General features: G+C 70.5%; 188 protein-coding genes, 2 tRNA genes and 1 CRISPR repeat array (2 of these 191 cut by a window edge). Of the genes, 62 read left to right on the forward strand and 128 right to left on the reverse strand.

The window, feature by feature from the left end; genetic code table 11:
* On the forward strand, positions 1–4,394 hold the 3' portion of the coding sequence (locus O7629_RS20240; protein WP_278171033.1) for a type I polyketide synthase. The gene continues 5,077 nt to the left of window position 1, outside the view; 4,394 of the gene's 9,471 nt are visible here — the last part of the coding sequence; its start codon lies off the left edge, out of view; the stop codon is at positions 4,392–4,394.
* Positions 4,395–4,487: 93 nt separating this feature from the next.
* On the opposite strand, the gene O7629_RS20245 is transcribed toward O7629_RS20240, so the two are convergent.
* Positions 4,488–5,411, reverse strand: coding sequence for an alpha/beta hydrolase (locus O7629_RS20245; protein ID WP_278171034.1), 924 nt, complete (start codon positions 5,409–5,411; stop codon positions 4,488–4,490).
* Between the two features lie 209 nt (positions 5,412–5,620).
* On the opposite strand from O7629_RS20245, the gene O7629_RS20250 reads away from it, so the two are divergent.
* The gene (locus O7629_RS20250) at positions 5,621–5,869 is read left to right on the forward strand and encodes a DUF5988 family protein (RefSeq protein ID WP_123604967.1); all 249 of its coding nucleotides are present in this window, start codon (positions 5,621–5,623) and stop codon (positions 5,867–5,869) included.
* A gap of 27 nt (positions 5,870–5,896) precedes the next feature.
* On the opposite strand, the gene O7629_RS20255 is transcribed toward O7629_RS20250, so the two are convergent.
* Complete coding sequence (locus tag O7629_RS20255) at positions 5,897–7,045, reverse strand: sensor histidine kinase (protein WP_278171035.1); 1,149 nt, start codon at positions 7,043–7,045, stop codon at positions 5,897–5,899.
* A gap of 179 nt (positions 7,046–7,224) precedes the next feature.
* Positions 7,225–8,400 (reverse strand): NAD(P)/FAD-dependent oxidoreductase, encoded by a 1,176-nt coding sequence (locus tag O7629_RS20260; RefSeq protein ID WP_278171036.1) that lies wholly within the window; start codon positions 8,398–8,400, stop codon positions 7,225–7,227.
* A gap of 274 nt (positions 8,401–8,674) precedes the next feature.
* Here O7629_RS20260 and O7629_RS20265 point away from each other — a divergent pair, with 274 nt between their 5' ends.
* The gene (locus O7629_RS20265; protein ID WP_278171037.1) at positions 8,675–9,736 is read left to right on the forward strand and encodes a YihY/virulence factor BrkB family protein; all 1,062 of its coding nucleotides are present in this window, start codon (positions 8,675–8,677) and stop codon (positions 9,734–9,736) included.
* Between the two features lie 88 nt (positions 9,737–9,824).
* Here O7629_RS20265 and O7629_RS20270 read toward each other — a convergent pair whose 3' ends face one another.
* The 3 genes from O7629_RS20270 to O7629_RS20280 all read right to left on the reverse strand — a co-directional run bounded on the left by O7629_RS20270 (position 9,825) and on the right by O7629_RS20280 (position 11,537).
* Complete coding sequence (locus O7629_RS20270; RefSeq protein ID WP_278171038.1) at positions 9,825–10,559, reverse strand: Clp protease N-terminal domain-containing protein; 735 nt, start codon at positions 10,557–10,559, stop codon at positions 9,825–9,827.
* Between the two features lie 53 nt (positions 10,560–10,612).
* Positions 10,613–11,011, reverse strand: a complete 399-nt coding sequence (locus O7629_RS20275; protein ID WP_278171039.1) for a roadblock/LC7 domain-containing protein — start codon at positions 11,009–11,011, stop codon at positions 10,613–10,615.
* 154 nt (positions 11,012–11,165) lie between these two features.
* Positions 11,166–11,537: a hypothetical protein gene (locus tag O7629_RS20280; RefSeq protein WP_278171040.1), complete on the reverse strand. Its 372-nt coding sequence runs from the start codon at positions 11,535–11,537 to the stop codon at positions 11,166–11,168.
* A 227-nt stretch (positions 11,538–11,764) separates the two neighbouring features.
* Between O7629_RS20280 and O7629_RS20285 the strand changes: the two genes are divergently transcribed.
* Complete coding sequence (locus O7629_RS20285; protein WP_278171041.1) at positions 11,765–12,790, forward strand: glutathione S-transferase C-terminal domain-containing protein; 1,026 nt, start codon at positions 11,765–11,767, stop codon at positions 12,788–12,790.
* Between the two features lie 72 nt (positions 12,791–12,862).
* Here O7629_RS20285 and O7629_RS20290 read toward each other — a convergent pair whose 3' ends face one another.
* Both O7629_RS20290 and O7629_RS20295 read right to left on the reverse strand, forming a co-directional pair.
* On the reverse strand, positions 12,863–13,087 hold the full coding sequence (locus O7629_RS20290) for a hypothetical protein (protein ID WP_123603292.1): 225 nt from the start codon (positions 13,085–13,087) through the stop codon (positions 12,863–12,865).
* A 10-nt stretch (positions 13,088–13,097) separates the two neighbouring features.
* Entirely contained in the window at positions 13,098–14,483 is a 1,386-nt protein-coding gene (locus tag O7629_RS20295; RefSeq protein ID WP_278171042.1) for a dipeptidase, read from the reverse strand.
* 112 nt (positions 14,484–14,595) lie between these two features.
* Here O7629_RS20295 and O7629_RS20300 point away from each other — a divergent pair, with 112 nt between their 5' ends.
* Entirely contained in the window at positions 14,596–16,071 is a 1,476-nt protein-coding gene (locus O7629_RS20300) for a plasmid pRiA4b ORF-3 family protein (protein WP_278171043.1), read from the forward strand.
* Between the two features lie 43 nt (positions 16,072–16,114).
* Here O7629_RS20300 and O7629_RS20305 read toward each other — a convergent pair whose 3' ends face one another.
* The 6 genes from O7629_RS20305 to O7629_RS20330 form a co-directional block, all read right to left on the reverse strand.
* Positions 16,115–17,236, reverse strand: a complete 1,122-nt coding sequence (locus tag O7629_RS20305; protein WP_278171044.1) for a M48 family metallopeptidase — start codon at positions 17,234–17,236, stop codon at positions 16,115–16,117.
* Positions 17,237–17,267: 31 nt separating this feature from the next.
* The gene (locus tag O7629_RS20310) at positions 17,268–18,005 is read right to left on the reverse strand and encodes a hypothetical protein (RefSeq protein ID WP_278171045.1); all 738 of its coding nucleotides are present in this window, start codon (positions 18,003–18,005) and stop codon (positions 17,268–17,270) included.
* Complete coding sequence (locus tag O7629_RS20315) at positions 18,002–19,621, reverse strand: cobyric acid synthase (protein ID WP_278171046.1); 1,620 nt, start codon at positions 19,619–19,621, stop codon at positions 18,002–18,004. The genes O7629_RS20310 and O7629_RS20315 overlap by 4 nt, the downstream gene beginning before the upstream one ends.
* Positions 19,622–19,651: 30 nt before the next feature.
* Positions 19,652–20,680, reverse strand: coding sequence for a cobalamin biosynthesis protein (locus O7629_RS20320; RefSeq protein WP_278171047.1), 1,029 nt, complete (start codon positions 20,678–20,680; stop codon positions 19,652–19,654).
* A gap of 129 nt (positions 20,681–20,809) precedes the next feature.
* Complete coding sequence (locus O7629_RS20325) at positions 20,810–21,664, reverse strand: single-stranded DNA-binding protein (protein ID WP_278171048.1); 855 nt, start codon at positions 21,662–21,664, stop codon at positions 20,810–20,812.
* A gap of 245 nt (positions 21,665–21,909) precedes the next feature.
* Positions 21,910–22,347, reverse strand: a complete 438-nt coding sequence (locus O7629_RS20330; RefSeq protein ID WP_278171049.1) for an SRPBCC domain-containing protein — start codon at positions 22,345–22,347, stop codon at positions 21,910–21,912.
* Between the two features lie 313 nt (positions 22,348–22,660).
* Here O7629_RS20330 and O7629_RS20335 point away from each other — a divergent pair, with 313 nt between their 5' ends.
* Together O7629_RS20335 and O7629_RS20340 are read left to right on the forward strand one after the other, a co-directional pair.
* Positions 22,661–23,098 carry a nitroreductase/quinone reductase family protein gene (locus tag O7629_RS20335; RefSeq protein ID WP_278171050.1) on the forward strand — a complete coding sequence of 146 codons (438 nt, stop codon included), beginning with the start codon at positions 22,661–22,663 and terminating at the stop codon, positions 23,096–23,098.
* Positions 23,099–23,186: 88 nt separating this feature from the next.
* Entirely contained in the window at positions 23,187–23,666 is a 480-nt protein-coding gene (locus O7629_RS20340) for a helix-turn-helix domain-containing protein (RefSeq protein ID WP_278171051.1), read from the forward strand.
* A gap of 180 nt (positions 23,667–23,846) precedes the next feature.
* Here O7629_RS20340 and O7629_RS20345 read toward each other — a convergent pair whose 3' ends face one another.
* The 3 genes from O7629_RS20345 to O7629_RS20355 form a co-directional block, all read right to left on the reverse strand.
* The gene (locus tag O7629_RS20345; RefSeq protein ID WP_278171052.1) at positions 23,847–25,031 is read right to left on the reverse strand and encodes an acyl-CoA dehydrogenase family protein; all 1,185 of its coding nucleotides are present in this window, start codon (positions 25,029–25,031) and stop codon (positions 23,847–23,849) included.
* Between the two features lie 280 nt (positions 25,032–25,311).
* Positions 25,312–26,049 (reverse strand): SDR family NAD(P)-dependent oxidoreductase, encoded by a 738-nt coding sequence (locus tag O7629_RS20350; protein ID WP_278171053.1) that lies wholly within the window; start codon positions 26,047–26,049, stop codon positions 25,312–25,314.
* 43 nt (positions 26,050–26,092) lie between these two features.
* On the reverse strand, positions 26,093–27,721 hold the full coding sequence (locus tag O7629_RS20355) for an FAD-binding oxidoreductase (RefSeq protein WP_278171054.1): 1,629 nt from the start codon (positions 27,719–27,721) through the stop codon (positions 26,093–26,095).
* Between the two features lie 585 nt (positions 27,722–28,306).
* Here O7629_RS20355 and O7629_RS20360 point away from each other — a divergent pair.
* Together O7629_RS20360 and O7629_RS20365 are read left to right on the forward strand one after the other, a co-directional pair.
* Entirely contained in the window at positions 28,307–29,326 is a 1,020-nt protein-coding gene (locus tag O7629_RS20360; RefSeq protein ID WP_278171055.1) for an alpha/beta hydrolase, read from the forward strand.
* Positions 29,327–29,680: 354 nt separating this feature from the next.
* Entirely contained in the window at positions 29,681–30,172 is a 492-nt protein-coding gene (locus O7629_RS20365; RefSeq protein WP_278171056.1) for an SRPBCC domain-containing protein, read from the forward strand.
* Between the two features lie 119 nt (positions 30,173–30,291).
* Here the strand turns inward: O7629_RS20365 and O7629_RS20370 are convergent, their stop codons facing one another.
* The gene (locus tag O7629_RS20370) at positions 30,292–30,702 is read right to left on the reverse strand and encodes a PPOX class F420-dependent oxidoreductase (protein ID WP_278171057.1); all 411 of its coding nucleotides are present in this window, start codon (positions 30,700–30,702) and stop codon (positions 30,292–30,294) included.
* 116 nt (positions 30,703–30,818) lie between these two features.
* On the opposite strand from O7629_RS20370, the gene O7629_RS20375 reads away from it, so the two are divergent.
* The gene (locus tag O7629_RS20375; RefSeq protein WP_278171058.1) at positions 30,819–31,844 is read left to right on the forward strand and encodes an alpha/beta hydrolase; all 1,026 of its coding nucleotides are present in this window, start codon (positions 30,819–30,821) and stop codon (positions 31,842–31,844) included.
* 56 nt (positions 31,845–31,900) lie between these two features.
* Positions 31,901–31,976 (forward strand) — tRNA-Arg (locus tag O7629_RS20380).
* A 78-nt stretch (positions 31,977–32,054) separates the two neighbouring features.
* On the opposite strand, the gene O7629_RS20385 is transcribed toward O7629_RS20380, so the two are convergent.
* The 12 genes from O7629_RS20385 to O7629_RS20440 form a co-directional block, all read right to left on the reverse strand.
* Positions 32,055–33,191, reverse strand: coding sequence for a site-specific integrase (locus tag O7629_RS20385; protein WP_278171059.1), 1,137 nt, complete (start codon positions 33,189–33,191; stop codon positions 32,055–32,057).
* A complete protein-coding gene (locus O7629_RS20390) occupies positions 33,188–33,352 on the reverse strand; it encodes a helix-turn-helix domain-containing protein (RefSeq protein ID WP_278171060.1) in 165 nt (54 codons plus the stop codon). Before O7629_RS20390 ends, O7629_RS20385 begins: the two co-directional genes overlap by 4 nt.
* 44 nt (positions 33,353–33,396) lie before the next feature.
* The gene (locus O7629_RS20395) at positions 33,397–35,178 is read right to left on the reverse strand and encodes a replication initiator (protein ID WP_347403683.1); all 1,782 of its coding nucleotides are present in this window, start codon (positions 35,176–35,178) and stop codon (positions 33,397–33,399) included.
* Positions 35,175–35,822, reverse strand: a complete 648-nt coding sequence (locus O7629_RS20400; protein ID WP_278171061.1) for a DUF2637 domain-containing protein — start codon at positions 35,820–35,822, stop codon at positions 35,175–35,177. The genes O7629_RS20395 and O7629_RS20400 overlap by 4 nt, the downstream gene beginning before the upstream one ends.
* Positions 35,819–36,031: a hypothetical protein gene (locus O7629_RS20405; RefSeq protein WP_278171062.1), complete on the reverse strand. Its 213-nt coding sequence runs from the start codon at positions 36,029–36,031 to the stop codon at positions 35,819–35,821. Before O7629_RS20405 ends, O7629_RS20400 begins: the two co-directional genes overlap by 4 nt.
* A gap of 6 nt (positions 36,032–36,037) precedes the next feature.
* Entirely contained in the window at positions 36,038–36,307 is a 270-nt protein-coding gene (locus O7629_RS20410) for a hypothetical protein (RefSeq protein WP_278171063.1), read from the reverse strand.
* Positions 36,304–37,971, reverse strand: a complete 1,668-nt coding sequence (locus O7629_RS20415; RefSeq protein WP_278171064.1) for an FtsK/SpoIIIE domain-containing protein — start codon at positions 37,969–37,971, stop codon at positions 36,304–36,306. The genes O7629_RS20410 and O7629_RS20415 overlap by 4 nt, the downstream gene beginning before the upstream one ends.
* 331 nt (positions 37,972–38,302) lie before the next feature.
* Positions 38,303–38,722 carry a transcriptional regulator gene (locus O7629_RS20420; RefSeq protein WP_278171065.1) on the reverse strand — a complete coding sequence of 140 codons (420 nt, stop codon included), beginning with the start codon at positions 38,720–38,722 and terminating at the stop codon, positions 38,303–38,305.
* Positions 38,723–38,971: 249 nt separating this feature from the next.
* Positions 38,972–39,736, reverse strand: coding sequence for a glycosyltransferase family A protein (locus tag O7629_RS20425; protein WP_278171066.1), 765 nt, complete (start codon positions 39,734–39,736; stop codon positions 38,972–38,974).
* Positions 39,724–40,536, reverse strand: a complete 813-nt coding sequence (locus O7629_RS20430) for a GntR family transcriptional regulator (RefSeq protein WP_278171067.1) — start codon at positions 40,534–40,536, stop codon at positions 39,724–39,726. The genes O7629_RS20425 and O7629_RS20430 overlap by 13 nt, the downstream gene beginning before the upstream one ends.
* 107 nt (positions 40,537–40,643) lie before the next feature.
* Complete coding sequence (locus tag O7629_RS20435; RefSeq protein ID WP_278171068.1) at positions 40,644–41,030, reverse strand: hypothetical protein; 387 nt, start codon at positions 41,028–41,030, stop codon at positions 40,644–40,646.
* A gap of 122 nt (positions 41,031–41,152) precedes the next feature.
* Complete coding sequence (locus tag O7629_RS20440; RefSeq protein WP_278171069.1) at positions 41,153–41,515, reverse strand: hypothetical protein; 363 nt, start codon at positions 41,513–41,515, stop codon at positions 41,153–41,155.
* A 543-nt stretch (positions 41,516–42,058) separates the two neighbouring features.
* On the opposite strand from O7629_RS20440, the gene O7629_RS20445 reads away from it, so the two are divergent.
* On the forward strand, positions 42,059–42,856 hold the full coding sequence (locus O7629_RS20445) for a GntR family transcriptional regulator (RefSeq protein WP_278171070.1): 798 nt from the start codon (positions 42,059–42,061) through the stop codon (positions 42,854–42,856).
* Between the two features lie 26 nt (positions 42,857–42,882).
* A complete protein-coding gene (locus tag O7629_RS20450) occupies positions 42,883–45,873 on the forward strand; it encodes an NACHT domain-containing protein (protein ID WP_278171071.1) in 2,991 nt (996 codons plus the stop codon).
* A 279-nt stretch (positions 45,874–46,152) separates the two neighbouring features.
* Here the strand turns inward: O7629_RS20450 and O7629_RS20455 are convergent, their stop codons facing one another.
* Together O7629_RS20455 and O7629_RS20460 are read right to left on the reverse strand one after the other, a co-directional pair.
* Positions 46,153–47,706 carry a DUF3883 domain-containing protein gene (locus tag O7629_RS20455; protein WP_278171072.1) on the reverse strand — a complete coding sequence of 518 codons (1,554 nt, stop codon included), beginning with the start codon at positions 47,704–47,706 and terminating at the stop codon, positions 46,153–46,155.
* 97 nt (positions 47,707–47,803) lie between these two features.
* The gene (locus O7629_RS20460; protein ID WP_278171073.1) at positions 47,804–48,124 is read right to left on the reverse strand and encodes a hypothetical protein; all 321 of its coding nucleotides are present in this window, start codon (positions 48,122–48,124) and stop codon (positions 47,804–47,806) included.
* 376 nt (positions 48,125–48,500) lie between these two features.
* Here O7629_RS20460 and O7629_RS20465 point away from each other — a divergent pair, with 376 nt between their 5' ends.
* The 3 genes from O7629_RS20465 to O7629_RS20475 are packed head-to-tail and all read left to right on the forward strand — an operon-like array spanning position 48,501 to position 52,212.
* A complete protein-coding gene (locus O7629_RS20465; RefSeq protein ID WP_278171074.1) occupies positions 48,501–50,345 on the forward strand; it encodes an SCO2524 family protein in 1,845 nt (614 codons plus the stop codon).
* Positions 50,345–51,268, forward strand: a complete 924-nt coding sequence (locus O7629_RS20470; protein ID WP_278171075.1) for an SCO2523 family variant P-loop protein — start codon at positions 50,345–50,347, stop codon at positions 51,266–51,268. The genes O7629_RS20465 and O7629_RS20470 overlap by 1 nt, the downstream gene beginning before the upstream one ends.
* A complete protein-coding gene (locus tag O7629_RS20475) occupies positions 51,268–52,212 on the forward strand; it encodes an SCO2522 family protein (protein WP_278171076.1) in 945 nt (314 codons plus the stop codon). The genes O7629_RS20470 and O7629_RS20475 overlap by 1 nt, the downstream gene beginning before the upstream one ends.
* On the opposite strand, the gene O7629_RS20480 is transcribed toward O7629_RS20475, so the two are convergent.
* Positions 52,205–56,635 carry a HEAT repeat domain-containing protein gene (locus O7629_RS20480; RefSeq protein WP_278171077.1) on the reverse strand — a complete coding sequence of 1,477 codons (4,431 nt, stop codon included), beginning with the start codon at positions 56,633–56,635 and terminating at the stop codon, positions 52,205–52,207. The genes O7629_RS20475 and O7629_RS20480 overlap by 8 nt on opposite strands.
* Positions 56,636–56,708: 73 nt before the next feature.
* Positions 56,709–57,653: an FAD-dependent oxidoreductase gene (locus tag O7629_RS20485; RefSeq protein WP_278171078.1), complete on the reverse strand. Its 945-nt coding sequence runs from the start codon at positions 57,651–57,653 to the stop codon at positions 56,709–56,711.
* Positions 57,654–57,844: 191 nt separating this feature from the next.
* Here O7629_RS20485 and O7629_RS20490 point away from each other — a divergent pair, with 191 nt between their 5' ends.
* Complete coding sequence (locus O7629_RS20490; protein ID WP_278171079.1) at positions 57,845–58,792, forward strand: SCO2521 family protein; 948 nt, start codon at positions 57,845–57,847, stop codon at positions 58,790–58,792.
* Between the two features lie 54 nt (positions 58,793–58,846).
* Here the strand turns inward: O7629_RS20490 and O7629_RS20495 are convergent, their stop codons facing one another.
* Both O7629_RS20495 and O7629_RS20500 read right to left on the reverse strand, forming a co-directional pair.
* Positions 58,847–59,467 (reverse strand): SigE family RNA polymerase sigma factor, encoded by a 621-nt coding sequence (locus O7629_RS20495; RefSeq protein WP_278171080.1) that lies wholly within the window; start codon positions 59,465–59,467, stop codon positions 58,847–58,849.
* Positions 59,464–60,099, reverse strand: coding sequence for a permease-like cell division protein FtsX (locus O7629_RS20500; RefSeq protein WP_278171081.1), 636 nt, complete (start codon positions 60,097–60,099; stop codon positions 59,464–59,466). The genes O7629_RS20495 and O7629_RS20500 overlap by 4 nt, the downstream gene beginning before the upstream one ends.
* A 173-nt stretch (positions 60,100–60,272) precedes the next feature.
* Between O7629_RS20500 and O7629_RS20505 the strand changes: the two genes are divergently transcribed.
* Both O7629_RS20505 and O7629_RS20510 read left to right on the forward strand, forming a co-directional pair.
* Positions 60,273–62,096 (forward strand): sulfatase-like hydrolase/transferase, encoded by a 1,824-nt coding sequence (locus O7629_RS20505; RefSeq protein WP_278171082.1) that lies wholly within the window; start codon positions 60,273–60,275, stop codon positions 62,094–62,096.
* A 217-nt stretch (positions 62,097–62,313) separates the two neighbouring features.
* A complete protein-coding gene (locus tag O7629_RS20510) occupies positions 62,314–65,760 on the forward strand; it encodes a M12 family metallo-peptidase (RefSeq protein ID WP_278171083.1) in 3,447 nt (1,148 codons plus the stop codon).
* A gap of 77 nt (positions 65,761–65,837) precedes the next feature.
* Here O7629_RS20510 and O7629_RS20515 read toward each other — a convergent pair whose 3' ends face one another.
* The gene (locus tag O7629_RS20515; protein WP_278171084.1) at positions 65,838–67,490 is read right to left on the reverse strand and encodes a bifunctional NAD(P)/FAD-dependent oxidoreductase/class I SAM-dependent methyltransferase; all 1,653 of its coding nucleotides are present in this window, start codon (positions 67,488–67,490) and stop codon (positions 65,838–65,840) included.
* 100 nt (positions 67,491–67,590) lie between these two features.
* Positions 67,591–68,205 (reverse strand): 5,6-dimethylbenzimidazole synthase, encoded by a 615-nt coding sequence (bluB, locus tag O7629_RS20520; protein ID WP_278174605.1) that lies wholly within the window; start codon positions 68,203–68,205, stop codon positions 67,591–67,593.
* Between the two features lie 78 nt (positions 68,206–68,283).
* On the opposite strand from bluB, the gene O7629_RS20525 reads away from it, so the two are divergent.
* Complete coding sequence (locus tag O7629_RS20525; RefSeq protein WP_278171085.1) at positions 68,284–68,838, forward strand: N-acetyltransferase; 555 nt, start codon at positions 68,284–68,286, stop codon at positions 68,836–68,838.
* Between the two features lie 4 nt (positions 68,839–68,842).
* Here the strand turns inward: O7629_RS20525 and O7629_RS20530 are convergent, their stop codons facing one another.
* Complete coding sequence (locus O7629_RS20530; RefSeq protein ID WP_278171086.1) at positions 68,843–70,375, reverse strand: class I SAM-dependent methyltransferase; 1,533 nt, start codon at positions 70,373–70,375, stop codon at positions 68,843–68,845.
* A gap of 96 nt (positions 70,376–70,471) precedes the next feature.
* Here O7629_RS20530 and O7629_RS20535 point away from each other — a divergent pair, with 96 nt between their 5' ends.
* Both O7629_RS20535 and O7629_RS20540 read left to right on the forward strand, forming a co-directional pair.
* A complete protein-coding gene (locus tag O7629_RS20535; RefSeq protein ID WP_278171087.1) occupies positions 70,472–70,984 on the forward strand; it encodes a DinB family protein in 513 nt (170 codons plus the stop codon).
* Between the two features lie 116 nt (positions 70,985–71,100).
* Positions 71,101–71,754 (forward strand): SAM-dependent methyltransferase, encoded by a 654-nt coding sequence (locus O7629_RS20540; RefSeq protein WP_278171088.1) that lies wholly within the window; start codon positions 71,101–71,103, stop codon positions 71,752–71,754.
* Between the two features lie 76 nt (positions 71,755–71,830).
* Here the strand turns inward: O7629_RS20540 and O7629_RS20545 are convergent, their stop codons facing one another.
* Positions 71,831–72,505 (reverse strand): TrkA family potassium uptake protein, encoded by a 675-nt coding sequence (locus O7629_RS20545; protein ID WP_199757704.1) that lies wholly within the window; start codon positions 72,503–72,505, stop codon positions 71,831–71,833.
* Positions 72,498–74,003, reverse strand: a complete 1,506-nt coding sequence (locus tag O7629_RS20550) for a TrkH family potassium uptake protein (RefSeq protein WP_278171089.1) — start codon at positions 74,001–74,003, stop codon at positions 72,498–72,500. Before O7629_RS20550 ends, O7629_RS20545 begins: the two co-directional genes overlap by 8 nt.
* Between O7629_RS20550 and O7629_RS20555 the strand changes: the two genes are divergently transcribed.
* Together O7629_RS20555 and O7629_RS20560 are read left to right on the forward strand one after the other, a co-directional pair.
* A complete protein-coding gene (locus O7629_RS20555; RefSeq protein ID WP_278171090.1) occupies positions 74,002–74,880 on the forward strand; it encodes an ion channel in 879 nt (292 codons plus the stop codon). The two genes, O7629_RS20550 and O7629_RS20555, sit on opposite strands and share 2 nt — an antisense overlap.
* 147 nt (positions 74,881–75,027) lie before the next feature.
* Positions 75,028–76,590, forward strand: coding sequence for a trypsin-like serine protease (locus O7629_RS20560; protein WP_278171091.1), 1,563 nt, complete (start codon positions 75,028–75,030; stop codon positions 76,588–76,590).
* 51 nt (positions 76,591–76,641) lie between these two features.
* Here O7629_RS20560 and O7629_RS20565 read toward each other — a convergent pair whose 3' ends face one another.
* The 5 genes from O7629_RS20565 to O7629_RS20585 all read right to left on the reverse strand — a co-directional run bounded on the left by O7629_RS20565 (position 76,642) and on the right by O7629_RS20585 (position 86,036).
* Positions 76,642–77,517, reverse strand: a complete 876-nt coding sequence (locus O7629_RS20565) for an LLM class flavin-dependent oxidoreductase (protein ID WP_278171092.1) — start codon at positions 77,515–77,517, stop codon at positions 76,642–76,644.
* Positions 77,518–77,563: 46 nt separating this feature from the next.
* Positions 77,564–79,633 (reverse strand): glycogen debranching N-terminal domain-containing protein, encoded by a 2,070-nt coding sequence (locus O7629_RS20570; protein WP_278171093.1) that lies wholly within the window; start codon positions 79,631–79,633, stop codon positions 77,564–77,566.
* Positions 79,633–80,061 carry an SCP2 sterol-binding domain-containing protein gene (locus tag O7629_RS20575; protein WP_278171094.1) on the reverse strand — a complete coding sequence of 143 codons (429 nt, stop codon included), beginning with the start codon at positions 80,059–80,061 and terminating at the stop codon, positions 79,633–79,635. Before O7629_RS20575 ends, O7629_RS20570 begins: the two co-directional genes overlap by 1 nt.
* 124 nt (positions 80,062–80,185) lie before the next feature.
* The gene (locus O7629_RS20580; protein WP_278171095.1) at positions 80,186–80,848 is read right to left on the reverse strand and encodes a GNAT family N-acetyltransferase; all 663 of its coding nucleotides are present in this window, start codon (positions 80,846–80,848) and stop codon (positions 80,186–80,188) included.
* A gap of 121 nt (positions 80,849–80,969) precedes the next feature.
* The gene (locus O7629_RS20585) at positions 80,970–86,036 is read right to left on the reverse strand and encodes an NAD-glutamate dehydrogenase (RefSeq protein WP_278171096.1); all 5,067 of its coding nucleotides are present in this window, start codon (positions 86,034–86,036) and stop codon (positions 80,970–80,972) included.
* A gap of 249 nt (positions 86,037–86,285) precedes the next feature.
* On the opposite strand from O7629_RS20585, the gene O7629_RS20590 reads away from it, so the two are divergent.
* Positions 86,286–88,211 carry a penicillin-binding transpeptidase domain-containing protein gene (locus O7629_RS20590; protein ID WP_278171097.1) on the forward strand — a complete coding sequence of 642 codons (1,926 nt, stop codon included), beginning with the start codon at positions 86,286–86,288 and terminating at the stop codon, positions 88,209–88,211.
* A gap of 431 nt (positions 88,212–88,642) precedes the next feature.
* Here the strand turns inward: O7629_RS20590 and O7629_RS20595 are convergent, their stop codons facing one another.
* From O7629_RS20595 to O7629_RS20605, 3 genes are all read right to left on the reverse strand, one after another.
* Entirely contained in the window at positions 88,643–90,427 is a 1,785-nt protein-coding gene (locus O7629_RS20595; RefSeq protein ID WP_278171098.1) for a hypothetical protein, read from the reverse strand.
* The gene (locus O7629_RS20600; protein WP_278174606.1) at positions 90,424–90,711 is read right to left on the reverse strand and encodes a hypothetical protein; all 288 of its coding nucleotides are present in this window, start codon (positions 90,709–90,711) and stop codon (positions 90,424–90,426) included. The genes O7629_RS20595 and O7629_RS20600 overlap by 4 nt, the downstream gene beginning before the upstream one ends.
* A 225-nt stretch (positions 90,712–90,936) precedes the next feature.
* Positions 90,937–91,194 carry a hypothetical protein gene (locus O7629_RS20605; RefSeq protein WP_278171099.1) on the reverse strand — a complete coding sequence of 86 codons (258 nt, stop codon included), beginning with the start codon at positions 91,192–91,194 and terminating at the stop codon, positions 90,937–90,939.
* 486 nt (positions 91,195–91,680) lie between these two features.
* Between O7629_RS20605 and O7629_RS20610 the strand changes: the two genes are divergently transcribed.
* Together O7629_RS20610 and O7629_RS20615 are read left to right on the forward strand one after the other, a co-directional pair.
* Positions 91,681–92,595, forward strand: a complete 915-nt coding sequence (locus tag O7629_RS20610) for a helix-turn-helix transcriptional regulator (RefSeq protein WP_278171100.1) — start codon at positions 91,681–91,683, stop codon at positions 92,593–92,595.
* Positions 92,585–92,806: a DUF397 domain-containing protein gene (locus O7629_RS20615; protein WP_347403684.1), complete on the forward strand. Its 222-nt coding sequence runs from the start codon at positions 92,585–92,587 to the stop codon at positions 92,804–92,806. Before O7629_RS20610 ends, O7629_RS20615 begins: the two co-directional genes overlap by 11 nt.
* A gap of 267 nt (positions 92,807–93,073) precedes the next feature.
* On the opposite strand, the gene O7629_RS20620 is transcribed toward O7629_RS20615, so the two are convergent.
* The 7 genes from O7629_RS20620 to O7629_RS20650 all read right to left on the reverse strand — a co-directional run bounded on the left by O7629_RS20620 (position 93,074) and on the right by O7629_RS20650 (position 105,916).
* Positions 93,074–94,255 carry an arginase family protein gene (locus O7629_RS20620; RefSeq protein ID WP_347403685.1) on the reverse strand — a complete coding sequence of 394 codons (1,182 nt, stop codon included), beginning with the start codon at positions 94,253–94,255 and terminating at the stop codon, positions 93,074–93,076.
* A 9-nt stretch (positions 94,256–94,264) separates the two neighbouring features.
* Entirely contained in the window at positions 94,265–95,185 is a 921-nt protein-coding gene (locus O7629_RS20625; RefSeq protein WP_278171101.1) for a tetratricopeptide repeat protein, read from the reverse strand.
* A 6-nt stretch (positions 95,186–95,191) separates the two neighbouring features.
* Positions 95,192–98,275 carry an FtsX-like permease family protein gene (locus O7629_RS20630; protein ID WP_278171102.1) on the reverse strand — a complete coding sequence of 1,028 codons (3,084 nt, stop codon included), beginning with the start codon at positions 98,273–98,275 and terminating at the stop codon, positions 95,192–95,194.
* On the reverse strand, positions 98,272–101,454 hold the full coding sequence (locus O7629_RS20635; RefSeq protein WP_278171103.1) for an FtsX-like permease family protein: 3,183 nt from the start codon (positions 101,452–101,454) through the stop codon (positions 98,272–98,274). Before O7629_RS20635 ends, O7629_RS20630 begins: the two co-directional genes overlap by 4 nt.
* A complete protein-coding gene (locus O7629_RS20640) occupies positions 101,455–102,330 on the reverse strand; it encodes an ATP-binding cassette domain-containing protein (protein ID WP_123603340.1) in 876 nt (291 codons plus the stop codon). It abuts the gene before it with no gap.
* A gap of 92 nt (positions 102,331–102,422) precedes the next feature.
* The gene (locus O7629_RS20645) at positions 102,423–104,111 is read right to left on the reverse strand and encodes a methylmalonyl-CoA mutase family protein (RefSeq protein WP_278171104.1); all 1,689 of its coding nucleotides are present in this window, start codon (positions 104,109–104,111) and stop codon (positions 102,423–102,425) included.
* Between the two features lie 92 nt (positions 104,112–104,203).
* On the reverse strand, positions 104,204–105,916 hold the full coding sequence (locus O7629_RS20650) for a proline--tRNA ligase (protein ID WP_278171105.1): 1,713 nt from the start codon (positions 105,914–105,916) through the stop codon (positions 104,204–104,206).
* 168 nt (positions 105,917–106,084) lie between these two features.
* On the opposite strand from O7629_RS20650, the gene O7629_RS20655 reads away from it, so the two are divergent.
* Both O7629_RS20655 and O7629_RS20660 read left to right on the forward strand, forming a co-directional pair.
* The gene (locus tag O7629_RS20655; protein WP_278171106.1) at positions 106,085–107,014 is read left to right on the forward strand and encodes an LLM class F420-dependent oxidoreductase; all 930 of its coding nucleotides are present in this window, start codon (positions 106,085–106,087) and stop codon (positions 107,012–107,014) included.
* Positions 107,015–107,147: 133 nt separating this feature from the next.
* Positions 107,148–107,939, forward strand: coding sequence for a hypothetical protein (locus O7629_RS20660; protein ID WP_278171107.1), 792 nt, complete (start codon positions 107,148–107,150; stop codon positions 107,937–107,939).
* 68 nt (positions 107,940–108,007) lie between these two features.
* Here O7629_RS20660 and O7629_RS20665 read toward each other — a convergent pair whose 3' ends face one another.
* The 3 genes from O7629_RS20665 to O7629_RS20675 all read right to left on the reverse strand — a co-directional run bounded on the left by O7629_RS20665 (position 108,008) and on the right by O7629_RS20675 (position 111,099).
* Positions 108,008–108,682 carry an ATP-binding cassette domain-containing protein gene (locus O7629_RS20665; protein WP_278174608.1) on the reverse strand — a complete coding sequence of 225 codons (675 nt, stop codon included), beginning with the start codon at positions 108,680–108,682 and terminating at the stop codon, positions 108,008–108,010.
* 201 nt (positions 108,683–108,883) lie between these two features.
* Positions 108,884–109,867, reverse strand: a complete 984-nt coding sequence (gene meaB / locus O7629_RS20670) for a methylmalonyl Co-A mutase-associated GTPase MeaB (RefSeq protein ID WP_278171108.1) — start codon at positions 109,865–109,867, stop codon at positions 108,884–108,886.
* Positions 109,868–109,911: 44 nt separating this feature from the next.
* On the reverse strand, positions 109,912–111,099 hold the full coding sequence (locus tag O7629_RS20675; RefSeq protein WP_278171110.1) for an acetyl-CoA C-acetyltransferase: 1,188 nt from the start codon (positions 111,097–111,099) through the stop codon (positions 109,912–109,914).
* Positions 111,100–111,175: 76 nt separating this feature from the next.
* Here O7629_RS20675 and mce point away from each other — a divergent pair, with 76 nt between their 5' ends.
* The 3 genes from mce to O7629_RS20690 all read left to right on the forward strand — a co-directional run bounded on the left by mce (position 111,176) and on the right by O7629_RS20690 (position 115,661).
* Entirely contained in the window at positions 111,176–111,661 is a 486-nt protein-coding gene (gene mce, locus O7629_RS20680; RefSeq protein WP_278171113.1) for a methylmalonyl-CoA epimerase, read from the forward strand.
* Between the two features lie 549 nt (positions 111,662–112,210).
* Complete coding sequence (locus O7629_RS20685; protein WP_278171114.1) at positions 112,211–113,461, forward strand: DivIVA domain-containing protein; 1,251 nt, start codon at positions 112,211–112,213, stop codon at positions 113,459–113,461.
* Positions 113,462–113,744: 283 nt separating this feature from the next.
* Positions 113,745–115,661: a hypothetical protein gene (locus O7629_RS20690; RefSeq protein WP_278171116.1), complete on the forward strand. Its 1,917-nt coding sequence runs from the start codon at positions 113,745–113,747 to the stop codon at positions 115,659–115,661.
* A 60-nt stretch (positions 115,662–115,721) separates the two neighbouring features.
* Here the strand turns inward: O7629_RS20690 and O7629_RS20695 are convergent, their stop codons facing one another.
* Entirely contained in the window at positions 115,722–116,396 is a 675-nt protein-coding gene (locus O7629_RS20695) for an acyltransferase (protein WP_278171117.1), read from the reverse strand.
* Between the two features lie 395 nt (positions 116,397–116,791).
* Here O7629_RS20695 and O7629_RS20700 point away from each other — a divergent pair, with 395 nt between their 5' ends.
* From O7629_RS20700 to O7629_RS20735, 8 genes are read left to right on the forward strand one after another with little or no spacing between them, the layout of a single operon-like run.
* Positions 116,792–117,847: a Gfo/Idh/MocA family oxidoreductase gene (locus O7629_RS20700; RefSeq protein WP_278171119.1), complete on the forward strand. Its 1,056-nt coding sequence runs from the start codon at positions 116,792–116,794 to the stop codon at positions 117,845–117,847.
* The gene (locus tag O7629_RS20705; protein ID WP_278171121.1) at positions 117,844–118,899 is read left to right on the forward strand and encodes an SDR family NAD(P)-dependent oxidoreductase; all 1,056 of its coding nucleotides are present in this window, start codon (positions 117,844–117,846) and stop codon (positions 118,897–118,899) included. The genes O7629_RS20700 and O7629_RS20705 overlap by 4 nt, the downstream gene beginning before the upstream one ends.
* Entirely contained in the window at positions 118,896–120,044 is a 1,149-nt protein-coding gene (locus tag O7629_RS20710; protein WP_278171122.1) for a DegT/DnrJ/EryC1/StrS family aminotransferase, read from the forward strand. The genes O7629_RS20705 and O7629_RS20710 overlap by 4 nt, the downstream gene beginning before the upstream one ends.
* Positions 120,041–120,796, forward strand: a complete 756-nt coding sequence (locus tag O7629_RS20715; protein ID WP_278171123.1) for an acetyltransferase — start codon at positions 120,041–120,043, stop codon at positions 120,794–120,796. Before O7629_RS20710 ends, O7629_RS20715 begins: the two co-directional genes overlap by 4 nt.
* Entirely contained in the window at positions 120,793–121,923 is a 1,131-nt protein-coding gene (locus O7629_RS20720) for a DegT/DnrJ/EryC1/StrS family aminotransferase (RefSeq protein ID WP_278171125.1), read from the forward strand. Before O7629_RS20715 ends, O7629_RS20720 begins: the two co-directional genes overlap by 4 nt.
* A gap of 14 nt (positions 121,924–121,937) precedes the next feature.
* Positions 121,938–123,215, forward strand: a complete 1,278-nt coding sequence (locus O7629_RS20725; RefSeq protein ID WP_278171127.1) for an MFS transporter — start codon at positions 121,938–121,940, stop codon at positions 123,213–123,215.
* Complete coding sequence (locus tag O7629_RS20730; RefSeq protein WP_278171129.1) at positions 123,215–124,234, forward strand: hypothetical protein; 1,020 nt, start codon at positions 123,215–123,217, stop codon at positions 124,232–124,234. The genes O7629_RS20725 and O7629_RS20730 overlap by 1 nt, the downstream gene beginning before the upstream one ends.
* Before the next feature lie 19 nt (positions 124,235–124,253).
* Complete coding sequence (locus tag O7629_RS20735) at positions 124,254–125,120, forward strand: DUF6492 family protein (RefSeq protein ID WP_278171131.1); 867 nt, start codon at positions 124,254–124,256, stop codon at positions 125,118–125,120.
* Positions 125,121–125,128: 8 nt separating this feature from the next.
* Here the strand turns inward: O7629_RS20735 and O7629_RS20740 are convergent, their stop codons facing one another.
* Entirely contained in the window at positions 125,129–126,529 is a 1,401-nt protein-coding gene (locus O7629_RS20740) for a hypothetical protein (RefSeq protein ID WP_278171132.1), read from the reverse strand.
* 237 nt (positions 126,530–126,766) lie between these two features.
* Here O7629_RS20740 and O7629_RS20745 point away from each other — a divergent pair, with 237 nt between their 5' ends.
* Positions 126,767–127,840 carry a glycosyltransferase gene (locus O7629_RS20745; protein ID WP_278171133.1) on the forward strand — a complete coding sequence of 358 codons (1,074 nt, stop codon included), beginning with the start codon at positions 126,767–126,769 and terminating at the stop codon, positions 127,838–127,840.
* Positions 127,841–127,918: 78 nt separating this feature from the next.
* Here O7629_RS20745 and O7629_RS20750 read toward each other — a convergent pair whose 3' ends face one another.
* The 8 genes from O7629_RS20750 to O7629_RS20785 all read right to left on the reverse strand — a co-directional run bounded on the left by O7629_RS20750 (position 127,919) and on the right by O7629_RS20785 (position 143,066).
* Positions 127,919–129,034, reverse strand: coding sequence for a glycosyltransferase family 2 protein (locus O7629_RS20750; RefSeq protein ID WP_278171134.1), 1,116 nt, complete (start codon positions 129,032–129,034; stop codon positions 127,919–127,921).
* An 11-nt stretch (positions 129,035–129,045) separates the two neighbouring features.
* The gene (locus tag O7629_RS20755) at positions 129,046–130,623 is read right to left on the reverse strand and encodes a lipopolysaccharide biosynthesis protein (protein WP_278171136.1); all 1,578 of its coding nucleotides are present in this window, start codon (positions 130,621–130,623) and stop codon (positions 129,046–129,048) included.
* Positions 130,613–131,827, reverse strand: a complete 1,215-nt coding sequence (locus O7629_RS20760; RefSeq protein ID WP_278171137.1) for a glycosyltransferase — start codon at positions 131,825–131,827, stop codon at positions 130,613–130,615. Before O7629_RS20760 ends, O7629_RS20755 begins: the two co-directional genes overlap by 11 nt.
* 67 nt (positions 131,828–131,894) lie before the next feature.
* Positions 131,895–136,355 carry a DUF4082 domain-containing protein gene (locus tag O7629_RS20765; protein ID WP_278171138.1) on the reverse strand — a complete coding sequence of 1,487 codons (4,461 nt, stop codon included), beginning with the start codon at positions 136,353–136,355 and terminating at the stop codon, positions 131,895–131,897.
* A 522-nt stretch (positions 136,356–136,877) separates the two neighbouring features.
* Positions 136,878–138,248, reverse strand: coding sequence for an O-antigen ligase family protein (locus O7629_RS20770; RefSeq protein ID WP_278171139.1), 1,371 nt, complete (start codon positions 138,246–138,248; stop codon positions 136,878–136,880).
* A gap of 19 nt (positions 138,249–138,267) precedes the next feature.
* On the reverse strand, positions 138,268–139,488 hold the full coding sequence (locus O7629_RS20775) for a hypothetical protein (RefSeq protein ID WP_278171141.1): 1,221 nt from the start codon (positions 139,486–139,488) through the stop codon (positions 138,268–138,270).
* 305 nt (positions 139,489–139,793) lie between these two features.
* Positions 139,794–141,701, reverse strand: coding sequence for a DUF4082 domain-containing protein (locus O7629_RS20780; protein ID WP_278171142.1), 1,908 nt, complete (start codon positions 141,699–141,701; stop codon positions 139,794–139,796).
* Positions 141,702–142,160: 459 nt separating this feature from the next.
* Positions 142,161–143,066 carry a glycosyltransferase gene (locus O7629_RS20785; protein ID WP_278174609.1) on the reverse strand — a complete coding sequence of 302 codons (906 nt, stop codon included), beginning with the start codon at positions 143,064–143,066 and terminating at the stop codon, positions 142,161–142,163.
* A gap of 138 nt (positions 143,067–143,204) precedes the next feature.
* Between O7629_RS20785 and O7629_RS20790 the strand changes: the two genes are divergently transcribed.
* Both O7629_RS20790 and O7629_RS20795 read left to right on the forward strand, forming a co-directional pair.
* Positions 143,205–144,134 carry a WecB/TagA/CpsF family glycosyltransferase gene (locus tag O7629_RS20790; RefSeq protein ID WP_278171143.1) on the forward strand — a complete coding sequence of 310 codons (930 nt, stop codon included), beginning with the start codon at positions 143,205–143,207 and terminating at the stop codon, positions 144,132–144,134.
* The gene (locus O7629_RS20795; RefSeq protein ID WP_278171144.1) at positions 144,131–145,105 is read left to right on the forward strand and encodes a glycosyltransferase family 2 protein; all 975 of its coding nucleotides are present in this window, start codon (positions 144,131–144,133) and stop codon (positions 145,103–145,105) included. Before O7629_RS20790 ends, O7629_RS20795 begins: the two co-directional genes overlap by 4 nt.
* 55 nt (positions 145,106–145,160) lie before the next feature.
* Here the strand turns inward: O7629_RS20795 and O7629_RS20800 are convergent, their stop codons facing one another.
* The 4 genes from O7629_RS20800 to O7629_RS20815 form a co-directional block, all read right to left on the reverse strand.
* Positions 145,161–145,976, reverse strand: a complete 816-nt coding sequence (locus O7629_RS20800; RefSeq protein ID WP_278171145.1) for an alpha/beta hydrolase — start codon at positions 145,974–145,976, stop codon at positions 145,161–145,163.
* A 63-nt stretch (positions 145,977–146,039) separates the two neighbouring features.
* The gene (locus tag O7629_RS20805; protein WP_278171146.1) at positions 146,040–146,399 is read right to left on the reverse strand and encodes a hypothetical protein; all 360 of its coding nucleotides are present in this window, start codon (positions 146,397–146,399) and stop codon (positions 146,040–146,042) included.
* Between the two features lie 35 nt (positions 146,400–146,434).
* Complete coding sequence (locus O7629_RS20810) at positions 146,435–148,078, reverse strand: 3-hydroxybutyryl-CoA dehydrogenase (protein WP_278171147.1); 1,644 nt, start codon at positions 148,076–148,078, stop codon at positions 146,435–146,437.
* Positions 148,079–148,206: 128 nt separating this feature from the next.
* Positions 148,207–148,749, reverse strand: coding sequence for an FHA domain-containing protein (locus O7629_RS20815; protein ID WP_278171148.1), 543 nt, complete (start codon positions 148,747–148,749; stop codon positions 148,207–148,209).
* 327 nt (positions 148,750–149,076) lie between these two features.
* On the opposite strand from O7629_RS20815, the gene O7629_RS20820 reads away from it, so the two are divergent.
* Positions 149,077–150,579: an aldehyde dehydrogenase family protein gene (locus O7629_RS20820; protein ID WP_278171150.1), complete on the forward strand. Its 1,503-nt coding sequence runs from the start codon at positions 149,077–149,079 to the stop codon at positions 150,577–150,579.
* Between the two features lie 7 nt (positions 150,580–150,586).
* On the opposite strand, the gene O7629_RS20825 is transcribed toward O7629_RS20820, so the two are convergent.
* Together O7629_RS20825 and nucS are read right to left on the reverse strand one after the other, a co-directional pair.
* Positions 150,587–151,969, reverse strand: coding sequence for a DUF2786 domain-containing protein (locus tag O7629_RS20825; RefSeq protein WP_278171152.1), 1,383 nt, complete (start codon positions 151,967–151,969; stop codon positions 150,587–150,589).
* A gap of 49 nt (positions 151,970–152,018) precedes the next feature.
* Positions 152,019–152,675, reverse strand: a complete 657-nt coding sequence (nucS, locus tag O7629_RS20830) for an endonuclease NucS (protein WP_278171154.1) — start codon at positions 152,673–152,675, stop codon at positions 152,019–152,021.
* Positions 152,676–152,744: 69 nt separating this feature from the next.
* Here nucS and O7629_RS20835 point away from each other — a divergent pair, with 69 nt between their 5' ends.
* Positions 152,745–153,362, forward strand: coding sequence for a DUF4126 domain-containing protein (locus tag O7629_RS20835; protein ID WP_278171155.1), 618 nt, complete (start codon positions 152,745–152,747; stop codon positions 153,360–153,362).
* A 26-nt stretch (positions 153,363–153,388) separates the two neighbouring features.
* Here the strand turns inward: O7629_RS20835 and O7629_RS20840 are convergent, their stop codons facing one another.
* Genes O7629_RS20840 through O7629_RS20860 form a run of 5 tightly spaced genes read right to left on the reverse strand, consistent with a single transcriptional unit; the run spans position 153,389 to position 157,033 of the window.
* Positions 153,389–154,132 carry an ABC transporter permease gene (locus O7629_RS20840; RefSeq protein WP_278171156.1) on the reverse strand — a complete coding sequence of 248 codons (744 nt, stop codon included), beginning with the start codon at positions 154,130–154,132 and terminating at the stop codon, positions 153,389–153,391.
* Positions 154,129–155,031, reverse strand: a complete 903-nt coding sequence (locus O7629_RS20845) for an ABC transporter ATP-binding protein (protein ID WP_278171157.1) — start codon at positions 155,029–155,031, stop codon at positions 154,129–154,131. The genes O7629_RS20840 and O7629_RS20845 overlap by 4 nt, the downstream gene beginning before the upstream one ends.
* Before the next feature lie 21 nt (positions 155,032–155,052).
* Positions 155,053–155,778 carry a hypothetical protein gene (locus O7629_RS20850; protein WP_278171158.1) on the reverse strand — a complete coding sequence of 242 codons (726 nt, stop codon included), beginning with the start codon at positions 155,776–155,778 and terminating at the stop codon, positions 155,053–155,055.
* A complete protein-coding gene (locus O7629_RS20855; protein WP_278171161.1) occupies positions 155,775–156,668 on the reverse strand; it encodes an ABC transporter ATP-binding protein in 894 nt (297 codons plus the stop codon). The genes O7629_RS20850 and O7629_RS20855 overlap by 4 nt, the downstream gene beginning before the upstream one ends.
* Positions 156,665–157,033 (reverse strand): GntR family transcriptional regulator, encoded by a 369-nt coding sequence (locus O7629_RS20860; RefSeq protein ID WP_278171162.1) that lies wholly within the window; start codon positions 157,031–157,033, stop codon positions 156,665–156,667. The genes O7629_RS20855 and O7629_RS20860 overlap by 4 nt, the downstream gene beginning before the upstream one ends.
* Before the next feature lie 146 nt (positions 157,034–157,179).
* Here O7629_RS20860 and O7629_RS20865 point away from each other — a divergent pair, with 146 nt between their 5' ends.
* Both O7629_RS20865 and O7629_RS20870 read left to right on the forward strand, forming a co-directional pair.
* Entirely contained in the window at positions 157,180–158,040 is an 861-nt protein-coding gene (locus O7629_RS20865; protein ID WP_278171163.1) for an ABC transporter ATP-binding protein, read from the forward strand.
* 95 nt (positions 158,041–158,135) lie between these two features.
* Positions 158,136–158,912, forward strand: a complete 777-nt coding sequence (locus tag O7629_RS20870; protein ID WP_278174610.1) for an ABC transporter permease — start codon at positions 158,136–158,138, stop codon at positions 158,910–158,912.
* A 324-nt stretch (positions 158,913–159,236) separates the two neighbouring features.
* On the opposite strand, the gene O7629_RS20875 is transcribed toward O7629_RS20870, so the two are convergent.
* A complete protein-coding gene (locus O7629_RS20875; RefSeq protein ID WP_278171165.1) occupies positions 159,237–159,467 on the reverse strand; it encodes a winged helix-turn-helix domain-containing protein in 231 nt (76 codons plus the stop codon).
* Positions 159,468–159,528: 61 nt separating this feature from the next.
* Positions 159,529–159,723 carry a hypothetical protein gene (locus tag O7629_RS20880; protein ID WP_278171167.1) on the reverse strand — a complete coding sequence of 65 codons (195 nt, stop codon included), beginning with the start codon at positions 159,721–159,723 and terminating at the stop codon, positions 159,529–159,531.
* Between the two features lie 377 nt (positions 159,724–160,100).
* On the opposite strand from O7629_RS20880, the gene O7629_RS20885 reads away from it, so the two are divergent.
* Complete coding sequence (locus tag O7629_RS20885; RefSeq protein ID WP_278171169.1) at positions 160,101–160,457, forward strand: DivIVA domain-containing protein; 357 nt, start codon at positions 160,101–160,103, stop codon at positions 160,455–160,457.
* Positions 160,454–161,119 carry a GNAT family N-acetyltransferase gene (locus O7629_RS20890; RefSeq protein WP_278171171.1) on the forward strand — a complete coding sequence of 222 codons (666 nt, stop codon included), beginning with the start codon at positions 160,454–160,456 and terminating at the stop codon, positions 161,117–161,119. Before O7629_RS20885 ends, O7629_RS20890 begins: the two co-directional genes overlap by 4 nt.
* A gap of 13 nt (positions 161,120–161,132) precedes the next feature.
* On the opposite strand, the gene O7629_RS20895 is transcribed toward O7629_RS20890, so the two are convergent.
* From O7629_RS20895 to murA, 4 genes are all read right to left on the reverse strand, one after another.
* The gene (locus tag O7629_RS20895; protein ID WP_278171173.1) at positions 161,133–161,420 is read right to left on the reverse strand and encodes a type II toxin-antitoxin system RelE/ParE family toxin; all 288 of its coding nucleotides are present in this window, start codon (positions 161,418–161,420) and stop codon (positions 161,133–161,135) included.
* On the reverse strand, positions 161,417–161,704 hold the full coding sequence (locus O7629_RS20900) for a type II toxin-antitoxin system Phd/YefM family antitoxin (RefSeq protein WP_278171174.1): 288 nt from the start codon (positions 161,702–161,704) through the stop codon (positions 161,417–161,419). Before O7629_RS20900 ends, O7629_RS20895 begins: the two co-directional genes overlap by 4 nt.
* Positions 161,705–161,763: 59 nt before the next feature.
* Positions 161,764–162,612, reverse strand: coding sequence for a 3-hydroxyacyl-CoA dehydrogenase family protein (locus tag O7629_RS20905; RefSeq protein WP_278171175.1), 849 nt, complete (start codon positions 162,610–162,612; stop codon positions 161,764–161,766).
* A gap of 154 nt (positions 162,613–162,766) precedes the next feature.
* Positions 162,767–164,146, reverse strand: a complete 1,380-nt coding sequence (gene murA, locus O7629_RS20910) for a UDP-N-acetylglucosamine 1-carboxyvinyltransferase (protein WP_278171176.1) — start codon at positions 164,144–164,146, stop codon at positions 162,767–162,769.
* Here murA and O7629_RS20915 point away from each other — a divergent pair.
* The gene (locus tag O7629_RS20915; protein ID WP_278171177.1) at positions 164,145–164,717 is read left to right on the forward strand and encodes a cob(I)yrinic acid a,c-diamide adenosyltransferase; all 573 of its coding nucleotides are present in this window, start codon (positions 164,145–164,147) and stop codon (positions 164,715–164,717) included. The two genes, murA and O7629_RS20915, sit on opposite strands and share 2 nt — an antisense overlap.
* Before the next feature lie 25 nt (positions 164,718–164,742).
* On the forward strand, positions 164,743–165,132 hold the full coding sequence (locus O7629_RS20920) for a VOC family protein (RefSeq protein WP_278171178.1): 390 nt from the start codon (positions 164,743–164,745) through the stop codon (positions 165,130–165,132).
* Between the two features lie 22 nt (positions 165,133–165,154).
* On the opposite strand, the gene O7629_RS20925 is transcribed toward O7629_RS20920, so the two are convergent.
* The 15 genes from O7629_RS20925 to prmC form a co-directional block, all read right to left on the reverse strand.
* Positions 165,155–165,592, reverse strand: coding sequence for a DUF2550 domain-containing protein (locus O7629_RS20925; protein ID WP_278171179.1), 438 nt, complete (start codon positions 165,590–165,592; stop codon positions 165,155–165,157).
* Between the two features lie 13 nt (positions 165,593–165,605).
* A complete protein-coding gene (locus O7629_RS20930; RefSeq protein WP_123603387.1) occupies positions 165,606–165,896 on the reverse strand; it encodes a F0F1 ATP synthase subunit epsilon in 291 nt (96 codons plus the stop codon).
* An 85-nt stretch (positions 165,897–165,981) separates the two neighbouring features.
* Entirely contained in the window at positions 165,982–167,124 is a 1,143-nt protein-coding gene (locus O7629_RS20935) for an LCP family protein (protein WP_278171180.1), read from the reverse strand.
* Positions 167,125–167,336: 212 nt separating this feature from the next.
* Positions 167,337–168,791, reverse strand: coding sequence for a F0F1 ATP synthase subunit beta (atpD, locus tag O7629_RS20940; RefSeq protein ID WP_278171181.1), 1,455 nt, complete (start codon positions 168,789–168,791; stop codon positions 167,337–167,339).
* Positions 168,791–169,720: a F0F1 ATP synthase subunit gamma gene (locus O7629_RS20945; protein ID WP_278171182.1), complete on the reverse strand. Its 930-nt coding sequence runs from the start codon at positions 169,718–169,720 to the stop codon at positions 168,791–168,793. Before O7629_RS20945 ends, atpD begins: the two co-directional genes overlap by 1 nt.
* An 11-nt stretch (positions 169,721–169,731) precedes the next feature.
* Positions 169,732–171,378, reverse strand: coding sequence for a F0F1 ATP synthase subunit alpha (gene atpA, locus O7629_RS20950; RefSeq protein ID WP_278171184.1), 1,647 nt, complete (start codon positions 171,376–171,378; stop codon positions 169,732–169,734).
* Positions 171,379–171,434: 56 nt separating this feature from the next.
* Positions 171,435–172,259: a F0F1 ATP synthase subunit delta gene (locus O7629_RS20955; RefSeq protein WP_278171186.1), complete on the reverse strand. Its 825-nt coding sequence runs from the start codon at positions 172,257–172,259 to the stop codon at positions 171,435–171,437.
* The gene (locus O7629_RS20960) at positions 172,259–172,801 is read right to left on the reverse strand and encodes a F0F1 ATP synthase subunit B (RefSeq protein ID WP_278171188.1); all 543 of its coding nucleotides are present in this window, start codon (positions 172,799–172,801) and stop codon (positions 172,259–172,261) included. The genes O7629_RS20955 and O7629_RS20960 overlap by 1 nt, the downstream gene beginning before the upstream one ends.
* 65 nt (positions 172,802–172,866) lie before the next feature.
* On the reverse strand, positions 172,867–173,076 hold the full coding sequence (atpE, locus tag O7629_RS20965) for an ATP synthase F0 subunit C (protein WP_278171189.1): 210 nt from the start codon (positions 173,074–173,076) through the stop codon (positions 172,867–172,869).
* Positions 173,077–173,186: 110 nt separating this feature from the next.
* Positions 173,187–173,987 carry a F0F1 ATP synthase subunit A gene (atpB, locus tag O7629_RS20970; protein WP_278171190.1) on the reverse strand — a complete coding sequence of 267 codons (801 nt, stop codon included), beginning with the start codon at positions 173,985–173,987 and terminating at the stop codon, positions 173,187–173,189.
* Positions 173,988–174,015: 28 nt separating this feature from the next.
* Complete coding sequence (locus O7629_RS20975; RefSeq protein ID WP_123603396.1) at positions 174,016–174,231, reverse strand: hypothetical protein; 216 nt, start codon at positions 174,229–174,231, stop codon at positions 174,016–174,018.
* 251 nt (positions 174,232–174,482) lie between these two features.
* Complete coding sequence (locus O7629_RS20980; protein ID WP_278171193.1) at positions 174,483–174,884, reverse strand: hypothetical protein; 402 nt, start codon at positions 174,882–174,884, stop codon at positions 174,483–174,485.
* Positions 174,885–174,926: 42 nt separating this feature from the next.
* Positions 174,927–175,559, reverse strand: coding sequence for a phosphotyrosine protein phosphatase (locus O7629_RS20985; RefSeq protein WP_278171195.1), 633 nt, complete (start codon positions 175,557–175,559; stop codon positions 174,927–174,929).
* Positions 175,559–176,203 (reverse strand): L-threonylcarbamoyladenylate synthase, encoded by a 645-nt coding sequence (locus tag O7629_RS20990; protein WP_123604990.1) that lies wholly within the window; start codon positions 176,201–176,203, stop codon positions 175,559–175,561. The genes O7629_RS20985 and O7629_RS20990 overlap by 1 nt, the downstream gene beginning before the upstream one ends.
* Positions 176,204–176,265: 62 nt before the next feature.
* The gene (prmC, locus tag O7629_RS20995) at positions 176,266–177,168 is read right to left on the reverse strand and encodes a peptide chain release factor N(5)-glutamine methyltransferase (RefSeq protein WP_278171196.1); all 903 of its coding nucleotides are present in this window, start codon (positions 177,166–177,168) and stop codon (positions 176,266–176,268) included.
* A gap of 103 nt (positions 177,169–177,271) precedes the next feature.
* On the opposite strand from prmC, the gene O7629_RS21000 reads away from it, so the two are divergent.
* Entirely contained in the window at positions 177,272–178,828 is a 1,557-nt protein-coding gene (locus O7629_RS21000; RefSeq protein ID WP_278171198.1) for a GGDEF domain-containing protein, read from the forward strand.
* A gap of 60 nt (positions 178,829–178,888) precedes the next feature.
* Here the strand turns inward: O7629_RS21000 and prfA are convergent, their stop codons facing one another.
* From prfA to O7629_RS21040, 8 genes are all read right to left on the reverse strand, one after another.
* Positions 178,889–179,977, reverse strand: coding sequence for a peptide chain release factor 1 (gene prfA, locus O7629_RS21005; protein WP_278171200.1), 1,089 nt, complete (start codon positions 179,975–179,977; stop codon positions 178,889–178,891).
* 133 nt (positions 179,978–180,110) lie between these two features.
* Positions 180,111–180,335, reverse strand: a complete 225-nt coding sequence (gene rpmE, locus O7629_RS21010) for a 50S ribosomal protein L31 (RefSeq protein WP_123603402.1) — start codon at positions 180,333–180,335, stop codon at positions 180,111–180,113.
* Positions 180,336–180,568: 233 nt separating this feature from the next.
* Complete coding sequence (gene rho / locus O7629_RS21015; RefSeq protein WP_278171203.1) at positions 180,569–182,491, reverse strand: transcription termination factor Rho; 1,923 nt, start codon at positions 182,489–182,491, stop codon at positions 180,569–180,571.
* Positions 182,492–182,780: 289 nt separating this feature from the next.
* A complete protein-coding gene (gene thrB, locus O7629_RS21020) occupies positions 182,781–183,725 on the reverse strand; it encodes a homoserine kinase (protein ID WP_278171204.1) in 945 nt (314 codons plus the stop codon).
* 34 nt (positions 183,726–183,759) lie between these two features.
* Positions 183,760–184,008: a hypothetical protein gene (locus O7629_RS21025; protein ID WP_278171206.1), complete on the reverse strand. Its 249-nt coding sequence runs from the start codon at positions 184,006–184,008 to the stop codon at positions 183,760–183,762.
* A gap of 15 nt (positions 184,009–184,023) precedes the next feature.
* Complete coding sequence (locus tag O7629_RS21030) at positions 184,024–184,893, reverse strand: SPFH domain-containing protein (protein WP_278171208.1); 870 nt, start codon at positions 184,891–184,893, stop codon at positions 184,024–184,026.
* 47 nt (positions 184,894–184,940) lie between these two features.
* A complete protein-coding gene (locus tag O7629_RS21035; RefSeq protein ID WP_278171209.1) occupies positions 184,941–186,164 on the reverse strand; it encodes an MFS transporter in 1,224 nt (407 codons plus the stop codon).
* Between the two features lie 105 nt (positions 186,165–186,269).
* Positions 186,270–189,611: an efflux RND transporter permease subunit gene (locus O7629_RS21040; RefSeq protein ID WP_278174611.1), complete on the reverse strand. Its 3,342-nt coding sequence runs from the start codon at positions 189,609–189,611 to the stop codon at positions 186,270–186,272.
* Between the two features lie 167 nt (positions 189,612–189,778).
* Here O7629_RS21040 and O7629_RS21045 point away from each other — a divergent pair, with 167 nt between their 5' ends.
* Positions 189,779–190,339, forward strand: coding sequence for a MarR family transcriptional regulator (locus O7629_RS21045; RefSeq protein ID WP_278171210.1), 561 nt, complete (start codon positions 189,779–189,781; stop codon positions 190,337–190,339).
* Here the strand turns inward: O7629_RS21045 and thrC are convergent.
* The 4 genes from thrC to argS all read right to left on the reverse strand — a co-directional run bounded on the left by thrC (position 190,307) and on the right by argS (position 195,860).
* The gene (thrC, locus tag O7629_RS21050) at positions 190,307–191,356 is read right to left on the reverse strand and encodes a threonine synthase (RefSeq protein WP_278171212.1); all 1,050 of its coding nucleotides are present in this window, start codon (positions 191,354–191,356) and stop codon (positions 190,307–190,309) included. The genes O7629_RS21045 and thrC overlap by 33 nt on opposite strands.
* Before the next feature lie 41 nt (positions 191,357–191,397).
* The gene (locus O7629_RS21055; RefSeq protein ID WP_278171213.1) at positions 191,398–192,702 is read right to left on the reverse strand and encodes a homoserine dehydrogenase; all 1,305 of its coding nucleotides are present in this window, start codon (positions 192,700–192,702) and stop codon (positions 191,398–191,400) included.
* 65 nt (positions 192,703–192,767) lie between these two features.
* Complete coding sequence (gene lysA, locus O7629_RS21060) at positions 192,768–194,153, reverse strand: diaminopimelate decarboxylase (RefSeq protein WP_278171214.1); 1,386 nt, start codon at positions 194,151–194,153, stop codon at positions 192,768–192,770.
* A gap of 42 nt (positions 194,154–194,195) precedes the next feature.
* Entirely contained in the window at positions 194,196–195,860 is a 1,665-nt protein-coding gene (gene argS, locus O7629_RS21065) for an arginine--tRNA ligase (RefSeq protein ID WP_278171215.1), read from the reverse strand.
* Between the two features lie 105 nt (positions 195,861–195,965).
* Between argS and O7629_RS21070 the strand changes: the two genes are divergently transcribed.
* From O7629_RS21070 to O7629_RS21085, 4 genes are all read left to right on the forward strand, one after another.
* The gene (locus O7629_RS21070; RefSeq protein ID WP_278171216.1) at positions 195,966–196,838 is read left to right on the forward strand and encodes a DUF3105 domain-containing protein; all 873 of its coding nucleotides are present in this window, start codon (positions 195,966–195,968) and stop codon (positions 196,836–196,838) included.
* Positions 196,835–197,578, forward strand: a complete 744-nt coding sequence (locus tag O7629_RS21075) for a DUF305 domain-containing protein (RefSeq protein ID WP_278171217.1) — start codon at positions 196,835–196,837, stop codon at positions 197,576–197,578. The genes O7629_RS21070 and O7629_RS21075 overlap by 4 nt, the downstream gene beginning before the upstream one ends.
* 219 nt (positions 197,579–197,797) lie before the next feature.
* A complete protein-coding gene (locus O7629_RS21080; RefSeq protein ID WP_347403686.1) occupies positions 197,798–198,493 on the forward strand; it encodes a winged helix-turn-helix domain-containing protein in 696 nt (231 codons plus the stop codon).
* A gap of 113 nt (positions 198,494–198,606) precedes the next feature.
* A tRNA-Arg gene (locus O7629_RS21085) sits at positions 198,607–198,678 on the forward strand.
* Between the two features lie 139 nt (positions 198,679–198,817).
* On the opposite strand, the gene O7629_RS21090 is transcribed toward O7629_RS21085, so the two are convergent.
* From O7629_RS21090 to O7629_RS21130, 9 genes are all read right to left on the reverse strand, one after another.
* Positions 198,818–200,185 carry an integrase gene (locus O7629_RS21090; protein WP_278171221.1) on the reverse strand — a complete coding sequence of 456 codons (1,368 nt, stop codon included), beginning with the start codon at positions 200,183–200,185 and terminating at the stop codon, positions 198,818–198,820.
* Entirely contained in the window at positions 200,182–200,403 is a 222-nt protein-coding gene (locus O7629_RS21095; protein WP_278171223.1) for a helix-turn-helix domain-containing protein, read from the reverse strand. Before O7629_RS21095 ends, O7629_RS21090 begins: the two co-directional genes overlap by 4 nt.
* Positions 200,404–200,773: 370 nt before the next feature.
* Positions 200,774–202,729, reverse strand: a complete 1,956-nt coding sequence (locus tag O7629_RS21100) for a DUF3987 domain-containing protein (protein WP_278171224.1) — start codon at positions 202,727–202,729, stop codon at positions 200,774–200,776.
* A 36-nt stretch (positions 202,730–202,765) separates the two neighbouring features.
* Complete coding sequence (locus O7629_RS21105) at positions 202,766–203,077, reverse strand: hypothetical protein (protein WP_278171225.1); 312 nt, start codon at positions 203,075–203,077, stop codon at positions 202,766–202,768.
* Positions 203,074–203,328, reverse strand: a complete 255-nt coding sequence (locus O7629_RS21110) for a hypothetical protein (RefSeq protein WP_278171226.1) — start codon at positions 203,326–203,328, stop codon at positions 203,074–203,076. Before O7629_RS21110 ends, O7629_RS21105 begins: the two co-directional genes overlap by 4 nt.
* Before the next feature lie 142 nt (positions 203,329–203,470).
* Positions 203,471–205,669 (reverse strand): cell division protein FtsK, encoded by a 2,199-nt coding sequence (locus O7629_RS21115; protein WP_278171227.1) that lies wholly within the window; start codon positions 205,667–205,669, stop codon positions 203,471–203,473.
* 105 nt (positions 205,670–205,774) lie between these two features.
* Positions 205,775–206,011: a hypothetical protein gene (locus tag O7629_RS21120; RefSeq protein WP_278171228.1), complete on the reverse strand. Its 237-nt coding sequence runs from the start codon at positions 206,009–206,011 to the stop codon at positions 205,775–205,777.
* A gap of 92 nt (positions 206,012–206,103) precedes the next feature.
* Entirely contained in the window at positions 206,104–207,033 is a 930-nt protein-coding gene (locus O7629_RS21125) for an ABC transporter permease (protein ID WP_278171229.1), read from the reverse strand.
* Complete coding sequence (locus O7629_RS21130) at positions 207,033–207,296, reverse strand: DUF6284 family protein (RefSeq protein ID WP_278171230.1); 264 nt, start codon at positions 207,294–207,296, stop codon at positions 207,033–207,035. Before O7629_RS21130 ends, O7629_RS21125 begins: the two co-directional genes overlap by 1 nt.
* Positions 207,297–207,517: 221 nt before the next feature.
* Between O7629_RS21130 and O7629_RS21135 the strand changes: the two genes are divergently transcribed.
* Together O7629_RS21135 and O7629_RS21140 are read left to right on the forward strand one after the other, a co-directional pair.
* Positions 207,518–208,378, forward strand: a complete 861-nt coding sequence (locus O7629_RS21135; protein WP_278171231.1) for a GntR family transcriptional regulator — start codon at positions 207,518–207,520, stop codon at positions 208,376–208,378.
* Positions 208,375–208,920: a kinase gene (locus O7629_RS21140; RefSeq protein WP_278171233.1), complete on the forward strand. Its 546-nt coding sequence runs from the start codon at positions 208,375–208,377 to the stop codon at positions 208,918–208,920. The genes O7629_RS21135 and O7629_RS21140 overlap by 4 nt, the downstream gene beginning before the upstream one ends.
* Here the strand turns inward: O7629_RS21140 and O7629_RS21145 are convergent.
* Positions 208,917–209,117, reverse strand: a complete 201-nt coding sequence (locus O7629_RS21145; RefSeq protein WP_278171234.1) for a helix-turn-helix domain-containing protein — start codon at positions 209,115–209,117, stop codon at positions 208,917–208,919. The two genes, O7629_RS21140 and O7629_RS21145, sit on opposite strands and share 4 nt — an antisense overlap.
* A gap of 677 nt (positions 209,118–209,794) precedes the next feature.
* On the opposite strand from O7629_RS21145, the gene O7629_RS21150 reads away from it, so the two are divergent.
* Positions 209,795–211,015 (forward strand): helix-turn-helix domain-containing protein, encoded by a 1,221-nt coding sequence (locus tag O7629_RS21150; RefSeq protein ID WP_278171235.1) that lies wholly within the window; start codon positions 209,795–209,797, stop codon positions 211,013–211,015.
* A gap of 18 nt (positions 211,016–211,033) precedes the next feature.
* A CRISPR array of direct repeats spans positions 211,034–212,596; the repeat unit is 37 nt; unit sequence GTTTCGATACGCCCTTGGGCGTGACGTGGTTTCTGAC.
* A gap of 600 nt (positions 212,597–213,196) precedes the next feature.
* Here O7629_RS21150 and O7629_RS21155 read toward each other — a convergent pair.
* The 3 genes from O7629_RS21155 to O7629_RS21165 form a co-directional block, all read right to left on the reverse strand.
* On the reverse strand, positions 213,197–214,081 hold the full coding sequence (locus O7629_RS21155) for a ricin-type beta-trefoil lectin domain protein (RefSeq protein WP_278171236.1): 885 nt from the start codon (positions 214,079–214,081) through the stop codon (positions 213,197–213,199).
* A 61-nt stretch (positions 214,082–214,142) separates the two neighbouring features.
* Positions 214,143–216,710 (reverse strand): right-handed parallel beta-helix repeat-containing protein, encoded by a 2,568-nt coding sequence (locus O7629_RS21160; protein ID WP_278171238.1) that lies wholly within the window; start codon positions 216,708–216,710, stop codon positions 214,143–214,145.
* A complete protein-coding gene (locus O7629_RS21165; protein ID WP_278171241.1) occupies positions 216,707–223,708 on the reverse strand; it encodes a putative T7SS-secreted protein in 7,002 nt (2,333 codons plus the stop codon). The genes O7629_RS21160 and O7629_RS21165 overlap by 4 nt, the downstream gene beginning before the upstream one ends.
* Before the next feature lie 239 nt (positions 223,709–223,947).
* Here O7629_RS21165 and O7629_RS21170 point away from each other — a divergent pair, with 239 nt between their 5' ends.
* On the forward strand, positions 223,948–224,814 hold the full coding sequence (locus O7629_RS21170) for a hypothetical protein (protein WP_278171243.1): 867 nt from the start codon (positions 223,948–223,950) through the stop codon (positions 224,812–224,814).
* Positions 224,815–224,841: 27 nt separating this feature from the next.
* The gene (locus tag O7629_RS21175) at positions 224,842–225,147 is read left to right on the forward strand and encodes a hypothetical protein (RefSeq protein WP_278171244.1); all 306 of its coding nucleotides are present in this window, start codon (positions 224,842–224,844) and stop codon (positions 225,145–225,147) included.
* A 50-nt stretch (positions 225,148–225,197) separates the two neighbouring features.
* Here O7629_RS21175 and O7629_RS21180 read toward each other — a convergent pair whose 3' ends face one another.
* Positions 225,198–229,835: an FtsK/SpoIIIE domain-containing protein gene (locus O7629_RS21180; protein ID WP_278171246.1), complete on the reverse strand. Its 4,638-nt coding sequence runs from the start codon at positions 229,833–229,835 to the stop codon at positions 225,198–225,200.
* A gap of 5 nt (positions 229,836–229,840) precedes the next feature.
* Positions 229,841–230,686 carry the 3' portion of a hypothetical protein gene (locus O7629_RS21185; RefSeq protein ID WP_278171247.1) on the reverse strand. It continues 381 nt past the right edge of the window, so the window shows 846 of its 1,227 coding nt (coding positions 382–1,227); its start codon lies off the right edge, out of view — the gene reads right to left on this strand; the stop codon is at positions 229,841–229,843.

The following is a 230,686-nucleotide window of genomic DNA, read 5'->3' on the forward strand; positions in this document are numbered from 1 at the left end:
GGGTGTCCAGCTTCGGTTTCTCCGGCACCAACGCGCACGTCGTACTCGCCGAGGCACCGCCGCAGGAGCCGGCCGGGCGACCGGTAGCTGATGAGCCGGCCGGGCGACCGGTGCTCAACGGGCCGGCCGGGGACGAGCCCGGCGGCCCGTGGCTGCTACCGCTGTCCGCGCCGGACGAGGCCGGGCTGGACCGGTCGGTGGCGGCCTGGGACAAGGTACTCGCCGCCAGCACCGACGCGGACCTGCCGGCGCTGGCCGGCAGCGCCGGAGCGGGCCGGGCCCACCTGCCGGTCCGCCGGGCCGCGCTCGGTTCGTCCGTCGAGGACCTACGCCGCGCACTGGCCCAGCCCACCGCGCCCGCCGGGGCCGGCCGACCACCCCGGGTGGCTTTCCTCTTCTCCGGCCAGGGCAGTCAGTACTTCGGGATGGGCGCCGAACTGCACCGGACCGAACCGGTGTTCCGGGAGACGTTCGACGCCTGCGACGAGATCCTGGCTCCGCGACTGGGCAGCTCGCTGCCCGAGCTGATGTGGCATGGCGCGCGCCCGGAGCTGCTCGACCAGACCTGGGCGACCCAGCCGGCGCTGGTCGCGCTGGAGCTGTCCCTCGCCGCGCTCTGGGCGAGCTGGGGGGTCCACGCGTCGGCGGTGATCGGCCACAGCGTTGGAGAGATCACGGCGGCCATCCACGCTGGCGTGCTCGATCTCGCCGACGGACTGGCGCTGGTGGCCCGGCGGGCGCGGCTGATGCAGGACACCCGGCCGGGCGCGATGCTGGCCGTCGCGGCCGACCCGGACCAGGTCGCCGAGTGGCTGGTCGGCACCACGTTGGACGTCGCCGCGATCAACGGCCCTCGCGCGGTCGTGGTGGCCGGACTCGCCGAGGAGATCGCCGCCTTCGCCGCCGGCTGCCGGTCGAAGGGGGTCCGTTGCCAGCAGTTGGTGGTGTCGCACGCGTTCCACAGCCGACTGATGGAGCCGATGCTCCCCGACTTCGGGCAGACCCTGGCGTCGCTGCCGAGCCGCCCACCGGCGCTGCCGATCGTGGCGAACCTGACCGGACGGCTCGCCGGGCCGGACACCTACCTCGGCGACTACTGGTGCCGCCACGTACGTCAGCCGGTCCGCTTCCATGACGGCATCGGCCAGCTGCGCCAGCTGGGCATCGACGTCTTCCTGGAGATCGGGCCGGGGCGTACGCTGGCCGGCCTGGTCACCGGCGCCGGGTCGGCACCGGACGGCGGGGTGGTCACCTCGCTGCGGCGGGGCGCCGCCGACCGGGCCACGCTGCTGGACGCGGTACGCAGCCTCTACCTCGCCGGTCAGCCGGTCCAGTGGGCGGCGGTGCAGCCACGGCGACCGCGACCGGCCGGGCAGCGGGCCGCGCGGTACCCGTTCGCCGACACCCGGTACTGGACACCGCTGGCTGACCAGCCGCCGTCATCGTCATCGTCAGTTACGGCTACGGCTACGGTGAGCGAGCTACCGGCCGGACCGCCGCCGGCAGCGGCGACCGGGCCGTCGACCCAGTCGCACGTCGGGCGGGAGCTACGTTCGCCGGCGCTCCGTGGGCGGGTCTTCGAGTTCACCCGCAGTGCCGCGTTCCCGGCCTACCTGACCGATCACCGGCTCTACGGCACGGTGGTCACCCCGGCCGCGTCACATCTGGCCACCCTGGTCCAGGCGCTGGCACCAGACGGCAGCCCGGTGACGCTGACCGACCTGGTCTGCCCCCGGGCGCTGGTGATCACCGAGCAGGAACGGTACGACGTCCAGCTGACCGTCGACCGGGCCAGTGGCCGGCTCGCGGTGAGCAGTCTGGTCGACGCCGACCGGGACCTCTGGCAGGAGCATCTGGCGGCCCGGGTACGGCCGACGGCGACGACCGGCCCCGCAGCACCGGATCCTGCGGTGGCGGATCTGGCGGCACCGGACCCGGCTGCCGACCGGGCCGCCTTCATCGCCTCGGCACAGCGGCACGTCACCGGCGGACAGTTCTACGCGTACTTCCGCGACCTCGGCTACACCCTCGGTCCGTCGTTCCGGTGGATCGCTGACATCTGGCTGGGCCGGGACGAGGCGCTGGTCCGCTACGTTCAGCCGCCGCTGCCCGACGACCCGGCGGACTACCAGCTGTACCCGGGACTGATCGACTCCTGTTTCCAGAGCATCGCCGGTTTCCTCGTCGACGAGGTCGCCGAGGAGGCTCCCGCACTGGCCATCCCGTTCGCCGCGGCCCGACTGGAGTTCCCGGCCCGGGACCGGATCGACGGGGAGCTGTGGGGGCGGGTCCGGGTCCGCGACGCCGAGCCGCTGCCCCGTGGCCGCAGCCGGGTCACCGCCGCCGATCTGCGGCTGGCCACGCCGGACGGGACGACGCTGCTCGCGGTCGACGACTTCCGGGTCCGGCACGCGCCCCGGGAGCTGCTGCGCCGGAGCCTGCGCGACGACCGGGCTGGCCTCTACACGGTGCGGTGGCAGCCGGCCGACGACGGCCGCGTCCCGGACGCCGAGCCGGCGGGTTCCGGCGGGCGCGACACGACCGCACCGACGGGTGCGACCCTGTCGGGCGGGTCCCGGTCGGTGCTGCTGGTCGGCCCGGCGACCGACTTCGCCGAGGCGCTGGCGGCTGAACTGCGCGATCTCGGACACACCGTGGACGTCGACCGGTCCGGACCAGCGTCCGGGTCGGACCTCGTGGTCGACCTCAGATTCCTGGCCGTAGGCCGGCCCGGCACGGACCCGACCGGCGACCATCCGACCGGCGACGCTGCCGGGCCAGTGCCCGCGCCGGTGCTGGCGCTCGGCGAGTCGCTCCGGAGCCGGTCGACGTCGACGCCGTACGTGGTGGTCTGCCCGGCCGGCGACGAGGCCGCACCCGACCGGGAGGCACTCTGGGGGATGCTGGCAGCGGTCGAAGCGGAGGAGTCGCAGCGGCGGCTGCTGCGGGTCGACCTGGTCGAGCCGGACACGACGGCAGCGGCCCGGCTGGTCCGGGAGCTCGACGCGGTGCTGGCCAGCGGCGTCACCGAGCCCCGGCTACGGCTGCACGCCGACGGGGTCGAGGTGCCCCGGCTGGCCGCCGTCGAACCCGGTCCGGTGTCGAGCTGGCCGGACGGTGTCCTGATCAGTGGCGGTCTGGGCGCGCTGGGATTGAGCGTCGCGCGGATCCTGGCCGATGGTGGCACCCGGACGATCACGCTGGTCGGCCGGTCAGCCCCGGGTGCCGACGCCCGGGCCGCCATCGACGAGCTGGTCGCCCGGGGGGTACGGGTCGAGGTGGTCGCCGCGGACGTCGCCGATCCGGCCGGCTGTGCCACGGCCGTCGCCGCGGCGGGCCGACTCGGTCCGCTGCGGGCCGTCCTGCACCTGGCCGGCACGACCGACGACGGCGCTTTCGCGACGCTGCCCCGGTCGGCGTACGAGAAGGTCTTCGCCGGCAAGGTGGGCGGTGCCCGCGCGCTGGCCGACGCGGTACGCGGCCTCGACCTGACCGCCTTCGTGATCTTCTCCTCGGTGTCGAGTGTGTTCGGCTCCGCCGGTCAGGTGAACTACGCGGCCGCCAACGGTTACCTGGACGGGCTGGCGACCGCGCTACGTGCCGACGGCGTACCGGCGGTCAGTGTCAACTGGGGTCCCTGGGAACCGGCAGGGGGCAGCGGGCTGGCCGCGACCGAGGCGGTCCGCCGGGCCGCCGGTCAGCTGGGCGTGCGGGCTCTCACCGACGCGGAGGCGGCCCCGCTGCTGGCCGCCGCGCTCGGCGCGCGGCGCACCCGGCTGGTCGCGGTCGCCGTGGACCTGGCCCGGTACGCCGGGCGGGCCGCCGGGCACCCTCGGGCTGCGCTGGTCCGCGAGCTGGTCACGGACGTCTCCGGTGCGGTCCACGACCGGTCGGCGGGCGGCCCGCCCACGGACCGACCGGCGGAGGCCGGCCGGCCGGCGGGTTGGCTGCGCGGCATGCTCCTCGGGCTGGCCGGCCCGGACCGGCAGGACCGGCTGCGTTCGGCGATCTCGGACCTGGTGGGTGAGACGATCGGCGACACCGGACGGATCGACGACAGTCGGGGCTTCGCCGAGCTGGGCCTCGACTCGATCATGGCGATCGACCTGCGGGCCCGGCTGTCACACGCGCTCGACGTCGAGTTGCCGGCAACCGCCGCGTTGGACCACCCGACGGTACGGGCGATGACCGCCTTCGTGGACAGCCGGCTCCCGGCAGCGGACCAGCTGGGCGGCGCACCGGGGCCAGCAGAACCGGCAGAACCGGCGCGGCCGGCAGAACCGGCAGAGCCCGCGCGGCCGGCGGAGTCGGCGGTGGACGCCGCCGATCTGGCCTCGCTCTCCCTGACCGAGCTGATCGAGGCGGCCCGGGCCGATCTCGCCGCCGGACCCTGACGATCACCCCGGTGGTGTGGTGCCACGTCGTGGCACCACACCACCGGCGGCGGTCACCGCCGGCGGCCGGGTGTCCGTCGGCGGCCGGTCCGGTCAGGCCGGGACCAGCTGGCGGATGTGGTCGATCACGTCGTTCCACAGATCGCGGGGCAGGATGCCATGCCCGAGCCCTGGATAGGTGACGAGCCGGGCACCGGGAATCGCGGCTGCCGTCGCCTCGCCGCCGGGCAGCCGCCAGATCCGGTCCGCCTCGCCGTGCACCACAAGCGCCGGGATGCGAAGCTTCGCCAGGCCGGCCCGCCGGTCCCGGGAAGCCATCAGAGCCGCCTCGTGCCGTAGTCGCCCGGCCTGGTCGTAGCCGCGGTCGAAGGCCCGCCGGCCCATTTCGCGCAGCCAGTCCACGTCCATGTCGTGGCCGGGCGAACCGATCAGGTCGTACAGGTCCACCATCAGTTGACCAGCGTCGTCGCGGTCGGCGACCGGCCGGTCCTGCATTCGCTGCAGCTTCATCGCGGTCCGCATCGAAAGCCGGCCGATCCGGGGTGTCGCGGTCGCGGCGATCGACGTGAGGCTGAGCAGCCGGTCCGGATGTTCGATCGCCAACTGCTGGGCGACCATCGCGCCGAGGGAGATGCCCACCACGTGCGCCCGCGGCCAGCCGAGCGCGTCGAGCACGGCGAGCGCGTCGCCCGCCATGTCCTCGATGCGGTACGTCGCGGCACCCGGTCGAAGCATCATCCGCAGGATGGTCGGTCGCCCGTCGGCGTGCAGATGGGTGGAGGCGCCGACGTCGCGGTGGTCGAATCTGGCCACGGCGAAGCCCCGCTCGGTCAGCGCCGAGCAGAAGTCGTCGTGCCACATGATCATTTGCATGCCGAGGCCCATGATGAGCAGCAACGGTTCACCCTGCGGGTCACCGAGACGCTGGTACGCGATCTCGATCTCCTCGGGACGCGTCGCGCTCACCCGCGACGTCGCCGTACCCGTCACCTGGGCAGGTCCTGGTCCAATCGTCATGCGTCGAGCGTGCTGCGCCGCCCTTGAGCACCGGTTGATCCGGCCGCCGCCAGCCGGTGCCACCGGCGCCGGCGCTGCTCCCACGCTGCTCAAGGGCTTCTTTAGCGCCGATCGTTAGCGTCATAGCAACAGCCACCGACCACCGCAGCCGGGTCGGACGCCAGGTAGCGATCGGCCGGCAGGTGACTCGCAGAAACCCGGAGGTGCCGATGTCCGACCACCCCAACCCGGTCCACCCGGCCGGAGTGGACCCCGCGATGGTGACGGCCGTCCTGCACGGCGGTCCGGCGAGTCTCACCGCCGAGCAGCGCCGCCGGCTGGTGACTCCCGAGCAGCGGAAGATCAAGATTCCGTGGCTCGGCGGCTACGAGCACTTCGAACGCGATCTCGTCACCGGCGTAGACCACGGAGCGGCCGTGGTCTTCCAGTGGACGGCCCGCACCCGGGTAGCCGAGTAGCCGCCACGTCAGCCGGGGCGGAGCCGGTCAGCCCCGGACCATCGGCGCCACGGTCTGCGGCAGCTCGGCACGCAGCACGAACCAGCCGTCGCGGGGACCGACGCACAGGTCCCCGCCGACGAGCTCCACCCGTTCGGCCAGGCCGGTCAGCCCGGTACCGGACGGTGGAGCGCCGGTCAGCCCCGCGCCCACCCCGTCGTCGTGTACCTCCAGGATGAACCGTCCCTCGCGGCGGGTCACCGCGATCGCACAGCGGCGCGCGTGGGCGTGCCGGACGATGTTCGTGGCGGCCTCCCGGATCAGCCAGGCCGCGCACTCCTCGATCGGCTCCGGCAGGTCGTCGAGGGTGCCACGGACGCTGACCACGACACCCGACGCCTGCAGCAACGCCTCGGCGGACTGCGCCTCCACCGCCAGGGAGACCTTCCGGTAGCCGGAGACCGCTGCCCGCACCTCGGCCAGCGCGTCCCGCGCCACCTCGGCTACCTCGGCCATCTCGGTCACCGCCCGGTCCGGCGCCGAGTCCACCATCCGGGCGGCGAGATCGGCTTTGAGGGTCACCGCAGACAGCCGCTGGCCGAGGATGTCATGCAGGTCGCGGGCGATCCGGAGGCGTTCCCTGGCCACCGCCAGCTGGGTCAGCTCGGCCCGCGCCTGCAACAACTGCATCGAGGTGTCGATCTGGTTGTAGATCGCCACCTGCACGCCGCTGGTGATGGCGATCAGCAGGATCAGGATCACGACCGAGTCGGCGCTGACCCGCAGCCAGCCCACCGCGATGGCCACGAAGACCACGGTGTGGCCGACCACCAGCGCCGGCCACCACCGCAACGGGCAGTTGATCAGCAGCATCACCAGGCTGAAGAAGGCCAGCCCGGACAGCCAGTCGTAGCGCAGCTGCGGCACCATCGCCAGGCCACAGATCAACGTCACGGCGACCGTCACCGGCGCACGGTTGGTGTGCAACTGCGGAGTGTTGCGGACGACCACCCGGGCGTAGCCGAGCACGAACAGTGCAAGTCCTACGTAGAGTGCCTTGTTGCGGTCGTGCACGACGCTCAACGGAAAGGCGAGAAACGCCAGGCAGGACAGGGCGAACAGGCGTACCTGGATGCCGCGTCGGCGGAGCCAGAATTCCCGTCCAGGAGAGACCTTCGCCTCCGCAACGGCGCTCATGCCGGCCATTCAACCACGTGACGTCCAGAGGATCCGCCAGCTGATCGTCCAGCGTCGATCGGGACCAAACGGTTCGATCGACGTCGAACGGGCGGCAGACCGGGTCGGTCGTTGCGGCCGCCCGACAGTGGTCAGCCAAACGGCGATCCGACCACCGATGCCGGTCGGACCGACGCTGGTCAGACGCGGACCTGGCGGTGCCACTCCACGTCGTACGCCAGCAGCCAGGAGGATGCCCCACCCCAGAAGTACCGGCGGTAGAGCGGCGCGAGAGCGACGTCGAGCCAGCCGCGGCCGGGCAGGTTACGGAACCGGCCGTACCGCGTGCCGGCGCGCAGCGCCCGCTCCGTCCGGGACCGACGCATCGACTCGTACGCGGCCAGCGCCATCGGCACGTCGTCGATGTCGCGCAGACAGCGGCCGAGCACCACGGCGTCCTCCAGGGCGAGCCCGGCACCGAGCCCGTACCCGACAGGGTGGGCAGCGTCACCGAGCACCACCATCCGGCCCCGCCGCCAGTGCGCCAACCGCTGCGGCAGGTAGAGCGGCGCGGGCCGGCCCAGCGTCGCGCACTGCGCGATCAGAGCGGCGCACGGGGTATCGCCCTGCCCGTACTGCGCGGACAGCCGGCTCCGCCAGCCCTGCTCGCTGATGCCGGCCAGCTCCGCCGGGTCGAGGTCGCCGGTGGGCACCAGCGCGTTCCACCAGACGGTGCCGTCCGGCTTGGCGGTGTACTGGAAGCAGCCCTGCCGGCTGACCACCAGATGCAACGTCCCGGCCGCGATGCCCGGCAGCCGGGTCACCCCGTCGATCGCGCAGTGTCCGCCGTACTCGGGCGGTGGCGCCGCGTTGCTGATCACCCTGCGCACCCGCGAATGCGTCCCGTCGGCACCGACGAGCACGTCGCACTCCACCCGGGCCCCGTCGATGAACTGCGCAGTCACCCCACCGGTGCTGCTGGTGGCACCGGCCAGCCAGCGGCCGGTGTGGACCTCTGCTCCGGCCCGGACCGCTTCGTCGCGCAGTACGGACACCAGGTCGCCACGCATGATCGACAGATTCATCGGCCGGTTGGCCAGGCGACCGGCCCGAGACAGTCGGCCCAGCAGCCGGCCTTCGCCGTTCCACAGGCACAGCCGGTTCACCACGATCCCGCGTGCCTGTATCTGCTCCAGACAGCCGACCGAATGCAGCGCCCCGAGCGCGTTGGCGGTCAGGTTGAGAAAGCCCCCGGTCGTCCCGGCCGGATCGAGGTACGCCTCGTAGACGGAGGTTCCGACGCCGGAACGGGCCAACGCGACCGCGGTCAGCGATCCGGCGAGCCCGGCACCGACAATCGTGGCACGAAGTGTCATCGGATTCCTTCCGTCGTGAATGTCACGCACCGAGAAGTGTGCCGCCAGGTACTGCAGCGCCCCTTGAGATGCGGCCGGCGAGGGCCGGCCGCCGTCAGCCGGCCGCCGCCGTTCATCGTCGCATCCTGCCCGGGGTGCGTGTCCGACCCGATTTGGCAATCCAGGGCGTGCCCTGAACTCGATCGGCCCGTCCGGTGCCGGTAGGCGACCCGAGGATTGGCCGGGACGGCGGTTGGGCAGGATCCTCGTACCGTACCGATCGGAGGTCGCCACGATGTCGACAGCGGGCACCACAGGGACTCAGCCGGACCGGGACGGGCCGGCGACCGACCGCCGTGACCCGGACGATCCCGGCCGGCCGCCGGTGGGGCCGGACGACGGGCCGGCCAGTCCTGCCCGGCTGTCAACTGCGTCGCTGTGGGCGGCCGCTCGGCGTACGGTCCGCGAGGTCACCGCCGACGCGGTGCCCGACCTGGCGGCCGGGCTCACCTACTACGGCGTACTGTCGATCTTTCCTGGTCTGTTGGTGCTGGTGGCGGTGCTCGGGCTGCTCGGCGGCGGTGCCACCGATGACGTCCAGGGTGTGATCGGCGGTCTCGCGCCCGGCGAGATCGGCGGCTTCCTCGACCAGTCGATCGCCCAGGTCCGGGAAAGTTCCGATACGGCCGGCCTGGTGGCCATCGTCGGTCTGCTCGCCGCCTTCTGGTCGGCGTCCAGCTACATCGGGGCCTTCATGCGGGCCGCGAACGCCATCTACGACGTGCCGGAGGGTCGCCCGATCTGGAAGACGTTGCCGATCCGGCTGGGCGTCACCGCGGTCATCGGGCTGATGCTGATCGCCAGCGCGCTGATCGTGGTCTTCACCGGGGAGTTGGCCGCCCGGACCGGGGAACTGCTGGGCGTCGGGCCGGAGGCGGTCGCCGCCTGGGACATCGCCAAGTGGCCGGTGCTGGTGGTCCTGGTCAGCCTGATGTTCTCGATCCTGTACTGGGCCACGCCGAACGCCCGGCAGGGCGGGTTCCGGTGGGTGAGCCCGGGCAGCGTCCTGGCGGTGCTGCTCTGGCTGCTGGTCTCCGCCGGGTTCGCGTTCTACGTCGCCAACTTCGGGTCGTACAACGAGACCTACGGTGCCATCGCCAGCGTGATCGTCTTCCTCGTCTGGTTGTGGCTGACCAACATCGCGATCCTGCTCGGCGGCGAGTTGGACGCCGAACTGGAGCGGGGCCGGGCGATCGCGGCCGGTCATCCGGACGACCGCGAGCCGTACCTTCAGCTGCGGGACACCCGCAAGTTGCCCGCCAACCGCCAACCATCGGCCGCCGAGACCGACGGCTGACGGCTGACGGCTGACGGCTGACGGCTGACGGCTGACGGCTGACGGCTGACGGCTGGATTGTCGGACGGCCGCGACCGCCGCTGGCCGGTCAGGCCGCCGGCAGGTCCTCCCGGGAGGCCGCGGAGCGGACGTACGTCTCGACATCGGGCTTGGAGACTCCCAGATCGGCCAGCGGGCCGACTCCGGCGGCGTACTCCAGCAGGGCGAGCAGGATGTGGGCCGTCCCGACCATCCGGTCGTCGAACCGTAGCGCCTCGCGGAAGGTCAACTCCAGCACCTTGCGCACCTGGGCGTCGAACGGGACGAGCTCCGGCACGTGGTCAACCGCCGGCGGCAGGGCGGTCACCGCCACCTGACGAATCCGATCCGGGTCGCCCGCCCGGTCGGCCAGCACCCGGGCGGCGAGGCTGTCCGGTTCGGCCAGCAGGGCCAGGACGAGATGCCCGGTGGTGATCTCGTCGTTGCCGGCCCTGCGTGCCTCGTGCTGGGCAGCGACCACCACGTTGCGGGCCTGCGGAGTGAACCGGCTGAACCCCTGCTGTGGGTCGAGGTCGTTGGGTTCCTCCGGGGTCCTCGGCACGAACCGCTTCTGCGCGGCCTGCTTACTGACCCCGATGCTGCGCCCGATGTCGGTCCAGGACGCGCCGGACCGGCGGGCCTGATCGACGAAGTGGCCGATCAGGTGATCGGCGAGCTCGCCGAGGTGGTCGCCGACGACGACGGCGTTGCTGAGCTGGGCGAGTCGATCGTCACTGGCTCGTTTGATCCCGGCGATCAGGTCGTCGAGGCGGACCGGATTGCCGAGCGGCAGGTATTCGGACATGCGTCAACCATAGGTTGACGCATGTCTTGCGTCAACCTATGGTTGACGTTTTCTCAGAGCCGCACCTGGTTGGCCAAATGCTCGTCGAGCATGGTGGTCAACCGGCCGGCCACCCCGCGCGCCTCGATGTGCAGCCGGGCGACGTTCAGCCCGTCGGCGCCGAGCACCGCGAGCAACGCCTTGTCGTTGATCGCGTACACCGAGAAATAGCCCTTGTGGCTACGGACGGTGGACTCCCGAAACGGGCCCTGCCGCAGCGCGAGGCCGGTCTGCCGGCCGAGTCCAAAGGTCGCCGCCGCGAGCGCCGCCAGGTCGTGCGGCTCTGTCCCGTCGGTCAGATCGTGCAGCAGCAACAGCCCGTCGACACCGGCGATCACCGAGCCGATCACGCCGGTGACGCCGTGTTTCAGCGAGGCCAGTTCAGCGGACGCCGGATCCGGAGGTGACGGCACGCTGCCGTTGGTTCCAGAAATGACTGATCTCCGTTCGACGGTACGGTGCGGGTGTCGTCGTCCCACCCGGGCAGCGCACTCGCCGGGGAGGGCGACCGAGCGCGCCCGGCCACCGCCCACCCCGGCGAGCAGACGAAACTCCTACTGATCCCGGTCAGAGCTCGATCGAGGCCTCGATCTGTCGCAGCTGGTGCCGGGCCAGGGCCAGGTTCGACCGGGAACGGCTCAGCGCCAGGTAGAAGAACAGGCCCTGACCGGACCGGGAGGAGACCGGACGAATGAGGTGGTACTGGGTGTCCAGCGTGATGAGAATGTCCTCGATACCGTCAGGGATCTTCAACATCTCCAGGGTGCGCATCTTGGCCCGGACCACATCCGTGTTCCCTGCCGCGGCCACCGCGAGGTCCATCTCAGCAGAGCCACCGGCGGTGCCGAGTGTCATGCCGCTGGAGTAGTCGACCAGCGCGGCACCGACTGCACCCTCGATGCCCATCGCGTCCTTGAGTGCCGTGTCGAGTGAAGCCATGCCCTGCCTCCGGGGTGATTTCAGGTGGGTCAACGCCCACCGGAGAGTTGCACGACGATGAGCCAGGGTGCACGTCGCCGGGCGATAACTGGCTGAGCAGACTACCAATCCCCGTCCGACGTCCACCGAAGTCACCGGCATGACCGATACCGCACGGTGAGCTGTCGCTGCCGCCCCGGCTGCGTCCGGACCAGGTGCGGCGCGCGTCGAATGGGTACGGTGCAGACATGGCGAAGACGGCAGACGGCAGCTACGTCAACCCCGGCGGTGAGTTCACCCGCGACCAGCGGTACATCGCGACCCGGATCACCGCCGACGGTCGCGACGGTTACCCGGTGGAGCCGGATCGATACCGACTGGTGGTCAGCCGGGCGTGCCCGTGGGCAAACCGGGCAATCATCGTCCGCCGGCTGCTCGGTCTGGAGCAGGCTCTGTCGATGGGCGTGGCCGGGCCCACCCACGACAAGCGCAGCTGGACCTTTGACCTCGACCCGGACGGACGCGATCCGGTACTCGGTGTCGAACGGCTACAGGACGCCTACTTCGCCCGGTTCCCCGGCTACGAGCGCGGCATCACCGTGCCGGCGTTCATCGACGTGCCGACCGGGCAGGTGGTGACCAACGACTACGCCCAGATGACCCTCGACCTGTCCACCGAGTGGACCGCGTACCACCGCAGCGGCGCGCCGCAGCTCTACCCGGAGCCGCTGCGCGCCGAGATCGACGAGGTCAACTCAGTGGTCTTCGCCGACGTGAACAACGGGGTCTACCGCTGCGGGTTCGCCGGCAGCCAGCAGGCCTACGAAGCGGCGTACCGACGGTTGTTCGACCGGCTCGACTGGCTCTCCACGCGACTGGAGAACCAGCGCTACCTGGTCGGCGACACCATCACCGAAGCCGACGTACGGCTGTTCACCACGCTGGTGCGCTTCGACCCCGTCTACCACGGACACTTCAAGTGCAACCGGCAGAAGCTGACCGAGATGCCGGTGCTCTGGGCGTACGCCCGGGATCTGTTCCAGACGCCGGGGTTCGGGGACACCATCGACTTCGATCACATCAAACGGCACTACTACGAGGTCCACCGGGACATCAACCCGACCGGGGTGGTACCGGCCGGCCCGGACCTGACCAACTGGCTGACCCCGCACGGACGCGACAGGCTCGGCGGGCGCCCGTTCGGCACCGGCAGCCCGCCGGGGCCGCCACCGGCAGCCGAGCGCGTGCCAGCCGACCACACCCCGCTGGCCTGAGCCCGACGTCCGTCGACCCTGGCCCCTCCGTCGGCTGGCCGTGACCTGGTCACGGCCAGCCGACGGACCAGGTCACGACCGACTTGAGACGCCGGCCGTGGCCGGCTCCTCGACCCGCAGGCCGTGGGCACGCACCTCGTCGGCCACCCGGGCCAACGCGGAATCAATGGCACAGAGGGCGACCGAGACCTCGCCGAGCTGGGCGCGCAGCGACTCCTCGGACCAGGCGGAGACGCTGACGCCCCGCAGAGCACTGACCGCGGCGTCGAGCCGCGCAATCACCTCGTTCGTACTCATGTTCGAAAGACTAGCGTACCGGACCAAGCCCGCGCAGCTGAATCGCCGGATCCGCAACCGCCGCGAGTAGGAACGCCTCGGCCAGGCAGACCCGGGCGAACTCGCCCAGGTGCAGGCTCTCGTTCGGCCCGTGCGCGGCGGTGTACGGGTCCTCCACCCCGGTCACCAGGATCGCCGCGTCCGGAAACATCTCCTGGAACGTGGCGATGAACGGAATCGAACCGCCGACGCCGACGTCCACCGGCGCCACGCCGTCCCACGCCGCCGCGAACGCCGCGCGGGCCGCATCGAAGTACGGACCGGTCGCGTCGATCACACAGGCGTCGCCGTCACTTTCCAGGCTCACCTCGACCCGCGCCCCCCACGGGGCCTTTGCCCGCAGATGTGCGGTCAACGCCGCATACGCCGCCGACGGATCATCGCCCGGGGCCAACCGCAGACTCAGCTTGGCCCGCGCCGCCGGCACCAGGGCGTTCGGGGCGCCGTCGGTGGCCGGGGCGTCGATGCCGAGCACGGCCAGCGCCGGCTTGGTCCACAGCCGGTCGGTCAACGCGCCGGTGCCGGTGAACCGCACCCCGTCGACCATGCCGGCCTCGTCCCGTATCCGCTGCTCCGGCAGGTCCACGGCGGAGCCGGTCCGGCCGACCAGGCCCGGCACCGCCACATCGCCGGCCTCGTCGTGCAGGGTGGCCAGCAGCCGGCAGAGCGCGGTCAGCGCATCCGGCACCGGACCGCCGAACATGCCGCTGTGCACCGCCTGCTCGAGGGTGCGGACCTCGACGAAACAGTTGACCAGGCCCCGCAGCGACGTCGTCAACGCCGGTACGCCGATCTCCCAGTTCGCCGAGTCGGCGATCACGATCACATCGGCGGCGAGCTCGTCGCGATGGGCGTCCAGCAGTCGGGACAGCGACTCGCTGCCGTACTCCTCCTCACCCTCGACGAAGAGCACCACGCCGACCGGCAGCGCGTCGCCGAACGCCCGCAGCGCGGCGACGTGCGCCATGACTCCGGCCTTGTCGTCGGCGGCGCCCCGCCCGTACAGCCGGCCGTCCCGCTCCACCGGCTCGAACGGGTCACTGGACCACAGCGCCGGATCGCCGACCGGCTGCACGTCGTGGTGGGCATACAGCAGCACCGTCGGGGCGCCGGGCGGTGCCGGCCGGCGGCCAAGCACCGCCGGCTGCCCGCCGGCCCGGACCACCTGCACGTCCAGTCCGCAGCCCCGGGCCAGCTCGGCGACCGCCGCGGCGGACCGCTCCACCTGGCTGTGGTCGAACCCGTCGAAGGCGATACCGGGGATGCGGATCAGCCGCTCCAGGTCGGCGCGGACCCCGGGCAACTCCCGGGCGATGGCGGACCGCAGGTCGGCGGCGGTGGGAATGGCAGTCGTCATCCGACGATGGTAGGGGCCGGCCGGCGCGGGGTCACCGCCGTCCGGTGCTCATCCGACGACACGCCGGGGGCCTCGCCTCGCGCCGCCGCAAGCGGACGGGCACACTGGCGCGATGGACGGCACCGACAACCCCGAATCGTGCGACTGCCCCGGCTGCCGTGAGGAGACCGGCGACGTCATCGGCACCCTGCTGAGCGGCGCAGCCGCCCTGGTCGACGACGACGATCCGATCGCCGCCGAACTCACCGGGGCGATGTTCGTCGCGATGGTCGGCGACGAACCCGACCCCGACGGCGTCCGCCCGCTCCGCGACGGGCTCATCCCGCAGCTCGCCGACCGAGGCGGCCCTGAGGCGGTGGCGCTGCTGACCGCGATCGCCGCCGTGTCCCCACCGCCCGCCGCCGAGGTGGCCAGAACTGCGGTGACGGCCCTCGTCGGGACCGGCGTACCGATGCCGAAGTGGGCCGACGAGGTCGCCGCCGAGGTGACGGTGGACGACTGCTGGCGGATCGACAGCCCCGACGGGACCGACTCGGTCTTCACCGTCGCCTTCCGACGGGCCGGCCGTACGCACGCCATGATGGTGATCGTCGACCACGCCGACTGCTCAGCCGCTCAGGACATCCTGCTGTTGGACGGTGACCAGCTGCCGGCGGCCCTGGACGAACTGACCCGGGATCCGGGCACCACCCGAACCCGGCTCGACCCGGGCGACCTGCGGTGGCACGTCGAGCAGGCGTTGGACGCCCGCAGCGTGCACGACGAGGCCGACGCCGAACTCGACGACGAACCGGAATCCGACGACGACGAGGGGCCGCCGTACCCGGTGCTGGCCACCCTGCTGGACGCCCGGCTGGCCACCATGCCGGAGTCGGACCGGCCGCCGGCGCCGCACCACGAAGCCGGTCCCGACCTGGCGGACCTGCTCCCCGGCCTGCCCGACGGCGGCGAGTTCCCCGCGCAGCACCGTCCCGGGTCGGTCCGGCCGGCACCGACGCGCAAGCTGCCGGCCAAACGGAAGAAGTCACAGGGACCGGCACCGGTCTACCGGGTCGACGTGGTGCTGGCTGACAGCGAGCCGCCGGTCCGGCGGCAGCTGGAGGTCGTGGGCGACACTCCGCTGGAGGACCTGCACCACGTGATCCAGTCGGCGTTCGATTGGGACGACAGCCACCTGCACCTGTTCGAGACGCCGTACGGCGATTTCGCACCGCCCGGCGACCGGACCGGGCACCAGTCGGAGCGCAAGGTCACCCTGGAGCAGGTCGCCCCGGCCGTCGGCGACACGATCACCTACCGGTACGACTTCGGCGACGACTGGACCCACGAGATCACCGTCGTGGCGGTTACCGACCGCGACCCGACAGCGATCTACCCCCGGTGTACGGGAGGCGAGCGGGCCGCCCCACCGGAGGACTGCGGCGGCGTCTGGGGCTACGCCCATCTGCTCGACGTGCTGGCCGACCCGTCCCATCCGGAGTACGCGGACCGACGCGACTGGCTCGGCCTCGACGACGGGCAGGCACCGCTGGACCCGGGGCGGTTCGATCCCGACGTGATCGAGCGGCGGCTGGCCGCGCTGCGCTGACCGGCGGCAGGTCGGCCCCGCCGGCCACCAGGCCGGCCTGAAGTCAGCTCCGCCGGCCACCAGGCCGGCCGGCGGAGCTGGCCGCGCCCATCCAGGACCGGGCGCGGCCGGCGGCCCCGCTGGCCCACTCGCCGACGTCGGCCGCGCCGGAACCCAGCCGACGCAGCAGGCCGACCAACGGATCCTGGCTGCGGCCGAACTCCTCGCGGTACGCCTGCGCGGCCGCCTTGATCTCCTCGGTCACCGAAGCGGCCGGATCGTCGGCACGGCGCGGGTAGTCACCGGCCAGCACCTGCGCGTACCCGCCGGAGTCGATCCACTGCCGTAGCGCCGCGGCCCGCGCGACCGGCACCGGGTGGGTGCTCCACGCGGTCATCCGGAACTTGTGCAGGCTGTCCCGCAGGTCACCGCCGCCGTCGTACTCGGCAGCCTGCTCCAGGAACGCGGCGGTGTCGATCTGGCTGAGGTCGCCGCCGCCGGCCAGCTTCATCAGCAGCCGCTGCGCCGCCGCCGGGTCCTGACCAGCGAGCAGCCCGGCACGGTCGCCGGACAGCTCCGCCTTGCGCCACCACTCCAGCATCGCTGCGATGATCGCCCGCAGCGCGATCGCGCCGACCGGCAGCCAGCTCAGGTTCGCCGCCCAGCGGGTCAGGATGGCGAGAATTGTCTGGTAGACGGCGTGACCACTGCGGACGTGCCCCAGCTCGTGGCCGAGCAGCGTCCGCAGCTCGGCGTCGTCGAGCTGCTGTACGCAGGCGGTATTGACCACGATGAACGGTTTGTCCAGGCCGATGGCCTGGGCACCGAGCACCGGGGACTGGGTCACGAACAGCTCCGGCAGCTCCGGAACGTCCAGCGCGGTCGCCGCCTCGGCGAGCAACCGGTGCACCCGGGGGTACTGGCGGTGGTCGACCCGGATCGCCGACGCCAGGTAGCTGAGCCGGAAGGCCCGCTCGTTCCACATCCCGAAGAACGTCCGGACCACGTCGTCGAAGCCACGCAGTTCACGCAGCGCGGTCAACGCGCCCCGGTCGGCCGGGTGCTCCCAGGCGCGGGAGCTGATCCCGGTCAACGTGATCCGCCGCCGGTCCGGCGGGGTGGTGGCGTCCGGCGTACCGCCGCTGGCCGCAGCCGTGGGCGTGGTGCCGTCGTCGTCTGCGGTCATGGCGGACGCTCCCCGGGATCGGCTGACTGGCCTACCCGGCCGATGGTGCCCCACCGGCGCCACCGGCGTCTACGTCCGGCCAGTCCCGGATCCACCCGTACGCCAGCTGGCCGGACGGGAGCTGACCGGACGGGAGCTCAGCAGCGCCGTCGACGAGCAGGTCGACCGCACCGGGCGTACCGTCGGCGGAGAAGAACCGCTCCTCGGCCCGCCGCCAGCGGTCGAGCGTCGGCTGTATCGCGGCCCCGTCGCGGGTGAGTGACCGGGCCAGGCGCACCGGTTCGGGTGCGGTGACGTAGACCGACAGCGTCGCGGCCGGCCGGACCGCCGCGCGGGCCGCGCTCACCCCTTCGATCACGAGTACGGCGGGCGGTTCGATCACGGTCCAGCCGGCGCCGAACCGTCCGGCGGCCCAGTCGTATCGTCGGTAGCGGGCCGGCCGGCCGGTCCGCAGCGGGTCAAGCACGCGGGTGCTGAGCCGGGGCCAGAAGGTGAACTGGTCACGCCAGCCGTCCAGCAGGTCGTCGGTGTGTACGACGGCGACGGCCGGTCCGGCGACGGTGCTGGCCGGATTCGCAGCCGGGGGCATGGCCGGGTTCGGGCCCCTCGCCGCGACCGTCGCACAGGCAGTGGCCAGGCGGTCGGTGAAGGTGGACTTGCCGGCGCCGCTCGGGCCGTCGATGGCGACGAGCCGGACCCGGCCGAGGCGGGCCGGGGCGGCGTACACCCGCCGGGCCAGACTTTCGAAGGTCGAGATCCCCCGCGTCACCGGGGTGCTCCGGGTAACCGGGGAGCTCCGGGTGGGATGAACGGTAGTCCGGCCGGCGGCCCGGACTCGATCAGCCGCCACAGCGCGGCGGTGTCCAGGTGCTCTTCCACCAGGTCGCCGAGCAGATCAAGTCCGCGTTGGCGCAGCGCCGTGAAGCTGGTGTCCGGCGCGACGGTGAAGCCGTGCCGGCCGGCCTGACGGGCCACGTCGGTGAGGTAGCGGCGACGGAACTCGTCGGACTCGAAGGCACCGTGCCAGTGGGTGCCGCACACCGGACCGAGCCGTACGCCCTCGGTGCCGCCCGTCGCGCCAGGGCCGGTGCCGGTGCCCACCTCGGTGCTGGTGCTGGTGCCGGTGAACAGCGGCGAGGTCGACCCGTCGGACCGGGAGACGTACCCGTGGTGGATCTCGTAGCCGCGCACCGGCACGTCGTAGGCCCGCCCCGCGCTGCGGGTGACGGTCTTACGCTCGGCGAAGGTGATCTCGACGGGCAGCAGGCCGAGCCCCGGTACGCTGCCCCGGCGGCTCTCCACCTCATCGTGGATCACCCGGCCGAGCATCTGGAAACCGCCGCAGATGCCGAGCAGCGGGCGGCCGGCGTCGGCGTGCGCGGTCACCGCCGCGGCCAGCCCGGTCCCCCGCAACCAGGCCAGATCGTCCACGGTCGATCTGGTGCCGGGCAGGACGACAAGGTCGGCGGCGGCGACCTCGGTCGGGTCGACGGTGAGCCGGACCTGCACGCCCGGCTCGGCGGCGAGCGCTTCGAGATCGGTGGCGTTGGACATCCGGGGTAGTCGCACCGCTGCGACCCGCAGGATGTCGCGGCCGCGCGGCGCCGTGGGTCGTCCGATCGTCTGGCCGTACGCCAGCGAGTCCTCGCCGTCCAGCCAGAGATCGGGCTGCCAGGGCAACACCCCGTAGGTGGGTCGGCCGGTCACCTGGTGCAGCATGTCGACCCCGGGCCGCAGCAACTCCTGATCACCACGGAATTTGTTGATCACGAACCCGGCGATGTGCTCCTGGTCCTCGGCGCTGAGCAGGGCTACGGTGCCGAACATGGCGGCGAAGACGCCACCCCGGTCGATGTCACCGACGACGATCGCCGGCAGCCCGGCATGCCGGGCCAGCCCGAGGTTGACGAAGTCGCCAGCCCGCAGGTTGATCTCGGTTGGGCTGCCGGCTCCTTCACAGATCACCACGTCGTACTCGCCACGCAGCTCGGCGAGGGTGGTGTGCACGGTGTCGGCGAGGCGGGAGCGCATCGCGCGGTAGTTGGTCGCGGTGACGGTGTCGACCGCCTCCCCCAGCAGCACGACCTGGCTGGACCGGTCACTGCCCGGTTTGAGCAGGACCGGATTGAACCGTACCTGCGGCTCCAGTCCGCAAGCGGCTGCCTGCACCGCCTGCGCCCGTCCGATCTCGCCGCCCCGACCGTCCGACCCGACGACCACCGCCGAGTTGTTGGACATGTTCTGTGCCTTGAACGGCGCGACCCGCACCCCACGCCGGTTCAGCCATCGACAGATCCCGGCGGTGAGCAGGCTCTTGCCCGCGTCGGAGGTGGTCCCGGCGACCAGTAGGCCACCACCACCGGCGGGGCCAGCACTCCCCGGCACCCCGGACTCCCTTCCAATCCTGGTCTGCCGCTACCGGCGGCGGATGGTCCGCACGACGGTTCTGACCATCTGTACGGTCAGCTGTGCGGCGGTCACCTGCACGACGGGCGCCGCGAACACAGACGCGACGGCAGCGGTGTCGCCGATCCGCCGAGACAGGGTGGCTGCCCGGCGGATCTGCCGAGGCGAGGGACGCGGACCGTCACCAAGATACGGACGCACCTCGGAACGCCCGAAGTAGATGTTGCGCCCACCGAGCCGGACCCCGAGCGCCCCGGCGAACGCCGCCTCGCACTGACCGGCGTTGGGGCTCGGATGGTCGGCGCGGTCCCGACGCCACACCCGCCAGGCCCGTGCCCGGTCGCCCTTGACCGCCGGCGACCACCACACGGCGGCCAGCCCGGTGAGCCGCGACGGAACGAAGTTCAGCACGTCGTCGAGTCGCGCCGCAGCCGTGCCGAACCGTTCGTAGCGCGACGACCGGTGCCCGACCATGGCGTCCAACGTGTTCGCCGCCCGGTAGCCGACCAGGCCGGGCAGACCTGCGACGGCACCCCAGAACAGCGGCGCGACCACGGCGTCCGAGGTGTTCTCGGCGACTGACTCGACGGTCGCCCGGGCCAGCTCCGGCGCGTCGAGCGCGGCTGGGTCCCGGCCGCAGAGATGGTTGAGCCGGCGTCGGGCCGCTGGTACGTCTGCCCGGCGCAGCGCCCGCGCCATCACGTCCGCCTCGGTCCGCAGCGTACGGCCGCCGAGCACCGCCCAGGTGGTGCCGGCGACGATTGCCGCCCGGGCGATCGGATGCCGCCGGGTCAGCACCGACGCCGCCACGGCGGCGATCACCGGCCCTCCGACGGCCACGGCCGTGTAGGCGACGCCGGCCCGACGGGTCGGCCGGTACAGCCGACGCTCGGCAGCACCGGCAAACCGGCCGTACCCGGCGACCGGATGCCAGCGGCGGGGGTCGCCGAACAGGGTGTCCAGGGCGTAGCCGGCGACCAGACCGCCGGCCGTGGCGGCGGCGGCCGACGCGTTGACCCTGCCAGCGCTGGTAGCCACTCCGGCAGCCTACGTGGAGCCGGTGACGGGTTACGGGTCGGCTGACGGTCACCGGTCGGTCGACCGTCGGCGCGGTGGTACGGCACACGGGCCCGTACCACCGCGCTCGTCGGTCTCGTCCGGCCAGGGTCAGACCGGCACCGCCGTCCGGCTCCGCGACCGCCGGGCCCGGCTGGACGAAGCCGGCTGCTCCTCGGCCGGCAGCGGATCGCCGATCGGGTCGTCGGAATCCCCGTCGCCGCCGGGCGACCGCGACGACGGCGTGTCCATCAGCATGTCCGATGGCTCGTCGCGGTGACCGGCGTCGCCGTCGGTCGTCGTGATGCCGGCTCCGGGGTCCTCGGTCGAAGCGGCGGCTGTGCCGGCCAGGGCCGAGGCGGCCTCGGCCGCCTCGGCGGCGAGCACGTCCACGGCGAGGGTGACCGGCCGGCCACCCGGACGGTTCGGTTCCCCTTCGACCGGCGACGGCACCGACGGTTCCAGGAACATCGGGTCGTCGTCACCGTCGAACAGTTCGTTGCGGGTCGCCGGCACCTCGTCGGCCGGCACCTCGGCGGTGGCCTCGCCCTGCACCCGCCGCTCCGGGTCGTCCCCGTCGACCTCGCTGGTCGCCAACGTCGGCCGGTTGCGGGTGAACCGACCCCGTCCTCGGGCCAGGTCATGGCCGACCGCCACGGCCTCCATCTCGTACTGCAGGCGGTTGTTGCCGTCGCCGTCCACCCAGTCGCGGGTGTAGAGCCGGCCGACCACGACGACCGGGTCGCCGAGCATGACCGAGGAGCAGACCCCTTCGGCCAGCTTGCGCCAGCAGTTCACCCGGACCCGCAGGCTGTTGCCGTCGACCCAGCGGTTGCTCTCCCGGTCGAGCCGGCGCGCCGTCGAGGCCACTTTGAAGTTGGCGACCAGTGTGTTGGTCTGGGTGGTACGCCGCCACTCCGGCGTGGTCAGCACGTTACCGACAACCGTTACGTACGTATCGAACATCGCATCTCCGCAGGGGCTCGTCGGATTGATCTGATCGAGTCGACTCGACGCTCAGCATTGATGGACGGCACCCCTGCCGGCCAGCCACGGTCCGGCGGCGCTGTGGACAGATCCCCGGCTGTGGACAACCGCTCCGATACCGAGTTGATCTGCTAAGGCGCGAAACGGAACCGGCGGGTGGGCCGCTACTCAGCGGCCCACCCGCCGGATGGAAGTCGGATGGTGTCCGGTGGTGACCGGTAGGCTCAGCTACCGACCTCGGACCGGCTCTTGGCGATGAACTTGGGAAGACTGTCCTTGACGTAGTATCCCCAGGCGTCGCTGCAGCCGTCGTAGCACTCGAACTGCGGTACGAGCCCCTCGTGGGTGAACGTGACCTCCGTCTTGCCGTCCTTTTCCGCGATGTCGAAGACGACCCGGGTGTCCTTCCACTCCGTCCGATCCGTCACGAACGTGATGTCGGCCTCGGTGACGAGCCAGACGACCTTTTTCCCGGGCACGAACTCGGTGACCTTCTGCTTCGAGTAGTGCAGCGCGCCGTGTCGGTAGGTGAACTCGGCGCCGAGACTGTCGGCCGTTCCCTCGATCTCCCCGTCCCACCACCCGCGTACGTCGTTGATGGCGTGGAAGACGTCCTCCGGGTTCTGGTGCACGGTGAAGGACGTCGTGTAGCTCTCGCTCATGTTCTTCCTCCTGGTTGGGATGTTGCGGTGGACGCAGGCGGCCCCGGATGTGAACACGACACTGCGTCGGGCGGGCCATCGGTCCTCGCCGCCCGGCGAGACTCACGCCTTCTTCTCGCCAGCGTACGGCGCACCACACGGTCCCCGGGGATCCTGCTCTACATTGGGCAAAATTGGAGAACCGCGAGACCGGTCGCCGGCCCGGTGACGTTCGCCGTGCCCTTGCCGCCGCGCCGGATCGGTACCGTGGGAATCCGGAGCAGCTGCGGATACCGGCAGTACGGCCCCTCAGCCCACGAGTTGGAGTGAACCCATGCCACTGATGCCCAGGGACGAGGCCATCGACTTCAACCGAAGGGTCATCGAGGAGTTCCGCGCGAACGCGGGTCGCGTCGGCGGGATCCTGGCCGACTCCCTCGTGATCCTGGTGCACCACGTCGGCGTCCGGACCGGGATCGCCCGGATCACGCCGCTGATCTGCTTTCCGTTCGACGACCAGCGCCGCTACGCCGTCATCGGATCCAACGGCGACTCTCCGGTCCGTCCAGCCTGGTGCGCGAACCTGGCCGCGATGGCGAGCACGACCGTCGAACTGGGCGAGGAGACCTTCCGGGTGACCGTCGAGCCGCTCGGCGATGAGGCCCGCAGCCGGCTGTGGTCGGAGCTGTTCGGCGAGACCACCGGCCCGGACGAGTTCGCGGCCAGGACTGGACGGCGGCTGCCGATGTTCCTGCTGACCCGGACGGACTGACGGCGCGACTCCGGTCAGCGGGGCGGTCACCCGGCCAGTTCAACACATCCGCTTGCACCACGCAAGCCGACATGCAAGACTTCGACTTGTGCTGGGACGCCTGTACGCCAACGAGGTCTGCTCTGCCGCGCGGACACTCGAGGTCGTCGGCGAGCGTTGGAGCCTGCTCATCATCCGAAACGCGATGTTCTTCGGGATGACCCGGTTCACAGACTTCCAGCGGGACCTGGGTGTGGCCACGAACATCCTGGCCAAACGGTTGAGCGAGTTCGTCGAGGCGGGCGTCTTCGAGACACAGCCGAGTGCCGGTGGTGCCCATGTCGAATACGTGCTCACCGAGAAAGGTCGCCAACTGCAACCGGTCATCATCGCGCTCACCGAGTGGGGTGACCGCTGGGCCAATCCGGACGGGCGGCCGGTCACCTTCGAGCACGAAGGCTGTGGCGGCCACGTCAGTCTGCAGGCCGGGTGCGCCGGGTGCGGCGGCTCCCCGGCACCCAGCGACGTAGCGGCGCGCGCCGACTCCCGGTTCATCGCGCTGCGCGAACAGCGCAGACAGCGACGCTGACCCGCCGCAACCTCGACCGTCCTGCTGACTCGACCAAGTCTGCTGGCTCGACCAGGTCTGCTAGTGCGACCGTGCGGCTGGTACGGGGAACAGCTGCGGGAAACCGCGTGGTCCGCTGGTCTCGCACAAACGAACGCGTGGCCGGAACCATGAGGTCCGGCCACGCGAACGAGGCACCGTCTACAGGAACATCGTGTTGGGCTCCAGGCCGCACAGAACACGGCCGTAGGTCTCCAGGTTCGTGTTCGGGTGCATGATGCCGTGCAGGTTGATCGTCTGGACGTCCCGCTCGATCCGCTGGATCGGCACCTCGGAGTACACCGACGAACCACCGCTGGCGTTGTTCAGGATGTCCACGGCCTCCTTCGCCCGTGCGCACACGGCACCGGCGTCCATCCGTGCCGCAGCGCGGTCCTCCAGGGTCCACGGCTCGCCGCTGAGGGCCTTCTCATCGAGTCGGCGCACCGCCCGGTGCAGGTGGAACTCCGCTTCGTCGATCTTGACTCGCGCCTCGGCAACCTGCAGGTGGGTCAGCGTCGCCTCGATCTGCTTCTCGTAGTTGGTGTAGGTGATCCGCCGGCTCGGCAGCCGCTCCATGAAGGCGTCCCAGGCGGCCCGCGCCATGCCGAGCGCCGGGGCGGCCGCCACGGCGACCGCGAACTGCAGGAACGGCACCCGCCATGCCTGATAGTCGGCGTTGATCTTCGACGCGTGCTGGTTGTGCATCATGACCGGCACCATGTTCAGCACCCGGTTCTCGGGCACGAACAGGTCCTGGGCGATGGTCGTGACACTGCCGGTGCCGCGCAGGCCGACCGTGTGCCAGTCGTCCACGATCGTCAGGTCCGAGACCGGAACGACCGCCATACCCGGCACCATGTTGCCGTCACCGAGGTCGATCATGATGGAGTGCGTGTCCCACTGTGCCTGCGGGGCACCGGTGTTGAAGTGCCACCGACCGTTCAGGATGTAGCCACCCTCGGTCTTCACGGCGACCCCGTTCGGGCCGACCGAGCCGCAGAACCGGTCCTCCGGGTTCGCGAAGATCTCGTCCTGCGCCTCATCCGGCAGCAGGCCGGCCAGCCAGGCACCGATAGTCATGGTGCTGATGGTCCAACCGGTGGAGCCGTCGCCGTGGCCCAACTCGGCGACCACGTCCACCACCGTACGCGCGTCCGGCACGGTACCGCCGTACCGCGCCGGGAACCGCAACCGGAGCAGGCCGGCCTCCTTCAGCGCGTCGAGCACCTCCGGGTGCAGGACGCGGTTCTCCTCCTGCCACGCGGCATGCTTCTGGATCAGCGGGACCAGGTCCCTGGCTCGCTGTACGAGTTCGGGCTGTGGCGCGGACTCGATTACCGTCATCTTTACTCCTCCAGACGATGGCAGAAATGGGTGCCTGGCGCAGCTACTGCGGCAGGATGCCGGGGGGACGTCCCGTCGTCACAAACTCTGGCATGAGGCCCCTACGGTCCACATCTCTCACGTTGCTCAGGAACGAACTGCATACCGATCCTCCGGCTGAGTTCCAGTCCAACAGAACATTCGCGGGCTGAACGCAGAAGGGCAGTGGACGCCATTCCGACGGCGTCCACTGCCCTTCTCTGACCCGCATCGGGCGGTACCGCCCGTCGTAGGTTGTCGCTCAGGCGGACTGAGCTGCGGCGATCTGCGCCGCCATCTGCGCGTACTGGCGCTCCAGGTTCTTCCCCCCGCCCGAACGCCAGCTGTCGGCCAGCGGCTCGGCCATGGCATCGGGGAAGATTTCCTCCTCGCCCTTCTCCAGCCCGTCGTAGACGTTCTTGGCCACGTGCTCGGGCGCCGCCTTGGCCATCACGTCGAAGCCTTTGGTCATGTCGGTGTCGACGAGCCCGGTCATGACGGCGTGCACGCCGACGCCCTTACCCGCCAGCAGACCACGAAGCGACTGAGACAGGTTGAACGCCGCCGCCTTGGCTGCCGAGTACGAGGAGACCAACGGGAACGGCGCGAACGCGTTCACCGAAATGTTGTTGATGATCGCGCCCTGGGACCGGATCAGCGCCGGAAGGAACGCCTGAATGGTGTCGTACACCCCGAAGAAGTTCACCGCGAACATCTTCTCGAGCACCGCGCGATCGCTCAGGTCGTCGAACGTGACCTCGCCGGCGTTGTTCACCAGCACGTCGAGTTCGCCGACGGTCTTCGCGGCCTGTGCGATCTGCTCCGCGTCGGTAACGTCCAGCGTCACCGCGGTGACCCGCCCGTCCGGGTGGTCGAACGGCTGACGGGTCCCGGCGTACACCCGCTTCGCGCCCCGGTTGAGCGCCTCCTCGAGCAGCGCCCGGCCGATGCCACGGTTGGCGCCGGTCACCAGGACCGTCTTACCGGTGATCGTGTGCATTCCGTACTCCCTTTCGTCTGGACTTCTTCTGACACCCGTCCGATCAGGACGGGAGCTCGACCGACTGGCGGTGGTTGAAGAAGTTCCGCGGGTCGTAGGCCTTCTTCACTGCCTGCAGCCGGCGGTAGTTCTCCTTGTAGTAGAGGTCGTGCCAGGCGAAGGCCGACCCGTTCCAGGCCGGATCGCTCAGGTCGGCGTCCGGATAGTTGACGTAGCAGCCGTCGGTCTGATCGTTCGGTACGGGTACGCCACCGGTGTCCGCGAAGGTGTCCCGATAGGTCTCCCGTGCCCACGCGATGTTCGCCGCATCGTCCGCCGGATTGGCCCACTGCGCCTGCCAGAGCAGTTTGTAGGCGGCCTCCCGGTGGGGAATCGCCGTCGCGGCGTTGGGCACGGCCGCGGTCCTGCCGCCGTACGGGCTGATGACGATGTTCAGGTTCGGGTTGTTGATGTCCGACCGGGTCATCGCCCGGTAGATCGCTGCGGCCTGCGCCGTGGTGAAGGTGTCCTTCATGAAGGCGGACTTGTACTCACCGCGTAGCGTCGGGTCGTTGTTCAGCGTGTTGGTGGTACCGGTGAGCTTGCAGAACTGCAGCCACGGCATGGTGCTCTGCGCGGCGAACACGGCCGGCGTCACACCGTTCTGCAGATGGGCCAGGTAGCTGTCCAGCATCTGTTGCGCGTTCGGCACGGCGGAGTCGACGAAGGCGTACATGTGGATTTCGCCGTTGGACCGGTGGAACGACTGAATCAGACTCGTCACCTCGCGGGTGGGGCTGTCCGGCGAGATGTTCGCGACGTGCCAGCTGGCGTAGTTCTGCAGCAGGCGGATGTAGTCGGCCTCGGTCATGGTGCTCCAGCTCCACAGGGCGAAGCTGGACAGCACCTTGGACGGCGGTTTCGGCAGGAGTTGCGCCGGGCTCCGACCGTGGGCCCCCGGTGAGCGGAAGAAGTAGCGGGTGACGACGCCGAAGTTCCCACCGCCGCCACCGGTGTGGGCCCACCAGAGATCGCGGTGCGGGTCCCGCCGGTCCCGGGTGGCGATGATCGTGTTGACCCGGCCGGCGGCGTTGACCGTGACCACCTCGACGGCGTACAGATGGTCGACGATCAGTCCGTTGCGACGGACGAGCCAGCCCCAGCCACCGCCGGCGACGTGGCCGCCCATCCCGACGGAGTAGCAGACGCCACCAGGCAGCGTGACGCCCCAGGTCTGGTAGAGCTTTTCGTAGACGTCGAGCAGAATGGCACCGGCCTCCACCGCGACAGCTTTCATCCTCGTGTCGTAGTAGATCCGGTTCATGTTCGTCATGTCGATGATCGTTTCGACTTCGCTGTTGTAGACGAAGTCTTCAAATCCGTGACCGCCGCCTCGGACGGTCAGCTTGGTTCCGCGACGCACCGCGCGTCGGACGATCGGGGCAACCTGGTGCGGGGAATCCACCACGTACACCGAATCGGGCGTCGCAGTCCACCGGTTGTTCAGCCCCATCACGAGGTCGGGGTACTGGGGGTCAGCCGGGGTGACAGGCGCCACCAGCGCAATCGACTCACCATTTCCGTGGGCGTGTGCCGTGCCGGGCAGCGCGGCACCGGCCAGGGCGACGCCTCCGGCCCCCGCTGCACCGGCAAGGAACGTACGCCGTTCGAACTTCCGCTCTTCGTCAGTCATGGCAATCCCGTCCTCTCGGAATCAGAGACAGTGAGAGCGGACGACACCAATGTTCGCCGGCCACGTCCGCACATCGGTCGCCAGGCTATGAGCCGGCGGCACCCGCTTGCTTCCTTGAAATTGCCCTCTCCCGGCGACCGCTTCTTTTGCCACTACTCGTTGCGGTTGATTGAAAAATTCGGCGGGCAGGATCGCGATTAGACCGGCGACGACGGCGAGGTCGGTAACCAACAGGGCAATACAGAAGTGGCCGAGGAACCTGAAAGATTGGCACAGTCGAGCGCGCGTCCCAGTTCCGGGCAACGACCCGAACCCACCGTCCGACGTGGGTGGCCAGTAGTCAGGTGACGGTCCTTCGGGGCGGGCCAGCGTCGCACCGGCGTTGCTGCGTCACACCATGGTCCGCGCCTGGAGAGGGCTGGAGGCGGCTGCGGAGAGACAGCAATCGAGAAGAATACATTCTTCGCTAATCGTCATAGCTTGGACGCAACCCGCCACATGCGGTCGACGAGAGGAAGAGGTAGAGCCATGTCGTCACGGTTGGTCGATGCTCGGGTCAGGGGATCGCGGTTGACACTCAAACGGATGATCGTCGGAGGGATCACCGCCCTGGCAGTCACCGTCGGTAGCGTCGGGGCAGCGGTGGCTCATGACGCGAACGGCGCCGCCGACGCCACCGCAGCGCGAGGTGGACACGCCCAGCGCGAGCCGGTCGTCGGTCGCGCGATCTTCGACCGGACTTTCCGCCACGGTCTGGTCCACACCGACGGCGGCAAGGTGCACTACGTCAAGGGCGGTTCCGGGCCGGCCCTCGTGCTGCTGCACGGCTGGCCCGAGACCTGGTGGGGTTGGCACCTGGTGATGCCCGAGCTGGCCAAGACGCACACCGTGATCGCGTTCGACCTGCCCGGCCTCGGCTACTCCGCGATCCCGCGGGACGGCTACGACCAGAAGACCACGGCCGCACGTCTGCACCAGGCGGTGAACCGGCTCGGGTACCGCGAGGTGAAGGTCATGGGGCACGACATGGGCGTGCTGGTCGGCTACGCCTGGGCCCGGGACTACCCCCGCGAGGTGACCCGCCTGGCGGTGCTCGACTCGCCGCTGCTGGGCTTCGGCCTGGAGGACGCGTACCCGCTCAGCTTCCACTTCAAGCTGAACATGGCGCCGTCGCCGGTTCCGGAGAAGATCGTGGACAACAGCGACGTGGCCACCTACCTGAACTACGTCTTCGAGTTCGCGGCGGTCCCCGACGCGATCGACCGCGACAGCCACATCCGCGCCTACCTGCACCCGGCCCGGCGCAGCGCCGGCTACAACTACTACCGGGCCTGGCCGGAGAACGCGGAGGACACCAAGGCCAACGCCGAGTCCAAGCGCCTGACCCAGCCGGTGCTCGCGATGGGTGCCGAGTTCGTCTTCGGGCTCGGTGTCGCGGCCTCGTTCGAGCAGGTGGCCGATGACGTCCGTGGTGTCGTGGCCCCCGGTGCCGGCCACTGGATTCAGGAGGAGACCCCGGAGTTCCTGATCGACTGCGCCAACCTCTTCTTCGGACCTGAGGGCGTGCCCGCGCCCACCGAGCCACTCTCGAGCTGCGTCGCCTGACCTGCCTCGCGGGCACGGTCCACCGGGTACCCGGTGGACCGTGCCCGCGTCGTGACCTGCGGTTCCAGCGACGCAGGCGAGCCAACAACATCGATTGGTACCACTACCGGAAAGTGCGTATTGCCAGCATGTGAACCTTGCTTGACGGCACGCCGACACGCCCCACACGTGACTTGCGTGACACAAGTACACGCATTAGCCTAGTTCAGTGGGTGCGCGACACAAGCCGGTCATCCGGAAAGGATGCCGACGTTCCGACAGCTCCGTCCGATGCGGAGCATTGCCGACTTCCGCGACGCAGGGTCGCGGGACGTCGCCAACCCCTTTTCCGCATATCACGAATGCGAGGAATTCATGACCGGGCCGAGTTACACCACCGAGTTCTCCGTGGACCAGTCCCCGAAGGAGGCGTACGAGGCCATCACCAATCCGCAGGGATGGTGGTCGGCCGAGATCGAGGGCAGCGCCGAGAAGGCCGGCGACGAGTTCCGGTACCACTACGAGGACCTGCACCGCTGCACGATCCGGGTGACCGAGTCGGTCCCTGGTGAGAAGGTCACCTGGCACGTGGTGGACAACTACTTCTCGTTCGTCAAGGACAGTTCCGAGTGGGTCGACACCACGATGACCTTCGACATCTCGGAGGAGGGTGGCAAGACCAAGGTCGTCTTCACCCACCATGGGCTGGTGCCCGAGTTCGAGTGCTACAACGCCTGCCAGGAGGGGTGGGGCAACTACATCAACGGCAGCCTCAAGGACCTGATCGGCAAGGGCCAGGGTGCCCCCAACGCCACGGGCCAGGCCCAGACCACCGCTGAGGTGGAGCTCGGATCGGCCAGCCGCTGATCCATCGTGGGGCCTCGGTCAACCCGACCGGGGCCCCACGTGCCGGCCGTCCGGGCTGTCACCCGGGCACGCCCGAACCCGTGCACACCCGAACCGTCACCGGGCACGCCCGAACCCCATCACCCGTGCACGTCCGGGCCGGCGTGCGTGACGCTCACCCGGATCGCCACCCGCTTGTCGCGCCGCATCGCAGCCCGGTAGTCGTCCCAGTCGGAATGCTCCCCCGAGATCCGCCGGTAGTAGTCGACCAGCACGTCGAGCGCTTCGGGCAGCCGTACCACTTCTGCCTGTCCGTCGATCTGCACCCAGTCTCCGAAGAACCGGTCCGTGGTCACGCAGAACGTTACCCGTGGATCGCGCAGCAGGTTGCGCACCTTGACCGCACCTTCCCTGGTGCTGACCAGCACCCGGCCGGCATCGTCGACGGCGACCAGCACCGGGCTGGTCTGCGGCCGGCCGTCCGGATGCCGGGTCACCATCACCGCCCGATGGTTCGCCCGCAGAAACGCCGTCGCCTGTTCTGCCTTCATCTCGCACCTCCTCGCACCACGCACCGCCGCTCGGCCGCTGGCAGTGCCGCCTTTGATTGTGCGACGCGCAGCGCGGTCCTACCCGGAGGTAACCGTCCGGCGGTACGGTCGAGGTCGTGCAGCCTGACATCCTCGGACTCCCGTACGAGCAGCAGGTCATCGAGCTGGACCCAGACGACGAGGGTCCGGTCGTCGCGACCCTGGTCCGCCGCCGAGCGGACCGCCCGGCCGGGCGGGCGGTGCTCTACCTGCACGGCTTCGTCGACTACTTCTTCCAGACCCACCTGGCCGACCACTTCGTCCGCGGCGGCTGGGACTTCTACGCCCTCGACCTGCGCAAGTACGGCCGGAGCCTGCTGCCGCACCAGACCCCGAACTTCTGCCGCGACCTCAGCGACTACTTTCCGGAACTGGACGCCGCCGCCCGGATCATCCGCGAGCAGGACGGCAACGAGACGTTGCTGGTCAACGGCCACTCGACCGGTGGGCTGATCGCCGCGATCTGGGCCGACGCGCGGGCCAGCCAGGGCACCGCACCGGACGGGCTGTTCCTGAACAGCCCGTTCTTCGACCTCAACGCACCGTGGCTGCTCCGCCGACCGGTAGCGGCGGCCGTCTGCCGCCTCACCGGCCGCTCGCCCTACCGCGTCGTCCCGGTCGGGCTTTCCCGGGTGTACGGGCAGAGCGTGCACGCCTCCCAGCGCGGACACTGGAACTACGACCTGGAGTGGAAGCCGCTCGCCGGGTTCCCGGTGCGGGCAGGTTGGCTGACCGCCATCCGACGCGCCCAGCGGCGGCTACGTGCCGGACTGCACATCACCGCGCCGGTCCTGCTGGCCTGTTCCTCCCGGTCCTACCGCAGCCACAGCTGGCACGATTCGGCTACCCTGGCCGACGCGGTACTCGACGTCGAGCACATGGCCCGGTGGGCCCCCCGGCTCGGCCGGCACGTCACCGTGGTCCGCATCGACGGCGGCCTGCACGACCTGACCCTGTCCCACCAGCCGGCCCGCGACGAGCTGTTCAGCGAGCTGGACCGCTGGCTGCGCGGCTACTTCACCACCGAGCCGCTAGGCCCGGACCCCGGTCAACCGGTGGAGGCGCAACGCCCGGTCGACCGAGGGTTACCGGAGACCGACTGACTCGTCACGACAACCTGCGACCACTACTATGTGCACGCCAGGACGAAGATCAGCAAGCGCCCGTAGCTCAGCGGATAGAGCAGGGGACTTCTAATCCCAAGGTCGTAGGTTCGAACCCTACCGGGCGCACCACCATCACCGCAGGTCACGGCGTTGACGACCACCCCGGTCACGGTCAAGAACCACCCCGTACAGCCATTCGTACAGCCATCAGCCGAACAGGTGCCGCGCGGCCTCATCGACCGCAGCCCGCTCGATCTCCGGCAGGACATGCGCGTACGTGTTCATCGTCAACCCGATCTGGCTGTGCCCGAGCACCTTCATCACCGTCCGGGGCGACGCACCCGACACCAGCAGGAACGTCGCGCACGCGTGCCGCAGGTCATGCAGCCGCAGCCAGCCCAGACCAGCCGCCGCCCGGATCTTGTGCCAGGTCCGGTCGATGTTGTCCGGGTCCATGAACGTCCCGACCCGCGACGGGAAGACCAGCCCGTGATCATGCCACCGCTCCCCCGCCGCCAGCCGGGCCGCCGCCTGGTGCCGCCGATGCGACCGGAACAGCGCCAACGTCTGCGCCGGCACCGGAACGGTACGCCGCGACCGGTGCGTTTTCGGCGCGACGAACTGCAGCCGACCATCGGCCCGTTGAACGGTCTGCCGCACCGTCAACACGCCCGCGTCGAAGTCGATATCCGACCAGCGCAGCCCGAGCAGCTCCCCGCGCCGCAGCCCGACCGTCAACGCGCAGACGAACAGCGCTTCCAGCTGATGCCCGGCCAGCACCTCAAGCAGCCGCTTCGCCTCCTCGACCGTCAACGCCCGCCGCTCCACCTGCTGAACCGACGGCGGCCGCACCGACTTGGCCGCGTTGCGGTGCACCAACTCCTCCCGCTCCGCGTCGCCCAGGGCGTTGCGGATCAGCCCGTGCACGTGCCGGACCGTCGTTGCCGAAAGACCGGCGTCGGTCTTCTGCGCCAACAGCCGCCGGATCATCAACGGCGTCAGCTTGTCCAACGCCACCCGACCCAGCACCGGCCGTACGTGATTCTCGATCAGCTTCCGGTACCCCTGAAGCGTCGACGGGCGGGTACCGTCGCGCTCCTTCATCGACATCCACTCATCCAGCCAGTCCCCGAACGTACGGGGCGCGGCCGCCAGGTTCTGCCCCTTCTCCTGACGACGACGCAGATCCGCCAGCTTGTCCAGCACCTCACGTTCGGTCCGGCCGTAGACCCACTTGCGGGACCGCTTACCGGTGTCCCAGCCCGTTTCGAGTACGGCCGCGTACCCGTTGCGGTACGGGAACACCGCGCCTTCCCCGTGCGAGCGCCGCCGGTTCCGGCTCATGCCGCGTACTCCTCGGTTGCCGAAAGAAGTTCCTCAATCGCGGTGACCGGGATCAGCCGAGCCCGGCCGACCTTGACCGACCGCAGCCGACCAGCCCGCATCAGCACGTACACCGTGTCTCGACACACCCCGAGCAGCGCCGCAGCTTCCGCCGGCCGCACGCTCCGAGGCTGTACGGGAAGCCGCCGCCTGTTCGCCGAGATCATCAATCGCGTCCTTCCTGGTCGAGGGGTTCCGATCCGGTGCCGCCGCTGGCCTCCTGTGCCGCCCGGTCCTTCGCGGCGAGGAGTTGAGCGCGCCAACGCGCCCGTTCGGAGATGGAGCGCAGCAGCCGATGCCCGAGCGGCGTGACGTCCGGGTCGTCGGGCCGGGCCAGTTCCCACGCATGCCGCACCGAGCCCGCGCCATCGATGCCGGTGGCCTGGTCGACGCCGGCCAGGTCGGTGGTCGCGCCGAGTAGTGCCCGGACCCAGGCGCGTGCGTCGTGTTTGTGGTCGGTCAGGGTCTTGCCGGACCAGTCGCGGGAGATGAGGATGCGTCGGCCGCCGATGCCGAGGGTCGCGCGTTGGTGGACTTTGCCCCGGCAGCGTCCCGGCCGCAGCTTCGCGGAGGCGTTCTTCGGTTGGACGCCGTAGAGCAGCCAGTTGGCGCACCGGTCGGTGCAGGGGGTGACCTGCAGTTGTTGCCAGAACCGTTCGAGATGCTGGCGTTGCCGGCCGCTGGTGGTGGTGTGGCAGTCGGCGGCGTGTTTGGTGATGTACTTCGTGATGTAGCGGATGGTCCGTTCCGCATCCTGCGTGCCGGGCATGACGCCGCGTGCGTCGACCTGGGAGCCGAAGCGGACCACGTGGACCGGTTGCGCGTCCGGGTCGGAGTCGACCGCGTCGAGTGCTTCCGCCCAGCCGGTCAGCGGCTCGCGGGTGTCCGGGTCGACCCACGCCGCCTGGTCGACGTCCCACACGGGCAGGTGCTCCCCGCCGTAGTGCTGGACATCAACGGACGGCCACCACACCTGGTGATAAGTCGCCGCCGCCACCGTCCGCAGCGTCTGCCGGGGAATGGTCCCGCGGATCGCGAAGTGCGCATGAGGCGCCAACCTGCGTTGCGGCTCGACACAACCCGCGTACTGGACGTTCCAGCCTTCACAGCGCCGCAGGTTCTGCCAGAACCGGTCCAGCAGTCGAGGGAAGTGGACCGCGTCCCACGCGGCACGGCGGTAGTCGTACCGGTCGGGGTTGACCGGGGTGCCGTCCGGGCGTACGGGTCCGTAGGAGCCGAGGGTGAGCGTGAGCCACATCGACGGCCGGTAGGTGTTGCCGTCGGGCGCGGTGTACGTCTTGCCGACCGTGCGTGCCTCCACCGGCCGGCGGGGTAGGTCGGGTGCGTCCTGCCGCCGTCTGGTCGACCGCTTGCGCCGTTTGCCGTTGTCCTGCGTGTCGCCCTGGTCGACGCCATCGCCGTCGGTGGTGTGGGGTGGTGCGACGCGGCCGCGTAGTCCTTCGGCGGTGATGGCGTCTTCGACTTCGCGGATGGCGTCGTCGAGGTCGGTGACCTGTCGCCAGTCGGCTTCCCGTAGGGCCGCGTCGCGTTCGAACTCGAAGTGCGCCCGCAGCACGATCAGCGCCTTCTGCTCATCCGTTGCCGGTTCGGGTGGCGGTAGTGGTTCGTCGTCGCGGTGCCAGCCGTCGCGGATCTGCGCTTGGCGTAGTCGGCGGTTCCGCTTCGCGCACGGCGGGCATTTGTCCTCGCGGGTCGCGCCGCAGGGTAGGTCGATGACCTCGGTACGGCCGGTGTCGAGATCGGTCCGCCGCATGGCGAGGGGGCGGATGCAGACGCCGTATTCGGTGGCGACGTCGCGGAGGACGTCGACCGAGCGGGGTAGGCCCATCCGCGCGGCACGGGAGCCGGGCCGAGGTTGTTGGTCGACTGTCGCCGGATGGTCGGTGGTGGGTGTGTCGAGTCCGGGGAGGGTGGTGGGTGCGGTCACCGGCCGACCACCATCCCGTTTGCCCGTCGCGGTTGGACGACCCCGAGCGGCGGCAGCACCGAGGCGTGTCCGGCGACGCGGACCGGTTCGACGACCGCAGGCCGCTCGACCAGATCGGTTGCCCGGTCGGTGCGCTGGTCGGGTGTCGGGTCGGTGTCGGCGGTCGGGACCTGGTCGACGGCGTCCGCCTGGTCGACGCGCACCCGCTCAGCCGAACCAACCGGATCGGTCGGGTTGGCCGCCGCAGCCGAGGCCGCCGGACCGGCCGGGACAGCGGGTGCGCTGGACAGGACGACTTTGACCAGGGCCAGGAACGCCAGCGACGGGACAGCCGCGACGATCCAGCCCCACACGGACGGTTCGGCCTCGGCGACCTGCGCGGCCAACGACAGGAGTGCGAAGCCGACGAGGAGGACTGCGACGAACCCGACCGGTCGACCCGCCCGACGCCGAGCCCGGATTTCCAGACCCAGGTAGATAGCCATCAACTCGACGGCGACGGCGTTGGCCCAGCCGATCCAGTGGGGTTGGCCGTGGGCGACGGACAGGTCATGGACGTGGGTGAACGCGGCCGCGCCGGCCATCGAGCCGATGGCGAGCAGGATCACCAGCCGCAGCACCGTTTCGGCACGCTGCCAGCTCATGCGCGGTCCTTGTCGTCAGTGACGGTGAGGTCGATGCGGATGCGTCGGCCGGGGCGTCCGTGCCGGTGCAGGAACGTGCTCAGCCCGGTCAGGAAGGAGGCGAGTTGATCGGCGGGGCCGGTCGCGGTGATGCGGATCGGCCGGTGCAGGAGTCGGGCCAGCCACGGCAGCCGCACGAGAAGCCAGGAGGGGCGGTTGAGGGATGGCATCGGGGGTTACCTCCCTGTCGGGTGGATGGTGGTGCGGATGTGGTCGGGTGGGTCGCCGAGGGAGGCGACCGCTTCGGACAGGCAGCGCCACAGCGCCCACGCCTCACCGGGGGTCAGGTAGACCCGTCGCCGGCCGCCACCGATGGCGACATACAGCGGGTACGGGTCGGGCCGGTCGGTGTCGACCCGCACGGAGACGGCTGTTCCGCGTCCGCCGTCGGGGGTGGGGGTCCGCAGCCGGTAGAAGCGCCGCCCCGACGTCTGCGTCTCGCTCACCGGGAACCACCCCCGTTGTTCGGGGTGTCGGTGTCGCCCTGGTCGTGCCGGAGGATGTTGAGTAGCGAGTCAGGTAGCAGCGGCCCGGATGGCTTACGAGGCAGCGGAATTCGCCGGGTCGACGCGGCAGCCTGTTCCGGTTCGGGGGCGGTTTCCCGGCCGACCTGGGCGAGGATGTCCGCAGCGGCCACCGGTGCCGCGTATTCGGCCGCCATGGTTTTGATGTCGGTGTCGGTGAGGTAGGAGAACCGGACCCGGACCGGGTCGGGGGTGCCGTCCAGCAGGACGTAGCCGACGCCTTTGGCCCACGACGGCATCTGATCCGCCAACGCACCCCGTGTCCGTGCGCCGTCGCCCAACACCATGTCGACCTGCGACGCCTCGGTCAGCCCGAGCGCGATCCGGGTGGGGAACAGGTCCCGGAACGGCAGCACCTCCTTGCGCGGGTCCTGCAACGCGGCCACGACCAGGACGCCGACGCCGGCACCCTGGGACAGCAGCAGCCCCAACGAGGCGGCGATCCGCTTGCGCAGGTCGACGTCTTGCAGGTACGCGGTCAGGGCCGCCATCTCGTCGATCACCACGACAACGAGGGGGTCATCGGTCGTGGGTGTGTGGACCCGTACCGTGCCGGCAAGACGCGCCTGCCGCTCCCGCAGCACCGCGACCGCTTCGTCTAGCAGATCGGCCATGGCGTCGAAGGAGGTGGAGGCGAACCGGGCGAACATCGGACGGCCGAACGCGAATTCCATCCCGCCCTTGGGGTCGATCACCCACAGCCGGACCAGCCCGGACGCCACCCCACCCGCCAGGGACCGCACGAGGGACCAGAGAACGGAGCCTTTCCCGCGTCGGGTCGCCCCACCGATCAGCACATGCGTCGCCAACAGCCGCAGGTGCCAGGTCCGCAGGTCTTCCCGCACGGCCAGCGGGAGCGCGGTGAAGTCCGGCACCGTCGGCACCAGGAACGGCGGAACCGTCCGGCGTAGGGCGTCGGTGCGGACCAGCACGATGTAGACCACGTCGGGCCGGTCGCGGAACCGGTAGGCGTCGACCTGACGCAGCAGCCAGCCCACCCAGCCGCCGCCACGCACGGGAAGTTCATCGGGTCGTTCGGTGTACACCCGTGCGTGCCGCCGGCCGAACGCATAGGCAAGCTGCTCGGTCGCGCGTTGGAAGTCGGCGGGGGTCTGGCCGCGCAGCATCCGCACCGACAACACGTCAAGGGCCTGGTCACAGTGCACGGCGAGGAGCTGCGGTAGCACGGTCTGGTGTTGGTAGACCCGCGACAGGTCGCACATGGTCATCGCTTCGCGCCACACCCGCCGGTACACGACGGTGTGCCGCCACCGGCCGAGCAGCGGACCGCCGCACCACGCCCACCAGGACGATTCGTGCCGCCACCGCCACACCGCCGACCCCAACCCCGCCAGCACAACCGGCGTCACCAGGCCGGCAATGCCGTAGTCGATGTACACAGCGACCGTGATCACCGAAACCGTGAGGATGCGCGGATGTTTGAGACACCACCACAGGCCCCGACCCGACCAGCGGACCAGCAGACCGAGCACGACCGCCCACCAGGGCAGCCGCAACCGCCGAGGCCGGACCACAAGCAGGTCACCGGAAACGGTGGTGACGACCTCACCACGCGGACGCCCCATCACCGGCCACCCCCGACGACGGGGAGGAAACGGCCGCGAGCGTCGCGCAACCTTGGGAACGGCAACACCAGCTGACCGGCGCACAACCCACACCGGGCCGCATCCCCGCCAACCGTCGCGGCGTTGTCGGTGTCGCCCTGGGCGTCGGTCGGGGTGGTGGTGAACATGTTCTTGCAGTCGGCACAGCGGATCCGCGCCCGATTCTGGGCGCGCTTAACCTGGGACACGTCGGAACCTCACCGAATCTGAAGAAGGAAGAGGAGGAGGGGAAGACACCAAGGGGTGGGGCTGCCGTCCGCCAAGACCAGACAGCCCCACCCCGAACCGAGCACTACGAACCCGTGGCCGCCCGCGCCTTACCGGTGCCGTTGCTCGCCAGGCCAGCCGGGGCGCGCATCCCCGACGCCCGCAACGAGTACGCCATCCGCCCGTTGCTCGCCACGTACGGCGTGACCGTCATGTCGTCGAACTCCACCGCCTCGAACGGCACCCCCGTCGGCGGAACCGGCTGGTAGTCCGCCGAGATCTTCACCGTCGTCTCCCGCGACCGCTTCCCCAACTCCGGATCCAGGTCCATCACCCGGACCTGCCACACCCGCTGACCCGTCAGCTTGTCCTTCGCCGGCGACCGCCGACCTGTCTTCTCGTCGTAGTCCTCGACCTCACCCAACGACTCGGGCACCAACGCGCACCCCGCCGGGAACACGTCCGAACACCGGACCGAGAACCTCGTTCCGCCTCGCAGAGCCATCTCTGCAACTCCCAACTTGTAGTAACGTCTGCCAACCGGCAGGACCAAAGGTAGGGACTACTTGGCAGACATGTCAACAAGTCTCGGAAAGTGGTCCGGTATACCCCGAATGACCCTTGCGAACAGCGGCACAACCGCGCCGGAGCTCTGTTACCGGGGCGGACGGACGTCGACGAGCACGGGAAGACGTCGACGGGCACGCAAAGAGGCCCCACCGGTCGGCTGTGGACCAGGCGAGGCGGGTGCCGGTTAGGAAAGGGTGACCGTGGCGTTCAGCTTGGCCAGCGCCCGTACCCGTGCGTCGATAATCCGCATCCGGGCCGCGTGTTCGGCCGGTTCGCGGTGCGCGGCCTGGCTGGTGACCTGACCGGGCCACTTGCGGTACAGCAGGCCGGTTTCGGCGTGAAAGAAGCCGCCGGTGATGGTGCTCGCGGCCAGGAGAAGGCCGGTGTCCTCGGACGCGGGCAGGGCCATCCAGCCGCCCAGGGCGAACAGCACATCCGTGCGCAGACACAGCGTCGCCGGATGCACCGGTGCCCGGTAGTTGTTGGCGAGCCAGAACGCGTGCACGTCACCGCAGGCGATCGGCCCGGCGGGCGGGTCGGAGTCGAAGCCGACCGTGGACCCGTCCGGCAGCAGATCCAGCACCCGCGACGTCGTCCACCCAACCGACGGGTGCGCGGTCAGGGTGGCGATGTCCCGGGCGAGGACACCCGGGGTGAGTTGGTCATCGGCGTCGAGGACCTTCACCAACGGCCCGTCGACCCGTTCCATCGCCAGCGTCCGGGCGACACCGGGGCCGCCGGGTCGGCCGACACCGACCGAGATACGCGGGTCGTCGGGCAGGGCGTCGGCAACGGCCCCGGTACGTCCGTCCTCCTGGACCAGCCACCGCCACCCCCAGCCGTCCGGCATCTGCTGGGCGGCCAGGGAGGCGTAGGCATCGGCGAGATAGCCGATACTCGGCAGGTGCACCGGCGTGATGACCGAAACGACCTGGGTCAAGCAGGCCACCGCGCAAGCGAGTTCGAGTACACCAACTCGGTGCGGTCACCGGGCATGACGACGTCAGCGACCTCCACCACCCGCCCGCCGATGTCCACCGACGTCTTCCGCACCGTCAGCACGGACACGCCCGGATCGATGTCGAGGAGTTCGGCCTCATCCGGCGACGGCGGCCTAGCGCGGATCTCATCCACGATCCGATCGAGTTCGATCCCGACCGTGTACAGCTGATGCTGCGTACCACCCGGCCACGGCTCCTTGCCCGCGTCGAGCAGGTCCGGGTTCCCGGCGATCAACGCCACCGGCAGGAACGAGTACGACACCGACAACGGAGCCGACTCCGTGCGCGTCGTCGTCCAGTACACCCGACGCAGCAACTCCGTGCCCGCCTCGACGCCGAACGCGGCGGCCATTTCGGCATCGGCCGGTACGCGGGTGTACTCGGCGTGGAACTTCAGATCATCGACCGTCAGACCGGTGTCATGCTCCGTGCCGCCCGTCGCCCGCCGTTCCGCCTCCGACAGCAGGACGCGGTCCTTCTCCCACTGGTAGCGCTCCGTGTTGCGCCGCCGGACCCGCTGACGAGGAGCCCGCACATACGTGCCCCGCCCTTGTTCGGCGCGGACCAGACCCCACTCCCGCAGCTGCCGGATCGCGTTACGGACACTCGTACGCGACAGGCCCGACGAGTCGGCCAGCTCGGTTTCCGACGGCATCAACGTGCCCGGCGGCATGTCCCCGGACAGGATCTGACCTCGCAACTGCTCAGCGAGTTGCAGATACCGGGGTCGCCAGTCCTTGGCCGTCACACCGGCAACGCTACCCCCTAGACGTTCATACGTCTGCCAGGTGGTCGGCGCTCCCGGACGGTCCGCCCACACCCGGCCCCGCACCACCCGGCGCGTGATCCGCTGGGTCATGGTCCGATCACCAGCGGCTCCATATCGGCCGGCACCAGCACCGTATAGACCGGGCCGCCGGACTCCTGCCGCACCGACAACAACGCCGCCGTCGGGAACTCCGGAACCTCGTCGGTGTCGACGACCAGGACCACACCACCGAACAGCAGCACTCGCATTCCCGGCTCCAACCGCGACGCCCGCCGGAACGCCAACCCCTCCACCGGCACGCTCGGACGGGTGAACGCATGCAGCAGCCGGGTCGCCTGATTGATGCCGCCGAGGAACCGCGCCGCCGGACCCGCCTGCAGCAACACCGTCTGCGTCGACGCGTACCGGGTGACGTCCACCTTCACCCGCACGTCCAACACGGCCCCGTGATCGGCGATCACATCCGCACTCACCCACCCCGTGCGCTCCGTCCCCGCCGTCACCACGCCGGCCCGGTGCATCCGGTCACGCGGACCACACCCCGCACACCACACCGGACACAACACCAGCCCACCCGGCCGAACGTCCTCCCCGTTCACGACCCCGCCACCCCACCCCGGCCGCCGCCGTTGTCGGCATCAAGGGCCGCGTCCGCCTGGGCCAGCAGTACGCCCAACGCGTCGACGAGCTTGCGCACCTCGGTCAGCCGCAACTCAGCACACCCGGACCCCATCCCCGGAGCAGCCGCATGCACCGCCACCAGAGGCGGCAACCGGTCACCACCGATCAGATACGCGACCACCCCGCCGCCCGCTACACCCGGCGTGCCCGCCTGCCACAACCGCGACCGATGCCGCCGCACCATGTGCGCGAACAACGGAGGCACCACATGCCCACACCGCTCCCGCGCACACCACGCCGGATGCTCCACCCCCTCCGGCCCGCCGGTCGAGATCACCGCGACCACCGCCCACCAGCAGCCCGGAACCGCTGACCTACCGTCAACAACGGCGCACCCACCACCAGCGGAGACACCTGCGTCGGCTCCACCGCCCACCCAGGAACGACACGGGCCACCGCCCGCACCTCAACGGCCGGGCCGGTCCGACGTCGACGACGCCACCAGGCCACCAGACGCGAAGTCCTCATCATCAGCACCTCCCACGCTGACAGGAGACCGGCGACCCCGCACGCAACCGGGGGGAAACGCACAGAGCCGCCGGCCCCACCGCGAGATACGGCGCACCGCCCGGCGGGCGGAGTCGGGTCACGCCGCACCCCGACCAGGACGCGCACCACCCGCACCCCCACCACTGGAGGCGCAGACAGACAGTGCGCGAGACGTGTGGCCGGGACACCGAACGCAGCCAACCCCTTGATCACGAGCGGCTAACCCGACCACACACAGGGAAACGTACCTACAAGTGGACCTGTTGTCCAGACGTAGAAACGAGCAGCCAGACGGCACTTGACTACACAACAGACAGGTAACGTGGCACGAGTGCCAACCCCGCACTACGGAACACCCCGCTACCGCCGCGTAGCCGACCAACTCCGCGACCGCATCACCAGCGGCGCCATACCACCCGGCGCACTCCTACCCTCTGAAGTCGCGCTCGCGAAAGAGTTCAACGTCGCACGCGGCACCATCCGCGCCGCCATCAACGCCCTACGACAAGACGGACTCGTCACCACCGAACACGGCCGAGGTACATACGCTCAACCCGCAGTCGCCCTTCCGAACCCGGCAAGCCGGCAAATCACCACTAACTGCCGCCAGGACGAGACGAAACCGCGTGGAGGTGGCGAACAGATTGTCACGCTACTCGACAGAGAGCACGTTTCAACCCGAGATGTCATCGCCGTCGAAGCCACCTACGAGGATGTACCCGCCAGTCCTCACCTTGCGGCCTTGCTTGGTTGCGAACCCGGAACCCCGCTGCTGGAGCGCCGCTTCTTATTCAAGACCGATGGCCATGCCCACCACTTAACAACGACCTACAATCTCCTTGATCTCGTCGCCGGCACACCCATAGCCGATCCCGCCAACGAACAAGGCCAGAGTGACGAAGCGAGCATATTATTCGCGCACGGAATTAGAGTCACACACGTAGATCTACGAGTCACCGCCCGAATGCCCGATCGGACCGAAATCGAGGCCCTCAATTTCGATCACCAGACTCCAGTGGTAGTAATTGAACGGAGAATATTCAGAGAGCAGGAAGTAGTCGGAATTTCACAAGACCTGCTATCTGCACATGTCGCATTGAAAATCAGAATAGCATCGCAATATCAATAAGCAGCATACTTTCGATCGGAGTCGACGTGCCAATAGAAGGAAATATTATTGGTCTAATAACAAAATCCGCCACATTTATCTTCTCGCATATAGAAAGAACAGTAAAGCGAAAAATAGAAGAATCAGAGCAAGAATTTTTTAGAACCTACATAAATTCGGATCGAGTAAGCCAGTCAGTCGCGTTGCACTCAGTTTCTGAGCCAAACGATATCGACAAGACCGAGCTGGAGAACTTCCTATCGGGACCAACCGCGCGCGCGATAGTACGAGAATTGCTAACCTCACACCTTGCGACAAGCGACTTCGACAGTCGACGACTTCGGGCGGCCTGGCAAATTAGCGCATGGTCAGAAATAAATCGAGTTCAAGCGTCAATCCTCAATCCATATCTGAATAAACTTTTCGACTGCATCGATGGGGAATCGCGCCGTCTATCTAGATTATTTGAGGAGAAATGTCCAAAAATCGCAGAAGACATCAGGAACGACGCAAAAATTGAACGGTTATCAAATATTCTAGAGTCAATGGAAAGGCACCTCTCATCCCTCCAGAGTATTAGCGCTGCCCAAATCGATAGCGAAGCAGATTTGATCGGCAAATACCGAAAGCAGGCAGCAAGGGCTCACGGATCTATCGAGCCTCCCGACTTCGAACGCCGAAGAAGACTGCACTACTCGACAATATACGTGAGCCCAAAATTTGCCGAAAGCGGTCGTCGCGAGACGGAACTCAACCTAGAAGATCTGATAGAGGAAATTGATCGAACGGTAATCTTGGGCGACCCGGGCGGTGGAAAATCGACTGCAGCTAACGTCATAACCACGATCTTCGCAGCAACTCCTACCTACCAGATACCGTTTTTTGTGTTACTGCGGGACTTCGCAGGCGAAATGGGCGAAAAATCAATCATCGATTACTTAGCCCATCGATCATCGAGCCACTACCAGGTTGACCTATCCAGGGAGCTAATCCAGCGCCTTCTTGATACCGGCCGCGTGCTGGTAGTTTTCGATGGACTGGATGAGTTGCTCGATACGAGTCGCAGACGAGAGGTCGCGGACAGGGTCGAGCTTTTCTGCGCCAGGTACCCGTTATGCGCGGTGCTCGTGACGTCTCGCCTAGTTGGATACCAGCGCGCGCCCATGGATCCAAAGGAGTTTCGAGTTATCGAAATTTCACGGTTCGACGATCAAGATGTACAGCTGTATGCAGAAAAGTGGTTCTCGCAGGAAAATCTATCGAGTACCGAAAAGCAGTTGGTTATTTCCTCATTTGTTGAGGAAAGCAAGGTATCCCCAGACCTACGGTCAAACCCGCTGATGCTAGCCCTCCTATGCATCATCTATAGAGGAGAACACTTCATTCCGCGGAATAGACCGGCAGTATATGAGAAATGCGCCACGCTTCTATTCGATAAGTGGGATAGTAGCCGGCGCATCTACTCCAATCTTCAGGCCGGACACGCCGTGGATCCCGCGATGAAGTACCTAGCGTACTGGATGATGATGAACGATAGTGCGGGAGAAGGAGTCACAGAGCACCAGCTGGTCGATCGAACGACGACCTATCTTAAGGGATACCTGTTCGAAACCGATGACCAAGCACGCGAAGCCGCGCGGGAGTTTGTAGAGTTTTGCAGGGGCCGAGCTTGGGTCTTTAACGACGCAGGCACGACCGCAGACGGCGAAGTCCTATACAAGTTTACCCATCGTACATTTTTGGAGTACTTCGCGGCTTACCACATTACGCGGATAGGGGATTCACCCGAGCAGATCGCAGGCATGCTGGCACCCCACATCCTGCGGGAGGAGTGGGATATTGTCGCACAGCTTGCTACGCAAATCACCGATCGCCATAGCGAGAGAGGCGGCGAACGAATAGTTCGCTTCCTGCTTGCACAAATTGACATAGATAATTCTACACGAAGCGCACTAATTTCCTTCGTTTCCCGATGTCTTTCATTCTTGGTGCTTCCCCCGACGCAAGTACGACAAATAGTATCTGAAGCATATAGATTAATGACGGAATGCGTCTGGATTACACCCAAACCTTCAGGTTCCCCAAGCCCAAAGCAGGCGATGACCGCAATACTGGAAGCACTCACATCGCCAAACAATTCAACTATCCATGACGAGCTAACTTCCAGGATTAGAAACGACCTAAATTCAGAGGACACTTCGACAATAATGAGTGCTGCGGCATTCGCTTATATGGGCATAAGGGCAGCAAGGCCCCGCGGATCACGCATTGCATTCGACATAGTCGAACCATCGCTCACGAAGATCATCCGGGACCACCGAGTCAAAATTGAACAGGCCGCAACGATCAACCATAACCTCTATGCCGGACTCCTGCCTCTCGAGGAGTTCAACATTGCCGAACCCTTAGCCAAGCACGGAATTGATTGGCTATTCGCCGGCTTTGACTACCCCGGATGGAGAATAGGGGTAACCCCATGTGCAGGGCAGATCCTAAGAACAATGGCCGGCGCTAGACAGAATCGAAACAATATCTATTGGAGTCGAGTCGAGAAAATAAGCCAGTTTTTGCTTCAGCTCGACGACCCACCCTGGGGAAACGACCCAGAGATGGACCACACTCTGTCCCTGACATCCGCGATGATGGACATCAGAAGGGCGGCCGGCTCAGGCAATTCCGAGAGTTCGGGGGACCTGAGCCCAGACGAATTAAACGTTGGCGGAGTTATTCTCTTCTTTATGCTTGAAAGCTCGGACACGTGGTTGTCAAAAGAGTCTGTTCTGGAATCTGGTCTAGGCCGGCTACAGTTCCTTTTGCCACTTATAAAGGTAAGGCTTGGTCAAGCAGAGGGGCCATCCTTCACTAAAGCACTGGACGATTTATCATCAGTTTACTCATCGGAGAAATCCTCGATGCTGCCGCTATTAAGGCGCTGGGCTCGTCGAGAAGTTAATTTCTCGGCACATACCTCGGTTGCAGTTCCTCAGCAGAGGGACTCACCCGAAAGAGAGCGTGCAGACTCCCCAGTTGCCGAATAACCCTGTATTGAATCAAGGCGCCGCGCCGGGCGCGGCGCGCGGGCGGCAAGCCCGGCCGGCGGCAGGCCGCCCCGGACGCCTACGGCGCCGGGGCGGTAAGCCGCCGATTGCCGCCGGGACACCGCCCTTTTCGAACCAGAGGCACCGGCCCGACCAGGCCGTGACGGAAGCGACGTGGCTGGCCTGGTCGCGGGTCAGGGCTTCCGACTGCCGCGCCAGTCCAAGCCCGGGACTGGCTTGCCACCGACCACTCGGTGACGCCCGCGGACCGCGGCCCGGTCAGGTCATCAGCTCCGCGCCGGAGTCCGAAAGCTTGTAGCGGTAACGCGTGGGCTCCAGGTCCTCGTCCATAGGTGTCCATGCGACCCAGCGCCGCACGCGCCCGCCAGCCGTCGTGATCTCGCCACTCGGCCGACGTGCCCACTCGATCTGGTCCACCACGACCAGGTGCGTCACGGCCCCATGTGCGTGCCGTACCTCGTTCCGGGTCAGCTCTACCGTGTCCGCGAGACCCGACGAGCCCTTAACCTCAACGTGGACCTCTTCACCGTCCTTGGTGGCTCGGAGGTCGTACGACTCTCGGTCCCCCACGTCCTCGACAGTCCACCCCTTGTACAGGGCACCCGCCCGGCGCACCGCGTGCCGCTCCAGGGCACGACGAAGCAACGGATCGGCGACGTACCCGGAACCACTGGCCCGGCGCGACCGCCGCTTGCCAGGACCACCAGCGGGAATCGGTTCAACCTGCGGCACGCGGCGCCGCGGAATCGCCGCCAGCTCGGGAACCGCGTCCAGGATGACCGCGGGGAACTTCACAAGGTACGCCTGCATCACCCGAACCGGCCTGCTGTCGGAGAAGGCGAACGGAAAGTACAGCGGCCCAGAGTACGCCGCCTCCAGCCTCGCCCGGATCTCCCGAAGCGCTGCCTCCGCCCGCTGGAAGGCCACCTGATCAACCGGCGTCGGCAACGCCGTGTAGTCGGCCAGCTCATAGCGCCACGAGGGCTGAGGTCGTCCCACGGTAGGCCGCGCCTGCCCATACGAGCCACGGGCATGCCAGACCAACTCATCCTCGAACGGTCCATCCGCGGCAAACGAATAGCCGACGATTCCGGGCACCTGACGTTGCGTCTGGTGCCAGTGCAGCACCACATCCCCCGGCCGGAGCGCGGTTACCAGGGCATACGACCAGTTCTCGCGCCCACTGCCGTCGCGCTGGAGCGCTTGGACGTTGGCCCCGAGGTCATCCCGGTTGGTGATCTCCAGCCAGTAGCACTCAGCCGGATCAGTGCGCCACCACTCGTTGAGTCGTACCGTGCCCCGCTCGACGGACCCGCGAGACTGCGGCGGCACCGCGGACGACCGTCCGGAAGCAAGCGATACCGACGAGCCGGCGGCAAGGTCGGCGGACAGCCTGTGCACCTCACCCGGACTGTACCCAGGCACATGGAGTCGCAGGCGCAGCCGCTTGCGGTTGTTGCCCGCTTTGGGTGCGCCCGGTGGCTGACCGATACGGCCCTGCCGGCTCGTCAACTGGAGTCGCAGCGCCGCCAGGTCGTCAACGGCCGCCAAGGACACTGGCCCGTCCAGCAACCGCCGCTCAGTCTCGGGTAGATGGGCTGTCCGCTTCGAGTCGACCAGGGCGTCGACGAGCACCGCGCCGCGAGATCGCAGTCGGGCGAGGAGCAGTTCCAAAGCCGTGGTGTAGTCGGAGTTACGCGACGGCGCCAGACCGCCCCGCCCGCCCGCGCTCTCCAAGAGAAGCGCAAACGCTGGGCCGTCTAGCTCCACGACAAACTCAGCATTCAGCACACGGCCATCGTCATCGGTCATCCGCACGCCGTATAGCGTGCCACCCGCGTGCGACGCCAGTAGGGATCAAAATCGCCAGGGCACCTCAGGTTCGACCGGACGCAAGTACCACTCGCAGTCATAGGATCAAGTCCGCGCCGAGTAGGAACGGCGAGCCAGGTAGGTCCGGCTGCCAGCCGCGCACGAGCGCCTGGCGGATGGTTGTGGCGACCATCGCCGGGCGGACCGGCGTCGCTTCGGCGTGGACCCAGTTGCCGGGATGGGCGGACGCCACCCGTACGACGAGGATCGCGCGACCGGGCGGGTCGACCCGCTCAACCGCGAACGTCAGCGGCGCCCACGCCAGGGCCTGGCGGTAGGTCGGCTTCCGGCGAACCGTCCAGCGGTACCGGCAGCCGTCGACGACGATCGGCCGACTCCCCCGCTTGACGACCGCCACCGAACCCCCTCCGGTCTCCACAGGAGCGCCGCCGCCGTACAGCCATTCGTACAGCCAAGGCACCCGGCCGGGGCGGACGTTGGCCGACAGTCACGGACGGGCTGACCAGGGGCGGAAGCTCCCGGCCAGCCATCCATGATCTTCTTCTAATCCCAAGGTCGTAGGTTCGAACCCTACCGGGCGCGCCCAGTCAACCCAGGTCACGGCAGTTGATCGATGAGTGTTGCCAGCTCGGTCCCCACCCGCCAGCGATGACCGTTTGGCCCCCGCGTGTCGGCTTTGCGGAGGAAGTAGCTGGGTTGACTGGTGAGCCATTATAGAGGTTCCGGCACCACGTGGTTACGGCAGGTGAACTCGACGACAGCGGAGTGCGGCGGTGCGGATTCAGCCTCGGCAACACCTATTGGACATCTGGCGCGCAACCGCGAAGGCGTCCTGGCGCGACCGACAGTGGATGTGGGGCGGACGGGACGGGGCCAACTCGCTCAGCGACGCGGAGCAGTTGCTCTGCATCCTGCTGCCCGCGACCCAGCTACCGATCTTCGCCCTAGACCAGCCGGACACCACCAGCAACAGAGTCGCCGAAGCGCTGCGCGTGATCGGCGATGTCCACGTCATTCCGGCGACGCTGGTCCGCGTGCTCACCCAGTACTTCCGCCGCTACTCCGACGAGAACGGGCGGCCCACCTTCGCTGGCGGCAGCTACTTCAACGCCAGTTCCGGTGAAGCGCCAACGCCGGAGCAGGCAAGACTCGACATCGTCGACTCGTTCGCGGTGTCGGTCACCTTGTCGCTGGCGACGATCGGTTTCTCCCGGGTCTACCGGGAAACGCCGCAGCAGCCGGAGGATCTCCGCACCGAGATCCAGGCGCTCGAGGGCCTCGCCGCGGTGCGACTGACCGCGGCCATGGTGGGGCTGCTACGCAGTTTCGCCGTCTCCACCTTCCCTGTCGACTCGACCGAGGGCAGCACGCTGCTGCGGACGGTGAACCAGGAGAACAGCGACGAGGAGAAGCTGGCCCAGCGGCTCCGGGACGCCCTCCAGGAGACCACCGCCTCACTGGGTGAGGTCCTGATCGGCTCCGGCCAGGTCACCACGCTTCGGGAGCGCCCGAACGACCTGTACGAGTGTGGCTGGTCATGGGGCGTCATCAAGGACGCACCGGAGATCGAGGTCGAGGACAAGTCGATCGCCCCCAAGATCGAACAGCCGAAGGGCGTCGCGCAGAACGCGCCGTACCTCTACTTCACGGTGCTGGCGTTGGACGCGATCGAAGATCTCTTCTCCGAGCGCACCCGGGTGCTCAACCTGCTCAACGAGGAACAGCAGCGGCTGACCCGTGCGCTGCAGCTGCGCTGGGACCTCACCCGGCGGTACTGGGCGACCGTCGCGACGTTCGGCAACGGCGCGCGTTGGCCCATCGAGGACATCCCGTGGCGGACGACCGACCTCGACGAGTCCGACTATTACACTCTGCTCGTCACGTCCGCGGCGGTGAAGGGCCTCGCCCAGGAACGCGGCTCCGACGTACAACTGTCCCGGATCGGCGCGGTCCTGTCCGAACTGGCGCAACGCGCCCGGGTCACCCGACGCCCGGCCGGTTCCGACGACAGTGCCCAGGCGTTACACTCACCCGGTGTCGAGCTCACACTGGTGGGCAGCGAGATCGGCGGTGGCGAGCGGCTGCGCTGGCCGGTCAGTGAGTTCTCCTCGCTGCTCCTGCAACGCTCGGTGGTGATCGCGACGCTGATCCGCGACGTGGCACAGCGTGAGCGGATGTTGAACCTGGCCGATCAGGCCTGGGCGCACCTGGCGGTTCGTCGGCTGAGCAGTGACGTGCAGTTGTGGGACCAACCGGCTGAGGTCTTCCCGGGCGCCAAACGACACGAGAAGCCGTCCTGGTACTACACGGAGCGGGTGGTGCAGGCTCTGGTCAGCGCCGCCAAGCTGTTGATCCAGGAGCCGCTGGTCGATCCGGACCTGACCGAAATGGCGGCCGCGATGCTCGCCGAAGCCGAGCATCTGTACGACATGGAACTGATGAACGGCTCGGTACCCAGCAACGTGAACGAACTCGGCAAGACCCTCATCAAGATCCGAATGCACCTGGAGCGTGGCCGGCAGATGGCGCGTACCCGCCCCGGCACCACCGTCGCGCTGGCAAGCGAGTCACTCAGGCTGCTGGACGAACTGGCATCGGCCCGGCAGGAGAACGTCTGATGTTCGTCTTCGCGATGTCCGACAAGGGGGGCACCGGCCGGTCGGTCACCAGCATCAACGTGCTCTATCGAGCCGCGATGCGCGGCGACGACGTGTGTTATCTCGACTTCGACTTCGGATCGCCGACTGCTGGCGCGATCTTCGGAGTCAGCGGCGTCGAGCGCGGCACCGATGGCGGCAACGGACTACACCGGTACCTGCATGGCAAGGCGGTGGGCGAACTCAAGCGCATCGACATCTGGCGGGAGGCGCGCGGGTTGGGGGGCCGACCGGCCGGTGCCGGCCAGCTCACCCTGTTTCCCGGTGACGAGGGCGGCGGCGAGTTCGCCCGTCCGCCCTCGGGCGAGATGATCGACCGCTGCGCCGACCTGTTCCAGCGACTCAGCGAGGAGTTCAGCGTCTGCCTGATCGATCTCAGCGCGGGCCGGTCCATCGCCACCGAGTTGGCTCTCGCCGCCACGAACCGCCCACAGACGACTCGGATCCACAGCCAGTGGCTGGTCTTCCACCGGTGGACCCGGCAACATGTGATCGCGGCGGCCGGGCTGGCGTTCGGGGTCAACGGGCTGCTGGAGCAGGCCGAGGCACGGGGCCACGATCCGGCCGGCTTCAACCGACGAATCCGGTTCGTACGGACGGCGACCATCGACCCGGCAGTGCCCGCCCGGCTCACCGGCCTCAGCGCCACCCAGGTCGCCTGGCTACAGAAACGCAACCAGGAGCTCGACACGCTGGCCAGCACCAACGGCGTGGGCCGAAGCGTGAGACTCGGTACCGTACCGCTGGACCCGATGCTGCAATGGCAGGAGCAGCTGATTTCGGACGAGGACGTCGCGCGCGGAGTCGCAAACGGGGCGACACTGGAAGCGTTCGAAAACCTGGCCGAGCGCATCACGGACAAGTCAACCTGGGAGCAGTCCTGATGACGGTTACAGTGGCGTACGAGGAAAGCACGGCCGGGCCGCGCATGCAGCAGGCGGCGCTGGCACACGTCTCCGTCGAGCTGGGACACCTGTACGCTGAGGACTTCGAGCGCGGCCCCGACTATCTCACTGAGCACTTCGCCCAGGTACGGCCGTGGCTCGAGGTGGTCAGCGCGCAGCAGGTGGCGCGGACCGGCCGGCCGGCGCGGCTGAGCACCTGCTTTCTGATCGACGACTACTTCACCCCGTTCGGTAGCCCGCGCCAGGTCTTCGAGCAGTTGCAGAGCGCGGCAAGGGCCAGCGGCGTCCAGCTCGATCACATCGCCCGCGAGTCGGGGTGTGTCCTCGCCGATGGCGTCCGGTTGGCGGAACTGGTACTCGACAAACTGGTGTCGGAGCCGACCCCCAATACCACCGGTGCCCGGCCGCCGACCGCCGAGACCGGGTGGCTGGCAAACGGCCTACGGTCGGCCGGCACCGATCAGGCGATGTCGTTCGTGCCGTGGACACCGCCGCGGGAGAACGCACGGAACAGGCACTCGATCTTCGTCGACGTGGAGCTGTGGGACGACCAGGGCGAGGACCGGCGTTGGGCGTGCACCTACCTGGCGGCGGTCTGGCAGCTGGCCCGGCTGGGGGTTCTCCGCGACAAGGACGGCGACGTGGCGGTGCAGGCCTACAAGGTCGACGAACTGCCGGACCAGTGGGCGGACCTGCCGGCCGTCGTCCAGGTCAACCCGAAGGCGAATCCATTCACCGCCTACCGGACCTTCTCCATCCTCAACTCCCGGTATCTGCCGGTGGAACTTGCTGCCCGGATCGTGCTGGGCCAGGTCGCCATCGACGATCACATCGTGCTGCAGATTCTGGAGCGGGCCCGGCGGGAGGGCATCACCTTGGACAAGTCGACGGTCGGACGGATCGAGTACGCGTTCGTCAACTGATCCGGCCTGGAGCGACCGGATCGCCGAGATCGCCCGGACCCGTGTCGGGAAAGCGTTCGACCTCCGCCTCGCCGGTCCACACCAGGGTCGCCTCGATGACCCGACGCACGTCCGGCGGCTGCTCGCGCTGCAACGCCGCGGTCAGTGAATCGCGTACTGCCTGATCATGCCCGAGGCGGCGGCCGAGGATGTGTACGGCCACCGTACGAACTGGCCGCTCGCCGTCGGTCAGCAGCTGCAGCAGTAGCGCCCGGACGTCCGGTAGGTGCGCGGCGACGGCCACCGCAGCCAGGGCAACGCAGCGCAGCCGCAGGTCGCCGCCGGATGCGGCGACGGCCGACAGCCGCAGGCGGACCTCCCGGTTGGACTGGCACCAGGTCGCCAGCGACCGAGCCGCCGCGCAACGAATGTCCGCGTTCGGATCGGACAACCTGGTCAGCAGGAGGCCTGGCAGGTCCGGCCGGTCGGCGAACTGACGGACGGCCGCAGCGGCCACGGCCGTGACGACGTCCGGGTCCGGGTCCTCCCGCAGCCGGCCGCATACCACCTGGTACGCGCGGTCAACCACCGCGAACCGGTTGGCCAGCAGGGCCAGGGCGGCGGCGCGCAGCTCCGGATTCGCGTCGGCGGTTCGCAGCGCCACCACCTCGAACACGGCTTGGGCGGCGGAGACGTCGTCCATCCCCTTCATCAGATCAAGTACGGCCGCAGCGGCCAGGTCGAACACCTCGGCGTCAACGTCCCGGGCCAGGACGCGTAGCAACAGCGGGTGGTGCTCCGGTTCGAGCCCATCCTGCAGAATCCGGTTCAGCGCCGCCCAGCGGACCCTGGCCGACCTGTCGTCGTCAACCACATCGACGAGCAGCCGCCTGGCGTCACCGGTCAACTGCCGGTTCGGCAGGGCGGCCACGGCTGCGAGTCGTACGCCGGTGTCCGGGTCGGTGGTGGCGACAGCCGCGAATGCCTCGGCCTCACCCTGCTCGGCCAGGGCAGGCGTCAGCGCCCGTACGGCGGCGAGGCGCACGGCCGGCACCTGTTGCAGGTCGCGGGCGAGGGCCAGCACGGCCCCCCGCTGCCGGGGGTCCCGCATCAAGCCGACGGCCGATCCCGCCGCCAGCAGCGCGACCCGCACCCCGGGGTCGGGGTCGACGCGGACCAGCCCGATCAGATCGTCGGCGGTCGCCTCCTCGACGGGCAGGACCTCGACGACGACGGCGGCGAGGGCGGCACGGACCGCCTCGTCGGAATCGGCCCGCAGCCTGGACATGAGAATCTCGCGCACCTCGGCGGGTCGGTCGGCCAGCACCGCCTGCGCGGCCGCCCGGACCACCGTCGCGTCGGCATCGGTCGTGATCCGGCGCAGGAACAGGTCGGGTTGGGACACCGGGTCGACCTCACGGGCGAGAAGCTTGATGGCCGCCGCCCGGATCGCGGCGTCCGGGGCGTGCTCGGCCCGGTGGGCGAGTACGCCCCGCAGGGCGACCGCCAGGGGCGAGCGGGCGAGCAGGGGCGGGGCCGCCAGCAGCAGCACGTCGGCCTGGGTGTCCAGTTCACAGCGGTCGAAGAGGGCCTGTTCCACCCGGTCGCCCGGCTCGGTCAGGGCCGCCAGCAGCCGTACCACGGCGGCCCGGACGACGTGGCGGGCGTCGCTGGCGCAGCCGAGCAGCACCGGCAGCAGGCTGGGCTCGGCGTCAAGTTCCGCTCCGAGGTGCTGGACGGCGGCCAGTCGCACGTACGCGTACGGATCGTTGCGGGTTCGGTCGACGAGGACGTCGCGGACCCGCCTGAGCGCAGCGAACCGGCCGAGTGCCTCTACCGCAGTCAGTCGCACGACTGCCCGGCCGTCGCCGGTCGCGGCGGTGACGAGTTCGTCCAGTGCGGTCCGACCCGCGCTGGCGGCCGCTCCGGTCGCCTGTTCCCGGTCGGCGGCCTCGGCCAGGCCCTGCAGGGCGGCGTTGGCGATGCGGACGTCTCCCTGCGCGGCGATCGCCTCGCCCTGCCGGGTGGGCAGCTGGTCGGCTGGTCTGGCCAGGAAGCTGGCCAGCCGGGCGGCGTGGCCCGCCACCGCGTCGTCGATCCACCGGCCACGCCGGACGTACCAGGACAGGTAGGCTTCCCGGCCGGGCCAGGCCGGACCGATCACCGCGGCTGCCGGCAGGATCTCGTCCTCGATCAGCACTGCGGCCGCCGTGATCGCGTCGCGGGGTGGCCGCAGCCCGGGCAGCGCCTCCTCCAGATCTGTCTCCAGCAGCGGCGCGCACTGTTCCAGCAGGATCACCAACCGGCGCAGCAGGTGTTCGGCGGCGGGCACCCGGCCGATCCGGCGTACCTGGGACAGGCACTGCACCGCGAGGGCGAGGTTCCAGGGTAGCGGTGCGTTCTCGGTCACCAGCCAGTCCCCGTTGGTCCGAGCCAGTTGGTCGATCAGTTCTCCGTTGTCGGCCTCGCTGAGCTCGCCGGCGAGCAGCCGGAGGACCTCCCGCCAGGATGCCTCGGGCCAGTGTTGCCCGAAGACCTCCTTGACCCGCTCGAAGGACCAGGCGCGCTCGTGGCGGAACTTGTCGAGAATCGCGGCGGCGGCGAAGAACTCCAGGAACGTCCGGTGTACGAATCCGTACATGTGCGAGCCGTAGAGGCTCAGGATGAAATTCCGCTCGCGCAACTGGTCGATCATCCGCCCGGCTGTCTGGTGTGCGGTGGCGCGGTCGTGTTCGTACCGCTCCACCAGGTATTCGACGAACACCTGTACCAGGTCCTCGCGGGCGATGTAGCCGCCGCTCTGCCCTATGTTGCCGGTCTGCATCTCGAATGCCAGCCTGCGTAGTAGCTCCTGCTTGTCCTCGGCATCGAACTGGGCGACCTCGCCGGGTACCAGGTCCCGACTGACCTCCCAGTGCTCGACCAGCACGTCGGCGGCATGGTGGTAGAGCTTCCAGCGGTCACGCGGCAGCGCCTGGTGCCGATTGATGATTGCCAGAATGGTCAGCAGCATCGGATTGCCTGCCAGTTCCCGCAGCGGCCGGGAGCCGGTGATGTCGCGCATCAGGCCGGCGCTGCGTTGCGCCGCGTCGCGGGCGTCCTGGCCGAGCACCCCGATGAACCAGCGGGTCAGAAAAGTCCTGATCTGTCCAAGATCGAGGTCCTGCAGGGTGAAATGCGCGAAACCGGCGTTGGCCAGGGTGCGCCGGACGTTTCCGTGCGCCCGGGAGGTGTATTCCAGGATACGTGAGGTCACGATGACCCTGACCGTGCTGAACTGGGTCGAGAACGCCGCGATCTGCTCGGCCACCTCCTGTCGACGACGGCCGTCGAAGATCTCGTCGAGACCGTCGAAGATGACCACCGTGGGTGCCCCGGCGGCGAGATGGTCGTCCAGGGCCTGCGGGTGGAGAGCGAAGACGCCGGCCTCGTACCGGTACCCGAGGTAGCCGAGGAAGTTGGCGCACTTGCCCTCGGCGCGGATGGCCGCGTACATCCGGACCTCGACCACGATCGGCAGGCACTCCCGCAGCGGCGCCAGCCGCGGATCAGCCTGGCTGTCGGCAAGCTGCAGCGCGAGGTACCGCGCGACGGTCGACTTGCCGGCACCGGGATTGCCGAGCAGTACGGTCAGCCGGCGTTCCGGCTCGACCAGGACGTCGAAGACCGGCTGTCGTGGTTTGGCCCGGTACGCGTCGTGCAGCATCGCCATCGGCTCGGCGGCCACGTCCTCGGACCCGTCCGGGCCCCGCCCCGGGTCCGCGTCGGACAGCCGCGCCCACCACTCCCGGGGAAGTTCCACCGGCGGCGGATCGGCGCGCACACTCGGCTCGACGAAGACCGAGGAGAGGCTGACCCGCAGGGTGCCGGGGTCGTTCTGCGGTGGAGTGAGGGTGTCCAGGTCAAGGTTGCCCAGCTGGCTGCGGAGCTGGTCGAGGTAGCGTCGACGCGCCTGTGTGTCGAGCACCGGCACGGCCGGCGAAGCGTTCGCCAGATGTACGGCCAGCGCCGCCGTCGCCTTGGCCGCCAGGTCAGAAGAGTCCACGAACTTGCTGCACAGGTAGGCTCCCTCCAGACGTCTGCGGAGGGCGTCGACGCGGGACGCGTCGGGTTCCCGGTCGACGTACCGCCGTGGCCACCTCGCTTCCTCGTCGAGCAGGAAGATCAGGCAGGGCTTGCCGGCAGCGGCGGCGGCCTGGAACTCAAGTTCGGTGATCGAAGCGTTGTGCCCGGACGGGATGAAACCGTACCGCCAGGCGAAGATACCGAGGTAGATGTCGCAGCGACGGACATCGGCCAGACAGCGGTCGAGAGGGCGCCTCGGTTCAGCTACGTAGGACTCCATGGCGACGTCCTGCAGACCCAACCGGCGAATCGCCTCGGCAACCGCTTCGCGGCAGTCCACCAGGTCCTCATACGTCGCGGAGACATAGACCTTGGCCATCCGCAACTCCCCGGCAAGCGCCCACAGCGAGGTTCTACCGTAAACGCAACGCGCAAGGCGCGGTACCCCGTGTTCAGGCCGTGGCACCGACGAGTGCGAATGCCTCCTTTGCGCACGCCCAGGACAGGCTCACCCCGCTACCTCCGTGACCGTAATTGTGGATCAACCAGTCCTGCTCCCGTTCGACCCGAACACTGGGCCGCATCGGACGGAACCCGGCCCGCCACTCGAGAATTTCCGACCCGGCCAGCAACGGCTCGATCGCGGCGCACCGGGCGACGATGCGACGCAACGCGTCCGGACCGTTCACCGGCACGCTCTCCACGGTGCTCCCGAGCACCACCCGGTCCGGCCCATGCGGCACGAACCAGGTCAGCTCGGGTGCCTCGCCCGCTTCGGCAAAGAACGCGTCGAGGCCGGGATTGGTGACCACCACGACCCGACCGAGCAACGGGGTGACCGACGGGTCCGGCACCAGTTGCCGCGCGCCGCTGCCGGTACAGTTGACGACCAGGTCTGCGGCGGCCCGTAGTGCGGCGAGGTCGTCGACGTCGGCGACGGCCATCGTGCCACCGGCGGCGAGGAGCCGCCGGGCGAGGTACGTCGAGTAGACCGGCATGTCGACCGACGCCGTGGTGAAGCGCCAACCGCTGTGGTAGCCCGACGGCAGGTCCTCCGAGCGGCAGTACTCGAACCCGGGGAGGTCACAGAGCAGTGCGTTCGGCTGTGCCGGTCCCCGGGCGGCCTCGATCCCGGAGACCAGCCGCACCCCGGTCTGCACCGGGTCGGCGGCGAGTACGGCGAGTTCGGACAGAGTATCGGCAGCCCACCGCCCGCTGCGCGGATCGTCGGTGAGGTACGGCCCCCACATGGCGCCAGCGGCGCATGAGTCGGTGTTGGGTGGTAGCTCCCGGGCCAGTACCCGCACGGTCAGGCCGCGCTCAGCGAACCAGACGGCGGTCGTCAGACCGATCACTCCGGCGCCGACGATGCAGGCATCGACCACTCTAGAAGTCACTACTCGACATTATGGGGTCACGGCGTGCCAACACATCGCCCGCTTCGTCTCGCCCGACGGAACGGACCCCCGGAGAGGGTCCTATCCTGCGCACAGCGTGCTGTTCGGTCACCAGATGTCGTTAGTTGCAGAGACTGCGCGTCCGCCCCCAGGCGCCGGTGACCACGGCAGCCATCCACCACGGAGAAACAATGTTCACCTTCGGCGAAGTCCACACGGGGCTGCTACAGAACTCCACGCCGCTCACCACGGACCGGGCGGCCGAGGTGCTGAGCCCGTTGTGCGGCGCACAGTTACAGCGATTCGAGCGACCGATGCAACGGATCATAACTGCGGATCGCCCGATCGGCGTGGACTGCCGGCTTCCTGCTGCCTCCGGCGGAAACCCGCATGTTGTCGGTACCGTGCTGTGGCACGCCGGCATCACCGGGGGCCATCTCGCGCAGAGCAACGTGTTCGCGGCCGTGGTGCCGGCTGCGGAGCGGCGCCGGATGCCCTGGGAGCACTACACAGCCTTCCCCGGGCGCCTGGAGCTGCTCAGCGACGCCAAGCCCGAGGACCTGACACAGGGATACCTCCACGGTAGGAGTCGGCCCAACGATCTGGACACCACAGCGATCGCGACCCAAGCGTTCGACCGGTTGCAGAGGTCGCAGTTGCTGGACCGGCGACCCACGCTGCGTACCAGGCGCACCAGGCTGCGCTGGACGGCCACCGGCACCGGAAAGACGCCCCAGCCGATCACCGTGACGTTCCGGATGGTCTCAGAGGACCTGCGTACCGTCGACGTCAAGGTGGCCGACGAGTTCGTCCCGGGTGTCCTGGGGCTGTGCGAGGATCTGGCGCTGCACGACTGGCTGCTGACCACCGTGTCCCGGTTGCTCGAACTCACCCTCACCACCCGACTCGGTCCGGTCGAGAAGGCCGACCAGCTGCGTCCCGCGGTGGAGTACTTCCTGCACCTGTGGATGCCGGGAGCCCGGGTCGACGAGGTACTCAAGCCGGTATGGCAGGAACTGGACCGCCGCCCCGGTTTCAGCCGGCAGTGGGACACGTCGGTGGCGCGGGTACGCGACCAGATCAGCCTGGGCACGATCGAGTTGCTGAAGCTCACGCATGCACTGCGGCGAGATGCTTGAGCCGACGTTTCAGGCCGGGACGCCAATGGCGGCGACCGGGCTGACCCGGGCGGATCAGCTGGTCGGGAAGTCCTCGCCGAGGATGGTACGCAGCCGCTGCAGCGCCCGCATGCTGCACATCTTCACCGCCGAGCTGGTGATGCCGAGGATCTCGGCGACGGCCTGCACGCTCTGATCCTCCCAGTACCGCAGCACCAGCACCGCCCGGTCGCGCACCGGAAACTCCGCCAGCGCCTGCAGCAACGCCACCTGCAGCTCGGTCGAGCCGCCAGCGGTCGGCCGGGCCGCCGGCTCGGGCGGCTCGGCGAGCACCAGCTCGGTGCGGCTGCGCCGCTTCATCGCGTCGGAGACCGCGTTGATCAGGACCCGACGGCTGTACGCGTCCAGGTTCGCCGTGGGCCAGATCCGGTTCCACGAGGCGTACATCCGGGTGAAGGTGATCTGGGTGAGGTCCTGCGCGAGATGCCAGTCCCGGCACATCAGGTACGCGACGCGGCGCAGCCGGGGAGCCGCGTCGACGACGAACGCGGTGAACGCCTCGTCCCCGGCCACTCGCTGATTCCGACGGCTGGCGGCCCAGCGGGTCAGCGGACCGCCGCCGCGCTCAGACCTCGTCGGTGCCGGCTCCGCCGGTAGGTCCGCGGCGACCGGCGCTACGACCCGAACCCCACTCACTCGCCCACCTGCTTGTCCGTGCCGTACCGGCAGAACCAGCCGGTGACCGTCTCGACGCCGGGCATCGCCTGTAGTCCGCCGCTGACCTGCTGGTACGCCGATGGGTTCGCCAAGGTGATCCGAAAGGACTCTGGCAACTGGTCTGGGGTCACCTTCTCCATCAGGTCGGGATGATCGAGCAGAACGGCAGGATCGTCCTGGTACCGCCGTACGAACCGCTGGTATGCGTCCTGCCGGCTCTCATACTCCACCGACCCAACCTGCGGGTCGGCCCGCAGCGCCGCGTCGACAGCGCGCCGCTGCTCGGCGGTCACGTCGACGCTCAGGTAGACGGCAGCTTCGGTCGCCACGTCATCGCTGGTGGGACGCACCAGTTCGCAGCCGGGCGAGGCTGACGGCGTCGGCACCTGCGCCGGCACCGGGGCCGGTGCGTCCGGGACGGGTGCCGCCAGGCCGGCTGCGACGGCGGCGAGGGCGGCCACGGCGACAGCGGTACCGCCGATCGTGAGCCGCCGACGTCGACGTAGTCGGACACCGCCGGCCATGGCTGCTCGGGCCAGGTCGGCCGGCGGCGCCGGTGGTGCCGGTTCGCTGTCGAGCGCCCGGTCGAAGTACGTCCGCAACTGTTCCATGCAGAAGAAGACCGGTCGACGCGGCGGACCGGTCACGGCCGGGGGCCGGTGATCCGCAGATCGATCCGGTCCGGCTGGTCGTGCGTATTTGTGGGTGTCCGGTGGTACGGATATCGTGCTGAGTCCGGTCCGGCAGGGCGCACCGCCTGGCCGACTACCAGGAAGGCCCGAACTTGTCCTCCGCCACGAACTCCGCCCCGGCCACCGCTGACGACGTGACGGACCAGGACCCCAAAACCGAGACTGCAGACCAGCCGGCAGCCGACCAGACACCGGCCGAGCCGCCAGCGGCGGACCAGGCGACAGCGCAGGACGGGACGGACCCTGCGACGGCGGCGGACGGGACGGCACCGCCGACCGACGGCTGGCGCCAGCGGGTCCGGCGTACCGCCCGATGGTCGGCCGACGTGCTGGCGGTCGGCGGCGTGCTGGCCGCGATGACCCTGCCGTACCAGCTGGATCTGGTGGTCCCGGTCGCGTTCGCCCGGATCCCGGTCGAGGCGCTGGTCGCCGCCGCGCTGCTGCTGGTGCTGCCGGGCCGGGTCCGCACCCCGGTGGCTGCCGCGCTCGGCGCGCTGCTCGGCGTACTGATCACGCTGAAGGTCGCCGACATCGGCTTCTTCTCGGTGCTGGACCGGCCGTTCGACCCGGTCCTGGACTGGGGTCTGCTGGCCGACGGGTACCGGTTCGTCGACGCCTCCTACGGCCGGGCCGCGGCGGTCGGCGCGGCGGTCGGCACCGTCGTGCTCACGATCGCGGTGCTGGCGTTGATGGTCGCCGCGACGCTGCGGCTGGCCCGGCTGTTGGCCGCACACCGACGGATCGGCGGCGGTACGGTCGGTGCGCTGACCGCCGGCTGGCTGGTGTTCGCCCTGCTCGGCACGCAGGTGGTGGTCTACCAGGACGAGTGGCGCACGATCGGGCTGCCGGTCGCCGACCGGGCGACCGCCCGGTTGGCCTACGACCACACCATGCAGATCGGCGCGAGCCTGCAGGACCGGCAGGAGTTCGCCGAGCTGGCGGCGGTCGACGCGTTCCGGGACGTGCCCGGCGACGAGCTGCTGACCGCGCTGCGCGGCAAGGACGTGCTGCTGGCGTTCGTGGAGAGCTACGGTCGGGACGCGGTCACCCACCCCGACTTCAGCCCGCTGATCGGCGACCTGCTCGACGACGGTACGCAGCGGCTGGCAGCGCGGGGGTTCCAGTCGCGCAGCGCGTTCCTCACCTCGTCGACGGTCGGAGGCAGCAGCTGGCTGGCGCACGCCAGCACCCTGTCCGGGCTGTGGGTAGACAACCAGCAGCGCTACCGCAGCCTGGTGGCCAGTGACCGGCTGACGCTGACCCGGGCGTTCGGCCGCGCCGGCTGGCGGGTCGCCGGCTTCTTCCCCGGCAACAGCCGGGCCTGGCCGGAGGGGGCGTTCTTCGGCTACGACCAGGTCTACGACTCGCGCAACATGGGGTACGCGGGCGACAGGTTCAACTTCGCCTCGATCCCCGACCAGTACGTGCTGTCGGCATTCGACCGCTTCGAGCGACGCGACAACGACCAGCCGGTGATGGCCGAGGTGGCGTTGCTGTCCAGCCACGCGCCGTGGACCCCGCTGCCGCAGCTGGTCAACTGGAACACGGTCCGCGACGGCTCGGTCTTCGACCGGGAGGCGATGGCCGCCGGCCAGGCCAACAAGTCCGCGGAAGACGGATTGCGCAGCGACTACCCGAAGGCGGTGGCGTACTCGTTGAGCACGATCATCTCCTACATCGAGTCGCAGGGCGACGATGATCTGGTGGTGGTCTTCCTCGGCGACCACCAGCCGGCGCCGGTGGTGACCGGTCCGGCGGCCAGCCACGACGTGCCGGTCACCATCGTCACCAGCGACCAGGCGGTCCTCGACCGGGTCGCCGGCTGGGACTGGCAGGAGGGGCTGCGCCCCGGTCCGCAGGCTCCGGTGTGGCAGATGGACTCGTTCCGGGACCGGTTCCTCACCGCTTTCAAGTAGGCCGCTCCGCTCATCACGGGCAGGTCGGCTCCGCTCGTCACGTGAGCCGGTCTCGTAAGGCCGGCCATCATGCACTGTCTCAGCCGTACGGCTGATGGCTGTACCCGCTGCTCGGGGCCTAGCGTCGACTCTCGACCCTTGAGAGCCACGGCTTATCGGCCAGCACACCCCCTGGCCGTTCGGGTCATGGTTCGTCACGGACTCCCGAGGAGACATTTTGAGGAAGCCCTCGACGAGGCGCCACTCGTCGCCGAACGGCCGTTCGCAGCCACCGCCCGGGACCGGCCGGTCCGGCAACCGCCGCCTGATCGCCCTGCTCGTCGCCGTCGTCGCGGCGGCGCTGCTGCCGGCCGTCGGCCCGACCACGGCCGCCAGTGCCGCGCCGCAGGAAGGTACGCCGATCGCCGGCACCCCGTGGGCCGTGCTCGACGACGTACCGACGGCCAGCCGGTCCGGTCGCGCGCCGGACATCCAGGCGCACCGGTTCGCGGCGTACACCCTGGACCGGGAAGCGATCGCCGTACAGCTGGACCGGGCGCCGGACGAGTCGGACCGGGCCGCGCGGACCGCGCCGCTGGTGCTGGCCGTGCCGGATCCGGACGGCGTGGTGCAACGGTTCGCGGTGGTCGACTCTCCGGTGATGCAGGACGGGCTCGCCGCCCGGCACCCGGACATCCGGACGTACGCCGGGACCGGCGTCGATGACCCGACGGCGACCATCCGGGCCGACCTGACGCCGCTGGGCTTCCACGCCTCGGTCCGCTCGTCGACCGGGTCCTGGTACGTCGACCCGTACCACCGCGACCAGAGCGTCTACGCCAGCTACCACGCCGGTGACCTGGTGAACCGGCACGGCCCGCTGACCGAGCGGGGCGACGTCGACGCGGCCGCCGAGCAGATCGGCGCGGAGATCGACCAGACGCAGGCCGACGACCCGGCCGGGGCGCTGGTCAAGCTGCGCACCTACCGGCTGGCGTTCCTCACCGACCCGTCGTACGCCGACTATTTCGGCGCGGCGAACGTGACCGCCGCCAAGGTGACGCTGGTCAACCGGGTCACCCAGATCTACGAGGACGAGACCGCGATCCGGCTCGTGCTGATCAGCGACACCGACAAGACCAACCTGAACACCGTGGCGGCGGCCACCGGCCCGGACGGGCCGTGCGGTTCCGCGCCGTGCTTCTCCGAGGCTCAGCTGACCGGCTGTTCCGGTGCGACGCTCAACCGTAACCGGATCGTGCTGGGCCAACTGGTCGGGGCGAGCAGCTACGACGTCGGGCACATCGGCTTCGGTCTGCCCGGTGGCGGGGTCGCCGGGCTGGGGGTGGCCGGCGGCGACGGCAAGGCGCGCGGCTGCACCGGTCTGCCGAACCCGATCGGCGACTTCTACGCCGTCGACTACGTGGCCCACGAGATCGGCCACCAGTTCGCCGGTAACCACACCTTCAACGGCACCCAGTGGAACTGCTCCGGCGGTAACCGCAGCGCCACCAACTCGTACGAGCCGGGCAGTGGTTCGTCGATCATGGCGTACGCGGGCATCTGCCAGCAGGACAACCTGCAGCCGCACACCGACCCGTACTGGTCGCAGCGCAGCTACCACGAGATCACCACGTTCGTGAACTCGTCCCGGCCGGCGATCAACGAGGTGCAGACGGTGTCGCTGCGCGGTTTCGACACCGACGGCGACGCGTTCACGATCGTCTACAACGGGCAGTCGTCGGCGCCGATCGTCCGGGGGGTCAACTACACCACCGCCGGCATCAAGGCGGCGATCGAGGCGATCACCGGGTGGCCGGCCGGCGCGACGGTCAGCGTCGCGGCGTTCGGCGGCGTCGGTGCGCTCACCGACGCCGGTTTCCAGGTGACGTTCGACGGCGGCGCGGTGGCCCGGACCAACGTACTGCCGCTCGGGTTGGCCGACCTCGACGGTGCCGCCGGTTTCGTCGGCGAGACCGCCAAGGGCGGTCCGGTCGACAACGGCGGCTGGCGGGTCGCCGAGACCACCAACCACGCGCCGGTGGTGACCGTGCCGGACTCGTTCACCGTTCCGGTGCGGACCCCGTTCGCGTTGACCGGCAGCGCCACCGACGCCGACGGTGACGCCCTGACGTACATGTGGGAGCAGAACGACCGCGGTGGCATCGCCGGGGTCAGCACCGCCGGCACCGCGTTGACTGACAACGTCAAGACCAACGGCCCGCTGTTCCGGGTGTTCGGCACGGCGGCGCTGGTCGGCCCGGACGACACCGAGCAGTACTACTCCCCCGGGTTGAACGTGGTCGACGACGACCCGACCCGGGTCTTCCCGGACATGGCGCAGATTCTGGCCGGCAACACCAACGCGGTGACCGGGGCCTGCCCGGCCGCGCCGGCACCGCCGGCCAGCGGCAGCGCGTCGAACCTGCCGCAGGCGCTGGTCGACTGCTACTCGGAGTTCCTGCCGACCGCCGACTGGGTGGGCTACGACAACGACCGGACCATGCATTTCAAGCTGTCCGCCCGCGATGGTCGGATCGGCGGCGGCGGGGTCGGCAGCGCCGAGACGATGCTGGTGCTCGCCCCGCAGGCAGGCCCGTTCCTGGTCAGCTCGCAGTCGGAGCCGTCGTTTTACCTGGGCGACTCCCGGCAGGAGATCACCTGGGACGTGGCCGGCACCGACGCGGCGCCGGTGAACGCGGCGCAGGTGCGGATCTCGCTGTCGACCGACGGGGCGAAGACGTTCCCGTACGTGCTGGCCGAGGCGGTGCCGAACGACGGTCGCGCCGTAGTGCGGATGCCAAACATCGACACCACCACCGGTCGGATCAGGATCGAGGCGGTCGGCAACGTCTTCTTTGACGTCAACGACGCAGACATCCGCATCGACCGGGTGCAGCCGGCGCGGTACTTCCACTACGACGGGGACACCCTGGTGCACCCGGCCCCCGGTGCCGACGAGGCAGCGGTCCTGCTGCGGACCATCGTGGCCGTGGACGAGGGCGACGTACGCGGCACCCGAGCCTCCTTCACCTCCGGTGACACCGCACTGTGCGACGCCGAGGTACGGCTGGCGGTGCACGACAGCGACAGCGACACCATCATCGGGTCGGCCAGCTGCGAGGCCATGCTGCCGGTCGGCGAACATGTGGTGACCATTACCCTGAGCGGGCGGTACACCGGGTCCGGCAGCTCGACGATGACCGTCGCCCCGACCACCGATTGGAGCGTCGACGGGGTCGGCTACCTGCGTAGCCAGCAGACCGACGGTGTCTACCCGCTCGACCCGGACCACCGGCTCGAGTTCGACTTCGACGGGCGGTTCGGCAACGGTGGAAACCTGGCCGGCAAGGTGCTGGTGGGCTACCGCAGCGGGGACAAGCGGTACAAGTTCCAGGGCTCGACGCTGGAGGCGTTGGGCTTCTGGTCGAGGGCCGGGATACCGCAAGCGTATCTGCGCTACCAGGTCACCCTGTACGACCTGTCCACCCCGCAGCAACCGGTACCGGTCGCGACCGACCTCACTCTGCAGATGGAGGTGTCCGATGCGGGGCACGGTCGCCAGGACTCCATCGCGATCACCATCTGGGACGGTGACCTGCTGATGTTCTCGTCGCGGTGGACCGGCCACGGCTCCAACCGGGTCAATCCGACCGGGGCCCCCGGCAACATCGTCATCGGCTGACCGTCGGTCGGTCCCGGTGGGGGCGTCGGGCACCCTGCCCGACGCCCCCGTCAGGTTTCGGTCGGACCCGGCCGGAGTCAGCGCTGGCGGACGGCGTGCAGCACCGCGTCGTGGATCGTGATCGGGTTGCCGTCCGGGTCGGTGGCCGACCGGGGTACCGTCTCGGCCCGGATGCTGGCCCACTGCCGCGGGTCCAGCGCCGCCGCCACCTGCTCGGCGGTGAACAGCAGGTCCCGCATCCGGGGCCGGCGCACCCCCGGCACGTCCAGGTCGGACGGGTGGTGGCCGACGATCAGCAGGGTGCCGCCGGGGCGTACCGCCGCTGCGAGCCGGCGGTGCAGCATCGCCCGGTCCGGGTCCGGCAGGTGCATGAACTGGGCGGTGACCAGGTCGAACCGGTCCGTACCCGGATCCCAGGTACGGAGGTCGGCCGGCTGCCAGGTGAGCCGTCCGGCGATGTCGTCGCCGGCCGTCGCCGCCTGCTCGGCGCCGCGCCGCAGCGCCACCGCCGACACGTCGACGGCGGTCACCTCCCAGCCTCGGCCGGCCAGCCAGATCGCGTCGGCACCCTCCCCGGCGCCGACGTCGCAGGCGGTGCCCGCCGGCAGCTTGTCGACGACGGTGACCAGTTGTGGATTGGGGTTGCCGCTCCACACCCGGTCGACGGAGCCGTACCGTTCGTCCCAGAAATCCTGGCTGATCATGGCGGCGACGTCCGCCGGGCCGTGGTGCACCGGCAATCCGGAGTCGTCCTCGCCGGCGACGGCGGCCCGGTGCCGGCGTACCGCGTCGGCGGTGTCCTCCTCGGCCAGCTCGCCGTTGACCGCCGCCGCCGCCATCGTGCCGGCCGACGCCGCCGCCATCACCTGGGCGAACGGGTTGGTCAGGTTGCCGGCGGCCCAGACTCCCGGGATCGGGGTACGCCCGGTCGGGTCCGCCTCGACCTGTTCGGCCATCCCGCTCGGATGCCTGGTCACCGGCACCCCCAGCTTGGTCAGCAGCCGGTCGTCGACCCGCAGCCGGGAGGCGACGGTCACCGCCGCCCGGGGCACCACGGACCCGTCGGCGAGCCGTACCCCGGTGAGCCGGTCGTCGGTCACCTCCAACCCGACGACTTCGCCCGGCACCACCCGGACACCGCGGGCCGCCAACTGTTCGGCCTGCTCGTCGGTGAGGTCGACACCGGTGTGGGTGAACAGCACCAGGTCCGAGGTCCACTGCCGGAACAGCTGCACCTGGTGCAGCGCCATCTCGCCGGTGGCGAGCACCCCGACCGGCTGGTCCCGGATCTCCCATCCGTGGCAGTACGGGCAGTGCAGCACGTCGCGGCCCCAGCGGTCCCGCAGTCCGGGGATGTCGGGCAGTTCGTCGACCACGCCGGTGGCGAGCAGCAGCCGCCGGGCGGCCACCGTACGGCCGTCGGCCAGGCGGATCTCAAATTCTCCGTCGACCCGCTCGACCGCCTCCGCCCGGCCGGGCAGCACCACGCCGCCGTACCGTTCGACCTCCTGCCGGCCGGCGGCGACCAGCCCGGCCGGGCTGATGCCGTCACGGCTGAGGAAGCCGTGCACGCCGGCCGAGGGGGCGTTGCGGGGTTCACCCGCGTCGATCACGATCACGGCCCGCCGGGCCCGGGCCAGGGTCAGCGCCGCGCTCAACCCGGCGGCACCGCCGCCGATCACCGCCACGGCGACCCGGTACGTGGGTCCCCCCACCATGTTGTCAGCCATCCTGACCACCTCCGGCACCCACGATCCGCCGCCGCCAGCGTAGCGGCAAACTTCCTTGCCGTTTTGGCAAACGCTGGTGATGAACCGGCTCCGAAGAGCTTCACCACCGGTCGTGGTGCAGGGCGTCGGTCACCGGTCGGCGCCGCCGCCAGCCGTGCCGCTCCAGGTCGGGTTCGTCGGCCAGCCGGCTGACCGGCCCGACGCAGAGCCAGGCCACCGGTCGGATGCCGGCCGGGATGGCGAGCAGGTCCCGCAGGAACGGCTCCCGGTAGAAGGAGACCCAGCCGACCCCGAGACCTTCCGCGGTGGCCGCCAGCCAGAGATTCTGAATGGCCAGGCAGACCGAGTAGAGGCCGGCGTCGGCGATGGCGTGCCGGCCGAGCACCGCCGGACTGCCCCGCTGCGGGTCGTAGGTCACCACGATCGACAGGGTGGCCTCCCGTACCCCGTCGATCTTGATGTGCGCGAACCGGGCCGCCGCGACCGGGTCGAGGGTCTGCGCGAACGTCTGCCGTTCCTGCTGCACATGGGCGTGGAAGGCGTCGCGCACTGCCGGATCGCGCACCAGCACGAAGTCCCACGGCTGGGTGAGCCCGACACTCGGCGCGGCGTGCGCGGCGGTCAGCACCCGGTGCAGCACCTCGTCCGGCACCGGCGCGCCGGTGAACTCGGCCCGCACGTCGCGGCGCCGATGGATGACGTCGTACAGGTCGATGAGCATCGCGTCCCATTGTCCCAAGCCGCGCCGGGAATCCGATTGCCGGCCGGGGCCCGGCCTGATCGGATGGCGACCATGCTGGTCAGACGGGAACGAGCCGGCGACGTCGCGGCGGTCCGGGCGGTGGTGGCGGCGGCCTTCAGCCGGCCTGCGGAGCCCGACGACCGACCGGAGACCGTGACCGAGGCCGAGACGCCGATCGAGGTCGGGCTGCTGGACGAACTGCGTGCCGACCCCGCGTGGATCCCGGCGCTGTCGCTGGTCGCCGTCGACGGCCAGATCGACGCGGGCGAGGTCGTCGGGCACGTGGTCTGCACCCGAGGGCAGCTCGACGGCCGACCGGTGCTGGGCCTCGGCCCGCTGGCGGTACGCCCGGATCGGCAACGCGCCGGCGTCGGCTCGGCGCTGATGCACGCGGTGCTCGCCGCCGCCGAAGCCCGCGACGAGACGCTCGTCGCGCTGCTCGGCGAACCGGCGTACTACCGCCGGTTCGGGCTGCGGCCGGCCAGCGAGTTCGGCATCGTCGCGCCCGATCCGCAGTGGGGAGCCTACTTCCAGGCCCGTCCGCTGGGCGGGGCCGCGCCGGCGCCGGGCCGGTTCCGCTACGCCGAACCGTTCGAGCGGCTCTGACCGCTCAGGTGTTCACCGGCCGGCGGGCCACCAGCAGGACATGGGTGACCGGCCAGTCCATCGGACGACCATCTAGGGTGGACAGGGACGCGACCGGGGCGAGCCGGTGGTCGACGATCCAGTCGTTGCGCCACGCGCCGCTCGCCGGGTCGATCTCGAACCCGACGTCGGCCAGCAACGCCTTCCAGTCGGCGTACTCCAGTCCGCAGAACTGCTCGCGGGTCTCCGACAGCCAGTTGTCCGGGTAGTCCTTGCGGGTGAGGAAGTCCATCGCCGCGCCGAGCGTCGTCTCGACGACCTCCGGTGCCCCGTCGACCGGCCGATGATCGAACGGGAAGGCGAAGTCGACGGCGAACTGGTCCAGCCGGGCCCGGGTGGACAACCCGCGCAGGTACGCGGCGACTTCAGCCGGCGGGGCGGCGGCGAGGTCGGTCCGGGGTTGCGCCGGGTTCGCACCGTCGGCTGTCGACAGTCGCAGCCGCACCGGGCGGTCGGCGCCGTCCGGGCCGCAGACATCGCTGTTGATCCACACCCCGCCGGGCACCGTGTGGTCGTAAATGGCCTGCACGAATCGGCGTACGGAGGCCATCCGCTCCCCGTACGACCAGATCTCGTGGGTCAACGCGAAGGTCAACGTGGTGTCCACCGACCGGGGTGCGAAGACCGCCCCGCCCAGCACGTTGCGCTGGTAGAAGTAGACGTTCGGGTTGCTGAACGCCCCCTGGGCCTTCTTGTGCACACACTCCTCGAACAGGTGCCGCGCCACCTCGACACCGATCAGGTCACTCTCCCGCAGCGCCGGTTCCCGGTCGGCCAGCTCCAGCACCGCGCCGGCACCGCAGCCGATGTCGACGATCCGGCCGGGTCGCACGTACCGGCGTACCGCGTCCCACTTGCGCCGGGCGGCCTCGGCGAACGCCTCGGCGTAGCTGCGGTAGTCGCGGGTCGCGGTCAGCCCGCCCTCCGCGCCGACCACCGGATCGTCGACCACCGACCGTACGTGGCCTTCCAGCCCGTACCGGTCGAAGACGTCGACGCTCGCCGGGTGGGCCAGGTCCCGCCAGCTGTCGTCGCCAGCGGCCAGCCGCAGCAGCACGTCCCACGGGCGCGGCGGCGGCGGGTCGACGTCAGCCTCCACCCCAGCCACCGGGAAGCCCAGCCGCCGGTACATCGCCGCCACCTCCGGGGTGGAGCAGGCCAGCACGGTGTCCGCCGGGGTCAGCTCCAGTCCGGTCACCGCCGCCACGGTCTTCACCGTCACCTCGGCGAACCGTTCGGTGGCCACGACGTCGAAGACCGGCACCACCACCGAGCGCAGCCCGGTCAGGACGCTGAACCGCTCGATCGCGGCCTCCCGCCGGTGGTACGGCACCGGGTTGCGCCGGGTGTTGCCGTGGTTGGCCGACGTCACCGCCCAGACGACGGTGCACGGCCCGTCGGACGCCGCCGCCTCGCGGGCGGCCAGCCGGCTCAGATAGTCGGCCTGGAACCGGGTGAGAACGTGGTGCCGACCGGGAAAGAGCAGGTAGCGGGCCATGGCACGTTGATAGCCTACGGCCGCCGTGGCCGGCCGGGCAGGGTCGCCACGGCCCACGACGGAGGGCCGCCACGGCCCGGTGAGGAGACGGGCACGGTGGATGCGAGCGCTCTGCTGGTGGAGACCTTCGACCGGCTACCCGACCTGGTTCGCGCGGCGGTCGACGGGCTGAGCCCGGACCAGCTGCGCTGGTCGCCAGCGCCGGGCACGAATCCGATCGGTTGGCTGGTCTGGCACCTGACCCGGGTCCAGGACGACCACCTGGCCGAGGTGATCGGCGAGCCGCAGGTCTGGGTCGGCGACGGCTGGGCGCGCCGGTTCGGCCTGACCGCCGATCCGGCGGACACCGGGTACGGGCACAGCGCCGAGCAGGTGGCGGCGGTGGCGCCGGAGAGCGCCGCCGCGCTGGTCGACTACTACACGGCGGTCGCCGACCGGACCCGGCGGTTCCTGGTCGGCCTGACCGACGCCGACCTGGACCGGATCGTCGACGAACGGTGGGACCCGCCGGTCACCCTCGGCGCACGGCTGGTCAGCGTCGCCAACGACGACCTGCAGCACGTCGGTCAGGCCGGGTGGCTCCGGGGGCTGCTGAGCGCGACCAGCTGACCGCGACCGGCTACCCTTTTGACACGGTGTGCCGCAATAGGCATGCTGTGTCTCCGGCCCGAGGCATGCCCTGTCTCCCCGGCTCGCCGGAGCACCCGCGCAGAGGAGTTCCCCTCATGTCCGTACCCGTGTCGGAGAGCGCCACCACGCCGCAGCCCGCGCCGGTTCCGGCTGCCCGGCGCGGCGGCGACGCCGGGGCGTTCCTCCGCGAGTTCCTCCGGTCGCCCACCCGGATCGGTGCGGTCGCTCCCAGCTCGCAGCGGTTGGCCGAGGCGATCACCGCGCCGATCCCGGAACGCGGCGACCCGGTCGTCGTCGAACTCGGGCCCGGCACCGGCGCCTTCACCGGGGTGATCCAGCGGCGGCTCGGCGGCCGGGGTCGGCACCTGGCGATCGAGCTCAGCCCGTCCCTCGCCGACCTGCTGGCCGGCCGGCACCCGCAGGTCGAGGTGATCGTCGGCAACGCCGCCGACTGCCGGGCCCTGGTGGCCGGGCGGGGCCTGGCCACCGCCGACGTGGTGGTCAGCGGGCTACCGTGGGTCTCCTTCCCGCGTGATCTGCAGCTGTCCGCCCTCGGCGCGGTGTGCGACGTGCTGGGACCGGACGGGGCGTTCACCACGTTCGCGTACGTACTGACCGCGCAGACCCCGCCGGCCCGTCGGTTCCGGCAACTGCTGCGCGACCGCTTCGAGGAGGTGGTGATGGGGCGTACGGTGCTCGGCAACCTGCCGCCGGCCTTCGTCTACCACGCCCGCCGGCCGCGCCGCTGACCGCTCTTCCCGGCCGCGCCGCTGACCGCTCTTCCCGGCCGCGCCGCTGACCGCTGAACCGCTCGCCCGCTGGGCGTCAGCCGGACTCGGCGAACCGCTCCACGTCGTCGATCCTGCCCAGCACCAGGACGATGTCGCCGTACATCAGCACGGTGTCCGGGGTGGCGTAGGTGAACCGGGCGTCCGGGCCCCGTGCCTCGCTCTTCACCGCCACCACCGTCACGCCGTACCGGGACCGGACCCGCGACTCGCGCAACGGCACGCTGACCGCGTCCTGCGGCGGAGTCGTCTTGACCATCGCGAAGTCCCGGTCGACCTCCACGTAGTCCAGCAGCCGCCCGGTCAGCAGATGGGCGACCCGCTCGCCCATGTCGTGCTCCGGCAGGATCACGTGATGGGCGCCGACCCGTTCCAGGATCCGGCCGTGCTGCCGGCTGATCGCCTTCGCCCAGATGTCCGCCACGCCGAGCTCGGCGAGCAGCGAGGTGGCCAGGATGCTGGCCTGGATGTCGGTGCCGATGCCGACCACCGCCCGGTGGAACTCGTTCACCCCGAGCTGGCGCAGCGCCTCGACGTCGGTGGCGTCGGCGGTGGCCAGGTGCGGCAACTGCCCGCTGTAGCCCTGGGTGGTCCGGGCATCGCCGTCGATACCGAGCACCTCGGTGCCCCGGTTGTTAAGTTCGACGGCGAGCGCCCCGCCGAATCGGCCGAGCCCGATCACCACCACCGGTTCGTTGCGTGAGTCAGCCAACGATGATCCTCTCCTCCGGAAGTTCGTAGCGCCGGCTCCGTTCCCGCAGCGCGAGTGCCGACGCAACGGTCAACGGCCCGATCCGGCCCATGAACATCAACACGATCAGCAGGACGTCGGCCGCTGGCGGCAGGCCTGCGGTGATGCCGGTGGACAGCCCGACGGTGCCGAACGCCGAGACGACCTCGAACAGCACCTGGTCGAGCGGGTACCGGGTCATGGCGAGCAGGGTGAAGGTGGCCACCGCCACCGCGCCGAGGGACAGCAGCAGCACCGCGAGCGCCTGCCGCTGGTTGCCCTCCGGCACCCGACGGGAGCCGACGTTGACCCGGGTCTCGCCGCGCATCTCGGCCCACAGCACGAAGGCCAGCAGGCCGACCGTGGTCACCTTGACCCCGCCGGCGGTGCCGGCGCTGCCGCCGCCGATGAACATCAGGATGTCGCTGAGCAGCAGGCTCTCCGGCCGCATGGCCGCGATGTCGACGCTGTTGAACCCGGCGGTACGGGTCATCACCGAGGCGAAGAAGCCGGCCAGCACCTTGTGCGCGCCGTCGAGTGGGCCGAACGTCGCCGGGTTGCGCAGCTCGACCAGGGTGAACACGATGGTGCCGATGGTCAGCAGGCTGGCCGTCAGCACCACGGTGATCCGGGTCAGCACCGACCAGAGGCGGGGACGGTGCCAGCACCGGAGCAGTTCGAAGACCACCGGGAAGCCGAGTCCGCCGACGATCACCGCCAGGGCGACGGTGGTGGTGATCCAGGGATCGGCGACGAAGCGCATCAGGCTGTCGGCGTACAGGGCGAAGCCGGCGTTGTTGAACGCCGAGACCGCGTGGAACACCCCGTGGTACGCGGCCCGACCCCACGGGTAGTCGTAGCCCACCGCGAACCGCACGGTCAGCACCACCGCGACCACGAGTTCACTGGCCAGGCTGAACAGCACGATGTTGCGCACCACCCGGCGGACGTCGCGCAGGCTCAGCGTCTTGGTCTCCGCCTGGGCGAGAAACCGGGCCCGCAGGCCGAGGCGGCGGGACAGCAGTACGGTGAACAGCGTGGCCAGGGTCATGATGCCCAGTCCGCCGATCTGGATCAGGCCCATGATCACCAGTTGGCCGAACGCCGACCAGTGACCGGCCGTGTCGACCACCACCAGCCCGGTCACGCAGACCGCGGAGGTCGCGGTGAACAGGGCGTCGATCAGCGGCGGCGAGGCGCCGGACCGGCTCGCCGCCGGCAGCATCAGCAACGCCGTACCGAGTGCGATGGCGGCAGCGAACCCGCCGGCGATCACCTGGGCCGGGTGCTGGAACCGGTCGGCACCGCGCCGCCACATCGGTACCCGCCACCGGCGACGGCGACCGGCCGGTGCGGACGGCCGACCGCCGGGCCGGATGCCCGGCCGGATGCCGCGCCAGCGCCCGGACCGGCGGTCGGCCGGGGTCGCGGCGGGGCCGGTGGCGGACCGGTTGCCGCCATCAGGCAGCCTGTCGGGCATGTCTCTCCAGGATCCGGGGCCCGGCCCCCACCGCGAGGACCGAACCGCCAGGTGGGAGCGCCAGACAGCGGCCGGGTTGACCGTGCTCGCCGTGGCGTTCCTCGTCGTCTATGCCGCGCCCATTCTCTACCCGCAGATGCCGGCGCGCTGGCACGCCGTGTGTGTCGCTGCCAACATCGTCATCTGGGCGCTCTTCTGGGTCGACTACCTCGTCCGGCTGTGGCTGGCCGGCGACCGGTGGCGGTTCGTCCGCGCCCACCTGTTCGACCTGATCGTGCTGCTGCTGCCCATTCTCCGGCCGTTGCGGATGCTCCGGCTGGTCACCGCGGTGCTCCTGCTGACCCGGCGCACCGAGGTCTGGGCGCGTGGCCGGCTGGCGCTCTACGTCGGCTCGACCACTGTCCTGCTGGTGATCGTCTCCGGGCTGGCGGTGCTGGACGCCGAACGCAGCCACCCGGACGGTGCGATCAACACCTATCCGGACGCGCTGTGGTGGTCGGTGGTCACCATCACCACGGTCGGTTACGGCGACTACTACCCGATCACCAGCACCGGCCGGTTCGTGGCGCTGGCGCTGATGATCGGCGGTATCGGCCTGATCGGTTTCGTCACCGGTTCGCTGGCCAGCTGGATCGTGGAGCGGATCTCCACCGCCTCGGCTGAGGCCGCCGATGACGACGATGACGGCGCGGCTGCGGACGCCGCGACGACGCCGGCCACCCGGGCGGACGTCGCCGCGGTCACCGCGCAACTGGCGGCCCTGCGCGCCGAGGTGGCCGCTTTGCGGGCCGACGCCGGTGGTCCCGCTCAGCCGCCGGCAGCGGTACCGGAACAGCACCGCGCGGCGGACGCCGCGACGCCAACCACCCCAGATTGATCAGTACGCCGTCTACCCAATTCGTGCCACTCCACCGACGGTGATCGTCCGGACGCACCGGGAAACTCCACTCTGGTCGACAACAGCCCACGGGACCCGCCCTCCGGGTGGCGCCACCCGTCGGCCCGGCGATTGCGGAGAACCACCATGCAACAGCATCACCGCCCGACCCGACGTCCCTCCCGACACCGACTGGCCACCCCCCTGGCCGCCGTCCTGCTCGCCGGGCTCACCCCGCTGCTCACCCCCGGCCCGGCCCAGGCCATCGTCGGCGGCCAACCGGTCGCCACCGGCGACTTCAGCTTCGTCGCCGAAGTCCGCAACACCGCCGTCGGCGGGCTCTGCACCGGCACCCTCGTCCACCCGGGCTGGGTGCTCACCGCGGCTCACTGCGCGGCGCCGACCTCCGTCGGCGACGTGACGGTACGGGTCGGCAACACCATCGCCGGCACCGGCGGCGAACTTCGCCGGATCCACCGGATCGTTGCCCACCCGCAGTACATCGGCGGGCACAACGACCTCGCGCTGCTCGAACTCAGCTCGCCGATCACCAGCGTCACCCCCGTCCGGCTGACCACACCGTCCGAGGCGCACCTGTCCGACGGCGTACAGGGCGGCCCGTTCACCCCGTACGATCAGGGCATCGCCGTCGGCTGGGGACTCGACGGCGCCGGCAACCTGCCGTCGCGGTTGCCGTTCGTCGGTGTCTTCATCACCCCGTCCCAGCCGGACAGCCTCGGCATCAAACGGCTGATGGTCGACCGGGGACCCTGCCAGGGCGACAGCGGCGGCCCGCTGCTGGTTCCCGCCGGCGGCACCTACGCGCAGGCCGGTGTGTTGAAGGCGGCCAGCTGCACCGGGCCCGCCTCCTACAGCGAGGTCGGTGCCGGCGGCAACCGAACCTGGTTGCTCGGCCAGCTCACCGCCGTGCCGTACACGCCGTTCGGGACGGTCGACTGGGACCGCGACGGCCACCCCGACATCATCGCCCGGTACGACGCCACCGGCGACCTGTGGCTCTACCCCGGGCAGAGCGTCCGCGGCCTGTCCACCGCGCCCCGGGTACGCATCGGCAACGGCTGGCGCGGCTACACCGCCTTCGGCACCGTCGACTGGGACCGCGACGGCCACGCCGACATCCTCACCCGCAACGACACCACCGGCGACCTCTGGCTCTACCCCGGACAGAGCAAGCGCGGCTACTCCACCGCCACCCCGGTGCGGTTGAGCACCGGCTGGGCCGGATTCACCCCGTACGGGGTCGGCGACTGGGACCGTGACGGCAACCCCGACATCGTGGCCCGGCAGGACGGCACCGGACAGCTGTGGCTGTACCCCGGCACGGGCACCCGTGGACCGGCCGGCACCCCCCGCGTGTCGATCGGCTCCAGCACCAACGCCCACAGCCCGTTCGGGCTCGTCGACTGGGACGACGACGACCACGTCGACCTGATCAGCCGGGACAACGACACCGCCGACCTGTGGCTGCAGCCCGGACAGGGCGTCCGCGCCGGATCCACCATCCCACGGGTACGCATCGGCAACGGCTGGCGCGGCTACACCGCCTTCGGCACCGTCGACTGGGACCGCGACGGCCACCCCGACATCCTCACCCGCAACGACACCACCGGCGACCTGTGGCTCTACCCCGGGCAGAGCAAGCGCGGCTACTCCACCGCCACCCCGGTGCGCATCGGCTGGGGCTGGTGACCAGCTGAGCGACCGTTGAGCGCCCCGGGCCGGGTCGACCGGTCCGGGGCGTCAGCGCAGAGACGGCAACACGTCGGTCGCCACCTCGGCCAGCACCCGCTCGTCACCGGCGTACCAGCTGCTCCGGCGCGGCCAGTGGGTGATCACATCGGTGAAGCCGAGCGCGGCGGCCCGACCGACCGCGTCGGCGAAGAAGTCGGCGCTGGTCAGCGAGAAGACCGGTGCCGAGTCCAGCGACAGGTACCGGCGCAGGTCGTCCCGGTCCCGCCCGGCCCGGTCCACCGCCGCGTCGCACCGCCGCGCCAACTGGGCCACCGAGGCCCACCAGGCGGCCTGGTCGTCGAAGACGGTGCCGGTGGTCACCCAGCCGGCGCCGTACCGGGCGACCAGGTCCAACGACCGGGGCCCGTTGGCGGCCAGGACGAACGGCACCCGGGGCCGCTGGCGGCAGCCGGGCGTGCTGCGGGCGTCCACCGCCTGGAAGTACCGGCCCTGCCAGGTCACCCGGTCGGTGCGCAGCAGCAGGTCGAGCAGCTCGACGAACTCGGCGTACCGGTCGACCCGGGCGCGCGGTGACAACGGACCGGCGCCGAGCACCGTGGCGTCGAACCCGAGCCCGCCCGCGCCGACCCCGAGCAGCAGCCGGCCGGCGGAGATGTCGTCCAACGCGGTGACCTCGCGGGCGAAGTGCACCGGGTGTCGGAAGTTCGGTGAGGCGACGAGGGTGCCGAGCGGGATCCGGGAGGTGACGGACGACGCGGCGGTCAGCGTCGGAACCGCGTCGAACCACGGCCCCTCGACCAGGTCCCGCCAACCCAGGTGGTCGTATGTCCAGGCGTGGTCGAAGCCCCACTCCTCGGCCTGGCGCCAGCGGCGCGACGTCACCGACCACGGCTCGTCCGGCAAGATCACGATTCCTACCCGCACGGTCGACACCCTACGCCCGGATGCCGGTCAGGCCGGACGGCCCGGGTCAGGCCGGCTGGCGCTCCTTGCGGTGGATGTCCATCCGGCCGCGACCAAACGCGTCGATATGGCCCCACCTACCGGGAATGTCCAGCAGTTCGATCCGGCCCATGCTCATCGGCAACGCCGGATCGACCACCAGATGCTCACCCTGCGGTTCCAGGCCGAGCAGGGTCCGCAGCAGCAGCAGGGTGGCCCCGGTCGACCAGGCCTGCGGACTGCAGGAGGTCGGATACTCCACCGGATACTTGGTCAGCGCCCGGTCGTAGCCGCCGAACGCCTCCGGCAACCGTCCGTTGAAGTACTGCGCGGCGTTGATGATTCCGTCGGCGATCCGGGCCGACTCCTCGACGAAGCCGTACCGGCGCAGCCCCCAGGCGATGAACGAGTTGTCGAACGGCCAGACCGTGCCGACGTGGTAGCCGATCGGGTTGAACCGGCCCTCCCCCTCGGCCAGGGTCCGCACCCCCCAGCCGGAGAACATCCGCGGGCTGACCAGATGCTTGGCGATCTTCTTGGCCTTGCCGGCGTCGACGATGCCGCTCCACAACAGGTGGCCGATGTTCGACGACAACGCGTCGACCTGGCCGCCCTCCGGGTCCAGCGCGAGCGCGAAGTACTCCCCGTCGGCGACCCAGAAGTCCCGGTTGAACCGACGCTTGAGGTCGGCCGCCTCCCGCTCCAACTGGTCGGCGTACCCCGGGTCGTGCCAGATCTCGCGGGCCAACCGGGCGCCGCGCATCTTCGCGTCGTACGCGTACCCCTGCAGTTCGCAGGTCGCCCGGGGAAAGCCGGGCAACCGGCCGTCGCGGTAGCAGATCGCGTCCCAGGAGTCCTTCCAACACTGGTTCTCCAGGCCGGTCTCCACGTTGCGTCGCTCGTACCAGAGGTAACCGTTGTCGAGCAGGTCACCGTAGGTGTCGATCCAGCACAGCGCCTGCCGGGCCTCCGCCTCCAGGGACCGGACCAGCTTGACGTCGCCACTCCACCGCTCGTATTCGTCGAGCAGCACGACGAACAGCGGGGTCGAGTCGGCCGCGCCGAAGTACGGGGTGTGCGGCTGCTCCTCGAAGGCTGACGACTCGCCGTACCGGATCTCGTGCAGGATCTTGCCCGGTTCCTCGTCCCGGAAGTCGTCGAGTTTGCTGCCCTGCAACCCGCCGAGCAGGCGCAACGTCGCCGCCGCCAGCTCCGGCGCGAACGGCAACGCCTGCAGGCTGGTGAAGATGCTGTCCCGGCCGAACATGGTGGCGAACCACGGCACACCGGCGGCCGGCACCGACTGCCCGGCCAGCGACAACGGGGTGTAGCGCAGCGCGGCCAGATCCACCAGGCTCCGCCGGTACGTCGATGCCAGCGGCTCGCATTCACAGGCCAGCCGCGGTGCCCGGGCGATCCACTCGTCCAGTTCCCGGCGCATCTCCGGCTTGGCCCGGTCGAAGTGCTGCCCGAGCATTCCCTCACGCAGATCCCGCCCGTCCGGGCCGATCGCGGTGGTCTTCACCTTGATGTGGGTGATCCACTTGCCGTGCGGCTCAATGACGATGGTGAAGCTGAACCCGTGCTCGTCGATCGCCGCCGGCTCGCTGCTGGAGATCACGGTCTCCCGGTGGAAGCTCTCCCGCTGGTAGCCGAGCCGCAGACAGTCCCGGTCGACGTGGGCGTAGTGCTTGCCGACCTTGTGCCGGACGTCCTTGATCTCGAACAGGTCGGCGAAGTCGCTGCCCGCCTCCAGCCGTACCGCGAGCTCCATCGGCTCCTGGGCATGGTTGAGGATGGTGATCTCCTCGTCGAAACTGCCGCCCACCCAGCGTTGCCGGATCACCGACATCTCGGCGTCGACGTAGTGGGTCGGCTCACCGGGCACCAGGAAGAACCGCGCCTCGAAGTACTGCAGGTCGTCGACCGACAGTGAGGACAGCCGCTCGCCGTCGATGGTCAGCTGCCACTTCGACAGGAACCGGGTGTCGAACGAGAAGAGCCCGGTGGGCGCCGCTGGGGAGGCGTCGATGTCGCCCTGGCTGTCGCTGACCACGAAGGTGTTGCCGTCCAGGATGCTGACCATTCCCTCGGTCATCAGTCGTTCCTTTCCCGCCGGGCGAACGCGCGTGGGTCGTGGGAACCGGGCGGGCCGGGCATCATCCGCTCGATCAAGATCAGTAGCCGGAGATCACCGAGCACCATGATGTCGCCGCGTAGCATCGCCGCCATCGGGTTGATCTCGCCCCGGGCCATTCCTTCGAAGACCTTCTGATCGGTACGCAGCACACTCTCGGCGTCCCGCTGCTCGCGCAGCAGGCTGGCCCGGCCGTTGTCGAAGGTGACGAACCAGTAGTCCACCTGTTCGTCGTGTGCCAGGTCGAATCGCACGGTCCCGGAGATCTGTCGCAGCAGCGCCGCGTTCTCCTTCCGGCCGAGGCGGTCGAAGAACTCCCGCGTCGCCGCCATCGGTTCCCGCGCCGAGGCGGTCCGTGTGGTCTGCTCCCGCTGCGTCGTCTGCGGCATCATCCGCTCCCTCCACCCAGTGGCAGGGTCGCGGCCGACCGGGTGGTACGACATCACCCGTACCGGGTGAAGCCGGCCCGGAATCCACGCCCCGGCGCCGCTCGGCCCGACGCCGGCCCGGACGTCAGTCGGCGGAGATGCCGTACGCGGTCCAGCCCCGGTCGCGGAACCCGGCGGCCGAGGCCACCTTCGCCGACGCGGCGTTGCCCACCGCGTGCAGGTAGGTGGGGACGGCACCGCCGTCGAGCACCCGACGGGCGGCCTGGGCGACCAGCCGGCGGGCCAGGCCACGACCACGCGCCGCCGGTACGGTGCCGACCGCGATCTCCTGGCCGTGCGCGTCGTGCCGCTTCAGCCCGACCCCGGCCAGGAACGTCCCGTCGGCGTCCCGGGCGACCAGCACCGGGTTGGTGAACTGCCGCAGCCAGGGCGGCAACGACTCGTCAGCGGAGTCGATCCAGTCCCCGGCGTCGGGCAGCGGCGCCGGCGCCAGACAGTACCGGAACACGGTGCGCTGCGCCCGCCAGCCGGGACGGCCGACCGCGGTGGGCAACTTGGCCAGCAGATCGGTGAGCGGCAGGTCGGTCAACGCGCGTACCGCCTCGACCTTGTCGGGTGGCACGGACAGCACCGCACCGCCGGGCGCCCCGACGCCGACCACCGGATGCGGCCGGCCGTCCCAGCCCGGTCGGACCCGCCGCTCCGAGCCGACCACCTGCAACGCCCGGCCGGCCGGCCACTGGCCCAGCCAGCTGACCAGATGGTGGTAGAGACGCTTGTCCAGCATCCTGCCTGCCTCCTGCCGTACGGGACGGCCCGCACGCCGCCCTGATGGAGAAGCCGTTCACCCGCCCGGAAATGCCTCTGTCTACCCTGCCGAAAGTATGCAGCTTTTCCGGCCGATGTGGTCAGTTGGCCGAAGATGTGCGAACCAGTGTCCGGATCTGGCGCAGCAGCACCGACAGTGCGGCGAGGTCGGCCGGCGAGTGGGCGAAGTCCTCCATCGCCCGCCGTACCCGGGCCACCGCGCTGGCGTTGTCCTGCTCCCACTGTTCGGCCCGGTCCTGCACCGCCAGCTCGCCCGGGGTGGCGGTGAGTACCTCGACGGTGAGCGCCGCCAGCGCGGCGTACAGGTCGTAGCGCAGCGCGGTGCGGGCCAGCGTCTGCCAGCGGTCCCCCCGGGGCAGCAGCGAGATCTTGCTCAGCAGCCAGTCGACCCGGAACCGTTCGGACAGCATGAAGTACACCGAGGCTACCTCGGTGACGTCGCAGCCGGTGTCGGCGGCGGTCTCCACCACGTCGAGCAGCCCGAAGCTGTACATGATCCGAGTGGCCCGGTCGGCGAGATCCGGCGGCAGACCGCGACCGGTCATGGTGTCGATATGGGTCCGCAGCGACTCCCGCTCGTCGCCCCGGAAGTAGTCGCCCAGCTCCGGCAGCAGTCGCGACACCCCTTCGCGCAGCCGGGCGGTCTCTCCCGGCACGTCCAGCGGGGACTTGCGGTTGGTGACCAGCCAGCGGACGGCCCGGTCCAGCAGTCGCCGGCTCTCCAGGTAGACCGAAACCTGCGCGGCGGTGCCGACCACATTGTCCAGTGCGTCGATGTCGGCCCACAGCGTGTCGAGCCCGAACACGTCGCGGACCACCACGTAGGCCCGCAGCACGTCGGCGGCCGACGCTCCGGTCTCCTCCATCGTCCGGTAGACGAAGGACATGCCGCCCCGGTTGACCGCCTCGTTGACCAGGCTGGTCACCACGATTTCCCGGCGCAGTCGGTGGTCGGTCATCCGGGCGCCGTACCGCTCGCGCAGCGGCGTCGGGAAGTAGTCGGCCAGCACCCGGTCGGTCCACGCCTCGTCGGGCAGCCCGTCGGCCAGCACCTGCCCCTCGATGGAGATCTTGGCGTAGGCGAGCAGCACCGCGAATTCGGGCAGGGTCAACCCGTCCGCGCCGGCGCGGATCCGCTCCGCCAGATCGTCGTCGGACGGCAGCGCCTCCAACTCCCGGTCCAGCTGCCCGGACTGTTCCAGGTCGGTGATCATCCGCCGGTGCACCGGCAGCAGCGGACGCGCCTGGGCGCAGGCGTTGGCCAGGGCCCGAGCCTGGTCGTAGTTGTCCCGCAGCACCAGCGCGGCGACCTCGTCGGTCATCTCCACGAGCAACGCGTCACGCTGCGGTACGGTCAGCTCGCCATCGGCCACCGCGCCGCCCAGCAGGATCTTGATGTTGACCTCGTGGTCGGAGCAGTCCACGCCTGCCGAGTTGTCGATGAAGTCGGTGTAGATCCGCCCGCCGGCGGTCGCGTACTCGATCCGGCCCCGCTGGGTGAGCCCCAGGTTGCCGCCCTCGCCGACCACCTTCGCCCGCACCGACCGGCCGTCGACCCGGATCGGGTCGTTGGCCTTGTCGCCGACGTCGGCGTGCGACTCGCCGGAGGCCTTGACGTAGGTGCCGATGCCGCCGTTGAACAGCAGGTCCACCGGGGCGCGCAGGATCGCCCGGATCAGCTCCGGCGGGGAGAGCAGGTCGACCCCGTCGTCGAGGCCGAGCGCCGCGCGGACCTGCCGGCTGACCGGCACCGACTTGGCGGTACGCGGATACACGCCACCGCCGGCCGAGATCAGTCCGGTGTCGTAGTCGGCCCATGACGACCGGGGCAGGTCGAACAGTCGCCGCCGCTCCGCGTACGAGGTGGCCGCGTCCGGATCCGGGTCGAGGAAGATGTGCCGGTGGTCGAAGGCGGCGACCAGCCGGACGTGTTCGGACAGCAGCATCCCGTTGCCGAACACGTCGCCGGACATGTCACCGATGCCGACCACCGTGAAGTCCTGCCGCTGGACGTCCACCCCCAGGTCACGGAAGTGCCGCTTGACCGACTCCCAGGCCCCCCGCGCGGTGATCCCCATCTTCTTGTGGTCGTAGCCGGCCGACCCGCCGGAGGCGAACGCGTCGCCCATCCAGAAACCCCGGGAGATCGAGATCGCGTTGGCCACGTCGGAGAAGGTCGCGGTGCCCTTGTCGGCGGCGACCACCAGGTACGGGTCGTCGCCGTCGTGGCGCACCACCCGCTGCGGCGGCACGATCTGCCCGGCGACGATGTTGTCGGTGACGTCCAGCAGACCGGAGATGAACTGCTGGTAGCAGGCCACCCCCTCGGCCTGGGCCGCCTCCCGGTCCGGTGGCTCGGCCGCCGCCCGACCGCGCGCGGTACCGCCGGGCTGCTTGACCACGAAGCCGCCCTTGGCGCCGACCGGCACGATCACCGCGTTCTTCACCATCTGCGCCTTGACCAGGCCGAGCACCTCGGTACGGAAGTCCTCCCGGCGGTCCGACCAGCGCAGCCCGCCCCGGGCGACCTCACCGAAGCGCAGGTGCACGCCCTCGAACCGGGGCGAGTAGACGAAGATCTCGTACGCCGGCCGGGGCGCCGGCAGGTCCGGGACGGCCTGCGGGTCCAGCTTGATCGCCACGTACGGGACCGGGCGGCCGTCGGCGCCGCGCTGGTAGAAGTTGGTCCGCAGGGTGGCCAGGATCAGCGTCAGGTAGCTGCGCAGGATCCGGTCCTGGTCGAGGCTGTCCACCTCGTCGAACTGGCGGCCGATCACGGCGACCAGCTCCTGCCCGCGCCGGCGGCGTCGCTCGTCGTCGACGTCGGGCCCCGGCGCGAACCGGGTTTCGAAGAGTTGGATCAGCAGCGCGGCGATCGCCGGGTAGGCGACGAAGGTGGACTCCATGTACTCCTGGGAGAAGACCGCGCCGGCCTGGCGCAGATACTTCGCGTACGCCCGCAGCACCACCACCTGCCGCCAGGTCAGCCCGGCGCGCAGCACCAGCTCGTTGAGGCCGTCGATCTCCGCCTCACCGCGCCAGGCCGCCGAGAACGCGTTCTCCACGTGCGGCCGGACCTCGGCCATCGCCCGAGCGCCGACCGGCAGCCGCAGCCCGAAGTCGTACAGGTAGATCCGCTGGTCGACCCGGTCGATCTCGTACGGCCGTTCGTCGATCACCTGCACGCCGAGCGAGTGCAGTACCGGCAGCACGTCGGACAGCACCATCGGTTCGCCGTACCGGTAGACCTTGAACCGCACGTCACGCTCGTCGACCCCGGTGCCGCCGGGCGGCCGGAACAGGTGCATCTCCAGCTGGCCGGGCTCCTCCAGCAGCTCCAGCTTGGCCAGGTCCTGGACCGCCTCGTACGCGGTGTGCTCCTCCTTGTACCCCTCCGGGTAGGCGTCGGCGTACCGCCGGTGCAGTGACTTGGCCGACTCGTCGCCCAGCTTGCGTTCCAGCACCAGCCGGAAGTCGTCCTCCCACAGCCGGGTGGCCTCGGCGAGCAGTTCGGCGAGCCGGTCCGGGTCCAGCTCGGCGGGCGGCGACGCCGGGTCGGTACGCACGATGAAGTGCACCCGGGCCAGCATCGACTCGGTGACCCGGGTGGTGTAGTCGACGCCGACGCCGTTGAGCTCGCGCAGCAGGATCTGCTGCATCCGTAGCCGGTTGTGCGTGGTGAACCGGTCCCGGGGCAGGTAGATCAGGCAGGACAGGAACCGCCCGTACCCGTCGGAGCGCAGGAACAGCCGCAGCTGCCGGCGGCCGGCCATCCGCAGCACCCCGAGTACGGCGTGGTAGAGGTCGTCGGTGCGGATCTGGAACAGCTCGTCGCGCGGGTAGGTCTCCAGGATCTGCAGCAGGTCCTTGCCGGAGTGGCTGCGCGGGCTGAGCCCGGAGCGTTCCAGCACCTCGGCGACCTTGCGCCGGACCACCGGCAGCTCCTGCACGCTGGTCCGGTACGCGGCGGTGGAGAACAGCCCGAGGAACCGGCGCTCGCCGACCACTGCCCCGGCCGAGTCGAAGACCTTGACGCCGACGTAGTCGAGGTAGGCGGCCCGGTGCACGGTGGCCCGCGAGTTGGCCTTGGTGATGATCAGCAGCCGCTGCTCCAGCGCCTTCGCCGCCGCCTGCGGGGTCATCGAGGTGAGCGGGCGCGGCCGGGTCTGGTCCTGGCGCAGGATGCCCAGCCCGGAACCGAGCACCGCTACCAGCGCCTTGTCCCCGTCCGCGCTGTCGACCAGCCGGTACTCCCGGTAGCCGAGAAAGGTGAAGTGGTCGTCGGCCAGCCAGCGCAGCAGCTCGACCGAGTCGGTGAGGTCCTTCTCCGGCACCGGCGGCGCGTCGGGTGATCCGGGCTCGGCCCGGTCGAGTTCGTCGGCCAGGGCCAGCGCCCGCTGCCGCATCCGGGGCCAGTCCTCCACCGCTTCCCGTACGTCGGTGAGGACCCGCTGCAGGTCGCGGCGCAGCCGGTCCAGGTCACCGGCGATCCGGATCGGGTCGATCTCGATCCGGATCCAGCTCTCCACCAGGTCGCCGTCGATCGCGTCGTCCGGCTCGACGTCGGCCGCCACCTCGGTGAGCTGGCCGAGTGGTTCGCGGCGGACCACCACCAGCGGGTGGACCAGCAGGTGGACGTCGAAGTGCCGTTCGGTGAGCAGCGCGGTCACCGAGTCGACCAGGAACGGCATGTCGTCAGTGACGATCTCGACGATCGTGTACGGCCGGCCGTCGCCGGGCGGGGTCAGCCGCAGCTTCAACTCGCCGGGCAGCCGGTGCCCGGCCAGCTCCCGGTGTGCCCGGGCGGCGTCGAGCATCTCCTGCGGGCGGCAGCCGACCAGCTCCTCGTCGGCGGCGAACCGCCAGAACCGGTCCACCAGGGAGGCGGCGTCGTGGTCGGTGTCGGCCAGCGACACCGCCTGGGCGATCAGCCGCTCGGCGCTGGGCATCGGCTCGTCGTACCCGGTGTCGTCGGTGTCGTCGACCACGGCGGCCAGCGCCGACTCCGGCGGCGCGAACGTCTGGAGGTCGAACACCTCGTCCGGGTCCGGCTCGGACTGGCGGTGCGGGCCGGTGCTCTGCCGGCGACGCTGCCCGTCACCGCCCGAGGCCTGACGTTTCGACTTCGTGACCGGACGGCGGTTCATTGGCGCAGACTCCCCTCGGCCCCACCACGTTGTGGGGTCAACCTCGGCCAAGCCTATTCCTCCCGGATCGTCGTTCCGACGGCACACCGGCACCCCGCCGTCGGCTTGGCGACACCGTCTGACCACGTCGGGTGACATGGTCTGGACGAAACGGGACAACGGTTCATCCGGTACCCCGGGGGACAGCGGTCCATGCGCGCACGTACTACCGTTCCGGTGTCCGCCATGCGTCCGGAAGGGGGCCGTCGCATGCGCCGCAAGGCGACCGTCGCGACCGCGCTGCTACTCGCCGTCACCGCACTGACCAGCTGCTCCTCCGACGACGGGCCGGACGCCACGGTCTCGGCCTTCATCGACGGCTGGCACTCCGGTGACCTCACCGACATCGGCTTCATCACCCCGGCCGGCGAACGGGTGCCCGCCACTGACGTCGCCGAGGAGCTGACCGCCCTCTCCGGGGACCTGAAGGACACGCCGCCGCAGCTGCGCCCGGACGGCGACGCCGAGGTGACCGAGGACATCGCGACCGCCACCATCGCCGTCGAATGGACGCTCCCCGGCGACGTCCGGTGGAGCTACCCGACGTCGGTCCGGCTACGCCGGGGTGCCGACGACGCCTGGCAGATCATCTGGGAGCCGGCGATCGTCCACAAGCGGCTCGGCAGCGGCGACCGGCTGGCACTGAACCGGCTCGCCCCGCCCCGCGGCGCCATCCTCGACGGGGCCGGGCAGCCGATCGTCGCGCCGCGCCCGGTGGTGGTGGTCGGCGTACAGCCCAGCGAGGTCGACGACCCGGCCGCCCTGGCCGCCGAGCTCGACGCCGCGTTCCGGGCGATCCGACCGGCGATCAGCCCGCCGGTCGACGTCTCCGGGCTCGCGGACCGGCTCGACGCGGCGAAGCCGGACGCCTTCGTCGAGGTGGTCACCCTGCGCGAGGAGGCGTACGAACAGATCCGCGACCGCATCTACGAGCTGCCCGGTACCAAGTTCCGCCGGCAGGAGTGGGACCTGGCCCCCACCCGGGAGTTCGCCCGCGCGCTGCTCGGCACCGTCGACCCGGTGCAGCGGCAGGACATGGAGGCGCACCCCGGCCGGTACGAGGCCGGCGACCTGGTCGGCCACGGCGGCCTGCAGGGCGGGTACGAGGAGCGGCTACGCGGCGTACCCGGGTATTCGGTGCAGATCGTCGGGACCGCTCCGGACGGCAGCGTCTCCGGCGACGAGGTGGTGTTCCGCGCCGACGCCCGGCCGGGCGAGCCGTTGCGGACCACGTTGGACACGGTCGTGCAGACCGCCGCCGACGCCGCGCTGGCCGACGAGGAGCAGCGCGCCGCGCTGGTGGCGGTGCGGGTCAGCGACGGCGCGCTGGTCGCCGTCGCCAACGGCCCCGACGGTGGTACGGAGAACCTGGCGTTGACCGCACAGGTCCCGCCCGGCTCCACGTTCAAGATGGTCAGCGCGCTCGGCCTGCTCGAAGCCGGCGCGGTCGACCCGGACGCGCCGGTCGACTGCCCGAAGACGGCCACCGTCGACGGGCGCACGTTCACCAACTCCGACGGCTTCGAGCTGGGCCGGGTGCCGTTCCGGACCGCCTTCGCCAAGTCGTGCAACACCACTTTCGTCGAGCTGGCCCCGCAGTTGGAGGCGGACGGGCTGGCCGAGGCGGGCCGGCTGCTCGGGTTGGAAGGCGAGTGGCGGCTCGGCGTGTCGGCGTTCACCGGCGCGGTCTCCGCCGGTGGCCCGCCGGCGGAACGGGCCGCCGCCGCCTTCGGCCAGGGCACCACGCTGGTCAGCCCGGTGGCGATGGCCGGCGCCACCGCTGCGGTCGTCCGGGGGCAGTGGCGCCAGCCGACGCTCATCGTCGAGCCGACGCCGCCGTCGGCGGTGCCGGACGGTCCGCAGTTGGACCCGGCGGCGGTGCAGGCGCTGCGGACGATGATGCGTGAGGTGGTCACCGACGGCACCGGGCAGGCGTTGCGGGACGTGCCGGGCGAGCCGGTGCATGGCAAGACCGGCACGGCCGAGTACGACGACGACCCGGCGAACACGCACGCCTGGTTCATCGGCTGGCAGGGCGACCTGGCCTTCGCCGTCTTCGTCGAGCAGGGCGGCTCCGGCTCCGGCCAGGCGGTCCCGATCGCCGAGCGGTTCCTACGTGGCCTCGCCACCGACTGACCCAACCCACCGGGTACGATCCGGCCTTCAAACTGCTCCTGCCCGGCTCGTCGTACGGCCGCTGACAGCCGCGCCGTCGGGCACTTCGCGAGTCGCGGCGGATCAGTGCTTCCTGACCAGATTCTCGATGACGTCGGCCAGCTCGGAGATCGTTTGACGTCCGGCAAGCTCGATGGTGGCTCCACGTCTGAGAAGCGGCTCAACGGTCCGGACGTACTCGGCGATCTCCGCGTGCTGATCGGAAGTTCTTCCATAGGGGTTCGTCCGACGAATCACTCGCTGGAGAAGAACCCCAGCGGCGCGCTGAGGACGACATGGTGAAAGCGGTCGTAGAAGCGGACCTGGGTGGTCTTCCCTGCGCCCGACGTGCCGGCCACCGGTACCCGCGCCACCTCCCCACGGTAGATGGTCGGGGCCTGGCGCTCCTAGCGTCATGACCAGGTCTTCTTCGTCTCGGTTGTGGTGAGGGCGTGGGTGCCGTCGGGGTGGAGGCGGATGGTGGCGGGCTGGCCGGGTTGGGTGGCGGCGTGGCGGCGTAGCTGGGTGATGCAGGTTGTGGTGTCGGGGAGGGTTCCGGCCGTCGCGGGCTGTTGTGGGACGGGTATCGGCGTGGCCGGGTTGGTGTGGATGGTGGCGCGCAGTGCGCCGTGCAGGTAGCGGTAGCAGAGTGCGACGGCTTCGGGCAGGCTGGCGCTGGTGGGGACGGGGTCGACGGCCAGGGGTGTGGTGGGGTCGACGACCCGGACGGACCAGGAGTGGCCTTGGGACAGTTCGGGTCGGCCGATGGTGTTGCGGTGGTCGATGACGGTGATGTCGAGGGCGAGGCCGAGGCCGCGGATCAGGGCGGCGACCTGGTCGGGGGTGGGGCCGGGCCAGCCGGTGGCGAGGACCATGATGCGGGCGCCGTCGTGGGTGGCGCCGACTTCACCGAGGTACGCGTCGAGCGGGTCGCCGCCGCCGTGGGGGACCTGGCTGACACCCAGGCGTAGGTGCTGGTCGATGCTGTGTTCGCCGTCGATGTCGGTCAGGTCGGTCGGCCGCACACCGAACTGTGCCGCGAGCGCCCCGATCTGGTAGTGCTCGGGCAGCTGCCACACGGTGGAGCCGGACAGCCGGTCGGCGGGTACGAGAGTCGGCGGCGGCTGGTCGCTGTCGGGTCGCCAGTTGCGGTGCACGGTCCGGCCACGCAGGTCGGTGACGGTCAGCACCGCGCCGCGCCGGACCCGCCGGGTGCCGTAACAGTCCAGGCAGAACGGCGGATCGGGCCGGTCGGCGCACCGCGTGCAGGGGTGGGCGGGGATCGGCTCGCCCCAGTGTTTCGGCGCCGGCGGCTCCCAGCCACGCACGAATGTCCCGGGGGTGTCGGCGGGTCGCAGGCTGGTGTGCCACCAGTGCCGGTTACGCCAGATGGCCTGCCCGCCGCCGTGCTGCTCGGCGTCGGCGATCATGCGTCGTTCGACCTGGTCCAGGTCGTGGCCGCCGGGGTGCCCGTCCAACCCCACCGGCACCGGGCGCGCGGCCAACGCCTCGTCGGTGAGGTAGTGGGCGGGCAGCTGCGGGTTGGCGACGGTCAGGCCGGTCACCGCCCGTTCGGCGGGGATGGTGGCGAGCGCGGTCGGCAGGTCGGCGATCCACCGGTGCTGATAGTCGGGCACCGCACCGCCGGCATGCTCGAACCGGACGTCCCAGCTCAGCCCACGCCCGATCGAGCTGGGCCGCACTTCGAGGACCAGGTCGACGTGCAACTGGTCGGCGAGCGCGCACAACCGGCCGAGCAGCCGGCCCGGGTCGCCGGGTGGCGGCGGCGCAGTGCTGCGGCCGATCAGCACCAGCCACGGCGTGGCGGGCCGCTCGGCGAGCGCCACCGCCTCCCACCGCAGCCGATCCCGCTCCGGAACGGTGGGCTGCCACTGCCGGGGCAGCGTCAACCCCGAAGACGGCAGCCGGCCCGGTTCGTCGGGGAAGTCCGGGTCACGCAACGTCGCGGCGGCCACCCCGGCACGCTGGGCGAGGTCCGTGACGATCGGCGCGTACGGCAACCACCACGTCCCACCCGGCGTCGGCAACGGCGTGAACGAGCCGGGCACCAGGCTGGTCGACGCCACCTGCCCGGTGTCGAGGTTCGCGACGGTGAACACCCGTTGCGCCCGCCGCCGCTCGGATCCATACCCGACGATGTGCAGTGAGCCGGCCGGCACCTTGTTGACGCCGTTCACGCCGCCACCCCCGCCCCGAACCGGTGGGTCTGCTCGAACTGCTGCGACTGCCAGTCCCGCAACGCCTGCTTGACCCGCACGTTCTCCTCCCGGGTGGCGGTCAGTTCGGCGCGCAGCGCGGTCAACTCGTCGGCCACCAGGTGCAGAAACGCCCGCACCTCGACCGGGTCGCAGCCACGCCGGACACGGTCGCCGAACGCGCGGTCGCGGACCATGCCAGGGCTGATCGACGGCCGCACCGGCCGCCCGTACAAGTGACCGGCGGTGTTCGGGGCGGGCCGCACCGGCCGGCGCTGACCGGCATCGGCGTCGGCCGGCCGCCGGTTGTGGCGGGCGATCTCGGCGAGCAACCGCCGGTTACGCCGGCTCCGCACCGGAGCCCGCCGGAACAGGTCAAGGAACCTACGCACAGCAGGAACCACCTTTCACACAGTCGAAAACCTTCAGAAGTACGGATGGAGAGCGCGCGGTTTCGCGTCGCAGTGGTGCCGCCGCCCCAGCAGGAAAGGTCAGTGATGTCGGCGTGGACGCGGTGCCCAGCGGAGACCATCTCGCTGGACGAAGATCTCCCGACGTTCACGGGCCTCGCCGTCGGCTGCCAACACATACCCGGTGAGCCACACCCAGCCGTCGTACGTCAGCTTTTTGTCTACTGTCGTCACCCGGAACCGGAAACCCCGCCCGGCCGCGAACTGCACACTCGCCCCGCCATCGATGATCAACTCGTCACCGGGCCGGGGATCGGCCGGTGAACGGTCGGCCGGCACGCTACCGATCGGCGGCGGGCACCGTCGTCCGACCGCAGTCGGGACACCACCGCGACTTGATCTTGAAGCTGAACAACCCGACGAAGAACCCGAGCAGGATTCCGGAAACCAGGGCACCAAGCGCCACCATGATCAACCCTTCCGATTGGGCTGGGGATGGCCGGGCGGATCGTTACCGCGACCCGCCCGGTCACCTGGGATTTCAGCGAAACGCAGCGGGAAAACGATCAAGACACTCGCCGTTCCCCGCTACCCGGTAGCCGGCCAGTTGATCAACCGTCCACGAAGGTCGTTCCGGCACAGAGTCAACCATCGATCACGCAAAACCGCAACATTCAATTTTTGACTTCATGGTTTTGCCATGTGGCCGGAGAGGTAGCCGCAGCGGGCGGCTACGCTCGATCAAGATCGTTCGGGTGCAGTGTTAAATTTTTGCCGGACGCGGTCGCCAGGGGTGGCAGCACGCACGGGAGGGAGGGCTCCACAGTGGCAGTCGACGGAGACGATGCCGGCGCGGCCGTGGCTCGTCAGCGCCTGGCGCTGATGCTGCAGAACCTGCGCAAACAGGCACGGAACAAGGACGGGACCCCGATCACGATCGAGCAGGCCGCGCAGCACATGGAGCGCGCCCGTCCCACCGCCCACCGGATCATCAACGGCCTGCCCGGCGTACGGGTCAAGGACCACGACGTGAAGTCCCTGGCCGAGTTGTTCGGCGCGGACGATGAGACCACGGCAACGATGCTGGCGTTGGCAGCAGCCACCAGGGTCAAGGGCTGGTTCTCACGATTCCGCGACGTGCTCCCACCCGGCTTCGACATGTACATCGGCCTGGAGGCCGCAGCTCAATCGGTATGGGCCTACGAGGGCGAGCGCGTCCACGGACTCCTGCAGACCGAGGAATACGCGCGGGAGATCCTTCGGATCTCGGCTTCCGACGGCCCGAAAGCCGCAGATGCCGAGTTCGAGCGTCGCGTCGCTGTCAGGATGCGCCGGCAGGAGATCCTGACAAGATCAGACAATCCCGTCGACTTCACCGTCGTGCTCGGCGAGGCCGTGCTGCACCGCACCATCGGTGGACCAGCTGTGATGGCCCGCCAACTGCAGCAGATCAATGAGCGGGGTGCCCTGTCGAACGTCTCCGTCCGGGTCGTGCCGTTCAGCCTCGGTGCGCACTACGGCATCGACACGGGGCCGTTCGCGGTCATAACGTTCCCGGAGCAAGGCGGGCCGGCAACGGCCTACATGGACAACTTCACCGGCCACCTCCTGACCCATAAACCATCCGACATCGTCCGATTCGAGGCCGCCGCGGCAGCCATCAACCGCTCCGCCTTGAACGAAACCGCATCCAGGAACCTGATCAACCAGAGAGCGAAGGAGCTATCCAGTGCCCAGTAGTCGTGACGCGCTCTCCCCAGAGGTCCTGGCCACAGCGAAGTACCGCAAGTCAACGCGTTCGGACAGCACAGGTTCGTGCGTCGAGGTCGCCACCAACGTCCCCGCCACAGTCCTCGTACGCGACAGCAAAGACCCCGCCGGCCCGGCACTCACCTTCTCCCCCGCCGGCTGGACGTCCTTCCTCTCCACCCTCACCCCCGACACCCACTGACCGACTAGCACGTGGGTCCGAGCGTCACCGCCGAGCAGCTTGCCGAGGCCCTACCCGCCAAGCTGCTCCGCGCACACCGGGTCCAGATCCTCGATCGCCGAGCCGACGACCGTCCAGCTCGCAAGCGTCATCCATGAGCGGCTGGCCACGGATAGCAGGCTACCGAACTACCGCCGCATGCCTTCACCGATATCCGGCGGGACCCGCAGGCTGCTCTGTTCGTCTCGGTGCGCGAGTCAGACGTCCGGTAGGCAGCCGCGTCTCAGCTCAGGTGTCAGTGGCGGGCGGCGCCGGCGGTTGTTGCGCTAACGGCCCGGGAGATTCAGCATCAGGTGGTCGCGGAGACGGCGTCTGCCGCCGTAGCCGTCCGGGCTTGGCCGCCCCACCATTTGGTGCGCTCCGATCCGCAACCGTCAAGGTCACCGCTGGAGGCGGCACCGCCGGCCGCAGCCCGGCAACCGCCGGTGCCTCCTGATCGGCAGGGGCGGCAACAGTCGAATCGGCTGCCGGTGACGGTGCCTCCTCAACCGGAACGCGGTCGGCGTGCACCGGTCGCAGCCCGGCCACCAGGGTCGAGACGATGTCGGCGGCGTAGCTGCCGTCCGGGTCGTAGTCGGGGTCGAACACGGTCAATTCGACGCCGAGGCAGTGCGGGGTGTCGACCAGGTCCGCGAGCAGCAGCTCCAGCTCGGCGAAGGCGATGCCGCCCGGGTCCGGCGCGTCGACCGCCGGCATCACCGCAGGGTCGAGCACGTCCACATCGACATGCACCCAGTAGCCGGCGCAGTCGGCCAGCTGGTCACGGGCCCACTGGGCGCTGCGCGCCGCCCCCTCCGCACGCAGCTCGGGCACCGGTCGGGTGACGATCCCGGCCGCCTGCAGATCCAGCCGGTACTCGTCCTGGGCCCGGATGCCGAGCACCACGACGTCGATGTCACGGAAGTACGGCCGGCGGCCCTCGATCCCCGCCAGGTCCGGCTGGCCCCGGCCGGTGACCAGGGCCAGCCCTTCGCCGGCTGCCGCACCGACGTACGAGGCGTTGCCGGGATGCCGGAAGTCGGAGTGCCCGTCGACGTAGACCAGGCCGATCCGCCCACCGACCGCCTCGCCGAGCCGGTGCATGGCGAGCGCCCCGCCGAGCAGGATCGAGCAGTCACCGCCCAGCACCACCGGGAACTCTCCGGCGTCGATGACGGCACCGATCCGCCCGGCGAGGGCGATCGTGTACGCCGAGATCGACCCGGCGTGGCAGACCCCGTCTCCGGGTCGCCAGTCCGCCGGGTCGTACCGGGGCGGGGTCAGGCACCCGGCGTCGCGGGCGCCGAGCCGACCCACCAGCTGATGGTCCCGCAGTGCGCCGGGCGCTTTCGCGCAGCCCGGCACCGACGTCCCGGTCGGCGGTCGCAGACCGAGGTTCGACGGTGCGTCCAGTACGGCGATCCGGCGCATCGGCGGGGCTCAGAACAGTGCGCTGGCCAGCGCCCGGCGGGCCCTGGTCACCGCCGGGTCGTCCGGACCGGCCATGGTGAACAGCGACACCAGGTGTTTGCGGACGGTCTCCCGGTCGTCACCGGCGCTGCGCCGGACCAGGTCGATCAACCGCTGGTACGCCTGCTCCGCCTGACCGCCGAGCACCTCCACGTCGGCGGCGAGCAGTTGAGCCGGTACGTCGTCCGGTGCCGACGCCGCCGCGTCGAGCGCAGCTGCCGGCTGCACCCCCTGCACCCGGCGGGCCAGGGCGACCTGGGCCAGCCCGGCCTCGGCGGCGGTGTCCGCCGGCGCCTCGTTGAGGATCTTCCGGTAGGCCTGCTCCGCGGCGTCCAGGTCGCCCATCATCAGCGCCTCGTCGGCGGCGTTGAGCAGCGGATTCTCCGGCTCCTCGACGGTGACGCCGCCAGCCTTGAGCACAGCGCCGATCCACTGCCGCAGCTGGGCCTCCGGCACCACTCCGGCGAACGCGTCAACCGGCTGGCCGCCGACGACGGCGTACACCATGGGAATGCTCTGCACCCGGAACATCTGCGCCAGGCGCTGGTTGCTGTCCACGTCGATCTTGGCCAGCGTCCAGGCGCCACCGCCCTCGGCCGCGAGTCGCTCCAGCAGCGGCGACAGTTGCTTGCAGGGCTCGCACCACTCGGCCCAGAAGTCGATGACCACCGGTGTGGTCATCGACCGTTCGAGAACCTCGGTCTGGAAGGTCGCCTCGGTGACGTCGATGACAGCACCGGCTGCCGCCGGTGCGCCGGCCGCCGGGCCGCCACCGGCCCGGGTCGGGGTCCCGTCCGGCCGGTTCCCGCCGGCCGGCGCTGCGCTGCGCAGCGAGCTGAGGTCTACCGCGCCGCGAGTGAAAATCGACGGGGTGGTACGTGGGTCGCTCATGGTTACCTAGTCTCGCACGCGCAGGGCGCGTCCCAACGCCAGCGCCACCGCCCCGAACAGCAGCATGACGCCGATCACGGGGAGCAGCACGGCGACCGGCCGGGGCCAGCGCACCGGGGCCAGCGGGACCGCCTCCTCGACGGCGACCGGCAGGTAGCTGCCGCTCAGCCACCAGGCGAGCAGCGCACCGGCGAGCCCGGTCGCCGCGGCCAGCAGCACTGCGGGCAGACCGCTCCAGCGCAGCGAGCCGGCCGCCGACCGGGACGGCAGTCCCTGGGTCCGCAACGCGGTCAGGTCCTCGGCACGACGGCGCCGTTCGACCATGGCCAGCAGCACCATCCCGGAGCCGGCGAGGATCACCGCCAGGGCGGCGGCGAGCAGGTGGAACCAGATCGCCAGGGCCGGTGCCTGCCGGTCCAACCCGGCCCGGATCTGCTCCGGGGTGAACTCGCCGGTAACGGTGAGCCCGGCCGCGTCCAACTGCTCGGCGATGTCCGCCGGTGCCCGCGGACCGAGCCAGACCTGGGCCGTTTCGAGCCCGGTCTTCTCGGGCACCGCCCGTACGGCGTACTCCATGTCGACCAGGAAGCCCTGGTCGCCCAACGCCGGCAGCGCCGGGACCGGGTCGACCTCGGACGTCAGCTGCGCACCGGTGGGCAGCAGCGCCGTGGTCGGGTTCAGCCCGGGCGGCCGGTCGTCGGCCAGGGCGGTCACCGCGGGCAGCGGGTACGGCGTGTCGGCCGGCAGCGCCCACGGGTCGGGGGCGGCCCCACCGGCGAGCAGTCGCAGCCCGTCCGGCCCGGCCTCGGACGGGCCACCGGACGGATCACGCCAGCGCTGCTCGTCGGTGAGCTCCGCCGGCCCGAGTAGCCGCTCCCCGTTGACGGAGAGGTCGGTGAGGGTCACCTCACGGACCCGTGGATCGGTCTCGGTGTCCGGGTCGACCGCACCGGCGGTGCCCGGTTCGAGCCGGACGGACAGCCCGGCGAGCTGGCATCCGTCGGCGCACTCGACCGGAATCCGGTAGGTGTGCCGTCCCAGCCGGGCGAACGTGGCCTCGGCCGCCGCGCCGCCCGGCGGCGACCGCAGGTGGACGGTGAACCGCACATCGTCGGCCGGACCGGTGCTCTGCGGGTCGGGCTGATCCGGATCCGCCGACGGGCCGGGCTGCTCCGGGGCGGCGTCGACGACGACCAGGTCCACCGAGATCTCCGTCCCGTTGACGGTGATCGGCGCGGTGGCGGCCGGTCGGCGCAGCGCCTCAACGACGTCAGCGGGGCCGGCCGGGCCGAACTCGGGTCGCCAGCGGGCGGTCGCCGCCAGCGCCGACGTGTCGGCGAGCAGCGCCGGGGCGTCCGCGTCGGTGTCGGCGAAGCCGACCGCCATCGCGTACTCGCCGGTCGGGTCGACCGACCGTACGGCCGTCAGCAGCGTGCCGGCGTCGACGGGCAGCAGGGTCAGCACCCGGTCCGCGCCGCTGCGCACCTCGGCCAGCGCCGCCCGTGATTGGCGGGCCACGTCGAACGCGCTGGCCGCGTAGCCGGTCAGCACCACGGTGACGGTGAGCAGGGTGAACAGCCGTTGGCTGGCCGGCTGCCGGGCCAGGTGCAGCAGCCCCAGCGCCGGGCCGAGCCGGCCCCGACGCAGCGCGACCGCGCCGAGCCGGCCGGTCAGCGGCGCCACCACCCGCGCCGCCAGCAACGCCACCGTGACCCCGATCAACGCCGGCACCAGCAGCGACACGCCGATCAGCTGGCTGTCGAACAGCCGCAGCTGCACCACGGCGACCACGGTCAGGGCCACCATCACCGTCTCCGCCAGCAACGAGGTCCAGAGACGGGACCGGGCCGGCACCCGGCGCAGCAGCTCGACGACCGGGCTGGCCAGCTCCCGGCGCTGGGCGGCCAGCACGGCGAGGAGCGCACCGACGAACGTGGCGCAGCCGGCCAGCACCGTCGCGCCCGAGGTGACCGGGGCGAACCGGCCCTCCTCCAGGCGCAGGCCGGCGAGCAGCCCGACGGCGACCGAGCCGAGCAGGTAGCCGACCGGCGCGCCGAGGGCGATGGCGGCCGCTGGCTCACCGGCGGCCAGCGTCCACCGGGTCCGCCGGGGGATCCCGCGCAGCGCGATCAGGCCCAGCTCGGTACGGCGGGCCACGGTACCGGCGGCGACCGCGACGAAGACGACGAACAGGCAGAGGATCACCAGCGGGACGGCCGCGACCGGCACCACCTGCCGGGTCAGCGCCTGGGCCGACGAGATCCGCTCCAGCAGCGGTCCGACGTCGTCGGACAAGTAGACGTACCCGGCGCCGTCGGCGCGAACCTGCTCGGCGAGCCGGGCCAACTGCTCGCTGAGGCCCGCCAGCCGGTCCGGTCCCAACGCGTCGGCCTCGGCCAGCGCGTCCACACCCCGGTAGTCGCTGCGCCGGTCCATGGCGTCGACAACGTACCGGCTGGTGAATACCGGTTCGCGGTAGGCGTCCAGGGCGCCGGGTACGAAGTACGGCGTCCGGCCCCAGTAGAGCGCGTCCGGGTCCACCGGTTCGTAGACACCCACGACGGTGATTTCGGCCGGCGCCCCGCCCGGGCGGTAGATGCGCTGCGGCGGGACGTACTCGGCCCAGGTGATGGTGACCGGGGTGCCCAGGGCCAGGTCCAGTCGCCGGGCCGTGTCCGCCCCGATCACGACTTCGTTCGGCGACATCAGACAACGCCCGGCGACCATCCGCAGGTTGGCGCAGACGTCCTCGCGGAAGACCAGGTAGGAGATGTCGGTGGCGACGGGTTCCAGCCCGAGCATCGGCATCTGTACGGTGTAGACGGTGCGGAAGCCGGGCAGGTCGAGCACGGCGCCGGTGACCGCCAGGAGGCCGGCTTCCTCCCCGGGTAACACGTCGGGGATGGACAGGCTGACCGTGCGGTCGCCGCGGTCGGCCGCGTCGAGCTCCGCCGCCACGACGGCCCGGTCGGCGGCGGCCAGGTACGCCGGGCCGGTCACCGCGGCGGCGGTGGCGAACGCGCTCAGCAGGAAGACGACCAGCGCCTGCCCGCGCCGGGCGGCGAGCATCGACAGCAGCAGCGGGATCATTCGACGTCTCCGTCCCGGTCGCCGGCCGTGGGCGGGTTCGGACCGGCCGGCGGACCGACCCGGGAACCGGCCGGCGGACCGACCCGGGAACCGGCCGGCGGACCGACCCGCAAGTCGACGGCCCGGACCAGCCGGGCACCGGCGAACGCGGCCGCCGCACCGAGCACCCCTGCCGCCACGAGCACGCTGACCAGCAACGGGACGGCCTGCGGACCGATCCGCAGCGGCAGTGCGGCCCAGTTGTCGACGAAGATCGGCATCGTCTGCCGGATCGGCAGCTGGGCGAGCACGGTGGCCACCAGGCCGACGACCACCGCGAGCGTCACGGCGACGGCGTACCCGCCGTAGGCGATCCGGGTGACGGCGCGGGCCGGTAGCCCCTGCGCCCGCAGAGCGGCCAACTCGGCGGCCCGGTCGTCGCGTTCCACGGCGGCGACCACCGCCAGCGCCCCGGCCGCCAGCAGCAGCCCGATCAGTCCGGCGGCCAGCTGGAACCGCAGCGCCGATGGCGGACCCTGGCGACCGAGCTGCTCGATCACCGCCGCCCGGGAATCGGTGCTGATGATGGTCAACCCTTCGGCGGCGAGCCGGTCGGTCAGGTCCCCGGGCGCGTCGGGGGCGAGCCAGACCTGCGGCACGTCGCCGGAACCGGCTCCGTCGGCCAGCCGGTCGGCCCGTTCCAGGTCGACCAGGTACCCGCGCTGGCGGGCCTGCGGCAACGCGGCGGCCACCGACACGTACCGCACCGGCAGTTCGGCACCGCCGAACACGGCGAGCCGGGGCTCGCCCGGGACGTCCGGGGCGAGCTCCGGCCCGGAGCGCACCACCGGCACCGGCACCGGCGCGTCGATCGGATGGATCCGGGTGGACCGCTCCCGGTACACCCCGCCCGGTGGCGGGGTGATGAGGGTGACGCCGTCCGGCCCGGCGCTGATCCGGGGGCCGAGGGCACCACCGGAGACCGCGCCACGCCAGTTTCCGATGTCGCCGAGGTACGCCGCGTCCAGCCGGGGTGTGGTGGCACCGGCCAGATCGTGCAGGGTGATCGTGAGATCGGGTTCGGCCAGCACCGGTACGCCGTTCCAGGCCGGTTGGACCAGTTCGAGTGACGCCAGCCGGCAGCCGTCCGGGCCGCATCCGGTCACGGTGGCGGGGTGCTCGGCACGATCGGTGCCGAGCGGGCCGAACACCACCTGCACCGGGTCTCCGGCCGGGTCGACCAGGTGCGCGACGACGCTCACCGGCACCTCGTCCGGCCCGGCGGCGGTCAGGACCAGGGGTCCGTCGCCGACCCGGACCTCGCTGACCGGCGGGGTGAGCGCGGCGGCGACGTCGGCGGCTGCTTGGCCGTAGCCGGGATGCCAGGCGGCGACCTGGGCGAACCGGGAGGCGTCGACGGCGAGCACGTACTGGGCCGACCCGGGATTGTTGCCGACCACCGCCATCGCGTACCGGCCGGACGGGTCGGCGGTGCGGACCGCGGCCAGCAGGTGGGCCCGGCTGCGGGCCTGCACGGTGAGCACCTGGTCGGCACCGGTGGCGTGGGTGGCCCGGACGGCCCGCGCGGAGACCGATTCGGTCCAGCTGCCGATCGCGGTGCCGAGCAGTGCCACCCCGACGGTGAGCAGGGCGACCAGCCGCGCGGTCCCCGGCCGGCGGGCCAGGTGCAACGCGGCCAGCGCGGCGGGCAGCCGACCGGCGCGCAGCAGGGCCGCCGCGGCCCGGCCGGCCACCGGGGTGACCGCCCGGCCGGCGATCAGCGCGATTGCCAGGGCCAGCAACGCCGGGGCGAGCAGCACCAGAGCACCGGCCTCGTCCGGCTCAGCCGCGCCGACGTACGCCTGGTAGAGCCCGGCCCCGGCGACGGCCACCGCGATCAGGTCGACGACATCGGCCCGCCAGCCGCGCTGCCGGGCCGGCACGTGCCGGAGCAGATCCACCACTCCGGCACGGGCGTTGCGCAGGTCGGCGGCGATCGCGGCGACCAGCGCGCCGGCGACGGCGGTGCCGGTCGCGGCGAGGGCTAGCCGGGCGGCGGAGCCGACCTGCTCCGGGTCCGGGCCGGCACCGGCGAGCAGCCGGGCGGCCGCCAGGCCGGCGGCGGCACCGAACAGCGCGCCGACGATCATCGGCAGCCCGCTCTGGCCCACCGTGAGCAGCCACACCCGCCACCGGGCACCGCCGCGCAGTTTGACCAGTCCCAGGTCAGGGCGGCGGTGTTCGGCGGTGTGTCGGACGGCGAAGAACAGGGCGAACCAGGACAGCAGCAGCAGTTGCCCGGCGGCGACGGCGACACCGAGCTCGACCAGTTGGCGGTGGCGGGCGATCTGGTCCACCAGGATCGCCGCGTCGGTGCGGACCTGCCAACGGCCGACGACGCCACCACCGTCGGAACGACGGACCTCGGTGGCCAGGTCGACTCCGGCGAGGTAGGCGGCGGCCGGCAGCACCAGGTGGTGGGCGGCGAAGAGGTTGTCCGCCGGTACGGCGGCCAGCGTGCCGGCGGTGGCGAAGACCGGGTCACCGTTGTCGGCGTCGGTACCGCCGCCGCCGAGGTCGTCGAACGCCCAGTACGGCTCGCCCGGATCGGTCACCTGGTAGGTCCCGGTGACGGTGAGGAGCACCGGTGCGCTGCGGCTCGCCCGATGGGTGACCTGGTCGCCGACCCCGACGCCGAGCCGTTCGGCGCTGCGTGCGCTGAGCAACGCCTCGCCGGGGCGCTGCGGGCAGGTGCCGGTGACGGTCAGGTGTTCGCAGACCTGCTCCCGGTGCGTCAGGTTGGCGGCCAGCGCGGCCTGGCCGCTGGCGACGGTCCCGGTGCTCCACACCGAACTGCTCGCCGCCGAGCCCGGGTAGCCGATCCGCTCGGCGCCGGCGTCCCGGGCCCGGTCGACCAGGTCGGCGCCGGTGGCGTCGAGTTCGGTGCGGTCTCCGGCGGCCGGGTCGACCTGCTGGTCGGCGGCGACTTCGGCGGCGGTGGCGGCGACCCGGCCGGTGGCGCGGGCGGCCAGCAGGTTGGGGCCGGCCGCGTCGACCGCGGCCTCGGCGACGGTACGGGTGGTCGCCGCCGCGTACCAGGGGGCGGCGGTGGTGGCGGTGACCGCGAGTGCGGTGAGCACCAGCAGGGCGACGGCCTGGCCGGCCCGGGCCCGGACCGCGCCGACGAGCAGTGCGAACACTCAGACTCCTGTGCCGTCGACGCCGTCGGGCAGCAGACCGGGCGGGGCGGACCCGCCCACGACCAGGGTGACCGCGCCGTCGGCCTGGGCCACCCGCAGCAGGGTGCCGGGTGGGAAGTCGCCGAGCACCTCGGGCGGCAGCTGCACCGTACCGTCGCCGGCCACCACCGCGAAGTCCTCACCGTCGCGGCCCTCGGCGCCGACCCGGCCGTCCCGGATGGTCACCGCCCGACCGAGCCGGGCACCAACCTGCGCGTCGTGGGTCACCACCACGATCGTGGTCTCCCGTTCCCGGTTGATCGTCTCCAGCGCGTCGAGCACTTCGTCGCGGCCGCGGGTGTCGAGTTGACTGGTCGGTTCGTCGACCAGCAGCAGGCCGGGCGAGGCGGCGACGCCGACGGCGAGCGCGGCCCGCTGCCGGGCGCCCGGCGTCAGCTCGGCGAGCCGGTCATTGCCGCGGCCGGGCAACCCGACCAGGTCGAGGATGCGGTCCGGGTCGTCCAGGTCGATGCCGGCGGTGGCGGCGGCCCGCCGCTGGGCCAGCCAGACGTTGCGGCGCAACGTCGCGTACGGCAGCAGGTTGCGGGCGGCACCCTGCAGCACCACGCCGATCTGGGTGCCCCGCAACCGGGCGACCTCCCGGTCGGAGAGTTTGCCCAGGTCGTAGCTGCCGACGCTGACCCGGCCGGCGGACGGGCGCATCAGTCCGGCGAGCAGCGCCACCAGGGTCGATTTGCCGGAGCCGGACGGGCCGACCAGGGCGAGCATCTCCCCGGGGTTGATCCGCAGGTCGACGCCGGAGAGCGCGACCACGTCGCCGGCCTCGCCCCGGTAGATCTGCACCACCCGTCGGCAGCTCACCGCAAGTCCCGTCACGGCGTACTGCCTACCATGAATCCCCTGGATCCGCTGCCCCCGGTTGGCGGATGACAGTGGGCCCGCCCAGGTCAGGAGCACGCGGGGCGGGATCAGAAGCGGGCCGGCTCGCGGTAGACGCCCCATTCGGCGCGCAGCGCGTCGCAGATCTCGCCGAGGGTCGCCTCGGCGCGGACCGCATCGAGCATCGCCGGCACCATGTTGTCGCTGCCCCGGGCTGCGGTGACCAGGTCGTCGAGGCAGCGGCGGACCAGCGCGTCGTCCCGGTCGGACTTGCGGGCGGCCAGCAGCCGGCGCTGCTCGACCTCCACCTCGTGGGAGATTCGCAGGATCTCCAGCTCCTTGGCGACCGTACCGGTGTGGCAGTTGACGCCGACGATCTTCTTCCGGCCGTCCTCCACCGCCTGCTGGTACGCGAACGCCGCCTCGGCGATCTGCCCGGTGAACCAGCCGTCCTCGATGCCGCGCAGGATGCCGGAGGTCATCGGCCCGATCGGGTGCGGGCCGTCGCCGCCGAGCTGGCGGATGCGGGCGAAGATCTCCTCCGCCTCGGCCTCGATCCGGTCGGTGAGCGCCTCGACGTACCATGCACCGCCGAGCGGGTCGGCGACGTTGGCCACCCCGGTCTCGTCCATCAGCACCTGCTGGGTACGCAACGCGATCTCCGCAGACTCGTCGGTGGGCAGTGCCAGGGTCTCGTCGAGGGCGTTGGTGTGCAGCGAGTTGGTGCCGCCGAGCACCGCCGCGAGCGCTTCGACCGCCGTACGTACCACGTTGTTGACCGGTTGCTGCGCGGTCAGTGACACCCCGGCGGTCTGGGTGTGGAACCGTAGCCAGAGGGCCCGCTCGTCGGTGGCGCCGTACTCGTCGCGCAGCCAGCGGGCCCAGATCCGCCGGGCGGCGCGGAACTTCGCGATCTCCTCGAAGAAGTCGACGTGCGCGTCGAAGAAGAAACTCAGGCCGGGGGCGAACCGGTTGACGTCCAGTCCGCGGGAGAGCCCCAGCTCGACGTAGCCGAAGCCGTCGGCGAGGGTGTACGCCAGCTCCTGCGCGGCGGTGGAGCCGGCCTCCCGGATGTGGTATCCGGAGACCGACAGCGGCTTGTAGCGCGGGATCCGCTGCGCGCAGAACTCCATCAGGTCGCCGATCAGCCGCAGGTGCGGCTCGGGGCCGAATAGCCACTCCTTCTGGGCGATGTACTCCTTGAAGATGTCGGTCTGCAGGGTGCCGTCCAGGGTGGCCAGGTCGGCGCCCTGGCGTTCGGCGGCGACCAGGTACATGCAGAACACCGGCACCGCCGGCCCGGAAATGGTCATCGAGGTGGTGACCGCCGCCAGGTCGATGCCGTCGAAGAGCACGTCCATGTCGGCGGCCGAGTCGATCGCCACCCCGCAGTGGCCGACCTCGCCGAGCGACTGCGGGTCGTCGGAGTCGCGGCCCATCAGCGTCGGCATGTCGAACGCCACTGACAGTCCGCCGCCGCCGGCACCGAGAATCATCTTGTACCGCTCGTTGGTCTGCCGGGCGTTGCCGAAGCCGGCGAACTGCCGAATGGTCCAGGTCCGCCCCCGGTAGCCGGTCGGATACAACCCCCGGGTGTACGGGTACTCGCCCGGCCAGCCGATCCGCTCGAAGCCCGGGTGGTCGGCGCCGTCGGGCGGACCGTAGACCGGGTCCACCGTCGTGCCGGACAGGGTGGTGAAGTCCGCGTCGCGTTTCTTCGCGGCGTCGTAGCGGGCCTGCCAGCGGGCACGACCGGCGGCGATCTGTTCGGCGTCCATCGGGGCCTCCTCGGGTCCGGGCGGATCCGAGTCTAGAACCCGTACTGAACGATCGCTAAGCCCACTGGCTGAGATCGTCGCCGGATGCCACCTCAGCCGGCCGGCCGCAGCCGCCGCCGCCGCCGGAGATGGTCGACCACCTCGTCCACCGGCACCCGCACCGTCTCCCCGGTGGCCCGGTCGGTCACCTCGACCACGCCCTCGGCCAGCGACCGCTTTCCGACAGTGACCCGCAACGGAATGCCGACCAGCTCGACGTCGCGGAACTTGACCCCGGCCCGCTCCGCTCGGTCGTCGATCACCACGTCCACCCGCTCGTCGCGCAGCCACTGGTAGATCCGCTCGCCGGTTTCGGCCACCGGACCATCGTCGACCTGGGCGACGACCACAGCCACCTCGAACGGGGCGACCGCCGCCGGCCAGACGATGCCCTTGGCGTCGTGGTGGCTCTCCACGATCGCCGCCATCGCCCGCTCCACCCCGATCCCGTAGCTGCCCATCACCACCGGAATCCGGTTGCCGGCCGGGTCGAGCACCGACGCGTCCAGCGCCTCGCTGTAGCGCTGGCCGAGCTTGAAGATGTGCCCGACCTCGATCGCCCGGCGTACCCGCAGCGGCCCCCCGCACGTCACGCACGGCTGGCCGGCGGCCACCTCGCGCAGGTCGGCCCAGGCGCCGACGGCGACGTCCCGGTCGACGTCGACGCCACGCAGATGGACGCCGTCGACGTTGGCGCCGGTGAACATGTCCCGCCGGCCGCGCAACGCCTCGTCGGCGATCACCGGCAGACCCGTCACCCCGACCGCGCCCAGGCTGCCCGGGGCCGCGCCCAGCGCCGCCCGGATCTCGTCGGCGGCTGCCGCCCGAAGCTGTGCCGCGCCGGTGGCGTCGGCCAGCTTCTGCTCGTTGAGCGGATGGTCGCCGCGCAGCAGCACCAGGGTGAGCTGGCCGTCGAGCACGTACACCAGGGTCTTGATCTGCCGGTCGGCCGGCGCGGCGAAGCGCACCGCGAGGTCGTCGATGGTCCGTACGCCCGGGGTGTCGAACGGCTGCGGGGCGGCGGACCCGGCGGCGTCCGTCGATGGATCGAGCCGCGAGGTCGCCTTCTCCAGGTTCGCCGCGTAGCCGCAGGCCGGGCAGTCGACCACCTGGTCCTCGCCGGTCGGCGCCGGACACATGAACTCGACCGACGCCGACCCGCCCATCGCGCCGCTGGACGCCTGCACCGCCACCGCCGGGATACCCAGGCGGTCGAAGATCCGCCGGTACGCGTCGTGATGCAGGTCGAAGGACCGGTCCAGCCCGGCCCGGTCCAGGTCGAAGCTGTACGAGTCCTTCATGGTGAACTCACGGGTGCGCATCAGCCCGGCCTTGGGCCGCGGCTCGTCCCGGAACTTGGTCTGGAACTGGTACCACAGCTGCGGCAGCTCCCGGTAGGAGTTCAGCTCCCGGGCAAGGGTCGTGAACACCTCCTCGTGGGTCATGCCCAACGCCAGGTCAGCGCCCCTGCGGTCACGCAGCCGGAACATCTCCTCACCCATCGAGTCCCACCGGCCGGTCCGACGCCAGATCTCCGCCGGATGCAACGCGGGCAGGCTGAACTCCTGGGCTCCGATCCGCGCCATCTCGTCGCGGATCACCTCGATCACCTTCGCCCGTACCCGCACCGCCAGCGGCAGCAGCGAGTAGTGGCCGGCCATCAGCTGCCGCAGGTAGCCGGCCCGCAGCAGCAGCCGGTGGCTCGGCGCGTCGGCCTCCGCCGGGTCCGCACGCAACGTAGGCACGTGTAGTCGGGACCAGCGCATGGTCGCTCTTCCTCACTTCAGGCGGCGGCGTTCAGCAACGACACAGGGTAAACCGGGTTGGGTTCCAGGAGCGCGGTGCTGGCCGGTCAGGTCCCCGACGACAACGTCTCCTACCGGGCGTACCGGTGCGCCCGGCCCGGTCGTCCTGGCCGGCCTATGCTCGACGGCGTGGACTTGCGGATCTTCACCGAACCCCAGCAGGGTGCCAGCTACCAGCAGCTTCTCGCGGTGGCCAGATGCGCCGAAGACGCCGGATACGATGCGTTCTTCCGGTCCGACCACTATCTGGCGATGGGCGACAGCGACGGGCTGCCCGGCCCCACCGACGCCTGGACGACCCTCGCCGGGCTGGCCCGGGACACCAGCCGGATCCGGCTCGGCACCCTGATGACCGCCGCAACCTTCCGCTATCCCGGCCCGCTGGCGATCACCGTCGCGCAGGTCGACGAGATGAGCGGCGGGCGGGTCGAGTTCGGCATCGGGGCCGGCTGGTTCGCCGCCGAGCACACCGCGTACGCGGTCCCGTTCCCGCCGCTGGCCGAGCGGTTCGACCGGCTCGACGAGCAGCTGGCGGTCATCACCGGCCTGTGGGAGACCCCGGTCGGCGACACCTTCGACTTCCAGGGCAAGTACTACCAGGTCACCGACTCGCCGGCGCTGCCCAAGCCGGTGCAGCGGCCCCGGCCGCCGGTACTGCTGGGTGGGAAGGGCCGCAAGCGGACCCCGCAGCTGACCGCCCGCTACGCCGACGAGTTCAACGTGCCGTTCGAGGGCCTCACCGAGTCGGCGCGGCTGTTCCAGCAGGTCCGGGCGGCCTGCGTCGAGACCGGCCGCGATCCGGACGGCCTGCGGCTGTCCAACGCGCTGGTGCTGTGCTGCGGTCGCGACGACGCCGAGGTGGCGCGCCGGGCGGCGGTCATCGGCCGGGAGCCGGACGAGCTGCGCGCGAACGGCCTGGCCGGCACGCCGGCCGAGGTGGTGGACAAGATCGGCCGGTACGCCGAGATCGGCGCCCAACGGATCTACCTGCAGGTACTCGACCTGGCCGACCTCGACCACATCGAACTCGTCGCCGCGGAGGTGGCACCGCAGTTGTGACCCGCTGCTGGGCCGGCCGGTGTCGGAATGCCGGCCGTGTCGGCTTGGCGGCTGCCGCAGCCGGCATCTGGGTCGCTCCGGGCTGCGCCGACGTATCGATCGTGGGCAGTGGCGGCGGATCTGCACCGGAATCGTGTCCACCAGCAACGGGCCGCTGACTGCCGAGCAGACGCTCTGGGTGGCCGTGCTGTTGGCCGGTCCGACGGCGCTGCTGAGTGGGCTCACCGCAGCCCGTGAGGGAGGGCTGCGCTTCGCGGGCGGCGCGGGCCCGATCCAGATACTGGTCGACGGTGACCGGCAGTACCCGGATCTGCGTCGTCGGCTTCCCCTCGACATGCCGGCCGTGCTGGTCCGGCGGACCACGGTGATGCCCGAGGAACATCGCCAGGTGGGTCGCCCGATGCGTACCAGCATGGCGCGGTCGCTGGTCGATGCCGCCGGACGGGCCCGCTCCGACGACGAGGCGCAGGCGATCATCGCCGCCGGATGCCAGCAACGCCGGGTCGTTCCGGCGGAAATCCTCGCCGCCCTACGCTGGCTGCCCCGGGTCCGGCGACGCCGGCTGATCGCCGCTGCGGCAGCCGACGCCAATGGTGGGGCGACCGCGCTGTCCGAGATCGATTTTGTCCGGCTCTGCCGGCGGCACCGACTGCCGCCACCGGACCTGCAACAGCGGCGCAAGGACCGGGCCGGACGGGTGCGATACCTCGACGCATACTGGCGTCGGTGGCGACTGCACGTGGAGATCGACGGAGCACACCACATGGACGTACGCGAGTGGGCGGCGGACATGCGGCGGCAGAACGACGTGTGGATCGCTGGCGACCGAATTCTCCGTTTCCCGGCCTATCTGATCCGGGTACGCCCAGCCGAAATCGTCGACCAGTTGAGCGCAGCGCTCCGGGCGGCGGGTTGGCCGGGCTGAACCGGCCCGCGCTGCCCGAGTGCGCCGCGATCTAGAAGAATCATGGTCGATATACCGGCCAGATCCTTCTAGATCACTTGTCGGTCGGGCCACTGCCGGGTCAGTTCGGCCCGGCCGTCGAGCAGGTGCAGCTCGGCGTCGCAGGCGGCAGCTGCCTCCGAGTCGTGGGTAGCGAAGACGACGGCTGCACCCCGGTCAGCCTCGGCCCGTAGTAGGTCGAGGACCAGCTGCCGGTTGGCCGCGTCCAGCTCGCTGGTCACCTCGTCGGCGAGCAGCACGTCACCGCGCAGCGCCAGCGCCCGGGCCAGCGCGGTCCGCTGCTGCTGGCCGCCGGAGAGCTCCTCGACGAGTTGGTCGGTCTGACCGGCGAGGCCGAGCCGGTCGAGTGCCGCCGCGCCGGCCCGCCGCGCTTCCGCCGGGCTCATCCCGACGGCGATCAGCGCCACCTGCAGGTTCTCCCCTGCGGTCAGTACGGCGGCGAGGCCGTTGTCCTGTGGGACCAGCACGACCTTGCGGTCCACGGCGTGGTCGCGGTCGCGCAGCGGTTCACCGCCGAGCGAGACGGTTCCGCCGATCGGCCGCAGCAGGCCGGCCATCGCCGACAGCAGGGTCGTCTTGCCCGCACCGGACGGCCCGGTGACCGCCAGCAGGTGACCGGGTCGCACGGTCAGCGTCACGTCACGCAGCACCGGCTCGGCACCGAGGTAGCCGACGGTGGCAGCCGCGAGCTCGATGATCGGCAGATCGACGGTGGTAGGCACCCGCCGACCCTAGCGGACCTAGCATCGGCGCGCCGACCGCGCGTACGGGAGCAGCCTGATCGGCACGGTACGGAAACACGGGGTGGAGAGCGGGAGCAGCACAGGTCAGCGCGGTGCCGGAAACAGCCAGGTCAGCGCGGTGTCGGGGTGGGCCCGGTCAGCTCGGTGTCGGGGTGGGCCCGGTCAGCGCGGTGTCGGGGTGGGCCCGGTCAGCTCGGTGAGCAACCGATCGGCGGCGGCGTACGGGTCGAGCCGGCCGGCGAGCACCTCGACGGCGAGTTCGGCGGGCAGCGTACCGCCGCGCAGCGAGCTGATCCGCCCGCGCAGCGTGCCGATCGCGATCGCCTCGACCTCGGCGGCGACCCGCCGGGCCCGACGGGCGGTGAGCTCGCCCCGGCCGGCCAGCCAGTCGCGGTGGCGTTCGATCGCGGCCACCAGATCGTCGAGACCGTCGCCGTGGGCGGCCACGGTCCGCAGCACTGGCGGACGCCAGCCGCCCGGGGCGGTGGCGGTCAGCGCGAGCATGCCCTTCAGGTCCCGTACGGTGCCGTCGGCGCCGTCCCGGTCGGCCTTGTTGACCACGAAGACGTCGGCGATCTCCAGGATGCCGGCCTTCACCGCCTGCACGGCGTCGCCCATGCCGGGGGCGAGCAGCACCACCGTGGTGTCGGCCAGCCCGGCCACCTCGACCTCGGCCTGCCCGACGCCGACCGTCTCGATCAGCACCACGTCGCAGCCGACGCCGTCGAGGACCCGCACCGCCGCCGGGGTCGCCGACGACAGCCCGCCGAGGTGGCCCCGGCTGGACATCGAGCGGATGTACACGCCCGGGTCGGTGGCGTGGTCCTGCATCCGTACCCGGTCGCCGAGGATCGCCCCGCCGGTAAACGGGCTGGACGGATCGACGGCGAGGACGCCGACCCGCAGGTTCCGGCCGCGCAGCACCCGGACCAGCTCGCTGGTGGTGGTCGACTTGCCGACGCCGGGAGCGCCGGTCAGCCCGACGACCAGGGCGTGCCCGGTGTGCCCGGCGAGTTCGGCGGCGATCTGCGGCAGCTGCGGCCCGCCGGACTCGACCAGCGTGATCAGCCGCGCCACGGACCGGGCGTCGCCGGCGCGGGCCCGCCGGACGAGATCCGGTACGTCGCGGGAGCCGCCCCTGCTCACCTGGCGGTCAGCGCCCGCAGTCGCCCCGCGGTCAGCGCCCGCAGTCACTTCGCGGTCGGCACCCGCAGGATCAGGGCGTCGCCCTGCCCGCCGCCACCGCAGAGCGCGGCGGCGCCGGTCCCGCCGCCACGCCGACGCAGCTCCAGCGCGAGGGTCAGCGCCAGCCGGGCGCCGGACATGCCGATCGGGTGACCGAGAGCGATCGCGCCGCCGTTGACGTTCACGATGCCTGGATCGACGTCGAGGTCCCGGGTCGACTGGACGCCGACGGCGGCGAACGCCTCGTTGATCTCGATCAGGTCGAGATCGGCGACAGTCATCCCGGCCTTGCCGAGGGCGTGCCGGATGGCGTTGGACGGCTGGGAGTGCAGCGAGTTGTCCGGGCCGGCGACGTTGCCGTGCGCACCGATCTCGGCGATCCAGTCGAGGCCGAGCGCCTCGGCCCGGGACCGGCGCATCACCACCACGGCGCACGCGCCGTCCGAGATCGGTGACGAACTACCGGCGGTGATGGTGCCGTCCGGGGTGAAGGCGGGACGGAGCCGGGCCAGCGTCTCGACGGTGGTGTCCGGCCGGATTCCCTCGTCGTTGAGCAGCCGGACCGGGTCGCCCTTGCGCTGCGGCACCTCGATCGGGGTGATCTCCTCGGCGAAGACGCCGTTCTTCTGAGCTACAGCGGCCCGCTGGTGGCTGGTGGCGGCGAAGGCGTCCTGCTCGGCCCGGCTGATGCCGAGCCGGGTGCCGTGCCGCTCGGTCGACTCGCCCATCGCGCAGCAGTCGAACACGTCGGTCAGCCCGTCCAGGGCCATGTGGTCGGCGACCACCACGTCGCCGTACTTGTAGCCGGCGCGCTGGCCGCGCAGCAGATGCGGCGCGTTGGTCATCGACTCCATCCCGCCGGCCACCACGACGTCGAACTCACCGGCCCGGATCAACTGGTCGGCGAGCGCGATCGCGTCGAGACCGGAAAGGCAGACCTTGTTGATGGTGAGCGCGGGTACGCTCATCGGGATACCGGCGCCGACCGCGGCCTGCCGTGCCGGCATCTGGCCGGTGCCGGCCTGTAGCACCTGGCCCATGATGACGTACTGCACCTGACCGGGGTTGACGCCGCCGCGACCGAGGGCGGCGGAGATCGCGGTCGAGCCGAGGGCGGTGGCCGGGAAGTCCTTCAGGTTGCCGAGCAACCGGCCCATCGGGGTGCGTGCGCCGCTGACGATCACCGAGGTCATGGATTCCGCCTCCGCACAGTGGGACAAGGCCGGGGTGCCGGCGACAACTTAACGATGGTTCGGTCAGACTATCGCCATGACGGAAGAAGCTCCCGCCGAGGCCGCTGCGGACTATGTCACAGACATCGGCCTGCTGAAGATCGATCATGTCGGGATCGCGGTGGCGGATCTGGACACCGCGCTCGATTTCTACACCCGGACCTTCGGCATGCGCTGCGTACACCTGGAAGTCAATCACGCCCAAGGGGTACGCGAGGCCATGCTCGCCGTCGGGCCGGTGCCCGACGGTGGTCAGGTGCAGCTACTCGCCCCGTTGTCTCCCGAGTCGACCATCGCCAAATTCCTGGACCGCAACGGCCCCGGGATGCAGCAGTTGGCGTACACGGTGGTGGACATCGACGCGGCGTGCGCCGCGCTGCGCGAGCGCGGACTACGACTGCTCTACGACGCACCCCGGCCGGGCACCGCCGGTTCGCGGATCAACTTCGTGCACCCGAAGGACGCCGGCGGCGTCCTGGTCGAGTTGGTCCAGCCGGCGGCGGCCCCGGCCCAGCCGGCCTGAGCCACGGACCGGCCCGGTCCCCTGGGCCACGGACCGGGCCGGTCGGCCCTGGGCCACGGACCGGGCCGGTCGGCCCTGGGCCACGGACCGGCCCGGTCGTCCCGACTGGCCGGCCAGTTCCCGGTCCGCTGATGCCGATCGACGGACCGGAACTGGTCGGTCGGGAATGCCGAAAGGAAGCGGGCCGGACAGCTTCACCGGTTTTCAGGTACGGCGTCCCGGCGGCGGGCCACCCGGCGTGACACCGGCGGCGGAACGGTTCGCCGGCGGGCGGCCCGTAGGCCGGGCATGACCCCACCCGACGTTGCCGGCGTCGCCCGGAAACACCCAGAGAAACCGCTCTGAGCTGCGCAGACGTCGCCCTGGCCGGGCTCCGGACGGGGCGCACAGCGATGACCCGACCACCCGAAAGACTTCGTTGCGTACGCACGCGCCTACAATTCGTATACCGATCGCCGGTCGGCCGAGAAAAGATGACCATGTCGGCTATCGTGGTGACGGGCAGTTCGCTCTTGCGAAACACCCAGGTACGTCTGCCACTATGTCTCAATGCCCCAGCAGCAGTCCTCCCTTGCGTTCTTCGATAACGCCAGCGCTCCGCACGACTTCACCGTCGTGCTTCGTGGCTACGACCGCAACCAGGTGGATGACCACCTGCAGCGGCTGGTAGCCGCCCTCACCCAGTCGGAGCAGGCTCGAGCTGAGGCCGAGCAGCGGATGAACGACGCGCAGCGCCGGCTCCGCCAAGCCGAGCAGCGGCTCAACGCGGTCGAACAGAAGCTCACCGACACCAACAAGCAGCTCGAGGAGAACAACCGGCCCACCCTCTCCGGCCTGGGGACCCGGGTGGAGCAGATCCTCCGGCTCGCCGAGGAACAGGCCAACGACCACCGCGGTGAGGCCAAGCGGGAGTCCGAGGGCATCCTCTCCGCGGCCCGGCTGGAGGCCCGGGAGATCACCGACAAGGCGCGGGCCGAGGCCGCCGCGATGAAGGCCGGGGCCGAGCGGGAGGCGGGCAGCGTCCGGACCGCAGCCGAGCGGGAGGCGGCCGAGGTCCGGGTGCAGGCCCGCCGCGAGGCGGACACGCTACGGGCCGACGCGGACCGGGAAACCAAGCAGCTGCGCGCGGTCACCGCACACGAGGTCGCCGAGCTGAAGTCGACCGTGGAGCGTGAGGTCGCCACTCTGCGGGCCACCGCGGAGCGGGAGATCACCCAGCTGCGGGCCAAGGCGGCCCGGGAGGCCGAGGAGAAGCGGGCCGAGGCCACCAAGTTGCTCACCGACGCCCGCGACAAGCGGGACAAGGATCTGCAGGCGCTGGAGCTGCAGCTGGCCGAGCGCCGGGAGAAGGCCGAGCGGGAAGAGTCGGAACGGCACGCTGCCCAGGTCGCGCAGACCCAGCGGATGGTCGCCGAGGCCGAAGGGCGCGCCCGGGCCGCCGAAGACCGGGCAAAGGAGATCGAGCAGCGCGCCGAGGCACGCCGGATCGAGTCCGAGCGGTCCGCCCAGGAGACCGTGGACAAGGCGAAGTCGCTGGCGGACAAGACCCTCAGCGAGGCGCGCAGCGAAGCCAACCGGCTGCTCACCGAGGCCCGGACCGAGGCCGAGCTGACCACCCAGGCCGCTCGCCGCGAGGTCGAGGACCTGAACCGGCAGAAGGACGCGGTCACCTCGCAGCTGGGCCAGATGCTCTCCGGCCTGGCCGGGATCGTTCCCGGCGTGCCGCAGGGCGGCGCGGACAGCGGCAAGGCCAAGGCCGACGACAGCGCCGAGCCGGTCAACGCCAAGTCGGCGAGCTGACCACCCGGTGCCGCACCGCTGCGGTGCACTGACCACCTGAACCACACCGACGAAGGGCCGCGCCGTACCACCGGCGTGGCCCTTCGCGTTCGGTGCCCGGTCCCCTGCTGTACGTGTCCCTGTCAGCCTGCCGCCCGGGGGCGACGCGCCTGGTCACCGCCGGTGTTGCGGCATACCCGCTGAGCGAATGGTTCACACCTGGCAAATCATCCGAAGTGACGCGCGTCCTGTCAGGAGCATGGGTATCGCCCCGCAACAGGGCGTTGCGTGTGAGGATGGAGCCATGGCGCAAGGCGAAGAACTCTTCAACCTTGACGGGGACTCCGGGTCCGGGCCCAGCTTCGAGCTGGCGCTGCGGGGGTACGACAAACGTCAGGTCGACCGTTACATCGCCCGTACCGAGAACGAGCTGGCCACGCTCGGCGCGGAGCGGGAACAGATCTACGTGCAGATGCACACCCTGGCCGCGCAGATCGAGCAGCTCCAGGCGGATCTGACCGAGGCCCGGCGGGAGACCAGCTTCCTGGACCAGGTGTCGTTCCGGCACCTCGGCCCCCGGGTCGAGCAGATCCTCGGACTCGCCGAGGACCAGGCCGAAGAGATCCGGTTCAACGCCGCCGAGGAGATCGACGCCCGCCGCGCCGAGGCCGAGCAGGTGCTCGCCGACGCCCGGCAGCAGGCCGACACCGCGATGCGCGACTTCGAGTTGGCGCTCTCCGCCCGCCGCGCCGAGGAGGACCGCGCCAACGCCGCCCGCCGCGCCGAGGCCGAGGCGACCGTGACCAGCGCCCGCGAGGAGTCGGACAACCTGCGGGCTGCGGCCGAGGCGGCGCTGGTAGCCGCCCGGGAGGAGGCCGACCAGCTCATCGCCACCGCCCAGCAGCAGGCCGACGACGCACTGCACGCAGCGCGGCGCGAGGCCGACGACACCATCAAGGCCGCGCAGCGGGAAGCCAGGCAGACCGTCACCACCGCCCAGGAGCAGGCCAGCAACGCGGTCAGCACCGCCCAGGAGACCGCCGACCGGACCCTGGCCGACGCCCAGGCCGAGGCCGAACGGCTGGTCACCCAGGCCCGGATGGACGCCAGCCGGATGGTCACCACTGCCCAGGAAGAGGCAACCAACCTGCGCGAGGCCGCCGAGGCGGCGGTCGCCGCCGCCCGGCAGGACGCCGAACGGATTCGCACCGAGGGCGAGGCCGCCGCCGAGTCGGCCCGTCGGGAGGCCGCTCAGGCCGTCGAGCAGGCCACCGAGTACGTCACCCGGACCCACGCCGAGACTGACGCGTTCGTCGCGCAGACCCGCGCCGAGCTGGACCAGGAGCTCACCGCCCGACGTGACCAGGTCGAGCAGGAGGTGACCGCGCTGCGCAGTACCGCCGAAGCGGAGGTCGCCGAGTTGCGCGACGGCGTACAGCAGGAGGTCGACCGGCGCCGCGCAACGATGGAGCAGGAGATCGGCGAGTTGCGGGCCGCCGCCGAGCAGGAGGTGGAGCAGTGGCGCGACACCACCCAGGAGATCATCGCGAACCAGCGCGGTGAGGCCGAGGAGTACGCCACCCACATCCGCTCCCGGGCCGAGGAGCAGGCGGTGACCATCCGCCAGCAGGCCGAGGAGTACGCGTTGAGCACCCGGGGCAGCGCCGACGAGCACGCCGCCAGCGTTCGGCGCCTCTCCGAGGAGCACGCCGCGATCGCCCAGCGTCAGCTGGCCAGCAGTCAGCAGCAGGTGGCGTCCGCCCAGCGTGAGGTCGTCTCCGCCGGTCAGCAGCTCACCGAGGTACTGCAGGAGGTCGCCGAGGCGCAGCAGGCCCTCGCTGACCTGCGGCACCAGATGGTGCTCACCCGGCAGGAATCCGACGAGGCACGGCGCACGCTCAGTGCGGTCCAGGCCGAGCTGGCCACCGAACAGCAACGGCTCGCCGGGATGCGGGAACCAGAGCCGGCGGCGCAGGAATTGGCGCGGGAACCAGAGCCGGCGGCGCAGGAGCTGGCACAGGAACCAGAGCCGGCGGAGCCGCAGCCCGAGACGGCCGCGCAGCAGGCCGAGCCGACAACGACGACTGTGCAGGCCCCGGAGGAGGCGTCGGAGGAGACCCTGCCGGTCGACGCGGTCCCGACCGAGGCGGTGTCGGTCGATCAGACCGCCGAGAAGGTCGCCGCGGGCGCGTCCGAGCGCAAGCGCCGTACCCACGCCTGACCCGGCGGCCGGCCCTCGGACCGCCGATGATCCTGCCGTACGGACGTGGGGTGGCCGGGCTCACTCCTCGGTGAGCTGCCCGTCGCGCTCGACGTGGCGCTGCCCGGTGCGGGGGCAGACGTACCGGCCGTCGCCGTCCGCGACCAGCGGTACGCCGGCCCGGCCGACCCAGCCGACCCGTCGCGCCGGTACCCCGACGACCAGCGCGAAGTCCGGTACGTCGCGGGTGACCACGGCACCGGCGGCGACCGTCGCCCAGCGGCCGATCCGCACCGGGGCGACGCAGACCGCCCGGGCACCGATCGCCGCGCCGGTGCCGATGGTGACACCGACCGCGGTCCAGTCGTCGCCGGTCTTCAGCCGCCCGTCCGGGGTGACCGCCCGGGGGTACTCGTCGTTGGTCAGCACCGCCGCCGGCCCGATGAACACTCCGTCGTCGAGTTGCGCCGGCTCGTAGACGAGGGCGTGGTTCTGCAGTTTCACGTTGTCGCCGAGCCGGACCCCCGGACCGACGTACGCCCCCCGGCCGATGATGCAGTTGCGGCCGACCGACGCGTCCTCGCGGACCTGGGCCAGGTGCCAGACACGGGTGCCGGCACCGATACTCGCCGTGTCGGCCACGTCGGCGGAGCCGGCGACGGTAGCGGCGGCGGTGGCGGAGCCGGCGGTGGCGGTGGCGGTGGCGGCGGAGCCGGTGGTGGCGGTGGCGTCCGGGCGCGCTGCGGTTGCACTCATAAGCCGTGATCCTCCCTGGTCACCGGCAGTGTGTCAGAGCTGCCGGAGGTGCGGCGCACACGGTAGGGGGTAACCGGTGCCACCGATGTCGGGAAACCGACCCTGTGCTGCGAAGCGGCCGACTCTCCGGCTGGAAGGAACCGACCATCCGGGCCGGCACTGGCCGACAGGTGGACCCGGGCCAACGAAGGTACCTCCTGACCGCGCGGTTGTGCCGGGTTTACGTCACAGTGCTGGCGTCGGCGTGGCAACGCTCGGTAGCTTCCCGAACGGACCCTCTCCGCCGGGCCCACCGGTGGGCCGCGCCCATCCGGCGGTGGCCCGGGTCGGCCCGGCTCCGCCCGGGTCAGCATGCCCCCCCGACGAAATGGACATCCGTGACTCATCCGCCTGCCATGCCGGACGAGCCCATCGGCGTAGCCGTCATCGGCGCCGGCTACTGGGGCCCCAACCTGGTCCGCAACTTCATGTCCAGCCCGGCGTTCCGGCTGCGCTGGCTCTGTGACCTCGATCTCGGTCGGGCCCGCACGGTGCTCGGCGACTACTCGACGGTCGGTGCGACCGACGACCTGGCCCGGGTGCTCGCCGACGACTCGGTGCGTGCCGTGGCGATCGCCACGCCGGCCGGCACCCACCTCGAGGTCGCCCTCGCCGCGCTGCGCGCCGGCAAGCACGTGCTGGTCGAGAAGCCGCTCGCCGCCAACCACGCCGACGGGACGCGGTTGGTCGCCGAGGCCGAGCAGCGCGGCCTGACCCTGATGTGCGACCACACCTACTGCTACACCCCGGCGGTGCTGCGGATCCGGGAAATGCTGCACTCCGGCGAGCTGGGCGAGCTGCACTACCTCGACTCGGTACGGATCAACCTGGGCCTGGTGCAGCGCGACATCGACGTCGTCTGGGACCTCGCCCCACACGACCTGTCCATTCTCGACTTCGTGCTGCCGCCGGGGGTACGGCCGGTGGCGGTCGCGGCGCACGGCGCCGACGGCATCGGCGCCGGCCGGGCCTGCGTGGCGTACCTCACCCTGCGGCTGAGCAGCGGCGCGATCGCCCACGTGCACGTCAACTGGCTGTCCCCGGTCAAGATCCGTACGACGATCATCGGCGGGTCGAAGCGGACCCTGGTCTGGGACGATCTCAACCCGGGCCAGCGACTCGCCCTGTTCGACCGGGGCGTCGACGTCGCCACCTCCGACGAACTCGGCACCGAGGCCCGCCGGGACATGCTGGTGTCGTACCGCTCCGGCGACATGGTCGCCCCGGCGCTGACCGAGCGGGAGGCGCTGCGCACCATGGTCGACGAATACGCCCGCGCCATCCGTACCGGCACCCCGGCGCTGACCGACGGCCGCTCCGGCCTGCGGGTGCTGGCCATCCTGGAAGCCGCCACCCGCAGCCTGGCCGCCGGCGGCACGATGATCCCGCTGGACGAGGAGCCCGCCGCATGACCGTCCCAGCCACTGCCGGGTCCACTCCCGGTGCCGCTCCCGCCGTCGACCTGGCCAACTCCACCGTCCTGGTCACCGGCGGCGCCGGCTTCATCGGCTCGCACCTGACCGAACATCTCGTCTCGCTCGGCGCGCAGGTCGTCGTGCTGGACAACTTCCGCAACGGCACCCGGGAGAATCTGACGTTCCCCGGTGCCGAGTCGGTCCGGGTGATCGAGGGCGACATCTGCGACCCGCAGACCTGCCGTGACGCGATGGCCGGGGTCGACGTGGTGTTCCACCTGGCCTGCCTCGGGGTACGCCACTCGCTGCACAGCCCGGTGGAGAACCACCAGGTCAACGCGCTCGGCACACTCAACGTGCTGGAGGCGGCGCGGGCCGCGCAGGTGTCCCGGCTGCTGTACGTGTCGACCTCGGAGATCTACGGCCGGGCCCTGGAGTTCCCGATCACCGAGCAGACCACCCCCTGGCCGCTGACCGTCTACGGCAGCAGCAAGCTCGCCGGTGAGCACTACGCCCGCTCGTACCTGGAGTGCTGGGGGCTGCCGGTGGTCTGCGTCCGGCCGTTCAACAACTACGGGCCACGGTCGCACTTCGAAGGTGACTCCGGCGAGGTGATCCCCCGGTTCATCCTGCGGGCACTGGCCGGGCAGCCGCCGGTGGTCTTCGGCGACGGCAGCGTCACCCGCGACTTCCTGTACGTGAAGGACTGCGTCGAGACGCTGGCCCGGGTCGCCGAGTCCACCGAGCTGGTCGGCGAGGTGGTCAACCTCGGGTACGGCGAGGAGCTGACCATCGGCCTGCTGGCCCGCACGGTGCTGGAGGCGGTCGGCCGACCCGACCTGCAACCGGTGTTCGAGCCGCCGCGCCCGGCCGACGTCCCCCGGCTCTGGGTGGACACCTCCAGACTCCGCAAGACGGTCGACTTCGCCCCCCGGGTGTCGTTGGCCGAAGGCATCGGCCACACCCTCGAGTACTTCCAGCGGTTGCTGCGCGAGCAGCCCGGTGCGCTGGAGCGGATGCAGACCAGGAACTGGAGCCAGCCGGCATGAGCGAAACCAGTCCGCGCCGCATCCAGGTGATGCTGCCGATGCTCGGCGAGGAGGAGGAGCAGGCCGCCGCTGCGGCGATCCGCTCCGGCTGGGTGGCCCAGGGCCCTCGGGTGGCGCAGTTCGAACGCGAGTTCGCCGCCGTCGTCGGCGCCGACCACGGGGTGGCGGTCAGCTCCTGCACCACCGCGCTGCACCTGGCGCTGGTGCTGCACGGCGTCGGCCCCGGCGACGAGGTCGTCGTGCCGTCGCTGTCGTTCATCGCCACCGCGAACGCGGTCCGGCACGCCGGTGCCGAGCCGGTCTTCGCCGACGTCGACCTGGCCACCGGCAACCTGACCGTCGAGACGATCGAGGCGGTACGCACCCCGCGTACCCGGGCGGTGATCGCGGTCCACCAGGGCGGGGTGCCGTTCGACACGGCCGCGCTGCGTACGGCGGCCGCCGGCTGGGGCCTGCCGCTGATCGAGGACGGTGCCTGCGCGGCCGGTTCCCGCGCGTACGGCCAGCCGGTGGGTGCCGGGGCGACGGTCTCCGCCTGGTCGTTCCACCCGCGTAAGGTGATCACCACCGGCGAGGGCGGCATGCTGACCCTGGCCGACGCCGACGGTGCGGCCCGGCTGCGCCGGCTGCGCGAACACGGCATGAACGTCTCCGCCGCCGACCGGCACGCCAGCGCCCAGCCGGTGCTGGAGGCGTACCTGGAGCCGGCGTTCAACTACCGGATGACCGACATCCAGGCGGCGGTCGGCCTGGTCCAGGTCGGTCGGCTGCCCGGCCTGGTCGCCGGCCGGCGGGCCCTCGCCGCCCGCTACCACCAGCTGCTCGCCGGCATCGACGGCCTGGTGCCGGTGGTCGATCCGGCGTACGGCGAGACCAACTTCCAGTCGTTCTGGGTACGGGTCGATCCGGAGTTCGGCGTCGGCCGCGACGACGTGCTCACCGGGCTGTCCGACGCCGGGGTGTCGGCCCGGCGCGGCATCATGGCCGCCCACCTGGAGCCGGCGTACGCCCACGTCACCCCGGCCCCGCTGCCGGTGACCGAGCGGCTGACCCGGGATTCGCTGATCCTGCCGCTGCACCACGCGCTCACCGAGGCCGACCAGGACCACATCGTCGCGGTGCTGCGCAAACTGGCCGGCCGATGAGGGACCTGCTGATCGTCGGGGCCGGCGGTTTCGCCCGGGAGACCGCCGCCGCTGTCGCGGCGGTCAACGCGGCGGCACCGACCTGGCGGCTGCGCGGTTTCCTCGACGACGATCCGGCGTTGCACGGCACCCGGCGGGTCGGCGTACCGGTGATCGGCGGCACCGACCTGGTCGCCGAGCTGACCGACGCGGCCGTGCTGGTCTGCGTCGGCAACCCGCGTAACTACCGGTCCCGGCAGCGGCTGGTCGAGCGGTTCGGCCTGCCCCCGCAGCGGTACGCCACCATCGTGCACCCGGCCGCCCGGATCGGTGCCGGCTGCACCGTCGGGCCGGGCAGCGTGCTGCTGGCCGGGGTGGACCTGACCGCCGAGGTGGCCGTCGGTGCGCACGTCGCGGTGATGCCGCAGGTGGTGCTGACCCACGACAACGTGATCGGGTCGTACGCCACGATCGCCTCCGGGGTGCGTCTCGGCGGCGGGGTGCGGCTCGGCGACGGCGTCTACGTCGGTGCCGGCGCGCTGCTGCGCGACGGGATCACCGTCGGTGCCTGGTCGCAGCTGGGCATGGGCTCGGTGGTGCTACGTGACGTACCCGCCGGCGAGGTGTGGGTCGGCGCGCCGGCCCGGTTCCTGCGCCGCGCCGACGCCCCGGCCAACGCCCCGGCCAACGCACCGGTTGACGGCCCGGCCGACGCCCCGGCCGGTCACCCCGCCGATCGAACGAACGAGTCGCAGTTGAGGAGTCACGCGTGAGCAGCATCCCCCTCGTCGACCTGGCCGCCGCCCACACCGAGGTGGCCGAGGAGGTCGACGCCGGTTTCAAGCGGGTCCTCGCCGGCACCGCGTTCATCGGCGGCGCCGAGGTGGCCGCCTTCGAGACCGAGTACGCCGCGTTCAGCGGCGTGCCGCACTGTGTCGGGGTGGCCAACGGCACCGACGCCCTGGAGCTGGCCCTGCGGGCGGTCGGGGTCGGCCCGGGCAGCGAGGTGATCCTGCCGGCCAACACGTTCATCGCCACCGCCGAGGCGGTCGCCCGGGCCGGCGCCCGGGTGGTGCTGGTCGACTGCGACCCGGCGACGTACCTGATCGACGTGGACGCGGCACTGGCCGCGGTCACCCCGGCCACCCGGGCGATCGCCCCGGTGCACCTGTACGGTCAGCTCGCCGAGGTGGACCGGCTGCGCGCCGGGCTCGCCAGCTTGTCCGCCACGGGGCAGGAGATCGCGATCGTCGAGGACGCCGCGCAGTGCCAGGGGGCGACCCGGCACGGCCGGGGTGCCGGTGCCGACGGGATCGCCGCCACCAGCTTCTACCCGGGCAAGAACCTCGGCGCGTACGGCGACGCCGGCGCGGTGGTCACCGCCGACGCCCAGCTCGCCGCTGACGTCCGGCGGATGTCGGCGCACGGCAGCGTCCGCAAGTACGTGCACGAGGTGGTCGGCTTCAACAGCCGCCTCGACGGGCTGCAGGCGGTGGTGCTGCGGGCCAAGCTGGCCCGGCTGGCCGACTGGAACGACCGACGGCGCGCCATCGCGGCCCGCTACCACGAGCTGCTGGCCGGCCTCGACGTGGTCCGGCCGGTGACGCTGGACGGCAACGTGCACGTCTGGCACATCTACTGTGTCCGGGTGCCCGGCGGAGCGGCCCGGCGGGACGCCGTGCTGGCCGCGTTGAACGCGGCCGGGATCGGCGCCGGCATCCACTACCCGGTGCCGGTGCACCTGACCCCGGCCTTCGCCGACCTCGGCTACCCGGCCGGGTCGTTCCCGCAGGCCGAGTCGACCGCGCCGGAGCTGCTGTCGCTGCCGATCTACCCGCAGCTGACCACCGGGCAGCAGGACCGGGTCGTCGAGGTGCTGGCCGCCGCGCTGGCGGGCTGACCGGAAAGTCCACCGTGTATGTCACCCTGCGCGACCGGCCCGACGCGAACCCGGGCGCCCCGGGCCGGGCCGTCGGCCGGCGGGTGTCCGGCACCGTGCTGCTGCTCGGCACGGTCAGCCTGCTCACCGACGTCTCCTCGGAGATGGTCGCCTCGGTGCTGCCGCTGTACCTGACCGCCGTGGTCGGGCTCAGCCCGGTGGCGTACGGCTTCGTGGACGGCGTCTACCAGGGGGTCAGCGCGCTGGTCCGGATCGCCGGCGGGTACGCCGGGGACCGTGGTGGGCACCCGAAGTGGGTGGCGGTGGTCGGCTACGGGGCGTCGGCGCTGAGCCGGATCGCCATGTTGCCGGCGCAGGGGTTCGCCGCGATCACCACGGTGATCACCACCGACCGGCTCGGCAAGGGGCTGCGCACCGCGCCCCGGGACGCGTTGATCGCCGCCTCGTCGGACCCGGCGATGCTGGGCCGGGCGTTCGGCGTGCACCGGGCGTTGGACACCTTCGGCGCCGCGCTCGGGCCGCTGGTGGCGTTCGCCCTGCTCGCCGCAGTCCCGGGCAGCTACGACTCGGTGTTCCTGGTGTCGTTCGCGTTCGCGGTGGTCGGCGTGGCGGTGCTGGTGCTGTTCGTGCCGAACCTGTCGACCACGGTGGGCGCGGTGCGCTTCGGCGTACGGCGGATGGTGGCCGAGGTGACCGGGGCCCGGCTGCGCCGGCCGCTGCTCGCCGCCGGCCTGCTCGGCCTGTCGACCGTCGGCGACGGGTTCCTCTACCTGACGTTGCAGGACCGCGACGACTTCGCCGCGTTGTACTTCCCGCTGCTGTTCGTCGGCACCAACGTGGCGTACCTGCTGTTGGCGGTGCCGATGGGCCGGCTGGCCGACCGGGTCGGCCGGGCGAAGGTGATGGTCGCCGGGCACGGCGCGCTGCTCGTCTGCTACCTGCTGGCCGCCGCGCCGGCCGGCCGCGTCGGGTTGACCGTCGCGGTGCTGCTGCTGCTCGGCGTCTTCTACGCCGCCACCGACGGGGTACTGCCGGCGCTGATCGCCCGGTTGGTGCCGGCCCCGGCCCGGGGCAGTGGGATCGCCGCCGCGCAGACGGTGGTGGTGCTGAGCCGGTTCGTCTCGTCGATCGCGTTCGGTCTGCTGTGGTCGGTGACCGGTCCGGCCGGTGCGGCGCTGGTCTTCGCGGCGGTCCTGGCCGGCGGCATCCCGGTGGCCTGGTGGCTGCTGCGTGGCGTGGACCGCGCTCCGGCGGCCGGCGACGCCGTCGTACCGGCGGGTGAGGGGTCCTGATGGGGCTGCGGGTCCGGCTGACGGTCCTCATCGCGATCGTGCTGCTGGTGACGTTCGGCGCCGGCGGGTACGTGTGGCAGGTGCGGCAGTCGCAGGCCCGGGTGCAGGCCGACGCCAGCCCGGTGCCGGTGCGGGCCGACCTGGCGGCGGTCCGCGCCGAGGCGCACCTGGTGTTCCGCTCCACCGCACTCGGCACCGGCTACGGCGAGGTCGCGATGACGCCGCTGTCCGATCCGGACGGGCCGCGGGCGTTGACCGGGGCGAGCTGCGAGCGGGTGTACGCGACCGACTCGCAGACTCTCTGCCTGTCCGCCGAGCGTGGGCTGCTCACCGTGTACCGGGCGCGGCTGCTGGACGCGGGGTTCGAGCCGAGGCTGGACCTGCCGTTGACCGGGATCCCGTCCCGGGCACGGTTGTCCCGCGACGGTACGCTGGCCGCGACCACATCCTTTGTGGCCGGCGACTCCTACGCCAACCCGGGCGAGTTCTCCACCCGTACGGTGATCAGCCGCACCGACGGTGAGGTGGTCGGCGACATCGAACAGTTCCCGCTCTACGTCGACGGCGAGCCGGTCACCGCGGTCGACAAGAACCTGTGGGGGGTCACCTTCGCCGACGACGACCGGTTCTACGCCACCGCCGCGTCGGGCGGCCGGACCTGGCTGGTCGAGGGAAGCATCGGCGAGCGCCGGATGGACGCGCTGCGGGAGGACGCCGAATGCCCGTCGTTGTCCCCGGACCGGACCCGGGTGGTGTTCAAGAAGCGCGGCGACCTGCCGCCCGGCCAGTGGCGGTTGGCCGTATACGACCTGGCCACCGGCGCCGAGACCATGCTGGCCGAGACCCGCAGCGTCGACGACCAGGTCGAGTGGCTCGACGACGGGAACGTCGTCTACGGGCTGCCCCGGGACGCGGACGGCGGCGCGGCGACCAGTGACGTGTGGCAGGTCCCGGCGGACGGTTCGGGCGCACCGCAGGTACTGGTGCACGATGCCTGGTCACCGGCGGTGGTCCGGTGACCCGACGAAGGAGATCATCTTGACGGAGCTTGCCGTGGTCACCCCGAGCTTCGGCCCGGATTTCGAGTTGTGCGCCGCGTTGCACCGCTCGGTGCTGGCCCACTCCCCCGCCTCGGTGCGGCATCACATCATCGTGCCCCGGGCGGACCTGCCCCGCTTCGGGGCGCTGCGGGGTGACCGCACGGTGCTGCACGACGAGGCCGAGTTCCTGCCGTCGTCGGTCCGGTCGCTGCCGGGGACGAAATACTCGGTGAACCTGCGCCGGCCGTTCCCGCCGCTACGCGGCTGGATCCTGCAGCAGGTGATCAAGTTGTCGGCGGCGGCCCGGATCCCGGCGGACGTCGTGGTGCTGGTCGACTCGGACATCGAGTTCGTCCGGCCGTTCTCCGCAGCGACCTTCCGGCGCGACGACGTCGTACGGTTCTACCGCCAGCCGGACGAGGTCGACCAGCGGCTGCCCCGACATGTCCGGTGGCACGAGGTGGCCCGCGCGTTGCTGGGGTTGCCGGCGCAGCCGCCACCGTACCCGGACTACGTCTCGTCCCTGCTGGCCTGGGATCCGGTGATCGTCCGGGGGTTGTTGCAGCGGATCGAGTCGGTCACCGGGCGGCGGTGGGCCGATGTCGTCGGGGCACAGCTGCACTTCTCCGAGTGGACGCTGTACGGCGTCTACGTCGACGAGGTGCTCGGCGGTCAGGCCGCGACCGGGTTCGCCACCACCGACAGCCGGTGCCACGCGTACTGGGAGGAGGTGCCGCTCGACGAGTCGTCGGTGGCCCGTTTCGTCGCCGGGATCGGCCCGGACGACGTGGCCGTGATGATCTCGGCGAAGTCGCGGACGCCGCTGGAGCTGCGCCGCGCGGCGATCACCGCGCTCACCGGCTGAGCGAGCGGTCAGTACGCGCCGCAGCTGGAGCCGCCGTCGACCCGGTAGACGTGCACGGCGTTGCCGTCGATGAACGAGTCGGTGAACTGGCCGTCGTCGGCGAGCAGGGTGCGGTCCTCGTCGAGCACGGTGATCCGGGCGTCACCGACGCACGGCAGTTGGAACGTCGCCTCGGCGACGCTGCCGCCGGCCGAGCTGGCGAGCAGGTAGAAGTGGCCGTCGTACCACTTGGTGGCCAGGTCGACTCCGGTGGAGACGCTGGCCACCCCGTCGGCGTACGGGGCGTTGAGCACCGGCGCGAGCCGGGTGATCCGGTCGTTGACCCCAGCCACGGCCGACCGCACCGGCGCGTAGCAGGGTTCCCGCAGGGCGTGCTGGCTCTGGCAGGGGCCGCTGAAGCTGTGGTTGAAGTAGACGATGCCCCGGGCGCCGTGGATGATGCTGCTCCAGACCGCCGCGACGACCTGCTCCGGGGCGATCGTCGGGTAGTGCTCCTCGTTGAACGGACGCCCGACCTCGACGAAGCTCCAGACCGGTCGGCTGCCGGGCGGCGAGACCAGGGACCGGACCCGGTCGACGGTACGGCCGTAGTTCGCGGCCCGGTGGCACAGCTCGGCGGGCAGCCGCTCGGCTCCGTCGACGGTGGTGAGCTGGTCGGGGTCGAAGAACCGGCCGCCTTCGCTGTGCCCGCAGATGCCACGGTCGGTGAACCAGTAGGTGTCGACCGACACGATGTCGGCGAACTCGTTGACGAAGCGGGCGGCATCGGCGTCGCTCTGCCAGAACGCTACGCCCTTGCCGTAGTTGACCATCCGCAGCCGCTGGTCGTCCGGCAGCCGGTCGAGGATGTCACGCTGCACGGTGTAGCCGCACTCGCCGTCGGCCGGTTGGCAGATGTCGCCCTGCCCCGGGAAGTTGCCGGTCCAGGGGTCGTCGCCGGGCCCGGCCCACATGTCGGCCTCGTCGGAGATCAGCCAGCCGCCGGTCTCGTCACCGTGTTCGCCGATCGGGCTGGTGATCGTGTGCATCCCGGCGGCCCGGACCAGGTCGAGGTTGGTGGTGCCGGTCAGCTCGACGTAGGTGTTGAGGCCGATCTCGGCGTCCTTGGCGGTGTCGGCGGGGTCGGTGACGCTTTCCAGCCAGACGCCGATCGGGAAGAACTCGGGACCGGTGGGCAGTGACGGGGAGAAGCGGTCGTAGAAGTCCGGGCCGCCGTCGACCGGGCGCAGCGTCGCACCGGCGCCACCCGCGGTGGCGACCGTACCGGGGGCGATCCCGGCGGCGACCGGACCGCGGACGGTGCCACCGATCGCCCACGCTGTACCGGCGACGACGAGCGCGCCGACGACGAGGCTGGCGATCAGGATCCAGCGCCCGCGCGGGCGGCGGGGTCCGGTAGCGACGACCATGGACGACCTTTCGAACGGTACCTGCCAGCACCGAGGGCGGCGCCGACCAGCAGTAGTCGGACAACCACCCTGAGCGGAACATCCGATGCTAACAACAGCCGGCGTCGACGACTGCCCGCTTTGTCCACTACAGTCCGTGTTCGGTGGCCACCTGTCCGGCAACCGACAGTAGTCGAAGCGGTGGTGGCGGCCGGGTACGATCACGCCGGTACCCGACCCCCGCTGCGGAGTTCTCACGTGATCAACCGTCTCGCGGACCAGGCCAAGGGCCTGGTCCGGTCCCGCCTTACGGCGGCAGAGCTCAACCGGCGGCAGGTCCCGACCTTCCGGACCACCGACGTACGGACCGGCACACCGACCGTCTACTACCTCGCGCCGGACAACCCGCGGCCCAGCGGCGGGGTACGGGTCATCTATCGCCATGTCGACCTGCTCAACGACATAGGCATCCGGGCGTACGTCATGCACAAGGACCCGGCCTTCCGCTGCACCTGGTTCACCAACCAGACACCCGTCGTCGCAGCCACGAACGCCACCCTCGGCCCGACCGACATCCTCGTCGTCCCCGAGTGGTACGGACCCGGGCTGAGCGCGATCCCGCGCGGGCCACGCCTCGTGGTGTTCAACCAACGGGCGTACGACACCTTCGACCACATCCCGTACCCGGATACCCGCCCCGGTGCGCCCTACGCCGACCTGCCCGGGATGACCGCGCTGCTGGCCGTCTCGCACGACAACGTCGAACTGCTCAGCCACGCCTTCCCGGACATCCCGGTCCGGTTGACCCGCAACGTGGTCGACCCCGACGTGTTCGCTTTCGGCAGCTGGCCCCGGCGACGGCACATCGCGTACGTCGGGCACCGGCGGGCCGACGAACGCGACCAGTTGCTGCACATCCTGCGGTCCCGCCGGGTGCTGGACGGCTGGGAGGTCACCCGGATAGCCGGACGCACCGAGGAACAGACCGCGGAGATCATGCGCGACTGCGCCGTATTCCTGAGCTTCAGCGACCGGGAGGGGTTCGGCATGCCGCCGGCCGAGGCGATGTCCTGCGGCGCGTACGTGGTCGGCTACCCCGGCCTGGCCGGCCGCGAGTTCTTCGACCCGGCCCACTGTGCGCCGGTACCCGACGGTGACCTGCTGGCCTTCGCCCGCGCCGTCGAGCAGACCTGCGCCGCCTGGGCCAGTGAGCCGGAAACCCTGGCCAAGCGGGCGGCGGCCGCCTCGGCGGCGATTCGCGACCGTTACACCGTCGCCGGCCTGCGCGACGACCTGACCGCCTTCTACCGCCCGCTGCTGACCCCCGGCTGACCGGCCCGCACGGCCCGCCCCGCCGATCCCCCGCCGGTCCCCCGCCCGGCGCCGGGGCCGCACCGGCCCGCACGGTCGTCAGATGCCGTGCCGGGTCCAGGTGCGGTAACGGGCGTCGTTGCGCAGTCGACGCTGCACCACGCTGGCGGCGAAGCCCGGCATCAGCGGGGCGAACCGTGGACCGACCGCCCGGCGCCGCTGCAGCCCGGCCCAGTGCGGCAACTGCTCCGCGGCCGGATACGTCTCCCGGGCGAACTCCACGTACCACTCGACCGGCTCGCGGTCGGTCAGCCGCCGGTCGTAGGCGTGACAGGCCGATTCGAGAGCCTCGGTGGCCAACGCCCGACGGGCCAGGTCGTGCAGCTCCCGGGCCCGGGGCAAGCTGCCACCGGGACCGTCGAACAGCACGTCGAAGGCGGTCCGCCGCTCGATCAGGTCGGTCCGCCGGCCGGACGCGGCGGTGACGCTGACGCTGGCCGCGTGTTCCCGGTGCCAGGCCTGGTCGACGCCGTCGACGTGACCGACATCGGAAACCGCCGCCACCCGCATCCAGGCCTCCATGTCGCAGGCGTAGCGCATCCGGCTGTCCCACGGGCCGACCTCGGCGTAGACGCTGGCCCGGACCACCGCCTCGGGAGTGGTGATGCAGTTGACGCCCAACCGGCACCGCTGCGCGATCCAGTCCTCGCCGGACCAGATCGTCCAACCGGTGACCTCGGACCGGAACTCGGTCGGCACCGCCCCGTGGAAGTGCACCGGATGGCCGTACACCAGACCGACCTCGGGGAACTCGTCGAACAGCCGCATCGCGCGGGTCAGCGCCCCCGGGGTCAGCAGGTCGTCCGCGTCGAGCCGGACGACGAACTCCCCCGTCGCCACCGCCAACCCGTCGTTGAACGCCACGCAGGGCCCGTGGTTGGTCTCGTTGTGCACCACGACCAGCCGAGGTTCGTCGGCCCGGAGGGTGGTCAGCACCTGCCGGGTGTCGTCGGTGGAGCAGTCGTCCACGACGACCACCTCGACCTCGACGCCCTGCTGGGAGAGCGCGCTGCCGATGCTCGACGGCAGGAACCGCCCGTAGTTGTAGCTCGGGATGATCACCGACACCCGTGGCGTACGGGCCGGATCACCGGCCGGGACCGGTGCCGGCACCCGGGTGCGGGGCAGCAGCGCGCGGCGGGCTGGCAGAGACACGGACACCTCTTTCAGGGTCGGACCGCCGTGGCGAGCGGCGTCGTCGGGGCAGGCGGCACCGGCGGGGGCGGACCGGTGGCCGGGCCGCCGTCACTCGATCCACGGTCGTCTGGCTCGCCGCCGCCCGGCTGGTCGGCCACCTGGTCGGCGACCTGGCCGGCCGCCTTGAGGTCCCGCAGCCGGCGCCGCAGCCAGGGCAGCAACGGCCCGGCGAACGCCACGGTCATCACGGCACCGCCGGCCAGCAACTGCCACAGCGTGCCCGGCACGGTACGCACCACCAGCAGGCCGAGCGCCACCGCAGGCACCGCCACGGCCAGCGGCAGCACCAGCGCGCCGGCCAACGCCCGCAGCCGGACCCCGTGCCGACGCAGCGCGAACGCGTACATCGGCAGGATGATCAGCGCGCAGACCAGCGCATGCCCGAACCCGGCACCGACCAGGCCGTACCAGCGCACGCCGAAGATCACTGCGGGGAAGAGCGCGACCAGCCAGACCACCTGGGCGACGAACAACGCCCGGCTCGCGCCGACCGCGATGAGGTAGGTCGCCACCAGGTCGAACAGCACTCGGAACGCCCCGAAGAAGGCCAGACCGGCCAACGCGTCGGCCGCCATCGACCAGCGTTGGCCGTACAGCAACGGCACCACGACACTGGCCAACCCGGACAGCAGTACGCCGACGAGCAGCGCGACGGTCCAGGTCAACGCGGCGGCCGAGACGAATCCGGCGGCCTTACGCCGGGGGTCGGTCACGGTGGCGAAGGCCGGCAGCGCCACCGCCCGGATCGCCACCCCGAGGGCGCTCATCGGCCACGTGGAGATGTTGAACGCCAGGGTGTAGAGGCCGAGCATCACCGTTCCGGCGGTGGCGCCGACGGTCAGGTGACCGACGTTCATCACCACCCAGGACAGTACGTTGGCGCCGGCCAATGGCACGCCGAACCGGATCAGGCTGTGGGCCACCGCCGAGTCGAACCCGAACGTCGGCCGGGACCGGGTCAGCACGAACTGCAGTACGGTCACCATCGACTGGGCGACCACCCGGGAGATCGCCAGCGACATCGCCCCGAACCCGAGCAGCACCAGGGCGACCGTGACCGTGGTGCTCACCACCAGGCTGGCACCGTCGAGGCCGAGCTGGGCCCGTTGCCGGAACTCCCGCTGCATGACCGCGTACGGCACCACCGACAGGCCGCTGAGCACCAGGGTCAACGACATCACCTGCACCACCGGGGTGGCCTGCGGGCTGTCCATCGCCGCCGACACCGGCCCGGCGGCCAGCGACATCGCACCGGCCAGGCCCAGGCTGGTCAGCAACGAGATGGTGGTGACGGTGCCGGCGCGGCCCTGCACCCCGTGCCGGATGATGTCCGCGCTCATCCCGAGGTCGGCCAGGGACATCACGATGGTCTGCACGGTCAGGGCGACCGCGAAGACACCGAACTCCTCCGGCGCGAGCAGCCGGGCCAGCAGGACGCCGACGCCGAGGCTGCCGATCCGCAGGGCGATGCTGTTCAGGGTGCTCCACGCGAGGGCGCGCTTGACCCGGGCACCGAGCGGGGCCGGTGCGGCTGCGTCAGCTGTCACTACCGCTCCCGGCCGCGGTCCGCCCGGCGGCGAACCGCTGTCGGGCCAGACTCGCCTTGAAGTTGAGCAGATGGGCGGTCGGATGGGCCATGGCTCCGGCCCGGCGCGGCAGGTTCAGCCGTTGCTCCACGGCGCGGGCGTAGATGTCCGTCTGCCGCCGGCCGGCGGCCTGCAGACTGAACCGCTCGACGACGGTACGGCGGCCGAACTCGCCCAGCTCGGTCCGCTGCCGCGGGTCGGTGGTGCCGAGTTCGGTGAGCGCGGCGGCGACCCGGCCGGTGCCGTCGGTGCCGTCGCCGAGACCGTAGAACCCCTGGTCGAGAAAGACCGGCAGGGTCTGCGGGGTGAGCGGTAGCCAGAACCCCTGCTCGCCCTGCACGACGACCGGCTTGGCGAAGGCCATTGCCCGCAACGCCGACGACCCCATGCCGATGACGATGTCGGCGGCGGCGTACGCGTCGTGCGGGTCGAGCATCGCGCCGGTGAGGGTGACCACCTCTGCGCCCCGCTCGGCGTTGGCCTTGTCGGCCGCCTGCTGGATCTCGGCGCGGGCCTCGCCGTCGCCGACGATCAGCAGCCGCATCCGCAGCGCCGGGTCGATGCCGATCATCGCCCGGGTCGCGGCGAGCAGTCCTTCGAGTTTGAGTGCCGCCGCCAACCGGGACACCGACACCACGGCGATCTCGTCGGCGGCGATGCCGAGGGCACGCCGGGCCGGCCCGGGATCGGTGACCGGGGCGTTGGCGTCGGTGTCGATGGGCGGTTCGATGACGTGCACCTCGGTCCGGTGCGGGCGTTCCTGGGCGGCGATCTGCTCGGTGCCGACGATCAGCGGCAGGTGCCGGGGCACCCAGGCCGGGACCTCCATGGAGAGCACGGTGACCACGAGCGGCACCCCCTGGCGCAGGTACGCGCCGTAGGCTGCCTCCAGGCTGGGTGCCCACTCGTAGGCGTGCACCAGGTCGATGCGGCGGTGCCGGACGACGTCGGCGATGGCGGCGACGTTGCGCGGTGACGGCGCCTCGCCCTTCGGCGGTGCCTGGACGAACTCCAGGCCCCACTCGTCGACCATGCTCCGCAGCTCGCCGTCCGGACCGTAGATGATCACCTCGTGCCCGAGCCCGGCCACTGTCGCCGCGATCTCGATGGCGTTGATCTGGCTCCCGCCGATCTCCATCGTGTGCAGGCAAGTGAGGATACGCACCTAGTGTCCCTTTCAGTCGCGGCGAAGCCGCCCTGCCGATGATTCAACGGCTTCGCCGCGACTGCCCTCAAGAGTTAGGCGTGAACACGACATCTACCCAGTAGTTGTGGTTGACCGAGTGGCCGGGGAACACCCAGCCGTACGGGTCGTAGTGGTAGACGCCCCCGCCGACCAGCACGTGCAGCGGCGCCCGGTCCAGTTCGGTCTCGGCGAACTGGTTGGCCGTCACCGCGTACTGGCCGACCGATGTGTGGTATGAGGCCACATAGGTGGTGTTCGCGAGAATGGGCACCGGCTGGTCGAAGGTGACCGTCTGCCAGCCGGACTCCGTTTCGTCGGTGAACACCGCCGTGGCCAGCCGGACACCGTCCGCCGTCCAGAGCGAGCCACGGTGCGTGCCGGTGTTGGCCGGCCCCTTGTAGAACCGGACGCCGGTGACCTGGCCGGCGACGTCGGCGCGGAACCGCACCCCCACCTCGACCGCGTCCTGGTCGGCCCAGTTCACCGCGGCGGGCACGTCCTGCGGGCCGAAGATGCTGACCGGCGGCGCCGACGGTTCGGTGGGGCTCGGGGTCGGCTCGGGGCTCGGCGACGGCGACCCGGTCGGGGTCGGCGACCCGGTCGGACTCGGCGCGGTCGACGGCGACGGCGACGTGCCGGGAGTCGGCGACGGGCTGGTGGTCGGCGTCGGGTCGGGGTCGGCGTCGCCGGCACCGGGGACGTAGAGCGGGTCGACCCAGTAGTTCGCCGAGTTGTACGTCCCGGTGGGGAACCCACCGCCCGAGCCGTACCGGTAGACCCCGTTGTCCCCCGCCGGGGCGCTCAACTGACCACGGCTGTAGCCGGAGCCGAAGAAACCGCCATCGAACGCGTAGTTACCGTTCGGCGCATAATATGACAACACGTACGTCGTACCCGCCGACACCGCCACCGGCGCAGCGAACGCCGCCGACTGCCAACCCGTACCGCCACCCTCCGGGAACGTCACCTCCGCCAGCGGCGCACCACCACCGACCGGCCACAACCGGCCGACCTGACTACCGGTGTTCCCAGGCCCACGGTAGAACCGCATCCCGACCACCTCACCGTCCACCGACGGGGTGAACTTGACGCCCACCTCCACCGGGTCGCTCTCGCCGACCGAGGACTGCTGCGGAACCGCGTCCGGCTCGAACAGGGTCACCACCTCGTCGCCGTAGGTCGTGGTGAACGACCAGGTGTACGGCTGCGCCATCGTCGTCCCGTCGCTGCTGGCCCGTACCGATGCGGTGTAGGTGTGCAGCGATCGCAGCGGGGTGTCCGGGGTGAACGTGGCGAGTCGGGTCGCGCCGTCGTAGGCGACCGCGCCGGCGACCGGCTCGGCCGCCGCGTCGACCAGCTGGAACTCCAGCGACGACTCGTCGATGTCGGTGTCGAAGAGCGCGGAGGCCACCGCCTCGGCCGCCACGCCGGTCGCCCCGGGCGTCGGTACGGTCGCGGTGACCGCCGGTCCGCTCTCGTCCGGCCGGCCGGACGGCGACGGGGAGGGCGACGGGGACGAGAGCGTACCGGTCGGCAGGAAGTACGGGTCGATCCAGTAGTTCGCCGAACCGTACGTGTCGGTCGGGAATCCGCCCCCGGAGCCGTACTGGTAGACACCGTTGTCACCGGCCGGCGCACTCAACGGACCCCGCACGTACTCCGAATCGAAGAACCCGACATCGAACGCGTAGTTACCGTTCGGCGCATAATATGACAACACGTACGTCGTACCCGCCGACACCGCCACCGGCGCAGCGAACGCCGCCGACTGCCAACCCGTACCGCCACCCTCCGGGAACGTCACCTCCGCCAGCGGCGCACCACCACCGACCGGCCACAACCGGCCGACCTGACTACCGGTGTTCCCAGGCCCACGGTAGAACCGCATCCCGACCACCTCACCGTCCACCGACGGGGTGAACTTGACGCCCACCTCCACCGGCAGGCTCTCGCCGGACGCGGTGGTCTGCGGGGTGGCCCCGGTCTCGAACAGGGTCACCACCTGATCGGAGAAGGTCGAGGTGAACGACCACGAGTACGGCGCATTCATCGGCACGTCGGCCTCGTCGCGCGCGGTCACCGTCGCGGTGTAGGCGGTCTGCTCGGTCAGCGGCACCGCCGGGGTGAAGGTAGCCCGCCGGGCCGCACCGTCGTAACTGACGGCGCCCGGCACCGGCTCGTCGGCCGGGCCGACCAGTGTGAAGTCGATGGTGGTCTCGTCGACCGGCTTGCTGAACACGATCGACGGGGTCACGTCCGCCGGCACGTTCGCCGCGTCCGCGATCGGCACCGTCGACGACACCGTGGGCGGCGCGTCGTCGGCGGTCACGAAGGTCACGTCGGCGTAGTAGTTGGTTGAACCCCACGAGTTGTTCGGGAAGCCGGGCCCGTCCTCCCGGTAGACGCCGTTGCCCACCGTGCCTTCGGTAGCGGGCGCCAGCAGCGGACCCGAGACGTGGTCGGCCAGGAAGTAGCCGCCGTCGCTGGCGTACCGCCCTTCCGGCGCGAAGTAGGAGACCACGTAGCTGGTGCCGGCGGAGACCGGGACCGGGGTCGGCAGGCTCACCTGCTGCCAGCCGGTCTCGGTCTCGTCGGTGAACACCGCCGTGGCCAGCACCGAACCGCCGTTGGTCCAGAGCGTGCCGCGATGCTCGCCACCGTTGCCCTCGCCCTTGTAGAAGCGCAGGCCGGTGATCAGACCGTCGATCTGGGGGGTGAACCGCACGCCGACCTCGACCGCCGGCTGGGTGCTCAGTGGCTCGCCGTCCGCTCTACCGTTGTCGGTCTCGACGAACGCCGGGGTGTCCGGCACCGCCTGGCCGAACAGCGAGTACGGCCCGGAGACCGACAGGGCGACCGGATCGGACGGGGCACCGAGGTTGCCGCTGTCGTCTACTGCCCGCGCCAGCACCACCTGGGTGGCGATGTCGGTGGGCAGGAACTCGTACGTCCAGGTATGTGTGCCGGTGGTGGCCGGGTGCCAGGTGCCGCCGCCGTCGGTGGAGACCTCGACGCCGGCGACCAGCCCGCCGCCGGCGTCGGAGGCGGTGCCGGTGACCGTGACCGGCGCGCCGTGGGCCACGGAGCTGCCGTCGGTCGGTCCGGTGATCGTCGCGGTGGGTGCCAGCACGTCGGCGGACTGGCTGGTCACCACGATGCCGCTCATCGGCGTGGTCGGCGCCGCGCCCATGTCAGCGAAGAGGTTGACCGTGGCCTGCTGGATCGCGTCGTCGGCGGGCGCACCCGAGCCACCGTCGTGGTAGGCGTCGAGCCCCCACGCCCACTGGATGGTGCCGGCCCCGAAGACCAACGCACCGCTCGGTGCCCGGTACATGGTCATGTGGTGGGTGGTGTCCCCCGGCTTGTTCTCCGGGCCGTAACCGACCAGGTATTCAGGGGTATGGCCGGTGGTGGTGGAGAGCCGGAAGGTGCCGGCCGGTCGGAAGCCGTTGTCCAGGTCCTCGTTGGACTCGTAGCCGACGGTGTGCGGCGCCAGAGTGGCGGTCTGGCCCGGAGCCAGCTCGGCCACGCCGGTGTGCCGCCAGAACCGCAGCCTGCCCTGCTCGGCGGGGACCTGCATGGCCAGGTCGGTGTTGTTGGCCATGTAGAGGTTGCCGACCAGCGCGTTCTCCGGCTCGCGCACCTCGCCGGTCGGGAAGCGTGGGTCACGCCACACGCCGGTCCACTCGTCCGACGGGTCGATCCGCGCGTTGTTCCAGGTCTCCTTGTAGCAGACCAGGGTGCGGTACGGCGTACCGTCACCGTCGACGCTGTCCTCCCAGCGGACCTTCCAGTAGACCTCGTTGCCGGTGAAGAACGCCAGGTGCACTCCTGCGTCGCGGGCCGCCTCGACGTTGGCCCGCTGCTGCGGGGACCAGTACTCGTCGTGCCCGACGGAGACGTACACCCCGTGGTTGAGCAGCAGTTCACCGCGGACGTCCGCGTCGAGCCCGCTGATGTAGCTGACGTCGTATCCGTTGCGCTCCAGGAAGCGGATCATCGGATACTCGTTGGCGAAGAGGAAGTCGCGCCCCTGCTGAGCGCCGCGGGTGGCGAACGGCCGGTTGTAGCTCAGCTTGTAGGCGCGGTACGCCGGACCTTCGCCCCAGTAGAAGTCCGCTCCGCCGTAGCGGTTGTACGCCTGCCAGGTGGTGTCGGAGGTCTGGAACACCAGCTGCGAGGTGCTGGTGTCGTCTCGCACGATGAACGGGATATGGCTGTCACCGCCGGTGTCCGAGCGGATGAGTCGGGCGATGTAGACCCCGGAGACGGCGTCGGCCGGCACGTCCCAGGTAGCGCCGACCTGCCAGGTACCGCAGTCGAAGATCTGGTTGTCGGTGGCGCGCACGCAGTCCGCGTCGGTGTTGGCCGCCAACGGCAGGCTCGGGGTCAGCGTGGCCCACTCCCGTGCGCCGTCGCCGCCGTACCAGCCGAGCCGGTAGACCTTGATCGTGTACGCGGACGCCTCGGTGCGCACCTTGAAGCCGATTTGTTCCCCTACGTTCACGCTTATCGAGGTCGCAAAGCCCTGGATCGTGGGATCGCCGACACCGGAAATGTCCCACACCGAACTCGGCGTTCCCGACTTGCTGTTCTCACAGGCAATCACGTTGACCGGAGGTGCGCACGGATCAGTGGATGCGGATGCCGCTGGCATCGCGATCATCAGGGTCGCCATCATGACGATGGCGGTCGCGACGGCGGCGAAGTGCCGACTGCCACGATCAACAAATCTAAATACGCCCGCCCTCACCGAATGTCCCTTCAGGAGCCAGCCCGACGCGATACCGCGTGCCTCCCCCAGCTACGCAGCGCCGACGCTACCAGCGTGAGTCAAGCTCACAACCGGGCATGTATCTGACCCTTGACGCGACCCGGACAGCCCGCCCATCGCCCATTCGGACAACTGGCCCCAGGCAATGCGTAATGATCTGCATTCACACGGTTAATCGATAGACAATCATTGAGGTGCCGGATCGACGACCGACGGCGGTTGACCCACCCTCGGGCGCGGGTGCCGGTGCCGTCGCTACGAACCGAACCACCGAGGGGTCGACGTGCGCACCTTGAGCGCCGGGTGGCTGAGTCGCCACACCGCACCACACATACCCACCATGAGTGACATCGCCGTGGCGTAGGTGCTGAAGCTCAGTGAATCGAAGGTGAAGCCTGCCGCGATCGCCACCAGCTGCACCGCGACGAGGATGGAACAGAGGTGCCGGTCACGCTCCGACGTCGACCTGCGCCGGGCGAGCAGCGTGACCACGATCGCGGTGACGTGCAGTGCGGCGAGCACCGCGACGCCGACCACGCCGTTGGTCAGGGCGAAGGCGAGCCACTGGTTGTCGAGGTACTGGTACTGCGGGGACACCCAGGTCCCGGTCCCCCGACCGAACCACGGTCGCTGGCTGAAGTAGTAGCCGACCATCTCGTACCGCTCGGTCCGCGAGGTGATACTCGGGTCCGTGCTCGCCCCAAGGAACATGTTGGTGATCGTGGTGACGAGTGACGGCTTCACCACCGCCATTCCGGCGAACATGACCAGACCCAGCGCCATCATGTTGTAGCGCATCCGCCACGCCCAGGTGGGCATCAGGACGAGCAGCACGATCGCCAACGCCACGAATCCGGTCCGGGACATCGTCGCCGGGATCGCCGCCGCGATGAGCAATGCCAGGAATGCGAACATCTGCCGCTGCCGGGAAGTGGCCGAAAAACGTGCAAAGTGGATCGCGAACGGCAGCGCCATCGCCATCAACAGACTGAACTCGATGTAGTGGAAGGTTGTGCTGGGCACCCGTACGCCGCCGCCACGGATTTCCAGGCCGACGACCCACCCTTTCATCTGCAAACCGGGCACCCGCATGTACTGGGTCAGATCAAAGTACAGAAACGCCTGAATCAGCCCGACCACGGCGACAAAGGCACAGCAGTAGACAAACACCCGCAGTACGCCGTCGAGACGGTCCCAGTTGGGCATGCCGTCGGCGGTCAACAGGATCACCCCGGAGATCGCCGCTGCGGTCAGCATCCAGCGGTCCGCCGAGTTCGCCTCCATCACCGTCAGCCCGCGGAGGAACCCGATGGCGTACGACAGCAGCATCGACAACAGGAAAGCCAGGATCGCCCACCGCAGCGGCTGCGGGCCGGTGAGCACCAACCGGGAGTTGAGCCGGGCGGTCATCCACCAGAACCACATCAGAATCGCCACAACCAGCGCCGGACGCCCCAGGTCGGTCATTCCAGGCAGAATCAGGTGCGACGGGATCAGCGTCAGCAGGCAGACCATGAGCGACAACATGACTGGTGCGTCGATCCTGGTCAGCCGGCGCCGGGTGATATAAGTGCGCTCGGCGATCCACGCTGGTTCGAGGTCTGCCGGGTGCACCCCGGATGACATCACCGGGTCCTGGCCTCGGTCATCGTGCCTGGCTGCCGTTCTTGGACGTCTCCGGCGGCGTCCACTGCTCACGGCCGGCTCCGGCCTTGGGCAGGATTATCGTCGCGTCGTCGCGGACCGCGCGAATCACCGCGGTCTCGTCGTTGGCCGACGGCGCGGCCGGCTGGTGGGGGGCCGACTGCGACGTGCCGGGCTGCGGCGTGCCGGGCGACGGTGTGCCGGGCTGCGGCGTGGCCGGCTTCGATCCGGCGCGCTCCTCGCCTGCCCCGTCGGCCCGGTCGTCGACCGCGCGGAAGGTCAACGAACCGTTGCCGACCAACCCGCCGACCGGTACCTGGCCGCCGGCCAGTCCGCTACCGGCCACCGGTGCCTCGCCCGGTGCAGACCCGGCACCCTGGCGCTCCTCCGGACGGTTCTCCCGCCGGCCTTCCTGACGCCCCTGCGAGGCGTTGCCGGAGCTGTAGACACCGCCGGGCTTGCTCGCGCCGTCGCGGTCGCTCGCCCTCGGGCGCGGGACCGGTTGCGGGCGCGACACCGACCGGGTCTGATCGACCCGCCCGGCCATCGGCGGGATGGCGATCGTCTCATCGGTGCCAGCGGTGACCGGCACACCGGCCGCGGGTCGCGGCCGGCGGCGCCGCAGCAGACCGTCGATACCGATGGTGAGCGCCGCGCTGAGCAGGACGCCGACCCCGGCGACCGCGATCATCGCCCGGTTGACCTTGGAGTTGGCCTCCTGGATGTTGTCGCCCCGGTCGAGACGGCGAGCGGTGATGAAGCTCTCCTCGCTCGCGCCGTAGTCGGCCTGCAGCCCGACCACGCTCGCCTCCAACCGGCGGACGACCTCCTCGGTCGTCTCGGTGGCCTGGTCCTCGGACTCGCCGACCACCTCGATCGTCATGATCGGCTGCTGGTTGTCGAGGGTGATCGCGACGTTCTCGCTGAGGCCGGCGGCGTCCAGTTGCTTGAGCACGGCCTGGTCCTGCACGGTGAGGGCAGCGGCCCGGCTCAGCGATCCCAGTCCCAGCTCCAACCAGGGGTTACGGGGCGTAACCGGGGCATCCTCGTCCGGGGCGGTGTTGGCCGCGGTGGGCGGGATCAGTTGAACATAGGATGTCGCGATATAGTCCGGTTCGACGCTCATCCGGGTCCATCCGGCAGCCGCTACCGAGATGAGCAGCAGCGGCGTCGCGACGTACCAGCGCCGGAACAGCAGTTTGGTGAGATCCCAAAAGTCCACTGCTGTCCTTCCATTGGGTGGCGAGGTCGGGGCGCTCGTCTTCCATCGTATGGCCAGCCGAGAAGCATGAAGGTACGGCGTGGCACGTCGAGCCCTCCGCCGGGTTCAGTGTCCGGCCGGGCGCGGCACCTCCGCAAGCCTCCGACCGCCGTCCCATCCCGGACATATGTCCTGTTACGCCGCACCGAACGACCGAGCCGCGCCCTGAGTCGCCAACACGACAGCGCCGACTCGGCCGTCAGGGGGACCGACCAATGGGCCGGGTGGACGCCCTGCAGCGTCCACCCGGCCCGTCGGATCGAACCTTACGGCGTGATCTTGTAGATGTGGTACGTGTGTTCCTTCGCGAAGGTGTCCCGGATCGCACCACCGCTGATCGGCACCGAGCGATTTTCGAACAGCACCTCGGCGGTGTCACCGGTCACGCCGGGCGGCAGCGCCAGCGAGTGGCCGCCGGTCGGGGTGTCCTTGCCGAGCATCGCGAAGACGTAGAACGAGCCGTCGTGGGCCTTGAGCATCGTGTCCAGCCCGTTGTTGAACTCCCACTCGTACGACTGGGTGTTCAGCACCGGCGCCAGGCTGGTGATGCGCTTGTTCACCTCGGCAACGGCCGGCCGGACCGCGTCACCGCACCGCTCCCGCAGCACGTGCTGGGAGATGCACGACCCGCCGAAGTTGTGGTTGAAGTACTGGATGCCCCGCGCCTCGTTGATCACCGAGTTCATCACCGCACCGGTGATCTGCTCACCGGTGATGGTCGGTGCCCAGTCCTCGGTGAACGGGTGCCCCACCTCGACGAAGGCCCACACCGGCTGCCGCTTGCCGTCCATCGCGTCGAGTTCACGCATCCGCTGCATGGTCAGCCCGTAGTTGGCCGCCCGCCGGCAGTTGTCCTTGTTCACGCCGTACGTCGGGCCTTCCGCCGGGGCGGTGCAGACGTGCGGGTCGGTGTACCAGTAGATGTCGTTGGAGACCACCGAGCTGAAGCCGTTGACGAACTTGCCGGCGTCGGAGTCGGACTGCCAGAACATCACGCCCTTGCCGTAGTTGGCGTAGCGCAACCCACGGTCACCGGACGGAACGGTGCCTGACTCCTTCTTCATCACGTCCAGTCCGCAGCCGTCCCGGCTTGACGTGCAGATCGGGCCCTGGCCGGGGTAGTTTCCGGTCCACGTACCGTTGCCCGGCCCGCCCCACATGTCCGCTTCGTCACCGATCACCCAGCCGACGCTCTCGTTGCCCCGGTCGCTGAACGGCTGCGGGATGAAGGCGTACATGTCGTTGCGCCTGATCAGTGCGACATCCGACTGATCGGTCAGCATGACGTAGGTGTTGAGGCCGGCCGCCTTGTCCCGGTCGATGTCCTGCTGGGTGTACACACCCTCGTACCAGACGCCGATCGGGAAGAACGACGGATCGGTCCAGCCGGAGGCACGGGCCTGCGGGAAGTTCGCGTAGTACGCGGGGCCACCCTCCCACGGCACCCGGGGCAGGTCGAGCACGGCGGGCGTACCGCCGGTCGGCGAGGCCGACGGGCTGGCCGACGGCGTAGCAGTCGGACTGGCCGACGGCGACAGCGACGGCGACGGCTCAGCGGAGGCCGTCGGCGACGGCGTCGGTTCCGGCTGTTGCGACCCGGTCGGCTCGAAGGCGAGATCGACCCAGTAGTTGCTGGCCTTCCAGGTCTGGCGGGGGAAACCACCCGATCCGTAGGCGTAGACGCCGGCGGTGCCGTCGGCCCGCAGCGGACCGGCGGACACCGGTCGTTCGAAGTAGCGCTGGGTGGCCCGGTACCGGCTGGTGTGGTACGAGGCGATGTACACCTCGCCCGCCTCGACCTCGACCGGCTCGGGCAGCGCGACGTGCTGCCACCCGGAGCGGGACTCCCGTTTCGGTACGGCGCTCGCCAGTCGCTTGCCGTCGGCGGACCACAGGTTGACCCGGTGTCCGCCGCGGTCGCCCTTGGCCTTGAGGAACCGCACCGCGGTGACCAGTCCGTCGCGGTCGGCGGTGAAGCGCACACCGAGCTCCACCGGCCGGGTGTCCGGGTCGACCGGCACCCGGGACACGTCCGCCTCGGCGAACAGCGTGTAGCCGTCGACCTGTTCCCCGGCGACCGAGGCGGTGACCACCGTGGCGGTGGCGAGGAAGCTGAACACCACCGCGCCGATCATCATCAGCCGGCCGCGCCGACCGGTCGGACGACGCAGCAACCGCCGCCGACCCCGCCCCGACCCGGCTACGCTCGCGTGCCGACCGGCCGGGCCCGGCCCATGGTCAGCGACGGGACGTGGCGACGGGCGACCGGCCCGACGGGCACGCGGCGACCCGGGTAAACCGGGCGAACTTGCCGTAAACGATCCCGGGAACGGATCGTCCCGCCCCCCGTCCGGCTCGAAAGAATCCTTGCTCACCACGAGATGTACACCTCTCGGGACATGGTCCGTTGTCGGTACTACGTTCGGTGGATCTCCCCCAGGCACTCCCCGTCCCGACCGATCGCAGCGCGCTACGCCGCCCCATCGGGACCGAGGCTGACGTTAACCCAGGCCACGAACCTTCCCAAGGAACTTAATGCTCTCTTATGGCAAGCCGGCACGGCCCTGAGCTCACCCGCAGCCGACGTGAATGGTGAAATTCACTCACCTCGAACATCGACAGATCGAGATCGTTTACCTGCCGCTCGGGCCGGCTCCGGAGGCGTCGACCGCCGAATGTGGATCAGCGGCACCACCGGTCGGCACAGCGGCAGCGGTCCGCCCCCAACCGGAGCGCACGCTCCAACCAGGAGAACGCCGCCTTAACTCTGCAGCAACGGTGATCGCCACATAACAGAACGCGGCCGGAACAAGATGTGGCGCCGTGAGTACGACCCGCCGCAACCAGGACCACGGACGGGAACCGGGCACCGGATCGAGCGCCAACTCGGCGCCCCGCGGATCCGTTCGGACGAACTCCCAGAACTCTGCGTTACCGGCCCGAGACCTGGCCACTCGTCGGACCAACTCACCCGTGCGCCGCGGTGCCACCACCCGTACGGGCAGGTCAACGTCCCGCTTTTCGTCGGCTCTGACCACCGCGTCGAGAAACATGTCGTCGGCGATAATGTCCGGAAAATTGGTGAATCGCGCCCGAGCGGCGGCGGAGATCGCGATCAACCCACGGCCGAAGAGGCGGCCGCTGAATATCGGCAACCGCGCATTGATCGCGTAGTAGGCCCGGACCGGCCAGGTACTCGCCGAGGTGTCGATCACCGGTCGCGGCGCCGCCGCCTCCACGCCGGGTTCGGCGATCACGGCGGCCAGCGCGCGTAGAAGTTCCACCGATACCGCGATGTCCGCGTCCAGATAGATCCGGACGTCTCCCCCGGCGATCTCGTCGGCGGCGTTGAGCGCGGCGATTTTCGACGGCGTGGTGATCTCCAGCACCCGGGCGCCGCAGGACCGGGCGACCGCCGCCGTCCGGTCGGTGCAGCCGTTGGCGGCCACGATGATCTCGACGTCCGGCCCGAAGGACGGCGATTCGGTCATTGCACGCAAGACCGGGCCGATCCCTTCTTCTTCGTTGAAGGCCGGCATGATGACGGTAATCTGCACAACCACGATGCTTCCATTCACGGACGATGCGACAACCAGTCGAATGGGCAACCTCACTATCGCCTAGCTGACACCGATTGGCCCATCCGGTGGACCACTACGCCGAGTACGGTGCAGCTTGTGCCTCGTGACCAGTACCCCGTTACCGCAAATAGGCATCGGATCACTCTAAGCAATGTCGCTTTTGATCCTGTTCGGGAAGAAGACGTCATCAGCCACGTCGTCGCCGCGCTGGACGCCGGAACCGGCGGCCAGATCATCACCCCAAATGTGGACATTCTGCGCCGCGCCAGCCGCGAAGAGGAGTGCTACAAACACATAGAGTCATCGACTCTGGTGGTCGCGGACGGTGCGCCGCTGATCTGGGCCAGCCGGATCGGCGGTGACCCGCTGCCGGCCCGGGTCCCCGGATCCGACCTGATCTGGAGCCTGTCCCGGGCGCTCGGCGAGCAGCGCCGGTCGGTCTACCTGCTCGGTGGCGAGCCAGGCACGGCGGTGCAGGCCGCCGCCGTACTCCGCCGCGAGTTTCCCCAGCTCACCATCGCCGGCCAGCTCAGCCCGCCGTTCGGGTTCGACCGGTCCGAGGAGCAGCTCACCCAGATCTGCGCCGAGGTGGCCGCCGCCCGACCAGACCTGATCTTCGTCGGGCTCGGCTTCCCCAAACAGGAACGACTCATCGCCCGGCTCCGGCCGATGCTGCCGAACACCTGGTTCATGGGTTGCGGAGCGGCGATCGGCTTCGTCGCCGGGGTACACCGTCGGGCCCCCCGGTGGATGCAGCGCACCGGGTTGGAGTGGATGCACCGGCTGCTCCGCGAGCCGCACCGGCTCACCCGCCGCTACCTGCTGCACGACGTACCGTTCGCGCTGCAGTTGCTCGGCGGCAGCGTCCGAACCCGGTTGCGGCGCGGCGACCAGGCGACGAACACCGGCAGCGTGCCGGCGCTCCCGCCGACCCGGCACATCCCGGCCCCCCGGGGCAGTCAGGACAGCCAGGACAACCGGGACGCCAACCGTCCCGACCCGGTCGGCTCCGGGAACCGCCCGTGAGCCGCCCCGACGTCTCGGTCGTCATCGTCTCGTACAACACGAGCCAGCTGATCGTGCGCTGCCTGACCGAGCTGTACGCGAGCCTGACCCCGGACGTCACAGCGGAGGTGGTGGTGGTCGACAACGCCTCCACCGACGGCTCCGCCGACACCATCGCCGACCGGTTCCCGCAGGTCCGCCTGGTACGGCTGACGGAAAACGTCGGTTTCGGCCGAGGCATCAACCGTGGGGCGGCGGTCAGCACCGGGCGCTACCTGCTCTGTCTCAACCCGGACACGGTTCCGGTCGGCCATCCGGTCACCGAACTGGTCACCTTCGCCGACCGGCACCCCGGTCACGGCCTGTACACCGGACGCACCCTGCACCCCGACGGCACCGACGACAACTACTCCTGCTGGGGCATGCCCACGGTGTGGAGCATCTTCGGCTTCGCCAGCGGGCTGTCGACCGCGTTCCGCGGCCGGGCCTGGGCGGATCCGGAGGCGCTGCCCGGCTACGACCGCAAGTCGGTACGCGAGGTGCCGGCTTTGTCCGGCTGCATGCTGCTCATCGAGCGGGACCTGTTCGGCCGACTCGGCGGCTTCGACCCGCAGTACTTCCTCTACAGCGAGGACATCGACCTCAGCACCCGGGCCCGGGCGCTGGGTGCCCGCCCGGTGCTGACCCCGACCGCTCAGGTGGTGCACCTGGTCGGTGCCTCGTCCAGCTCCGAGGGGCAACGGATCCGGATCCTGCGCGGCAAGGCCACCTACGTCCGGCGGCACTGGTCGCCGCTGCGGGCCTGGACCGCCGTCCGGCTGCTGGTCGCCGGGGTCGGCCTACGGGCGGTGGGCAAGACGCTGCTCGGCCGGGACCGGTCCCGGGGCGTCGACTGGATCGAGGTCTGGCGTTCCCGCCGCGACTGGGCGGCCGGCTACCCGCCGGTCGAGGAGGATCGGCCGACCACCGAACGACTCGAACCGGCCGGCTGACCGCCACCGACATCACATCCCACGGTCACGTCGTGGGTGGGCCACACCCGTGCGGTCACCCGTCGTCGGCCTGCCGCTGCGGCGGTCCGGCGACCGGGACGTCGGCGAACGCCGCCACCGTCCGGTCGGCGTACGCGTTGGCGTCGCCGTACTCCATCGGGCCGTCCCAGCTGGTCGGCAGCGGCACCGTGACCTGCGGCGCCACCCGGCGGACCACCTCGTCGAGCACCCGCTCCACCTGGCCGACCCAGAGATGGCGGGCTCCTGCGACCCCGACCACCTCCGCCTGACCGACCACGGCGAACCGCCGGGTCGCCTCGTCCGGCCGCAGGTAGTCGTCCAGCTCCGGGACCAGCGCGGTGAGTGGCTTGCCGGACGCCGACCAGGTGGCCAGGTCGGCGTCGGTGGCGAAGCGCAGCGGCGGCGACAGCAGGATCGCGCCCTCGACCGCCGGGTCGCAGCCGTAGCGCAGCGCCAGGTCGGTGCCGAACGACCAGCCGAGCAGCCAGATCCGGGGCAGCTCGGCGAACTCGGCGTACTCGATCGCCGCCGCGACGTCGAACCGCTCTCCCTCAGCGGAGTCGAAGCTGCCGCCGCTGGTGCCGCGCTCGCTGCTGGTGCCCCGAGTGTTGAACCGGAGCACGGCCACGTCGGCCAGCGCCGGCAGCCGCCAGGCGGCCTTGCGGAACACGTGGCTGTCCATCATCCCGCCGTGGGTGGGCAGCGGATGCAGGCAGACCAGCGTGGCGACCGGCGGACGATCGGCTGGTAACGCCAGCTCACCGACGAGGGTGAGCCCGTCGGCGGTGTGCAGCTCGATGTCGCGGCGCTCGGCGGGCAGGATCGACATGGACCGGATCGGCTCGCTCACCCGGCCAGTCTCGCACTGCCCTGACCAGCCGGCCCGTCGGGGATCAGCCGTACCCGTCGGGGATCAGCCGTAGCGGGGCGCGGAGCGGGACCGCTCGACCGCCGGCCGCCGCTGCTCGCGGGCCCGCCAGCAGCCGGAGTGCCAGTGCCGCCGGTCGGTCAGGTCGCCCCGGCCGTCCGCCGGCCAGGCGACCACGTGCGGCACACCCGGCCGGATCTCCTGCACACACCCCGGGCAACGGTACGTCTTGGTCGCCGCCGGACCGGGCACCGACCGCACCATCCAGTCGCCGTCGCTGAACGACTGCACGGCGGCGACGCCCCGGCGCACCCGCTCCGGGTCGACCGGCTCGGGCTGGCCGGGATCGCCGTGGCCGGCGCGACCGGCGGACCGGCGGGTCGGACGGTTGCGGCGCGGACTCATGATCGCAAGGGTACGTCGCCGCTGTGGCACCCTGCTCAGCCGGCGTGGTCGCGGAAACCGCCCCCGGTGCGCCGGCCGAGCCGACCGGCGGTCACCAGGTTGCGCAGCAGTGGGGCGGGTGCCAGACCGGGCTCGGGCAGCTCCCGGTGGATGGCGGTCTGGACGGCCAGCGCCACGTCCAGGCCGACGGTGTCGAGCAGCTCGAACGGCCCGGCGGGATAGCCACAGCCGAGTTTCATCGCCGCGTCGATGTCGTCCGCCGTCGAATAGTTGCTCTCCAGCATCCGGACCGCGTCGTTGAGGTACGGCAACAGCAACGCGTCGGCGATGAAGCCGGCGCGGTCGCCGCAGGTCACCGCGGTCCTACCGAGTGCCGCGCAGAGTTGGTGCGCGGCCCGCACCGCAGTCGGCGAGGTCCGGACGGTACGCACCACCTCGACCAGGCGGGCCTGCGCCGCCGGACCGCCCACGAAGTGCAGCCCGACCACGTCGGCTGGCCGGCCGGTGGCCATCGCCACGTCGATCACCGGTGCCGTCGACGGGCCGGCCACCACCACCAGGTCGACGGCGGCCAGGTCACGCACGGCCTGGTCACGCACGGCCTGGTCACGCACGGCCTGGTCACCGGGGCCGGCCGCTGGGACGCCACCGGGGTCGGCCACCGCGACGACGTCGACTCCGGCGGCGGTGAGGAACTCGGCGACGTCGGTCGCGACCGTGCCGGACCCGACCACCCCGACCGTACGCGGTGCCGGCTCACCGGCCTCGGCGCCGGCCACCGGGGTGAGGTCGTCCGGGGCGAGCCGCGACGAGCCCGGTGCCTGGTAGGTGTAGAAGCCCTGGCCGGACTTGCGGCCGAGCAGCCCGGCGGTGACCATCTGCCGCAGCAGCGGTGCGGCCGCGTGTCGGCGGTCGTGGCCACCACGCTGGTACATCGTCTCCAGCACCTGGTACGCGGTGTCCAGGCCGATCAGGTCGAGCAGCGTCAACGGGCCCATCGGCAGGCCGTGGCCCTGCTGCATGGCCGCGTCGATGTCCTCCCGGCTGGCGTACCCGGCCTCGTACATCCCGATCGCCTGGTTGAGGTACCCGAACAACAGCGCGTTCGCGATGAAGCCGGCGCGGTCGGTGACGCTCACCCCGACCTTGCCGAGCCGGGCACAGAGCGACTGGACGTCGCGGGCCACCTCCGGCGCGGTCACCACGGTGCTGATCACCTCGACCAGCCGCATCACCGGTGCCGGGTTGAAAAAGTGCAGCCCGATCACCTGGCCGGGACGTTCGGTGGCGACAGCGATCTCGGTGACGCTCAACGACGAGGTGTTGGTCGCCAGGACGGCCCCAGGTGGGCACACCCGATCGAGCTCGGCTAGCAGGCGTCGCTTGAGATCGAGCCGCTCCGGGACCGCCTCGACGGCCAGGTCGACGTCGCGGAGTGCGTCGAGTCCGACCGCGAAGGTCACCCGGGCGTGCAGTGCGTCCCGGTCGGCCGGGTCGAGTTTGCCGCGGGCGACGGCCCGGTCGGTCGACGCCGTCAGGTTGGCCCGGCCCTTGTCCAGCGCCGCCCCGTCCACCTCGACGGCGACCACGTCGACGCCGTTGCGGGCGAAGACCTCGACAATCCCGGCACCCATCGTGCCGAGCCCGACCACTCCTACGGTTTTGAACTCGCGCGCCATCTGGTCTCCGTCCGTCACCTGCGCCGGCCCCGGTGCAACGCGAGTTTGTCACGAATCGCCGCGCCGTCGTTCAGGAGAGAGCACCACGACCGCCGTCGTTCAGGAGAGAGCACCACGACCGCCGTCGTTCAGGAGAGCACCACGACCAGCCAGGTCAACCAGCCGACCAGGAAGACCCCGGCCAGCCCGGCCATCAGCAGTGTGCTGGGCCGACGGCGGGGCCGCATCGGCTGGGTGGGCTCGCCGAGCACGGTATGCAGCGGGGAACCCGGTCCGGTGGTCGGCCGCACCGGTGCGCCGGGCAGCGCCGCCGTGGCCGGCCGGGGGATCCGGGTGCCGACCGGGTCGGTGAGCGCCGAGGCCGGATCGTAGAACCGCAGTTCCACGCCGCCGATCCGGATCCGGTCGCCGTCGCGCAACTCGGTCGGCTGCCGGATCCGCAGATCGTTGACCCAGGTCCCGTTCGTCGACTCCTGGTCGGTCAGCACCGTACGGCCGCCGCCGGCCGCTATCACCGCGTGGCACCGGCTGACCTTGATGTCGTCGATGGTGATGTCCAGGCCGGCATCCCGGCCGATCACCCGGTTGCCGGGCGACAGCCGGTAGCTGGCCCCGGGAGTCGGGCCGGTGATCACCTGCAGGAGAGGTAGCAGCGACTGGTGTTCGGACATCAGCTGGTGAAGTGCCTTCCCCCCTCGACAGCGACGCACGTCGCGCCACCCGTTGCAGCCTGCCAGCTCGCGCCGACCCAGGACATGGTCCCTTGTCCGGTGTTGGTCGCCGGCCGGGTCAGGTCCACGCCACCGGTTCGACGGTGGTCCGCGACAACCGGACACCCGCCCTGACGCCAGGTGGCCAAGGCTGTCATTACATCGCCAAGAATCGAAGTCTCGCTACCCGCGAGTACCCTTCACGGCTAACCTCGGACAATACTGCGCAGCGGGCAGGCGAAGCGCTCCGGGGCCGGTGCGCAGCCGCAGCTGGCGAAGGAGGCCATGGTGACAGTGGTACGGATCCCAGGCCGGCCGGTGGTCGACGACGGGCATCTTCTCTCCTCCCACCCGGCGACCGGTGCGCAGGTGGGCCGGGTCCCGATCGCCGACCGCGATCAGGTCGCGGCGGCGGTGGCGGCGGCCCGGACCGCAGCCGACTGGTGGGTCGGGATCGGCAACGCGCAACGCCGCCGCCGGCTGCTGCGCTGGCGGTCGCTGCTCGCCACCCGGATCACCGAACTCGCCGATCTGGTCAACCGGGAGTGTGGCAAGCCGGTGGCCGAGGCGGTCGTCGAGATCGCCGCCGCGATCGAACACATCGACTGGGCGGCCCAGCACGCCAGGCGGGTGCTCGGGGTGCGGCGGACCCGCACCCGGCTGATCACCGCCGAGTTCAGCGGTCACCTGGAGTACCAGCCGCTCGGCGTGGTCGGAGTGATCGGCGCGTGGAACTACCCGGTGCTCATTCCGATCGGCCCGATCGCGTACGCGCTGGCCGCCGGCAACACGGTGGTCTTCAAACCCAGCGAGTACACCCCGGTGACCGGACAGTGGCTGGTCGACACGCTCACCGAGGCGGTCGGCGCGGAATCGGTCCTGACCGCCGTGCACGGGCTCGGCGACGTCGGCGACGCGTTGTGCCGGTCCGGCGTGGACAAGCTCTCGTTCACCGGCTCACCACGCACCGGCCGCCTGGTCATGGCGGCCTGCGCCGAGACGCTCACCCCGGTGGTGATCGAGGCCGGCGGCAAGGACGCGATGATCGTCGACGACGACGCCGACATCGACGCGGCGGCGGAGGCCTGCGTCTGGGGGGCGATGACCAACGCCGGGCAGAGCTGTATCGGCATCGAGCGGGTGTACGCGCTGGCCCCGGTGTACGACGCGTTCGTCACCGCGGTGGTGGACCGGGCCGGCCGACTGACTGTCGGTAGCGGACCGGAGGACCAGGTCGGGCCGATCGCCATGCCCGGCCAGCTCGACGTCATCCGACGGCACATCGACGACGCGCTGGCCGCCGGTGGGCGGGCGGTGCTCGGCGGTGCCGCCGCGGTGCAGCCGCCGTACGTGCATCCGACCATCCTGGTCGACGTGCCGCCCGACTGCACCGCCGTCCGTGAGGAGACCTTCGGACCGACCGTCACGATCCACCGGGTCGGATCCATCGATGAGGCGATCGCGGCGGCCAACGACACCCGCTACGGGTTGGGCGGCGCGGTCTTCGGCAAGCGGCGGGGGATCGCCGTCGCCCGCCGGTTCCGCAGTGGAATGGTGTCGATCAACTCGGTGCTCACCTTCGTCGGGTTCAGTGAGCTGCCGTTCGGTGGGATTGGTGAGTCGGGTTTCGGCCGGGTGCACGGTGAAGACGGGCTGCGGGAGTTCTCCCGGTCCAAGGCGATCACCCGACGCCGGGCACCGTCGGTGCTGCCGACGATGACGTTCGAGCGGACCCCGACCGACGTGGCCCGTATCGTCAAGGTGATCAAGCTGCGGTACGGCCGCGACTGATCGCGGGTCAGCCGGCGATCGGCTGGTGCGCGCCGAGGCTGGCCTGGTCGGCGGCGGTGGTGCCGGCGATCCACCCGGCCCGGTTGTGGCCGGCGATCGACCGGCTGGTCACCGTCGGGAAGAGCCGCTCGGTGGCCCGGTCCACCTGCTCGTCGCGGGCCGCCAGCACCGGCACCAGCGCGGTGCCGGTCCGCGCGGCCGCCTCCCGGCCGACGTCGTCGGCGGTGGTACGCAACCGCTGCCCGATCCGCACCGCGTACGCCTCCAGGAAGGACTGGCGGAACGACCGGGTGGTCGACTGCCCGCCCCGGCCACGCTGCGGGCCGTTGCGCAGCATCGCCGCGGTGGCCTGTACCAGCAGCGAGGTGTGCAGCAACTCGACCGACTCGCAGTCGGCGGCGAACCCGACGACGGTGGCGAAGCCGAGATTGTTGGACCACACCGACCGGCAGCCGTTCGCCTCGGCGACCTGCTGCAGCAGCAACGCCTTGGCCTGCTCGTACGGTGCCTCCAGGCCGATCCGTACGGCCACCGGGTCGGCCTGTGGCCCGCCGGCACCGGTCTGCTGCGCGGCGAGCAGCGCATGGTCGATGCGGTGCCGGGTCATCAGCTCCTGGGCCTTGGCCGACAGTGCTTCGGCCTCCTCCGCGAATTCGGTCGACTCGGCCTTGGCCAGCAACGCCCGGATCCGGCCGAGCTGCCGCTCGTCCACGTCCTCGGTCGCGGACGGGGCCGCAGCGGTCGGCCGCTGGCGCTGCGGCCCGTCGTCGCCGGGGCGGACCGTGCCGGGCAGCGGGGCCACCAGCTCCAGTCTCGGCAGGCCGATCAGCAGCCCGGCCACCCGCACCGCGAGCAGCACGGCGGCGGCCCGGTCCAGCTTGGACCCGGCCGCCCAGGTGGTCAGCCGGTGGTCGGGCGGGTCGGCCCCCCACACGTCGAGGTCGAGATCACGCAGTTGGCGGTGCCAGCGGTCGGCGACCGTCGCCGGCGCGTACCCGCGCAGCTGCGCCGCGACGTACCCGGCGGTCAGGCTCACCGCCCGCTTGCCGAGCTCGCGGCCGGCCACCCGCAGCACGTCGGCCGGCATCCAGCCGTGGCCCCACAGCCCGGCGGCCACCTGCCGCAACGCCTCGTCAACCGCCTGGTCCACCAGCCGGTCGTCGGCTGCGACCAGCGCGGCCACGCACTCGTCGAGGTCGTCCGGTCGGTCGGCCGTCGCCAGTCGGGCCGCCCGACGCAGCAGCTCGTCGACCCGCTGCGCCTCGGTCGGTGGCTGGTAGAAACCGAACCCGTCGGGGTAGGCCGCGCCGGCGGCCTGCGCCCGTTGGCGTTGCCGCTGCTCCCTGGCCTTCTTCTTGGCGGCTCGACGTTGCTGGTTGCGCACACCCATCGGCGGACTCCAGAAACTCGGTGTCGGAGCTGGTCAAACTTCGGGCTGGTCAGAACAGGGTGAGTTCGTCCCGTTCGATGCCCCGTAGCTTGTCGTAGTCGACCACCACGCACCGGATACCACGGTCCTCGGCCAGCACCCGGGCCTGCGGTTTGATCTCCTGTGCAGCGAAGATGCCGGTCACCGGCGCCAGCAGCGGATCCCGGTTGAGCAGTTCGAGGTAACGGGTCAGCTGCTCGACACCGTCGATCTCGCCCCGCCGCTTCACCTCGACCGCGACGCTCGCCGCACCGTCGCGACAGAGCAGGTCCACCGGGCCGATCGCGGTCATGTACTCCCGCCGCACCAGGGTGAAATCGTCACCGAAGGTGGTCGGGTTGGCGGCAAGCAGTTCCTGGAGATGCGCCTCCACCCCGTCCTTGCGCAGACCGGGGTCGACACCCAGGTCGTACGACATCTCCTGAAGAATCTCCTCCAGGGTGATCCGCAGCTCCTCGCCGGCCTTGTTGACCACCCGCCACATACCCGGCGTCTCCTCCAGCCGGCATGGTGGGCTCATCCAGTTCAGCGGCTTGTACGCCCGGTCGTCGGCGTGAATCGAGACCGATCCGTCCGCTTTGACCATCAACAGCCGGGTGGCCGGCGGCAGATGTGCCGAGAGCCGACCGACATAGTCCACCGAGCATCGAGCAATCACCAGCCGCACCCGACGAGGGTAGCGCCAGCGGTGCCCGCGTACCGCGCAGGGCTGGCGCGGCGGTGCGATCCTGGTGACGTGTTCGAACTGCTGACCGGGACCGGGCTGGCCGCATCCGCAGGGCTCAACGCCTACATCCCGCTGCTGACCGTCGGCGTGCTCGCCCGCTACACCAGCCTGATCACGCTGCCGGACGGCTGGCAGTGGATGTCCGACGAATGGGTGCTGGGCATCCTCGCCGTCCTGCTGGTTGTCGAGGTCGTCGCCGACAAGGTGCCGGTCGTCGACCACGTCAACGACGTGGTGCAGACGGTCGTCCGGCCGACCGCCGGCGGGCTGGCGTTCGGAGCGGGGTCGGCGTCGGAGACGGTGACGGTCAGCGACCCCGGGGAGTTCTTCTCCTCGGACCAGTGGGTTCCGGTGCTGGTCGGTGTGCTGATCGCGCTCGGCATACATCTACTCAAGGCGACCGCCCGACCGGTGATCAACACCGCCACCGCCGGGATCGGCGCGCCGGTGGCGAGCACTGCCGAGGACGCGACCAGCGTGGTGATGTCGTTCGTCGCGATCCTGCTGCCCGTCCTGGTGCTGGTCTTCCTGGTGGCATTGCTGATCGGCGGGCCGCTGCTGATCCGCCGGGCCCGGCAGCGCCGCCGGGAGCGGCGGGCGGCCCGGGCCGCCGGATACCGGGTCTGACCGGACACCCCGCGCCACGCGCCGCTTCACCGCCAGCGGAACAAGCGGGCCGCCAGGGCACCGACCACCGCCAGGTAGCCGACCATCACCAGCAGGTGCAGCGGACGAACCGCCTGCCCGGCCCAGCTGGCCTGCAAGGCCTGGCTCAGCGCGCCGAGCGGGGTGAGGTCGCTCAGCCGGCGGATCGTCTCGGGCATCATCGGCCCCGGGGTCCACACCCCGGCGAAGAACAGCATCGGGAAGTAGACCAGCATGCCGATGGCGTTCGCCGCCCGTCCGGTCGACGCCAGCGCCGCGATCAGCAACCCGACCGTGAAGGTGGCCGCCCCGCCCAGCAGGAACACGCCGAGGAAGCTCACCGGGTGCTCGGGCAGCGGCACCCGGAACGCGACCGTCGCCGCGGCGACGGCCAGACCGACCGCGAGCGTCGTCGCGGCCACCGAGACCAGCAACTGGGCACCGAGCAGCTTCGCCGGGCGTACCGGGGTGGTGGCCATCCGGCGCAGCACCCCGCGTTCCCGGTACCCGGCCATGGTCGTCGGCAGGGAGTTGATCGCGACACCGGCGACCGCCAGCGCGACCACCACCGGCAGGTAGATGTCGATCGGACGCAGGCCGGCGAGCTCCGGGACGGGGGTACGGAAGCCCGGCATCACCACACCCAGCACGACGATCAGCAGCATCGGGAAGGCCAGCGACATCACGATCGCCGCCGGGTCCCGCAGGAACAGTTTGGCCTCCATCACGGTGAGCCGGCGTAGCGCGGTCACCGGTCACCTCCGGTGAGGGCGAGGAACGCGTCGTCCAACGTCGCCTGCTGCAGGCGCAGCTCGCGTGGCGTGACGCCGTGCCGGGACAGCGCCGCCGCGACGGCGAAGAACAGCTCCGCACCGCCGTCGACGACGACCTCACGACCGTCGATGGTCGCGGCGGTGACCTCCGGCAGCTCGGTCAGCAGGGCGAGGTCGAGCGGTCGGTCCGGGACGAACCGGATCCGCTGCCCGCTGTCGACGCTGGCGGCCAGCCCGGCCGGGGTGTCGAGGGCGACCACCCGGCCGGCGTCGATCACCGCGACCCGGTCGCAGAGCCGCTCCGCCTCCTCCATCAGATGCGTGACCAGCACCAGGGTGACGCCCCGGTTGCGGACCGATTCGACAAGTCCCCAGGTGTCCCGGCGGGCCGCCGGGTCCAGCCCGGTGGTCAGCTCGTCGAGGAACGCCACCTTCGGGTCGCCGACCAGGGCCAGGGCGACGGACAGGCGCTGCTTCTGCCCGCCGGAGAGCTGGCCGAAGCGGGCGTCGTGCCGGGCGGACAGGCCGAGCAGGTCGAGCAGTTCCCGCCAGTCGGCCGGCTGCCGGTAGAAGGAGCTGTAGAGCTCCAGCGCCTCCCACACCTTGATCCGCTCCGGCAGCTGGCTCTCCTGCAGCTGCGCCCCGAGTTGCTGGCGCAGCCGCGCGCCGTCGCGCTGCGGGTCCAGGCCGAGCACCCGTACGGTGCCCCGGTCCGGCCGGCGCAGCCCGAGCGCGCACTCCACAGTGGTGGTCTTGCCGGCACCGTTACGGCCGAGGATCCCGAAGATCTCCCCCTCATCGACGGTGAACGACACGTCGTCCACCGCGATCAGGTCGCCGTACCGCTTGTGCAGATGCTCGATCTCGATGACGGACATGGCGTCGCTCCTCAGCTCTCCTCAGCCGGAGATCTTCTTCAGTGGCAGCCGGCGGACCAGCAGCCAGGTGACGGCACCGGCGACCAGCAGGGTCAGCAGCGCGATCGCCGTCCCGGTGCCAGCGTGTGCCTCGTCGTCAAGGCCGAGCATCCGGGCGAGGCCGAACCCGGTCCATTCGGTACGGAAGCCGATCTCGACGACGAACGCCGGCAGCAGCACCACTGGCAGCAGCAACGTCCCCCACCAGGGATTGAGCAGGTGGTAGACGATCGCGGTCAGTACCCCGGCCGCCATGTAGCCCAGGTTGACCAGGCTGTACTCCAGCCAGATCGCGGCGGCGTCGCCTGCCGAACCGACCAGGTACGGCTCGGTGAGCCCGTCGAGCAGACCGAAGACGTCGAGGGTCAGGTATTCGAGGCCGAAGCCGAGCGTCGTCAGGGTGGAGAAGCCGAGGGCGTACGGCACGAGGAAGCCCCAGGAGCCGATCAGCGCGTCCCGCCGGGTGACGCCGTGGGCGACGAACATCGGCAGGTAGGTGCCGACGGCGATGATGCCGAACACGAAGGTGAACCAGCGCGGTGCCTGCAGGCCCATGTTCTGCCACATGCTCGCTTCGACCGTGCCGAACCTGGCGATCAGGCCGATGACCACGGCCCAGACCAGGTAGATGATCGTCCAGTACCACCCGGCCAGCGGCAGCGACCGGCGCAGCAGCGTACGGGTGACCTTCCAGGCGGTGGCGTTCATCGCCGGGCCTCCTTGTCCGTGGTGTCCGCCGTGAGGTGTACGAACAGGTCCTGCAGCCCGATCGGGCCGAGCTCCAGGCCGGCGGCGCGGGCGGCGGCCCGGTCGCCGTCGTCGATGGCCCCGAAGACGGTGGTGGACCGGGTGCCGCCGAGCTGCTGGCTGCCGAGCACGGTGCGTCCGGCGACGAACGTGTCGACGGCGGCGGCCGGGCCGGTCACCGCCGTCCCCCGGGCGCGCAGCGTCTCGGTCTCCTCGTGGGCGACCAGCCGGCCCCGGTGCAGCACCACCACCTCCTCGAACAGCGACCCGACCTCCTCGATCAGGTGGGTGGAGAGCACGATGGTGCGCGGGTGCGCGAGGTAGTCGTTGAGCACTTCCTCGTAGAAGGCGTACCGGCTGGGGGCGTCGAGGCCGAGGTAGGCCTCGTCGAAGATGGTCAGCGGCGCCCGGGCAGCCAGCCCGAGGGTGACGCTGAGCGCCGACTTCATGCCCCGGCTCAGGCCGTTGAGTCGCTTACGCATCGGCAGGTCGAAGCGCTCGACCAGGCGGGCGGCGTAGTCGGCGTCCCAGTTGGGCCGCAGTGTCGCGGCGAGGTCCAGGATGCAGCTGACCCGGTCGGTGTCCTGGGCGTCGACCTTGTCCCGGACGAAGGCGATCTGCGACATGATCGCCGCGTTCTCGAACGGGTCCTCACCGCCGATCCGCACCGTCCCGCTGGTCGCCTGCCGGAAAGCGGACAGTACGGCGAGCAGGCTGGTCTTGCCGGAGCCGTTGCGGCCGAGTAGTCCGTAGATCTTGCCCGGGGCGAGAGTGAGGTCGAGCGAGTCGACGGCGACGGTGTCGCCGTAGCGGACGGTGAGGTCGTGGGTCTCGATGCCCAGGCCGGTCACTGGTGTTCCCCTTCTGCTGCATGTTGAATGCGGGCGACGACCTCGGTCAACGGGATGCCGATGATCCGGGCCTCGGTGACCATCGGGTCGACAACCTCGGTGAAGAACCGGTCGCGGCGTTGGCCGCGCAGCGTCTCGCGGGCGTTGGGGCTGACGAACATGCCGATGCCCCGCTTCTTGAACAGCACGCCCTCGTCGATGAGCTGATGGAAGCCCTTGGCGGCGGTGGCGGGGTTGATCCGGTAGTAGCTGGCGTACTGGTTGGTGGACATGACCTGCTCGCCCTCCTGCAGCGCCCCGCTCAGGATGTCGCTTTTGATCTTGTCGGCTATCTGCTGATAGATCGGACTTCGATCATCGAACACGGGAGCACCTCTGGTTCACTGGTTCGTTACTCGTGTAATGAACCGTAGCACCGAGGAACCAACCCAGTCCAGCCCGCCAGCGGTGTCCGTCACCACCACGACACCCGGACGCCTTCCCCCGCACGGCAGGGGCGATAGTTGACGCCATGAGCGACAAGGCGGCGGACCAGCCGGCCATCGAGGTACGCGGGCTGCGCAAGATGTACGCCGGGACACCGGCGGTGGACGGGGTCGACCTGACCGTGCGGCGCGGCGAGGTGTTCGCTCTGCTCGGCCCGAACGGCGCTGGCAAGACCACCACCGTCGAGATCCTGGAGGGCTACCGCCGCCGCGACGCCGGCGAGGTGCGGGTGCTCGGCGTCGACCCCGACCCTGGTACGCCGCAGTGGCGCTCCCGGATCGGCATCGTGCTGCAGGGCACCGGCGAGTTCGACGAGTTGACCGTCGCCGAGGTCGTCGGCCACTTCGCCGCGTTCTACCCGGTACCGGACGACCCGGCGGCGGTGATCGACCGGGTCGGCCTGTCCGCCAAGGCCCGCGCCCGCACCCACACGCTGTCCGGCGGGCAGAAGCGTCGTCTGGACGTGGCGCTCGGCATCGTCGGCCGACCGGAGCTGCTCTTCCTCGACGAGCCGACCACCGGCTTCGACCCGGAGGCCCGCCGTGAGTTCTGGGAGCTGATCCGGTCACTCGCCGGTGCCGGCACCACCATCCTGCTGACCACCCACTACCTGGACGAGGCCGAAGCCCTCGCCGACCGGGTCGGCGTGATCGCCGCCGGTCGGCTCGTCGAGGTGGCACCCCCGGCCGAGCTGGGTGGCCGGCGGGACGCCCTGGCCACCGTCTCCTGGCGTACCGCCGACGGGACGGCGCATCGCGAGGAGAGCGCCACGCCGACGAAGCTGGTCGCCGAGCTGGCCGCGCGCTTCGACGGCGAGGTGCCCGGTCTGACCGTCACCCGGCCCACCCTGGAAGACGTCTACCTGCGGATGATTGGACACAAGTGAACGCGACCACCGGCGGCACCGCCGGCGCTGTAACCTCTCCAGCGGCCGGCGCCCCCGGCACCTCGGCGGCCGTCACCCGGGTCGGGCCGGCGCGGCTGGGGCTGCGGCAGGGCAAGTTGGAGATCCGGCAGTTCATGCGCAGCCGCGAGTCGGTCGTCTTCACGATGGCCTTCCCGGTCATCATGATCCTGATCTTCGCGTCGATCTTCACCGGCGAGATCACCGACGGCGTCCGGTTCACCCAGTACTTCATCACCGGCATGATCGCCACCGGGCTGATGACCGTCGGGTTCCAGAGCCTGGCCATCCAGATCCCGATCGAGCGGGACCGGGGTGTACTCAAGCGGCTGCGCGGCACCCCGATGCCGAAATGGGTCTACTTCGCCGGCAAGGTCATCATGGTGGCGGTGATCGGGTTCGCCGAAACGGTGCTCCTGCTGGCCGTTGCGACCCTGCTGTTCGACCTGCAGCTGCCGGACACGGCGTTCAAGTGGTTCACCCTGGGCTGGGTGTCGGTGCTCGGCATCACCGCCTGCACGCTGTGCGGCATCGCGTTCTCGTCGCTGGCCCGCAGCGGCCGCAGCGCCTCGGCGGTGGCCACCCCGGTGTCACTGGTGCTGCAGTTCACTTCCGGCGTCTTCTTCGTCTTCACCGCGCTGCCCGGCTGGATGCAGCAGATCGCCGCGCTGTTTCCGCTCAAGTGGATGTGCCAGGGGCTGCGCTCGGTCTTCCTGCCGGAAGCTTTCGGCACGCAGGAGCCGGGCGGCTCGTTCGAGCTCGGCATGGTCGCGCTGGTGCTCGCCATCTGGTGCGTCATCGGCCTGGTGCTCTGCCTGACCACGTTCCGCTGGACCACCAAACGCGACGGCTGACTCCCGGGGCACCAAGGTGCGCGCCGAGGCTTGATGCCTCAGGTGCATCTTGATGCACCTGAGGCATCAAGCTCAACCGGTACCCCAACCCCGCGAGGCGACACGACCGCCGACACCCCAGCCATCGACACCGCGGAGTGGCGCGTGTCAACGGTCTCTTGATCTCGTAGGCGCCCCAGGCACCCGGATGGCACGGGCGCGGTGAACATGACTCTCGTGGGTCCAGGTCAGCCCCGGTGGCGCGGATCATCATCCTCGCCTTGCCGAACCGCTATCGAGGTGAGGCCTACGCACGTTATTTCCGCGTTTTAACGTGCGTAGGCCTCACCTCGATGGGCCAGTGGAGTCGCTGACATAGACGCCGCGTCCCTGCTGGCCGTACACGAGGCGTTCTGCCTTGAGCTGGATCATCACAAAACGGATGACCGTCTCGCTCACGTCATAGTGCGCCATGAGTTGACGGGTGGTCGGCAACCTGTCGCCAGGCTTGAGGACTCCGCTGCGGATCTGCTCGGCGATGTCGGTGGCGATCTGCTGGTACAGCGGCGTAGCCATCGGCGCTCCCTCGGTCGGCAGCCTCAAGACACCACACGCCGGGGATCGGCGGTCAGCGTGGTCAGTCCTCGCGCTGGCTCGGCCGGTTGGCGGCGATCCAGGCCGCCACCTCGTCACGGCTCCAGATCCGCATCCGGCCGTTGCCCACCACGTCGATCGGCTCGGGGAATCCTGGCCGGCGAACGATCTCCACGGCCCTCGTCCGCGACACGCCGCCGAGCATCGTGGCGATGTCTGCCAGGGCGACGAGCTTCACGACCTGAACGTAGGTCGGCAAGGTGTTACTACTTCAGCACTTACCGACTTGACACTGTCGAAGTGATAAGTGAGGCTGTTGGGCACACAGATGAGCCCGTGAGTGACAGCGGTCGGGGCGGGTAGCGAGTCACGCCGCTGGGCGTCCCGGCCCCGAAGGTTCGCCCTGGTCGCCGTACCGCCGAGGAGGGCTGCGGCGACCGGGGTGGGGTGGCCCGCCGGCATCGGCAAGCGGCAGGGCCACCCCGTCCACCCGTCACCGGCAACCCGGCACACGAATGAACGGAACCCGCAGCAGCGGCAGCAGCGAGCAATGGGGAGGAACACCAGATGCGTGAACTGTGACGCCGGTGGCAGGTCCGCCGGCAACGACGCGCGATGGCCGCCACACCACCGGCGTCCTGGCCCGCCGGCAGCGCCACCGGCGTCTACCGGACACCCGGCAACCCCGCCGGCCACAACCAACGCGGGTCGGCGTACCGGCCGATCCGGCCCTGGCAGGTCCGCAGCCACCGCTTCCCGACGGTCCCCCGGCGTGGCGGCGGCCGGGGCCTGGACCCCGGCGAGGTCGCCGCGTTCCTCGACCGCGTCGCTCACGATCTTGGCATCGTGTACGCCGAACTCGAACGCACCTGGGAACAGAACGACCGGATCAAGGACGCGCTGCGCCGCTGGCAGTCCGCCCAGGCAACGCCCACTCGGCACGGCGTCTACCAGGCCGGCGCGCGCCGGTGACCGGGTCGACGCCGGTCGCCGGCAGCAGTGGCGGTCCGGCGCTGACCGTACGGACCGCCACGGCCGCCGACGTCGAACCCCTGGCCGAGTTGCTGGCACAGGCGTGCGTACTGGACCCGGTGGTGTCCTGGCTGATCAACGACCACGCGTTGCGGTACCTGACGATGCACCGGTTCTTCACCGCCGAGCTGGAGTACGCCGTACGGCACGGCATCGTCGACGTGGTCGGGCACTGCGACGGCGTGGCGATCTGGTACCCGCACCCGGCAGACCGGCTCCTGTCGGCGGAACATCAGCGGCGCAGATTGCGGGCCTGCGGCGACCACCACGGACCGTACGCGCACTACACCTACACCGCCGGCCGCCTGGAACCGACCGGTCGGCACCACCACCTGGCATTCCTGGCCGCCGCGCCCTGGCTACGCCGCCAAGGCATCGGGTCGGCGCTGCTCGCCGCGCATCATGCCCGGCTGGACCGGATCGGCATGCCGGCGGTGGTCGAGGCGAGCAGCCAGCGGCAGCGGGCGTTCCACGAACGCCACGGCTACCGCGTCGTACGGGTGGCGCACCTGCCGGCCGGCGGGCCGCCGCTGTCGGCGATGCGCCGCTCCGGCGACCCGGTCGACCAACCACCCCTGGCGGCGGCGCTGCGCGTCAGCTGAACCGATGCGATCGTTACGGGCGGTGAACATCCGCTCGGTGGTCGATGCGGGTGACATGAACCGTTCGGTTGTCCTCGTCGATCCGGTAGACCACCCGATACGCGCCGCGTCGTGCCGAGTGATAACCGGTCAGTTCGCGGGTCAACGGCTTGCCGACCACATGGGGCCTTTCCAGTAGCGGGCCGGTCAGGAACTGACCGACGGCCATCGCGACGGCCAGCGGCAGGCCGACAGGTGGTCCCTCGGTCAGGGCTCGCCGGGCAGCGGGCGCTACGGAGAGTCGGTACGCCTCGTCGCTCACTGCTGTTCGCGCTCCGCGCGGTCAGCAAGCTGGCGCAGTAGTTCGTCAGCGTCGACGCCGTGGCCAGCGGCGATGTCAGCCTCAGCCTGCCGGATCTCCTCCACTGCGCCAGGCGTGGACAACAGGTCGAGGGTCTCCTCGAGGGCCTCCAGGTCAGACACCGACATGATGACCGCTTCAGGTCGTCCGTTTCGGGTGATCACCACCCGCTCGTGGGTATCACGGACCTCATCGAGGACGGCAGACAGCCTTGCCTTGGCGTCCGCGAGCGGAATAGTAGCCATGACTACTATTCTAGTCACGAACCTCGGTCACGTTGCCATGTCAGTAGCTGGCGTCGAGGTCAGTAGGTGTAGAAGCCCTGGCCGGTCTTGCGGCCCAGGTCGCCGGCGGTGACCATGCGCTGCAGCAGCTCCGGCGGGAAGAACTTCTCGTCGGCGGTGTCGGCGTAGATGTTCTTCGCCGCGTGCAGCAACACGTCCGCGCCGGTCAGGTCGGTAGTGGCCAGCGGCCCCATCGCGTGACCGAAGCCCAGCTTGCAGGCGGTGTCGAGATCCTCGGCGGAGACCACGCCGGACTCGACGAGCTTGACCGCCTCGACGACCAGCGCGGCGATCAGCCGGGTGGTGACGAAGCCGGCGATGTCCCGGTTGACCACCACGCAGGTCTTGCCGATCTCCTCGGCGAACGCCTTCGCGGTGGCCAGCGTCGCGTCCGAGGTCTTGTAGCCGCGGACCAGCTCGCACAGCTTCATCATCGGCACCGGGGAGAAGAAGTGGGTACCGACCACCGATTCGGGGCGTTCGGTGACCGCGGCGATCTGGGTCACCGGGATCGCCGACGTGTTGGTGGCCAGCACCGCGTCCGCCTTGCAGATCTTGTCGAGTGCCCGGAACACCTCGTGCTTGATCTCGATGCGCTCGAAGACGGCCTCGACGACGACGTCCGCGTCGGCCGCTGCCTCCAGCTCGGTGGTGGTGGTGATCCGGCCCATCGTCGACTCGACGTCATCGGCGCTGATCACGCCCTTGCCGGCGAACTTGTCCAAGGACTGGCGGATGCCGGCGACGCCCCGGGAGGTCGCCGCGTCGTCCAGGTCGCGCAGGATGACCTGCCAGCCCGCCTGGGCGGCAACCTGGGCGATGCCCGAGCCCATCAACCCCGCGCCGATCACTGCCAGCTGACCTGCCATCTCTGCATCTCCTCGTCCACGCGCCTCGACCGGATGTGCCAGCTGGCAGCTTATCCGGCGCACCTGAACGATCGCTAACCCGGTAGGGGCGGTCGGCCGCTGGCCGTTCGACACACCCAGCGGTCAGCCGCTGGCCGTACGGCACACCCAGCGGTCAGCCGGCCGGTGCCCCGGACAGCCGCTGCACCTGGACGCCGAGCGAGCACAGGTCGGCCACATAGTTCGGGTAGCCCCGGTCGATGTGGTGCACGTCGGCGATCTCGGTGACCCCTTCGGCGCACAGCCCGGCGATCACCAGCCCGGCTCCGGCCCGGATGTCGGTCGCCCGTACCCGGCCGCCGACCAGCCGCTCCCGGCCGCGTACCACCGCGTGATGGCCGTCGGTCCTGATGTCCGCGCCCAGCCGCAGCAGTTCGTCGACGAACTGGAACCGGCCGTCGAAGATGTTCTCGGTGACCAGCGACGCCCCCTCGCTGACCGAGGCCAGGCCGATCGCCATCGGCAGCAGGTCGGTGGCGAAGCCGGGGAACGGCAGGGTGACCACGTCCACCGCCCTCGGCCGACGTTCCATCCGTACCCGGAACCCGTCGCCGGTGGTGTCGACGGTGGCCCCGGAGGCCGCCACCTTGTCGAGGGCGACCGCCAGGAACGACGGGTCGACGCCGCGTACGGTGACGTCGCCGCGGGTCATCGCGGCGGCGAACGCCCAGGTGCCGGCGACGATCCGGTCGCCGATGGTGGAGTGGCGGACCGGCCGCAGCTCCGGCACGCCCTCGATCCGCAGGGTGGCGGTGCCGGCACCGTCGATCTGGGCGCCCATCTCGGTGAGCATCGCGCAGATGTCGACGATCTCCGGCTCGCGGGCCGCGTTGTCGATCTCGGTGGTCCCATCAGCCAGCACCGCCGCCATCACCAGGTTCTCGGTGGCGCCGACGCTCGGAAAGTCCAGCCAGATCGTCGCGCCGTGCAGACCCCGCGCGGCCGAGGCGACGACCAGGCCGTCGGCGGCGGAGATCTCGGCGCCCATCCGGGCCAGGCCGGCCACGTGCATGTCAAGCCCGCGCGAGCCGATCGCGTCCCCGCCCGGCTGGGCGACGCTGACGCGTCCGCACCGGGCCAGCAGCGGGCCGAGTACGCAGATCGACGCCCGCAGCCGGCGGACCAGATCGACGTCGGGCTGACAGCTGGGTGCCGGCGGCACGTCGATGATCACCGTGTCGGCGCGTGGCGAGCCGGCAACCGGCAGCGGCTCGGACTCGCTCATGGTGACTTCGCAGCCGAGTCCGCGCAGCACGTCGGCCATGATGGCGATGTCGGTGATCCGCGGCACGTTCCCGATCACCGTCCGGCCCGGTGCCAGCAACGCCGCCGCCATCAGTTTCAACGCCGAGTTTTTCGCACCCTCCACCGGGACCGTCCCGGCGAGCCGACTACCGCCGCCGACCCGGATGACGTCCCCGGACGCCGCCGGCAGCAGAGCAGGCTCGACGGTGGTGCTACCGGCGCGGCTGAGAATCCGTACCCTGTCGCTCATGGCCGTCCACCTCACCCGCATCTACACCAAGGCCGGGGACACCGGCACGACCAGGTTGAGCAACAACGAACAGGTCGCCAAGACCGACCCGCGCATCTGCGCGTACGCCGACGTCGACGAATGCAACGCCGCGCTCGGTGTCGCCCTCGCCCTCGGCGATCTCGACGAGACGCTGCGTGGGATGCTCGGGCAGATCCAGAACGACCTGTTCGACGTCGGCGCCGACCTGGCCACCCCGGTCGAGCCGGAACCGGCGTACCCGCCGCTGCGGGTGACCGAGGCGTACGTCACCCGGCTGGAGGGATGGTGCGACGAGCACAACTCACGGCTGGCCAAGCTCGACTCCTTCGTCCTGCCAGGCGGTACCCCCGGTGCCGCGCTGCTCCACGTGGCCCGCACCGTCGCTCGGCGGGCCGAGCGTTCGGCATGGGCGCTGATCACCCACGAACCGGAACGAACTAGTGCTCTTCCGGCAAAGTATCTCAATCGTCTCTCGGATCTGCTCTTCATCTTGTCCAGAACCGCAAACCCGGACGGCGACGTGCTGTGGAAACCGGGCGGCGGGCGCTGATCTCGACAAGATCGCGAATCAGCCGATGGCCGGACTGCACCACGTGGAGCTCTGGGTACCCGATCTGTCCGGGGCTGAACCGGGCTGGTCCTGGCTGCTGGGTGAACTCGGCTGGCAGGCGTACCAACGCTGGCCGGCCGGCCGCTCCTGGCGGTACGGCACGACGTACCTGGTGTTGGAGGAGTCCCCAGCGCTCACCACCCGGCGGCACGACCGGTGCGCGCCGGGGCTGAACCATGTCGCGTTTCACGCCGGGCCCAGACAGCGGGTGGACCAGCTGGTCGCGGCGGCGCCGGCCCACGGGTGGTCGCTGCTGTTCGCCGACCGGCATCCGTACGCGGGCGGGCCGGACACCTACGCCGGGTACCTGGCCGACCGGTACGGCTACGAGGTGGAACTCGTCGCCGACGGGTAACCGCCGGATGCGCCTTGAGAGGTCAGGCGGCGAGGCTGCGCGAACTCCCGCCCGGCAGGCTCGCCTCGAGCCAGGAGCTGAAGCCGGTGACCGTCGACTCCGCCATGGCGATCTCGACCGGCGCGTGGTGGCTGGTGCACCGCAGGATCACCCAGTCGTGCGGCAACGCGAGCCGCTCCTGCCCTCGCGGGCTGCGCCGGCTCTCCACGGCCAGGCCGTGCCGGGACAGCACACGTTTGGGTCGCAGCGCGAAACTGAACATCCGGTACCAGCGCAGCTCATCACCGGCGAACCGGCCGAATCCGGACGACCAGCCACGGCCGTCAACCATGGTGGAGACCCGGAAGCTCAACTTGATGGTGCCGCGCACCCGGACGACCAGCGCCCGCCGGACGAACAGCACCAGGATCGCGGCGAGCAGGATCAGTACGCCGATCCCGAACCATTGGATGGTCGACATCGACGCAGCCCGCTCAGTGTCCGGATGCGGTAGCGGGGGCGGCCGGAGTGGCTTCCTCCGCGAGAATCGTCACTCCGTTGGTGGTCACCGAGAGGAACCCGCCGGCGACATCGTAAGCGAGCTGCTCCCGCCCCGGCAGCGTGATCCGTACCTGGCCGGGCTCGGCGAGCTGGCCGAGCATCGGGGCGTGGCCGGGCAGTACGCCGAGCTCGCCCTCGGTGGTGCGGGCGATCACCATCTCTGCCTCACCGGACCAGACCATCTCCTCGACGGCGACGAGTTCGACGTGCAGTTGCTTGGCCAACGCGGACTCCTTTGATGGCGAGGACCACCCGAGTTTAATCGGGGCGATGCGCGGACTCCCAGCCGGGTGCCCGCCCGGCCACCCGTTACTTTTCGCGATTGACCAGTTCAGGACGGGTCAACACGAACTGGTCGAGAGCGCCGGCCCGCAACGCGGCGAGGCATTCATCGGCGTCGTCGGTGAACCGCTCCCCCTGGTACCCGCCGACCGGGTCGGTGACGGCGACGCCCGGCAGGTCCAGCATGACGATGTCGTCGGCACGCAGTTGGCGCAGCGCCAACGCGAAGTCGACCAGCGACCGGCCCCGGGTGCCCACCACCACCGCCTCACCGGCGGCCTCCAGCACCGCGGTCAACCGACCCGGTTCGGTGATCAGGTCCCGGCTGATCACTTGCTCGGCCAACGCCCGGACCAGCTGCCGTTGGTGCCGCTGCCGGCCGTAGTCGCCGTCCGGCAGGCTGTCCCGCTGCCGGACGTAGTCCAACGCCTGCCAGCCGTTGAGCCGCTGTTCCCCCTGCTTGTACTCGGCCTGCGGACCGACGTAGCCGGTGCCGTCAGGATTGCCCGGACGCGGCCGGCCGTCCGGTTGGCGGTGCGCCGAACGCACATCGGCGTCGATGGTCATCCGGACCCCGCCGACCGCGTCGACCAGACGTTCCAGGCCGGCGAAGTTGACGATCACACCGGCGTCGAACCGGTCGATCCCGGTGCGGGCCGAGACCGTCGCCGCGAGCAGTTGAAATCCGGTCACCGGATCCGGGTACTCGGCACCGGGCACCCGGCTGCCGTACGCCATCGCGGAGTTGATCCGGTCGACGCCGCCCGGGTGGCCGCTGACACCGAACGCCGGGACGTCCACCAGCAGGTCCCGGGGCAGCGAGATCAGGTACGCCCGGGACAGCCCGCTCGGCACGTGCACCAGCAGCACGGTGTCCGCCCGGGGCACCTTCTCCGGCTGGTCGGTCGGCCGGTCGATGCCGGCCACCAGCAGGTTGACCGGGCCGGTGAGCCGGTCGTCCGGAGCGCTGTCCACACCGGTGCCGACGCCGACGTCGCCGAACAGGTCCGCGGTGGGTACGGCGGCCGCATACCGGTCGGCGACGGTGCGGCTGAGCACCACCACGGCCCCACCGGCGAGAAGCAGACCGACGAGTACGGCGAGCAACGCCAGCCGTTCCGGCCGGCTCAGCCTCGCTGGGCGTGCCCGGGTCCGATCCGGTTGCGTCATGCTCCGCCCCCCGTCCGCCGCAGAGCCGGTCGGGTACCCCGGCCGGCTGCCGGCAAACGCGGGCCACAGGTGAGCGTCGGGTGAAACGACGCGGGCGTCGAGTGAGACGCCCCTGGCGTCGGGTGAAACGCGACGAGCGCCCCGCCGCGATGGCGGGGCGCTCGTCAGACGCCGTCGTCAGCCCTTCCTCCAGGCCGACGGCTGCGCCGTCGTCAGCCCTTCATGAGCTCCTGGGCGTTGCGCTCCAGGTCGTCGAGCCCACCGCACATGAAGAAGGCCTGCTCAGGGAAGTGGTCGTACTCCCCTTCACTGATCTTGCGGAAGGCTTCGATGGTGTCCTTCACCGGCACGTACGAACCCTTGATGCCGGTGAAGACCTCGGCCGCGTAGGTGTTCTGCGACAGGAACCGCTCGATCCGGCGGGCCCGGGAGACGGTGATCTTGTCTTCCTCGGAGAGCTCCTCCATACCGAGGATGGCGATGATGTCCTGCAGGTCCTTGTACTTCTGCAGGATCCGCTTCACCTCGGAAGCCACCGCGTAGTGCTCCTGGCCGACGAACTCCGGGGCGAGGATCCGCGACGAGGACGCCAGCGGGTCCACCGCCGGGTAGATGCCCTTGTCGGAGATGGACCGCTCCAGGTTGGTCGTGGCGTCCAGGTGGGCGAAGGTGGTGGCCGGCGCCGGGTCGGTGTAGTCGTCGGCGGGCACGTAGATCGCCTGCATCGAGGTGATCGCCTGGCCCCGGACCGAAGTGATCCGCTCCTGCAGCTCACCCATCTCGTCGGCCAGGGTGGGCTGGTAACCCACCGCGGACGGCATCCGGCCGAGCAGCGTGGAGACCTCGGAACCGGCCTGGGTGAACCGGAAGATGTTGTCGATGAACAGCAGCACTTCCTGCTTCTGCACGTCCCGGAAGTACTCGGCCATGGTCAGCGCGGCGAGCGCGACCCGCAACCGGGTACCCGGCGGCTCGTCCATCTGGCCGTAGACCAGCGCGGTCTTGTCGATGACGCCGGACTCGGTCATCTCGTGGATCAGGTCGTTACCCTCACGGGTCCGCTCCCCGACGCCGGCGAAGACCGACGTACCACCGAAGTTGTTCGCGACCCGGATGATCATCTCCTGGATGAGCACCGTCTTGCCCACGCCGGCACCGCCGAACAGGCCGATCTTGCCGCCCTTGACGTACGGGGCGAGCAGGTCGAGCACCTTGATGCCGGTCTCCAGCATCTCGGTCTTCGGCTCCAGGTCGGCGAACGCCGGCGCCTTCTGGTGGATCGACCGGCGCTCGGTCACCTGCAGCGTCTCGCCCTCGGCCAGGTTGAGGCACTCACCGATGGTGTTGAACACCCGGCCCTTGATGCCGTCACCGACCGGCACCATGATCGGCGAACCGGTGTCGCGGACCTCCGCGCCCCGGACCATACCGTCGGTCGGCTGCATCGAGATGGCCCGGATGACGTTGTCGCCGAGGTGCTGGGCGACCTCGAGGGTCAGGGTCCGCTCGCCGCCAGCAAGCGCGACGTCCACGTGCAGGGCGTTGAAGATGTCGGGCATCGCGTCGCGCGGGAACTCGGCGTCGACGACCGGGCCGATGACCCGGACCACGCGGCCGGTAGCCGATGCGGTCGCTCCGGTTGCCTGGGTTTCTACAGAGGCAGTCATCACACTTCACTTCCCGCCGCCGCGAGCGCGTTGGCGCCGCCGACGATCTCGCTGATCTCCTGAGTGATCCCGGCCTGACGCGCCGAGTTCATTAGCCGCGTGTACTTCTCGATCATTTCCTCGGCGTTGTCGGTGGCGCTCTTCATCGCCCGCCGCCGGGCCGCCGATTCACTCGCCGCCGATTCGACCAGTGCCGCGTAGATCCGGGTGTTGATGTACTTCGGCAGCAACGCGTCGAGCAACGCCTCGGCGTTCGGCTCGAACTCGTACGCCGGCAGGACTTCCGTACCCTCCCTCGGCTTGTCCTTGACCTCCATCGGGCCGAGGATCCGGGGCACCGGGGTCTGCGTCATCAGCGACTTGAACTCGGTGGAGACGATGTGCAGTTCGTCCACTCCGAGTACCTGGTCGGCCCCGCCGCCGTCGGTGTCGTCCGCGCCGCGCTGGAACGCCGCGATCAGCGTCTGGCCGACCTCGCGGGCGTCGGCGAAGCCGGGCTGCTCGGAGAAGCCGGTCCAGCTCGCTTCGATCGGCCGGTTACGGAACCGGTAGTACGAGACGCCCTTGCGGCCGATCACGTACAGCACCGGTTCTTTGCCGTCGGCCTTGAGCCGCGCGATCAGCGACTCGGCGGTCTTGATCGCGTTGGTGCTGTATCCGCCGGCCAGGCCCCGGTCACTGGTGATCACCAGCACGCCGGCCCGGCGCACCTTCAGGCGCGCGGTCAGCAGCGGATGGTCGACCGAGGCGTTGGAGGCCAGCGCGGTGAGCACACCGGTGATCGCGTTGGCGTACGGCAGCGAGGCCGCCACCCGCGCCTGGGCCTTGGCGACCCGACTCGTCGCGACGAGCTCCATCGCCTTGGTGATCTTCTTCATCGACTTCGCCGAGCGAATCCGCTGGCGGAGTACCCGAACCTGCGCTGGCATCCGGAACCGCCCTATTCCTTCTCGGCGTCAGCGTCGGCGACGTACCGGGTGACGCTCTCGCGTTCCTGCTCGCCCTCCAGGGCCTCGGCCGGCGCCTCGTTGACCACCCGCTCCGGGTCCTTGGACAGGAACATCTGCTTGAATTTCTCGACCGCGTCGGACAGCGTCGCGATGATCTCGTCGTCCCAGTTGTGCGCGGCGATCGAGTCCAGCGTGCCCTTGTGGGAGTGCCGCAGGTACTCCAGGAACTCCGACTCGAACCGCCGGATCTCGCCGACCGGGATGTCGTCGAGCTTGCCCTCGGTGCCGGACCAGACCGAGACGACCTGCTCCTGCACCGGGAACGGCGAGTAGTTCGGCTGCTTGAGCAGCTCGACCAGGCGGGCACCGCGCTCCAGCTGGTTGCGCGACGCCTTGTCCAGGTCGGAGGCGAGCGCGGAGAACGCCTCCAGCTCGCGGTACTGGGCCAGGTCCAGCCGCAGCCGGCCGGCGACCTTCTTCATCGGCTTGACCTGCGCGGCGCCACCGACCCGGGAGACCGACGTACCGACGTTGATCGCCGGCCGCTGGCCCTGGTTGAACAGGTCGGTCTCCAGGAAGATCTGCCCGTCGGTGATCGAGATGACGTTGGTCGGGATGAAGGCCGAGATGTCGTTGGCCTTGGTCTCGATGATCGGCAGACCGGTCAGCGAGCCGCCGCCCAGCTCGTCGGAGAGCTTCGCGCACCGCTCGAGCAGCCGGGAGTGCAGGTAGAAGACGTCACCCGGGTACGCCTCACGGCCCGGCGGACGGCGCAGCAGCAGCGACACCGCGCGGTACGCCTCGGCCTGCTTGCTCAGGTCGTCGAAGACGATCAGCACGTGCTTGCCGGCGTACATCCAGTGCTGGCCGATCGACGACCCGGTGTACGGAGCGATGTACTTGAAGCCGGCCGGGTCGGAGGCGGGCGAGGCGACGATGGTGGTGTACTCCATCGCTCCGTGCTCCTCCAGCACGCCCTTGATCGAGGCGATGGTGGAGGCCTTCTGCCCGATCGCCACGTAGATGCAGCGGACCTGCTTGGCCGGGTCGCCGGACTCCCAGTTGGCCCGCTGGTTGAGGATCGTGTCCAGCGCGACGGTGGTCTTACCGGTCTTGCGGTCGCCGATGATCAGCTGCCGCTGGCCGCGACCGATCGGGGTCATCGCGTCGATCGCCTTGATACCGGTCTGCAGCGGCTCGGACACCGACTGGCGGGCCATCACGTTCGGCGCCTGCAGCTCCAGCTCACGGAAGCCGTCGTTGGCGATGTCCCCGAGGCCGTCGATCGGCTCACCGAGCGCGCTGACCACCCGGCCCAGGAAGGCGTCGCCGACCGGGACGGAGAGCACCCGGCCGGTGCGCTTGACGCGCTGGCCCTCCTCGATGCCGGCGTAGTCACCCAGGATGACCACACCGATGTCACGTACGTCGAGGTTCAACGCCACGCCCAGCGTGCCGTCCTCGAATTCCAGCAGTTCGTTTGCCATCGCCGAGGGCAGGCCCTCGACGTGGGCGATGCCGTCCCCGGCGTCCGCCACGGTGCCGACCTCTTCACGAGACAGCTCCGGCGTGTAGGAGGAGACGTAGCGTTCTAGGGCACCACGGATCTCGTCCGACGAGATGGTCAGCTCGGCCATCCTCTGCTTCCTCTATGTCTAGTGGCCCGGATGAACCCGGAACGGCATGGACTGAATCAGCGCCCGGCGAGCGCCTTGCGAGTGTCGATGAGGCGGCGCCGAACGGTGCCGTCGTACAGGTCGGAACCGATCCGTACGCTCATCCCGCCGAGTACGGCGGGGTCGACCGTCAACTTGACGGATACCTCCCGACCGTACATCTCGGCCAACGTGGCGCCCAGCCGCTGCTCCTCGGGCTGGGTCAGTGGTGCGGCGACCGTGACATGCGCGACCTGACGGTCCCGCCGGGCGGCGGCCAGCTCGACCAGCCGGCCCAGCCCGGCACCGACGGATCGCCCGCCGAAGCCCCGGACCGCCTGCTCGGCGAGGCGCACCGTGGCCGGCAGCGCCTTTCCGGTGAGCAGCGTGCGGACCAGTTCGACCCGCCGGTCGGCCGGCACGGCGACGTCACCGACCACGGCACCCAGCTGCGGGTCGCCGTCGATGATCTTGCCGAACCGGAACAGCTCGTCCTCCACCTCGGCCAGCTCGCCGGCCGACTCGGCACCGGCCAGTGCCGTGTCGACGCCGAGTCGCTCGGTGGCGTCGAGCAGCTCCGACGGCGCCGACCAGCGGGCCGCGACGACCGCGCCGAGCAGGTCGAGGCTGTCCGCGCCGATCTTCCCTTCGAACAGGCCGCGCAGCAGCCCGGTCCGGTCGTCGGCGGGCCGGGCCGGGTCGGCCAGCGCCCGCCGCAGCCGGGGCTGACGGCGCAGCAGGTCGGCCACCGAGAGGATCTCGTCGGCCGTGGTCGCGACCGCCGTCGGGGCGGCACCGGCGACGTAGCCGACCAGTCGCTCGGTCACCGCGGCGTAGGACTCCCGGCTGGTGGCGGACTGCATCAGCGGGCCCCCGCGTTCTCCAGGTCGGCCATGAACCGCTCGACGGTGCCCTTCCGGCGGGCCTCGTCGGCGAGCGCGTCCCCGACGATCCGGCCGGCCAGGTCGACCGCGAGCGTGCCGACCTCGGCGCGCAGCTCCCGGATGATGGTCTGCCGCTCGGCGGCGAGCTGCTCCTTGCCGGCCGCGATGATCCGGTCGGACTCCTCCCGCGCCTTGGCGAGGATGTCCTGCCGGATCCCTTCGGCGTCGGCCCGGGCGTCGTCGCGGATGCGGGCCGCGTCGGTACGCGCCTCGGCCAGCTGGGCCTTGTACTGCTCCAGCAGCTGGTTCGCCTCGGCCTGGGCGGCCTCGGCCCGCTTGATGCCGCCCTCGATCGCCTCGACCCGCGCCTGGTACATCGCTTCCATCCGCGGAAACACGAACTTCAGCAGTACGGCGACGAGCAGCCCGAAGGCGATCAGGCCGACGATGATCTCGGACAGCGGCGGGAGCAGGATGTTCCCGCCCTCTTCCGCGGCGATGTACGTGACTTCTTCGTACATGGACACTTCCCTTCGCCCGGACCGGCGCTCGCGCAACCGGTCACCGAGTCAGACCGCCAGTGGGCCTAGAGCGCGAACGCGAGCACCAGACCGAGCAGGGCGAGCGCCTCGATCACGGCGAAGCCCATGAACATGTAGACCCGGGTCAGGCCGGCGCTCTCCGGCTGGCGGGCGGTCGCCTGGATGTAGGCGGCGAACACCAGACCGACGCCGATGCCGGGGCCCAGGGCGGCGATGCCGTAGCCGATGGCGTTCAGGTTGCCGGTGATCTCCATGGTTGTTTTCCTCCTGCGTTGAACGCGTGTCCATCACGCGCACGTTTAGGTGAATGTTCAGTTGTCGCCCGCGTGACGCGCTGCGGACGTGTGCCGATCAGGGGGCGGGATCAGTGCGACTCGGCCAGCGAGTGCTGCAGGTAGGTCGCGCTGAGCAGGGTGAAGACGTACGCCTGGAGAATCATGATGCCGAACTCGAAGAAGGTCATCACGATCGCCATGCCCCAGCTCAGGACGGCGATGGGCTTGATGAACAGGCTGTCGGCCTGGAACAGCGCCACGCCACCGAGGACGAACACCAGCAGGATCATGTGGCCGGCGAACATGTTCGCGAAGAGCCGGACGGCCAGGGTGACGGGCCGCAGGATCAGGTTCGAGACGAACTCGATCGGCACCAGGATCGGCTGCACCCACAGTGGCGCGCCGGAGACCCAGCAGGAGTGCTTGATGTAGCCGACGAAGCCCCACTTGGCGATGCCGTGTCCGATGTACATCAGCCAGCTGATCACCGCGAGCACCATCGGGAAGGCGATGTGCGACATCGGTGAGATCTGGGCGAACGGGACGATGCCCCAGAGATTGTTCAGCAGGATGAAGCAGAACAACACCGTGAGGTACGGGGCGAACCGCACGCCGTCCTTGCCGATCACGTCCCGGGCGATGTTGTCGCGCACCATGCCGTACACCGACTCGGCCAGCCACTGACCCTTGGTCGGCACCAGCTTCGGGCTGCGGTAGGTGACCAGGAAGAAGATCATCACCAGTGCGGCGGCGATCCAGAGCAGCAGCGTGATCTTGGTGAAGGCGGCCGCCCAGGCGGTGCCGTCCAACCCGGGGATCAGGCTGCGAAAGTCGAAGGCATCCACGCCGGGAGGGAACTCCGCGGCGAGAACGGTCGGCTGCTCAATCAACGCGCATCCTCCGTTGGTCGGGCCTGGTTCACGCGCCCAGCTTCTTAACGGTCAGGTAGACCCCGGCCGCCGTCCCGCCGATCAGCCCGATCAGCAGCCCGACGTTGGGCAGGTCCAGCCAACGGTCGACGAGCCACCCCGCGCCGCCCCACACGGCCATCCCGCCGAGCAGGTAGCCGATCGCGGCAAACCCGGTGTCGGCCCCCGAGGGACCTGCGGGTTCGGAAGGTGGTTCACCGGCCATGACGCCGGAAACATATCAGGGCAACGATGGAGGCTGTGCGTCACCCCCCGCACAACCCTCGTTGTGTGGGCGACCCGGTGGCACGTCAGATGGGTGCACACGCTACTCCTCTTCCGCCCCGGTCGGTATCCACTCCCCCGCACCACCGGCGATCCCGGCCTCAGCCTAGGGCAAATCCGACAAATCTTCGCGAAAAACGGTGATTCTCGCCGCTGGCCTACGGCCGGCGTGCACCCAGGGTCACCGGCGGGTCAACGCGGGTCGATCTCCACGTACGGGATCCGGGCCCGGAAGGTCCACCACACCTGGGCCGTGATCCATCCCACTGTGGCCACGATGATCGCCACCGCCAGCATCCGCTGCCCCGGCCAGTCCGACGCGGCCACCGCGAACACCGCCACCCCGAGCAGCGCGAACTTCAAGCTGTAGGTGAGCAGGCCCACACTGAGCACCATCCGCGGATGCACCGAGTCCGCCCAGGCCAGCGCCAGGCTGGAGGCCACATAGCTGGCCGCCACCAGCGCGACACCGACGACGGCGCCGACCGCCCCCGGGAGTCCGTCCAGCCAGCCGCCCACCCCGGCGAGCACCACCAGCAGCACCGCCGACACCATCGACGGCACCGGCAGGTGCCGCAGCCGACTGCGCATCATCGGACGACCTCCGCCTGCAATCCTCTGCCCGCCCCGCCGATCTCAGGGCAGCAGCGCCACGCCGAGCGCCCCCACCGTCTCCTCGATCTCGTCGGCCACCCGGGCGAAGGTGTGGTCGCCGCGCCCCCACGGATCGTCCAGATCGTCCCCCGGCTGCGGACCGGCGCCGGCCCGGACCGCGGCGACCGCAGCGACCAGGGCCGCGCCCCGGGCATGCACCGCCTCCGGGGTCACCGCCGCGTCCGGACCCGACCGGACACCGGGCAGCCCGGCCGGGTCCACCGCCGGCAGCAACCGGCCGAACTCGCCGAGCACGAAGGTGCGCTCGGCGGCGTCCGGGCGCAACGCGAGCACGTACTCAAGCTGGTCGGCGGTGGCGGTGAGCACCAGATCGGCGGCGTCGATCTGATCGGACCGCAGCTTACGGGCGGCGAAGCCGTCGACCTGCCCGCCCCGAGCGAGCACCTGGCGGGCCGCCGGCGGATTCATCTCCTCGCCGGCGTGCCAACCGCCGGTGCCGGCGCTGTGGCTGTGCAACAGCTCCTCGGCCGGCGGCGCGACGGCCGGACCGAGGCGGTCCAGCCGCTGCTCGAGCGCCAGCACCAACAGCCGCTCGGCCATCGGCGAACGGCAGATGTTGCCCATGCAGACATGAAGGACGGTGAACGGCGGCACTAGGACTCCGTACCGATGATGTCCGGGACCACGTCACGCAGCTTCTCGATCGGGATCGCGCCGTCGCGGACCACCCGGGGCACGTCGCCGGTCAGATCGACGATGGTGCTGGGCACGGGGTCCGGACACGGGCCGGCCTCCAGGTACGCGCGCACCGAGTAGCCGAGCTGGTCCCGGGCCTCGGCAGCGGTCACCGCCGGCGGCCGGCCGGTCTTGTTCGCCGACGAGACCGCCATCGGGCCGGTCTCCCGCAGCACCTCCAGCGCCACCGGATGCAGCGGCATCCGGACCGCAACGGTGCCGTCGGTGTCCCCCAGATCCCAGTTCAGGCTGGGCGCGTGCTCGACGATCATGGTGAGCGCCCCCGGCCAGAAGGCGTCGGCCAGGTCGCGGGCGGGCTGCGGCAGGATCAGCACCAGCCCGTCGAGAGTGTGCCGGGAACCGACCAGCACCGGCGGCGGCATCTGCCGGTCCCGCCCCTTGGCGTTGAGCAACGCGGTGACCGCGTACGAGGTGAAGGCGTCGGCACCGACGCCGTACACGGTGTCGGTCGGCAGCACGACCAACTCGCCGTTCTTGACCGCCTCGATCGCCGCGGCGATGCCTTTGTCACGGTCGGCGGCGGACCGGCAGTCATAGAGCATCACGGTGTGCCAGTCTGCCACGTGTCCGCCCGCTGATCCGCACCGATCACCTCCAGCTGCCGTCAGCCCGTCCGGCGGGCGGTGACGAAACGCGGCCGGCCGGCCAGGTCGCGGTGGCTGGTGACAGCGTCGAACCGGCCGTCGGCGGCGACCAACGCGACGACGGCGGCGGCGTGACCATCGTCGTGCTCGACCCCGAACAGCCCGCCGGGGCGCAGCAGGGTCACGGCGCGGTGCACCACCGGTCGGATGACCGCCAGGCCGTCCGGCCCGCCGAAGACCGCCTCGGCCGGGTCGTGCCTGGCGACCTCCGGCGGCACCGGGGTGCCGTCCGGTACGTACGGCGGGTTGCACAGCAGCACGTCCACTTGGCCGGCGAACTCGCCGAGCAGGCCCGGATCCCGGACGTCGCCGGCCAGCACCTCGATCGGCCGGTCCCCGGCGGCGGCCTGTCGCCGGGCGTTGCGGCGCAGCCAGCGCAGGCTGTCCGCCGAGCGTTCGACCGCGACCACCCGCGCCGTCGGAACCTCGTGCGCGACCGCCAGCGCCACCGCGCCACTGCCGCTGCACAGGTCGACCACGACCGCCTCGCCGGGCTGGTCACGCAGCGCGTCGACGCCCGCCCCGGCGAGCAGTTCGGTCTCCGGCCGGGGCACGAAGACCCCCGGCCCCACCGCGAGCTCCAGATAACGAAACGGTGCCGATCCGGTGAGGTGCTGCACCGGTTCTCCCGCCGCCCGGCGGGTCACCAGACTGTGGAACCTGCCGATGTCGGCCTGGTCGAAGTCGCCACTCAATGCCAGCCGGCCACGCGGAATGTCCAGCACCGAGGCGGCAATCAGCTCCGCGTCGACGCGGGCGGCGGCGACACCGGCGGCGGCCAGCCGGGCGGCCGCGGCGGCCACCGCGGCTCGGACCGGCGTCCGATCCGGCAATCCGGAGGTGTTCTCTGGCAAGCGGTTCACGACATAATCATGGTGCGTCCACCCGGGCGTCCGTGGAACAGGTCGCGGATCGGGTCGGGTGTGTGCTCCGCCAGATTCCAGCGGGCTCCAGGGGAGGTTGTGCGTGGGTTGGCTCGACCGGCTCACCGACCAGGCCGAGGCGCTGATGCAGGCCCGGGCGCTGATGGAAAGCAGCCGCTCGGCGGAAGCCTGCGTCGCCTTCGAGCAGGTGATCCGGAGCACCAGCAACCGGTACGTACGGGCCGACGCGCTGGTGCAGCGGCTCTCCGCGCTGCTCAACCTCGGCCGGTCCGCCGAGTACACGGTGGCCGTCGACCGGGCGTTCGAGGCCGCCCGGGACGTCAGCGAGCCGTACCTGCACGGCCACCTGCACGCGCTGGCCGCGCTCGCCGCCCACCAGCAGGGCGCGTTCGACCGGTGCGTCACCCATCTGGTGCACAGTGCGCGGGCGCTCGGCGCCGCCACCGACGTGGACCGGGAAACCGCCTGGGGCTGGCACGACCTGGCGATGGCCTACTCCTACCTCAGTTTCCACGGGTACGCGTTGAGCGCCATCGAGCACGCCCGGCAGCTCGCCAACGCCACCGGCATTCCAGAGGAGACCTTCGCCGCGCCCGGCATCCGGCTGCGCAACGCCGTCGCGTTGGACCATCATGGAGACACCGACGGCTGCCTGCGGGTGCTCCGCGACATCGGCAGCGACCTGGCGAAGTTCGTGCACGCCGACCGGGCCGGGCTGCTGCGCCCGAGCAGCCGGGTGGCCTACGGGTACGCCCTGGCCCGGCTGGCCGCACTCGGTGAGCCGGCCCGACTGCCCGCCGGTGCCCCGGAGGCGACCCGGCTGATGATCGACGGCGGCGACAGTGCCCGCGCCCGCGACCTGCGCCAGCTCGGGGTGGTCTGCCTGACCATCGCGGCGGACCGGCCGGCGGAGGCGTTGACCCGGCTGTCCGCGGCGGTGGTCTCCGCCGAGACGCTCGGTGCCGCCGAGACGGCCCGGCTGCGCAGCGTCGCGCACACCCGGGCCGGCGACCACGCCGCCGCGCACGACGCCGACCGGTACGCGTTCCGGCTGGCTACCCGGCGCAACGACCGGCTGCGCGACATGTACGTCGACGGCATCGCCGCCCGGCTGGACCAGGAGGAGATGCGTCGCTCCGCCGCGCAGTACACCCAGGAGGCGCTGACCGACCCGTTGACCGGGCTGGCCAGCCGCCGCCACCTCGACCTCTACGTCACCGACATGGCCGGCCGGGGCGATCGGGCCGTGGTGATGGTCTGCGACCTGGACGGTTTCAAGTCGGTCAACACCGTGCATGGCCACCACTCCGGTGACCTGGTGCTGCAACGGGTCGCCGGGGTGATCAACCGGGTGATGCGCCGGGGTGACTTCGTGGCCAGGTACGGCGGCGACGAGTTCGTGGTGGTGCTGCCGGGCGCCGGCCCGGCCGAGGCGGCCGACGTGGCCCGCCGGATCACCGCCGCGGTGGCCGGTGAGGAGTGGGAGTCGCTGGTGCCTGGCACTCCGGTCGGGGTCAGCGTCGGCTACGCCGAAATCAGCGGTTCCGGTCCGGGGTTGCGCGAAGCGCTCAGCCGGGCCTTCGAGGTGGCCGCCCGGCAGATGCGCGAGGCCCGGCAACGGCCCCATCCGGTGCGCTGACCGCCCGGCCGGTGCCGGTGTGGCCGCGGTCAGCGGCACGGCCGGTGCCGGTGTGGCCGGTCAGCGGCGGGTCAGTTCGGTGTCACCGGCCAGCCGGGCAGCCCGGTCCGCCTCGGCGAGCGCGTCGAGGACGCCGTCCAGCTCCCCGCCGACCACCAGGTCCATGTTGTACGCCGTGTAGCCGATCCGGTGGTCGGTGATCCGGTTCTGCGGGTAGTTGTAGGTGCGCACCCGCTCGGACCGGTCGACCGTACGCACCTGGGATCGGCGGGCGTCGGACGCCGCCGCGTCGGCCTGTTCCTGGGCGGCGGCGAGCAACCGGGCGCGCAGGATCCGCATCGCCTGCTCCCGGTTCTGCAGCTGGCTCTTCTCGTTCTGGCAGGAGACGACGATGCCGGTCGGCAGGTGGGTGATCCGCACCGCCGAGTCGGTGGTGTTGACCGACTGGCCGCCGGGGCCGGAGGAGCGGAACACGTCGACGCGTAGTTCGTTCGGGTCGACGTTGACCTCGACGTCCTCGGCTTCCGGCAGCACCAGCACCCCGGCGGCGCTGGTGTGGATCCGGCCCTGCGACTCGGTGACCGGCACCCGCTGCACCCGGTGCACGCCGCCCTCCCACTTGAGCCGGGACCAGACGCCGTTACCGCCCTCGGGCATCCCCCGCGACTTGATCGCGAGCGAGACGTCCTTGACCCCGCCGAGGTCGGAATCCTGCGAGTCGAGCACCTCGACCTGCCAGCCGCGCCGTTCGGCGTACCGCAGGTACATCCGTAGCAGGTCGCCGGCGAACAGCGCCGACTCCTCGCCGCCCTCGCCCGCCTTGATCTCGACGATGACGTCCTTGGCGTCGTGCGGGTCCCGGGGGATCAGCAGTTCGGCGAGGCGGGCCTCCAGGTCGGGCAGGCTGGCGGCGATCGCCTCCGCCTCGACGGTGAACGCCGGGTCCTCGCCGGCCAGCTCCCGGGCGGCGGCCAAATCGGCCCGGGCCTGGGCGAGCTCGCCGGCGGCCTTGTGCAGCGGGGCCAGCTCGGCGAACCGGCGACCGACCCGGCGGGCGGTGGTCTGGTCCGCGTGGATCGCCGGATCGGACAGCTGCTTCTCCAGCTCGGCGTACTCGTCGAGGAGCCCGGCCAGACGCTCGCTGCTCATCAGATGCCTTCCGTGGATACTCCGGCCTTGCGGCCGGGGAGGAAACGGTCCGCCGGGTTGAAAAGACCAGTACCGTCCAGACACCGCAGCGCCCGCCCCCGACGTCGGTCGGAAGCGGGCGCCGCGTGCACAGCTACTTGGCCTTGTTGGCCTTCGCCTTGGCGTACTTCTGCTGGAACTTGGCGACCCGGCCGGCGGTGTCGAGGACGCGCTGCTTGCCGGTGTAGAACGGGTGGCAGGCGCTGCAGGTCTCAGCGTGGATCTTGCCGCCGGGTGCGGTGCTGCGGGTGGTGAACGACGCGCCGCAGGAGCAGGTGACCTCGGTGGTCACGTACTCCGGGTGGATGTCCTTCTTCACGGGTGGTCCTCTCTTCGTCGGTCGCCGGGTCGCCGTCGACGTCGGCCGCGCCGTTGCGCGGGCCGACTCTGGCGTGAACCGGAACCTGGCCTGTTGTCAGTCTGCCACGGGCCGTGGCGGCGGGTCGCGGTGGGCGGAGCGAACCGCCCACCGCGACCGTCACGAACACCGCCGGACGCAACGCCCGACGGACCTGCCGGATTCCCGACCGCGCGGGGCGGCCGGTGCCGGGGTCACTCCCCCGGCGTCGACTTCGCGATCTGCATCAGGAACTCGATGTTGGTCCGGCTCTGCTTGAGCCGGTCCAGCAGCAGGTCCAGTGCCGCCTGGGAGTCCAGCGAGTGGAGCACCTTGCGCAGCTTGTGGGTGATCGCCAGCTCCTCCGGCGCGAGCAGGATCTCCTCCTTACGGGTGCCGGACGGGTGGATGTCGATCGACGGGAACACCCGCTTGTCGGCGATCTTGCGGTCCAGCTTGAGCTCGGCGTTGCCGGTCCCCTTGAACTCCTCGAAGATCACCGTGTCCATCATGGACCCGGTCTCCACCAGCGCGGTGGCGAGGATGGTCAACGAACCGCCGTTCTCGATGTTGCGGGCCGCGCCGAGGAACCGCTTCGGCGGGTACAGCGCTGTCGAGTCGATACCACCGGACATGATCCGCCCGCTGGCCGGCGCGGCCAGGTTGTACGAGCGGCCCAGCCGGGTCACCGAGTCGAGCAGCACGACGACGTCGTGGCCCAGCTCCACCAGCCGCTTGGCCCGTTCGATGGCCAGCTCGGCGACCGTGGTGTGGTCCTGCGGTGGCCGGTCGAACGTGGCCGCGACGACCTCGCCCTTCACCGACCGCTGCATGTCGGTGACCTCTTCCGGACGCTCGTCGACCAGCACCACCATCAGGTGGCACTCGGGGTTGTTGTGCGTGATGGCGTTGGCGATCGCCTGCAGCACCATCGTCTTGCCCGCCTTGGGCGGGGAGACGATCAGCGCCCGCTGGCCCTTACCGATCGGCATCACCAGGTCGATGACCCGGGTGGTGAGGATGTGCGGCTCGGTCTCCAGCCGCAGCCGGTCCTGCGGGTAGAGCGGGGTGAGCTTGTAGAACTCGGGACGCCGCCGGGCCTCCTCCGGCTCCATGCCGTTGATGGTGTCCAGCCGGACCAGCGGGTTGTACTTGTCGCGGCGCTGCTCACCCTCGCGGGTGGCGCGCACCGCGCCGGTGACCGCGTCACCGCGCCGCAGACCGTGCTTCTTGACCTGCGACATGGAGACGTAGACGTCGTTGGGCCCGGAGAGGTAGCCGGTGGTACGCACGAACGCGTAGTTGTCCAGCACGTCGAGGATGCCGGCCACCGGGACGAGTACGTCGTCCTCGGTCACCTGCGGCTCCCGGCCGCCACCACCGTCGCCGTCGCCGCGGTCTCCCCGCCGCCGACGGTCGCGGAACCGGCTGCGTCGGCTGCGCCGACCGCCGCCTTCGTTGTCGTCGTCGTCGTTGTTGTCCCGCTGGTTCCGCTCGCCGCGGTCACCCCGGTCGTTACGGTCACCCCGGTCGTTACGGTCGCGACCACCCCGGCCGTCACCGCCCCGCTCGGCCCGCTCGCCACGGTTGTCCCGCTCGCCACGCTCGGCCCGCTCGCCACGGTTGTCCCGGTCACGGTTGTCCCGGCCGTCACCGCCCCGGTCGGCCCGCTCGCCCGACTCAGTCGGCGTGGTCTGCGCGGTCGCGGTCTCGTCGGTACGCGACTCGGCTGCCGACCGACGGCCCCGGCGGGTGCTGCGCTCGCGGGCCGGCTCGTCGACGATGGCAAGTTGCTCACCGTCGCCGCCGTCGCGCCGCTCGGACCCGCCGTCGCGCCGCTCGGCCTCAGGACGGACCTCGGCGCGGACCTCCTCCCGAGGGGGTGCGGTCGCCGCCGCGACCTCGGCGCGCGGCCGTGGGGCGCCCCCGCCGGCCTGGCGCTCGGTGATCGCGGTGATCAGCTCACTCTTGCGCATCCGGGCGGTGCCGGAGATGCCGAGCGACGCGGCGAGGCTCTGCAACTCCGGCAGCAGCATCGCGGACAGCCCGGTGCCGGACCGCCGACGGCGGGCAGGAGCAGCGGTGGTGTCGTCAGCGACGTTGGAGACATCCGACGTCACGTCGGTGGTGTCGCTCAATGGATTCCTTCCCTCGATAGGCCGGGCAACCCGGGTCAAGACGCTAGGTGGCCGGGTGGCCTCGGTGCACCCGCCTCGCATGACACGTCGCGGGAGTCTTCGCGCAGCTTTGCCGGACCCGCTTCACCAGCCTCGGTGGGCAGCTCTCGACATCTGCAGCGATCCGTGGAGACTGCGGTTTGGCGGTGGCCTAGGCAGGGGTGAGACGGGCTTACCGCCGATAGCTTCGGGGGTGCGCCGCCCCGCAGGAGATCGCGTGCTTCGCGGCTGTGCTTGGCCTAGAGCGTAGTCAACTCTTCCGACCTGCGGCAACAGGGTCCCGCTCGGCGTGTCCTACTATAGCGCCTTCGATCCGCGCTCCGGCAACGTCTACCGGAAACAAGTGAGTCTGCCAGTCCATTCCCGGACAGAAGCCCGCCGGGACTTCGGTCAACGCCAGGACGCTCGGACCCGCCCCACTGATCACGGCAGCCACACCGGTTGCCCGCAGTCGGCGAAGCAGTTCCGCACTGGCCGGCATCGATGGACCCCGGTAGTCCTGGTGCACCCGGTCCTCGGTCGCGGCCAGCAAAAGCGTCGGGTCGGCGCTGATCGCGTGGCTCAGCAGGGCGGCCCGACCGGCGGTGAACGCGGCGTCCGCGTGCGGAACCTGGGCGGGCAGCGCCGCCCGCGCCGCCTCGGTCAGACCCCGGTTACCGGGTACGTAGACGGTCGGCGACACCGCCGGATGCACCGGCACCGACACCGCGCGCGACCCGGACGCCTCGGTCCAGGCGATGGTGAAACCGCCGAGCAGGCAGGGCGCCACGTTGTCCGGGTGACCCTCCAGCCGCGCGGCGATCCGCAGCGCGGCGGCGGTGTCCAGCAGCTGCGTCCCGCCGACGACGAGCCCTCGGGCCAGTTGCACGCCGGCCACGATCGCCGCCGACGACGAACCCAGGCCACGCGCCTGGGGGATCCGGTTCACGCAGCTCAGCGCCAGACCGGCCGGCCGGCCGCCGAGCTCGTCGAAGGTGGCGTGCATGGCGCGGACGACGAGATGGCCGTCGTCGAGCGGCAACTCCCCGGTGCCTTCGCCGGAGATCTCGACCCGGCAGCCGGCGGGCGCCACCCGGGCGGTCACCTCGTCGTGGTGACCGAGCGCCAACCCGAGCGCGTCGAACCCGGGGCCGAGATTGGCGCTGGTGGCCGGGACCCGCACGGTCACCGGTCCGGGAACGAAGCTGATAGCCATCGCCCCATGCTAGGTCCTGGCAGGTCGCCCGGTGTCAGGGTGCCGGCGGTCGGTCCGGGCCGGCGGCCGACGGGCCCGATCCAGGCGCCCGCTCGGACCCGGGTGCCCGCTCGGATCCAGGTGTCCGACCCGATCCAGGTGTCCGGCCGGCGGCGCGCAGCGCGAACCGCAGCGCGTACTCGATCTGGGCGTTGACGCTGCGCAGGTCGTCGGCGGCCCACTTGGCAATCGCCTCGTGGACCGCCGGATCGAGCCGCAGCAGCAGCTTCTTGCGTTCGGCCATCAGCCGTGGACCGCCTCAGCTGTAGAGAGACCCGGTGTTCACCACCGGCTGCACCGCCCGGTCGCCGCAGAGCACCACCAGCAGGTTGGCGACCATCTGGGCCTTGCGTTCCTCGTCGAGGTCGACCACGTGCTCGTCGGCCAACCGTTCCAACGCGTTGGAGACCATGCCGACGGCGCCCTCGACGATCCGGAACCGGGCCGCGACGACGGCGGCTGCCTGCTGCCGGGCGAGCATCGCGTGGGCGATCTCGGGGGCGTACGCGAGGTGGGTGACCCGGGACTCCAGCACCTCCACGCCGGCCAACTCGACCCGCTCCCGCAACTCCTCGGTGAGCTCGTCGGCGACCACCGTACTGTCCCGCAGGCTGGCCCGCTCGGCGTCGTGCGCCTCGTACGGGTAGCTGGTGGCCAGGTGCCGGACGGCGGCCTCGGCCTGGACGGCCACGTACTCGACGTGGTCGTCGACGGCGAAGACGGCGCTCGCCGAGTCGACCACCCGCCAGACCACGACGGCGGCGATCTCGACCGGGTTGCCGTCGGCGTCGGCGACCTTCAGCCGGTCGGTCTCGAAGTTGCGCACCCGCAGGGTGACCTTGCGCCGGGCGGTCAGCGGCCAGGTCCAGTGCAGGCCGGCGGCCCGGATCGAGCCGAGGTAGCGGCCGAAGAACTGCACCACCTGCGCCTCGTTGGGGTTGACCACGGTGAACCCGGTGGCGGCCAGCGCGATGACCCCGGCGTAGACCACGGCGGCGACGGCCATCCAGACATCCACGTCGGCCACCGAATTGATGCCGGGCGCCACCACCGCCAGGCCGAGCAGACCTGGCACCACCAGGCCGCTGATCGCCACGAATCCGGACATCCGGAACACGGCTCGTTCCATGCTCGTTCCCTCCACCACCAGCTCGCTATCAAAGTGATATCACGATGCTAGCGGCTGGCCGCAACCACCGAGCCCAGCCGCCGGGTCGCCAGCCGCCAGCCGATCGCATAGGTGACGGTCACCAGACCGCACGTCGCCAGGATGATCCGGGTGTCCAGGGTGTCGATCACACTGGCCACGATCAACTGACTCACCGAGATCGACAGGGTGGCGAGCATCAGATCGGTGGCGAAGACCCGGCCGCGCAGCCGGTCCGGCACCACCGCCTGCAGGGCGTAGTTGGACAGCACCCAGTTGCTGCCGCCGCCCAGGTGCGCCAGGAAGACCAGGGCGAGCACCAGCGGGAACCAGGTGACCAGCGAGATACTGGCGTAGGACAGCCCGTACACCGACATCGACGCGGCCAACCCGGTGAGCAGCCAGGACCGCCGGTTCAGCACCGGGCGGGTCAGCAGTGGCCCGATCACCGCGCCGGCACCCCGCACGGCGAACAGCAGGCCGGTGCCGATCGCGCCGACCCCGTACACCCCGGCCAGCAGCGGAAACAACGTGAGTACGCCGTTGCCGAGGCCGACCGCGCTCTTCGCGGTCACCAGAGCTAGCACCTGCGGACGGCCGCCGATGTAGGCCAGCGCCTCGCGGATCGCGGTCAGCGTCCGGGGTGCCGGCAGCGTGGCGTCGCGCGGGGCCTGCATCGGCCGGCGGATCGACATGGTGACCACCGCCGCCAGCAGCAGCGCCGCGGCGGCGATCCAGAAGCACGCGTACGGGTTGAGAGCCGCGCTGATCAGCCCGCCGAGCGACGCGCCGACGATCGCCATGGTGCCCCACGCGGAACCGGCGAAGACGTTGGCGGCGGGCAGCTCCGCCGCCGAGACCACGTTCGGTAGCGCGGCCTGGGCGGCCGGCGAGTAGCAGGACTTCGCCACCGCGAGCGACGCGATGGCGAACAACGCCAGCCAGGCGGTACCCGGGGTACGTACGGCCAGCAGCAACAGCACGGCGACGACGGCGGCCAGGTTCGCGGCGATCAGGATCCGACGGCGGTCGAAGCGGTGGGCGAGCGTACCGGTGAACGGCAGCATCAGGGCGTGGATGCCGGTGTCCACGGCGAGCACCAGAGCGCCCCAGACGCCGCTGCCGGTCAGCTCCGGCAGCAGCACCACCAGCGGCACCATGACGAACCAGTCCGCCCCGAAGACGACCAGCTCGGCGAGGAGTAGCCGGCGGAAATCCCGGTTTCCGGTAAGGACCGCTAACGGTGAGGACACGTACCGACACCTTACCGACCGGAAACCGGACAGTGGACGAAGTGTGATCTGCGCGACGGGTCGTCGCGGGGGTCCCCGGGGCCGGCGCCCCGGGGACCCGCACGGTCACTTCTCCGTCGGCGGATCCGTCGGCGGCAGCGGCGAGGTGCGGCTCTTCGGCAGTTTCAGCACCTCGAACTGGTCGGTGCCGTCGACCAGCGCCGCCGACGGGCGGGCCGGCGGCGCGGCGACCGGCGACGTACGGCCGGCGGCGTCGGAGCCGTTGCGGCCATCCGCCGCGTCGCCGCCGGCGCCTCGTGCGGCATCGGCGCCTCGTGCGGCATCGGCGCCGGCGCCGGCTCCCGACGGCCGGTCCGGTGCCGCAGCGACGTCACCCGCGTCGCCGGCCGGGCCCGCCGACCGGCGGGCGGCCCGGCGCCGCCGCAGCCGCTCCTTGGTGCCCTCGACCATGGTGTAGAGCGTCGGCACCAGGACCAGGGTGAGCAGCGTCGAGCTGAACAGGCCGCCGATCACCACGATCGCCAACGGCTGGCCGATGAAGCCGGCCACCCCGGTCAGGCCGAGCGCCATCGGCGTCAACGCGCAGATGGTGGCGATCGCGGTCATCAGGATCGGCCGCAGCCGACGCCGGCCGCCCTCAACCACCGCCTGGGACACGCTCATCCCCTGCTCGCGGTACTGGTTGATCAGATCCATCAGCACGATCGCGTTGGTCACCACGATGCCGACCAGCATCAACGCGCCGATCAGTGCCGGCACACCCATCGGCGTACCGGTGACGACCAGCAGACCGATCGCGCCGGTCGCCGCGAACGGCACCGACACCAGCAGGATCAGCGGCTGGATCAGGCTGCGGAACGTCGCCACCATGATCACGAAGACGATGGCGATCGCGGCGAGCAGGGCCAACCCGAGGTCGGCGAACGCCTCCGCCTGGTCGGCGCTGACACCGCCGATGGTGTACGTCGCACCGGCCGGCAGGCGCAGGTCGTCCAGTCGCTGCGACAGGTCGGCGCTGGTCTGCCCGACGTTCGAGCCGGTCGCGGTGCCGGTTACGGTGGCGCTGCGTTCACCGTCCACCCGGTTGATCTGCACCGGCCCGTCGACTTCGACGATGTCGGCGAAGGCGGCGAGGGTCGCCGGCCCGACCGGCAACGCCGCCAACTCCTCGGCCGAGGTCACCCGGGCGCTCGGGCTGAGCACCACGTCCAGCCGGTCGCCGTCGATGGTGACCTGTCCCAGCGGGCTGCCGCGGAAGGCTTGGGCGACGAGTTGCCCGAGCGCGGCCTCGTTCAGCCCGGCCTGAGCTGCCGCCGCGCGGTCGATCTGCACCTGCAGCCGGGTCACGTCCTCGGACAGGGTGCTGGTGACGTCGGCAACGTCCGGGGTCTGCGACATCGCGGTCCGGACCCGCTCCGCAGCGGTGGCCAAATCGTCCGGGTCGTTGGCCTGCACGATGACCTGCAGCTGGTTGCTGCTCCCGCCACCGGGCCCGCCGTCGGCCGCCCCGATTGTGATCTCACCCAGGCCGTCGCGGCCGGCGAACTCGTCCCGTAGCTGCTGCTGCACGGCGATGTTGTCGGTGTCCTCGGTCAGGCTGATCGAATAGCTCGCCGTGGTGTTGCCGCCGCCACCGGCGAACGGGTTGCTGCTCGCGCCGATCGACACCTGGTAGGACTCGATCCCGTCGGTCCGCGCGAGGACCCGCTCCACCGAGATGGCGGCCCGGTCGACGGCGGCCAGGCTGGTGCCCGCCGGCAACTCCTGCCGCATGCTCAGGGTGTCCTGGCCGGCGTCGTCGATGAAGTTGGTCTCCAGCCGGGTGCTCAGCGCGAACGTGCCGAGCAGCACCGCCAGCCCGATGCCGACGGTGGCCCACCGCCGGGTGGTGGCGAACCGGATCACCGGCAGATAGCCGCGCTGCAACGGGTTGCGCAGCTCCTTGGCTTCGGCCTCCTGCCGGACCTGCTCCACGTCGGTGCCGGCGGCGGCCGGCTTGAGGAACCAGTAGGCGAGCACCGGGATGATGGTGAGCGAGACCAGCAGCGAGGCGAGCAGCGCGACGGTCACCGTGATGGCGAACGGCGCGAACAGCTGGCCGACGAAACCGCCGACGATGGCGATCGGGGCGAAGACGGCGACGGTCGCCAGGGTGGACGAGGTGACCGCGCCGGCCACCTCCCGGACCCCGGTCAGGATCGCGGTACGCCGGTCCTCGCCGTACTCCAGATGTCGTTTGATGTTCTCCAGCACCACGATCGAGTCGTCCACCACCCGGCCGACCGAGATGGTCAGCGCGCCGAGGGTGAGCAGGTTGAGCGAGTAGTCGCCGACCCACAGGGCGATCAACGCGATCAGCACCGACAGCGGGATGGAGACGGCGGTGACCACGGTGGACCGGATCGACAGCAGGAAGACCAGGATGACCAGGACCGCCATCACCAGGCCGAGCAGGCCTTCGGTGGTGAGGGCCTCGATCGAGCGTTCCACGAACGGCGCCTGGTCGAACACCACGATCAACTCGGTGTCGGCGGCCGCGCCCAGCTCGTCGAGCCGGTCCCGGATCTCGTGCGAGATGCCGACCGCGTCGCCGTCGGGGCCGGCGGTCACCGCGATCCCGAGGCTGTCCGCGCCGTTGGTCCGGGTGATCGAGGTGGCGGGGGCGGTCTGCTCGCTGATCTCGGCGACGTCGCCGAGCCGCACCGGCGGCCGGCCGGACGCGGTGAGGTAGATCCCGGCGAGGTCGCTCAGCGAAGCGATCCTGGTGCCGACCTCGACGGTCAGGCTCTCGTCGCCGTCGGTGAGGGAGCCGGCCGGGATGGTGACGCCGTTGACCCGCAGGGCGTTGCCGATAGCGCTCGGGTCGAGACCGGCGTCGGCCAGCGCGGCGTAGTCGGGGGTGATCGAGATGATCTGTTCACCGGCGCCGGTGACGTCGACGGCGCGTACCCCCTCGATTGCTTCCAGCTCGGGCAGCACGACCTCGTCGAGACGTCCGGCGAGCCCCGGTCCGCCGGCGCCGGTGGCGGCCAGCACCACGGCCGGCAGGTCGTCGGTGCTGCCGGCGAAGACGGCCGGTTCCACACCGTCGGGCAGCTGGATCCGGTTGATCGAGGTCTCCAGCTCGTTCACGGCGCTGGTCAGGTCAGTGCCGAAGGCGAACTCGACCTGCACGGTGGCGAAGCTCTCGCTGGAGGTGGAGGTGACGCTCTCGAGGTCGGCGACGCCCGAGATGGCGTTCTCGATGGGCTCGGTCACCTGCGATTCGACGATCTCCGGTGCCGCGCCGGGGTAGACCGCGCTGATGAACGCGGCCGGGAACTCCAACGAAGGCAGAAGCTGCTGTTTGAGCGTCGGGATGGTGACGGCGCCGAAGATCGTGATCACGACCGCGACGAGCGCCACGAGCCCTCGGTTGGCGAGGCTGAGTCTGGCGAGCAACGACATGTGCGGGCTCACTCCTGGAAGAGTCCGGCGGCGGGACGACGGGAACGAATGACGACGGGAATTACTTTGGCTAAGGCTAACAGTTAGCGTCACACGGAGTTGTTGGGATAACGTCTGCGCACGGCGGGCAGCCGGCCCGCCACCGTGCCGGACCAGAGGGAGCGCAGGTGGCCCAGCGGGACGAACTGATCGACCAGATCATGGCGACCCATCGCCGGCTACAGCTCCTGTTCGCCTCCGACCGTTCCGACCCGCTGTTCGACTCGCAGCTCACCGTGCCGCAGCTGAAGATACTGCTCCTGCTCTACCTGCACGGCAGCGCCTCGGGACAGGAGCTGAGCCAGGTGCTCGGGGTACGGATGGCCACCGTCACCGGGATCGTCGACCGGCTCGCGGCCCACCGGCTGGTCGGCCGGCGGGAGGACCCCCGGGACCGGCGGGTCCGCCGGATCGAGCTGACCGACGACGGACGGCAACTGATGGACCGGATCGTCACCGCCGGCACCGAACGGCAGGCCCGGCTGTTGGCCCGGCTGGACACCGACGAGCTGCGTACCGTCGCCGCCGCGGCCCGGCTGCTGGTCGACGCAGCGGAAGCCGACCTGACCGAGACCGACCCGGACCCGGCCGGAGCCGGACCGGCCGGCAGCGGGCCAGCCGGCAGCGGACCGGGTCGCGCCGGGCCGGCGACCTCGTCAGGCCAGGTCGAGGGCGCGGGCCGCGAGTAGCGGATCGTTGCCGATGGTGGTCGGCGCCGGCGCGGTGGAGATCGCCCACTCCGGGTCCTTCAGGCCGTGCCCGGTGACCGTGCAGACCACGGTGGCCCCGGCCGGCACCTTGCCGGCGGCGGCGGCCTGCAGCAGCCCGGCGACGCTGGCCGCGCTGGCCAGTTCGACGAAGACCCCGACCTCCCGGGCCAGCAGCCGGTACGCGGCCAGGATGTCCCGGTCGGTGACCGCGTCGATCAGACCCCCCGAGGCGTCCCGGGCGTCGAGCGCCTTGGTCCAGCTCGCCGGGTTGCCGATCCGGATCGCGGTGGCGATCGTCGACGGTTGGCGAACCACTTCACCGGAGACGATCGGGGCGGCACCCGACGCCTGGAAGCCGTACATCTTCGGGGCGCGGGTGGCGTTGCCGGCCTCGACGTCCTCCAGGTAACCCATCCAGTAGGCGCTGATGTTGCCGGCGTTGCCGACCGGCAGGCAGTGGATGTCCGGGGCGTCGCCGAGCCCGGCGACGATCTCGAACGCGGCGGTCTTCTGCCCGTGCAGCCGGAAGATGTTCACCGAGTTGACCAGCGCCACCGGGTAGTCCTGGGCCAGCTTGGCCGCCATCGACAGGCAGTCGTCGAAGTTGCCGTCGACCTGCAGCAGCCGGGCCCCGTGCACCAGCGCCTGAGCCAGCTTGCCGAGCGCGATCTTGCCCTGCGGCACGAGCACCGCGCAGGTCAGGCCGGCGCGGGCGGCGTACGCGGCGGCCGACGCGCTGGTGTTGCCGGTGGAGGCGCAGATGATCGCCTTGTTGCCTTCCTCGACCGCCTTGGAGACCGCCATCGTCATGCCCCGGTCCTTGAACGACCCGGTCGGGTTGGCCCCCTCGACCTTGAGGTAGACGTCGGCACCGACCCGGGCGGAGAGCACCGGCGCCGGCAGCAGCGGCGTGTTGCCCTCGTAGAGGGTGATCACCGGCGTGGCGTCGGTGACCGGCAACCGGTCCCGGTACGCCTCGATCAGGCCCCGCCACATGACAACCTCCTCGGTTCGCGCCGGCACAGCGTACCGGGCGGCTACTGGCCGCCCTCGACCCGCAGCACGCTGGCTATGGAACGGACGACGTCCAGGCCGCGCAGCTCCTCGACGGTGGCCGCGAGGGCGGCGTCCGGCGCCCGGTGGGTGACGATCACCAGGCTGGCGTCGGCGTCCCGGCCGGACTGGCGCACGGTGGCGATAGACACGTCGTGCCGGGCGAACACCCCGGCGACGGCGGCCAGCACCCCCGCCCGGTCGGCCACGTCGAGGCTGATGTGGTAGCGGGTGACCGCCTCCCCCATCGGCCGGATCGGCAGGTCGGCGTAGGCGGACTCGCTGGCCGTGTGCACCCCGGCGAGCCGGTTGCGGGCCACCGCGACGATGTCGCCGAGCACCGCGCTGGCGGTCGGCGCCCCACCGGCGCCCCGGCCGTAGAACATCAACTGCCCGGCCGCGACCGCCTCGACGAAGACCGCGTTGAACGCGTCGCCGACGCTGGCCAGCGGATGGCTGCGCGGGATCATCGCCGGGTGGACCCGGACGCTGACCGACTCGGCGCCGTCGGCACCCGGGCCCCGCTCGGCGATGCAGAGCAGCTTGATGGTGCAGCCCATCGCCTTGGCGCTGGCCATGTCGGCGGCGCTGACCTCGGTGATCCCCTCGCGGTGCACGTCGTCGGCGCCGACCCGGGTGTGGAAGGCCAGCGAGGCCAGGATGGCTGCCTTGGCGGCGGCGTCGAACCCCTCCACGTCGGCGGTCGGGTCGGCCTCGGCGTACCCGAGCGCGGTCGCCTCCTCCAACGCCTCGGTGAACCCGGCCCCGGTGGCGTCCATCGCGGAGAGGATGAAGTTGGTGGTGCCGTTGACGATGCCGGTGACCCGGGTGATCGAGTCGCCGTGCAGCGAATCGCGCAACGGGCGCAGCAGCGGGATGGCGCCGGCCACCGACGCCTCGTAGAACAGGTCGGCACCGCCCTCGGCGGCGGCGTCGTGCAGGGTGCCGCCGTCCTCGGCGAGCAGCGCCTTGTTGGCGGTGACCGCGCTCTTGCCGCTGCGTAGCGCCTCCACCAGCCAGGTCCGGGCCGGTTCGATGCCGCCGACCACCTCGACCACCACGTCGACGTCGTCCCGTTTGACCAGGCCCAACGCGTCGGTGGTGAACAGTGCCGGGTCGACCGGCAGGTCACCACGGGCCCGGTTGGGCCGGCGGACCGCGATCCCGGCGATCTCGATCGGTGCCCCGACCCGGGCGGCGAGGTCGGCGGCCTGCTCGTGCAGCAGCCGCACCACCTCGGAGCCCACCGTGCCGCAGCCCAGCAACGCCAGCCGTACCGGCTTACCCATGCTCACCCCATACCTCGCGACCGCGCGCCAAGCGCGCTATCCACGTCGTCCCGCCGTCTGCGGCGCTATCCCACGTCCAGTGCCAGCAGATCGGCCTCGGTCTCCCGACGGACGATCACCCGGGCCGCTCCGTCGCGGACCGCGATAACCGGCGGCCGGGGCACATGGTTGTAGTTGCTCGCCATGCTCCGGCAGTACGCCCCCGTGCCCGGCACCGCGAGAAGATCTCCCGGCTGCACGTCGGCGGGCAGGAATTCATCCTTCACCACGATGTCCCCGGACTCACAATGCTTTCCCACGACGCGGGCGAGGATCGGCGCCGCCGTCGATGCCCGGGAGGCGACCGTCGCCGAGTAGGACGCGTCGTAGAGGGCGGTCCGGATGTTGTCGCTCATCCCGCCGTCGACGCTGACGTAGCTACGGATGCCGTCGACGTCCTTGACGGTGCCGACCTGGTAGAGGGTGAACACCGCCGGACCGATGATCGCCCGGCCCGGCTCGACCGACAGGTGCGGCACGGCCAGCCGCAGCGCCTCGCACTCACTGTCGACGATCTTGTTCATCCGCTTGGCCAGGTCGTGGGCCGGTGCCGGGTCGTCCTGGGTGGTGTAGGCGATGCCGAACCCGCCGCCGAGATCCAGCTCGGGCAGCTCGACGCCGCGCGCGTCGCGGATCTGCGCCTGCAGCGCCAGCACCCGCCGGGCGGACACCTCGAACCCGCTGGTGTCGAAGATCTGCGAACCGATGTGCGAGTGCAGCCCACGCAGCTCCAGCACGCCCTCGTCGAGGATCCGGGCGGCAGCCTCGAAGGCCGCCCCGCCGGCCAGCGAAAAGCCGAACTTCTGGTCCTCATGGGCGGTGGCGATGAACTCGTGGGTGTGCGCCTCCACCCCGACGGTGACCCGGACCAGCACCTTCGGTCGGATCTGCCGGTCGCGGGCCAGCGTGGTCAGCCGGTCGATCTCGTCGAACGAGTCGACGATGATCCGGCCCACCCCGGCGTCCAACGCCCGGGTCAGCTCGGCGAGGCTCTTGTTGTTGCCGTGGAACCCGATCCGCTCCGGCGGCATCCCGGCCGACAGCGCCACCGCCAGCTCACCGCCGGTGCAGACGTCCAGGTGCAGGCCCTCCTCGGCGATGATCCGCACCACCGCCCGGCACAGGAACGCCTTGCCGGCGTAGTAGACGTCCTGGCCGGCGAAGGCGGCCCGGAAGTCGCGGCAGCGGGCCCGCAGGTCCTCCTCGTCGAGCAGGTATGCCGGGGTGCCGTACTCGGCGGCCAGCTCCCGCACGTCCCGACCGCCGACGGTGAGCGCCCCGGCGTCCGCGCGGGTCACCGTCCGTGGCCACAGCTGCGGCAGCAGGGAGTTGACGTCGTCGGGGGTACGCAGCCAGCCCGGCCCCCGGCTACCGAGGTCACCGTGCAGGGCCCCGGCCTCGTGTGCGCGCACGGCTCTACCGTCCTTCGTCGCTCATGGGTCGTGTCAGCCGATTCACATCCGCTCGGGCGCCGAGACGCCGAGCAGGTCCAGGCCGTTGGCGATCACCGTACGGGTGGCGTCGTTGAGCCACAGCCGGGCCCGGTGCCGGTCGGTGATCTCCTCGTCGCCGAGCGGCATGATCCGGCACTTGTCGTAGAACCGGTGGTACGCCCCGGCCAGCTCCTCAAGGTAGCGGGCGATCCGGTGCGGTTCGCGCAGCTCGGCGGCGGAGGCGACCACGGCGGGGAACTCGCCGAGCGCCTTGAGCAGCTCGTTCTCTTTCTCATGGTCGAGCAGCTCGGGCCGGAAGTCGTCCGGTGCGCCCCGCTGCAGCCCCACCTCGGCGGCGTTGCGGGCCACGCTGGCGGTCCGGGCGGCCACGTACTGGACGTAGAAGACCGGGTTGTCGTTCTTCGCCCGGGTCCACCGCTCCACGTCGATGTCGATCGGCGAGTCGGACGAGTAGCGGGCCAGCGCGTACCGGGCGGCGTCGACGCCGATCGCCTCGACCAGGTCCTCCAGGGTGACCACGGTGCCGGCCCGCTTGGACATCCGCACCGGCGTCCCCTCGCGCACCAGGCTCACCAGCTGCCCGATCAGGATCTCCAGGGTCTGATCCGGGTCGTCGCCGAAGCAGGCCGCCATCGCCCGCAACCGGCCGATGTAGCCGTGGTGGTCGGCACCGAGCATGATCACGACCTGGTCGAAGCCACGCTCCCGCTTGTCCAGGTAGTAGGCGCAGTCGGCGGCGAAGTAGGTCCACTCGCCGTTGGACTTGCGCAGCACCCGGTCCTTGTCGTCACCGAAGTCGGTACTACGTAGCCAGGTCGCGCCGTCGCGCTGGTAGGTGCGCCCCTGCTCGCCCAGCCGGGTCAACGCCAGCTCCAGCTCACCCCGGGCGTGCAGGTCCTTCTCGTTGAAGTACGTGTCGAAGTGCACCCCGAACCCGGCCAGCGAAGCCTTGATCTCGTCGAACATCAGCGCCACGCCCTCGACCCGGAACAGCTCCCGGGCGGCGTCGTCGTCGAGGTCGCGGACCTCGGGGTGCTTGGCGGCCACGGCACCGGCGATGTCGGCGATGTACGCCCCGCCGTACCCGTCCTCGGGCGCCGCCTCGCCCCGCGCGGCGGCCAGCAACGACTTGGCGAACCGGTCGATCTGGGAGCCGGCGTCGTTGAAGTAGTACTCGGTGCCGACATCGGCCCCGGTGGCCCGCAGGATCCGGGCGAGGGCGTCGCCCACGGCGGCCCAGCGGGTGCCACCGAGGTGCACCGGGCCGGTCGGGTTGGCCGAGACGAACTCCAGGTTGAGCCGGCGGCCGGCCAGACGGGTGCTGTGGCCGTACTCCCGGCCGGCCAGGACCACGGTGCGGGCCAGCGCCCCGGCGGCGGCCGAGTCGAGTCGGATGTTCAGGAAGCCCGGCCCGGCGATCTCCACCGAGGCGATCCCGTCGGCCTCGCTGAGGCTGGCGGCCAGCGCGGCGGCCAGCTCACGTGGGGCGGTGCCGACTCGCTTCGCCAGTTGCAACGCCAGGTTCGAGGCGTAGTCGCCGTGGTCGGGGTTGCGTGGGCGCTCGACGGTGACCGCGTCGGGGAGTAAAGATAGATCGAGGTCACGGTCGACGAAGACCGACCGGGCCGCGGCACGGACGAGCTCAGCGAGATTGGCGGGAGTCACCAAAGCATGTTACCGGGGGTAGACTCGTGGCCTTGGCGGCGACCCTCACCTGCTGTGTCCCCGCTGAATGCCCCTTGACCGACCGACCTGACGAGGCACCACACCATGAGCATCAGCACCCAGGGTGGCGACAACCGCAACCCCTCCGTGGTCAGCACCGGCAAGCCGGCGGCCGGCGGCAAGCCAAACGGCAAGACCAGCGGCAAGGCCGGCGGCGGGCGGCCGACCGGTGCGAACCGACCGGGCGGTGGCAAGCCGGGCACAGCCGGCAAGGGCGGCAAGGGCGGCAAGGGCGGCCGTAAACCCGTCAAGCCGGTCAAGGTCACCCAGGAGCGCAACTGGGGTCCGATCGCGCTGATGGTCGGCGTCGGGGTGCTGGCCACCGCGATCATCGGGTACGGGGCCTACGCGGTCTCCCAGGAGGCCCGGTCGTGGCAGGACCGCGCCTCGGACATCACCGACCTGGTCAACTACCGGGAGTCCAACCCGGCGGCGCTGGACCCGATGGCCGGCAAGCAGTCCCACGAGTGGGGCCCGCTGGAGTACGAGATCCAGCCGCCGGTCGGCAGCAGCCACAACCCGAACTGGCAGAACTGTATGGGTGACGTCTACGACGCGCCGATCGCCAGCGAGCACGCCGTGCACAGCATGGAGCACGGCGCGGTCTGGCTCACGTACCAGGAGGGTCTGCCCGCCGACCAGGTCGAGACGCTGGCCAGCAAGATCCGTGGCAACGAGTACACCATGATGAGCCCGTTCGAGGGCCTGGAGTCGACGGTCTCGCTGCAGGCGTGGGGCTACCAGTTGGCTGTCGACGACGTCAACGACCCGCGAATCGACGAGTTCATCCGGGCGCTGCGGCAGAACGCCACCGTCGAGCCGCAGGCCACCTGCTCGGGTGGGATCACCGCCACCGGCACCACTCCGCGTGACCTCGGCGCCCAGGAGCAGCAGATGGACGGCGGCGCCGGGTCGTGACCGCCAGGACGGAGACGGACGCGATGGGCGACACCGAGCCGGGCCGCGTCGACGGGCCGCCGGCGCAGGACCGGCCGGCGGACCAGGCCGGCGGGGATCCGACCGATCCACCGACGCCCGGTGCGACCGAAACCGGCCGGAGCGGCCGGTTCGGCACCGCCTGGCTGGCCGCGGCCGTCGTGGTCGGTCTCCTGCTCGGGTACGCCGCCGGCCTGCTCACCCCTGGGCTGATGCGCCCCGGCGACGCCTCGCCGGAGGCCGGGTTCGCCCGGGACATGTCGACCCACCACGCGCAGGCCGTGGAGATGTCGATGATCGTGCTGGAGCGCAGCGAGAACCCGGCGGTGCGTACCCTCGCCAGCGACATCGCGTTGACCCAACAGGGGCAGATCGGCGTGATGCAGACCTGGCTGCGTGAGTGGGGCCTGGAGCCGACCGGCACTCAGCCCCGGATGGACTGGATGGAGACCACCGGCGAGTGGGCGGTGGTCGACGGTCTGATGCCGGGGATGGCCACCGACGCTCAGCGGGCCGAGCTGCGGGCGGCCACCGGCACCGAGGTGGACCGGCTGTACCTGTCGCTGATGCTCACCCACCACCTGGGCGGCATCCACATGGCCGACGGGGTGCTGGAACTCTCCGACGACGAGAACGTGCGCTGGCTGGCCGAGTCGATGGTGAGCGGCCAGCAGAAGGAGATCGAGCTGATCCGGACCCTGCAGTCCCAGGTCGGCGGCTGACACCGCACCGCCCGACGGCGGGCCCTACGCCTGCCGGCTTCACCCGCCCGTCCCGGCCTTCGCCGGGGCGGGCGGCGTCGTATCTGCTCGCCTCCCGGTGCACCCCGCCGGTTATGTATACCTATATCACGACTTCGCATACTTTGACGGACTCTACCGTCTCAGACGTTTTCTAAGCACATATCGCTACCGTCCTGATACAGCCTCGTTGGTCCTGACGTGGGGGCACTTCTTAGCGATACTCGGAGATCGATCACGAGCTGGTGCCGACGGCACACACTCGGCGGTGACGGCGCGGTGGCGGCCCGCCGTCGCGGATCACCCACCGGTGACGCTGGCGGGCTGACACCGGAGCAGGAACTCGAGCTGATCGACCTGTTGCGGGGCCGATGGCCGGAGGACCACGCGCTGGACGACGAACTGTGGAGCCGGCGTACCGTCGCGACGCTGATCGAACGGCGGTTCGGGCTGACGCTGAGCCCGACCGACGTCGGCCACTACCTGGACGCCTGGGGGCTGGCGCCCCGGCGGCCGGAGGAACGCGCCTGCGGGCTCTGCGTCGACGCGGTCAAGGAGTGGGTGGAGCGGGTCTACCCGACGGTGCTGCGCGCGGCCCGGGAGCACCGGACGGACCTGTGGTGGCTCGGGCGGACCCGGTTGCACGGCACCACCCCGGCTGCCGACGTGCTGTCGGCCGCCTCGGTACGCGGCCAGACCCGGTTCATGATCCTGACCCCGTCGATAGATCCGCCGCTGCCGCGTGAGTTCCTGCTGCGGCTGTGCGGACCGGACCGGCGCGGGGCGCATCTCGTCGTGGACGGCTCCTGGGCCAGCTCCGAACTGCCCCGCCGGCTGCCCCGGAGCATCGTCACGCACCTGCTGCCCAGCTGCGCCCGCCCGGCCCGGTCGGCCTGAGCAACTCCGGCGTCCCGGCCGGCGACCGGACCACCGCGCCGGCCGGGACCGGACACGGCGGATACCGATTCGGCGACCCGGTGCTGGGTTTGCTAATCTTCCTGGGTCGCTGAGCCCCCGTAGCTCAGGGGATAGAGCACCGCCCTCCGGAGGCGGGAGCGCAGGTTCGAATCCTGCCGGGGGCACCCTTCCTGACCTGCACGACAAGGCCGCTGACCAGGGCAATCCCAGTCAGCGGCCTTCATCGTCTGTCCGGCTGTGTCCGGCCGTCACCGGCCCTTGGCGAGCATCTGTGCCGAATACGTGCCGAAGTTCGGCACAGTCTCAGCCGTGGCCCAGCGCCCGTTCGATGCGCTGCCGCAACGCCGCCTCTCCCCCGTCGAGGCACTTGGCGTAGATCCGCAACAGCACCTCAACGGACTGCCCTGCCCACTCGGCGACCTGGGTCGACGGCACTCCCCCGTTGAGCCACGTCGACACGGCCGCGTGCCGCAGGTCGTACGGCGTACGCGCCAGCGGCGTAGCGTGCACCTCCGGCGTGAACACGTCCGCCCTGGCCCACCGCCACACCCGGTTGATCGTGCCCTTGGGCAACTCCTCCTTGTTCCGCTCCGAGACGAACAGCCGGCCGTTGGCACCGAAGCCGAAGTCGTCGATGTGCGCGTTGATGATCGCGGTCAACTCGGGCGGACACGGGACCGTACGGGACTCACCCCGTGCGCGCTGCTTGAGCTGCCGCTGGTCGCGGTTCTTGCCGCTGTCCGTCCACTCCCGCCCGGCGTGCGGCTCCGCCCCGTCGAGAATGAACTCACCCCAACCTTCCTTCGGAATCCGCAGGTTCGACTTGGCCAGCCGCACGGCCTCCTCCGGACGCATAGCGGCGTAGTACAGGCACGCGTAGAACGCCACCATGCGCGGGCCGATACGCCCCTGCTCCCGGACAGATTCGAGCAGGGTCCGCGCTTGAACAGGATTCGCCACCGACCGCTTGTCGACCGTCGTCACGACCTTCGGCGGTCTCCATTTGAGCTGAGGCAACGGGTTCGCTTCCAGCAATCCACTTTCCACGGCGTACTCAAGGACGGTGTTGAAAATCTTCCGCCGACGGCTGACCACGCTCGGCGCAGCCGGCTTCCCGTCGAGCCGCACGGTCAGCCCATCGAGTATCGGGCGTAGGACTTCCGCACGACTCAGACTTTCCACGTCACGCGTGTTCCGCTTCACCCAGTCAAGCGTCTGGCGGACAGCGTCCGGGGTGTCCTCGGCACCCCTACGCGCCGTGTTGAACGCCCAGCGGGTCAGCGCACGACGCAACAGCGGCCCGTCGGGCCGACCCTTGGTGCCGCTGAGCATCAGCACGGTGAGCGCGGCCAGCGCCTCGGCATGGGTGCGCCTGGTCGTCGCGGCCACGTGAAGCCACTTCATGTCAGCGAATGAACAGGCCAACTGGTACCACGACATGGTTTCCGTCTGGCGACGCATCGACACCGGGCGACCGGATTCGACATCGAATGCTTCACCCTTCCTCGCTGCCGAAACCAGTTCAGACCGATAGCTTTCCGCAAGAGCCTTGGTTTTGAACGGCTCCTTACGCGGCTGCCCGGCGACCCTCCATCGAACCCAGTAGGTACGGCCACGCTTTCCCTCGTAGATTTCGGTCGACCAGACCCGAACATCGTAGGTGATGCTCACGCGGCCTCCTCGTACAACGATTCCAACCACATCTCGTAGTCGCGCCGTTCGATTCTGATTTCACCGTTCGGCAGCTTGCGGCAGGGCGGCGTTCGCCGCTTCGCTCGCCAGTCGTAGAAGGTGGACCTTGAGATACCGAGTTCTTCGCATACGTCAGCGACCGTCAAATGCCGCCGGGATGTCCTGCTCTTCAAGGGGGCCTGCCTTGCGTTCTTCACACTTCTCCAGGGGTGGCTCTGAAGCGATCATCGATGGCGTGAACCCTGGCCTGCCGACCGACCGTGGCGGTGGTTGGCAGGTCGAGGTCTCGGCCGGTGCCTGCGACGGCGGGCAGGTCCGTCCGGCGTGGCGTTCAGCCGTGGACAGAACTGACAGAACTGACAGAACCTCGGTCAGCGGGGGGTTGTGTCAGTTGTGTCAGTTCTGTCCGAGGGGTTCGGCGGTCCGCCGGACGGGGTGGGCCTCGGTTGCTGCCGGCCGTCGGCCGGGGCGTCGGGCACCCCGTTCGGTCGTGGACACAACTGACAGAACTGACAGAACCTCGGTCGGCAGGGGGTTGTGTCAGTTGTGTCAGTTCTGTCCGGGGCATCAGGCGGTCCGCCGGACGGCGTCCGGTAGGGCGTGGACGGTGGCGGCGGGTTGCCCGTGCACGTCGGGGTGGACCAGGAAGGACGGCGACGGGGGTCGGCCACCGGCCCGCGTGCGGGGTTGCTCAAGCTGGCGGATGTAACCGTGCGTTTCGAGTAGGGACAGGGCGGGGTCGAGGTCGGCGACGGTGGGCAGTTGGCTGCTGCGGACCGCCCGGAACAGTTCCCGTTTCGTGAAGGCGGTCGTGGTGGTGCGTTCGATCCAGGTCAGGACGTGGCGGGCGTGTCGGCTGGTCCGGTCGGCTCCCATGTCGTCGAACGCGGCCAGGGCGTGGGCGGCGTAGTAGTCGCCGAGCAGGGCGGCCCGGTCGATGGTGTCGGCCCGGACGGGTTTTCCCCAGCCGTCGCGCAGGTGTTCGGCGAGGTGGATCAGTCCAGCGATGCGCACGACCGCGCCGGTGTACTTGCTGCCCCAGTCGATCAGGTGTGACCACGCGCCGCCGGGAGCCAGCCGGGGTTCCACCGCCCGTTCGATGTCCATGACGCGGTCGTTGGCGTCGGGGGTGAGCGGCAACACGGCCGGGTCGGTCCACTCGGCGAGGGACATCACGAGCGTGGCGAGGTTGCCCGCGTAGGTGGCGGCTACCGGTTCGGGTACGGGGTCGGCTCCGATCCGGCGTCGGCCGACGGTGTTCTCCGGCAGGGAGAACAGGATGCGCGCCAGCAACCCTTTGCCGCGGAATCCGGGCATGTCGGCGATGTCGCGGAGGACGTCGGGTTGCACGGCCAGGCCGAGCGTGAGTGCCGGATGCTCGACGTGTTCCGGCGCACGGGACCGGCGGTTGACGCGCAGCATGTCCCCGGCGTGGCCTTTGAGGAAGACTTCCAGGTTGGGGGTTCCGGAGTAGCGGCCGGCGATGGTGGCGAAGATGCCACCTTCCGGGGACAGCACGGCCAGGCGTCCGCCCTGCTCGGCGAGCAGGGATGCGGCTTCCTCGCTGGTGACGTCGTCGGCGACCAGCTGTGGCAGCGCGGGGACGGTGATGGTGTCGGCGTTCATCGCGGCGGCGGTCGCCTCAGCAAGCAGGGTGTCACGCCCAGACGCGTCCGCGTTCGCGGCGGCGATCGCCGTCCGCTCGGCCGTCTTCCCTGCCACCCGTGCCGCGAGTTCGGCTTCCACGATCGCGGGCCGGGTCCGCTCCACCAACGCCTTCTCAGCGGCCAACAACGGCCCGGTGATCGCCGCGAACACCGCCGACTTGCGGGAACCGGGCGGCAACACGACGACGGTGAACAGGTTGACCGGTTCCCGCCACGACCCGCGTACCTCGACCTCGGCCCGTCCACCGGCAGCCGTCGACAGGGCGGCGAGGGCGATGCAGCCGGGCAGGTCGACCGGGGTCTGTGTGAACTCGGCGACCCCGTAGACCATGTCGGCGACCCAGGCGGGCAGCATCTCGGCGGGGAACGCGGGCAGGTGGCGGCGGTCGCCGAGCGGAATCAACGGTGCCCACCCGCTGGTGTCGGCCTGGTCCAGCAGCACGCGGCCGGTCGCCACCACGTCGGCGACATCGGCACCGGATGCGGCGAGGCTGGTCAGCCGCTCGCCGAGGTCGACGACCCGGCGGCGGGCGGCGTGGTCGGCGACGATCCGCGCGTAGTGCCCGGCGTTGCCGGCGGCGGGAACGCCATGCATGAGCGTGTGCAGGTAGGGGGCACCACCGACCTTGCCCAACTCGCCAGTCTCGGCGAGATACGCCGTGAGGGTGATGGGGTCGGTGGCCTGGCCGGTGGCGTGGACGGCGGTCAACGCCTGCCAGATGATCCCGTGGGCCGGTCGGTGGAAGTCCTCGGCGGTGAGCAGGGTGACCAGGTCGGCGATGACCGGCGGGGCGACCAGCGCCGCGCCGATCACGGCACGTTCCGCGTTGTGGTCGTGGGTGGACTGTCGACTCATACGGCGTTCCTCCTTCACTGGTGTCGGGGGGCGGGGTTAGGCGGCGGGCCGGTGGTGGCGCGGCCGGGGATGCCTGGCGCTGCTGACGCGGGTGATCAGGTCGTTCAGGTCGGCGAGCAGGACCGCCAGTTGTCGGCGGGCGGCGGGGTCGGCGTCGGCCAGGGCGACCCGTACGCGTATCTCGGCTTGGTCGTGTCCGCCTGCGGTGCGGATGCGGGTGAGGACGGCGCGTGCCTGGCCGGGCAGGTCGACGACCATGGACGGGGAGCGGTGTCCGTCGTGTCCGCAGCGGTGGTCGCGGGCGCACCAGTCGGTGTGTTCCCCGTGCGGGTGCCGGCGGTGGTTCATCGGTGGGTGCCGTTGCGGTGTTCGCGGCGGATCTCGTTCCACACGTGCCGGCCGATGCGGATACGGCGTCCGGTGCCGTCGCAGCGGTAGCAGAGGCGGAACGCCTTGCCGTACGGGGCGCGGTGTTTCCCGGTGCCGTGGCAGCGTCGGCAGGGGCCGAACGGCCAGATAGCGCAGGTGATCAGGTAACCGAAAGTGATCAGGGTCAGGAGGGGGCAGAGCAGGCTAGCGAGGGTGGCGTACGGGTCCACGGGGTGCCTCCACGGGCGGTTTTCGGGCGTGCGGGGGTAGGGGCGCTAGGCGGCTAGCGTCCTGGCAGGGGTTTGTTTCGAGGGCTAGCGGTGCCGCTAGGTCTAGCGGGTGATGGGGCTAGACCTAGCGGCCCGTGAGCGGCTATCCCGCCTTGCGGCGTTGGTCACGCTTGGTTACGGCGGTGGTGATGTCGTCGCGGAGGATGCCCTTACGGTTGGCGCGTTCCCCGGTGACCGGGTCGGTGCCCCACACCTGCCGGCCGACGGTGACCCCGTGCGGCTTGAGCGCCGGGGCGAGGTTCCCGGTTTCCCATCCGCCGTAGACGTCGGGGCGGAGTTCGGCGAGTCGGGCGACGACGGTCTCTGACCAGACCTTCGCCTCACCCGTGGGGACGACGGTGAGGATGTCGTCCAACAACGTGTCTCCCGTCCGGGCGACGGTTTCGGGTGCGTCGCCGATGGCGTGGACGGTCAGGGTTCCGGCCCGCTCCCGCAGCTCCCGCGCACGGGTCACCACCTTTTCGACGTCGGCCATCTCGGCGAGGTTGGTCCGCACGGTGACGGCTTCGTCGACCGATCCGGAGTCGTCCGCGCCGAGCAGGATGCCGACGCCCTTGTGTCCGCGTTGGAACCGCGACGAGTCATAGCCGGCGGTGTACGACCCGGCACCCAACACGGCCTCGGAGGACTGCCACGTCATCGTCTTGAGGGCGAAGCGGGTGCCGATGTTGTCGCGCAGGTCGGTCGGTACGGCTTTGCCGTCCGGCTTCTGCGTGGCGAGCAGGATCATGATGCCGACCGAAGGGCCGACCTTGCACAGTTCGGTCAGCAGCGACACGATCTCGTCGCCGTGGACGGGGTGGGCGGAGTAGCGCTGAAACTCGTCGACCGCCACGAGGATCGGCCACAACTTGAGTGACCGTTTCTCGGCAATCTGTCGGCTGACCTTGGATTCGGGGCACAGGTCGGCGGGCAGGGTGGCGATGGTGTCGTAGCGGCGGTTCATGTCGGCGACCAGGCCGCGTAGGTCGTCGACCAGCGCTTCTACGACGTCGTCGCGGACGCCGTAGCCGGTGCGGTGGGCGATCCGTTCGAACGGTCGCCAGTCCTGCCCGCCCTTGCCGTCGTAGATGTGCAGCTCAACGATCGGATCCAACGCCGCCGCGAGCACGGGCAGGCGTGCGGCGAACGTCTTGCCCATGCGCGGGATCGCTCCGACGAGCAGGGAGGTGAACATGAGCAGCAGCGGCACCGGGCGTCCGCGCTGGTCCTGCCCGAACGGGAACGGCGCGAAGATGTCCACACCACCCTTGCCGATGAGCGGCCAGGGGCCGGAACCCTTCGCGTAGGGGTCCTCATCGGCCACCCACAGGGCGAGACGGCGGGCCGATCCGGCGGTGCCGCGTACCCGCTCCGGCCACACCTGCACCTCGTCCAGGTCGAGGCCGGCGGCGAGCTGGTCACGCTTCTTGATCGCCTTGTCGGCGTTCGTCCAGTACGGCAGGTCGATCACGGCCCGCCAGCCGGGTCCGTCGCGCATGATCGGGGCGGGGAAGGTGATCAGGTCGTCCGGCTTGCACAACCCGGCCGCGAGGAACGCGCGGGTGACCACGTCAGCCGAGAGTTTCCGCACACGCGGACTGACAGCCGCGACGTCCAACAGCGGCTTGTCCTTCGGCGTACCGGCCACACCGAACAGGGCCACGACACCGGCGAGGATCGCCCACCGCTGCCACGACCCGGCAAGCGCCATCAACGTGAGCACAGTGGGGATGCCGAGCAGCAACAGGGCGGTCAGGACCAGGCCGCGCCAGCGGACCCGTACGTCACGCTGCCGCGACAGCTTTAAGTACAGTTCGGCGTTTTCCTGCCGGACCACGGCCAGGCGCACGGGGATGCCCTCGGCGTCGGTCACCCACCGGACCGTGTGGCCCAGGAGTCGGGCCACGCCGAACGGGGCACGCCACGCCAGGCGTGCGCAGTATTTCGGCGACCGGGACAGGTGATACATGCTGACGTGCGTGTAGTGGCCTGCCGTCCAGCGGACGGCGTTGGCCAGTTCGGTCCGGGAGCGCAGCCAGGCGGGGATGATCGGCCGACGCTCCGCACCGACCACACCAGCGAGGCGGGACCGGCCAACGGCGGGGGTTGCGGGTGGGTTGACCGGGACGGGGGCGTCGTCGTCGCGGTCGTCGCCCTCGTCGTCGATGTCGACCGCGAACGACCCGGCCGGGTTGGTCTTGCGGCGGCGGGCGGTCAGGTCAACCACATCCGCACTGCCGTCGGTGGTGAGGTCGGCTTCCGCTGCCTGCCAGTCGTAACCGTCGTCAGGGGTGGGCATGAGGGGTTGCCTCCAACAGAAAGTCCAGAACCAACGGGGAAAGCCGGGGGAAGGGACCGGGCGCGGCCCGCGCAGCCGTAGCCGCGCCCGGTCGTCGAGGGCCGGTCAGGCCGGACCGGCGTCGATGGCGTCGGCGGGGCAGGTCGGTAGGTGGGTGACCAGCGCGGCCAGGGCGGGAGCCATCCCGTCGACTAGGCGGTAGAGGGTGCAGCCCTGGCAGCGGACGAACAGCCGGCCGCGCCCGTCACGCTCCACCCACGCCTTCGCACCGGCCGGGGTGTGCTGGATACGCGACACGATTTCCGTGGACGGCAACTCGTCCGGCGATGCCGTGGATGCCACGATGAGAGTCCTTCCCGAAGCGGTTGCTGAGGGTCGAGGGGCCGGCGGCGCGGCGAAGGTTCCTAGGCCATGGGCCGCGCCGCCGGGCAAAGTCACGGCTCCCGCTGCTGGCGCTGGTCGGTGTGCAGCAGGTGAGCCAGAGCGGCGCCCATACCGAGCACGGCCACCGGCAGGCACGAAACGACGGTGGTGATCCACCACGGGGCGGCGGTGATACCGGCGGACTCCATCAGGTGATAGGCCACCTGACCGGCCGCACCCAGAACGAGCGAGCCGATCGCCGACCAGGCCGCGAACCTGCGTGCCCGTGGCGGAACCCCGTCGGGTGCGAGCCACGCCCGCAACGCGTACGCGGCATAGGCTTCGACGCCGATCGGCAACGTGATCGCCGTGTTCACCGCGAGGGAATCCCAGATGCCCGGTAGCGGGTGCACCACACCGAACCCGGTCAGCTCACCCAGGCCGACCCAGCCGGACCAGATCGCCACGAACGCGGGAGCGGCCAGCAACAGCAGCACCCACGACCGCACCGGCGACCGGCCCGCCCGACGGTCAGCGGGAGTGATCTTCGTGTCCGGGTGTCCGTCCACCGCCACCGGCGACAACGGCTGCGCGGTGTCCTCGGCGACCGGCGACGGCAGGTCCGCCCCGGACCCGGCCGACGACTCGTCAGCAGGGGCGACCGGCACCGGGTCCGCCGACACATCCGCCGACACCGGCGACGGCTCCGGCGACGCGTCGACCGGGGCCGGTGCGTCGACCTCGGCAGGCCGGTCGGTGGTGGTGTCGCGGACCAGGTGCAACCCCCGGTGCCCACCCGTGGACTCGACCCCCGTCGCGTCCTGATCCTGCTGTTCCTGGTTCAGGGCTTCCCGTAGGGCGGTCGCCTTGGGCGAACCCACCCGCAGTTCCCTCATCAGCAGGTTCCGCGACGGAACCTCACCGAGACGGGCGGCGATCGCACGGGCGGCCGGCAACAGCTCCTGCACCGGGCGGGGGTACATGCTCGCGGGAGTCGTCATCAGGCCACCGCCTTGCGCACCCGCAGCGCGGTCACGGCCTGGACGTCGCCCAGGGCGGCGGCTTCCCGCATCACCCGCTGCTCAGCGCGCCGCACCCGACGGCGGTCAAGCAACGACGGACCGCCATCGGCGTACAGGGCGGTGATCTCCGCGTCCAACAACGCCAACTCGGCCTCAATCAACGGCCACTCACGTTCGATCGCCACCAGATCGGCGGCGGTGGGACCGACCTCGGTCGGGTCCGGGACAGGGGGTGCCTGCATGTCGCGTTCCTCCACAAGACACAGCGGTGACCTCTACAGACCTGTTCGGCCTGGCCGGTCGGCGCGACCAGCGACATGAAGCTAACAACTGATATGGAGCCAGGTCAACTGTTAGGGCTGAATGAAGATCAAACTTGGCCTCCGACCTGCGGCGATGGGCATACCATCTGTTAGGCAACTGGTAGGCTTCCCTGGACAGACGCCCGACGCGAGAGGAACCCATGACATCCCCTCAGCCCCGACTCAGCCGACCAGACTCCCTGCACCAACAGGTGGCCCGGAACCTGCGCAACGAGATCGAAGCGGGCGTACTGCGCGACGGTGACACCCTGCCGTCCACCCGCGAGCTCGCCGAACGCTGGGACGTCAGCGTGTTCACGATCTCCGAAGCGATGAAGATCCTCGGCGACGAGGGGCTGATCGTCAGCAAGTCCCGATCGAAGCGGATCGTGAACGCGCCCAACCAGACACGCGGCGGTGACATCCGCCTCCGCACCCCACGGGTCGTGATGATCGGCGGCTACGCCGGCAGCGGGAAGACCGAACTCGGCCGCGTCCTCGCCAGGGAAACCGGCTGGCCCATGCTCGACAAGGACACCATCACCCGCCCCGTCGTCGAAGCCGCGTTGGAACTCCTCGGCCTGTCACCCCACGACCGCGAGTCGGACGACTACTTCACCAAGGTCCGGCCACGCGAGTACGAATCCCTCATCGCGGTCGCCCATGAGAACGTCGCCTGCGGCAACAGCGCCATCGTCACCGCCCCGTTCATCCGCGAGTTCACCGACACCGCGTGGGTCGACCGCATCCAGGCCAGCCACACCGCCATGAACGCCCAAACCCTGTTCGTGTGGGTGTACTGCGACGCCGACACCATGCACACCTACATCCGCCACCGGGGAGCGGCCCGCGACGCCGCCAAACTCGCCAACTGGCCCGCCTACCTCGACACCGTCAACTTCGACATGCGCCCGACCGCACCCCACACCGTCATCGACAACTGCGCCTCCAGCGTCCCCCTGCAGAAGCAGGCCAAAGAGCTCCTGTCCGCCATCCTCACCGCGCCAGCGGCCAGCGCATGAAACGCGGTGTCATCCTCTACGGCCCACCAGCGGCCGGCAAGGACACCGTCACCGAACGGCTTGCCGCCATCGACCCCGCCTACCAGCTGTTCGCCAGACTCAAAACCGGCAGGGGCCGGACCAGCGGCTACCGCATGACCACCCCCGACCACCTTGACGCCCTAGAAGCGGCCGGCGGCATCATCTGGCGCAACCAGCGGTACGGGGCCACCTACGCCATCGACCGCCACGGCCTGGACCAGGCGCTCACCACCAGCGTCCCCGTCCTGCACATGGGCCAACCCGACGGCATCCACGCCGTCACCGACGCCACCCCAACGGCCCGGTGGCTGGTCGTCTACCTGTGGTGCCCCCGCGACATCGCCGCACACCGCATCGCCGAACGCGCCACCGGCGACACCGCCGACCGGCTCACCGCGTGGGACCAGACACCACCCGTCGACGCGGACCTGACCATCGACACCGCCACCACCGACCCGCAGGAGGCAGCCCACACCATCCACCACGCCACCGGCGCACTCACGGACACCAGAACGGGCTAATCCTCGTCCGGCTCATCCAGGTGCGGCCGGAACTTCTTGATCCACGCTTCCACGTCCGCAATCCGCCACACAGAACCCATAGCCAGACGGTCATACGGCTCCGGGAAATCCGGACGTCGGATGAGCTGCTGTACCCGCTGACGGGACACCCGGAGCCGCTCTTGCAGCTCCTGCGGCCCGTACAGGTGGCGACCCATGCCCCGAACACTATTCAAACGCCAACTAGTCAAACCGCTACTTGGCAAATCGCTACTGGCATATTGACAAGGGGCTAGTCACACCGACACCCTTGAACTCGTGACCACACCACCGAACCAATCACCCGTCCACCACCGCCAACCCCCCAAAACCCACACACCACTACGCCCACTCTGGCTCTGCCGCACCTGCGCCCACCCCTGGCCATGCGGACAAGCCCGAATCGACCTCATCAACCAATTCCGCGACAACCCCACCGGACTCCCCACCTTCATGGGCGTCATGCTCCACCTCGCCACCCGAGACATAACCAAACTCGACCCCAACGCCGTCACCGACCCGGAAGACCTCAACCAACGATTCGTACGCTGGACCCACCCGTAAAGCCAGCAGCATCCGAACGTTCCCGAGACGGACCGGTCAACCGGATCGACATTTGGCGACTCACCGGGCTGCGTCAAGGCTCCCAGAAAAGGCGATAATCAACTGCTCAATTCCACGGAGGAATCGTGCTCGGGAAATGGTTCCAACGCCCACACCTCGCAATCGACGTCGTGCACCCCGCGCAAGAACGCGATCTCCCGGTCAGCGACAGCCCAGCGGCCAACCCGCGACCGGACAACCGGAACGAGCGGGCCGAACAGCGGATCTGCAACACGGACCGACAACCCCGGCCGTGACGACAACCAAGCAAGGCCAGACGGCAACGTCGATACCGATCGGACGCCGAGTAGCCCAATGGCGCATGCGACGCAGAATGACCCAACAAGTCTTCGCCGACCGCATCGGCAAATCAAAAAGCTGGGTCGACAAAGTCGAACGCGGCATACGCAAGCTCGACAAGGTATCCGTCATCCAACACATCGCCGAAGTACTCCACATCGACCCAGCGGAACTACTCGACGAACATGAACCCTCACCAGCCAGCAGCAGCGCAATCGGTGGCCTGGACAAGCTGAAGGCAACCCTAGCGTGTCATGCCACCTTCAACTCTCCGCCAGGTATTCTGCGCCAGCCGAAACGAGGCGATGTTCAACGGCAAATCGAGCACGCCTGGCTCACGTACGGACACGGCGACTACCCGCAACTGCTCCGCATCCTCCCGAACCTCCTGAGCGGCAGTCAGCAGTCACACGCGCTGAACCCGCAGACCGGAACTGAGCCGCTGGTCCAGGCATACAGACTCGCCTCATCAGTACTGGTAAAGCTCGACCAAGCACACCTCGCATGGATCGCCGCAGACCGAGCAATCATCGCAGCCGGAAACGATCGCACCCTCGCCGCAACCGCCGCACTGAGTCTCGCCCAAGCACTACGCGCTCTGGACCAGAACAGACTAGCGTTCGCAACGGCCCTCGCCGCTGCACAACACATCGCGCAGCCACCCGAAGACGCCGAGTCAGGCGAACAGGCATCGGTGCACGGAGCCCTGCTGCTACAAGCAGCACTAGCCGCCGCCAGCAACAGCGAACCGGCCACGGTAAAGGAACTGCTACGGCAAGCCGCCAAGCTCGCCCGACAGATCAAGGACCACGAAAGCCATCAACGGCACGGATTCAGTCAGACCGCCGTCGAACTTACCCAGGTCGTGGCACAAGCAAGCCTCGGCGAGACCCGCCAGGCGCTCGCCCAACACGAGAAAATGACACGGGATCGAAAGTGGCTGCACCTGCCAGCCGAACACCGAGCCGCGTACCTGCTCGACATCACGCACGTATACATGAAGATCGGCAACGTGCAAGCAGCCGGCCGCACCCTGACAGAGGCACACCGGACCGCATCAGCCGAAGTTCAGCACGCGCCATCCAACCGCGCACTGATCGCCGAAATTGCCCGATGCGCACCACAGTTCACCGGCGTAGAACGGCTAGCAATAACCCTCGGGCTAACCCGCTAGGAGCCCCACTGCGTGGGTCCCAAAATACGCCCTTAGGCGTGACGCGGTTCCCGACGTCATCATCGGGGCGGTGCGCTGGATGCTGACCCTGATGGTTTTATACGCCCTTGGGCGTGACGTGGTTCCTGACAATGGTCCGCTCGAGCACGATCCAGATCACGTGAGCGCGTTTCTATACGCCCTTGGGCGTGACGTGGTTCCTGACGGACACCGTGTTCGCGTACACCCAGTCCGACGAGATCAGGTTTCTATACGCCCTTGGGCGTGACGTGGTTCCTGACACGTGGACGTCATCCACGTCCACTGGCTCATCCGCATCATGTTTCTATACGCCCTTGGGCGTGACGTGGTTCCTGACACGAAATGAACTCGCTCAAGAACCTCATCGACTTCTTGTTTCCATACGCCCTCGGGCGTGACGTGGTTCCTGACGTCCAGCTGTGACCGGCACGGACCCGGGTCCGCACGGGTTTCTATACGCCCTCGGGCGTGACGTGGTTCCTGACCAACAGCATGACCACGACGACCCTGCCGCGCCGCATCGTTTCTATACGCCCTTGGGCGTGACGTGGTTCCTGACGGGGCCGGCTCAGCGCCAAGGTCAAGGAGGCGTACGTCACAGTTTCCATACGCCCTTGGGCATGACGTGGTTCCTGACCAGGACGCGGGGCATCTGGAGTGGCGCCCGGACGGCGCGGTGTTTCTATACGCCCTTGGGCGTGACGTGGTTCCTGACCTGCTGATCGGGGTCGCGGCCGCCGTGCTCGTGTGGCTGCTCGGGTTTCGATACGCCCTTGGGCGTGACGTGGTTTCTGACCCAGCCAATTCCTGTAGGTCGGGTGTCCGTACGGACCGAAAGTTTCGATACGCCCTTGGGCGTGACGTGGTTTCTGACCCGGCGTCTACGCCCACCGGATCATGGCCAAGGCCTATGAGTTTCGATACGCCCTTGGGCGTGACGTGGTTTCTGACCTGACGCGAGCGCCTGCGTGGCCCACGTCAGGCTGGTTTCGATACGCCCTTGGGCGTGACGTGGTTTCTGACTGCCTGAGCTGACCTGGATCGATTACCTGCTCGCCGCCGCCCGTTTCGATACGCCCTTGGGCGTGACGTGGTTTCTGACTGGAGGCTCTGACCAGCAATGTCACGGGTGTCACGGGTGTCAGTTTCGATACGCCCTTGGGCGTGACGTGGTTTCTGACTCGATCCACGTCCACGTCTCCAAGAGGTCGGAAAGCTCCGAGTTTCGATACGCCCTTGGGCGTGACGTGGTTTCTGACCCAGGAGCACAACGCGGCCAGTTCCGGCACCAGCCAGAAGTTTCGATACGCCCTTGGGCGTGACGTGGTTTCTGACTCAGGGATAACCTGTTGGAGACCGCGCCGGCTAAGAGGTTTCGATACGCCCTTGGGCGTGACGTGGTTTCTGACGGGGGCGACCGCTGATGTCCACCGACTCGCACTTCTGGGTTTCGATACGCCCTTGGGCGTGACGTGGTTTCTGACTACCTTCACCAGGTGGCAGTGACCGTGAAGGCCACGCGGGTTTCGATACGCCCTTGGGCGTGACGTGGTTTCTGACCCTACCGGCTTTGGGTGGCCTGTGACCAGCGCAGACGCGAGGGCTCTGCACGGCGACCCTCGCAGGTCCACATTGCATGGGTGACCCACGTCACTTCTCCCGACGTTTCCGCAGGTCAAAGCCTTGCACGGCGGACGGCCAAACTTCATGATCACCTAACCAGGCCCTTTTTATGTCGGTACGCGACTCTTGACCTCCTTAGCGATGGCTCCTTCTCGGGCGCGGGCAGGTCCTGGTCGTTGGCATGACCGATCCTGCCAGGTCAACGGGTGGGGTTCCCGCCTCCGACGAGCAGAGGTCCGCTCCATCAGCCGTACGTCTGTGCCGAAGTGGTGCCGAAGTTCGACGCATTGTCAGTTCGCCGCACACGGACGCCCAGGTCACGGGGCTGGTGCCAACGGAGCGCCTACCGCCCTCCGGAGGCGGGAGCGCAGGTTCGAATCCTGCCGGGGGCACCCTTTCTGACCTGCACGACAAGGCCGCTGACCAGGGCAAGCCCAGTCAGCGGCCTTCATCGTCCGTCCGGCTGTCACCGGCCGATCGCGCGGCGAGCCGACACTTCCTCCGGCTGACGGAATCGGCCCGGTGGGCGGCAACCGCCTACCGTACGTACACCCATTGCTGGTTGCCGCCGCCCTCGCAGGGCCACAGCACTATCGGGGCCAGGTTGGCGGTGCCGTGGTTGATGACATCCACGCACTTGCCGGCGTGGCGGCTGACGATGAGCGGAGCAGTGTAGACGAACGCCTGCGCGCTGTTGCCGCTGCAATAGGCGAGCTGGACCGGGTTCAGGTTGGCGGTGCCCCCGCCAGCGGCGTCCATGCACAACCCGACCGTCCGGATGGTGCGGTCAGCGAGGATCGACCACTGCTGGGTACGGCTGTCGGCACAGTTCTCGATGACGAGCTGGACGCCGTCCGCCCCCCACCGGCCGCTCAGGCACCGCTTGGACGCGGGGTTGTAGAGCGAGCCGACGGCTGCCGGACGCGGCGCGTCGGCGGCGAGTTGGGCGGTGGGTTGGGCAGCGGGTTGGGCGGCGGGTTTCGCGGGCGCGGGTGTGTTGGCCGGCGTGGCCGACGGACGGTCGGCAGCCGGCCTCGCCGACGGGTCAACCGGAGACGGCTTCCGGCCCGCTGCCGGGGTCACCGACGGGGCCACCGGGGACGGCGTCCGGACGGCTGTCGGAGTCACCGACGGGGCCACCGGGGACGGCGCCTGGCCGGCGGACGGTGTCACCGACGGCGGCTGCGACCCCTGCGATGATCGGGCAGCAGCGGCGGGCTGCGGAGGCTGCGGCGCGTCGGTGGCCGGTCCCAGCGCGGCCAGCACCGGCGGTACGGCGCCACCCAGCACGGCGAGGCAGGCCAGCACCGCGAGGCTCGTCCACACGCGGCGGCCCGGGACCAGCCCGAGCCGCATCCGGGCCGGGCGGGCGGTGAAGACCTCCGAGAACGACCTCCCGGCCGCAGGCTCGTGGGACTGCATCGGACGACTCCTATCAATGACGAGGTACCTGTAGTGCGGGACATCGGTCGTGCGGCACCGGCTACGCCGGTACCGGGCACTGCGGCAGGTCGTCGGCGTTGAGGCCGACCAGGTCGGCGGCTGCGGGGTCAGCGAGTTCGGCGACCCGCTGCGCCTGCCGTTCGGTCATCTCCTGAAACGTCTGGCGCGCCAGCCGACCGTTGCCGAAACCCTCCCCGCGTGGCAGCTGCGCGAAGAAACGTTCCAACCCGTCCCGGGCCGCGCCGGTCAGCTGGTAACGGTGCAGTTCGGCCTGGTACTCGACAATCGACACCAGCTCGGACGCGTCGTAGTCGGCGAACCGCATGGTGCGGGTGAACCGCGAGGCCAGTCCGGGGTTCGCGGCCACGAACCGCGTCATCTCGTCCGGATAGCCGGCGGCGATCACCACCACCTCGTCCCGGTGGTCCTCCATCAGCTTGACCAGCGTGGCGATCGCCTCGGTGCCGAAATCGTTGCCGCCGAACGTCGGCACGAGCGAGTACGCCTCGTCGATGAACAGCACACCGCCGATCGCCCGCCGGAACTCGGCCGCGGTGCGTGGACCGGTGTGCCCGATGTACTCACCGACCAGGCTGCTGCGGTCGACCTCGACGAGGTGACCGCGCCGTAGCAGGCCGAGCGCCTTGAGCAGGCGCCCGTACAGCCGGGCGACCGTCGTCTTGCCGGTGCCCGGGTTGCCGGCGAAGACCAGGTGCCGGCTCAGCGGCGGGGCCGGCAGCCCGGCCTCCTGACGGAGCCGGACCGTCTGCATCAGCTTCACCATCGCGGCCACGTCGCTCTTGACCCGGTCCAGGCCGACCAGCCGGTCCAGTTCGGCGAGCACGTCGTCGAGGTGCTCGTCGGGCGGATCCGGCTCCGACGACGCCGCGGACGGCACCACCGCGCCGGCCGCTGCCGTGGCAGGCACCGTCGGCGGCGGTCCGGGCACCGGCGACGTCGGCATCGACGAGGTGGCCACGTCGTGCACGACGCAACGCTCGAAGACCGGGCGGGCACCGTCGTCGGTACCCAGATCCTCCGCGCAGTCGGTGATCCGGCAGTCGCGGAACACCGGGTCGGCCCGTGGCCCGCAGTGCACCGCCGGGAATCCGGCACCGGTCACGTCGCAGGAGTCGAACACTCCACCGGCGTCCCCGGCCACGAAGATGCCGTTCTTGGCGGGTCGGAACACGCGCAGGCCGGACACCTCCGGGCGTGCCCCGGTCCACACCACCAAGGCGGACCCGGCGCTGTCCTCGATCGTGCCGCCGTCGATCCGGGCCTGCCCACCGGAATCGACGACGATGCCGGCCGTACCGGCGAACACCACCCGGGTGTCCTGCAACCGTGCCGCACCGCCGTCGCCCACGTCGACCCCGGTCCGTCCCGGACGCTGCACCACGCAACCGTCCAGCTCGACCCCGACGGGTGAATCGACGCGAACCCCGATTTCGGTGTCGACGATCCGGCAGCCACGGGCCGACAGTCCGGCATCCCCACGCACGTAGAGGCCGGTCATGGTGATGTCGGCGACGGTGCTTTCGACGAGCTCCGCACGGGCCGAACCGATCGCGTGGACACCATGCTCGGCACTGCCCCGGACCCGGCAGTCGACCAGCCGGACCACCACATCGTCGGTCAGGTGCACCGCGCTGAACCGGCTACCGACCAGCCGGCAGTCGACCAGTTCGGCGGTGGCGGTGCCGGTTGCCATCAGGCTGTTCGCCCCGGCGTCGACGATCGAGCAGCCGACCGCAGCCAGCCGGGCACCGTCGCGGACGACCACGCCGCTGGCTGCCGGGGCGGTGAGCCGGCAGTCGGCGAGCGACACCTTGCCGGTGCCGCAGATCTGGATGGCGGCGGCGCCGGCGCCGTTCAGGTGCGATTCGACGGCCTTGACCACCGCCGCGTCCTCGACCGACAGTCCCATCCGGGCGGGGTCGCTGACCCGGCATTCGGTCAGTAACGCGCGGGAGTGTCCATGCAGGTGCAGTCCGGACCCGGTCGTCGCCGTCACGCGCAGCCGGGCCGCCCGGAGCACGGCGCTGCCGGACAGCGACACCCCGGTGCCGTCGATGTCACGTACCACGGTGTCCTCGGTCCGGGCCCGCACGGTGCCGGAGAGCGCGAGCGCCGTACCGGTGACGTTCGCGATCTGGACACGGGTGAGCACCAACGCGGTGCCGTCGGACCCGGGGCCGTGCTCGCCGTCGCCGGGACCGTGCTCGCCGTCGTCGGGTTCGGTGGTCGCGGTCGCCTCGACCCGGCCGCCCAGCACGGCACAGTCGGTCAGGACCAGGCCCGCACCGGCCGGCACGGCCACCGCGACGAGGGCCGAGTCCGCACCATGGATCTCGAACCCGACGACCGTGCAGTCCGTCACGGCCACCGTCAGTGCCGGACCGGTCGCCGCCGGACGCAGAACCACACTGCCCGGTCCCTGCGCCGCCTGCAGCGTCACGGGTGTGGACAGGCACAGATTTTCCCGGTACTCCCCGGCGGGGACGCTGACCACGTCACCCGGGGCGGCGTCCCGCAACGCCGCAGCGATGGTGCGATGTCCGCGGAACGCGTTCCGGGTCACCCGCAGGACCTGTGCGCCGTTCACGCGACCTCCTTCTTCGGGTCGTCGTCCTTCTTCGGGTCGTCGTAGTGCGGTGGTGGCAAATGGTCTATCAACATCGGGTACGTGACGAAGTTGTACAGCGACTTCTCGCCTGACCTCATCACCAACTGGTGGAGGGTGTCCCCGATGCCGAGGGGGTTGTAGAGCCGGCCACGGGCGTAACCGACCCACGCGGTGGTGAGCACCGAACCGGGCAACCCGCTAGGAACCGACGCCAGGGCCAGGACGCCGCCGTACTCCAACGCCTCCGAGAAGGTCGGGTCGACCAAGTCGCCGGCCTTGTTCTCGTACCCGAAGATGGCAGCGCTCGCCGTTCCGTAAATGAAGCTGGTGACGACGCTGGTGCCGAGTCCGTAGAAGAAGTTGAAGGTGGTGCCCCGCCAGCGCACCGGATGGTCCGGCCCGGCCCAGTCGGTCCGCCAACTGTCGTCGTGGTTCAACGGGCGGCGGCTGGGGGCGTAGCCGCTGTCAAGGTTGCTCAGCCCCAGCCGGTAGTTGTGCAGCGGACCGTGGCGCCAGTCGATGAGCGCCGCCCCCAGACCGGACTTGACACCCGCGCCGACCCCGGCGCGCAGCAGGGCCTTTGCGACGTTCTCGAAGCCGAATTCGTCACCCGTGACCAGCGCCGCGAAGGCCGAGAACCCGAGACCCACCACGAACTCGAACACGAACTCGTAGCCGAAGTCGAACGCCATCTTCTTCAACACCAGCTCGGTGTACGACCGGTACGCCGCCTCGCCGAGCAGCGCGCCGTCGGGCCCGACTGCCGAGCGGCCCCACGGCATCCGGTGGATCTCGTGCAGCGTGCCGTTCCAGCCACGCATCGCCTCGAGCATGCCGCGATACTCGAGGTCGCGACCCACGATCGTGAATCTGCCCGGGTCGATCGGGCTCGTCGGGTCCGGGCTGAGGTAGATGTTGTGGTCCTCGCGGCGCAGGGCCACCAGAATGTCGTTCTCGCGGTAGACCCGCCACTGCCCGCGCCACGCGTCGGTCTCCTTGTAGAGGCCGGTCGGCAGCGGCTGGCCATCGAAACCGGTGAACTCCAAGGGCTTGCGGCTACGGACGACGATGCCTTGGTCGAACTCGTTCCACACCCTCCGGTCGGTGATGTCGGGGTACTCCCGCACGCGTGCCACCGGAACGTCCGCCGGGATCTCACGGATCACCGTCCCGCCCGGACGACCGTCCCTGATCAGGTCCTGGAACCGGTTCGCACCGCTGACCCAGTCGTCGACCCATTCGCCGGTGGGGCTGAGCCACTGACGTATCGGAGTGCCCTCGACCGGTTGCGGGAGGACCCGGCCGTGGCGGTCGAGCTTCTCCCAGCGCCACCCGAAGCGGCCGGTCTCCGGGTCGTAGTTCCGCCAGGCCCGGACGGTGTCGCCGTCCGCCAGAGCCCGCACGTCGCGGATCACCACGCCGTCGAAGAAGTCCTGGAAGGACTCGTCGTAGGTCATCGCCGGGTTCCTGGTGAACAGGTTGTAGACCCGATCGCCGCTATGGCCTTCGCTGTCGACCCACTGCCACGAGCGGTTGCGCAACTCCGCCACCGGCCGGAACCCGTCCCAGATCGAGCTGTCGTCCAGCGGCTTGGCAGCCACCCATCCGCCACGCGGGGCCGCCGGACCGGCGGCGGCCTCGGCCGGCGACCCGGCCGGGGTGGGGTTGGCGGGTGGTTCGTTCAGCTGCGGCCAGGTGTCGGCGCGACCGCCGACCAGGCCGTGCTTGCCGCGTCTGACCCAGTCCTGGCCCGCCAACTGCTCGGCGATCCCATCGGGCTGCGGCGGGTTGCGGAACTCCGTCACCGCCCCGTCCGAGTGGCCGATCCGCGCCACCCGGAGGGTCTGCCCGTCCAGGAAACGGTCCTCCCAGGCGTGGCCCGCCCCGTCGAGGTCGACCCGCAGACCGGACCGCTCGCCACCGACGCCGCGCTCCGACCAGCGGTACGTCACCGTACCGGGCTCCGGTCGCAGGTCGACGGCGCCGGGGGCCACCAGGTCGTCGCCGACGGTCAGCGTGTTGCCGTTGTCCAGCTTGACGAAGGCCCGTTGGAACGAGCCGTCCGCGGCGATGTCGATGTAGCCGCCGTTGTACGTGGTGAACCTGGTGCCGCTGCCCAGCGGCGTGCCGTCGACGGCGGTGGCGGTCCAGCGAGAGACGCGGAATCCGCTGTCTGCGGCAAGGTGCGGCCAGCGTTGCTGAAGCGAGTCCGGCACCACCCCGCTGAGGTGGCGGAGCCAGCCGGGTGGGCGTTGCTCCATCCAGCGTTCGACGGTCAGATGGCCACCGGTCGCCAGTTCGGTCTGGCTGCCGGTCACCGCCTTGCGCGGACTGATCCGCTGCCACAGTTCCGAACGGTCCCACTGTCCCGACGGGGCCTGGACCAGGCCGTACTCGAGATACTGATGCTGCCGATCCGGCCAGGTGAACTTCTTCCACTTCTCGTGCACGAGCGCCCGGTCCGGCGAGCCGGCGGCCCCGAGGTGGTCGGTCCACCCACCGAACAGCTTCTGGGTACGCGGCCCGCTGGCCACGTACGCGTTGGTCGCGTCGTCGAACCGGTGCCAGGTCCAGCCGCTGGCCGGGTCGTTCAGGGCGAGCACGTGGCCCTTGTGCAGTCCGGCCTGGAACTCGTGCACCTTCACCCCCGACGCCTCGTCCCACCAGTAGTTGCCGGTGACGTCGAAGTAGCGCGTGCCGCTGGCCACCTGCGCCCCGGTGTGGTCGGTGACCTGCCACACCGGCCATTTGTAGAACGCGACGAACGCCGGTGGGGTGAACGCGTTCAGCAGCCGCCCGTCGGGCAGTTCGATCGTTTCGAGGACCTTGAGGGCGGTGGCGTCCTGCCTGATGAACGTCGTCACGCCGCCCTCCAGACGCCGTTCGAACCCGGTCACGTCGTCCAGTCCGGCGGTCTTGAGCTCCCAGCCGCCGGTTCCGGTCCGGACCAGGAACTGGCCGTCCAACGAATGACCCTCGTGTCGCAGTGGGACACCGACCGAGGTGAGTCGATGATCGGCGTCGAGAAGGTGGAACGCCCCGCCATCGTGGGTGATCCGCAGTCCCGCGCCGTCCACGTCCACGCGGTATCCGTTCATGAGCAGCCGGTTGACATCCTCGACATGCCAGCCCGGCCCGTCCATGTGCTGCACCAGAACGTGGTCCCGGAGCGGGTTGCCGGCCCAGCGGACCCCGTCCTCCCCGAGCCGCAGCGGACGGCCAATCGCAACGAGGTCACGGTCGCCGTTGAACCGGTGGAAAATCCCGGCGTCGTCGGTGACCTGCAGGACGTTCTTTTCCGCATGGACGGTGTAGCCGACATTCAGCTCGTCGACGGTTGACCCCAGGTGCCAGGTCCTGGCGGATCGGTCCACCACCGCGTACATGCCGTCCAACGGATGGTCCCCGCGCAGCAGCAGACCGATGCGGCTGACATGAAGTTGATCGTCGAGCCGGTGCACGATGTCCCTGCCGTCGATCCGCCAGCCGCCCCCCTCCAGCCGTTCGACCCCGTACGTGTCCAGCTTGGACCGGGATGCATCCGTCAGGTACGGCGTACCGTCACCGGACGGCGAGACCAGATAGTGGTCCCGCAACGGGTGGCTCGTGCCCGCGACCTTCGTACCGGTGGCGGTGACGCTGAGGTCGTCGCCGACGACGTGGAACCCACTCCCGTCGACTTTTACGATCGTCATCGGCATGTCCCCGTCGGCGGGGACGAGGTGGTGTTCATCGTCCACCGTCCACGAGTCCGCCGACCGACGCTCGACCTGCCATGCCGCACTGTCGAGGTCCTGGACCAGGACGTGTTCCTGCGGGCCGCCGAGCGGCACGGACCGACCCTTGGCAACAGGAGTCCAGTCAGCCGCGAAACGGGCGAAACGGCCTTCCACGAGCACGATGTGCTTGCCTTCCGACAGGCCGTGGTATCCGGAGAGTGGTGTTTCGTCGGCGTTGACAACCTGCCAGGGCCCACCGTTCTTACGGAGCGCCTGCCCCGACGGGAGCAGCCAGGTCGGAAGGTCACGGCCCTCGGCGGTCACCACACCGTCCGGGCCGAACCGGAACCAGCCGGCTTCCGGCGACTCGACGATGAATTCGGATCCGGCTCGTTTCACCTCCTGTTGAATGCCGTTGCGTTCCAGCCACATGCTGTCCTCGGCGTGACCGCGCATGAAGAACCATCCGTGGCCGGCGACCCCGTCCCCACCGGAGATCCCGACCCCGGACGCCACAGGCTCGTACCGATCGCCGTTGCGCCCGAGGCGGTATCGCCACACGTTCGTGTCGCCGACGATCGACGCCGTTCCACCAAACTCGCCGAGATTGAACGTGTAACTGGTCGGGGCGCCAACCAGATCCAGCACCTGGTACCCGGCCGGCTGACCCCCGGCGTCGCGTATCGGCTGCACCTGGAGGCCGATCGTCTCGTCGCGGAGCACACTGTTGCGGACCGGCGTGCCGCGTGGGGCCCCCACGCTCGGCTGCCCGTCGCCGCCCCCAATCATGGGGTTGTGCCAGGCACGTTCCCGGTCGATCCGGTCGGTGGCCGCGTGGGCGGCTTCGATGTCCACGTCCAGCTCACTCAATTTGTCTTCGAGCGCACGCATCTTCGCCGGCTGGCCGGTCAACCGGGCGGTTTCGTACTCCTGCCATAGCTCGAACCGCTGCGCCGTGATCGGGTCGTTGGCGGCACCGAAGATTCCCCGGTACAGCAGGTGCGACTGGCCGTTTTCCAGGTATCCGGCGAAAGGCCGTGGATGCTGATGCACCTGGGCGTGGACCGGCTCGGAGCGGACCGGGACCGTGGTCGGACGCGCTGCCGTCCCGGCCGTTTCCGGGACCGTTGCGGGGCGGACCGTGATGCCAGGCGTTACCGGCGTCGGCGTAGCACGCACCGCAACCCCGGCCGACTCCGCCGTCGGCGTAGCACGCACCGCAAGCCCAGACGTCTCGGAACGGACCACCGTACCGGCCTTTTCCGGCGTCATCGCACCGGTCGGCACCGATGGTGCCTCGGCCCGGCCCCTAGCGACCAGGTCCAGCGCTGCCGCCTCGAGCCGCGCCATCGATCCACCGGGCAGAGTGGTCGCGCCGGACCCGGCGACGTCGACGGGGGTGGCACGGCCGAACCCGGTCGCACCCGATGGAACCGGCACGGCCACCCCCATGTCCGCAGCCGTCACCGTCGGCCGGGCCGTGGTTCCCACGGCGTGCTGGGCCTGCAGTCCCAGCATGCGCTGGTCGTGGGTGCTGGCCGCCACCGTGGGCAGGTCGGGGGTGAGCGCGCCGGGCTTGTGCGTGACCACCGAGCCGCTGCCGGGCAGCTCGACCGGGTGCATCGCCGCCCGTCCGGTCTGGGGCAGATGATGTCCGATGGCGGGCGCCACGTCGGGGCCGGACGCTGCGGTGACGACGACTTTGTGGGCCGACGGCGACTCGACCACGGAGGTCACGGTGTGTAGCAGTCCAGTGGAGAGGTCACCGGACGGCGCCGCCGACGGAGTGAGCAGGCCGCCGGGCGTGGTCGAGAAGCCCTTCGGCGTCACGTCGCCGAGCCATGCGCCGGTCTTCACCTGCGCCAGTTCGCTGCGGGTCAGGTCGACGAGAGCGTCCACCTGGTGGCTGACGTGCAAGCTGAGGAAGTGACTGTCGGTAATGGACATTCCACCGGCCGGCGGGTGAGGTCCGGGCCCGTGCGGCGTCATCCAGCTGGGGGGCAGGGCATCGAACATCCTGGGGTGCAGCGGCCAGTCCGGGACCGCCAGGTGGACGAGCCGGCTGGCGGGCAGGTCGACAAGCGCGTCGACGGTACGGCTGGCCCCGCCGACCATTGCGCTCCCACCACGCAGGGGCATCGACATGCCGAACAGGTACCTGCTGAAGATGCCCCGCTCGATGAGCGCGACCTTCATGGCCGGACCCACGCCGAGCAGGGTGATCTCGGTCGCCTCGGCCGGGGTGATGATGCGCAACCATTTGTGCCCGCCCAGTTCCCCGCGCAGGGAGAAGCTCTTGATCCCCTGCCAGACGGATGCGATGCCCCGACCCAGCATCGGAACCCCGTAGTAGACGGCTTTGAACGGCAGGGCGACGACCGTCAGACCGAACTTGCCGAGCCCGACGATCCCGGTGCCGACCCAGTTCGCCGTGCCGATGGCGGTGCCGTACCGACTGGTGTTCAGGCGCAGGCCGTTGCCGAGGTGGGTGGGCAGGTTGGCGAGTTTCGAACCGCCCTTGACCACTTGGGTGCCGCCTATTTTGATCCCTTTGCCGACGGCGCCACCGGCCTTGAGCAGCAGATAGCCGAGCGGTGCCGTGGTCGTGGACCCCACCATGTTCAGGGTGGCGAAGAGCATCTCCAGACCGCTCGCCTTGCCCTGCGCGAAGGCGATGCCGGTCTTGACGAAGATGGCGGCGTTGGCGGCGATCGCGGCCAACGCGATCGGGCCGCCGAACACCAGCCCGGCGACGAACAGGGCCAGGGCGACCTTGCCGAAGTCCTGCCAGAACTCCTCACAGGCACCGATCGGCGAGGAGATGCTCTGCGACGCAGCCTTGATCTTGGCAGCGGCCGACCGAGCCGCCTCCTGCTTCGCCTCACCGGCCGCCTGCGCCGTGGCGGCGTGCTCGTGCCGGGCCGGGTCGTCATCCTCCAGCGCCGCAGCGTCCCTCAGCGCCCGGTCCGCCCGATCCTGCTGGATACGCAGCTCACCGGCGAAGCTGTCCAACGCCCCGGCGGCCGCGTAAAAGGCGCTGCAGAGCGTCTGCACGTATCGACGGAGATTCGAGTCGATCAGGTCCCGGAGCGCGTCGGCGGCCTTACCGGCGAAGGCCTCCGGGCCGGTGGTGCGCAGAATGGCGACGAACCCCTCGTCGACCCTGAGCGCGAGCCTGCCGAGCTGGCGCAGCGAGTCCGCCAGTTCCTCCAGGCGACCGGGGTCGCCGGGGGTCGGGTCGGACTTCAGGCCGAGCACGTGCCAATCCGTCGGGCGCCCCACTGTCGCGGCTCCAATCCTCTGGCAGGTGGGTCGTCGCCGACCCGGCGCGCACCGGCGCTGGGCCGCCTACCCGGACACGTTTGAAGGCCGCGACGGGTTCGGATCCCGGCGGTCGGCATGGAACGGATCACACGGCCGGCCCCGGCGACACGAACCGGAGGACGGGCTCAGACGTGTTCTCACCGAGTGACCGGTCCAACGTACGGAGGTGGTGGATGGCCGAGCTGGCAATGAGCTACAGCAGCCTGTACCAGGCGAAGGACGACCTGTACCGGCTCGCCGAACAGGTCGGCCCGGAGATCAAGAAGACTCTGTTCGCGCAGATTGGCAACAATCCGACCGTGGTGCCCCAGGGACGTTTCGCCGGCATCCCGGCCGGCGGCGAGCAGGTGTTGGACCTGGTCGGCGACCACGATCTAGCGCGGGCGATCAGGGTCCTGTACCGGCAGGTCAAAGGCACGATGGACGACGCCGAGCCGCGTCTGGAACAGCTTGGTGACCTGTTCGGCGCGGTGGCCGACGCGTTCTTCGAGGCGGACTCGCAGCTGGCAGCGGCCGCCTCGACCGCGGCGGTGAAGGGCCACCAGAGCGTCTGGCAGGCCCAGCAGGAGCAGTACGACCAGTACCTGCAGGCCTGCGGCCCCGACGTCCCGGACCCGCCCGAGAACTGCGACCAGACGGTCCCGAAACCGCCCGAGAAGCCACCAACGATGTGGAGCCTGAAGACCGACGACGACGCGGGTGAGCTCACCACCGAGGTCACCCTGGACGACGACGGCGAGGTCTTGGTGGAAAAGACGGTCGCCCGCTACGACGGCCATGAATGGAGCGTAGTCACCACGTACGAGGACGACCACCGCTCGTACACCACGATCACGACAGCGGTCGACGGCAGCACGACGAAATCGGTGGCGAAGATCGAAGAGGACGGCTCCGGAACCATGACGAACACCGACGCGGACGGGTACCTCACCAGTTACGTCCGCGGGGACGCGGACGAGGAGTGGAAGTTGGTCGGCAAGTCGGCCGAGGAGCAGGCCAAGGAGGAGGCCAGCGAGCTGAACAACGGGCAATATTTCTGACCATCACGACCGGACAAGGGAACCGACATGCCTGACATCTCACTGATCTCCGAAAAGGTCGAGACCACCGTCACCAGCTTCATCAACGCCAACCACGACATCCTGGCCCGGATCAGTGTCCTGAAGAACGAACTGAACGGGATGTTCGACGAAGGACTGGTGCTCAAGCAGAGCACGCCGGCGCTGCGGGAGTCGTACGACCAGTTCAACACCAATCTCACGGCCGCGATCCAGGGCCTTGAGTCGTTCGCGAAGCAGTTCAAGGGCATCAAGGACGGTCTGCTGGAGTTCGACACGAAGATCACCGAGCAGATCAAGAGCAGCGGCAGGTAACGATCCGGGGCCGGGGCCGGGCGGGTGGGTACCCGCCCGGCCCCGGCCGTTCAGTCCCCGCGCAGCGCAGTCAGCGGCACCTGGACCGCCACCGCCGTACCGTGCGCCCCGGCGGTCCAGGCCCGACCGACCGGTGACACACCCCGCAGCAGGTTCATCGGCAACCGCAGACCGACCAGGTCGGCCTCGGCCGGCGTGCGCGGCTGGAACACCAGTCCCCGCCGGGACCGCTTCACCGCGCTGAGCCAACTGCCCATGGCCATGCTCAGGGAGTCGACCGCCCCCGCGCAGACCAGTGCCATACCGTGGTCCCGGCCGGTCGCCGCCACCTCGCGCAGCACCCGGTCCGCAGCGGTCGAGGCGAGCAGGTCCGCGTCGTCGACGAGCACCACCCGCGGGCCGGTGAGACTGTCCAGTGCCGACTGCACCGACTCCGCCGACGGGTCGGCGTCGGCCAGCAGGCGCACCGCCGGGTGCCGGCCGAGCGCGTGCAACGGCGACTCACGCGGGGTGAGGACCACCAGAGCGGTCCCGCCTGCCAGCAACGACACGGCCAGTGACGCGAGTGCGTTGCTGCGTCCCGACCCGGTCGGCCCGGCGATCACGAACGTCGACGTGGCGCCGATCAGATCGACGGTGACCGGCCCCGCGTCGTCGTTGCCGACGCCGAGCAGTGCCCGCAACGGCCTGCGGTCCTCGTCCGGCACCCGGCCCAGGACGTCGGCGAACTCGATCCGGGCCGGCAGGGCGGCGATCGGAAACGGTCGGGGGCCGACCGGGGCACCGACGCCGGACCGGGCCTCGGCGCCGATCCGCCGCAGCGCCTCCGCCTGCAGCTTGCCCGCCGGGTCGGCGGTGAGCAGCGCCACCTGGGTCTCGACCTGGTGGACCGCCTCCCAGCCCCGGCCGGGCGGCACATGGGTCGGTGCCCTGCTCGGCAGGAACCCGACCGCCTGGTACTCGGCACGGTCGGACTGGCGCAGCAGCAGTTTGTGGTCGTTGAACGCGGCCAGCCGACCGCCCAGCAGCGACCGTTCGGAGGTCATCACCAGGTGTATGCCGACCCCGGCGCCCTCCCGCAGCAGCCGGGACATGTCCTCGAGCAGCCGACCGTGGTCGTGTTCCTCCAGCAGCGGCACGAGGGCATCCCAGCCGTCGACGAGCACCAGCAGGTGCGCCGGACGCCGCGCGGCGGGGAGCAGCCCGCGCAACTCGGTCAGGCCCGCGCAGTGATGCTCGGCGCACAACTCCTGCCGTCGGCTCAGCTCCTGCCCGAGTCGGCGCAGCAGCCGCTCCACCCGTTCCATGTCGTGGCGGGACACCACGGCGCCGCAGTGCGGCAGCGCCTCCACCGCGACCAGCCCACCGCCGCCCGCGTCAAGGCCGTAGACGTGCACGTCGCTCGGGTGCACGGCCCGCGCCACCGACCCGGCGATCGTGCGAAGCACCTGGGTACGCCCGGACCGCGGCGCACCGACCACGTACAAATGACCGAACGTGGTGAAGTCGATCACGGCGACCTGTCGGCGCTGCATCGACGGCAGGTCCTGCAACGCGTACGGCACCGGCGGTGGCGCCGCCGGGACCGGCTGTTCCCGGGACACCGCCGGCAGGTCGTCGACGACCACGTGGTCGGGCAGCGGCGGCAGCCACGGGCTCGGCTGCGGCGGACAGTCCTCGAGCAGGTCGGCGGCCCGGACGATCGCGTCGACCAGCGCGTCCAGGTCGGTCGGGACGGGTTCGGGCGGGTCCGGTTCGACACCCTCGGGCACCGGGGTGGTGATCGGGCGACCGAGCCGTTGGACCGGAACCTCGGCCACCGACACCGGCCGACGATGCTTGGCGGCACCCGTCGGTCGGGCGCCGGGACGCTCCGCGCCAAGGTACGCGGCCTGAAACGGGACCGGTTGCCCGGCGCCGGTGCGCACCAGCGCCCGCCCCGGCGTGGTGGGGGAGATCAGCCCCGCCTCGCTGGTCTCGATGACGTCCTGGCTCTCCCCGCTGTTGGTGACCCGCAACGCGATCCGCAGATTGGTGTTGGCGCGGATGTCGGCGGTGACCACACCGGCCGGGCGTTGGGTGGCCAGCACCAGGTGGATGCCGAGGGACCGGCCCCGCTGCGCGATCGAGATCATGCCGGTGACGAACTCGGGCATCTCCCGGATCAGGGTCGCGAACTCGTCGATGACCAGGAGCAGCCGTGGCAACGGCGGAAGCTCGGTGCCGGTCGCCCGCCGGGCCCGGTACGCCGAATGGTCCTTGACCGCCGCCTCGGCGAGCAGATGTTCGCGCCGGCGCAGCTCCGCGGCCAGCGACTGCAGGGCCCGCTGGGCCAGGTGCGCGTCCAGGTCGGTGACCATGCCGAGGGTGTGGGGCAGCATCGCGCACTGCCGGAACGCGCTGCCTCCCTTGTAGTCGACCAGGACGAAGGCCATCTCGTCCGGCCGGTTGGTGGCGGCCAGGCCAGCCACCAGCGACTGGAGCAGCTCCGACTTACCCGATCCGGTGGTGCCGGCCACCAACCCGTGCGGCCCGTCGCGGACCAGGTCGAGAACCAGCGGCCCGTCGTAGCCGAGCCCGATCGGCACCGCCGTGCTGGCCGGGCGCCGTCGCCACCGTTGCACGACGGCGGCCGCCGTGGGTGGTTCGAGCGTGAGAAGGTCGAGCAACCGGGCCTGTTCGGGGAGGCCGCTGTCGCTGTGCGGGCTGACGTCGCGCAGCGGCGCGACGGAACGGGCGACCTGCTCACACAGTTGCACGGTGACCCGGTCGGGACGAATGTCGGCCAGGTCCGGCACCCCGCCGCGCCGCAGCACGAACCCGTCCGCGTCAGCGGCCACGACGGCGGTGCACTCCTCGGGGAGGAGGCGTTCCCGCTCGTCGAGGCAGACGCTGAACACCCGCACCTGCGGCCCGGCGGTGAGGACCTGCACCAGCCCCGGCACGTCACGCATCCGGCGGGCCCCGTCGACGATCACCAGCAGATCCGGATCGGTGAACATCGCCCGCGACATGGAGGAGCCGAGGGCCCGTTCCCGGTTCTCGATCTGCGACACCAGTTCGGCGAGCCGGTTGGCGACGCTCTCCGGGTCGGTGCCGACAGCGACCAGCGGGCCGTTGGCGCCGATCGGCGCCGCGTGCGGCAGCCAACGCACCCAGGCGAACCCGTCGGCGCGGTCCGGCTCGGTGAGCACCACCACGCGCAAATCCCGAGGGCTGTGCAGGACCGCTGCCTGCAACAGCCACCAGCGGGCCAGTTCCCGGGTCGCGGCCGCGGTGCCGGCCACCCCGATCACGCCCGACTCGGCCACGTCCACGGCGATGCCGACGTCCGGCACGTTCCAGCGCACCTCGCCGCCGTCGTCGCGGGCCGGGTCGTCGACAGCCTTCGCGGACGGCTGGTCGACGGTGCCGATCCGCAGCACCAGATGGTCCGGGTCGCGGCGGCGACGTTCCCACAACCGGCTGCCCGGGCCGGTGGCGATCAGGGCCACCGTCGCCGGGTCCGGGACGGTGTGGTTGCGTACCCGCCGTTCGTGGCGCACGGCCCGGTGGATGGCACGGTAGGTGCGGCGCAGCCGGGCGCCGTAGCGGCGCCGGCTCTTCACCGCCTCCCTCCGGTTGGTCCGGCGGCCACCGATCCAGTTGGCCACCCCCATGACCGGGCTGAGCACGACGAACATGAAGTACAGGTACGACTGAAAAAGCCACACCATGCCCAGGCCCATCACCGCCGGTGCGGCGACCAGCAGCAGTGGGAACCGCGGCGGCGGCTGTGGGCCGGGTGGGGTCGGCAGCCGCACCCGGTCGGTGTCCAGGTGCGGAGCGATCCGCGGCGGGCGGTTGTAGTCGAGGCCGAATCCGTCGGCCGAAGGCACCACGGCGGCGTCCGGCTCGACCGGCGCGGTGAGGCGCAGCAGCACGGACCCCACGACCAGGTCCTCCCCGCAGGGCCAGGCGGTGGCGCCCGACGGCACGTCGGCCACGTCGACGTCGGCGGTCGTCGACGCCACCGGCAGGTGGGCCTCGTCGGGATCGTCGGGGTCGTCCTCGCCGGGGTCGGGTTCGCCGATGGGACGCCCGGTGAGCGGACTCGCCTGGGCGGGCGCGACGACGGATGCCGCCCGGACCTGTTCGTCGATGTCGGCGGTGAGGTGCCAGTACGCGCCGCCGTGGACCGTGACGGTGACCCAGAGGCCGCCGGCCGGGCCGTCCGGGTCGGGGATCCGCACCGCGCACCGCTCGTCGTGGCCGATCTCGTGGCTGCCGGCGGCGAGCTGCCAGGTGCTGCCGGCGCCGGGGCCGCTGACCAGGTGCACCTCGGCCAGCACCGGTTCGTCGGGGTGGGGCACGGCGCGCCGGACCTGGTCGACCGGTTCGACCGGGCCACCGACGCCGATCAGGGCACCGGCCCAGATTCCGCTGTCACCCACCGTGGTGGCCGGGTCCAGTCGGCGTCCGCCGAGGAACAGCGGCCGACCGACCGGACCCCCGACGGACCGGCCACCACCGGTCGGGGCACGGTCCGGAGCGCCGGGGCGGCCGGCGGCGTCGGGTGTGTCGGCGGCCGGTGGGTCGGCGGTGGGTCGGTCGAACGCGGCGGCCAGTTCGCCGACGGTCATGGTCTGCGCGGCGTCCACCACCCGTTCCCGACGGTCGCCGTCGACCGCGTCGACTGTGGTGATCATCAGTCTCACCGGTCGGTCGCCCCTCTTCCGGTCGACACGGAGTACGCCGCGTTTGCCCGCCGGGCGGCGGCCTCCTGCGGAGTGGCGGCCAGCAGATCGGTGGGGACCGTCCCGGCTGCGGCGGAAACACCCAGGCCGGCGAGGTGCATGGTGTCGGCACCGGCCAGGGTTTCCGACCCGGAGCCGGAACCGGGGTCGTGGAGCGCGGAGCGGCCGAGAGCCGTGTCGCGCCATTCCCCGACCGGTTCGAGCGGACCCGCCGGCGGGGTGTACGGCGGAACGTGGGGCAGCACCCGGGCCAGCGCCGCGGGCAGTGCGGTGACGGCGACGGACAGTGGTGTGCCGTGGACGGTCAACCATCCCGCCCCGTCGACGGTGAGCATCCGTACCCGGCCACGCCCCGGGCCCCGTACCAGCAGCCGCGCATTCGAGTCGGGCGGTGGGTCGACGGACGGGTCCGTCGCGCAGACCGCCCACCGGGGCCCCGGCTCTCGCCGGGTGAGCACCGCGCTCGCCAGCTCTGCGGTGGCGCCCCGGTACCGCGGGTGGACCCCCTCGGTGACCAGCACCGATCCGGCAGGCAGGCGCCGGTCGAGCTGCGCGGCGAGGGCCTGGAGCAGCACCGTCGCCGTCCGGGGATCGCCGTCCACCGACACCCGCGCGGGCCCCTGTGCGAGGTCGAGCAGGGCGATCCTTCGATCGGCGAGGCCGAGACCGACAAGCAGGACCGTCGGGGCGCCGGGTGGCTCCTGGGCGAGCGTGGCCGCGTCCGGTCGGGACAGCCACCACAGTCGCGGGTCCTCCTCGTCGGCCGTCCACGGCACGGGCGGAGCCGGAACGTCCCGGCCGAG

Source organism: Solwaraspora sp. WMMD792 (assembly GCF_029626105.1).
Lineage (GTDB): Bacteria > Actinomycetota > Actinomycetes > Mycobacteriales > Micromonosporaceae > Micromonospora_E.

Coding starts and splice junctions, on each gene's coding strand:
- O7629_RS20905 (WP_278171175.1), bottom strand. CDS start 162,612: ATGGCAGGTCAGCTGGCAGTGATCGGCGCGGGGTTGATGGGCTCGGGC.
- O7629_RS20785 (WP_278174609.1), bottom strand. CDS start 143,066: ATGCCGGCCTTCAACGAAGAAGAAGGGATCGGCCCGGTCTTGCGTGCA.
- O7629_RS21025 (WP_278171206.1), bottom strand. CDS start 184,008: ATGGCCGAACGCAAGAAGCTGCTGCTGCGGCTCGATCCGGCGGTCCAC.
- O7629_RS20415 (WP_278171064.1), bottom strand. CDS start 37,971: ATGGGGCGTCCGCGTGGTGAGGTCGTCACCACCGTTTCCGGTGACCTG.
- O7629_RS20700 (WP_278171119.1), top strand. CDS start 116,792: ATGCCGGACGAGCCCATCGGCGTAGCCGTCATCGGCGCCGGCTACTGG.
- O7629_RS20475 (WP_278171076.1), top strand. CDS start 51,268: ATGACGGTTACAGTGGCGTACGAGGAAAGCACGGCCGGGCCGCGCATG.
- O7629_RS20365 (WP_278171056.1), top strand. CDS start 29,681: ATGACCGGGCCGAGTTACACCACCGAGTTCTCCGTGGACCAGTCCCCG.
- atpD (WP_278171181.1), bottom strand. CDS start 168,791: ATGACTGCCTCTGTAGAAACCCAGGCAACCGGAGCGACCGCATCGGCT.
- O7629_RS20925 (WP_278171179.1), bottom strand. CDS start 165,592: ATGTCGACCATCCAATGGTTCGGGATCGGCGTACTGATCCTGCTCGCC.
- O7629_RS20250 (WP_123604967.1), top strand. CDS start 5,621: ATGTCCGACCACCCCAACCCGGTCCACCCGGCCGGAGTGGACCCCGCG.
- O7629_RS20480 (WP_278171077.1), bottom strand. CDS start 56,635: ATGGCCAAGGTCTATGTCTCCGCGACGTATGAGGACCTGGTGGACTGC.
- O7629_RS20900 (WP_278171174.1), bottom strand. CDS start 161,704: ATGGCTACTATTCCGCTCGCGGACGCCAAGGCAAGGCTGTCTGCCGTC.
- O7629_RS20865 (WP_278171163.1), top strand. CDS start 157,180: ATGAGCGACAAGGCGGCGGACCAGCCGGCCATCGAGGTACGCGGGCTG.
- O7629_RS20990 (WP_123604990.1), bottom strand. CDS start 176,203: ATGCTCTATGACTGCCGGTCCGCCGCCGACCGTGACAAAGGCATCGCC.
- O7629_RS21105 (WP_278171225.1), bottom strand. CDS start 203,077: ATGAACCACCGCCGGCACCCGCACGGGGAACACACCGACTGGTGCGCC.
- O7629_RS20355 (WP_278171054.1), bottom strand. CDS start 27,721: ATGACTGACGAAGAGCGGAAGTTCGAACGGCGTACGTTCCTTGCCGGT.
- atpE (WP_278171189.1), bottom strand. CDS start 173,076: ATGGAGATCACCGGCAACCTGAACGCCATCGGCTACGGCATCGCCGCC.
- O7629_RS20350 (WP_278171053.1), bottom strand. CDS start 26,049: ATGCACACGATCACCGGTAAGACGGTCCTGGTGACCGGCGCCAACCGT.
- O7629_RS20305 (WP_278171044.1), bottom strand. CDS start 17,236: ATGACCGCAGACGACGACGGCACCACGCCCACGGCTGCGGCCAGCGGC.
- O7629_RS20585 (WP_278171096.1), bottom strand. CDS start 86,036: ATGAACCGCCGTCCGGTCACGAAGTCGAAACGTCAGGCCTCGGGCGGT.
- O7629_RS20525 (WP_278171085.1), top strand. CDS start 68,284: ATGCTGGTCAGACGGGAACGAGCCGGCGACGTCGCGGCGGTCCGGGCG.
- O7629_RS20570 (WP_278171093.1), bottom strand. CDS start 79,633: ATGACCGAGGGAATGGTCAGCATCCTGGACGGCAACACCTTCGTGGTC.
- O7629_RS20960 (WP_278171188.1), bottom strand. CDS start 172,801: ATGTACGAAGAAGTCACGTACATCGCCGCGGAAGAGGGCGGGAACATC.
- O7629_RS20740 (WP_278171132.1), bottom strand. CDS start 126,529: ATGGTCGTCGCTACCGGACCCCGCCGCCCGCGCGGGCGCTGGATCCTG.
- O7629_RS21030 (WP_278171208.1), bottom strand. CDS start 184,893: ATGGAACGAGCCGTGTTCCGGATGTCCGGATTCGTGGCGATCAGCGGC.
- O7629_RS20300 (WP_278171043.1), top strand. CDS start 14,596: ATGGACGGCACCGACAACCCCGAATCGTGCGACTGCCCCGGCTGCCGT.
- O7629_RS21170 (WP_278171243.1), top strand. CDS start 223,948: ATGGCCGAGCTGGCAATGAGCTACAGCAGCCTGTACCAGGCGAAGGAC.
- O7629_RS20885 (WP_278171169.1), top strand. CDS start 160,101: ATGGCCGCCACACCACCGGCGTCCTGGCCCGCCGGCAGCGCCACCGGC.
- O7629_RS20825 (WP_278171152.1), bottom strand. CDS start 151,969: ATGGGTGTGCGCAACCAGCAACGTCGAGCCGCCAAGAAGAAGGCCAGG.
- O7629_RS21175 (WP_278171244.1), top strand. CDS start 224,842: ATGCCTGACATCTCACTGATCTCCGAAAAGGTCGAGACCACCGTCACC.
- O7629_RS20935 (WP_278171180.1), bottom strand. CDS start 167,124: ATGACGCAACCGGATCGGACCCGGGCACGCCCAGCGAGGCTGAGCCGG.
- O7629_RS20695 (WP_278171117.1), bottom strand. CDS start 116,396: ATGAGTGCAACCGCAGCGCGCCCGGACGCCACCGCCACCACCGGCTCC.
- O7629_RS20650 (WP_278171105.1), bottom strand. CDS start 105,916: ATGCGCTGGTCCCGACTACACGTGCCTACGTTGCGTGCGGACCCGGCG.
- O7629_RS20325 (WP_278171048.1), bottom strand. CDS start 21,664: ATGTTCGATACGTACGTAACGGTTGTCGGTAACGTGCTGACCACGCCG.
- O7629_RS20270 (WP_278171038.1), bottom strand. CDS start 10,559: ATGTCCGAATACCTGCCGCTCGGCAATCCGGTCCGCCTCGACGACCTG.
- thrB (WP_278171204.1), bottom strand. CDS start 183,725: ATGGCTATCAGCTTCGTTCCCGGACCGGTGACCGTGCGGGTCCCGGCC.
- O7629_RS20360 (WP_278171055.1), top strand. CDS start 28,307: ATGATCGTCGGAGGGATCACCGCCCTGGCAGTCACCGTCGGTAGCGTC.
- O7629_RS20590 (WP_278171097.1), top strand. CDS start 86,286: ATGCGCCGCAAGGCGACCGTCGCGACCGCGCTGCTACTCGCCGTCACC.
- O7629_RS20715 (WP_278171123.1), top strand. CDS start 120,041: ATGAGGGACCTGCTGATCGTCGGGGCCGGCGGTTTCGCCCGGGAGACC.
- O7629_RS20455 (WP_278171072.1), bottom strand. CDS start 47,706: ATGACCGATGACGATGGCCGTGTGCTGAATGCTGAGTTTGTCGTGGAG.
- O7629_RS20295 (WP_278171042.1), bottom strand. CDS start 14,483: ATGACGACTGCCATTCCCACCGCCGCCGACCTGCGGTCCGCCATCGCC.
- O7629_RS20875 (WP_278171165.1), bottom strand. CDS start 159,467: ATGGCTACGCCGCTGTACCAGCAGATCGCCACCGACATCGCCGAGCAG.
- O7629_RS20265 (WP_278171037.1), top strand. CDS start 8,675: ATGTCGACAGCGGGCACCACAGGGACTCAGCCGGACCGGGACGGGCCG.
- O7629_RS20685 (WP_278171114.1), top strand. CDS start 112,211: ATGCCCCAGCAGCAGTCCTCCCTTGCGTTCTTCGATAACGCCAGCGCT.
- O7629_RS21135 (WP_278171231.1), top strand. CDS start 207,518: ATGACATCCCCTCAGCCCCGACTCAGCCGACCAGACTCCCTGCACCAA.
- O7629_RS20500 (WP_278171081.1), bottom strand. CDS start 60,099: ATGGAACAGTTGCGGACGTACTTCGACCGGGCGCTCGACAGCGAACCG.
- O7629_RS21125 (WP_278171229.1), bottom strand. CDS start 207,033: ATGACGACTCCCGCGAGCATGTACCCCCGCCCGGTGCAGGAGCTGTTG.
- O7629_RS20620 (WP_347403685.1), bottom strand. CDS start 94,255: ATGCGCCGGATCGCCGTACTGGACGCACCGTCGAACCTCGGTCTGCGA.
- O7629_RS20560 (WP_278171091.1), top strand. CDS start 75,028: ATGCAACAGCATCACCGCCCGACCCGACGTCCCTCCCGACACCGACTG.
- O7629_RS20255 (WP_278171035.1), bottom strand. CDS start 7,045: ATGAGCGCCGTTGCGGAGGCGAAGGTCTCTCCTGGACGGGAATTCTGG.
- O7629_RS20955 (WP_278171186.1), bottom strand. CDS start 172,259: ATGCAGTCCGCCACCAGCCGGGAGTCCTACGCCGCGGTGACCGAGCGA.
- murA (WP_278171176.1), bottom strand. CDS start 164,146: ATGAGCGACAGGGTACGGATTCTCAGCCGCGCCGGTAGCACCACCGTC.
- O7629_RS20810 (WP_278171147.1), bottom strand. CDS start 148,078: ATGGCGCGCGAGTTCAAAACCGTAGGAGTGGTCGGGCTCGGCACGATG.
- O7629_RS20335 (WP_278171050.1), top strand. CDS start 22,661: ATGCCACTGATGCCCAGGGACGAGGCCATCGACTTCAACCGAAGGGTC.
- O7629_RS20645 (WP_278171104.1), bottom strand. CDS start 104,111: ATGGACGCCGAACAGATCGCCGCCGGTCGTGCCCGCTGGCAGGCCCGC.
- O7629_RS20470 (WP_278171075.1), top strand. CDS start 50,345: ATGTTCGTCTTCGCGATGTCCGACAAGGGGGGCACCGGCCGGTCGGTC.
- O7629_RS20805 (WP_278171146.1), bottom strand. CDS start 146,399: ATGAGTCCGCGCCGCAACCGTCCGACCCGCCGGTCCGCCGGTCGCGCC.
- O7629_RS20920 (WP_278171178.1), top strand. CDS start 164,743: ATGGCCGGACTGCACCACGTGGAGCTCTGGGTACCCGATCTGTCCGGG.
- O7629_RS20850 (WP_278171158.1), bottom strand. CDS start 155,778: ATGAACGCCACCGCCTGGAAGGTCACCCGTACGCTGCTGCGCCGGTCG.
- mce (WP_278171113.1), top strand. CDS start 111,176: ATGACGGAAGAAGCTCCCGCCGAGGCCGCTGCGGACTATGTCACAGAC.
- O7629_RS20915 (WP_278171177.1), top strand. CDS start 164,145: ATGGCCGTCCACCTCACCCGCATCTACACCAAGGCCGGGGACACCGGC.
- O7629_RS20400 (WP_278171061.1), bottom strand. CDS start 35,822: ATGAGCTGGCAGCGTGCCGAAACGGTGCTGCGGCTGGTGATCCTGCTC.
- O7629_RS20405 (WP_278171062.1), bottom strand. CDS start 36,031: ATGCCATCCCTCAACCGCCCCTCCTGGCTTCTCGTGCGGCTGCCGTGG.
- O7629_RS20515 (WP_278171084.1), bottom strand. CDS start 67,490: ATGGCTGACAACATGGTGGGGGGACCCACGTACCGGGTCGCCGTGGCG.
- O7629_RS20690 (WP_278171116.1), top strand. CDS start 113,745: ATGGCGCAAGGCGAAGAACTCTTCAACCTTGACGGGGACTCCGGGTCC.
- O7629_RS20330 (WP_278171049.1), bottom strand. CDS start 22,347: ATGAGCGAGAGCTACACGACGTCCTTCACCGTGCACCAGAACCCGGAG.
- O7629_RS20530 (WP_278171086.1), bottom strand. CDS start 70,375: ATGGCCCGCTACCTGCTCTTTCCCGGTCGGCACCACGTTCTCACCCGG.
- O7629_RS20675 (WP_278171110.1), bottom strand. CDS start 111,099: ATGACCTCGGTGATCGTCAGCGGCGCACGCACCCCGATGGGCCGGTTG.
- O7629_RS21180 (WP_278171246.1), bottom strand. CDS start 229,835: ATGATCACCACAGTCGACGCGGTCGACGGCGACCGTCGGGAACGGGTG.
- O7629_RS21115 (WP_278171227.1), bottom strand. CDS start 205,669: ATGCCCACCCCTGACGACGGTTACGACTGGCAGGCAGCGGAAGCCGAC.
- thrC (WP_278171212.1), bottom strand. CDS start 191,356: ATGTGGCGGGGCCTGATCGAGGCGTACCGGGACCGGTTGCCGGTCACC.
- O7629_RS20975 (WP_123603396.1), bottom strand. CDS start 174,231: ATGGCCGGTGAACCACCTTCCGAACCCGCAGGTCCCTCGGGGGCCGAC.
- O7629_RS21130 (WP_278171230.1), bottom strand. CDS start 207,296: ATGCAGGCACCCCCTGTCCCGGACCCGACCGAGGTCGGTCCCACCGCC.
- atpA (WP_278171184.1), bottom strand. CDS start 171,378: ATGGCCGAGCTGACCATCTCGTCGGACGAGATCCGTGGTGCCCTAGAA.
- prfA (WP_278171200.1), bottom strand. CDS start 179,977: ATGAGCAGCGAGCGTCTGGCCGGGCTCCTCGACGAGTACGCCGAGCTG.
- O7629_RS20345 (WP_278171052.1), bottom strand. CDS start 25,031: ATGACGGTAATCGAGTCCGCGCCACAGCCCGAACTCGTACAGCGAGCC.
- O7629_RS20420 (WP_278171065.1), bottom strand. CDS start 38,722: ATGGCTCTGCGAGGCGGAACGAGGTTCTCGGTCCGGTGTTCGGACGTG.
- O7629_RS20710 (WP_278171122.1), top strand. CDS start 118,896: ATGAGCGAAACCAGTCCGCGCCGCATCCAGGTGATGCTGCCGATGCTC.
- O7629_RS20730 (WP_278171129.1), top strand. CDS start 123,215: ATGGGGCTGCGGGTCCGGCTGACGGTCCTCATCGCGATCGTGCTGCTG.
- O7629_RS20370 (WP_278171057.1), bottom strand. CDS start 30,702: ATGAAGGCAGAACAGGCGACGGCGTTTCTGCGGGCGAACCATCGGGCG.
- O7629_RS20555 (WP_278171090.1), top strand. CDS start 74,002: ATGTCTCTCCAGGATCCGGGGCCCGGCCCCCACCGCGAGGACCGAACC.
- O7629_RS20280 (WP_278171040.1), bottom strand. CDS start 11,537: ATGGCTTCACTCGACACGGCACTCAAGGACGCGATGGGCATCGAGGGT.
- O7629_RS20550 (WP_278171089.1), bottom strand. CDS start 74,003: ATGCCCGACAGGCTGCCTGATGGCGGCAACCGGTCCGCCACCGGCCCC.
- O7629_RS20245 (WP_278171034.1), bottom strand. CDS start 5,411: ATGACGATTGGACCAGGACCTGCCCAGGTGACGGGTACGGCGACGTCG.
- O7629_RS20625 (WP_278171101.1), bottom strand. CDS start 95,185: ATGAGCGACCCACGTACCACCCCGTCGATTTTCACTCGCGGCGCGGTA.
- O7629_RS20290 (WP_123603292.1), bottom strand. CDS start 13,087: ATGAGTACGAACGAGGTGATTGCGCGGCTCGACGCCGCGGTCAGTGCT.
- O7629_RS20260 (WP_278171036.1), bottom strand. CDS start 8,400: ATGACACTTCGTGCCACGATTGTCGGTGCCGGGCTCGCCGGATCGCTG.
- O7629_RS20540 (WP_278171088.1), top strand. CDS start 71,101: ATGTCCGTACCCGTGTCGGAGAGCGCCACCACGCCGCAGCCCGCGCCG.
- O7629_RS20705 (WP_278171121.1), top strand. CDS start 117,844: ATGACCGTCCCAGCCACTGCCGGGTCCACTCCCGGTGCCGCTCCCGCC.
- O7629_RS20630 (WP_278171102.1), bottom strand. CDS start 98,275: ATGATCCCGCTGCTGCTGTCGATGCTCGCCGCCCGGCGCGGGCAGGCG.
- O7629_RS20980 (WP_278171193.1), bottom strand. CDS start 174,884: ATGATGCGCAGTCGGCTGCGGCACCTGCCGGTGCCGTCGATGGTGTCG.
- O7629_RS21100 (WP_278171224.1), bottom strand. CDS start 202,729: ATGAGTCGACAGTCCACCCACGACCACAACGCGGAACGTGCCGTGATC.
- O7629_RS20580 (WP_278171095.1), bottom strand. CDS start 80,848: ATGCTGGACAAGCGTCTCTACCACCATCTGGTCAGCTGGCTGGGCCAG.
- O7629_RS20385 (WP_278171059.1), bottom strand. CDS start 33,191: ATGAGCCGGAACCGGCGGCGCTCGCACGGGGAAGGCGCGGTGTTCCCG.
- O7629_RS21055 (WP_278171213.1), bottom strand. CDS start 192,702: ATGGGTAAGCCGGTACGGCTGGCGTTGCTGGGCTGCGGCACGGTGGGC.
- O7629_RS20815 (WP_278171148.1), bottom strand. CDS start 148,749: ATGTCCGAACACCAGTCGCTGCTACCTCTCCTGCAGGTGATCACCGGC.
- O7629_RS21070 (WP_278171216.1), top strand. CDS start 195,966: ATGAGCATCAGCACCCAGGGTGGCGACAACCGCAACCCCTCCGTGGTC.
- O7629_RS20770 (WP_278171139.1), bottom strand. CDS start 138,248: ATGTCATCCGGGGTGCACCCGGCAGACCTCGAACCAGCGTGGATCGCC.
- O7629_RS20945 (WP_278171182.1), bottom strand. CDS start 169,720: ATGCCAGCGCAGGTTCGGGTACTCCGCCAGCGGATTCGCTCGGCGAAG.
- O7629_RS21040 (WP_278174611.1), bottom strand. CDS start 189,611: ATGTCGTTGCTCGCCAGACTCAGCCTCGCCAACCGAGGGCTCGTGGCG.
- O7629_RS20845 (WP_278171157.1), bottom strand. CDS start 155,031: ATGTCCGTCATCGAGATCGAGCATCTGCACAAGCGGTACGGCGACCTG.
- O7629_RS20490 (WP_278171079.1), top strand. CDS start 57,845: ATGTTCACCTTCGGCGAAGTCCACACGGGGCTGCTACAGAACTCCACG.
- O7629_RS20285 (WP_278171041.1), top strand. CDS start 11,765: ATGGCGAAGACGGCAGACGGCAGCTACGTCAACCCCGGCGGTGAGTTC.
- O7629_RS21140 (WP_278171233.1), top strand. CDS start 208,375: ATGAAACGCGGTGTCATCCTCTACGGCCCACCAGCGGCCGGCAAGGAC.
- O7629_RS20575 (WP_278171094.1), bottom strand. CDS start 80,061: ATGCCGCAGACGACGCAGCGGGAGCAGACCACACGGACCGCCTCGGCG.
- O7629_RS21155 (WP_278171236.1), bottom strand. CDS start 214,081: ATGCAGTCCCACGAGCCTGCGGCCGGGAGGTCGTTCTCGGAGGTCTTC.
- O7629_RS21145 (WP_278171234.1), bottom strand. CDS start 209,117: ATGGGTCGCCACCTGTACGGGCCGCAGGAGCTGCAAGAGCGGCTCCGG.